Origin of the sequence: Streptomyces hygroscopicus subsp. hygroscopicus (assembly GCF_030269125.1) — a bacterium.
GTDB lineage: Bacteria > Actinomycetota > Actinomycetes > Streptomycetales > Streptomycetaceae > Streptomyces > Streptomyces hygroscopicus_C.
This window is the reverse complement of the sequence record NZ_BSSM01000001.1, coordinates 803,731-1,034,416: the sequence shown is the minus strand read 5'-3', so window position 1 is coordinate 1,034,416 and position 230,686 is coordinate 803,731. Positions and strand designations below refer to the sequence as shown.

Here is a 230,686-nt window from a genome sequence, read left to right as displayed (position 1 = left end):
AAGCCACCCCCTTACCCAGGAGGGGGCAACCTGAAATTCAGCGAGGAGCGAACCGCGTGACCGCCGATACGTCCGTGCCGTCCACAGCGCTGCTGGCAGGAGCAGACCGGGACGGTTCCAACTACACCGCGCGGCACCTGCTCGTCCTTGAGGGCCTCGAAGCCGTGCGCAAGCGTCCGGGCATGTACATCGGCTCGACCGACAGCCGCGGTCTGATGCACTGCCTGTGGGAGATCATCGACAACTCGGTGGACGAGGCCCTCGGCGGCTACTGCGACCACATCGAGGTGATCCTCCACGACGACGCGTCCGTGGAGGTGCGCGACAACGGCCGCGGCATCCCGGTGGACGTGGAGCCCAAGACCGGCCTGTCCGGCGTCGAGGTCGTCATGACCAAGCTCCACGCGGGCGGCAAGTTCGGCGGCGGCTCGTACGCCGCCTCCGGTGGTCTGCACGGCGTCGGCGCCTCCGTGGTCAACGCCCTCTCCGCCCGCCTCGACGTCGAGGTGGACCGGAGCGGCTCCACCCACGCCATCAGCTTCCGGCGCGGCGTGCCGGGCGCCTTCTCGGGCGCCGGAGCGGACGCGAAGTTCGAGGCCAAGAGCGGTCTGCGCAAGTCCAAGAAGATCCCCAAGACCCGCACCGGCACACGGGTGCGCTACTGGGCGGACCGGCAGATCTTCCTCAAGGACGCCAAGCTCTCCCTGGACACGCTGCACCAGCGCGCCCGGCAGACCGCCTTCCTGGTGCCCGGCCTGACCATCGTCGTCCGTGACGAGTACGGCCTCGGCGAGGGCGGCAGCAAGGGCGAGGAGTCCTTCCGCTTCGACGGAGGCATCAGCGAGTTCTGCGAGTACCTGGCGAGTGACAAGCCGGTGTGCGACGTGCTCCGCTTCTCCGGCAAGGGCACCTTCAAGGAGACCGTTCCGGTCCTGGACGAGCACGGCCAGATGACCCCGACCGAAGTCGCCCGCGAACTGGGCGTCGACGTCGCGATGCGCTGGGGCACGGGCTACGACACGACCCTGCGTTCCTTCGTCAACATCATCGCCACCCCCAAGGGCGGCACCCACGTCTCCGGTTTCGAGCAGGCTCTCACCCAGACGATGAACGACGTGCTGCGCGCCAAGAAGCTGCTGCGCGTGGCCGAGGACAACATCGTCAAGGACGACGCCCTGGAGGGTCTGACCGCCGTCGTCACCGTGCGCCTGGCCGAGCCGCAGTTCGAGGGTCAGACCAAGGAGGTCCTCGGCACCTCGGCGGCCCGCCGCATCGTGAACCAGGTGGTCACCAGGGAGCTGAAGGCGTTCCTGACCGCCACCAAGCGGGACGCGGCCGCCCAGGCGCGGGTCGTCATGGAGAAGGTCGTCGCAGCGGCCCGCACGCGTGTCGCGGCCCGCCAGCACAAGGACGCGCAGCGGCGCAAGACCGCCCTGGAGTCCTCGTCCCTGCCGGCCAAGCTCGCCGACTGCCGCAGCGACGACGTCGACCGCAGCGAACTGTTCATCGTCGAGGGCGACTCCGCGCTCGGCACGGCCAAGCTGGCGCGGAACTCCGAGTTCCAGGCCCTGCTGCCGATCCGCGGCAAGATCCTCAACGTGCAGCGCTCGTCCGTGACCGACATGCTCAAGAACGCCGAGTGCGGCGCGATCATCCAGGTCATAGGAGCCGGCTCGGGCCGTACCTTCGACATCGAGCAGGCCCGCTACGGCAAGATCATCATGATGACCGACGCCGATGTGGACGGCTCCCACATCCGCTGTCTGCTGCTCACGCTGTTCCAGCGCTACATGCGGCCCATGGTCGAGGCGGGGCGGGTCTTCGCCGCGGTGCCGCCGCTGCACCGCATCGAGGTCGTCCAGCCGAAGAAGGGGCAGGACAAGTACGTCTACACGTACTCCGACCGCGAGCTGCGCGACAAGCTCATGGAGTTCCAGACCAAGGGCATCCGGTACAAGGACTCCATCCAGCGCTACAAGGGCCTCGGCGAGATGGACGCCGACCAGCTGGCCGAGACCACCATGGACCCCCGCCACCGCACCCTGCGCCGCATCAACCTCTCCGACCTCGAAGCCGCCGAACAGGTCTTCGATCTCCTGATGGGCAACGACGTCGCCCCTCGCAAGGAGTTCATCTCCAGCTCGGCAGCCACCTTGGACCGCTCCCGCATCGACGCGTGACGCCGCGCGGGCGGGTGTTCGGAAGTCTCGTCCGGAGGGCGCGCCTTGGGGGCCTCACCTCGAAGGCGCGCCGCTGTGACGGGGTGCGCTGGGCCGGCTCCGGAGAGGGTCGGGGCAGCTGAGGTGTTTCGGGCCGGGTGGATGCGGACCGGTGCGCGGTTGGTTCCAGGGTGGCGGGGAGACGGGGTTCGGGCGGGAGGCACGGGGGCCCGGACGTGAGTTCTCGCCCGCTTCGGCGCCCTGGCGCCGGTCGGTTTGTCAGGTGCCGGGCCGGGGTGGGGTCCGGGCGGACCCGCGGCGCGGTCATCGGACCCTGACCCGTACCTGGCCCGGACGGACACGCCAGTGCGACTCGGTTCCAGCGACACGGACCGAGTCCGGACGAGGCCGGTCGGGGTCCTGGCAGGGTCCGCCGACCGCGATCCGGCTCGGCGTCCGGCTCGATGGGGAGCGGGTTTCGAACGGCTCGTGCGTCCTGGCCGACATTCCCCGCCTCTGCTTCTCCCGGCTGCCCGCGTGCCGGCTGCTGCCCGACCGCGCTCGTCCGCCCACCACGGGCTGGGCCATCGGCTCCGTCCGACGGTTCGCTTCGAGCCACGCCGCGGAAGGGCGCCGGGGCCCCTGACCTCGGCGGGTCCCTGCCTCAGCCCGGGAAACCCGTCCCCGGGCCGGCCGGGCCTGCCCATGCGCCGGAGTCCTCTCGGCGGCTGCCGCACGCCTGGGCTCGGCGCCGACGTCCCCTTTCGTCGGTTCATTTTCGGGGAAGGGGCGGGGCGGTTCGGCGGGGCCGTGCAGCAGCTCACCCCGGCCCGTTCACCGACTCGTCCCAGCCGGCCCACGCCGCCGACCCGGGCGGATTCCCGGCGTCAGCCGTGCCGACTCATCCCTCATGCCGGCCTCCTCGCCCGTCGACCCCTTCCAGCCGCCCCGCCCCGACCGAGCCCGAGCACCGGGGTCAGGCACCGGAACCCGCCCCCGGGCGCGATCGGTCGGATACGTGCCGACTCCCTCAGAGAAGGACCGCCCTGATCCATCTCCACCCATGGGTGGAGGCCGGTCATCCAAGATCTCCACCTGTGATCCACCCCGGCTCCGATCTCCCGACCTGGGATTCTCCGTAACTTCGGAGCGTCGGGCAGCGCTCGCTCCCGGCACCCGATTTCTCGCATACGGAGGATCTGATGGTGGGGCTCGCCAACGCGCTGGTACTCGTGGCCGTCGTCGCGCTCGTGCTGGTACGGCAGTTCCGCGCCCGCCCGATCGACACGGACCGCCGCTGGTGGCTGCTGCCCCTGCTCCTCGGCGTCATAGCGCTGCGCGAGCCCGGCATCCTCGACGCACACCACCGGGTCGAGTCCGCCGCAGTGCTCGCCGTGGAACTCCTCACCGGCCTGGCCATGGGCGCGGGCTGGGCCTGGACCACCCGCGTCTGGACGGGGCCGGACGGCGCCGTGTGGAGCAGGGGCACCAGGGCGAGCGCCGCCGTCTGGATCGCCGGCATCGTCTTGCGCATCGGCGTCTTCGCCGTCGGCGCCGCGCTCGGCCTGCACCAGCACAGCTCCGCCCTGCTCCTCGGCTTCGCCGCCTCCCTGCTGGTCCGCGCCGGAATCCTCACCTGGCGCGCGAGTACCCTCGCCGCCCGTACGTCCCTGATCACCCAGCCCGTCGGCCCCACCACCCGCCTCGCTGCGGCGTACGGTGACGGCGGCCCCGCGGGAGAGGAGCGCGCGTGACCGAGAACGCCTGGACGCGGTGGCCTTCGAAGGAAGCGCTCGGCCGCGCCGGAACCTCCCGCCCCCGCCGTCTGCTCGCCTGGGCCGTCAGGGCCTTGGTGATCGCCCTGCTGCTGTGGGGCGCGTACAACCAGAAGCACGTCGGCGTCTGGACCGGAATCGCCGCGCTCGCGGGGGTCGTCGCCGCCGGTTTCCTCGCCTGGGCCTTCTTCCGCACCACCTATCGGCACCGCCTGTTGCCCTCCATGCTCTTGCTGGCCGCGCTCATGGGCATCGCGGTCGCCGCCGAGGCAACGGGGTTCAGGGCACTCGCCCTCGTCCTCTGGTGCGGTTGCGGGATCACCGCCCTGGAGCGGCTCCCGCTCGCGGCCGCGACCCCGGTGACCTCGGCCGGCCTCGCCGCGTACTCCGCCTTCAACAACGACGTCTGGCTCACCACCGCCGCCTCGGTGGCGGGCATGGCCCTCGCCGGCTACGTCCTGCGGCTGGACGCGGAGGCCCGCGGCAACGCGCAGCGACTCCTCGACCAGGAGCGGGCCGCGAGAGCCGCCGAGGCCGAGTCCGCGGCCCTCGCCGAGCGGGCCAGAATCGCCCGCGAGATCCACGACGTCCTGGCCCACAGTCTCTCCGCGCAACTCGTGCACCTGGAGGCGGCCCGGCTGCTGATCGAGCGGGGTGCCGACCGGGAACGGATCCTGGAGCGGGTGGTGGCCGCCCGGGGCATGGCTCGCGACGGTCTCGCCGAGACCAGACAGGCACTGTCCGCGCTGCGCGGCGAACTGACACCGCTGGAGGACTTCCTCGGCGAACTCGTCAGCGGGGCCGAGGGCGCGGCGGTCACCGTCACGGGTGAGTCCAGACCCCTGCCGGCCGAGGCGTCCCAGGCCGTGCGCCGGGTCGCCCAGGAGGCGCTGACGAACGTCCGCAAGCACGCACAGGGCGCCAAGGTGGACCTCCGACTCGACTACGGCGACCACCAAGTGACGCTGCGTGTACGGGACTCGGGCGGACCGCCCGGCGACCTCACGGCCTCCGGCGGCGGGTACGGTCTGCTCGGTATGCGCGAGCGCGCCGAGCTGCTGGGCGGCTCGCTGGACGCGGGGCCGGACGAGGAGGGTTTCGTGGTGACGCTGAAGGTGCCGGTATGACAGAGGCGGAGGGGGAGAAGAAGCCGGCGCGGGTGGTGGTCGCCGACGACCAGACCGTCGTCCGGGAGGGCATCGTGATGCTGCTCGGTCTGCTGCCGGGCATCGAGGTCATCGGCGCCGCGGGAGACGGCGAGGAGGCGGTGCGCCTGGTCGGGGAACTCGCCCCGGACGTCGTCCTGATGGACCTCAGGATGCCCCGCTGCGACGGTGTGGAGGCCACCCGGCGGATCCGGGAGCAGTACCCCGGGACCCAGGTGGTGGTGCTCACCACGTACGCCGACGACGAGTCGCTGTTTCCCGCGCTGCGGGCCGGCGCCCGGGGGTACCTGACCAAGGACGCTGGCGGCGAGGAGATCGTGCGGGCCGTGGAGAGTGTGCTGTCGGGGGAGGCGGGGTTGTCGCCGAGCGTGCAGCGGCGGCTGCTGGAGCGCCTGTCGCAGGCCGAGCCCCAGCCGCTCCCTGCCGCGCCCGCCCCGCCGGACGGGCTGACCACGCGCGAGACCGAGGTCCTGGTGCTGATCGCCGAGGGGCTCAGCAACCAGGAGATCGCCCGCAGACTGCATGTCTCGACCGCGACCGTGAAGACGCACATCAACAACCTGTTCGCCAAGACGGGCCTCAAGGACCGGGCGCAGGCGGTGCGTTACGCCTACGGCAAGGGCCTGGTGCGGCCGCCCGCGGGGTGAGGTCACCTGATCGGGTGAAGAGCGCGGAGAAGAAGAGTCACGGAACTTCCCGGTCTGTCCATCCTTGGGCATGCAGTCAAGCAACGATCGTGCCCGCGGAGCAGGGGACGGTCCCGAGCATTCGGCCGAGAACCGGAGGGACCACGGCGCACCGGCCCGCGATGTCCGACACGAGGACCCCTGGTTCGACCCGCGGGCCCTGGGCTGGAGCGAGTCGGACGGCACCGGGACGATGCCCGCGGCGGCCGGACCGCCCGCGCCGGCCGTGCCCCCCGCGCGCGGGGAGCGGGACGCCTCGGCGGCGTGGGCCCGCGATGTGTACGTCGAGGTGCAGCGCAGCGCGGCCTTCCGGGAAGTGCGCGGCAGCTACCGGCGGTTCGTGGTGCCGGGAGTCGCGGTCTTTCTGAGCTGGTACGTGGCGTACGTGGTCGCGGCGACCACCGCGCCGAAGCTGATGGCGCGACCCGTGGCGGGCGCGGTGAACGTGGCGATGCTCGCGGGGCTCGGGCAGTTCCTCACCACGTTCCTGCTCACCTGGGCCTACGCCCGGCACGCGCGGCTGCGGCGCGACCGGGCGGCGTTGGAACTGCGCTGGGACACCCAGGAGTTGGCCCGTGAGGCGCGGGGAGGGGTCCGGTGACCGGCGATCATCAGACGCCGGCGCTGCTGCTGTTCGGCGGTTTCGTGGCGGTCACCCTCGGGATCACAACGTGGGTGAGCCGGAGGCGGCATGGTTCGGCGGAGGAGTTCTACACCGGCGGGCGGCTGTTCTCCCCGATGGAGAATGGTTTTGCCATCACGGGCGACTACATCTCGGCGGCCTCCTTCCTGGGTGTCACGGGGCTGATCGCGCTGTACGGCTACGACGGGCTGCTGTACGTGGTGGGCTTCCTCGTCGCGTGGCTGCTGGTGCTGTTCCTGGTGGCCGAACTGGTCCGCAACTGCGGACGGTTCACGCTGGCCGACGTGGTGGCCGTGCGGATGAGCGAGCGGCCGGTGCGGATCGCGGCGGGCACGTCCTCGGTCGTGGTGTCCGTGCTGTACCTGGTGGCGCAGATGGTCGGCGCGGGCAGCCTGGTGGCGCTGCTGCTGGGGCGGACGAGCGGGGCGGCCCAGGCGTGGACGGTCATCGGGGTCGGTGCGCTCATGGTGATCTACGTGTCCCTGGGCGGGATGCGGGCGACCACCTGGATCCAGATCGTCAAGGCGGTGCTGCTGCTCGGCGGGACGGTCGCGCTGACCGTGCTCCTCCTGCTGCGCTTCCACGGCGACCTCGACCAACTGCTGGTCACGGCCGCGCGGCGCAGCGGTCACGGGGACGCCTTCCTCGCACCCGGCCTGAAGTACGGCGAGAGCTGGACCGCCCGCCTCGACTTCATCAGCCTGGGCCTCGCACTGGTGCTGGGTACGGCGGGGCTGCCGCACATCCTGTCCCGCTTCTACACGGTGCCGACCGCTCGCGCCGCCCGGCGTTCCGCGGTGTGGTCCATCGGCCTGATCGGTGGCTTCTATCTGCTGACGATCGTCCTCGGGTTCGGGGCGGCGGCGGTCGTGGGGCCGGCGGACCTGCGCGGGTGGAACGCGGCCGGGAACACGGCGGTGCCCCTGCTCGCCCTCGATCTGGGCGGCGGCGCGGGTTCCACCGGCGGAACGGTTCTGTTCGCGGTGGTCGCCGCCGTCGCCTTCGCCACGATCCTCGCGGTGGTCGCCGGCGTCACCCTCGCCTCCTCCGCCTCCGTGGCCCACGACCTGTACGCGTCGCTGCGGGGTCCCCGGGGTCACCCGGGGTTCCCGGGGCGCGGCGCGCGGCGAGGTGGCCGTGGCGCGGGTCGCCGCCGTCGGGATCGGTGTCGTGGCGATCGCGCTCGGGCTGCTGGCCCGGGACCTCAATGTCGCCTACCTGGTCGGACTCGCCTTCGCCGTCGCCGCGTCGGCGAATCTGCCGGTGCTGATGTACTCGCTGTTCTGGCGCGGCTTCACCACACGCGGCGCGGTATGGGCCGTGTACGGCGGGCTGGTCCCGGCGCTCGGGCTCGTTCTGCTGTCGCCCGTGGTGTCCGGTTGCCCGGGGTCGCTGTTCCCGGGCGTCGACTTCCAGTACTTCCCGTTGCAGAACCCGGGCATCGTCTCCATCCCGCTCGGCTTCCTCGCCGGCTGGCTGGGCACGGTCACCTCGGACGAGATCCCCGACGAGGCCAGGTACGCGGAGACGGAGGTGCGTTCTCTCACCGGGGCCGGGGCCGTCTAGCGGGGGCCGCGCGTCACGGCGCCACCCATGCGTACCGGTGCTCCGGGCGGCCCGTGTCGCCGTACTTCAGGGAGAGTCGCAGGCGGCCGGCCTGTTCGAGGTGGCGGAGGTAGCGCTGGGCCGTGGAGCGGCTCAGGCCGGTTCGGGCGGCGACCTCGTGGGCCGACAGCGGATGGTCGGCGTCGTACAGGACGTCGCATATCAGGTCCGTCGTGGGGGCGGTGTGGCCGCTGGGCAGGCCGGGCGCGGAGGGGGCGGGCGCCGTCCGCAGCGCCCCGAAGATGCGGTCCACCTGCTCCTGGCCGGTCACGCCCCGGCCGCCCACCCGGTCGACCGTGCGGCGCAGCGCGGCGTAGGAGTCCAGCCGGGTACGCAGCGCGGCGAAGGTGAATGGTTTCACCAGATAGTGCAGGGCGCCCAGCCGCATCGCCTGCTGGACGGTTGAGACGTCGCCGGCTGCCGTGATCATGATGACGTCCGTGCCCTGACCCTGCTCCCGCATGCGCTGGAGGAGTTCCAAACCGGTACGGTCCGGCAGATAGTGGTCGAGCAGCACCAGGTCGATGGCGCCGCGTTCCACGGCGGCCAGTGCCTGGGCGGCACTGTGCGCGCGGGCGGCCACCCGGAATCCGGGAACCTTTCCCACGTACTTGGCGTTTATCTCGGCGACGCGGAAGTCGTCGTCGACCACCAGGACGTCAATCATCAGGCCTCTCCTTCAAGGCCGGCGGGCGGCGGGCCCGCCTTTGCGGCTCCGCAGTTGTAGCGTGAGCAAAAAGAGCACAACAGGTTCTTGCGAGCAAAAGAACCGCTTGTGCACACAAGACTGCTGCTGGGCCGGGGGCGGACCTACCGTCCCGGACCATGAGCGCACACACCGGCCCTGCCATCGAACTGCGGGGCGCGAGCAAAACCTTCAGAACCCCGTCCGGGGGACTGCACACGGCCGTGCGCGGTCTGGACCTCACCGTCGGACGTGGTGAGTTCGTGGCCGTCGTGGGACCGACCGGCTGCGGTAAGTCCACCACGCTGACCCTGGTCAGCGGCCTGGAGGAGCCCACCGAGGGCGAGGTGCTGGTGGCCGGGGAGCCGGTCGGCGGCGTCGGCGACAAAGTCGGCTTCGTCTTCCAGCAGGACGCCACCTTCCCCTGGCGCACCGTCCTGTCGAACGTCATGGCGGGCCCCCGTTTCCGCGGCGTCCCCAAGGCCGAGGCCCGGCAGAAGGCCCGTGAGTGGCTCGCCCGGGTCGGGCTCGCCGCCTTCGAGGACCGCTACCCGCACCAGCTCTCCGGCGGGCAGCGCAAGCGCGTCGCCCTCGCCGCCACCTTCGTCAACGACCCCGAGATCCTGCTGATGGACGAGCCGTTCTCGGCGCTGGACGTGCAGACCCGGGCGCTGATGTCGGACGAACTGCTGGAGCTGTGGGAGGGCACCGGCGCCTCGGTCGTCTTCGTCACCCACGACCTGGAGGAGTCCATCGCGCTGGCCGACAAGGTCGTCGTGATGACCGCGGGCCCCGCGACCGTGAAGCAGGTCTTCCAGATCGACCTGCCCCGGCCGCGCAAGGTCGAGGCGGTACGTCTTCAGCCGCGCTTCATCGAGATCTACCGGGAGATCTGGCAGTCCCTCGGCGAAGAGGTCCGCATCACCCGCGAGAGGGGTGCGGCCCGTGTCGCCTGAGATTCTCGACACCCCGGTCGCCGGCATCGCCAGGACATCCGACCGCGCCCGGAGCCGCGCCCAGGCGGCCCGCCGCCGCAAGCTCCTCGTCAACACCACGCGGGTGGTGCTCCTGGTCGCCGTCCTCGGCCTGTGGGAGGCGCTGTCCCGGGCGAAGGTCATCGATCCGTTCAACTTCTCGATGCCCTCCAAGATCTGGGACCAGATCTCCACCTGGGTCATGCACGGCACCGCGCTCGGCTCGCTGGGCGAGCAGGTCTGGTACACGCTCTACGAGGCATTGCTCGGCTGGGTCGTCGGCGTGGTCGCCGGTGTCCTCCTCGGCATCGCGCTCGGACGGATCAGCCTGCTCGCGGAAGTGCTTGGTCCATACATCAAGGTGCTCAACTCGATCCCCAGGATCGTCCTGGCTCCCGTCTTCCTGATCTGGTTCGGCCTCGGCCCGTCCTCCAAGGTCGCCTCCGCCGTGGTGCTGGTCTTCTTCCCGGTGTTCTTCAACGCCTTCCAGGGCGCCCGCGAGGTGGACCGCAACCTGGTGTCCAACGCTCGCATCCTGGGCGCGAGCGACCGCAGGGTCACCCTCCAAGTGGTCATCCCGTCGGCCACCTCCTGGATCTTCACCAGCCTCCATGTCAGCTTCGGCTTCGCGCTCATCGGCGCCATCGTCGGCGAGTACATCGGCGCGACCAAGGGCATCGGCCTGCTCGTCGCGCAGTCGCAGAACACCTTCAACGCCGCCGGTGTGTACGCCGCGATGGTCATCCTCGCCGTGGTCGCCCTCGCCGCCGAGGGACTGCTGACCTTCGCCGAACGACGCATCTTCCGCTGGAAGCCCGCCGGTTCCGACAGCTGACCCACCGGTTACGGACGCGGCCGACCGGCCCTTCGCAGGACCAGCCCCCCACGCCTTCCCGCACCGCCCTCTCACAAGGACGTGAACCGCCATGCGCAAGACCGCCCGACACGCCTCCCTGGCCGCCGCCGGCCTGCTCGCCCTGTCCTCCCTCACCGCCTGCGCCAACGACGCGGCGGGTTCCGCGGCCGGCTCCGGCGGCGGGAGCGGCGGCAAGGGCGAGACCGTCAAGATCATGGTCGGCGGCCTCGACAAGGTCATCTACATGCCCGCGATGCTCACCCAGCGCCTCGGCTACTTCCAGGACGAGGGCCTGAACGTCCAGCTCATGAGCGAGCCCGCCGGGGTCCAGGCCGAGACCGCGCTCGTCGCCGGCCAGGTGCAGGGCGCGGTCGGCTTCTACGACCACACCCTCGACCTCCAGGTGAAGGGCAAGTCGGTCGAGTCGGTCGTCCAGTTCTCGCGCGCGCCGGGCGAGGTGGAGGTCGTCTCCGCCAAGGCCGCGGGCGACCTCACATCGCCCAAGGACTTCAAGGGCCGCAAGCTGGGCGTGACCGGGCTCGGGTCCTCGACCGACTTCCTCACCAAGTACCTGGCGGTCAAGAACGGCGTCGACGTCAGCCAGTTCACGCCGGTCGCGGTCGGCGCGGGACCGACGTTCATCGCGGCGCTGCAGCAGGGCTCGATCGACGGCGGCATGACCACCGATCCGACCGTCGCGACGATCCTGGACAAGAAGGTGGGCAAGGTCCTTCTCGACATGCGCACCCCGGAGGGTTCGCAGCAGGCGCTGGGCGGGCCGTACCCGTCGTCAAGTCTGTACATGCAGACGGACTGGGTGAACGGGCACAAGGACACCGTCCAGAAGTTGGTCAACGCGTTCGTCAAGACGCTCAAGTGGATGTCCACCCACAGCGCCGACGAGATCGCCGCCAAGATGCCCGCCGACTACGCCCAGGGCGGCAAGGCGCTCTACACCCAGTCCGTCAAGAGCACCCTGCCGATGTTCACCGACGACGGCGTGATGCCGCAGGGCGGCCCCGAGACCGTGGAGAAGGTGCTTAAGGCGTTCAACCCCAACATCAAGAACGCGAACGTCGACCTGAGCAAGACGTACACCACGGAGTTCGTCAAGGCGGTCAAGTAAGTACGGCGGTCAGTCAACCGATCAACTGGTGCGCGCCGTGGGCTCGGGCTCGGGTTCCCATCCGGGCCCCGGCTCCAGTCCCGGCTCGCCCAGCGCCTCCGGCAGCACCACCGTGAACTCCGCGCCGCCCCCGCCGGCGGTGCCCACGGTCACCCTGCCGCCCTGGCGTTCGGCGAGCCGGCGCACCAGCGACAGCCCGAGGCCCCGCTTGCCGTGCGCGGGCGCCCGCTTGGTGGACCACCCCTCGGTGAACACCAACTCCCGCTGGTCCAGCGGAACTCCTGGGCCGGTGTCCCGCACCCTGAGCACGACCGTACGGCCCTCGACGCGCAACTCGACCTCCACGCGCGCGTGCGGGGTGCCCGCGACGGCGTCCAGGGCGTTGTCCACCAGGTTGCCGACCACCGTGACCAGCCCCCGCGGATCGACCAGCCGGTCCGGGAGCCGGCTGCGTTCCGACACCCACAGGGCGACGCCGCGCTCCGCCGCCACCGTCGCCTTGCCCACCAGCAGGGCGGCCAGCAGCGGGTCCTGCACCTTCTCGGTCACCTGCTCGGACGTGACCCGGTGGTCACCGACCACCTCACCGACGAACTCCACCGCGTCGTCGTACATCTCCAGTTCCAGCAGCCCGAGCAGGGTGTGCATCCGGTTGGCGTGCTCGTGGTCCTGGGCGCGCAGGGCGTCGATCAGGCCCCGCGTGGAGTCGAGTTCGCGTCCCAACTGCTCCAGCTCGGTGCGGTCGCGCAGGGTGGCGACCGCACCGCCGTCGTCGGTGGGCATGCGGTTGGCGACCAGGACGCGCCGGCCGCGCACCGTCAGCAGATCGGTGCCGGTCACCCGCCCGGCGAGCACATCGGTCGTTCGGCCCTCACCGAGCGCCTCGTCCGGGGTGCGGCCCACGGCCTCGTCGCCGATGCCCAGGAGCCGGCGCGCCTCGTCGTTGAGCAGCCGGATCCGACCGCTGCGGTCCAGGGCGACCACTCCCTCACGGATCCCGTGCAGCATCGCCTCGCGCTCCGCGAGCAGCGCCGAGATATCGGAGAAGGCCAGGTCCCGGGTCTGCCGCTGCACCCTGCGGGCGATCAGCCAGGCGGCCAGCGCGCCCACCGCGAGGGCACCCCCCGCGTAGGCGAGCAGCCCCGGGATGACGCTGATCAGCCGGGCGCGCACGCTGTCGTAGGCGATGCCGACCGAGACCGCCCCGATCAGGCGGTGGTGGGCGTCGTACAGCGGCACCTTGCCGCGCGCGGAGCGCCCGAGGGTGCCCCGGTCGATCTCCATGACCTCCTTGCCCGCGAGGGCGTCGGAGGGGCTCGTGGAGACTATGCGGCCGATCTGCGAGGTGGTCGGGTGCGACCAGCGCACCCAGTGCCGGTCGAGGACCACGATGTACTCGGCGTGCGTGGCCCGCCGGATCCGCTCGGCCTCGCGCTGCACCGGGCCGTCCTCGGTCGGCGGCGTGGTCAGCAGGCCGTTGGCGATCTGCGGGTCCTGGGCCGTGGTCTCGGCGATGGCCAGCGCGCGGCGCATCGCCTCGCGGTCCAGCTGTTTGCTCAGCGGCGCCAGGAACAGGCCGGTCACGAGCACCGCGACGCCCGCGGCGATCGTCACCTGCATGAGCAGCACCTGCGAGAACGCCCGCCGTGGCATACCGAGGCGCAGACGGCGTGCGGAGGGAGTCGGGCTCATGGGGGACGACAGTACGGGGTGAACGCGCCGCGCGGTTCAGCCCGCCAGCGCCGTCGGCCGCAGCGCGCGCACCGCCAGCACGGTCATCCGCGCCGGGGTGCCGAGCACCGCGGCGCCGCAGCTTTCCGGGCGCGGTGGCGGAGACGCGCCGCGTGCCACGGTGACCCGCCAGCGCCGGCCGTCGGCATGGACCACGGTGACCGCCCAGCGCGGGGCCGCACCCTCGGTCCTTACGACGCCCAGTACGCCCGCCCGGTACTCGCCCGCCACCTCACGCACCGCCAGTTCGGCAGCCTGACCGGGGCGTTCGAACGCGGAGCAGCCGCGGCAGCCCTCGACGGCCACCCGGCCCTCCCGGACGCCGTCCAGGGCCTTCTTGAGGGTGTGCGCCTCGGCGCGACCGTAGACGTAGCCGTACGGCAGCACGAGCACCGTCGGCGCGAAACGATGTCCACCCAGATGGGTGACCTCCCAGACCCCGCCTTCCCCCGACGCGGCGAGTTCGGCGGCGAGCGGGCGGCCCAGCAGGGCGCAGCAGCGGTCGCGCTTGCCGTTGGTGCACACGAGCGCGAGCGGATCGCCGGTGTGCGGACGGCCGCCGAGCACCGCGCCGAAGGAACGGTGGTCGCCCGCCCCGAGAGCCGCGAGGTCCAGGTCGAGGAGGCGCCGGGGGTCGTGGGTGGCGGCCGCGTGCAGCCAGATCCGGCCCGGCACGGTGTGGGCGGCGTAGACCTGGCGGATCTCGGACGTGCCGGGGTCCGCGTGGCGACCGGGGCGCCGGACGAGCGCGACACGTACGCCGGTGCCCTCCGCGGCCGCCTCCAGCGCCCGGCCGAGCGCCGGGTCCAGGTGGCTCGAAGTGAGCGCCCTGGCGCCCCACGGGCCGGGCTGTTCCAGCAGCAGCCACGTCGTCGCCGTGGCCGCCGTCGCCGAAACGGGCTCGTCGAGGCTTCGGGAGACGGACGCACACCTACTCACAGAGGTGAGCCTAACCTGACCTTCGGCACGGAGACTTCCGGCCTGGGTCGTGTCGTGCTCATGGAAGGCCCGCCTCGGGAGAGGCGGCGGACTCCCGATGGGCCGGGGCCCCGGGCCGCGCGGCGAGTCGCGGGGGCTCAGTCCGCCTCAGGGAGGGGCTGTGGCGGGCGCGGACCTACGTAGTGGCCGACGGGGCGCATGCGCAGGGGGCGCTCGCCGTACTCCTCCAGGGCGTGCGCGATCCAACCCGCCGTGCGGGCGACGGCGAAGATCGTCTCGCCGGCGGTGGCCGGCATGCCGAAGGAGGAGGTGAACACCGCGAGCGCCAGGTCGACGTTGGCGTGCAGCGGGGTGTGCCGGGCGGTCGTGGCGACGATGTCGCGGGCCGCGAGCAGGGCCGGTTCCGCGCGCGGGAGCCGCTCCAGCAGGCCGAAGAGGACCTGTGCGCGGGGGTCCTCGCCGGTGTACAGGCGGTGGCCGAGCCCGGGGATGCGGCGGCCCGCGCGCAGCTCGTCGGCGATCACCGGGGCCGCGTTGCCCAGGTCGAGGACGTCCAGCAGCATCCGGTGGGCCAGCCCGCTGCTGGCGCCGTGCAACGGGCCCTCCAGGACACCGAGACCCGCCGAGACCGTCGCGTAGGCGTGGGCCCGCGCGGAGGCGGCGACCCGGACCGCGAGCGTGGAGGCGGCCAGGTCGTGGTCGGCGAGCAGGACCAGCGCGGCGTCCAGGACCCGCAGGGCGTCCTCGTCCGCGTCCCGGCCGGTCAGCCGCGACCACAGACGGTGGGCCAGCGGCACGTCCTCCCCGGGGTCGCGCACGACCGGCGGCAGGGCCGCGACGAGCGTGGGGATGAGGACGCGCGCCGTGTTCAGCACGGCCTCACCGGACAGGTCGAAGCGCAGCGGGTCCTCGGCCGCCGCGGCGATCGTCGCGACCCGCAGCCGGTCGATGGGGGAGGTGTGCTCGGGCAGCGCCTTCACGGCCCAGCGGGCGGCGCGCACGGTCGCCTCGGGCGCGGTGAAGACCGTGCCGGGCACGAGCCGGCCGGTCCACAGCCACTCCGCGACCTCCTCGTAGGAGTGGCGGGCGGCCAGCTCGGTGGCGTCGACGCCCCGGTAGTAGTACCGGTCCGCCTCGATCAGCGTGATCCGGGTGCGCACCGAGAGATCGCCGCCCGAGCCCGGGATCCCGGCGCTTTCACGGCGGTTGCGCCGGGCCAGGTCCTCCACCTCGCGCGCCTCGAAGGTGCTGGCGCGGCCGCCGGGTTCGCGCTTGCTGCTCAGCAGGCCGCGGCTGACGTACGCGTACACCGTCTCGGGCTTCACGCCGAGCAGTTCGGCGGTCTCCTTGGTGGTCAGTCTTCGACCGGGGCGGTGGGGAGCGGGTTCGTGATCGCGCATGGGGGTCACCGTAGCGGCCTCTGCACTTCTTGATGGCCAACTCTTCATAGATTGATTCAATCAACATTGACAGATAAAACATCAAGAGTGGACAGTCGGATCAAGCTCGGGAAGGAGCATCATGACCATCGACAGGACCGCAGCACCCCTCGTCGAGGCCCCTCGCGGTCTCGCGGGCGTCGTCGTCACCGAGACGGAGATCGGCGACGTCCGGGGCTGGGAGGGCTTCTACCACTACCGCCAGTACTCGGCGGTCGATCTCGCGCGCACCCGCCGCTTCGAGGACGTCTGGCACCTGCTCGCGCACGGCGCCCTCCCCGACGCCGAGCGCGGTGCCGCCTTCATCGCCGAGACCGCGGCGCTGCGGCGGCTGCCCGAGGAGGTCCGGGCGGCCCTGCCCGCCATCGCCGCCGCCGGCCGCGCCTCCGGCCCGCTGGCCGGCCTGCGCACCGCGCTGTCCCTGCTCGGCGCGGCACGCGGATTCAGGCCGCTGTACGACCTCGACGCCGACCGGCGCCGCGCCGACGCCCTGGCCGCCTGCGCCGCCGTCCCCACCCTGCTCACCGCCCTGTACCGACTGGGGCGGGGGCTCGACCCGGTGGAGCCGCGTGACGATCTGCCGTACGCGGCCAACTACCTGTACATGCTGACCGGTTCGGAACCCGATCCGCGCAGGGCTCGTGCGGTCGAGCAATACTTGATCTCTACTATTGACCACGGATTCAATGCGTCAACCTTCACGGGGCGGGTCATCGCCTCCACCGGCGCCGACGCGGCGGCCTGTCTGACCGGCGCCGTGGGCGCGCTGTCCGGCCCGCTGCACGGGGGTGCGCCCAGCCGGGCCCTGGACACCCTGGACGCGATCGGCACCCCGGACCGCATAGACCCCTGGATCCGGGAACGGGTGATGGCCGGCGAGCGGATCATGGGCTTCGGACACGCCGTCTACCGCACGGAGGACCCCCGTTCGCGGATGCTGCGGGAGATCGCCCTCGGCTTCGGCGGCCCCCGGGTGGACCTCGCGGTGGAGGTCGAACGCCGGGTCGAGGCCATCCTCGCCGAGCTGAAGCCGGGCCGCGAACTCCACGTCAACGTCGAGTTCTACGCCGGTGTGGTGATGGAACTGTGTGGCCTGCCCCGGGAGATGTTCACCCCCACCTTCGCCGCGGCCCGGGTCGTGGGCTGGAGCGCCAACATCCTGGAACAGGCGGCCGACCCGAAGATCATCCGCCCGGTGGCGCGTTATGTGGGCCCCGAGCCACCGGTCGCGGTACCCGCCGCCTGACCGGCCGGCCCGGCCCCGGCTCTCCGTCCCGGTTCCGGGACCTTGCCCCGTCCGGGCCTGGGACCGCCCTCCCCGCGCCTCGCGGGCCTGGGCCCCGCTCCCTCGCGCCTCGCGGGCCTGGGCCCGCCCCGTCGTGCCCGCGGGCCTTGGACCCGCCTTCCCCGCCCCGAACCCGGTCCTGCTCTTCTTGCGCCCCCGGCTGGGACCCGCCTTCCCTCGCCCCCGAACCTGGGCCTGCCCCCCTCGCCCCCCTCGGGCCTCTGCTCCGAGACCCTTGCGTCCCACGCTCGGGGCCCTGCCGCCCCCGGGGCCCTTTTATCCTGGTCCGCAGCCCGTTCACAGGAGAAAGGCCGCCCCTTGGGGAACAGCTTGGCGCACAGCACGGACGGCAGCCGTCGCCCCCCGCAGCAGATCCCGGTCGTCGTCCTGGCCGGTTTCCTCGGCTCCGGGAAGACCACGCTCCTCAACCACCTGCTGCACCGCAGCGCCGGCAGCAGGATCGGAGCGATCGTCAACGACTTCGGCGCCATCGAGATCGACGCCCTGGCCGTCGCGGGCGCCCTCGGCGACTCCACCGTCTCCCTGGGCAACGGCTGCCTGTGCTGCGCGGTGGATGCCGGTGAACTCGACGTCTACCTGGGCAGACTCGCCGCGCCCGAGGCCGGGATCGACGTGATCGTCATCGAGGCCAGCGGACTCGCCGAACCCCAGGAACTGGTGCGGATGGTGCTCGCCAGCGAGCACCCCGGCGTCGTCTACGGCGGCCTGGTCGAGGTCGTGGACGCGGCCGAGTTCGACGACACGCGCGCGCGGCACCCCGAGATCGACCGGCATCTGGCCCTCGCTGACCTGGTCGTCGTCAACAAGCTCGACCGGACCGAGGACCCCGAACGGGTGCTCGCCCTGGTGGGGTCCCTGACCGACCGGGCCGCCGTCGTACCGGCCACCTACGGGCGTCTCGATCCCGAGTTCCTCTTCGACTGCCGGCCGAGCGAGGAGCGCATCGGCCAGCTGTCCTTCGACGACCTGCACGACCGCGGCGACGGCCGCGACCCGGACGATCCAGGGGCGGACGGTCACGCCGGGCACCTGCACACCGGCTACGACAGCCTGTCCTTCACCTCGGACGTCCCCCTGGACCCGCGCCGCCTCATGCGGTTCCTGGACAGCCGGCCCGAGGGGCTGTACCGGGTCAAGGGCCATGTCGACCTCGGCCCCTGCGATCCCCGCAACCGGTACACCGTGCACGCCGTCGGCCGGTTCCTGCGCTTCTACCCCGAGCCCTGGGCGCCCGGCGAGGCCCGCCGCACCCAGCTCGTCCTGATCGGCTCCGGCATCGGCACCGAGGCGCTCGGCAAGGAACTGAAGGGGTGCGAGAGCGACGCCCCGCACGCCGACGAACACGGCATGTGGGGCGTCCTGCGCTACGTGCAGGGCTCCGAGGACGAACCCGACCCGGAGCCCTACGGCGGCTAGCGGAGCGCCACGGCGGCAGGAGTTGTCCTGCCGCCGCTCAGAAGACCGGTCCCGCGACCACCGAGACCGTCTTCGGCAGCGAGGTCCCCGAGCCGTCCCGGCGCGGGTCCGGCTCCGGCAGCTGGGCCGGGGTGCCGTTCTTCTGCGCCGCGCGTGCGGGCACCGGGCCCGCCCAGGCCAGCGCCAGACAGTCCTCGCCCTTCAGGAACCGCTGGCAGCGCACGCCGCCGGTGGCCCGGCCCTTGCGCGGGTACTGGTCGAACGGGGTCAGCTTGGCCGTCGTCTGCACCGAGTCGTCCAGCGTGCCGCGCGAGCCGGCCACCGTGAACACCACCGCGTCGGCGGCCGGGTCGACGGCCGTGAAGCAGATGACCTTCACGCCCTCGGCGAGCTTGATGCCCGCCATACCGCCCGCCGGGCGGCCCTGGGGACGGACGATGGACGCCTGGAAGCGCAGCAGTTGCGCGTCGTCCGTGATGAAGACCAGGTCCTCCTCGCCGGTGCGCAGCTCCACCGCGCCGACGATCCGGTCGCCCTCCTTGAGCGTGATGACCTCCAACTCGTCCTTGTTGGACGGGTAGTCGGGCACCACGCGCTTGACCACACCCTGCTCGGTGCCGAGTGCGAGGCCGGGGGAGGACTCGTCCAGCGTGGTCAGGCAGACCAGCGTCTCGTCGTCCTCCAGGGAGACGAACTCGGCGAGCGGAGCGCCCCCGGCGAGGTTCGGCGCGCCGGTCGTCTCGGGCAGCTGCGGCAGGTCCACCACGTTGATCCGCAGCAGCCGGCCCGCCGAGGTCACCGCACCGATCTCGCCGCGCGCGGTCGCCGGCACCGCCGAGATGATCACGTCGTGCTTGACCCGCTTGGCGCCCGCCTGCTCCGGGAAGGGCTCGGCGGTCGCCGTACGCGCCAGCAGGCCCGTGGAGGACAGCAGCACCCGGCACGGGTCGTCGGCCACCTGGAGCGGCACGGCGGCCGCCGGGGCGCCGCCGGCCTCCAGCAGCACGGTGCGCCGGTCGGTGCCGAACTTCTTGGCCACGGCGGCCAGTTCGGCCGACACCAGCTTGCGCAGCTCCTGGTCGGAGTCCAGGATCCGGGTCAGCTCCGCGATCTCCTCGGTGAGCTTGTCCTTCTCCGCCTCCAGCTCGATGCGGTCGTACTTGGTGAGCCGGCGCAGCGGCGTGTCGAGGATGTACTGCGTCTGCACCTCGCTCAGCGAGAAGCGCCGCATCAGGCGCTCCTTGGCCTGCGCGGAGTTCTCGCTGGACCGGATCAGCCGGATGACCTCGTCGATGTCGACCAGGGCGGTCAGCAGGCCCTCGACCAGGTGCAGCCGGTCGCTCTTCTTGCCGCGGCGGAACTCGCTGCGGCGGCGCACCACGTCGAAGCGGTGGTCGAGGTAGACCTCCAGGAGTTCCTTCAGGCCCAGGGTGAGCGGCTGGCCGTCCACCAGGGCCACGTTGTTGATGCCGAAGGACTCCTCCATCGGCGTCAGCTTGTAGAGCTGCTCCAGGATGGCCTCGGGCACGAAGCCGTTCTTGATCTCGATGACCAGGCGCAGCCCGTGCTCGCGGTCGGTGAGGTCCTTGACGTCGGCGATGCCCTGGACCTTCTTCGCGTTGACCAGGTCCTTGATCTTCGCGATGACCTTCTCGGGGCCGACCGTGAACGGCAGTTCGGTGACCACCAGGCCCTTGCGGCGGGCGGTCACGGGCTCCACCGAGACCGTCGCCCGCATCTTGAAGGTGCCGCGGCCGGTCGCGTACGCGTCCCGGATGCCGTCCAGGCCGACGATCCGGCCGCCGGTGGGCAGGTCCGGGCCGGGAACGTGCTTCATCAGCGCGTCCAGGTCCGCGTTCGGGAACCGGACCAGGTGGCGGGCGGCGGCCACGACCTCGCGCAGGTTGTGCGGCGGCATATTGGTCGCCATGCCGACCGCGATGCCCGAGGAGCCGTTGACCAGCAGGTTCGGGAAGGCGGCGGGCAGGGCCACCGGCTCCTGCTCCTGGCCGTCGTAGTTCGGCGCGAAGTCGACCGTGTCCTCGTCGATCGACTCGGTCATCAGGCTCGTGGCCTCGGCCATGCGGCACTCGGTGTACCGCATGGCGGCCGGCGGGTCGTCATTGCCCAGCGAGCCGAAGTTGCCGTGGCCGTCGACCAGCGGCAGCCGCATGGAGAAGGGCTGGGCCATGCGCACCAGGGCGTCGTAGATCGACGCGTCGCCGTGCGGGTGCAGCTTGCCCATGACCTCGCCGACGACACGCGCGCACTTCACATAGCCGCGTTCGGGGCGCAGTCCCATCTCGTTCATCTGGTAGACGATCCGGCGGTGCACCGGCTTGAGACCGTCACGGGCGTCCGGCAGGGCGCGCGAGTAGATCACCGAGTACGCGTACTCGAGGTAGGAGCCACGCATCTCGTCCACGACGTCGATGTCGAGGATCTTCTCCTCGTACGAATCGTCGGGCGGCGGGGTCTTCGTGCTGCGGCGGGCCATCGCTGCCGGCTCCTCCTGATCTGATCGCTCGCCTTCGGGGCGCGCACCCTTCGGCTCGCTCGTGCTGAAGCTGTTGACGGATCTGTCGCGGACCATTGTGGCCCGGGGCACTGACAACCCGGACCGTCGCCCGGGCGATCACCGGGTCCGGGTGCGAGGCAGGCTACGCGATCCGCTGTGGGCGTACGTGCCGCGGGAACTTCGCCGAGGCCCCGCACGCTTTGCATACAGTGGCAGGAACGGCAGGAAAACCGCGGTTTCCACAACCGCCTCCGCTCGCGAAGGGACGTACATGCCCATGGGTCACACGACCACGGCCGAGGCAGGCTCCGGGGGCCTGACAGCGACCGAGCACCGGCTGGCCAACGGTCTGCGCGTGGTGCTTTCCGAGGACCACCTGACCCCGGTGGCGGCGGTCTGCCTCTGGTACGACGTCGGTTCCCGCCACGAGGTCAAGGGCCGCACCGGCCTGGCCCACCTCTTCGAGCACCTGATGTTCCAGGGTTCCGGGCAGGTCAAGGGCAACGGTCACTTCGAGCTGGTGCAGGGCGCCGGCGGCTCGCTCAACGGCACCACCAGCTTCGAGCGCACCAACTACTTCGAGACCATGCCCGCCCACCAGCTGGAGCTCGCGCTCTGGCTTGAGGCCGACCGCATGGGCTCCCTGCTGACCGCCCTGGACGACGAGTCCATGGAGAACCAGCGCGACGTCGTCAAGAACGAGCGCCGCCAGCGCTACGACAACGTCCCCTACGGCACCGCCTTCGAGAAGCTGACCGCCCTGTCGTACCCGGAGGGCCACCCCTACCACCACACGCCGATCGGCTCCATGGCGGACCTGGACGCGGCCACCCTGGAGGACGCCCGCCAGTTCTTCCGCACCTACTACGCGCCGAACAACGCGGTGCTCTCCGTGGTCGGCGACATCGACCCCGCGCAGACGCTCGCCTGGATCGAGAAGTACTTCGGTTCGATCCCGGCGCACGACGGCAAGCCCGCGCCCCGGGACGGCTCCCTGCCGGACGTCATCGGCGAGCAGCGGCGCGAGGTCGTCGTCGAGGAGGTCCCGGCGCGCGCCCTGATGGCCGCCTACCGGCTGCCGCAGGACGGCTCGCGCGCGTGCGACGCGGCCGACCTCGCCCTGACCGTGCTCGGCGGCGGCGAGTCCTCCCGGCTGTACAACCGCCTCGTGCGGCGCGACCGTACGGCCGTCGCGGCCGGCTTCGGCCTGCTGCGCCTGGCCGGCGCGCCCTCCATGGGCTGGCTGGACGTGAAGACCTCCGGCGACGTGGAGGTGCCGGTCATCGAGACCGCCATCGACGAGGAGCTGGCCCGGTTCGCCGAGGAGGGCCCCACCCCGGAGGAGATGGAGCGCGCCCAGGCCCAGCTGGAGCGCGAGTGGCTGGACCGGCTCGGCACCGTCGCGGGCCGCGCCGACGAACTGTGCCGCTACGCCGTCCTGTTCGGCGACCCGCAGCTCGCGCTGAACGCCGTGCAGCGCATCCTGGAGGTGACCCCCGAGGAGGTCCGGGAGGTCGCCAAGGCCCGGCTGCGCCCCGACAACCGCGCGGTCCTGGTCTACGAGCCGAAGTCCCCGCAGGCCGTCGAGGACGCCGATGTGCCCGCGGACCCGGAGTCGGAAGCCACCGTAGAGGCCGGAAACGAGAACGAGGAGACGGCCAAGTGACCGAGCAGCTCGCCACCATGGACTTCCACCCCCAGCCGCAGGCCGGCGAGGCGAAGCCGTGGGCCTTCCCGGCCCCCGAGCGCGCCGCGCTCGACAACGGCCTGACCGTGCTGCGCTGCCACCGCCCCGGACAGCAGGTCGTCGCCGTCGAGGTGCTCCTGGACGCCCCCCTGGACGCCGAGCCGGCCGGCCTGGACGGCGTCGCCACCATCATGGCGCGGGCCTTCTCCGAGGGAACCGACCAGCACTCCGCCGAGGAGTTCGCCGCCGAGCTGGAGCGCGCGGGCGCCACCCTCGACGCCCACGCCGACCATCCCGGCGTCCGGCTCAGCCTGGAGGTACCCGCCTCCCGCCTGGCCAAGGGCCTCGGGCTGCTCGCCGACGCGCTGCGCGCCCCCGCCTTCGCCGAGAGCGAGGTCGAGCGGCTGGTCCGCAACCGCCTGGACGAGATCCCGCACGAGCTGGCCAACCCCGCCCGCCGGGCCGCCAAGGAACTCTCCAAGGAGCTGTTCCCGGCGACCGCGCGCATGTCCCGGCCGCGCCAGGGCACCGAGGAGACGGTCGAGAAGATCGACGCGGTCGCCGTCCGGGCGTTCTACGACCGCCACGTGCGCCCCGCCACGGCCACCGCGGTCGTGGTCGGCGACCTCACCGGCATCGACCTGGACGCGCTGCTCGGCGACACCCTGGGCGCCTGGACGGGCACCCCGGGCGAGCCCCGGCCGGTGCCCGCGGTGACGGCCGACGACACCGGGCGCGTGGTCATCGTGGACCGCCCCGGCGCCGTCCAGACGCAGCTGCTCATCGGCCGGGTCGGCGCGGACCGGCACGACCGGGTGTGGCCCGCCCAGGTTCTCGGCACGTACTGCCTCGGCGGCACCCTCACCTCCCGGCTGGACCGCGTCCTGCGGGAGGAGAAGGGCTACACCTACGGGGTGCGCGCGTTCGGGCAGGTGCTCCGTTCGGGTCCCGAGGGCAACGGCGTCTCCATGCTGGCCATCAGCGGCTCGGTGGACACTCCCAACACGGGTCCCGCCCTGGACGACCTGTGGAAGGTGCTGCGCACCCTCGCGGCGGAGGGCCTGACCGACGCCGAGCGGGACGTCGCCGTGCAGAACCTCGTCGGCGTCGCGCCGCTCAAGTACGAGACCGCGGCGGCCGTCGCGGGGACGCTCGCCGACCAGGTGGAGCAGCACCTGCCCGACGACTTCCAGGCGACGCTCTACCGGCAGCTGGCCGCGACGGGCACCGTGGAGGCTACCGCGGCCGTCGTCAACGCCTTCCCGGTGGACCGCCTGGTGACCGTCCTGGTCGGCGACGCCGCGCAGATCAAGGCGCCGGTCGAGGCGCTGGGCCTCGGCGAGGTCACCGTGGTGGCGGCCGAGTAACGGCACGCGCGGGCAGGCTCCTCAGCGGTGGGGCCCTGACGGCCTACGGGTCGTCAGGGCCCCACTTTGTTCCACTCTGTTCCCAGGATGTCCGAATTGGGGCGGAGGTTGCCTGTCTGCCCTGTGGGATGCGCTACAAAAGCCGCGATCCGTTTGGGCTTTGAGAGCCGGTGCGCTTAGCGTCGTCCGGGTTGTCCGTCGGGCAGTGCGCCGCAGCCGCGGCACCGGACAGCCATCGCCGAGTCCCCCCAGGCGCGAGCCGGGGGAGCCGGGGACCCACCGTCCCTTGGGGTGAATCGGGCGTCCGCGCGACGGCGTGGCGCCCGTAGGAGACCTTCCTGCTCCGAACCCGTCAGCTAACCCGGTAGGCGAGAGGGAAGGAAAGGACGAGCCACACACATGGCGTTCGTATGCGCCACCGGGAAGCACCGCAAGCCCGGCCGGGTCAAGCGCACCACCGTCCACGCGGCCGGCGTCGCGGCCCTGACCACCACCGGTGTCATCGGCACCCTCGCCGCGTCCCCGGCGCTCGCCGCCGAGAACACCGCCGAGCAGACCGGCCTCACCCCGGTGCTCGCCGCGACCGACGACCTCGCCGAGCACATCGACGCCCAGGCCACCGCCCAGCAGCGGATCGCCGAGCACGAGGCGGCCGAGAAGGCCGCCGCCGCGCGGGCGAAGGAGGCGCGCGAGGCCAGGGCCCGCGCCGCCCGGGAGGCCGAGCGCAAGCGGCTGAACACCTTCGTCGCCCCGATCGCGCACTCCTACGTGTCCACCGGCTACAAGGTCGGCAGCTCCCTGTGGTCCTCCGGCTCGCACACCGGCATCGACTTCCACGCGGCCACCGGCACCCCCGTGCACGCGGTCGGCGTCGGCACCGTCGTCTCCACCGGCTGGGGCGGGGCGTACGGCAACGAGATCGTGATCCGCATGGCCGACGGCATGTACACCCAGTACGGCCATCTGTCGTCCATCGGCGTCACGGTGGGCCAGCGGGTCGCCGCGGGCCAGCAGATCGCCCTGTCCGGCGCGACCGGCAACGTCACCGGCCCGCACCTGCACTTCGAGGCCCGCACCGGCCCCGACTACGGCTCCGACGTCGACCCCGTCGCATACCTGCGCAACCACGGCGTGAACGTCTGACCGTTCCCGCGCGGCGTCCGAAGCCCCGGCCCACCCGGCCGGGGCTTTCGTCATTCCCCGGCCGTTCCGCCGGAAGCTGTCCAAAAAATATTCATGGATTCCGGCCTCCCGTCGGAAATTCCGGCCCGGTGGAATAGAGTCACGGAAAACACGCGTCCGTCGTCGGCGTCGTGTCGCGGGTATTAAGGCGGAGGTCGGGCATGCGTATTCCGGCGCACTCGGTGTGCACGGCGATCCGGGACGACATCGTCGCCGGCGTCCTCGAACGCGGTGGCCGCCTCACCGAGGAGGTGCTGGCCCGCCGCTACGGCGTCTCGCGCGTCCCCGTGCGCGAGGCCCTGCGCACCCTGGAGGCGGAGGGCTTCGTGGTGACGCGCCGGCACGCGGGCGCCTGTGTGGCCGAGCCGACCGAGCAGGAGGCCGCCGACCTGCTGGAGATGCGCCTCCTGCTGGAGCCGCTCGGTGCCGCGCGCGCGGCGCGGCGGCGCACCGAGGCGCATCTGAAGGTGCTGCGCGGACTGGTCCGGCTGGGCCAGGAGCGCGCCAGGAGGGGCGGCGGCGAGGATCTGCGCTCCCTGGACGGCTGGTTCCACGAGACGCTGGCCCAGGCCTGTGGCAGTCCGTCGCTGACCTCGACGCTCACTCAGCTGCGCCACAAGATCGCCTGGATGTACACCGTGGACACGCCGCCGGACGTGGTCGCCACGTGGGCGGAGCACGGCGCGATCGTGGACGCGGTGGCGCGCGGCGACGGCGAGCGCGCCCGCGCGGTGACCGCCCTGCACACCGAGCGGACGACGGTCGCGCACCGGTTGCGGATTCCAGGCCCCCAGGAGCGGGTGAGGACTTCGCAACATTCCGTAAACATGTCCGGTGCGCGGAGTTAACACGGGTGCCGTATACAAAGTGGGCGGGATATTCGGTGTCCGTGTATGTGCGGCCGCCGTGAATTCCGCGGTGCGGGCCATGACGAATAACGGTCATGGCTCATATGGTGATGCTCCGAAAACACGGAAGCCACGCCACTCCATATGGATGACGCGGCTTCCCGTATCCCGCTGAGACCGTTCTCTCCGAGACCGTCGCGGGGTCCTGCTCAGACCGTCTCGGGCAGCTCTTCCAGGCCCTCGGCGACCAGCTTGGCCAGCCGGTCCAGCGCGGCTTCCGCGCCGTCGGCGTCGGACGCGAGCACGATCTCCTCGCCGCCCTGGGCGCCCAGGCCCAGAACGCCCAGCATGGAGGCCGCGTTGACCGCGGTGCCGCCGCCGGCCTTGGCGATCGTCACCGGGATGCCTGCGGCCGTGGCGGCCCGGACGAAGATGGAGGCGGGGCGGGCGTGAAGACCCTCGGCCCAGCCGACGTTGACGCGGCGTTCAGCCATGTGTTGCTGCCCTTCGCTGTTCAGGGTTGTCTAGACCAGTCTTCCATATCGTGAAGCGTGTCAGAAGAGGGGCTGCGCACCCCCTCCGCCGTGCTCCACAGACTGCCTCGCGCTGCTGTCGGACGCTAGCCGTACTCTGGGGCCCATGCGAACCTCGGCGGAACCGCAGGACCGGTACGAGTACCCCGCGCACTGGGAGGCGGACGTGGTGCTGCGGGACGGAGGCACCGCCCGCATCCGGCCCATCACCGTCGACGACGCCGACCGCCTGGTCCACTTCTACGAGCAGGTCTCGGACGAGTCCAAGTACTACCGCTTCTTCGCGCCCTACCCCCGGCTGTCCGCCAAGGACGTCCACCGCTTCACCCACCACGACTTCGTGGACCGGGTGGGTCTCGCGGCCACCGTGGGCGGCGAGTTCATCGCGACGGTGCGCTACGACCGCATCGGCGCCGGCGGCGCGCCCGCGTCGGGCCCGGCCGACGAGGCCGAGGTCGCCTTCCTGGTGCAGGACGCCCACCAGGGCCGGGGGGTCGCCTCCGCCCTGCTGGAGCACATCGCGGCCGTCGCCCGGGAGCGGGGCATCCGCCGGTTCGCCGCCGAGGTGCTGCCCGCCAACACCAAGATGATCAAGGTGTTCACGGACGCCGGGTACACCCAGAAGCGCAGCTTCGAGGACGGCGTCGTACGCCTGGAGCTGGACCTCGAACCCACGGACCGCGCCCTCGCCGTGCAGTACGCGCGGGAGCAGCGCGCCGAGGCCCGGTCGGTGCAACGGCTCCTCGCCCCGGGCTCCGTCGCGGTCATCGGCGTCGGCCGCGCGCCCGGCGGCGTGGGCCGCAGCGTCCTGGCCAACATCAAGGACGCCGGGTACGCCGGCCGGCTGTACGCCGTGAACAAGGCGTTCCCCGAGGACCAGGCGGAGGTCCAGGGGGTGACCGCGTACCGGTGCGTGCGGGACATCGAGGGCCCGGTGGACCTCGCCGTCGTCGCCGTACCGGCCGAGCACGTGCCCTCCCTGGTCGCCGAGTGCGGGGAACACGGCGTCCAGGGGCTCGTCGTGCTCAGCGCCGGGTACGCCGAGAGCGGCCCCGAGGGCAAGGTGCGGCAGCGGGCGCTCGTGCGGCAGGCGCGGGCGTACGGCATGCGGATCATCGGGCCCAACGCGTTCGGCGTCATCAACACCGCCCCGGACGTACGGCTGAACGCGTCCCTCGCCCCCGAGATGCCGCGCCCCGGCCGCATCGGCATGTTCGCCCAGTCCGGTGCCATCGGCATCGCGCTGCTGTCCCGGCTGCACCGGCGCGGCGGCGGGGTGACCGGGGTGACCGGCGTCTCCACGTTCGTCTCCGCGGGCAACCGGGCCGACGTGTCCGGCAACGACGTCCTGCAGTACTGGTACGAGGACCAGGACACCGACGTCGTCCTCATGTACCTGGAGAGCATCGGCAACCCGCGCAAGTTCACCCGGCTCGCCCGGCGGACGGCGGCCGCGAAGCCGCTGGTCGTGGTGCAGGGGACGGGCACGGCGCCGCAGGGGCACGCGGTGCGCGCGACGCGGCTGCCGCACGCGACCGTCTCCGCGCTGCTGCGGCAGGCCGGGGTGATCCGGGTCGACACGATCACGGAGCTGGTCGACGCCGGCCTGCTGCTCGCCCGGCAACCGCTGCCCGCCGGGCCCCGGGTGGCGATCCTCGGGAACTCCGAGTCGCTGGGCGTGCTGACGTACGACCGGTGCCTCGCGGAGGGGCTGCGCCCTTCGCGGCCGATCGACCTGACGACCGGGGCGACGCCGGAGGACTTCCACCGGGCGCTGAGCGCCGCGCTGGCCGACGACACGAACGACTCCGTCGTGGTGACGGCGATTCCGGCGATCGGGGAGGCGTCGCCGAAGGACGCGGAGCTGGCGGAGGCGCTGCGGTCGGCCGCCGCCGGGGTGCCGGGTAAGCCGGTGCTGGTGGTGCACGTGGAGCTGGGCGGGCTGGCGGAGGCGCTGTCCGCCGCGGCCAGCACCGCACCACAGGCCGTCGGCAAGGTGTCCGGCACCGAGGGCGGCGCCCACCTTCCCCCGCTCTCGGCTTCGCTCGACCCCTCAGAGCCCCGTGGCGCCGCGGAACGTCCGCCCGCCGCGGCCGCGCCGCCCTCGGAAGGCACCCGCCTCATCCCCGCCTACCCGGCCGCCGAGCGTGCCGTACGCGCGCTCGCGGAAGCGGTTCGGTACGGGCAGTGGCGGCGGGACGCGGCCGAGCCCGGGAGGGTGCCGGAGTACGAGGACATCGACGAGAAGGGGGCCGCCCGGCTGATCGCGGAGTCGCTGGAGCGCGGGGAGGGGCTCACGATCTCGGACGCGCGGACCTGCGAACTGCTCGCGAAGTACGGCATCAAGGTGCGCCGCGGGCTTCCCGCGCCCACTCCGGACGACGCGGTCGAGGCTGCCCGCGCCCTCGGCTACCCCGTGGCCCTGAAGGCGACCGCCCCGCACCTGCGGCACCGCGCCGACCTGGGCGGCGTGCGCCTGGACCTGGCGGACGAGGAGCAACTGCGGCGGGCGTACGCCGAATTGAGCGAGCTGTTCGGCAAGCCCGAGGTTCTGCGGCCGGTGGTGCAGGGGATGGCGCCCCGGGGCGTCGACACCGTCGTACGGGCCGTGATCGACCCCGCCGCCGGGGCCGTGCTGTCCTTCGGACTCGCCGGCGCCGCGTCCCAGCTGCTGGACGACACGGCGCACCGGCTGATCCCGGTCACCGACCGGGACGCGACCTCGCTGGTCCGCGCGATCCGCACCGCGCCCCTGCTGTTCGGCTGGCGCGGCTCCGCCCCCGTGGACACCCCCGCGCTGGAGGAGCTGCTGCTGCGGGTCTCCCGCCTGGTCGACGACCACCCCGAGGTCGTCGCCGTCACCCTGGAACCGGTCGTCGTGGCCCCGCACGGCGCGAGCGTCCTCGGCGCGACCGTACGGCTCGCACCCCCGCCCGCCCGCGACGACCACGGCCCGCGCACCATGCCGGCCTACTGAGCGGGGCCGCACGGAGGCCGCCGGGCACCGGCTCCCGAGGGCGGCCGGTGGGACGGGGAGGCGACCGCCCGGGACGCCGGGGCGCCGCGGCCGGCCGCCGGATACGACCTCACGTACCACCACGCCCTGGAAGTGCTCCTCGTCGCACCTGCCCTCACGTCCTGCCCGTCCGCCTCCAGGACCCCGTCCTCCGCGCCCCCGCCCGCGACGAGACCGCGCCCGACCCGGTCCCTCGGGGAGACGCCGTCCGCCCTCGTCGCGTTCGAGGCCGACGCCGGGGGATCGAACCCGTGTCCTGTCGGATCACCGCCGAGCGGGTGGAGTCCCGGCACGGGCTGGTCCGGAGGAGAGCGAAGGTGCCCGGCCGGGAGGCGTCCCGTCCCCCTTCCCGCAGCACGCCCCGTTGGCCCGGAGCGCCCCTGGCCACGCACTAGGATGGACGCCATGGCCAAGACCAGTACGACGACCCAGGGGCTGCGAGCGGCGATCGAGCGCAGCGGCTACTACCCGGCCCTCGTGGCCGAGGCGGTGGAGGCCGCGGTGGGCGGCGAGCCCATCCGGTCGTACCTGGTCCACCAGGAGACCACGTTCGACCAGAACGAGGTGCGCCGCCATGTGACCGTCCTGGTCCTCACCGCCAACCGCTTCATCGTCAGCCACACCGACGAGCAGGCCGCCGACAGCACCTCCCCGACGCCGTACGCCACCACCTCGACCGAGTCGGTGAAGCTCGACCGGATCTCGTCCGTCGTGGTCAGCCGGGTGGTCGCCAACCCCGAGCAGTACACCCCGGGCACCCTGCCCCGCGAGGTCGTGCTGACCATCGGCTGGGGCGCGGTCAGCCGCATCGACCTGGAGCCCGCCGCCTGCGGCGACCCCAACTGCGACGCCGACCACGGCTACACGGGCAACTCCACGGCGGACGACCTCAGCCTGCGCGTCAGCGAGGCCGGCGACGGCCCCGAGACGGTACGCGAGGCGCTCACCTTCGCGCAGGCCCTCTCCGAGGCGACCGCGGACCTCGACCGCTGATGTCCCAGCTCTCCGCCTGGGACCACCCGGAACCCCTCGCCCTGGCCACCGCGCCGCTGCCCGAGTACGGCACCGGCTCCCTCGCCGACCTCCTCCCCACCCTCGCCGCCGGCATGGGCGTCCCCGGCACGACCGCGGCGATCACGGAGCTGGCCCCGGTCGACCGCGCCTGCGTCTTCCTGGTCGACGGGCTCGGCTGGGAGCAGCTGCGCGCCCACCCCGACGAGGCGCCCTTCCTCACCTCGCTGCTCGCCAGCTCGCGCGGCGGCACCGGCCGGCCGCTCACCGCGGGCTACCCGGCGACCACCGCGACCTCCCTCGCCTCGGTGGGCACCGGCCTGCCCCCCGGCGCCCACGGCCTGCCCGGCTACACGGTCCGCGACCCGGCCACCGGCGCGCTGATGAACCAGCTCCGCTGGCAGCCCTACACCGACCCGCGCGCCTGGCAGCCGTACCCCACCGTCTTCCAGCTGGCCCACGAGGCCGGGGTGCACGCCGCACAGGTCTCCTCGCCCACGTTCCAGCACACGCCGCTCACGAAGGTCGCGCTCAGCGGCGGCACCTTCCACGGACGGCTGTCCGGCGAGGAGCGCATGGACCTCGCGGCCGGGCAGCTGGCCGCCGGGGACCGCTCGCTGGTGTACACGTACTACGCCGAACTCGACGGCGCGGGCCACCGCTACGGGGTCGCCTCCGACACCTGGCGCGGCCAGCTGATGTACGTCGACCGGCTCGCCCAGCGCCTTGCCGAGCAACTGCCCCCGCGCAGCGCGCTCTACGTCACCGCCGACCACGGCATGATCGACGTCCCGTTCGACGAGGAGCACCGCTTCGACTTCGACACGGACTGGGAACTCAGCGCCGGGGTCGCCCTGTTGGGCGGCGAGGGCCGGGCCCGTCATGTGTACGCGGTGCCGGGCGCGGAGAACGACGTGCTGACGTGCTGGCGCGAGGTGCTCGGCGAGCAGTTCTGGGTGGCCTCGCGCGACGAGGCGATCGAGGCGGGCTGGTTCGGGCCGCACGTGGACGAGCGGGTCTACGCCCGGCTCGGCGACGTGGTCGCGGCCGCGTACGACGACGTCCTGATCATCGCCTCCGAGCGGGAGCCCAAGGAGTCCGCGCTGGTGGGCAACCACGGGTCGATGACCCCCGTGGAGCAGCTGGTCCCGCTGCTCGAAGTACGCTCCTGACCCCTTCCGCCTGTCCGCCCCCTCACCGAAAGGTGTGCAACTCCTCATGCCCGAGCTGGTGTTCTTCTCCGGAACGATGGACTGCGGGAAGTCGACGCTGGCTCTGCAGATCGAGCACAACCGCTCCGCGCGGGGCCTGGCCGGGATGATATTCACCCGCAACGACCGTGCGGGCGCCGGCAAGTTGTCCTCGCGCCTCGGCCTGGTCACCGACGCGGTGGAGGTCGCCGACGCCCAGGACCTCTACGTGTACATCGTGGACCACCTCTCGCAGGGCGGCCGGATCGACTACGTGATCGCGGACGAGGCGCAGTTCCTCGCGCCCGTGCAGATCGACCAGCTCGCGCGGGTGGTGGACGACCTCGGCGTGGACGTCTTCGCCTTCGGTATCACCACCGACTTCCGCTCCAAGCTCTTCCCGGGCTCCCAGCGGCTGGTGGAGCTGGCCGACCGCATCGAGGTGCTCCAGGTGGAGGCACTGTGCTGGTGCGGCGCCCGTGCCACGCACAACGCCCGTACCGTCGGCGGCCAGATGGTGGTCGAGGGCGCCCAGGTCGTCGTCGGGGACGTCAACCAGGCGGCGGGCGAGGTCGGTTACGAGGTGCTGTGCCGCCGCCACCACCGGCGCCGGATGACCGCCGCGACGGCCCGCGCGGCGGCCCTGTCCCCGGACGTGCTGCCCGTCTCCTCCTCCTGAGCCACCCGCCCCGATCGCCGCGTCCCGGGGCCCTCAGCGCGGATCCTGGACCACCGAGAACACCGCCCCCTCCGGATCCGCCACCGTCGCCACCCGCCCGTGCGGACTGTCGTGGGCCGGGCGGACGATCCGGCCGCCCAGCCCGGTCACCTGACGCAGCGTCTCGCCGGTGTCCGCCACCTCGAAACAGGTCTGCCAGTACGGCCCACGGTCGCGGGGCAGCCCATGGCCCACACCGTGCAGCCCGGCCACCGGGCGCCCGTCGACGCGCAGGGTCACGTAGTCGAGGCCGGCCGAGACCACCGGCTCCGTCTCGTACCCGAACACGCTCACGTAGAACTTGGCGACGCTCTGCGTCTCGAACGTGAGCAGCTCGTTCCACGCGGGTGTGCCCGGCACTCCGGTGACCGCCGGGGCGAGGTGCCCGGGCGCCTGCCAGATGCCGAACACCGCCCCCGAGGGGTCCGCGGCGATGGCCAGCCGTCCGGCCTCGGCCGCGTCCAGCGGGCCGACCGCCACCGTGCCGCCGCACAGCCGCACCGCCTCGGCCGTGCGGTCCACGTCGTCCGAGGCGAGGTAGGGCGTCCAGGCGATCGGCAGCCGGTTCTCCGGTGGCAGCCGGCCCATGCCGGCCACCTCGCGCCCGTCGAGCAGCGCCCGCACGTACGGGCCGAGCTGCTGCGGGCCCGGCCGGAACTCCCAGCCGAACAGCTCCCCGTAGAACTCCTCGGTGGCGGTGAGCCGGTGCGCCATCAGGCTCACCCAGCAGGGTGTGCCGGGCGCGCGCAGCGCCTGCGGACCGGCCGACTCCCGTGCCTCGGTCATCGATCACTCTCTCCCCGGCCGCCTCGTGCGGCGGCCGTGTCGCTTCCGCTCCTCCGGCAGGTGTGTGCACGCCGCCGGCGCGTACGCCCGTACCGGTGTGTCCGCATCCTCCACGGTCGCGCGGCCCTGTCGATTCGCCGCGCCGCCGGTTCGGCGGAGTCTTCCGGAAGAATGCCTGGGCTGACGTTTTTCGCCGCTTCCTGACGATGCCCGGCAGGATGTCCGCCGGATGCACGGCATGTGCCCGATCCCCTACAGGTCGTGATCGAGACTGCCCGGCCGAGCAGAGTAGCCGGACCTGGACGCCGCGGCCACCCCTGGCGTATGCATGGCGCCATGACAGTCATCATCACCGCACCCGAACTCGCGGCGGCGCTCGCCGGCGAGGCGCCGCCCGTCCTGCTGGACGTGCGCTGGCAGTTGAGCCTGGCGAAGGCGGCGGGTGCCCCGCCCTTCGACGGCCGGGCAGAGCACGCGGCCGGGCACATCCCCGGCGCGGTCTACGTCGACCTGGACCGGGAGTTGGCCGCGGCCCCGGGCGCGCACGGCCGCCACCCGCTGCCGGACCTCGCGGAGTTCGGCGCCGCGATGCGCCGCGCGGGCGTGTCGGCGAGCCGTCCGGTGGTCGTGTACGACGGCGGGCAGGGCTGGGCCGCGGCCCGCGCCTGGTGGATGCTGAGCTGGACGGGTCACCCGGACGTGCGGGTCCTCGACGGCGGGTTGCCGTCCTGGACGGGGGAGTTGTCGACCGGGGTGGCCGCCCCGGCCGAGGGCGACTTCGTGCCGGCGCCGGACGCGGCGGGCCTGCTGGACGCGGACACGGCCGCCGCACTGGCCCGCACAGGCGTGCTGCTGGACGCCCGCGCGGGGGAGCGGTACCGGGGCGAGGTGGAGCCCGTGGACCGGGTCGGCGGGCACATCCCCGGCGCGGTCTCGGCGCCGACGACGGAGAACGTGGGCCCCGACGGCCGCTTCCTGCCCGCGGCCGAGCTCAAGGACCGCTTCAAGGCCCTCGGCGTCTCCGCGGACGTGCCGGTGGGCGTCTACTGCGGCTCGGGCGTCTCCGGCGCCCATGAGGTGCTGGCCCTCGCCGTGGCGGGCATCCCGGCGGCGCTGTACGTCGGTTCGTGGTCGGAGTGGTCCGCGGACCCCTCCCGGCCCGTGGCGGTGGGCGCGGACCCGCAGTAACGGCGACCGAGAGGGGCGGGGCACCTTGATGCCCCGCCCCTCTTCGCGTCGTGCGGCCGGTCAGTCCTGCTTCTTGCGCCGGGTGCCGAACACGATCTCGTCCCAGCTCGGGACGGCCGCGCGGCGGCCGGGGCGCACCCCGTCGGCCTCGGCCTGGCGGTCGGTGGCGCCGGTCAGCCGGTCGCGGTGGCTGCCGACCGAGCGGGGCATGAGGACGTCCGCGTAGGCCGAGCCGGCCGAGGCGGCGGGCGCCGGCGGCTCCTCCAGGGCGGCTTCGCCGTCGGGCTCGTCCGGGGTCTCCGGGTTGCGCTCCGGCACCACCATGTCGCCGCGGAAGGACGGCACCGCCTCCAACAGGCTGGTCAGCGAGTCCCGTTCACCGGTGCTCTCCTCGGCGGGCTCCGACGACTGCGCGGGCAGGCTCGGCCGTTCCCGGTCGGTCCGCTCCAGGGCGCGGTCCATCGAACGCTCGCGCGGCAGCCGGGCGATGCGCGGGACGAACGGGAAGCTCGGCTCCGGCACGGCGAGGTCGTCGGACTCGCCGATCAGCGAGCGGGCCTCGTCGTCCACGGCCTGGACCAGGCGCCGGGGAGGGTCGTACGTCCAGCTCGCCGAGTGCGGTTCGCCCGCGACCCGGTAGACGAGCAGCACCTCCCAGGTGCCGTCGTCGCGGCGCCAGGAGTCCCACTGCACCGTGTCCTTCTCGGCGCCGCGCAGCAACAGCCGTTCCTGCACGGCCTCGCCGAGCGGCGGCCCGGAGTTCTCGCCGGGACGCCGGACCGGGGTCTTGCGGGCCCGCTCGGCCATGAAGGCGCGCTCGGCCAGCACCGGACCCTCGAAGCGCCGCACCCGGTCGACGGGGATGCCCGCGAGCTGCGCGACCTCCTCGGCGGTGGCACCGGCTCGTATCCGCGCCTGGATGTCGCGGGGGCGCAGATGGCTCTCGACCTCGATCTCGATCTGGCCGAGGCGCGGCCGGTCGCCGCGCAGCCGTTCGTCGATCGGAAGCGTGTATTCCGTGGAGTCGGCAGCCTTCAGCACCAGCCGTGTGCCGTCATTCGAGACGGCCACGACACGCAGTTCGGGCATGGGGACCTCCCGGGTGGTGCCTGCCGACGTCACGTGCGTCGCTGCTTCCGCTAGTCGAGTGTGGCCTGCCCGGGTGCAGCCTGCCACAACCTTGCCGAGTTGCCCGGCGTGTCGGGCGCGGGCCTTGAGTCGCCGTTATGGCACGGTAACCAGTTCGCCACGCTAAGTGACCAAGACCGTCACCCTGTGCAACTAGCCCCCTCCCGGCGGTCCTTGGTGGCCGCGGACACCCTGGTGGGAGACCGGACCCAGGGCTCGCAACAGTACTCCATTCGGGCCACGTGCGTGGATTGGCGCGCCGCCCAACTTCCGGCGAGTGGCACCCGTGAGCCCCGTGCAACCGGTTTCGCGGATCACGGACGTGGCGAACTTCACGCAACCCCCGGAAACGGAACTAATGGTTCCGTCCGTACGTCCCTATCTCGTGCAGTCGGTACCCCGATGCCGATCGAGTACGGGAAAGGCAGGCAAGTTCCGGGTATGCGCGAAACACCCGATGCGGAGCGGAAGCGGCTCGACCTGAACGTCCCCCAGGTGGCGGGCAGCGCCCTGGCGGCGGTCGTCGCGGCGAAGCTGGCCTCCTCCTTCGGCGTGTACGGCACGATCCTCGGCGCGGGTGTCGTCAGCGTGATCGCCACCTGCGGCGGCACCCTCTTCCAGCACTTCTTCCGGCGCACCGGCGAGCAGTTGAGGGTGGCCAAGACGTCCGCCGCCGCGCCGGTGCCGCCCGCCCCGGGCGAGTTCTCCGAGGGCACCGTCTACCGCGCGCGGGTCAAGAGCTGGCGGCGCCCGGTGGTCGCGGCCGCTCTCGTGTTCGGGGTGACCATGGGCGGCATCACGGCATACGAACTGGTGTCCGGCAGCAGCTTCAGCGGCGGAAGCGGTACGACGGTCGGCGACGCGGTCCGCGGCCGGTCCTCCGCCGTCCACCGAACGGATGACCCCGGTCATCTCCCCCCGCGTACCTCCTCCGGTGACGGCGCCTCCTCGGACGGCACCGCCACCGCGGAACCGGGCTCGAACCCGGGGACCGGTACGGGATCCGGGTCCGACGGCGGTACGGCCGGCCCGGCGACGCCCTCCCCGAGCGCCTCGCCCGACGGGGGCCGGACCACCCCGGCCCCCACGCCCAGCGGCCCCGCCGGGACGCCTACGGCCCCAGCACCCGCCGCAAGTAGTCGTTCCGGAACAGCCGTTCCGGGTCAAGACGGTCCCGCAACGCCGTGAACTCGGTGAACCGCGGGTACACCCGCGCGAAGTACTCCGCGTCCCGGGTGTGCACCTTGCCCCAGTGCGGCCGGCCCTCGTGCGCGGTGAAGATGCGCTCGGCGGCGGTGAAGTACGACTGGTAGGGAGTGCCCCGGTACATGTGGACGGCGATGTAGGCGCTGTCGCGGCCGGAGGCGGTGGACAAGGTGATGTCGTCGGCCGGCGCGGTGCGCACCTCGACCGGGAAGCTGATGCGCAGGCCCGAGCGCTCGACCATGGCCTTCAGTTCGCGCAGCGTGTCCGCCAGGGCGGCGCGCGGAACGGCGTACTCCATCTCCACGAAGCGCACCCGGCGCGGCGAGGTGAAGACCTTGTAGGGGATGTCGGTGTACGTCCGCGCGGACAGCGCCCTGCTGGAGATCTTCGAGATGGCCGGGATGCTCGCGGGCGCCGCCCGGCCGACCCACTGGGTCACCTGGAAGACGCCGTTGGACAGGAACTCGTCCTCGAACCAGCCGGCCAGCCGACCGACCGGCTGCTCGGGGCCCGCGCTGCGGTTGTTGCGCTTGGTGTTGGTGTTCCCGGTGTGCGGGAACCAGTAGAACTCGAAGTGCTCGTTCTCCGCCCAGAGCTGATCGAACTCGGCGAGGACCCGGTCCAGCGGCATCGGCTCCTCGCGCGCCGTCAGCAGGAACAACGGCTCCACGGCGAAGGTGAGGGCGGTGACGACGCCGAGCGCGCCGAGTCCTGTGCGGGCGGCCGCGAAGACCTCGGGGTTCTCCGTCGCGGAGCAGGTGAGCACCGAGCCGTCCGCCGTGACGAGTTCGAGGCCCTTGATCTGGGCGGCGATGGAAGCGGAGTCGCGTCCCGTGCCATGGGTGCCGGTGCTGGTGGCCCCGGAGACCGTCTGCTCCATGATGTCGCCCATGTTGGTGAGCGACAGACCCTCGCGCGCCAGCGCCGCATTGAGCCTCTTGAGCGGGGTGCCGGCCTCGACGGTGACGGTCATGGCCGCCCGGTCGATCTTGCGTATACCGGTCAACAGTTGAGGGCGTATCAACACACCGTCGGTCGCCGCGATCGACGTGAAGGAGTGCCCCGTGCCGACGGCCTTCACCGCCAGCCCGTCCTCCCGCGCCCGGCGCACCGCCGCGGCCAGCTCCTCCACCGAGACCGGCGCGACCTGCCGGGCGGGCCGCGCCGCTACGTTCCCGCCCCAGTTACGCCATGTGCCGCTCGCGCCGCTCGTCCTGCCGTTCGCCGTGCTGCTCAACGGTTCCTCCCCGACCCGCGGCCGGCCTGCGCAGCCGGCGGTACCCGAGGAAACCGACCACGACCGCGACGGCCCCGGACAGCACCGGGACCCCGTACCCGGCGCGCGCACCGGCGGCGTCGATCACCGAGCCGCCCAGCGAGGAGCCGAGCGCCACGCCGACCGCGAGGCCGGTGCTCACCCAGGTCATGCCCTCGGTGAGCTGCGTGCGAGGTACGTGCTCTTCGATGAGGGACATCGTCGTGATCATCGTCGGTGCGATGGACAGCCCCGCAACGAACAGCGCAGCGGCCAGAAGCGGCAGGTTTCCGACCAGTAGGAGGGGGATCATACTCACGGCCATGGCGGCCACGCCCAGCAGCCAGCGGCGTTCCGGAGCCCCGGCGAGGCGCAGCAGGCCGAAGACCGCCCCGGCCGCGCAGGAACCGGCCGCGTACAGGGCGAGCACGACGCTCGCGGCGCCCTTGTGGCCGCGCTCGTCGGCGAAGGCGACCGTGACCACGTCCACCGAGCCGAAGATCGCGCCGGTCGCCACGAAGGTCGCCACCAGCACCTGGAGTCCCGGCGAGCGCAGCGCGGTGCCCCCGCCGCGCCGCTCGCGCGGGTGCGGCGCGGGCTCGGTGGCGCGCAGGGTGGTCAGCCAGTACACGCCGGCCGCCAGGAAGACCGCGGCGAGCAGGGGGCCCGCCTCCGGGAACCAGACCGTGCACAGCCCGATGGAGAGGATCGGCCCGAAGACGAAGCAGATCTCGTCCACGACCGACTCGAAGGAGTAGGCGGTGTGCAGCCGGGGCGTGCCCCGGTACAGGGCGGCCCAGCGGGCCCGGATCATCGCGCCCAGGCTCGGCACCGCGCCGATCCCGGCGGCACAGGCGAACAGCACCCAGTCCGGCCACCCGAAGTGCGCGGCCAGCAGCAGTCCGGCGGCGGCGACGAGGGCCACGAGGGTCGCCGGGCGCAGCACCCGGCTCTGCCCGTGCCGGTCCACCAGGCGGGAGACCTGCGGTCCGAGCACGGCGGCGGACAGCGCGATGGTGGCCGACAGCGCGCCCGCGAGCCCGTAGCGGCCGGTGAGCTGGGAGATCATCGTGACCACGCCGATGCCCATCATGGACAGCGGCATCCGGCCGAGGAGCCCCGCGGCCGAGAAGGCCTTGGTCCCGGGCACGTCGAAGAGGGCTCTGTAGGGGCTGGGCACGTGGTCTCCGAGGCGGTTCCGGTAAGGCGCGAATGCGGCGGATACAGCTTACGAGTTAGGCGAACCTAAGCGCATCCGGTTATCGGTGGAAAATTTCGTCATAAACCATACTGGTCTCGGCTCTTCACCCCGCGGTTGCCGGGGTGTCGGTGCCGGGTGGCAGGATCGAGACATGCCAGACGCGCTCGATGCCACCCCGTACGACGCCCTGCTCCTGCTCTCCTTCGGTGGCCCCGAAGGCCCGGACGACGTGGTCCCGTTCCTGGAGAACGTCACGCGCGGGCGCGGCATCCCGAAGGAACGCCTGAAAGAAGTCGGGCAGCACTACTTCCGGTTCGGCGGGATCAGTCCCATCAACGGCCAGAACCGCGCCCTGATCGCGGCCCTGCGCGAGGACTTCGCCGGGCACGGCCTGGACCTGCCGGTCTACTGGGGCAACCGCAACTGGGCGCCGTACCTGACCGACACCCTGCGCGAGATGGTCGCCGACGGCCGCCGCCGCATCCTGGTCCTCGCCACCAGCGCCTACGCCTCGTACTCGGGCTGCCGCCAGTACCGCGAGAACCTCGCCGACGCGCTGGCCACCCTCCGGGCCGAGGGCCTGGAGCTGCCGAGGATCGACAAGCTGCGGCACTACTTCAACCACCCCGGCTTCGTCGAACCGATGATCGACGGTGTGCTGCGCTCCCTCGCCGACCTCCCCGAGGACGTCCGAGACCGCGCCCACATCGCCTTCAGCACCCACTCCATCCCCCTGGCCGCCGCCGACACCTCCGGCCCCGTCGAGGCCCATGGCGAGGGCGGCGCCTACGTCGAGCAGCACCTCGACGTGGCCCGGCTGATCGCCGACGCCGTCCGCGAGCGCACCGGCGTGGAACACCCCTGGAGCCTGGTCTACCAGTCCCGCTCCGGCGCCCCGCACATCCCGTGGCTGGAGCCCGACATCTGCGACCACCTGGAGGAGCGGCACGCGGCCGGCGCCCCCGCGGTCGTCATGGCCCCCATCGGCTTCGTCTCCGACCACATGGAGGTCCTGTACGACCTCGACACCGAGGCCACGGCCAAGGCCGAGGAGCTGGGCCTGCCGGTGCGGCGCTCGGCCACCGTGGGCGCCGACCCCCGGTTCGCCGCCGCCGTGCGCGAGCTGATCCTGGAGCGCGCCGCCGTCGAGCGCGGCCAGGACGTCACCCCCTGCGCCCTGGGCACCCTGGGCGCGAGCCACCACGTCTGCCCGGTCGGCTGCTGCCCCTCCCGGGCGCCCCGCCCGGCCGCGGCCGGCACCGACAGCCCCTACGCGTGAGGAGACCCGTGACCGACCCCCTGCACCGGGAACTGCTGCGGCTGGCCCAGGAGGCCGCCCGCCGCGCCGGCGAACTGCTGCGGGACGGCCGCCCGGCCGATCTCGCCGTGGCGCGGACCAAGTCCAGCCCGATCGACGTCGTCACCGAGATGGACATCGCGGCGGAGAAGCTGATCACCGATCTGATCTCCGGGCGGCGCCCCGACGACGGCTTCCTCGGCGAGGAGGGCGCCTCCGCCGCCGGCACCAGCGGCGTGCGCTGGGTGATCGACCCGCTCGACGGCACCGTGAACTACCTCTACGGCCTGCCCACCTGGGCGGTGTCCATCGCGGCCGAGCAGGACGGCGAGACCGTCGCCGGGGTCGTCGCGGCCCCGATGCGCGGCGAGACGTACCAGGCGGTGCGCGGCGGGGGCGCCTGGGCCACCGGCGCGTGGGAGGGCGAACGGACGCTCGCCTGCCGCCCGGCGCCCCCGCTGGACCAGGCGCTGGTCTCCACGGGCTTCAACTACGTCACCGACGTACGGACCCACCAGGCCGAGGTGGCCGCCCGCGTCGTCCCGCTGGTCAGGGACATCCGGCGCGGCGGCTCCGCGGCCATCGACCTGTGCGACGTGGCCTGCGGCCGGCTCGACGGGTACTACGAGCGCGGACTGAACCCGTGGGACTACGCGGCGGGGGACCTCATCGCCCGGGAGGCGGGCGCCCTGACCGGTGGACGGCCCGGAGAGGGCCCGTCGCGCGAACTGGCCGTCGCGGGGTCCCCGGGCGTCTTCGAGCCCCTCCAGGGGCTGCTGGAGGACTTCGGGGCCTGGCACGACTGACGCCCCGCCGGCACGACGCGAGGGGACCCCGGCGCTGGATTCGCCGGGGTCCCCTCGCGAGCTGTGGTCGCGCCTGTGCGCGCGGGTCGATTCAGACGCGTGACGCGCCGACCTCCACGCCGTGTTCGGCGGCGAGGCGGCGCAGGTCGTCCAGCTCTGCCTGCTCCACCTCCACGAGGAAGTCGTCGCCCTCGTCACGAGCCCGCGACAGGTCGGACTCGGTCGTCTTTATGCGCTGGAGAAGTCCTGCGGTGAAAGCGTCCATGCTGCGCCCCCTCGTCCTGGGTCGGTGGGTCGGTGGCACGGGGGTGTGCCGTGGGAAAGGACGATCACGTCTCGCAGGTGCCCGGCGCGCCCGGCCGGGCGGCTACGGTGCCGGACACCCGCGCCCGCCCTGCACAAGCGGATCGCGAGGTACCGCATGGTGCTGCGGCACATGCAGAGCGTGATCGCGGGGTGTAAACCCGTCCTCCCCCGGCTCCCTTCCCGGGAAACCTGAACGGTGGAGAAAATCTCGCATTCCCGCCCCGGGACGCCCGTCCCTGCGGCAGGACGCCGCTTACAGCCGACTTATGGCCGAAAAGGGCAGGATGGAGGTCACACTTCACGAACACCCCTGCCCGCGCGGGCGCTCCGGCGCTGCGCGGGTGGACACAGGAAGGACAGCGACGTGCGCGTACTCGTCGTCGAGGACGAGCAGCTGCTCGCCGATGCGGTGGCCACCGGACTGCGCCGGGAGGCCATGGCCGTCGACGTCGTGTACGACGGTGCGGCCGCCCTGGAGCGCATCGGCGTCAACGACTACGACGTGGTCGTCCTCGACCGCGACCTCCCGCTCGTGCACGGCGACGACGTCTGCCGCAAGATCGTCGAGCTGGGCATGCCCACGCGGGTGCTCATGCTCACCGCCTCCGGCGACGTCAGCGACCGCGTCGAGGGCCTGGAGATCGGTGCGGACGACTATCTGCCCAAGCCGTTCGCGTTCAGCGAGCTGATCGCCCGCGTGCGCGCCCTCGGCCGCCGCACCAGCGTGCCCCTGCCGCCGGTCCTGGAGCGCGCCGGCATCAAGCTGGACCCGAACCGCCGCGAGGTCTTCCGCGACGGCAAGGAGGTCCAGCTCGCGCCCAAGGAGTTCGCGGTCCTGGAGGTGCTGATGCGCAGCGAGGGCGCGGTCGTCTCGGCCGAGCAGCTGCTGGAGAAGGCCTGGGACGAGAACACCGACCCGTTCACCAACGTGGTCCGGGTGACGGTCATGACCCTGCGCCGCAAACTCGGCGAGCCGCCCGTGATCGTCACCGTGCCCGGCTCCGGCTACCGGATCTGATCGACCATGGCCACGACCCCCGCACCCCCGCAGGCGCCCCCGAAGCCCACCTGGGACCCCCGGCGGCCCCAGGCGCCCTTCCCCTGGCTGCGCCCCACCATCCGCATACGCCTCACCCTGCTGTACGGCGGCATGTTCCTGATCGCCGGCATCCTGCTGCTGTCGATCATCTACCTGCTCGCCGCGCAGGCGATCAGCACCGGCAACCAGCCGCTGTTCAAGATCGTCAGCTTCCAGGAGCTGAAGGTCTCCAGCGACAACTGCCCCGCGATCAACACCACCAGCCTGCCGCTGGCTGACTTCAACGACGCGATCAGCCAGTGCGTGGACCACCAGCGCCAGGTGGCCCTGGACAACCTGCTCAGCCGCTCGCTGCTGGCCCTGCTGGGCCTCGCCGTGATCGCCTTCGCGTTCGGGTACGCGATGGCGGGCCGGGTGCTGTCCCCGCTCGGCCGGATCACCCGCACCGCCCGCGCGGTGGCCGGCTCGGACCTCTCCCGCCGGATCGAGCTGGACGGCCCGGACGACGAGCTCAAGGAGCTGGCGGACACCTTCGACGAGATGCTGGAGCGCCTGCAGCGGGCCTTCACCGCCCAGCAGCGCTTCGTCGGCAACGCCTCGCACGAACTGCGCACCCCGCTCGCGATCAACCGCACCCTCCTGGAGGTCCACCTCTCCGACCCGGGCGCGCCGGTGGAGCTCCAGCAGCTGGGCAAGACGCTGCTGGCCACCAACGAACGCAGCGAACAGCTGGTCGAGGGCCTGCTGCTGCTCGCCCGCAGCGACAACCAGATCGTGGAGCGCAAACCGGTCGACCTGGCCGAGGTGGCCACCCAGGCCATCGACCAGGTGCGCTCCGAGGCCGAGGCCAAGGGCGTGGAGATCCGCGGCGAGCGGAAACCCGCCGTGGTGCAGGGCAACGGTGTGCTCCTGGAGCGGATCGCGCTGAACCTCGTACAGAACGCGGTGCGGTACAACGTGGCCGAGGGGGGATGGGTCGAGGTGGACACCGAGGTCCAGCACGGACAGGCGGTGCTCACCGTCTCGAACACCGGTCCGGTGGTGCCGGCGTACGAGATCGACAACCTCTTCGAGCCCTTCAGGCGCCTGCGCACCGAGCGCACGGGCAGCGACAAGGGCGTGGGCCTCGGCCTGTCCATCGTGCGGTCCGTGGCCCGTGCGCACGGCGGGCACATCGCGGCGCGGCCCCGCGAGGGCGGTGGTCTCGTGATGCGTGTGACGCTTCCGCTGTGACCCACGGCCCGTGCCGTCGACACACGCGGAAGATGTTCGCTTCACGCGGAATTTTCCAGGGGCCGAACGGGCTTCTCCCTGTGTGATCGATCACATGGGCGGATTTCCGGCCATGTACTGTCAGTGATCATGACAGGGGGTGAAAAGCCCGGAAAGTCCTGGTTTTCAGCCCTCTTGATCACGGGAAGTACACGATGAGGCGCCTTTGAGGTGCGGCATTCGAAGCGTGTACGGTCCACACCGCCATCCAAGCCGATCACTCTCGGGGGATCGGATTGGGTGTCGATTGAGTAACAGCCCTTGATGTGAGGCAAAATCTCCGCCTCAGGTCGGGCACAAGTCCGGCCTCTCACGCGTTACGTGCGCTGGAGACACCGCAGACACCCAGAGGGGGAGAGCGATATGGCAACCGACTACGACACTCCACGCAAGACCGACGATGACGTCGACTCGGACAGCCTGGAAGAGCTGAAGGCCCGGCGGAACGACAAGACCACCTCCGCGGTGGACGTCGACGAGTTCGAGGCCGCCGAGGGCCTGGAACTGCCCGGAGCGGACCTCTCGAACGAGGAACTGGCCGTCCGGGTCCTGCCCAAGCAGCAGGACGAGTTCACCTGCATGAGCTGCTTCCTGGTCCACCACCGCAGCCAGCTGGCCCGCGAGAAGAACGGTCAGCCGATCTGCCGCGACTGCGACTGAGGCCGGGTCGGCCATGACTGGCTCGACCCCTCCCCGGAAGCGCCGCTTCCCCTCGCGGAAGGCGGACCAAGGGTCGCTCGACGGCCCACTCGGCGCGCGTGACGACGAGCGGGGCTCCCCGGACGCGGGAGCCCCGCTCGAACCGACGACGGACCGGGCCGATCACCCGGAGCCGAAGCGGCGGCCCGCGCCCGTCGCCACACGACGGGTTCGGGTCCTCCGCGGGAAAGCCCGGGTCATCGCCCGCGAAGGCGTCCGCAGGAGCGGTGACCGCGCTCGCGCGGGACTGGCGTACCTCGCGGACCGCGTCATCGACATCGCGCCCCGGGTGCCCGTACGCGACCTCGCGACCCTGCGCAGGCAGTTCCCCGGCCTGGGGCCCGAGGAGCTCGCCGACAAGCTGGTGGCGGGCGCCGCGGCCGGGACCTCGACCATCGGGGCCGGTATCGGCGCGGCGGCGATGCTGCCCGTGCCGCCCGCTCTGCCGACGGAACTGGCCGCGGAGATCACCGGCGTCGCGGCGGTCGAACTGAAACTCATCGCGGAACTGCACGAGGTCTACGGCGTCCGCCCGCCGGGCAGCCTCAAGGTCCGCAGCACCGCGTACCTGTCCTCCTGGTCGGGGGAGCGCGGCGTCGACGTGATGAAGCCGTCGACCTACGACGCGGCCCTCGGCGGCCGCATGAAGCGCCAACTGCGCCAGCAGATCATGAAGCGGATGGTGCGGGACATGCCGACCCTGATGCCGTTCATGGTGGGCGCCGCGGTCGGGGCGGTGCTGAACCGCCGGGACACCAGAAGGCTCGCGGCCCGTGTCCGCGCCGACCTGCGCGGGATCCAGGTGCCCTGGGAGGAGCTGGAGCAGCTGCCGCCCCTGGAGCAGCCCGCCGAGCCCCTGAGGCTGCGCGACCTCCCCGACGGGCCCTGAGCGGCCCCCAGCCCCTCGTCCGCGCCTCCGAGGGCTTCCTGAGGGGCTTCCTGCCCGCGGGCTCCTAGCCCTCCGCGGAACGGTGCGCGTTCGCCTTCCGCGCCGCCTCGATCGCCGCGGCCAGCTGCTCCGGCTCCCGCGTCGACAGGTACAGGTACGGCGTCGGGTCCTCGGGGTCGGTGACGATCACCCGCAGCGCCCTCGGGATGTACGCGCGCAGCAGCAGGAACGCGCGGACATCGGCCTTGTACGTGCGCCAGGCGCGGGCCTCCTCCGGGTCCAGCACCTCCGTCTCGCCCAGCGCCGACACCGGGATCTTCGCCTCGCCCGCGATCAGCGAGTCACCGACCACGCGGATGCGCGGGGAGCCGTACGAACTGGCGACCACCGCGGCCGCGGCCGTACCGCCGACCAGGCCGCCCAGGATCGGCAGGGTGCCGAACGGGAAAAGGATCAGGGCGCAGGAGACGCCCACGAAGAAACTGATCAGCCACCACGAGCGGGGGGCGGTGAGGCGTTCTTCGTACGGGGTGGCGGAGTGCTGCATGGACTCAAGCTTGGCACGGGATCCCCCGGGCGCCGGAACGAGGGTGGCGGGCGCGGAGCGCGTCACGCGGGGCGGTGGTGGGGGACGGACGGGCGGGTAAGGTCTGCGCTCGTGAGTGCTAGTTCCGCAAGCCTTCAGCCCCCAGCCGACGCGGTGAAACCGGTACGGCACCCCGACGCGCCCGCGCCCGGGGAACTCCTCGGCGCCCACTACGAGCACTGTTTCGGCTGCGGCCCCGGGCAGCCGCACGGGCTGCACCTGGAGGCACGGGCCGGCGAAGGCGTGACCCTGACCGCCGAGTTCACCGTCCAGCCCGCCCACCAGGGCGCTCCCGGCCTCGCGCACGGCGGCGTGCTGGCCACCGCCCTGGACGAGACCCTGGGCTCACTGAACTGGCTGCTGCGGACCATCGCCGTGACCGGACGGCTGGAGACCGACTACGTACGTCCCGTTCCCGTCGGCACCACCCTCCACCTGGCGGCCGAGGTCACCGCCGTCGCCGGGCGGAAGATCTACTCCAGCGCCGTCGGCCGCCTCGGCGGCCCCGAGGGGCCGGTCGCCGTCCGGGCCGACGCCCTCTTCGTCGAGGTGAAGGTCGACCACTTCGTCGACCACGGCCGCCCGGAGGAGATCCGGGCCGCCATGAGCGACCCCGACCAGGTCCGGCGGGCCCGCGCCTTCGAGGTGAACCCGTGAGCGCCGCCGGCCGTCCCCCGCTGGACGTGCGGATCCGGCGCGTGGACCCGGACGTACCGCTTCCGGCGTACGAGCATCCCGGGGACGCCGGCGCCGATCTGCGCACCACCGAGGCGTGCGAGCTGGCCCCCGGTGAGCGGGCCGTTCTGCCCACCGGGGTGTCGATCGCCCTCCCGGAGGGGTACGCGGCCTTCGTGCACCCGCGTTCCGGGCTCGCCGCCCGCTGCGGTGTCGCCCTGGTGAATGCCCCGGGGACGGTTGATGCCGGGTACCGTGGGGAGATCAAGGTGATCGTGGTGAATCTCGACCCGCGCGAGGGCGTGCGGTTCGAGCGCTTCGACCGGATTGCCCAACTGGTCGTCCAGCAGGTCGAGAGGGTCCGCTTCCTGGAGGTGGCGGAACTTCCCGGCTCCGCGCGGGCCGAAGGGGGCTTCGGGTCCACCGGTGGCCATGCCGCGGTGGGCGACGAGAGCGGCACAAGCGGTCGGTCCGCCGAGGGCGGTCCGACGGGTGGGAATCGATACGCTTCGGTCGTATCCGACCGGGAAGGACAGTGACGTGTTCGGACGTCGCAACAAGAAGGGTGCCGCCGAGGACGCGGCCGGCGAGGCCGAGCAGGTCGTCGACAGCGTCGACACCGAGGCGGACGAGGAGGCGGAGGCCGAGCGCGAGCGCGTCCGGCTGGAGCCCGGCCCGCGGCCCGAGGGGCCGTGGGACAGCACCGAGGTGCGCGAGCCGGCCGAGGGCCGCGTGGATCTCGGCGGTCTGTTCGTACCGGGTGTGGACGGCATGGAGCTGCGGGTCGAGGTCGCGGGTGACGCGATCGTCGCCGCGACCGTCGTCCTGCACGACAGCGCCGTCCAGCTCCAGGCGTTCGCCGCGCCCAAGCGCGAGGGCATCTGGGGCGAGGTCCGCGAGGAGATCGCGGCCGGGATCACACAGCAGGGCGGCATCGTCGACGAGGTCGAGGGGCCGCTCGGCTGGGAGCTGCGGGCCCAGGTGCCGGTGCAGCTGCCGGACGGCACGGGCGGCTTCCAGGTGGTCCGGTTCGTCGGTGTGGACGGGCCCCGCTGGTTCCTGCGCGGTGTGATCTCCGGGCAGGGCGCGGTGCAGCCGCAGGCCGCCGGGCTCCTCGAGCAGATCTTCCGGGACACGGTCGTGGTCCGCGGCGAGGGCCCGATGGCGCCCCGCGACCCGATCGTCCTCAAGCTGCCGAACGACGCCCAGATGGTCCCCGAGGGGGTCCAGCAGGAGGAGGGCTCGCGGTTCTCCGGGGGGATGGGGCAGCTGCAGCGGGGGCCGGAGATCACCGAGGTCCGCTGACGGCTTCAGCAGACGGGTCGCGCCTCTGACAGGTGCGGCCCGTTTTTCGCAGGCGCGCGCCGCGCATCCCGTCCGGACGCCCACAGGCGTCCCGTCAGAATTCCGTCAAAGCCCCCTCGTCCCCCGCCCCCCGTCCCCTTTGTCCGCATCGTTGGCCGTAAGGTCGACGCTGCGTAGGCGGGGGTGAGCGGAAGACAATGGAGCCATGGCACGCGGGAAGCTGCGGATCTATCTCGGGGCGGCGCCCGGGGTCGGGAAGACGTACGCCATGCTGGCCGAGGCGCACCGGAGGGTCGAGCGCGGTACGGACTGCGTCGTGGCGTTCGTGGAGCACCATGGGCGGCCGCGTACCGAGGTGATGCTGCACGGACTCGAGCAGGTGCCGGGCAAGGAGCTGGAGTACCGCGGGGGCGTCTTCGGGGAGATGGACGTCGACGCCGTGCTCCGCAGGGCGCCGGCCGTCGCCCTGGTGGACGAACTCGCGCACACCAACATCCCCGGCTCGCGCAACGCCAAGCGGTGGCAGGACGCCGAGGAGCTGCTCGCGGCCGGGATCGACGTCGTCTCGACGGTGAACATCCAGCACCTGGAGTCCCTCGGCGACGTCGTCGAGTCCATCACCGGGGTGCGCCAGCGCGAGACCGTGCCCGACGAGGTCGTGCGCCGGGCCGATCAGATAGAGCTGGTCGACATGTCGCCGGAGGCGCTGCGCCGCCGGATGGCACACGGCAACATCTACCAGCCCGACAAGGTCGACGCGGCGCTGTCCAACTACTTCCGCCCCGGCAACCTCACCGCCCTGCGCGAACTCGCGCTGCTGTGGGTCGCCGACCGGGTGGACGAGTACCTGAACCAGTACCGCAGCGAGCACCGGGTCTCGAAGATCTGGGGCTCGCGCGAGCGCATCGTGGTCGGACTGACCGGCGGACCGGAGGGACGCACGCTCATCCGCCGGGCGGCCCGGCTGGCCGAGAAGGGCGCGGGGGGCGAGGTGCTCGCCGTCTACATCGCCCGCAGCGACGGCCTGACCGCCGCCTCCCCGAAGGAACTCGCCGTCCAGCGCACCCTCGTGGAGGACCTCGGCGGCACCTTCCACCACGTCGTCGGCGACGACATACCGGCCGCGCTCCTGGACTTCGCCCGCGGCGTCAACGCCACCCAGATCGTGCTCGGCTCCTCGCGCCGCAAGTCCTGGCAGTACGTCTTCGGGCCCGGCGTCGGCGCCACCGTCGCCCGGGACTCCGGCCCCGACCTCGACGTCCACATCGTCACCCACGAGGAGGTCGCCAAGGGCCGCGGCCTGCCCGTGGCCCGCGGCGCCCGGCTCGGCCGTACGAGGATCATCTCGGGCTGGGCCATGGGGGTCGTCGGACCGTCGGTGCTCGCGCTGCTGCTGAACAGCGTCGACATCGGCCTCGCCAACGACATGCTGCTGTTCCTGGCCGTCACGGTCGCCGCGGCCCTGCTCGGCGGCCTGCTGCCCGCGTTGGCCTCGGTGGCGCTCGGCTCTCTGCTGCTGAACTACTTCTACACCCCGCCCCTGCACCGCTGGACCATCGCCGACCCGAAGAACATCGTCGCCATAGTGATCTTCTTCGGCGTCGCCGTGTCCGTCGCCTCCGTGGTGGACCTCGCCGCCCGCCGCACCCACCAGGCGGCCAGGCTGCGGGCCGAGTCCGAGATCCTCTCCTTCCTCGCCGGCAATGTGCTGCGCGGCGAGACCAGCCTGGAGGAGCTGCTGGAGCGGGTCCGCGAGACCTTCGCCATGGAGTCGGCCGCCCTGCTGGAGCGGAAGAGCGACGTCGAGCCGTGGACGTGCGCGGGCCGTGCCGGCTTCGGGCCCGCCCTGGAGCGCCCCGAGGACGCCGATGTCGACATGCCCGTCGGCGACCACATGGCGCTCGCGCTGACCGGCCGGGTACTGCCCGCCGAGGACCGCCGGGTGCTCGCCGCCTTCGGCGCCCAGGCCGCCGTCGTCCTCGACCGCAGGCGGCTGCAGGAGGAGGCCGAGCGGGCTCGGGCACTCGCCGAGGGCAACCGCATCCGCACCGCCCTGCTCGCCGCCGTGAGCCATGACCTGCGCACCCCGCTGGCCGGGATCAAGGCCGCCGTCTCCTCGCTGCGCTCCGCCGACGTCGACTGGTCCGAGGAGGATCGCGCCGAGCTGCTGGAAGGCATCGAGGAGGGCGCCGACCGGCTCGACCACCTCGTCGGCAACCTCCTGGACATGTCCCGCCTCCAGACCGGCACCGTCACCCCGCTGATCCGCGAGATCGACGTGGACGAGGTCGTCCCGATGGCCCTGGGCGGCGTACCGGAGAACAGTGTCGACCTGGACGTGCCCGAGACCCTGCCGATGATCCTGGCCGACCCCGGGCTGCTGGAGCGCTCGGTGGCCAACCTCGTGGAGAACGCCGTCAAGTACAGCCCGCACGGCCGGCGCGTCCTGGTCTCCGCCAGCGCCCTCGCCGACCGGGTCGAGGTCCGCGTGGTGGATCGCGGTCCGGGCGTGCCGGACACGGCCAAGGACCGTATCTTCGAACCCTTCCAGCGGTACGGCGACGCGCCCCGCGGCGCCGGCGTGGGACTCGGCCTCGCCGTGGCCCGCGGCTTCGCCGAGTCCATGGGCGGCACGCTGAACGCGGAGGACACGCCCGGCGGCGGCCTCACGATGGTCCTGAGCCTGCGCAGCCTCCACGGGACGCAACCGGTGACCCATTCCCCCGAAACGGCGGCCACCCCCGCCCCGGGCGACGGCGGCGCGAGCGGCGCGGAGCCCGTCCCCGGCGCCGGTGGGCCGGGCGGCGCGGAACCAGAAAGGCAGACCCTATGCTGAGCCCGAGCGGGGCCCAGACCCCCACGAGGGTCCTCGTGGTCGATGACGAGCCGCAGATCGTGCGCGCCCTCGTGATCAACCTCAAGGCACGCAAGTACGAGGTCGACGCGGCCGCCGACGGCAGGTCCGCCCTCGACATCGCCGCCTCGCGCCACCCCGATGTGGTCGTCCTCGACCTGGGCCTGCCCGACATGGACGGCGTCGAGGTGATCAAGGGCCTGCGCGGCTGGACCCGGGTGCCGATCCTGGTGCTGTCCGCCCGGCACTCCTCCGACGAGAAGGTCGAGGCCCTGGACGCGGGCGCCGACGACTACGTCACCAAGCCCTTCGGCATGGACGAACTGCTGGCCCGGCTGCGGGCGGCCGTACGCCGTGCCGAGCCCGTCGGCGCCGGCGACGACGGCGTGACGACCGTGGAGACCGAGGGGTTCGCCGTCGACCTGGCCGCGAAGAAGGTCCACCGCGGCGGCCGGGACGTCCGGCTCACCCCCACGGAGTGGCACCTCCTGGAGGTGCTGGTGCGCAACACCGGCCGCCTGGTCGGCCAGAAGCAGCTCCTCCAGGAGGTCTGGGGGCCGTCCTACGGCACGGAGACCAATTACCTGCGCGTCTACATGGCCCAGCTGCGCCGCAAGCTGGAGGCCGACCCCTCGCACCCGAAGCACTTCATCACCGAGCCCGGGATGGGGTACCGGTTCGAGAAATGAGGAGCCGCACACCGGGAAGTGTGAACGGGGACACGGCGCTGTCCGCAGGCCCCGGTACGCTTCAGATATGAGTGCTGTTCCTCGTTCCGAAAAGCCGGCCGGCCGGTTCCGGCGGATGCTCGACCGGCTCTCCACGTCCCAGGCGGACCTGGAGTCCGAGGAGCTGCGCGAGGACGCCGAGACGGCTGGTTGTACGAAGATCGGCGACTGTCAGGACCGGCAGATCGTCACCGTAACTGGTACCTTGCGCACGGTCACCCTGCGTCCGCGCGCCGGCGTCCCGGCCCTGGAGGCCGAGCTGTTCGACGGGTCCGCGGCGCTGGACGTGGTGTGGCTCGGCAGGCGTTCCATCGTGGGCATAGAACCAGGGCGCAAGCTGATCGCATCGGGCCGGATCTCGCTGAGCCGGGGCCGCCGGGTGCTGTTCAACCCGAAGTACGAACTGCGACCCCTCGGACGGGAGTAGCCGGTGACGTCCCTCGACAAGCCGACCGAAGACACCGACCAGACCCCGCCCGGCGCGTCCGGCGAAGGCGACGCCCGTGCGGTGACCGAGGCGGCGCTGTTCGAGGCCTTCGGCGGCGTCCGCGGCATGGTCGAGACGGTCGTGCCGGGCCTGCTCTTCGTCGCGATCTTCACGGTCGACAAGGACCTGCACCTCTCGGCGATCGCCGCGCTGGCCGTCTCCCTGGTGCTGGTCGTGGTCCGGCTCGCCATGAAGGACACCGTCAAGCACGCCTTCAGCGGTGTGTTCGGCGTGGTCTTCGGCGTGGTGTTCGCGATGTTCACCGGCAATGCCAAGGACTTCTACCTGCCCGGCATGCTCTACACGCTGGGCCTGGCGCTCGCGTACATCGTTACCACCCTCGCGGGGGTCCCGCTGATCGGCCTGATCCTCGGCCCGGTCTTCAAGGAGAACCTCTCCTGGCGCACCCGCAACCCGGGCCGCAAGAAGGCGTACGCCAAGGCGAGTTGGGCCTGGGGCCTGATCCTGCTCGCCAAGTGCGCGATCCTCTTCCCGCTCTACTGGTGGTCCGACACCACCCGGCTCGGCTGGGTCCTGGTGGCCCTGAAGATCCCGCCCTTCCTGCTGGCCGTCTGGCTCACCTGGGTCTTCCTCGCCAAGGCGCCCGCGCCCATCGACGTCTTCGCGGAGATGGAGGCCGAGGAGCGGGCCGAGAAGGAGCGCGAGGCCGCGCTGGCCGCCGAGGGCGGTGACCCCGCCCCGGGCCGGCACCGCAGGCAGGCGTGACCGCCGTACGCGCAGCGCGTCGCCACGACCACGAAGGGCGCCCTTGTCACCAAGGGCGCCCTTCGTACGTTCACCGGGCCGTCAGGACTCTTCCCGCCGCACCGACAGCAGCTCCTCCAGCTGCTGCTCCCGGGCCTGTGCCGCCACGAAGAGCAACTCGTCGCCCGGCTCCAGGGAGTCCTCCCGGGAGGGCGTCAGCACCCGGGTGCCGCGGATGATGGTCACCAGCGAGGTGTCCTCGGGCCAGTGCACGTCCCCGACCTGGGTGCCGGCCAGGGCCGACTCCTCGGGCAGCGTCAGCTCCACGAGGTTGGCGTCGCCGTGGCTGAAGCGCAGCAGCCGTACCAGGTCGCCGACGCTCACCGCCTCCTCGACCAGGGCGGACATCAGACGCGGGGTGGAGACGGCCACGTCCACGCCCCACGCCTCGTTGAACAGCCACTCGTTCTTCGGGTTGTTGACGCGGGCGACGACACGCGGAACGCCGTACTCCGTCTTGGCGAGCAGCGACACCACCAGGTTGACCTTGTCGTCACCGGTGGCGGCGATCACCACGTTGCAGCGCTGCAGCGCCGCCTCGTCCAGGGACGTGATCTCGCAGGCGTCGGCCAGCAGCCACTCCGCCTGCGGCACCCGCTCCACCGAGATGGCGGTCGGGGCCTTGTCGATGAGCAGGACCTCGTGGCCGTTCTCCAGCAGCTCGGTGGCGATCGAGCGGCCGACGGCGCCGGCTCCGGCAATGGCGACCCTCATCAGTGACCGCCCTCCTCTTCCGGGCCCCCGGCGAACGCCGCCTCGACCTGCTCCACGTCGTCCGTCCGCATCATCACGTGCACGAGGTCGCCCTCCTGCAACACCGTCTGGGAGGTGGGCAGGATCGCCTCCCCCAGCCGGGTCAGGAACGCGACCCGCACGCCCGTGTCCTCCTGCAGCTTGCTGATCTTGTGGCCGACCCACTTCGGGGAGGCGTGCACCTCGGCGAGCTGCACCCCGCCGGTGGGATCGCGCCACAGCGGCTCCGCCCCCGAGGGCAGCAGCCGGCGCAGCATCTGGTCGGCCGTCCAGCGGACCGTGGCCACGGTCGGGATGCCGAGGCGCTGGTAGACCTCGGCGCGCCGGGGGTCGTAGATGCGGGCGGCCACGTTCTCCACGCCGAACATCTCGCGCGCGACCCGCGCGGAGATGATGTTGGAGTTGTCGCCGCTGGAGACGGCCGCGAAGGCGCCCGCCTCCTCGATCCCCGCCTCGCGCAGGGTGTCCTGGTCGAAGCCGACTCCGGTGACCCGGCGGCCCCCGAATCCCGGTCCCAGCCGACGGAAGGCGGTCGGGTCCTGGTCGATCACGGCGACCGTGTGCCCCTGTTGCTCCAGGGTCTGGGCGAGAGCGGAACCTACTCGCCCGCAGCCCATGATGACGATGTGCACGACCGTCCTTCCGAAGTCAAGAGTCGTTAATCTTGGCCTGAACAGGTTCTCAGACCGTCGCCCAAGCTACACACGCATCACCCCGCGCGGGCACCCCCGTACCCCGCCCGGCCCGTCGCCCGGCCTCGTCCGCTCGTCTGCGAGTGATGCTGCGCACGCCGCACAGGGTCAGGATTCCGAGGCCGTCCAAGGTGGCCAGGGCCCCGATCAGCCCGGCGGCGGGCGGCAAGGGGCCTCCACGGGTCGGTGGGCAGGCGGGATCTGCCATCCGGGCACGACCCGTGTCAGGGCCACGGAATCCGTACATCATTCCGCCGCCGAGTTCACCCATGGGGAAGATATTGCGGACAGGGTGGGCGGCTGCCAGTTCGAAGGCTTACGATCCTCTCTCGTGTCCAAACTGACCGACGTGCCCAAACGGATCCTGATCGGGCGCGCACTGCGCAGTGACCGGCTCGGGGAAACCCTCCTGCCGAAGCGCATCGCACTCCCCGTCTTCGCTTCCGACCCGCTGTCCTCCGTCGCCTACGCGCCGGGGGAGGTTCTGCTGGTCCTGTCCATCGCGGGCGTGTCGGCGTACCACTTCAGCCCCTGGATCGCGGTCGCGGTCGTCGTGCTGATGTTCACCGTGGTCGCCTCCTACCGCCAGAACGTCCACGCGTACCCGAGCGGCGGCGGCGACTACGAGGTGGCGACGACCAACCTCGGCCCCAAGGCCGGCCTCACCGTCGCGAGCGCCCTGCTCGTCGACTACGTGCTGACGGTCGCCGTCTCCATCGCCTCCGGCATCGAGAACCTCGGTTCGGCCGTCCCGTTCGTGGTGGAGCACAAGGTGCTCTGCGCGACCACCGTCATCGTCCTGTTGACGCTGATGAACCTGCGCGGCGTCAAGGAGTCCGGAAAGCTCTTCGCGATCCCGACGTACGTGTTCGTCGGCGGCGTCTTCATCATGATCCTGTGGGGCGCGTTCCGCGGCCTGGTGCTCGGTGACGCCATGCGGGCGCCGACCGCCGAGTACCACATCAGAGCCGAGCACCAGGGCCTCGCCGGTTTCGCGCTGGTCTTCCTGCTGCTGCGGGCCTTCTCCTCCGGCTGTGCCGCCCTGACCGGTGTCGAGGCCATCTCGAACGGTGTCCCGGCCTTCCGCAAGCCCAAGTCGAAGAACGCGGCGGCCACGCTCGCGGCGATGGGCCTGCTGGCCGTCACCATGTTCTGCGGCATCATCGCCCTGGCCATGACGACCAAGGTCCGCATGGCCGAGAACCCGGCCACCGACCTGTTGCACAACGGCCACCCGATCGGTTCCGGATACGTCCAGAACCCGGTGATCTCCCAGGTCGCCGAGGCGGTCTTCGGCAAGGGCAGCTTCCTGTTCGTCCTGCTGGCGGCCGCGACCGCGCTGGTGCTGTTCCTCGCCGCGAACACGGCGTACAACGGCTTCCCGCTGCTCGGCTCGATCCTCGCCCAGGACCGCTACCTGCCCCGCCAGCTGCACACCCGCGGCGACCGGCTCGCGTTCTCCAACGGCATCGTGCTGCTCGCCGGCGCCGCCGCGCTGCTGACCGTGATCTACGGCGCCGACTCCACGCGCCTGATCCAGCTGTACATCGTCGGCGTGTTCGTGTCCTTCACGCTGAGCCAGACCGGCATGGTCCGGCACTGGAACCGCCACCTCGCGGTCGAGAAGGACCAGGCCAAGCGCCGCCACATGCTGCGCTCGCGCGCGATCAACACCTTCGGTGCCTTCCTCACCGGTCTGGTGCTGGTCGTCGTGCTGGTCACCAAGTTCACGCACGGCGCGTGGGTGGCCCTGCTCGGCATGTGCATCTTCTACGCGACCATGACCGCGATCCGTAAGCACTACGACCGCGTCGCCGAGGAGATCGCCGCGCCCGAGGAGCCGGACGACGACCTGGTCCGCCCCTCCCGGGTGCACTCCGTGGTGCTGATCTCCAAGATCCACCGCCCGACCCTGCGGGCCCTGGCCTATGCCAAGCTGATGCGCTCCGACGGTCTGGAGGCGCTCACGGTCAACGTGGACCCGGCCGAGACCAAGGCACTGCGCGAGGAGTGGGAGCGCCGCGGCATCGACGTACCGCTGAAGGTCCTCGACTCGCCGTACCGCGAGGTCACCCGGCCGGTGATCGAGTACGTCAAGGGACTGCGCAAGGAGTCCCCGCGCGACGCGGTCTCCGTGATCATCCCCGAGTACGTGGTCGGCCACTGGTACGAGCACCTGCTGCACAACCAGAGCGCCCTGCGCCTCAAGGGCCGCCTGCTGTTCACGCCCGGCGTGATGGTCACCTCCGTGCCCTACCAGCTGGCCTCCTCCGAGGTGGCCCGCGTCCGGGCCCGCAGGCGCCAGGAGTGGAACGCGCCCGGCGCCGTCCGCCGCGGCCCGGCGGACCAGCGGCCGAAGGAGTCGTCGGCGAAGGACTGACGCGGAGCGGCCGGGGAGCCGTGCGCGCAGGCCGATCCGGGAGCCGCCGGGGGAGCCGTGCGCGGGACCGGTGCGGGAGCGCGGGTCGGGTCCGGGGCGGTGAGGCCGTAGACTGGTGGGCTGTTGTCGGTCCACCGGGCCGCGCTCGCCGCCCCGGACCCGTATCCGCAGCTCGTCTGCGTGTCGCTGTCCCTCCGTTCGCCGTCCCTCGGTCTCGCACTCGATCCCCTGGAGTCACCCACCATGCAGGCAGAACCGACCACGTCTCTGGTGGGCGAGGAGTACGAGGTCGAGATCGGCCCCGTCGCCCACGGCGGCCACTGCATCGCCCGCACCGCCGAGGGCCAGGTCCTCTTCGTCCGGCACGCGCTGCCCGGCGAGCGGGTGGTGGCGAAGGTGACCGAGGGCGAGGAGGGGGCCCGCTTCCTGCGCGCCGACGCCGTGCGGATCCTGGAGGCGTCCAAGGACCGCATCGAGGCCCCCTGCCCCTTCGCGGGCCCCGGACGCTGCGGCGGCTGCGACTGGCAGCACGCCAAGCCGGGCGCCCAGCGGCGGCTGAAGGCGGACGTGATCGCCGAACAGCTCAGGCGGCTCGCCGGCCTCACCCCGGAGGAGGCCGGCTGGGACGGCACGGTGGTCCCGGCCGAGGGCGACAAGCTGCCCGCCGGCGAGGTGCCGCAGTGGCGCACGCGGGTGCAGTACGCCGTCGACGCCGAGGGCCACGCGGGTCTGCGCCGTCACCGCTCGCACGAGGTCGAGCGCATCGACCACTGCATGATCGCGGCCCCGGGCGTGTCCGAGCTGGGCATCGAGAAGCACGACTGGACCGGCATGGAGTCGGTCGAGGCGATCGCGGCGACGGGCTCCCAGGACCGCCAGGTGATCCTCACCCCGCGTCCGGGCGGCCGCCTCCCGCTGGTCGAGCTGGACAAGCCGGTCTCGGTCCTTCGGGTCGACGAGAAGTCCGGCGGCGTGCACCGCGTCCACGGCCGCCCCTTCGTCCGCGAGCGCGCGGACGGCCGCACCCACCGCGTCGGCGCCGGCGGCTTCTGGCAGGTCCACCCGAAGGCGGCGGACACCCTCGTCACCGCGGTGATGCAGGGCCTGCTCCCGCGCAAGGGCGAGATGGCCCTCGACCTCTACTGCGGCGTCGGCCTCTTCGCCGGCGCCCTCGCCGACCGCCTCGGCGACAAGGGCGCGGTCCTCGGCATCGAGTCCGGCAAGCGGGCGGTGGAGGACGCGCGGCACAACCTGGCCGACTTCCCCCGGGTCCGCATCGAGCAGGGCAAGGTCGAGTCCGTCCTGCCGCGCACCGGCATCACCGAGGTCGACCTGATCGTCCTCGACCCACCGCGCGCGGGCGCCGGCCGCGACACGGTGGCGCACCTCGCGTCCCTGCGGGCGCGGCGGATCGCGTACGTGGCGTGCGATCCGGCGGCGCTCGCGCGGGATCTGGGGTACTTCAAGGAGAACGGGTATCGGGTGCGGATGCTGCGGGCGTTCGATCTGTTCCCGATGACCCACCACGTGGAGTGTGTCGCCATCCTCGAACCGGCCGCGAAGGGCTCCTGACCTGCGGTTTTGTGGGTGTGGGGGGTCGGGAATTCCGTGGTGCCAAGCAGTCAGACGCGATGCCTGCGGGGACCTTGCGGCGGGTGGCCGCCTTCTCACGGCCGCGGTGTGAGGACCGATGGGGCTGTGCCGTGATCAGAATGCGTGCCGGCTGCCGGCCTGCGGTCCGGGTCCGGCGAGGGTGGGAGGGCCGCCGCGGTCGCAGACGGTTGCGGCCCGCTGCTTTCAGTGTGCGTGCGTCCCAGTTGCCGGGTGGTGTGCAGCGCGGCGTGCAGGAGGAGCCGTGCGGGCAGTCCCAGGCCGCTGGCGTCTATTGCCATGCCCAGGAGAGGTGCGGCAAGGGGAGCGAGACCACGTGCAAGCGATTTCACCTGGGGAAACAGAGGGGTCCGGGGCGTTGTGATGACGATGGTGAGGGGCACGGCAATGTCCTTTGGCTGATCAAGCCTCTAGGAGATGGCTTGTTTTGCCGGTTTTTCTCAGGACAATCGGCATTCAAGACATGTCGTCAGATTTGGGCCGTCGTGCGTGCCAACACGAGGTGAACAGAAGGGGCGTCACTTGATCACCACGCCACCTCGCAGCACCGGCGCGACTCCCTTGCTCAAGCCCAAGCCCGGCCCCCGTGGCTTTGGCGGTGCCTGGCCACCGTGCCTCCGACCCCGAGAGGTGAACTGGCTCTGAAATCTATATGAATCGGACATAGCGTAGGGGGATCGGAGCGAGTGATGGAGTAATCACATGACCCGGAAGACAGCGCAAGCCCCCGCAACGGACACCGCCGCGACGGACGCAACCGACCGGCACGCGGGTGACGGGCACGAGGGGCATACGATCACCATCCCGCTCGACAGCGTCGCCCACGCCGCGCAGACAGCGGTCACCCTGCCCATCGCGGCCGCCCAGCGCATACTGCCCGCCAAAGGCGGACTCCCTCTCTACGCGGGGCTGGGTGCTCTCGCCTTGGCAGGCGTCCTCGAGTGGCCCGTCGCCGCGGGGATCGGAATCGGCTACGCCGTACTACGCCGCGGAGGAGCACTCGCACCCCCGCGACCGGCATCCCAGGCGCCCGCGCAGGCGGCCACGACCGACAATCCTCCGACCTCGAACACCGAAGCCGACAGCACCTCCTGAGGAGAGCATCGGCGGGTCCGCGTCAGCCGGGCCAGCTACGACTGCGTGTATGGCCCAAACGGGAGGCACGAGCCGCACAGCGATCAGCCAGACACCGAAGGCGGCTGTCAGCCAGGCAGCGAGCATGACGGTCTGGGGTTTGATGTGGCGGTCGGCGACGATGCGGCGCAGGGACACCGGGCCGTCACCGGCCCGGCGCTGGCCGCCCCGAGGGTGGCTGCGGCGACGTAGAAGGCACGGTCGAGGTTGCCGAGGCCGGTGAAGACGGGCTGGACGCGGCGGCGAGCAGGATCTGCACACCGGTCTGGGCCACCCGGACCCCGTGCAGCAGGTCGGCCCACATCCGGTCCGCACGTTCCTCGGCCCTCTCGTCACGCCCCGCCACTGAACAGGATGCCGAGCGACATGAGGCTGATCGGGTGACGATGGACATGTAGTGACGCAACCACGCTGCTCACAGAAGGAGGTAGGTGCCATGACATCTCCTTCCGACCGCCCCGGTTCCGTCCCGCCACGTGGCCCCGAGCCACAAGAGAGTCCCGCGGCCGAAGGCATGGCCGCTCTGGCGAACGTGGGCTGGCAGATCCTGCTCACCATGGGTCTCGCCACCATCGCCCTGGGCGTCATCGCCTTGGTCTGGCCGGGCGAGACGCTCCGCGTCGTCGGCGTGCTCTTCGGCGTCTACCTGCTGGCCACCGGTGTGTTCCAACTCGCCGCCGCCTTTGGCACCCATGTCCTAGGGCATCTGCGCGTACTGCACTTCATCACCGGCGCGGCCTCCGTCCTGTTGGGACTGGTCTGCTTCCGGGGCCCCCTCGAGTCGGTCTTCCTGCTCGCCCTGTGGATCGGCTTCAGCTGGCTGCTCCGGGGCGCCTTGGAGACGGTGGCGGCGGCCTCCGATCAGACCATGCCGGCGCGCGGCTGGCACGTGGCCTTCGGCATCATCGGGACCATGGCCGGCATCGTGATGATCGTCATGCCGTTCGCCTCCATCGCGACACTCACGCTGGTAGTGGGTGTCATGGCCATCGTCGTCGGTCTGACCGAAGTGGTCCGTGCCATCAGGACACGCGTCGAGATCGGCCATCTGGCTGCCGGCACGCCCCCGCAGCGGCGGCGCCCCCTGTTCCACGCACATCCGCACGCCCAGCACTGAGCGGCGGAGCTGGACCGACCGGGCGCCGGCGAGCGGCGACATCACGCACCTCCGCGGGCCGTCGGCCGGCGGAGGTGTTTCGCGTGCATCGTAGGGGGCGCGGTCATGACGGCGACGCCGGCGTCGTGCGGCGCGCCCGATTGGGCCGGGCTATCTCGGGCATCGGCATTCACCAGGGCCGCACGCACGTCCCGCCCCAGCCGTAGAAGCGGAGAATTCCTCCCGGTGACCACCGCAGCGGCAGCCGAGGTGTTCGGTCTGTCGGACGTCCAGGGCCCGCTCGAACACTGACCGTGTCCGTCTGTCAACGATCTTTCGCCTGGCGGAGAGGGGCGCAGTCGTCGACCTGGGCGAACTCCTCGTCGCGCTTGGGCTGCCGGATTCCGTCAGGCCGTTATTCGGGGGCGTCGGAACGGTCGGCGTTCTCAAGGCTGTCGTCTGTCCGCGTCGGCAGTCCCGGTGGCCCACCGTGGCGGTGAGCCCAGATGTCACCGAGGACGACCTGGATGATGCCGGTGACGGGAATCGCCAGCAGGGCACCGAGGATCCCGGCGACTTCGGCGGCGATCAAGGTGGCCAGCAGCACGGTGAGGGGGTTGAGTTTCACCGTCCGAGACAGGATGACCGGTTGCAGGAGGTGGTTTTCGGCCAGCTGATAGACGATGAAGAAGATGACGGCCCCAATGCCGGCCGGCAGGGAGTGGACGAACGCCACTGCGGAGGCGACGGCAGCTCCTATGGTGGCTCCCACCAGGGGAATGAGGTCGGTCACGCCGACGAAGAGGGCCAGCAGGCCGGCGAACGGCACTCCCAAAACCAGCAGCACGACGTAGGTCAGGAGCCCGCAGATGACGCTGATCAGCAAGTTCCCGGTCAGATAGCCGTTGACGGTACGGGCGCACGCGTCTCCGACGCGGCGTATGCGGGCCGCGGGCGCCTCGTCCGCGAGGGCCAGGGCCCGGTCTATCGCCTTGGGGCCCTCCAGCACCATCAGATAGGCCAGCACGAAAATCGTGACAGCGCCTGCCGCGGTGCTTGCGGCGCTGCGGAGGAACTTCGCGACGGGCGTGCTCAGTCCGGTGGCGAAGGCGTGGATCTGCGCCTGATGGTGCTGGACGTACTGCAGAGCGTGTGTCCGCTCCAGCAGGTTACCGACTGGCCCGCGGCCGGCCTGGGCGTCTCTGATCATCGCGGGCAGATGACCGGCGAACCGGCCTCCCTCCTGGGTCAGGGGGATGACGAACAGGGCGACCACCGCGCCGATGACCGCGGCCGTGGCAAGGAAGACCAGCAAGGCGGCCACCGGCCGTCGGCACCGCGGCACCCGTCGCTGGAGGGCTTCGACCGCCGGATGAAGGGAGACGGCCAGGAACAACGCGATGACCGCCCAGATCAGCACCCGGCGAGCCTGGACCACCAGCTCGAGTACGACGTAGGTGGCGAGCACCAGGCCGATGGCGGCGAGGATGGTTCGCACCGGAACCGGACGCGTCGCCATAGGCACCGGGTGCCCAGCCCCGGTCACGGGAAAACGAGGAGGCCTCTTCGCCTGGTGGGCGATCTTTCCCGGCACTGTCGGTCGTGACCCGTCTTATTCGGGCTGCGGTGACGGATGCTTCGGCCGTCCCCGACGGATCGCCCCCGAGGCCGCCGCGTCCGTCACGTCTGGGCGTTCTCGCCTCGTTCGGCCGGCGCTGGAGAAGGCCCCGGTCGGACTCTCAACCGGGGACACGGCGTCGGCTCGGCGGTGGTGAAGGCGCTGTGGGCACCGCCGCGTCCCAGGTGCGGATCCCGAGGCCGAGCCGCAAGCTGATGCCGTGGGCCGTAACTGCCGAAGGGGTGTCATGGTGGCGCTGGCCGCAGGCGCAGGCGCAGTCGCCGGACCGCCGGTTCGGTGGGGGACGGAGCCGTCAGCTGCGGGCGTGATCGCGGCAGACCCGCTGTCGGCGGTGAGGCAGGTCGGCTGATGCATGCGGCCGCGGGGTACGCGCCGTGACCGAGAACGCGCCGCGGCCGACGACCGGCGCGCGGCGGCCCTGTCTGATCGTGAATCCGCGTTCCGGGGGAGGAAAAGCGACCCGGTTCCGGATCGCGGAACGCGCCCGCACGCTCGGAGCCCAGGTGATCCTGATCGATCATTCTGTGCCCCAGGACCTGGCGACGGTAGCCCGACGCGCGGTGGACGACGGTGCGGATCTGCTGGGCGTGGCCGGCGGAGACGGTACACAGGCGCCTGTCGCCGAGGTGGCCGCGGAGAGCGGCCTGCCCTTCGTGGTCGTTCCAGCGGGTACCCGCAACCACTTCGCCATGGATCTCGGCCTGGACCGTGAGGACCCCTCGGCCGCGCTGGAGGCCCTCACGGACGGCGTCGAGCTGCGTGTGGATCTCGGGTATGCGGGTGAGCGTGCGTTCGTCAACAACGTCTCGTTCGGTGCTTATGCCGCCCTGGTACAGGACCCGGCTTATCGGGACGACAAGCTGGGCACGGCAGTGCGCATCCTTCCGGAATTCCTGGCCCGCCACGAGGGCCCGGAGCTGGTGGTCCGCACCGGGCTGCTCACCGTTGACGGGCCGGATGCCGTGCTGGTGAGCAACAACCCTTACCAAGTGGATGACCCGGCCGGGCTCGGCAGGCGTGCGCGCCTCGACTCCGGTCTCCTGGGAGTACTGGCCGTCAGGGTGGAGACGCCCGCCGAGACGGCCACGAGACCGCGTAGCCGGCAACCGCACGGCCTCACTCGTCTCGCCACGCCCGACGACATCGTCGTCTACGCCGATGTCCCGGCCCTTCCCGCCGGCCTGGACGGCGAAGCCGTCAGCCTGCCGACTCCCGTGCGGTGCCGCATCAGTCCCCGTGCGCTACGGGTATGGGTCCCCCGACATGGTCGCGACGCCGGACCCGCCGGACGACCGCCGGGCTGGGCCGCCATCCGGCGGACGGTCTGAGCCAGTTCTACTCGTCGGCGACGGGCGCGTCGATCTATTCGCTCGACCGAGCGGGCTGACGTGGCGTGCAAGCGGTTCGGACGAGAACACGTCTCCTGGACGCATCATGTGGAGTGCGTGGCGATCCGTATGGCGGGCCTCGCTGGTGCGCTCGTAGCGGAGTTGCACGTGCTGGTGCGGAGTATGTGCTCCGGAGCGTATGGCAGTTTCGCCGTGCCGGGGTTTGTGGTTACAGGGGGTGGAACCCGGTGATGCGGTAGGGCTGTTGCCGGTGGAGGACTCGGAAGCTCATGACCCACTCCTCGGACAGGTCATGTGTTGAAGGGGGCGGGCGGCTACCAGTCAAGATCGTTTTCATGCATCCCGAGATTTCCTTCGTTGAGAAGCCGACACTCACCGGCGAGCGCGTGGTTCTGCGTCCGGTCTGCATGGCCGACGCGCTGGCCGCAGTGGCGGCCGATCCTGAAGCGGATCGGCTAACCGGTACCCACACAACGTTCAGCCTCGAAACGCTGGAACGCTGGTACGGCTCCCGCGCCGAGCATCCCGATCGGCTGGACCTGGCGATGGTCGAGCGAACCACTGGCGTGTGCGTCGGTGAGGTCGTCCTGTCGGACCTTGATGTCCACAACCGTTCCTGCTCATTCCGCATCAGCCTGTTCGACCGCCGGTCCTTCGGCCAGGGACTGGGCACCGAGGCGAGCCGGCTGATCCTCGGCCATGCCTTCGACACCGTTGGCCTGCACCGGATCGAGTTGGAGGTCTTGAGGTTCCCCCGAGATGCGGGGAGAGGTGACAGCAGGTCAGATTGGGCTCACGAGAGGAGCTCTGACGATGCCTGCCCCGAGGAAGTACCCGCTGGAGTTGCGTGAGCGTGCGGTGCGGATGTACCGCGCTTCCGAGCCGAAGCCCGTGATCCGTCGCATGGCCGAGGAACTCGGCGTGCACCACGAAGCCCTGCGCAACTGGATTCGCCAGGCCGAGGCCGATGCCGGCGAGCGAGGTGACATGCTCACCACCGCCGAGCGTGAGGAGCTTGCCGCCCTGCGCAAGGAGAATGCCCAGCTCAAGCGTGCGAACGAGGTCCTGCGGACGGCCTCGGCTTTTTTCGCGGCTCAGCTCGACCCGACCCGGCCCAGGTGACGGCGCTCGTTGACGAGCACCCGCATCTGGGGGTCGAGCCCGTACTCCGGGAACTGAACATCCCCTCCTCCACCTACTACCGGTGGCGCCGGGCCGAGACCGAGCCGTGCGAGCGGCGCATCCGGGACGTCGAGCTGACGGGCAGGATCCGGCAGGTCCACGATGAGTCCGGCGGGATCTACGGCTCACCCCGCGTGCACGCCGTCCTCAAGCGTGAGGGCGTCCACGTCGGCCGCAAGCGCGTCGAGCGGCTCATGCGCCAGGCCGGCCTCGCCGGGATCAGCCCCCGCCGGGACAGGGGCTTCACTCGCCGCGACCCAGACGCCGATCCGGCCCCTGACCTTGTGCAACGCGACTTCACCGCGAACGGGCCGAACCGGCTGTGGGTCACCGACCTGACCATGATCCCCACCGGGGAGGGGCCGCTGTGGCTGTCCGCGATCCGGGATGCGTTCTCCCGCCGGGTCGTGGCCTGGGAGACCTCCGCCCGCGCGGACGCGGACCTGGTCCTCACCTCGCTGGAGTATGCCCTGGCCAGCCGCGAAGTCGCCCCCGGCGAGCTCGTTCACCACGCCGACCACGGCTGTCAGTACACGTCCGTGAAGCTCACAACACGCCTGGTCAGGGCCGGTATCCAGGCGTCCATGGGCTCGGTCGGCGACTCGTTCGACAATGCCCTCGCGGAGAACCTGTGGATGGTCATCAAGACCGAGTGCATCCGCGGCCGCGTCTTCGCCACCAGGGCCGAAGCGAACCTCGCGCTCTTCGAGTACCTCGACGGCTTCTACAACCCCCGCCGCATCCAGAAACGGCTCGGCTACCTCAGCCCGATCGAATACGAGGAGAAGCACTACGCCGACCAGGCAGCGGCCGAACAAGTGAACCTGAAACCACGTCAACCCGCTCTGACCAGCTAGTCAGCCACTCCCGCACAGCGGGGGAACCTCATCTTCGCCTTCAACCCGCGCGCCCGCCACGTCTACGAGAAGATCGGGTTCATCCACGAGGGAACCCGACGTGACGCACTGTGCTGGAACGGCGAATGGATCGACGGGCACACGATGGCCGTCCTCGCCGATGAATGGGTCGCGCATCGCGGCCATCCGCACCCCGCGCGGTGACTCCCGGGTACGCGAAGATGAGCTGTGCCTTGGTGAAGATGGTCTGTTCAAGCTGACGCCGGTAGCGCCTCGGCCGAAGCCCCGTCCGGCGGCGGTGGACAAGCGGTTTCGGGCGTTCGACCCGCACCAGGTGTTGCTGCTGCCGCCGTCGCTGGACGACTGGCTGCCCGAGGACCACCTGGCCCGGTTCGTCGCCGACCTGGCCCAGAGGCACTATCGGTTATCGAGGTGCTGGTGGGACGTTCCACGCTGTTTGCGGGCCTGGTAGCGGTTCGCCAGGGCGTGGAACGCTTCCTTGGGTTCCCAGGGCATGTCCGGGTACGTACGCGCGTCCGCGGGGTAGCCGCTGTGCTCGTCGAGGATCTTGACGATGCCGTAGGAGGCGAGGTCGGGGTCGGGTCCGGACAGGCGGTGGGGAGTGCCGTAGCCGGCGAAGCTGAACCAGAAGACGGAGTCGACTCCTTCGTCTTCGAAGACGGGCATGAGGTCGTCGAGATAGCGGACCTGCTCGCTCTCGTCACGCACCAGGTGCGGCTTGGGGGTGACACCGTCCGGCTCCATGGCCATGTACCAGCCCGAGCCGCCGTAGTCGCCCGCCCCGTGGAAGGTGCAGCAGCCGACTTCCATGATGGCCACCGGCTTGCCGTGGGTGAACTCTTTGCGTAGGTCGTCGCGGTATGTGGCGGCGTTGCGCAGACTCCGGAACGCATCCAGGCCGACGATGTCGAACGGGCTCCAGTCCACGCCGTCCAGGGGGCACGAGGCGTAGCTGACCGGGCCGGCGAACAGAGGGCGCACGGTACGGACGACGTCGCCGAGGAAGGCGTTGACCTTGTCGGGGATGGGCCGGAGTGCGGCCTCGCGATCAGGGCCGGCCAGGACCGGGATGCGCTCGTTGAAGGTTTCGCCGGGCAGGTACCCGCGGGCGAACAGGCTCAGTTCGCAGCCGGTGACAAGGACGACGTCGGCGCCGTCAAGGCGGAGGCGTTCGGCTCGCTCGGCGCAGTCGGCGAAGTACGGCAGCATCTGTTCGTTGGTCATCTCGCAGGGGAAGGGCGAGAACCAGACCTCCAGCCCGGCGGCGGCCGCATGCCGCGCGGTGGTCTCGATCCGGTCCGGGTCGCCGCCCGTGATGCGAATCGCGGTGCAGTGCAGATCTTCGGCGATGATCCGGATGTCCCGCGCGACGACGTCGGCGTCGAAGACGGGGCGGGAGGTATCGCCGTTGGGAAAGGTGCCGGTGTCGTAGTGGATGCCTTTGCCTCGCATGCCGTCCGCCTCCGATAAGAATCCGCGTGTCGCCTACAGTGCGATCGTCAAGTCTCCAGCAGCGTCAGAGTCAAGCCCGGATGGTGATCAGCCGTTTGAACCCGATCGCCGCCTCCTCGCCGATAGCTCCGTCCCCCTCGGTTCGTCTTGTGGACGGGTCAGGACCAGCACTTGACGGTATGTGATGAGACAGCATGCGAGTCGCAGGAAGGCTTCGTGGATGTCAGCCCTGCGTTCCCAGCGGATGCGCAAGCGTCGGACGCCATGGAGCCAGGCGAAGGTGCGCTCGACCACCCAACGGTAGGCGCCGAGTCCGGTGCCGTGCCGGGTCCCGCGGCGGCCGATGGCCGGCACGATGCCGCGAGCGTGGATCTGCTCGCGGTAGACGTCGTGGTCGTAGCCACGGTCTGCGAACAATGCGTCCGGCTTCCGGCGAGGGTGCCCGACCCGGCCGCGAACCGGTGGGACGGCATCGAGCAGAGGCAGCAATTGGGTGACGTCATTGCGGTTGCCACCGGTCAGAAGGACCGCGAGCGGAGTACCGCGCTCATCGGTGATCAAGTGGTGCTTGGAGCCGGCACGGCCCCGGTCGACCGGCGACGGGCCCGTGTGTGCCCCCCCTTTAGCGCCCTGACGCGGGAGGAGTCGACTACACACCGGGACCAGTCCAGCTTCGCTGCCCCGTTCAGCTCAGCGAGCAGGACCTCGTGAAGGCGTTGCCAGACGCCAGCTTCATCCCAGTCCCGCAGCCGACGCCAAGGCGTCATGCCCGAGCCGAAGCCCAGGTCCTGCGGCAGGTGACGGCAACCAGGGCCGATCCACCTCATTGCGGCCCACGGCCACCCACCGGTGAAAACGGCGCCCACGGCTGCACCTGGACGGCCGCCCCAATGCCCAGCGGTAGGCCCTGTCAGACCAAGCAGCAAGCCAAGCCCGACTGGCACCGCAAACGATGCGGCCCGAGCGCCAGAAATGTTCGCTCGCGGGGGCTTGGGCAGGGGCAGGCCCGCGGCCCGGGGCCGTTCCGGTCAGTTCGGACGGGCCTGTGTGCGCCTTTGGCGCAGCTCCGCTTCCTGGGCGAGTCGGCGAAGCAACGCCAGGACCGGTTCGAGCAGCAGGATCACGACGGCCGCTCGTTCGGCCAGTTGCTCCGGTGCGTCGATCCCGTCGAGCTTTTCGAGGTCCAGGCGGGCGACGGACGCGGCGAGCCTCGCATAGGGAACCAGGTCCTCGTTGCCGTAGGGGACGCCGAGGCGCTTGAGTTCCCGGAGACTCGCCGCCAGCGCCCGCGGGTGCGGCGAGTCGTCCGAGATCTCCCATTCCAGGGCCTCGAGAAGCGCCTTCACCTGCTGAACTTGCTCGGGGTCGGCGTCCGGGTCGCCCGACTCCGCCGGGATCGGGAGCGCGTGGTGCAGCACGCCGAGGGTGGGCCGGGCCTCCTCGGGGTGGTCGACCGCCGCCAACACGTCGCGGGCGGCGGCGATGGACAGGCCCCCGCGGGCGGTCAGTGCCCGGATCAGACGCAGTCGCCGGACGTGCTCGTCGCCGTACTCGGCGATCGTGACGCCCATCGAGCGTCCAGGGGGCAGCAGGCCCTCGCGCAGGTAGTACTTGATCCTTCCCACCGGAGTCTCGGATCGGCGGCTCAGTTCCGAGATTTTCATGTGCTCCCTCGTCCTCTGTTGTTGCCAGTGTCCCAGGTGCCCGGCGGACAGGGGCCAACTTGGAAAGTGTTACTTTCTACTCTTGGAAAGTACGAGTTTCCAGCTTGCCGCCGTGCCGGCGAGCACCGGGAGACCGCGCACACAGAGGAGAAACGCATGCCCACCTCACCCACGCACGCGCGCATGCGCGCACGGCACCTGATCCGGGGGCGCCGGCTGTGGATCGTCTCCACAGCCGCTGTCGGCTTGCTGTCCTTCCTGCTGTCGCTGCTCTACCTGGGCGCGAACAGCAACCCGACCGGGGCGATGCACGATCTGCCGATCGCCGTCGTCAACGACGACCAGGGAGCCGTCCACTCGGGCAAGCGGGTGAACCTGGGCGCGCGGATCACCGCGCAGGTGACCGGGGCCGCACAGCTCAAGGGCAAGGTCGCCTGGAAACAGGTGGACCGTGCCGGGGCGAAGCGACTCATGGATCAGGACAAGGCGTTCGGGGCGCTGGTCGTCCCCGAGAACTTCTCCGCCTCCGTCCTCGGACTCGCGAGCCACGGCAAGTCCCTCCCGGCACGGCCGACGCTGGACGTACTCACCAACCCCGCGGCCGGCGGCTTCGGTTCGAACATGGCCGAACAGGTCAACCGTGAGGTCGCCCACAACGTCTCGGTCGCCCTGGGCAAGGAGCTGGGGCGGCAGATGACCCAGAAGGCCGCGAAGGCGAAGGCGGCGGGCAAGCGCGTCGCCGCGCCGAGCGCTCCGGAACGGCTGCTGATCGCGGATCCGGTCGGTGTCGTCGTGGCCCAAGGGCACCACCTGGGCGACCACAGCGGATTCGGTCTGACGTCCTTCTTCTACACCCTGGTGCTGGTCCTCGCGGGCATGCTCGGCGCCAACGTGATCCACATGCAGATCGACACCGCCCTCGGCTACGCCGCCAAGGACCTCGGCCCCTTCCGCACCGCCGAGCCCGTCCGGCACCTGAGCCGCAGCCGCCACTTCCTCGTCGGCTGCGCGCTCATGGCCGGAGTCTCCCTGCTCACCTCGGCCCTGACGGTGGTCGCCGCCGTCGAGATCGTCGGCATCGACGCCGGACACCTGCTGCTGCTCTGGATCTTCGGTGCCTGCGCGACGATGGCCATGGGCTGTACGGCGCTCGCACTGCTGGCGGTCCTGGGCACCCCCGGCCCGCTCGTCTCGATGCTGGTGCTGATCGGCCTCGCGATCCCGTCGGCGGGTGCGACCATCCCGTTGCAGGCGGTGCCGTCCTCCTACGACTTCCTCGCCAGGTTCGAACCGTTCCGCCAGGTCCTCGACGGGATCCGGTCGATCCTCTACTTCGACGCCCAGCTCGACGCCGGGCTCGCCCGTGGCTGGGCGATGACGGCCGCGGGGCTCGTGATCTCGCTGCTCCTCGGACTGGGCCTGACCCACCTCTACGACCGCAGGGGCCTGCACCGCACCGCGCACCTGGAGGCAGCCGGGCTCTCCGCCGCCGTGTGACCGGCTCCCGGACGGCACGGCCTCAGCGCCTCGCCCGGCGCCCGCTGCCCGCACCGGTCAGAGCCGGACCGGCCGACGGCTCGGCCGAGTCCGGTCTCCCCACGGCCACCGTCGGCACCCTCCGGGGCCACGCGTCGTCACGGCCGCCGTACCAACCGGCCGACCGCCGCGTGGTGGTGTGCCGTGTGCGGTGCGTGAGGCTCGTCGCGGGTGTCCCGACGTGCCGGCCGCCGAGGAGCAGGGCGCCGGAGGGGAGGGACTGATCACGCGCGATCCGGGCCTGAACGGCCGCAGGGCCGGGTCCGTGCGGCACCCCGCTGCGGGCGGCAGCTCCGCGCCCGCTGAAACGCGGACGGGGGCTGCTCGTCACCGGCGGGGTCACCGGTGGACCGGCGGGGTCACCAGTGGCCAGAGCCTCGGCCCCACGCCGTCGCTCACCTGGCGGCGCCCGCCTCGTCGAGGGCCGTGAGGGCGGCCGTGGCCTCGGCCTGGCGCGGGCTTCGCAGCTCGGTGAGGTCGTCGCGGGCGGTGAGCAGCGTCGCACGGGCCTCCGGGTGGGCCATGGCGCTGAGGACGTGGCCCAGGTCGAGGCGGGCCGGGCCGGCCCAGGCCGGCATGTGGGCGGCCTCGAAGGCGGCGAGGGCCTGGCGGAGGGGTGGTTCGGCCTCGGACCAGCGCTCCAGGGCCGCGAGGTCGTTGCCGATCTGCTGTCGGGCGACGGCGCGGTACAGCGCGATCAACTCGTCGGTACGGCCCGGGATTCCCACGCGGCAGATCCGCTCGCTGCGGCGGTGGGTCTCCAGGGCCTCCGCCGCCCGCCCGGCCTGGCGGAGCAGCGTGCCGAGGGAGTTGAGGATCGTCAGCTCGCCCAGCCGGGCCTGCGGGGAGTCCTGCGAGGCCAGGCAGCCGGCCGCCTCGCGCAGCCGCGCGTGCGCCTCCTCCGTCCGGCCCTGCCGGTGCAGCGCGCCCGCGCCGTACCCGAGTGCCCAGCCTTCCTGGAGGCCGTCGCCGCAGTCGCGGGCCGCCACGAGCGCGGCGTCGGCGGTCGACAGCGCGGTGTGGGGGTCGTGGAGGCACATGTTGTAGGCCCAGGCGAGGTAGTTGAGGTGGACCGCCTCGTCCCGGCTGCTGCCCAGCACACGGGCGGAGTCCGAGGAGCGCTGGAACACCTCGACCCACTCTTCCCAGTGCTGGTTGAGATCGGAGAACCAGTGCATCGCCTGCGCCGTGTCCACGACCTGCCGGTGCCGGCCGGTGCTGTGGGCCCGGCGCAGCGCGGCGAGCCACTGGGCCCGTTCGGCCTCCAGCCAGGCCCGCGCCTCCTCCCGTCCGGTGGGCGCTCCGTCCGGGTCCGGGTCGCCGTCGGTCTCGCCGAGGGCGGTCCCGTCGTGCTCGACGTCGAAGTGCAGCGCCGCGGCCGTGGCCCGGCGCAGCATCCAGCGCGCGGTCCGGTCGAGGGCGGCGTCGCGGATCTCGGGACCGTCCTCGGCGGCGACCTGTTCGGCCGCGTAGAGCTTGAGCAGGTCGTGGAAGCGGTAGCGCTCGGCGGTGGCGTCGCTCTGCAGCAGCCCGGCGTCGGTCAGTTCCTCGGCGCAAGCGACCGCCTCGTCGTAGGACAGGCCGGCCAGGAGCGCGCCGGTCTCCGGGCTGAAGTCCGCTCCGGCGGCCAGCGACGCCCGGCGCAGGAACGTCCGTGTGTGCGAAGGCAGTTGACGGTACGAGAGGGCGAAGGCGGCGCGCACCCGCAGGCTTCCGGCCTGGAGTCCGTCCAGTCGTCGGCCCTCGGCGGCGAGGCGGGCGACGAGCTTGCTCAGGCGTTCGTGCGGGCGGCTGAGGAGCCGTTGCCCGGCGATCCGGACGGCCAGCGGCAGATGTCCGCACAGGTCGGCGAGATCGCGCGCGGCCTGCGCCTCGGCCCGGACCCGGTCCGGGCCGATGATGCGGGTCAGGAGTTCCACCGCCTCCTCGCGCCGCAGCAGGGCCAGGTCGCTGCGGTGGACGGACTCCAGACCCGCGAGGGAGTGGCGGCTGGTGACGATGGTCAGCGACCCGCCGGTACCCGGCAGCAACGGGCCGACCTGGGACTCGTCGACGGCGTTGTCCAGGAGCAGGAGCACGCGCCGGTCGCCGACCAGGGACCGCCACAGGCCCGCGCGGTCGTCGGTGCCGGCCGGTATCGCGGCGTCGGCGATCCCCATCGCGCCCAGCAGCCGGGCCAGCGCGTCCCGGGGTGCGGTCGGCTCCGGATCCATGCCGTGCAGGTCCAGGGCGAACTGCCCGTCCGGGAAGTGCGGGGCGAGGTGGTGCGCGGCGTGCACGGCGAACGCGGTCTTGCCCAGACCGGGTTGACCGGCGACGACCGCGACCGCCGGCCGGTCCGGACCGGTGTCCCGGGCCAGCTCCAGCAGCCGGGCGAGGGCCGGGCCGCGGGCGGTGAAGTCCTGGATGTCGCGCGGCAGGGCCAGGGTGCCGGGGGTGACCGGGTCGGTGGCCGCACGGGGACGCGGGCGGCCCAGCGCGGCGGACTTCTCCAGGGCCGCCGCCTCCTCGTCGTCCAGGCCCAGCGCCTCGGCCAGCACCTGGACCGTACGGCGTTGTGGCCCCCGGGTGCGCCCGCGCTCCATGTCGGCCAGGGCCCTGACACTCACCCCGGACGTGTGTGCGAGCGACTCCTGGCTCAGCCCGGCGCGGGCCCGCAGCCGGCGCAGTCGCTGCCCGAAGTCCCCCGTGAGAGGCGTGTCACCACGCACCGTCGACGTCCCCGATCGTCCGGCTCGTACGGATGCGAGCCCCCGGCAGAAGTATGGCCGACGACACTTCTGCCGGGAGAACCACCTGGGACGCGGAACCCGCAGGTGGTGAACTCAAGGCAGGGCGCAGAACACCGAGTTGGCGGACTCCGCGGTGCCGGGTTCGGCGAGTTCGCGTGCCCCTGCCGTCCGCTTCCGCCCGCGTCCTGCCGTCCGACTAACGGCCGGGCGAGGGCGATCGAGAACCGTGCGACACCAGCAGTACGACTTCGGCCGAGGCCACCGAGCCGCGGCCCCGAACCACTCACGGGGGAAATCTCCATGAACACGCTTCACCGCTCCGCCCTGCTCGCCGCCGCGGGCACGGCCCTCGTCCTGTCCCTGACCGCCTGCCAGGGCGACGGGGACACCAAGTCCTCGCCCGCGCAGGGGACGTCGGTGACGGTGCAGTCGCCGAGCGGCGACGGCAGCGGCAAGGGCACGACCGGTTCGAACGGCACCACGGGCGCTACGGCCTCGACGGGCTCCACCGGCACCGGCGGCTCCACGGGGACGTCCGGCTCGTCCGGCTCGTCCGGTACGGCGGGCTCGACCGGCTCGACCGGCGAGCAGGCGTCCGCCTCCACCCCCGTCTGCGCCGCGCGGGACGTCCACATCACCGCCGCCACGCAGGGCGGTGCCCCCTACACCCACATCGTCCTCACGGCGAAGAACATCTCCCGCCACTCCTGCCGGCTGACGAGCTTCCCGCACATCCAGTTCCTGGAGAGCCACAAGCAGGACGTGCCGGCCGTCGCCAAGAGCAAGCCGGCCGCACCGGTCGTGCTCGCGTCGGGCGGCCCGGCCTATGCCCTGGTCAAGCTGTCCGACGGCGGCCGCGACGAGGACAACGAGCCCGTGACGGCGTTCTCGGTCATGCTTGAGGGCGACCCGACGGTCATCGCCGTCAGCGCCCCCGGCAGCGACGGCATCGCCGTCGACCCGGCGAAGGCCCTCACCGGCTACTGGACCCCCGAACTCCGCAACGGGGCGGACGACTTCTGACCCCTCCGAGGCGACGACGGGCGTAACGGCCCACCAGGCGAGGCCGTGGCCGGGGCCGTCCCGCGGGTCCCGGCCAGGGCCTCGACCCCTTGGACTAACTGCTCCACGGGTCCACGCACGACGGGGCGCCGGCACACGCCCCGACCTTCACGGCCGGCGCCGCTCCGTCGCCCTCGCCCGACCCGGCCGCCATGCCGATGACGGTGAGCAGCACCACCGCGAGCACCAGGCACAGCGGGACCAGCCCCAGGATTCCCCGCGGGCGCGCGAACACCGACTTACCGGGGTTCAACGGAGGCCGGTGCCCGGCCGCTACCGGCTCCGGGATACGGCGGATGGTGGACAGGGCGGCGAGGTTGATCAGCAGCGTGATGGGCGTGATGACCACCGACATCGGCCCCCACCACCCCTGCACCATGGTGTCGGCCTGCATCTCCCGGAAGGTGGCCAGCCCACAGGTACGGCACATCGTCCCCTTGCGGCGCAGGGAACGCATGACCACGATCATGCCCTGATGCCCCCGCACCGTGACGGGCGCCGCGGGCACCGCCCCGCATATCTGACACCCCTCCATCGGACCGCTGTACGGCTGCGCCTGCTGGTACGGGTCGGGGGTGGGTGCCTGCTGGTACGGGCCGGGCATGGGTGCCTGATACGGGCCGGGCGCGGGTGCGTGCTGGTACGGGCCGGGCGTGGGCGCGTGCTCGTACGGTCCGGCGTGCGGTGCCGCGGGCGCGGTCGGCCCCTGCTGCTGCGCATACCGCCCCGGCGCGGACGCGTACGCCCCCGGAGCCTGCGCGTAGGGGCCGGGCGCCTGCTGGTACGGCCCTGGCCCCTGCTGGTACGGCCCCGGCATCTGCCGAGGGCCGGGATACGACGGTGGCGTGCTCAACTGCGACCTTTCGAAGGGTGCATGTCAGATCTGACAGAACGGCACCGCAGCCTACTCATCCGGCCCGCCATGCCCGCGCCACGGTGAACACTGGCGTACGGTCGTACCGGTCAACCCGGACAGCACGCCGACTCGACAGGGAAGTGCCCCCGATGCCAAGGACCACCCAACTGCGCACCTATACCGCCCGAGACGGTTTGCTCGACGAGTGGGTCGAGCGATGGCGCCGCGACATCGTGCCGCTGCGACTGGAGTTGGGGTTCGAGATCGGTGGGGCGTGGGTGGACCGGGAGCGGAACCAGTTCGTCTGGCTGATCTCCTACGAGGGCCCGGAGACGTTCGCGGAGCGCAACGCGATGTACTGGGCGTCCCCGCAGCGCAAGGCGATGGGGCTCGATCCGGACGACTACCTCCTGAGCACCGACGACCGTACGGTCGAGGAACGTTACTGATTCAGCACCCGGGACCCGGCGGCAGCAGATGCTGTCGCCGTTCCTCCGCGTCCAGCGTGCGGAAGACGCGGCCACGCGCCCGCGCCTCCAGCCGGTCGTAGTCCGGGTCGGCAGGCCAGACGCGGGCGGTGCGGTCGGTGGAGGCGGTGAGCAGACGGGTCCCGTCGGGGGACCAGGCGACCGAGGTGACCTTGTCGCGATGGACGCCGATGACGGCGAGTTCCGCGAAGGTGGTCGCCGACCAGAGCCGTACCGTCCGGTCGTCCGAGCCCGTCGCGATGCGGCTGCCGTCGGGGGACCAGGCGATGGCACGCACTCGGCCCTCGTGTCCCTTCAGGACGTCGATACGGCGGCCCGTCGCCACGTCCCACACCGCGGCCGTCCAGTCGCCGGACGCCGTCGCCACCCGGGTCTCGTCGGGTGACCAGGCGGCGTCCTCGACGTAGTTGCCATGGCCGCGGAGCACGGTCAGCTGGCTGCCGTCGGAGGTGTCCCACAGGCGGCAGGTGCGGTCGTCGGAGCAACTGGCCAGGCCGCGACCGCTCGGGGACCAGGCGACTCGGCCCACCCAGTCCTGGTGGCCGGTCAGCTTGCGCAGTTCGGTGCCGTCGACGGCGGAGAGGATGCGGACCGTGCCGTCATGGCTGCCGGTCGCGATGCGGCGGCTGTCCGGGGACCACGAGCAGCCCTCGACCGGCTCGCCGCGCAGCTCGAAGACCGTGCCGCCGGCGGATTCCACGACACGCAGGACGCCATCCGCCGTACCGAGGGCGAGCCGGTCGCCGTACGGTGCCCACGCCACGCTCCACCCGCGGGCGCCGAGCGACGCCAACGGCTGGACGACGTCCCCGGTCTCGGCGCTCCAGATCCGGGCGGTGCCGTCGTCGGAGACTGTGGCCAGTCTGGTCCCGTCGGCGGACCAGACGGCCTGGTTCACCGGGCCGTCATGCCCCTGTAGCCGCACGGACTCGCCGCCCCGAGGCTGGAGGTCCCATACCCGGCCGGTGCCGTCGGTCGAGGCGGTGGCCAACTGGGTGCCCGACGGCGACCATACGACCGTCCACACCGTGTCGGTGTGGCCGCGCAGCACGGTCACCACCTTGGCGTCGTCCACGCGGACCACTTGGACGGTGCGGTCGGACGACGGGGTCGCCAGCAGCCGTCCGTCGGGGGAGAAGGACGGGTTCCACACGTAGTCCGCGTGGCCGCGCAGCAGGAGCAGTTGTACCCCGGTGCCGGCGTCCCAGACGCGCGCGGTGTGGTCGCCCGACCCGGTGGCCACGCACCGGCCGTCCGGCGACCACGCGATGCCTTCCACGAACTCTGTGTGCCCGGTCAGGATCGTCGTGGCCAGGCCCGTTTCCGTCGTCCAGATGACGGCCGTGCGGTCATGCGACGCGGTGGCCAGACGCGAGCCGTCCGGGGCCCATGCCACGCCCCACACATCACCGGTGTGGCCGTGCAGTTCTTGTACGAGCTCGCCGCCCTCGGCGTCCCACACACGGACGACCTGGTCCCTGAAGGAGGCGGCGATCCGGGACCCGTCGGGCGACCAGGCCACCTGCCGCCCGATGTCCCCGGCACCGGTGAGACGGCGGACCGGCGCGCCGGACCGCACGTCCCAGACGCGTACGACCTGGTCGCGTCCGGCGGTGGCGAGCATGGTCGCGTCCGGTGAGAAGGACACTGATTCGACCATGGCGTCGTCGCACGGCAGCACGCGCAACTGCCGCCCCGACTCGGCATCGTAGACGCGAGCGGTCCCGTCCCGGGACGCGGTGGCCAACAGCCGGGCGTCCGCCGACCACGCGATGTCCCGGACCGTGTCCGAGTGTCCCTCCAGACGGAGCCGGGCGTGGCTCACGGCCAGGGCGGTAAGCAGTCCGCGTCGCGCGGCCGGTGTGGGCGCGCACTCGCCGAGCGCGGCGAGGGACAGCAGCAGCGCCCGCTCCGGCTCTGCCTCCGCGCCGGTGATGACCTGGCGGCCGATGCTGTCCGAGACCCGGCTCAGGAAAGCCAGGTCACGGCGCTGCGAGGCGTCCACGAGCGCACGGGCGGGCGTCGACGCCTGTCCGGCCTCCTCCAACGCGTCCAGCCAACGCTGGGCCACGGCGAGCCGTTCCCCGGTGAGAAGGTAGTCCGCGCTGCGCCCGGAGTGCTCCCAGTCGGCAGCCCACCGCTCCAATTCGGCCCGCTCCCGCAGCCGTTCCGCTCTGGCCTCCGCTTCCTGCCGCAGCGGCGCCCACTGCCGGAACAGCGCCTCGTGCGTGACCTCGGCGTACGCCTCGCCGGCCGCTCCCGAAGCCGTGGCGTCGGACCGGATGAGACGCGCATCGATGAACGCGTCCACCACATACCGTTCCCGATCACTGAGTTCGGTCAGCGAGACCGGTCGGCGGGCGAGGTCCCGCTCCTCCAGCGTCACGAACCTGAGCAGCACCCGCAGGACGAAGTCGACGCCGTCGGGGCTGTCGAGCGCCGCCACCGTGTTGTCCGCCTGCCGGGCGAGCGCCCCAGCCACTCCGCCGAGTCGGTGGTACGACTCCTCCGTCACCGTGTTTCCAGGACCACAGACGAAGTACAACTCCTGGAGCAGATAGGCGAGAAGAGGCAGCGCGTCATCGGTTCCGGTGTCGTCCACGATGGTCTCCACCAGACCGGGGGCGAAGGACATCCCCACCAGAGCGCCGGGCCGTTCCACGACGCGCACCAGCTGTGCGCGACTCAATGTCCCGATGGCCACGGGATGTTGGAACATGGGCGCGTGGCCGGTCCCGAGCAGCCGGCCCAGCAGGTCCACACGACACGTGGCCAACACCCGGACCGAAGACCAGTGCCGGAGGCATGCGCGCACGGCGTCGAGGAACTGGTCCCGTTCTCGCTCGCTCGCCAGGGTGACGAGTTCCTCGAACTGATCGATGACGATCAGGATCCGCCGGTGCGGGCTGCGCAGACGTGAGAGCTCGGCGGCCAACTCCCCTGGTCCGCGCCTGAGTCGTCGCAGTATCGCGTCGGCCGTGTCGCCGCCCTCGCCCGCAGCGGACAGAGCTGTCGCCAAGGCGTGCAGCGGGTTCGCGCCCGGGGAGAAGGGTGGCAGGATCGTCCACCGGCGCTTGCGCAGCCGGGGCAGCACGCCGGCGCGGACGAGCGAGGACTTGCCACTGCCGGACGCGCCCGTCAGCAGCACGAACCGGTCGGCGGGGCCAGGAGCGGCGGTGTTCAGCCGACGCGTCAGCTCGGCCGCCTGGGCCTCCCGGCCGAAGTAGACGGCCGACTCGTCCTCGCCGTAGGCGTCGAGACCCGGATAAGGGACCCGGTCCCGTGGCCACTCCGTCTGCTCGGGCGCCGGGTTCTCCAGCCGGTACACGACCACCTGCCCGACCACCATCGCGACGATCAGCAACCCGATGGCCGGAACGGACCCCCGCCGGATGACCTCCAGCACCCAGGGCCCGCGGTTCGTACTGGTGGCGTAGTTGGTGGCGATGCCGAGCAGGCAGGCGACCAGCGCCAGCAGGATCTGCAGCACCACCTGTAAACGAGACCTCATGCACCATCCCGGCCGGGCGAGGAGCGGCCTGTACGTTCAGTCGGCGTACGGACACACTCTGTGGACGGTTACGAGTATCTTCCGTCGCTCTGGGCGCTGTCGAGCGCATGGGCGGCCTGGCGCAGCAGCGTGAAGGACTCCAAGGACGACTCACGGGGCCTGAGGGAGCGACTGCGGCTACAAGAGATGTGACCCTGGTTCCTCGGCGCAGCCGGTGGCACGCCTCCGGCCCGTCCTAATCGGCGTCACCCCCCGGAGGGGCGAAGCGGCGCAGCAGTTCCTCGGCCGTCTCGTAGCGGTTCTGTTCTTTGAGGATGTGGGCGAACTGGGCGGCCAGCATCTCTCGTCGGGGGTCTCCGTCCGTGAAGCCCATGGCGTCGAAGAGGTCCGAGACGTGATCCGCCGCCGACCGCTGCCGCGTGGGTTCCTCTGAGTGTTCCGTGGTGATCGGTTCGTCGGGGCGGGGCGGTGACAGGAGATCCTGGAGACGCGCGGGGATGTCCGAGTCGTTGGCCGCCGAGGTGAGTTGGGCGAGCAGGCCGAGATCGGCGACCGTCTTCTCCACGTGTTCGTCGTTCTTGGCGAGCCACCAGACCACGGCGCTGCCCGTGTCCTTGAGCACGTCCTCGCCCAGATACTGACGTCTGCTCTGCTCGTACGTGCGCTGGTGTTCCCAGACCGCCTTGTCCTTGCGGACCTTGGCGAGCCGGTCCAGGCGTTCCTGGTCCTGGGGGAGCAGGGTGAGACTGATGTTCTCGGCCATGGCCTGGAGTTGTCCCGTGGGGTCGGGGAACATCCGGCTGAGGAGGCCGCCCAGTTCGTGTTGGACGAGCGAGGCCTGGCCCGGCTCGCGCTTCTCGGTGAGGGCGCGGGCGCGGTTCAGGACCGTTTCCGCGGCGAGCCCCGAGGGGTTGAGGACGGGGGCGCTGCCCGGCGATTCGACCAGGTACCACCGTACGGTCGCCGAGAAGACGAAGTCGTAGTCCTCCCGAAGACTGGGCAGCGCCACCTGGCTCACCTGGCAGTCCGTGCGCTCGACGGGCGGTGCCGTGAGCTGCTCCTCGAATACGACGGGCACCGGCCCGCGGCGCGCGGCGGCGATCCTCATGGCGGCGGCCGGCAGGACGACGAGCAGAACCGCCAGCGTGGCCCACGCCCAGGCGGGCCACCGCTCGGTCAGGCCGACGATGGCCAGCAGCAAGGCGCACAGAATGGTGAGGAAGACGGTCGTCGTCTTGCGCGCGGTCGTCACGGTCGTGTCCCCCTGGTCGATGACGGTGGCGGGCCGGCCGGGCGGAGGCCCTGGGCCACACCGATCTTGTGCAGCAGCAGTCCGGTCGTCCCGGCGGCACGCACGGGTCCCCCCGGAGCCGTACGCTCGGCGGCGCGGGCGGCCGCGTACAGCGCGGCGAACATCTCACCGCGCCGCTCCCGGCCTTGCTCCGCCGCGCCGACGAGTAGATCGAGCAGCGACTCGCCGACGTGGTCCGCGTCTTCGGTGGCCCGGTGCAGCCAGGCCACCGCCTGCCGCTGCCATGCCGTCCGGGGCAACTCGGCGAGTACGGCGCACCAGCAGGCGGTCAGGCAGCGTCGCACACCCGCCTCCTCCACCAGCGCGCGCGCCGTACGGGTGGCGTCCGTCAGCAGCTCCGGGTCGCTGACGTGCAGGAAGATGGTGAGGTCGGAGGGTGTGGGGCCGCCGTGCCTGATGAGGCGGTCGAGCAGTGTGCGGTAGAGCCGGCCGCTCCTCGCCACCAGCGCGCGCAGCGCGTCCCGGGCACGGGTGGTTCCGCGTTCGCGCCGGGCCAGGTGGTACAGCCGGTACAGGGCCATGTCCGGGTGGTTGGACGCGAGGACGTCCGCGCACACCTGGACGAGCACCTGGGCGAACTCTGCCGTGAGACGGTGGTGGGCGCACCACTGGTAGATCCGCTTCCGGAAAGACCCGCCGTGCGCCGGGTCGTCGAGCCCGCGGGTCAGCGCCCGCACCGCGGCCTCCAGACGCACCTGGACCGCCGACTCGGCGCTCCACTTCTCGGCGAGCGACGCGAGCCCCTCCGGGCGCCCGGTGCGCAGGTACTGACCGGCCAGCCGCGCCACCAGATCATCACGGACGGCCGGGGTCAGGTGCGGATCGTCGAGTTCCACGACGTCCGCCGCCCACGCTCCGAGGTGGGGGCGCAGGTCGGGCATGTGGTCCCAGAAGTGGGCGCGGACGGCGGAGTCGTAGTCCAGTTCGGTGAACCGCACGAATCCGTCCGCGTCCGCGCCGGCCCCGATCTCCTTGAGCCGCTCGGCGAGGTCCTTGTGCTGGAGCAGCGGGATCTCTTCCGAGCCGGGCCCGAGGGCCTCCAGCAGGAGTGCCGCCGCGCGGTGCACGACGTCGGCGTGCGCGTCGTGCAGCAGGGCGACGGTCACCAGAAGCGCGCGCTGGGATGCTTCGGGCAGCCGTCTCACGAGCTCCGCGACCTCCTTGCGCCGGTCGTTCCGCGCGCCCCTCGCGGTCGCACACCACTGCGCCAACCCGTCGCCGGGCCGAGCGGACGCACGGGCCCGGCGCACCAGGTCGGCGAGGTCCGCGATCTCCCGCATCGGCCGCTCGGCGACGAACTCCTCGGTTTCCTGGTCGAGTTGTTGCATGTACTGCTCGTACGGCAGCCCGTGCATGCGCAGGTGCCGTCTGAGCACCTGACGGCCCGGGGGCCGCCGGATCTCGACCCGGAAGCGCTGGAGATCGGGGTCGAGGGTGTCGCGGTGCGGCATGACGACCACGAGACGCGCGTTCTTCTCGTGGACGGACTTGCGGAGGGTGGACAGGCCGGCCCGCGCGGCGGACCACCGGGCGGCGTCGGACAGGTCGAGCAGCAGACGGTCGCCGGCTCCGACCAAGCCCGGGTCGTGCAGCGGGAGTTGCTCGTCGTCGCCGGCTGCCAGCTCGCTGTAGACGCCGCTTTCCCGGTGGTACTCGTGCAGGAGCACCTTGGCGGTCGAGCTACGGCCGCTGCCCGGGGCGCCGTCGAGAATGACGGTGCCGGTGTCGGCGAGCGTGGCGCGGGCCTCGCCCATGTTGGCCGGGGCGACCAGCATCCTTCGCAACCAGACGAGCTGGTCGTCCGCGACCTTGCGGAAGGCAGGTCCGTGCGGGTTCTGCGACTCGGTGCCCAGGTGCACGTGGAAGTCGCCGCCGCCCGTGTGCGTGAAGGCGTTCGCGCTGTCGATGCGGGTACTGCCGAACGGACTCACCGGCCGTCGTCCTCGCCCCGTTCGGGAGCGTCGTAACGGTGCTGGATGCCGCCGTGGTTGTCGCCCTCGAAGTACGTCATCCCGTTGCCGGAGAAGTGCCGGCCGCCCGAGACGTGCCGGGAGTTCTGGTAGATGCTGCCGCCTCCCGTGTGCACGGGACCGTGGGCGTCCTTGATGACGGTGCCGCCGACGTCTCCGGTGAAGTCGCGGCTCTGCACGGCGGTTCCGCTCATGTCGTCGATCGAGTTGGTGACGGAGCCCTGTGACGCGTTCTCTTCGGCCCTGGTCAGATCGGTCAGGCCGGGGACCAGGTCGGCCACGAGGTCGCCGATGCGCCGCAGGCCGGTCTCGGCGTCCTGGGTGTCGAACGGGACGGACTGGAGGTCGGCGAGCCGGGACAGCGCGTCCGGCAGGGCGGCCTTGTCCAGCCGGGCGGTCCTGCGGCCGTCCAGGATGGGCACGACGGGGACCTCGCAGGTGAACGCCTCCTCGATCTCCTTGCGCACCCAGTCCTCCGGGTCGTTCAGCCGGGTCCGGAAGTTCGTCCAGTCCGGGCCCACGACGGCCAGGAGGAGGGAGGCGCGGCGCACCGTGGTGAGCAGCCTGTCGGGGAAGGCCTCGCCGGGGGTGATGGACCTCGACGCGCGGAAGACGCGGTCACGGCCGAAGCGGCGCTTCAGCTCCTCGTCGATCAGTGCGGCGGTCTTGTCCCCGTCCCCGGTGCGGTAGTTGATGAAAACCTCGTGCATGGTGACGTCTCCTTCAGGAAGTGGACAGGCGCGACAACGTGCCGAGTCGCGGGCCCAGTCGGCGTACGGCAGGGTGGTCCGCGTGCCGGGCGAGCACGCGGGCGAGGCGTCGCAGGTCGGTGATGACGGTCGCCGAGCGCACCGCCGCCACGCCGTCGAGCAGCGGCTCGGTCAGCGCACAGGCGTGGTCGATCTCTCCGGCGGAGGCGTAGGCGAGCGCGCGCCGCACCCCGTACCGCACCCGGGTGCGCACCGCGTCCGGGCCGACCAGGGCGAGTTGCCGGTCGAGCACCTCGCCCGCCTCCTTCGGCCGGCCGAGGTCGACCAGGCACCAGCCGGTGACCATGGCGACGGAGTCGGGCAGGTGCATGGTGCCGATGACCGGCTCGTCGGCATCGCCCTCGTGCCGGGCGAGCAGGTCGCGGGCCCGGTCCAGGGCGTGCAGGCAGGCGGTGCGGTCTCCCGCCAACGCGTGTCCCTGGGCCTCGCGTTGTGCGGCGAGCCCGCGGATCCTGGGCGGCAGCGAGCCGCTCTGGGCGCGGCGGGCCAGGGCGACGGTCTCCGCGGCGTCGTCGCGGTACAGCGTGACCAGCGCCCTGCGGACCAGCGCGTACCCGGCCAGCGCCCGGTCACCGCCGGCGGCCGCGAGATCGACCGCGCGCCGTGTCCACCACAGGGCCGCCTTCTCGTCCCCGGTCTCCTGCACCAGCCAGCCGACGTATTCGGCGTACCGGGAGCCCAGGGCGAGGAGCCGGCGACGGTTGGCGGCGTCGGACTGGGCGGACAGTTCCCGCAGTGTGTGCGTCTGGGCGATCAGCACGGGCAGGAGGAGTCCGGGCGCCACGGACTGGCCGAGCCTTCGGTAGTGCGTGAACAGCGAGCGGGACGCCTCCAGCATGCCCGCGCCCGCGGCCGGGGTCGCCGGGCCCGTACCGTCCGGGCGCCAGGTCATCAGGGAGGCGACACCGGCGCCCATCACCCGGCGTCGCCCCACGGGGTGGAACCGGTTGGGACCGTCCGGTGACAACTCCATGATCCAGTCCTCCTCTTCGACCTGGCCCGGCTCGGGCTCGGCGGGTGTTTCGGGGGTGCCCTTCGGGACGAGGGCGATCAGCTCTCCGTCGGCACCGAGCGCGGCGTCGCACAGCCGGGCGAGGTCGTGACTGGGCGCTTTGATGCCCCGCTCGACCTTGCTCAACTGCGCCTTGCTGTAGTGCACTTCGCTGGACAGGACCGTCAGGCTCAGTCCGGCGGCGAGCCGGCGCTTCCTCAGTTCCTCACCGAACCCGGGGGACGGGTGTGTCACGGAATCCTCCAAAGCCACTCCGTCCGGGGCCGGTTCGGCGCTGCACGAAAGCGTGCGGCAACCGCTCGGGGACGGACAAGGCGATCGATGCTGTTTCCCGTTTCCTTCTCTGGAGGAGGGGTGCGCCAGACGCGGTCGACGAGGTGACTATGGTCACCAAAACCCCTTGCTCCCACGGAGGTTCGTCCGTACGGCCTGCTCCGGTGAAACCGTCGTACGCCGGTCGCACCGGCGCCGCCGGCCACCCGGTCCGGCGCCGTGATCCCCTGGAGCAGCCCGAATGGATCCTGTCCACAAGCTTCAACGCGCCCTGCTGATCCTGCTGATCGCGGGTCTGGTCACCTATGTGGCCTTCCTCGACCCGCCGCTCGGAGTCGCCCTTCTCGTGGGCGTCGGAGTCGCGGTCTTCGTTCTCCAGGTGCTGGGTTGAGTGCCGCCTCCGCGAAAATCCCGGGCCCGGAACGCACCGTACGCGGTTCGCGCCACGGCATGGATGGATGAGCGGTGAACCGCCGCCGGCCAGTGACGAGTTAGCCGAATGACGGGAAGGACTGGTCCCCATGCGCAACGCCCCCGATGTTCGAGGGCCGACGGAGCCGAACGACCCACCGAGTACCCCGCCGGACCCCGTCCCCGGCGCCCGCCCCGCACCGGAGCCCAAGCCCCGCCGACGGCTGACGGCCGAGCAGGTGGAGGAGCTGCGGCGGCTGAAGCCGCTCCTGGAGGGCATGGTGCGCCGGGCACGCATGCAGTACCTGCTGGAGGACCTCGTGCAGACCTGCGTGCTGCAACTGGTGCGCGCCTGGTCGAGGCCGGACTTCGTCCTGGACCGGCGGGACGGCGGACGGGCCTTCGCGCGCAAGGTGATGCGCGACGTCATCGCGGACGCGGTGCGCGGCAGGGACCGCGATCTCTCCTCACCGGTGCACGAGTTCCCCGAGGTGCCGGTCGAGGCGGACGAGGGCGACCACGCGCGGGAGGTCCGCCTCAAGGCCATCGACCGGTTCCTCGCCGAGAAGCTGACCGACAGGCTGTACCCGGTCGGCAGGCTCGCGATCGTCGAGGGCCTCAGCCAGGCCGAGATCGCGCGTCGTCTCGGGATCGACCGGCATACGGTGAGCCGCAGGTTCAAGGACGTGTGCAAGTCCCTGGAGCCCTACAAGGAAACGATCTACGACGAGGTACTGGGCGACATGACGAGCTAGTGCCGCTACTCGGACTCACGGGAGGGGACCGCACGTCGCCTCCCGTGAGCCCAGGTTGGGTCCTAGCGACCCGGAGGACATGTCCACTCGCGCACTCATGGGAGGAAGCACGCGAGATGTACCAGACATTCGAACTACTCCGCCAAGCGGCGGAGGCATGCAGGGCGCCGACTCGGCAGCCGCCGGGAGAGATTGATCCGGTGAGCTGGGAGGCGCTGCTGGATCGCGTCGAGGACCGACTGGAAGAGGAGGACCGGGACGACGCCGGGGGCGTCTCGGCCGACTCGCTCACGCTCCATACCTGCTGAACCGCGATACGGGGAACCAGCGGTCGACACGGCGCCGCACACGGGGAACGCGAGGTCAGATCCGCACGGGGGAGGGACCCGGCCTCGGACGAGTGACGCGTCGGACGACAGCTGGACACCAGGCCCGGCGTACCACCTCTCGGGAGAGAGGCGGCACGCCGGGCGAGCGCTTATGCTGCCGGGATGATCAAGCCGACAGAGCTCGTCATATTCGACTGCGACGGCGTACTGGTCGACAGTGAGCGCATCGCCGTTCGCCTCCAGGTCGCCCTCGGCGCGGAATTGGGCTGGCCGTTGAGCGAGGCCGAGGTCGTCGGCCGGTTCATCGGCCGCTCGCACGCCGCGATCCGCGAGCAGGTCGCCGACCGGTTGGGCGCGTCGACCGCCGCGGTCTGGGCGGAGCGGTTCGAGCAGTTGCACAGGGAGGCGGTCGACGCCGAACTCGCCCCCGTGGACGGGCTGGTGGAGGCACTGGACGCGATCACACTGCCGACGTGCGTGGCGTCCAGCGGGTCCCATGACAAGATGCGGCACACCCTGGGGCGCACCGGACTGTACGAGCGTTTCGCGGGGCGGATCTACAGCGCCTCCGAGGTCGCGCGCGGGAAGCCCGCGCCGGACCTGTTCCTGCACGCCGCCCGGAGCAGGGGAGTCGACCCCGCGGCCTGTGTGGTGGTCGAGGACAGCGAGCCCGGGGTGCGGGCCGCGCGCGCCGCTGGGATGCGGGCGTTCGGCTATGCCGGGGGACTCACGCCGGCCGAGCGCCTGGAAGGGCCGGACACCGTCGTCTTCCACGACATGCGCAAGCTGCCCGCGCTCCTCGCGGAGCAGTGACGCGCCGCGTTGTCAGTACGGTGCGCTTCACTGTCCCCCATGGAGCTCACGCAAGCGATCGTCGACGACCTGCTGACCCGTCTCGGGCCGGAGGACGGCCACATGTACCTGCCCGCCGACCTTGACACCCAGGAACTGACCGACCTGCTCGGCGGCAGGTACGGCACCCCGCGCACCCTCGTCCTCGACGGCTTCACCGATCCGACGGTGGACGAGGCCAGGGGCGCGGCCCTCCTCGTCCCCTTCGAGGGCCGGGCCGTCACGATACGGGCGTGGGCGTACGGGGATCAGTGGGTCGGCACGGGTACGGCGCGAGACGCCGAGGGGACCGAGCGGCCGGTGCTGGCGGTCGCTCACAGGAAGGTGCCCGAACCGCTGGCGGTCGCTCCGGGCGAGGACGTCGACTGGGTGCGGCGACTCGTACGGATCACCGGCTGGACGGAGCCCGCGTGGCGGCCGGACGTGGACTGGGCGGAGCCGGAGTCGCGCCTGGGCATCACGCTGCCGCGCGACTACAAGCGCATGGCCGAGATGTTCGGCCAGGGCGCCTTCGACGGCTTCCTGGATCTGAACCCGGAGCCGTGGACGCATCTCAGGGAAGACGGGCTGCTCATCTGGGCGAGCACGGAGCACGAGGACCTGTACTGCTGGAGGACCGACGGCGACGACCCCGACCGCTGGCCCGTCGTGGTCCGGTCCTTCGACGGCGAGGACCTCTCCTTCGACTGCGGGACGGCGGAGTTCGTCTGCCGCGTCCTCGTCGACCCGCACCATCCGTACACGCTGGCCCGCTATTTCGACACCCACTGGTTCATGAACCACCTGGGCGTGGCCGGTCAGTAGCCGCCGAGGAGGGTCCGCGCCCTGCGCAGGGTCTCCGGGCCCGCCGAGCTGTGCCAGCGGGAGGGGTCGGCGGGACGGCGGCCCCACAGGAGGAGCAGTCGGGCGGCGGCGTCGCTCTCGATCGTGGCGGGGCCCTCGGGGGCGGCCAGGCGGATGCCGGCGGTGGTGGCGTCGGCGGTCAGCACGACGTCGTCCGTGCCGGGGGTGCGGAGGCGGGCGACGAACCGCTCGTCCGGGGCGAGAGCCAGGGCGGACCGGCCGCGGGCGAGGAGGGGGCGGCCGACGGAGACGACGCTGTGTTCCGTCATCCACGGCTCGTCGAGCGCTCGCACCGCCGTACGGTCGTCGCCGGTCAGGTCCCAGCGGTGCAGGATCAACTCCTCGCGCATGTGTTCGGCGAAGAAGGGGGCCGTCACGGTCCGGCCGGTCCAGACGATCTCCGTGTCCGGTGAGAGGTCCCGCGCGGCGGCCGCGGCGATGTCCGTCAGGTGCGCGCAGTTCCGCAGGAACGCCGACCAGAGGTCGGTGTCGGACAGGCGGCGGTACGGGGCCTCGCGGTCGAAGCCGCGGGTCTCCACGGGCGTGCCCGCGAGGAACGCCTGGAGGACGCGGGCCAGTTCCTCGGCGTTCCCCGACTGGTGGATCAACACGTCCCGTACCGTCCACGCCTCGCACCAGGTGCCGTCGTCGGGTCGACGCGCCTGTACGGCGTGGAGGAACGGGACGAGTTCCGGCAGGGTCTCGGCGACCTCGGTGGGGATCATGCGGCATGGGTAACCGGGGCGGGGGGCCGGTCAAACCGGCCGGAGGGGTCAGCCGGTGCCCGTGTCGGCGACCAGGTCCGTGAGGCGGTGCAGCAGCGTGACCAGCAGGGCGCGCTCGGCCGGGGTGAAGGCCTCGTAGGCGCGGGCCTGGCGCTCGCGCAGATGCCCCTGGAGCAGGGCGAGCCGCTCGGCGCCGTCGTCGGTGAGGCTGACCAGGACGCGCCGTTCGTCCTCGGGGGAGCGGCGGCGTACGACTATTCCCTTCGTCTCCAGCTGCTGAAGCATCCGCGTCGCGGTCGGCACGCTCACGTCGGCGCTGCTCGCCAGCCGGCCCACCGGCAGGTCCGCCTCTCTGGCCAGCGGTTCCAGGAGGGCGACCTGGGCCAGGGAGAGGCCGCCGTGCTGCTCGGCGCCGGTCGAACGGGCCCGGCGCATCGCGAAGAAGAGCGCGTCGGCCGCCTGGGAGATCGCCTCGGCGCCGACGTCGCCGTCGGACGGCGTCCGGTCTTCGTGCGCTGCCCGGTGATCGGCGTGTGCCGCGGGGTGATCGGCGCCCGCCGCCGGGTCGGCGGCGTCGCGAAGGCTGTTGCGTCTGTCGCTCACGGGTGCTACTTTAGCAAAGCAATCGTTAGCACGCTAAATGTTAGGGAGGTAAGAGGGGAATGCCGGTTTCTCGACGCATCGACGTCCATCAGCACTTCATCCCGGGGCCCTACCGGGAGGTGATGGAGCGGCATGGGGCCACGGCCGCCGGCTGGCCCACGCCCGCGTGGGACGCGCGGAGCGCGATCGCGATGATGGACCGCCGCTCGATCGCCACCGGCGTGCTCTCGGTCAGCGCGCCGGGCACGCATTTCGGCGACGACGCGGAGGCCCGCGCGGTGGCGCGGAGTGTCAACGAGTACGGCGCGGAGCTGGTCAAGGACCGCCCCGACCGCTTCGGACTCTTCGCCTCCCTCCCCCTGCCCGACGTGGACGGCGCGCTCGCCGAGGCCGCCTACGCGCTGGACGAGCTGCGCGCCGACGGCGTGGTGCTGATGTCCAACGCCCACGGCCGCTACCTCGGCGACAAGGTGTTCGCCCCGCTCTGGGCCGAGCTGGACGCCCGCGGCGCCGTGGTGTTCATCCACCCCACCGGTTCGGCGCTGCCCATGCTCGACGGCCTGCCCGGCCCCGTGGTCGACTTCCCCTTCGACACGACCCGCACCGCGCTGCACATGACGCTCAACGGCGTGATGAGCCGGCACACCCGGATGAAGGTGATCCTCTCCCACGCGGGCGGATTCCTGCCCTACGCCGCCTGGCGGTTCACCCTCGGCGCCCCCTTCAACCCCGGTACCACGCCCGACGGCATCCTCGCCGACCTGCGCCGTTTCTACTTCGACACCGCCCTGTCCGCGAGCCCCTCCGCCCTGCCCTCCCTGCTCGCCTTCGCGGCTGCGGGCCACATCCTCTACGGCAGCGACTCGCCCTTCGCCGCGGAGGAGCACGGCACCCTCTTCGACTCGATGCTCGACGGGTACGACGGCTTCGGACCGGAGCGGCTCGACGCGATCAACCGGGGTAGTGCCGAGGTTCTCTTTCCGAGACTTGGGGCGGTCTGACCGGCTGGTTGCCGGTGATGGTGAGCTTCGACACCAGCTCGGCGAGATGGCCGCAGGCTCGGGCGATCTCCCTCTGGGACCTGTCCCGCTCGCTGACGGCGGCGGCGACGAGCAGGGCGGTGAGCGCGGAGGAGCCGTTGTATGCCTGCAAGGTGATCATGTCGGTGAGCAGACCGTGCCCGGCGAACGGTCCCGAGCCGTGTCTGGCGGCGATGATCGCGAAGGTCGACACGGCCAGGGCACAGGGTGCTGCCCCGGCCAGCCGGAAGCGGAAGGCCGCCCAGATCAGCAGCGGGAAGCCGAGGAAGAGCAAGGGGGTTCTGCTGGTGTCGATGACTCCGACACAGGCGGTGGCCGCGAGGAGCAGCAGCGCCTCCGCCCAGCGCGACGGCGGCACCTGCCGCGGCAGGCGTGCCCCGCGGAGCAGGAGCAGGACCGGTGTCACCACCAGGACGCCCATCGCGTCACCGGTCCACCAGACCCACCATGTCGTCCAGAACCGGTCGGTGGCCAGGGCGCCGGTGAGGACCAGCGTCCCACTGCCGGCCGTCGCGCTGATCAGCGTCCCGGTGAAGGCGCCGAGGAAGATCAGCGCCAGGGCGTCGTACAGCCGGCCCAGATCGGGGCGGAAGCCCGCGCGACGGAGGAGCGCGTAGGAACACAGGGGCGCGAGGGTGTTGCCCACGACGATCAGGAACAGGGCCGCGTGCGACGGCCCGAGAGAGAAGTTGGCCAGCAGCGCGCCGATCGTGATGCCCGGCCAGATCCGCGCACCGCGCAGCAGCAGGCTGGCCACGGCGATGCCGGTCGGCGGCCACAGGGGGGTGACCTGGCCGCGCACCAGTTGCTGGAGCAGCCCCAGCTTGGCGGAGCCGTAGTACAGCGCCGCGACGGCGCAGATCTCCAGGACGGCCATGCCGCCGCGCCGAAGTCCTCCATGCCGTGCGACCGTCATCGGGCCGACCTCCGCATCGACATCGCCCCGGCCACCATCATCCGCCGGATCCGGGGGAACCTCCACGGCAGCGGAGGGCCGGGCCGGTGAGGGTGGGAGGAGGCGGCGGTGGGCCGGGGTCCGGTCAGGGCGATGGGGTGCGCAGGGCGAGGATCGCCATGTCGTCGTGGCCGTCGCTGGGGTGGTGGTCGGCGAGGGCCTGGACGAAGTCGTCCAGGGGGAGGGAGGCGTACTCGGTGACGAGTCGGGTCAGTTCGGCCAGGCTCTGGTCGATCGGGCGGTCGGGGTGTTCGACCAGGCCGTCGGTGAAGAAGACCATGGTGGCGCCCGGCGGCACGTGGCAGGAGTGGTCGGGGCGGTGCTGCGCGGGGTCGACGCCGAGCGGCAGCCCGGGTTCGGCGAACAGGTACTTCGCCGGGCGTCCCGGGGCGATCAGCAGATGCGGCATGTGGCCGGCGGTGCTCCACGACAGCCGCCAGCCCGCCTCGTCCGGTTCGATGCGCGCCAGCGTGGTGGTGGTGATGGGGTTCTCGGTGATGGCCTGGAGGGTGTGATCCAATTGGGACAGGATGGTGCCGGGAGCGCTGCTCCGGTCGAACAGCAGGGCGCGCAGCATGTTGCGGGTGCAGGCCATGGCGGCCGCGGCCCGCAGATCGTGCCCGACCACGTCCCCGATGACCACCGCCACCACGTGGCCCGGCAGCGGGATGGCGTCGTACCAGTCGCCGCCGAGCTGGCTGGGTTCGGCGGCGGGCCGGTAGACCGCGGCGGCGGTGAAGGGGTGCAGATCGGGCAGGGTGGGCAGCAGCAGGCGCTGGAACTGCTCGGCGCCGTCGCGGACCCGTTCGAACAGGCGGACGTTCTCGATGGCGATGCCGGCGGCGCCGGCCAGGGCGATGACCACGTTCTCGTCGTCGGCGTCGAAGGGCTGTCCGTCGTGCCGTTCGGAGAGGTAGAGGTCGCCGTAGATCTCGCCGCGGACGTTGATCGCGACGCCGAGCAGGGTGCCCATGTACGGGTGCCCTTCCGGGAAGCCCACGGAGGCCGGGTGGGTCGCGATGTCGTCGACCCGGAGGGGCTCGGGGTGGTGGATCAGCTGCCCGAGTACTCCCCGGCCGTGGGGGAAGTCGGTGCCCGCGAGGGCGGCCCGCTCCTCCTCGGTGAGGCCGGCGGTGATGAACTGTTCCAGCTCCCCGCCGGAGGGGGCGAGCACGCCGAGGGCCCCGTAGCGGGCGCCGACCAGGTCCATGGCGGTGGTCACGATGCGGTGCAGGACGGACGGCAGCTCGTTCTCCCGGGTGATGGCGACCACCGCGTCCAGCAGGCCCTGGAGCCGGTCCATGGCGTCCAGGAGGCCGCGCATCTGCTTGTCCATGCGGCCCAGCTCGGTCCGCAGGCGTACATGGAGGTCGGAGTCGTCCGGCCGCCTCGGCGACGTCCCGTCCTCGGGTCCGGCCATCAGGGGCACCCCGTGGCCGGTCGTCCGGTCTCGGAGCGGTACATTGCGCCCTCCTGGGGTGACTCTGAGTCATCGGGACACGAGACGCGGCACGACGAAACGGGCCTTTGGGTCATCTATCAAAAAATAGGGCAGTGTGCGTCGTCCTGCCGCTCGCCGTCGGCCGCGACACGCGGGCGGACCTCGAAGCCCGTGGCCCGCCGGCCGCCCCGCCCCGGCGCCCAGGGACGCTCCCGCGAGGCGGAACGCGTTCAAGCGGAAGGGGCAACTCCCAGGTCAAGCAGGTCAGTTGAGGCGGTAACAGAGCGTGGTGTGCTGTGCTAGCCTCTTGGATTCCGTCCGTGACATCGGCCGCGAGAACGCGGGCCGTCAGAGCGTTCGAGGCGAAGCTCATGCGCAGAAGAAATCCGGGACGAAGGCTGCACGACGCCGTGGTGATCGTGCCCGGCATCATGGGCAGCGAACTCAGGGATGCCGGGACCGGCCGCACGTTATGGGGCGTCGGGAAGCTCCTCGCCTACACCGCGAGGGCCCACACCGAGCGCCTGCGGCAGCTCGCGGTGACCGAGGACGAGCGTGCGGGCCGCACCGGACGCGTCGAGGTGACCGGTCTGCTGGAGAGCGCCGAACTGCTGCCGGGGTTCGGGTCCGCCCACCCGTACAGCGCCATGGTCGCGGAGATGCGGCACAGCGTGGTGGACCCCGCGGCCCTCCTCCCCTTCCCCTACGACTGGCGGCTGTCCGTCGAGCACAACGGCGCCCTGCTCGCCGCCGCGGCCCGCCGCCATCTGGACGCATGGCGGGCCCACCCCGAGCACCGGCGGTACGTGGAGGCCGACCCCGAGGCGGGGCCCGCCCGGCTGGTCTTCGTGGCCCACTCCATGGGCGGCCTGCTCGCCCGCGAGGCCCTGCACCGCGACCGCACCCTGCGGGACGACATCAGGGCGGTGATGACCGTCGGCACCCCCTTCAACGGCTCGGTGAAGGCCGTGCTGATGCTCAACGCGGGCAAGGGCCTGCCGCTGCCCGTGCCGGCGGCGGCCCTGCGCCAGGTCGCCTCGACCATGCCGGGGCTGTACGACCTCCTGCCCGACTACCGGGCCTACGAGGTGGACGGCGACATGCGGGTGCCGGGCGTCGAGGACATCGTGGCCGTCGGCGGGCGGCGCGACCTGGCGAAGGCCGCCGTGGACCGGCGTGCCGACCGGGCCGGGACCACCCTGCCCGAGCACGTCACGATCGTCGGCATGGGCCAGCGCACCTGGACCAGCTACCGGCTCGCCGACGGCACCGCCGTGTTCGGCCGGTACCTCTTCAAGCGCTCCAACGACGGCCGGCTGCTCCCCGACGCCGAGGGCCGGCCCCAGCGCGACCCGCGCACCGGCGACGGCACGGTGTACCAGTACGCCGCTCAACTCCCGGGCACCGTACGGCCGGTGCACTTCTACCACGAGCACGGCAGCCTCATCCGCGCCCGCAGCGTCCTCGACATGGCCTCCGGCCTGATGCACGGGCTGCGCCACCCGGAGGAGCGGGGCGCCATGCTCGGGGACGAGACGGAGTTCGAGCTGTGCGCGCCGGAGTGGGCCGCGCTGGGCGAGCCGTTCGCCATCGAGGTCGACGGGGTCGGCCGCGGCGCGGACCTGGAGTGCCGGGTGCGCGGGGTCAACGGCCTGGACGAGATGCTGACCCCCGTCCTGAGGCCGGTACCGGGCCGGCCCGGCGTGCTGGCGGCCTCCTGCGTGCCCGGCCGGCCGGGCATGTACGAGGTGGAGGTGACCGGCGGCGACGAGCCCAAGCGGCGCCTCGTCCCGGTCCTCGACACGGTGCACGACGGCTGACGCCATGGCGGCGGAGCTGGTGTCGGCGCGGCCTGGGCCGATGGCCGTGGGGGGCGGGGACGGCGCGGGGGTCGTCGGGGGCGGGTCCGTGCCGTCCGTCGTGCCGAGGCAGGGCGGGGAGGCCCGGGACGGGACCGTGGCGGAGGCGTTCGACGTGCATGTGCTGCCTGTCGGGCACGTCGCCGGGTATCCGAAGGCGGACACCGCCGCCGAGGCCGCCGCCGTGCTCGGCGTACTGCGGCGGATCGGCGGGCAGCCCGCGGCGGGGCCACCCGTCGGGTCCGGCACCGTGGAGTCCCTGGGCGCGGCCGACGACGAACTCGCCCGCTGGTCCGGGGAGTACGGCGACATCGGCGAGCGCCGCACGAAGGACCGGCCCTCGGCCCTGGTCTGGCTGGGCCATGGCCGCCGGGGCGCCATGGGGCCGACGCTGCTCGTGCCGGGGTCGGCGGAACGCGGGGACTGCGCCCAGCTGACACCGGACCTGTTCGCGCACCACCTGTTCGCCGAGTGGCGCAATCGCCGTGCGGAGGAGGGCCATTGGGCGATCGTGGTGATCGAGGCGTGCAAGTCGTCCGACTTCGCCCGGAGGGTGCGTGAACGGTTCGACCGTGCGGCCGCGACGGACGACGCCCCCTGCTCCATCCTGCTGATCGCGACGGGGAAGGACGCGGCACAGGCGTACCTGGGGACCTTCCGGGAGACGCTGGAGGACTATCTCGATGGCCTCACCAGCCACGACGTCTTCGAACTCCGGGACCTGCGGAGGTATTTCAAACAGGCCGGGCACTACTCGGAGTTCGAGGGCGAGTCCTGTGACGAGCTGAAGCTGCTGGTGAGCGACCGGGTGCCGTTGCCGGGCGTCACCACGGTGGCCGAACAACGGCGCAGGCAGCGGGAGTTCGACACCGATCCCGTGACCGGGCCCCGAGTGGCCGAGTCGCCGCAGGAACGGGAGCGCGCCGGGTTCCTGGAGGTCGTCCCGCACTTCACCGGGCGGGCGACGGAGCTGGACGAGGTCGTGCGGTGGGCCGCCGAGCCCGGACCGGAGCGGGTGCTGGTCGTCCCCGGGGCCCCGGGCGTCGGCAAGTCCGCGTTCCTCGGGGAGGCGCTGCGGCGGCTCAGGCGGGAGGGGGCGCGGATCGGGGCCGTGCTGCGGCTGACGGGGAGCACCGTGGCGGAGGTCCGCGGCCGGCTCGAAGAGGTGCCGGAACTGCGGGCGAGCGGGGTGCCGGCGGCGGAAGGGGGGCCGGTTCCGGGGGAGTCCGGCGAACGGATCCTCGTGGTCGCCGACGCGCTCGATGAGGCGCGGGACCCCGTGCCGACGGCCCAGTTGCTGCGCGCGGTGGCGGATCGTCCCCAGGTCTCGCTGATCATCGGTACCCGACCCTCGCCCGGCGACGGCCGGGACGGCGAGGGCGGCGGGATCGACCTGCCGACGGTGCTCGGCTCGCACACCGGGAAGGCGCGGGTCATGGAACTCCTGCCGGACCCGGAGGCGGCCGGTGCCTACGTCGTCGGCGCGGTGCGCGCGGTCCTGCGGGAGGGGGCCGGTTCCGCGTGGGGTGAGGCGGTGGCCGAGACGGTGCGGGCGGCCGTCGAACAGCATGTGCGCGAGGGGTCCTGGCAGTTCCTCCAGGCAGCACTGCTCGTGCAGGAGATCGAGGAGGACCCGCAGGTGCTGGGGCCGGACCCCGATGCGCGGGAGGGTCTGCGGCGGCTCCTGGACAAGGACCGCTCCGGACTGTTCGGGGCCGCCGTGGCGCGGCTGATGGCGGAGATGCCGATGGCGTTGCCGTTCCTGCGCGCACTCGCGCTCGGCCATGGCCGGGGGCTGCCGCGCGCGGACGGGGTCTGGTTGCAGGCGGCGAAGGGGCTGGCGGGCCGGGACGGGGACGCGGCGGACGAACGGGCGCTCACCGAGTTCCTGGGCAAGGCCGCGGCCTATGTGCTGCTGGACGGGGAGGACCGGCGCAGCGTCTACCGGCTGGCCCATCGCACGTACGCCGAACGGCTGGCCGCCGGGATCGGCGCCGAGCAGCGGTCGGCGATGCTCGGCGCGCTGCTGGAGCTGGCCGCGGGTCAGGTCGCCGAGGGGCTGCCGCCGAGCCCGCACCTGGAGAGCCGACTGGCCGAGTACGCGGCGGACTGCGGGACCTCCGGATGGCGTCGGCTCGCCGAGCACCCGGCCGTCCTGGACCGGCTGCGGGTCGCGGTGCTGTGCGGGCTCGCGCTCGCTCCGGGGCGGCGCGGCGGCGGGACCGTGCCGACGGATCTGCCCGTCGAGGTCCTGGGCACGGTCGCCTCGGCGCACCTGATCGAGCGCTCGCACCCCGCCGACCGGCCCGGACTGCGCCAGCTCGGCGGGCTGCGCGCCTGTGGCAGCCTGCACCCGGCCGGGACCGGCGCGGCGTGGGAGATCCGCTGGGGCGCGGTGCGTCGTACCCCGCCGCATCTCCAGCTCGACGCCGGCCAGATGGTCACCGCCGTCGCCGCCCGCCCCGACCGGCCCTGGCTGGTGAGCGGCGCCCGCGACGGCTCGGTGACGCTGTGGGAACCCTGGCGGAGCCACTCCCCGGTCCTGCTGACACGCGGCTGCGACAGCCCGGTCACGGCCGTGGCGGCGAGCGGTGCCCCGGGGGCGGTGGGCGCGGGTCTGGTCGTGGCGGCGCACGAGGACCGCACGCTGCGGATCTGGCACACCGAGGCCGGGGCCGGCGAGCGGGTGGTGGACACGCCCGAGCCGGTGTGGCAGCTCGCGGCGCTGCCCGACGGACGGTTCGCCGTGGCCGGGGAGACGGGCTGGCTGGCCCTGCTGGACCCCGGGCCGGCCACGGAAGGGGGACAGGCGCGGCTGTCCCCCGCGCCGGGCGCCCCCGGCAGCGATGTGGTGGGGCTGGCCCCGGTCGCCGGGCCCGAGGGGGAGCAGTGGCTGGCGGTGGCCGAGCGGGCGGGCGACCTCGCCCTGTGGGACGTGGCCGGGGAGGTGCCGCGCCTGCTGCACACCCTGAGCCTGCGCCGTCAGCTCGTGGCGCTCACCGCGGTGGCGGGCGCCGCGTCGGTGGTGGCTGGTGCCGACGGTTCGCTGTGGCGGTGGGACGCGGCGCCCGAAGGGCAGGGTTCGATCGAGCAGTTGGCCGGCCCGACGCCGTCCGGGGCGGGGGCGGGCCCGTGCGCGCTCGCCGTGTGGCAGGCGGGCGGTGCCGGGCAGACGGTTCTGTGGGGGGACCAGCGGGAGCTGTGGGCCGTGGGGGCGGATCTGCCCCGCCGGCCGGTCGGCGGCGGGACGGGCGCGGGGGCCCGTGCGGTCGCGGTGCTGGCGGACCCCGAGGGAGGGCAGATGGTGGCGGCCGTGGCGGAGCGGGGCTCGACCATCCACTTCTGGGACCCCTCGGTGCACGTGGCCGGCACGGCGACGGCCATCGGGGTGCCGCTCGGCCGGATCACCGGGATGTACCGGTACGACACCGAGGAGGGCACCGAGGCGCTGGCGCTGTGCCATGAGGCCCGGACGCCGGGAGGGACCGTGAAGACCGTGAGGGTCCTGGCGGCGGATGACGGTGCGGAGTTGACCGGGGAAGCGGGCCGCGCGGCCTTCCGCCGGGGGTGGGACGGCGCCGACGGCCACCGACCCGAGGCGGTGACGCACGCGCACGACGGCGACGTCAGCGGGTGGGTGCCGCTGCGCGGTGCGCCGTACCGAGGGATGTGGGCGAGCGCCGGGCACGACGGCGACGTCCTGCTCTGGCGCACCGACCGGACGCCCACCGTGCCCGGCCGCCGCATCCGGCTCGGTTCCCCCGTCCTGGGCCTGACGGCGCTGTCCGGCGGACGCCTCGCGGTGGCCCTCAGGGACGGTGTGGTCGTCCTGGCCGTGGCGGCGGAGACCCACGAGCGGACCGCCGCCGTGCCCCGCCCCGCCCCGGAACCCGCCCCCTTCCCTCCGCGCGCCGCCACCCCGCCCGCCCGGACAACCGGCACAGTCGAGAACTCCAGTCCCAGGGACGACGGAACGGGGGACCAGGATGGATGAACCGTGGGCAGAGCTGGACGTGGAGCTCCAGATCAAGGATCTCTTCACCGGCGGGCGGGCCGTGTACGCGCCGCAGGGCGGCGGGTGGGAGCTCGACGGCGGGGTCGAGCACGTGATCGAGGGGTGGTTGACGCGGTTCGTGCTGCGGGCTCCGCGGGGCGAGGAGCGGCCCCGGGAGGTGTCGCTCTTCCACGGGGTGGACGATCTCGCGGGCGAGCTGTGGGACCACGAGGTGCGCAATCTGCTGCGGCTGCGGATGCTGGGGCATCCGGCGCTGCCGGAGATCGTGGACGGGCGGTTCGACAAGACGAACCGCGTGGCCTTCATCATGACGCGCAAGGTCGGGGGCCCGCTGGCGGAGGAGGACTGGAGCGACGTACGGGAGTGGGTCGGTCAGTATCCGATCGTGGCGTTCGAGCAGTTCAGCCTGCTGGTGGACGCGCTCAGCCAGTTGCACGGCACCCGGATCGTGCACCGCAACCTGACGCTGGGCGCGATCCGGCTGGCCATGGAGCCCAAGCGGCCGGAACGCGCGGCGCTGGCGCTGACGCGCTTCGAACTCAGCGCCCTGCTCAAGAACCTGCTGCACCACGTGGCCGGTCCCGACGACCATCGCTCCCAGGCCGTACGGGACTTGTTCCTCACCCCGCCCGCCGGCGTCCCCCGGGCCCGGCACCTCGCCTACCTCGCGCCCGAGACGCACCCGTCGCTCCTCGGCAAGGTGCGCGTGCGCAGGCTCGACCACGGCAGCACCGATGTGTTCGGCCTCGGCGTGCTCGGCTGGGAGCTGTTCCTCGGTGCCGTCACCGACCTGCTGCCCGAGGAGTGCGAGGCGGTGGAGCGGGCGCCCGAGGAGCGACTGCCCGAGACCCTGGCCGCGCTGCACACGGCGATGCGCCGCGTGCTGACCGGCACGACGGGGACGCCGCGCCGGCTGCGGGAGGTGCTGGGCGACATGCTCGACCCGTCCCCCAGCGGCCGTATCTCCTCCTTCGACGCGGCGGCCGCGCTGCAACGCCACTGGACCGAGATCACGCTGGGTTTCGCCCCCGAGGATCAACACGACCAGAAACCGCGGCTGTTGGCCTTCATGCCCGAGAAGTCCGTGCAGACGGTGCACGAGAGCCGGGGCTGGACCGACCACCGACCCGACACCCCCGAGGGCTGCCGGGAGCTCCAGTCCTTCCTGGAGGACGAGCTGCGCCAGGCCCAGCTGGTGCACAGCCCCAGCGGCGCCCAGGGTTTCGTGCACGGGGACTCTCCGCAGTCGCAGGCCGAGGCGCAGTGGGTCCTCATCGGCAACCAGGCCGTGTGGTTCTGCGCGTTCCACTACGACGAGGCGATCACCGCCCGCCGCAAGAAGATCCACACGGACACGCTCGTCATCAAGTACCTGCTGGACAAGCGGTACGCGGACGATCTGCTGGCCGCCTGGCCCCGGCGCAGCATCGGCAAGGTCGACCTCGTGCCCTTCTGGGTCGGCCAGACCCTCGACAAGGGCGAGGAGCCCCGGCCCTCCTGGGAGGATCTGACCAAGGCCGTCGTCACCGAGCGCGCCGTGGACCACCAGGGCTCGCAGAAACTGCTGCGGTCGTACCGGTTCATGCTGGAGTACCAGGGCGTCGCGCTGCGCGCCCGCCAGTACCCCTACGTCCGGGTGCGCTCGGAGGAGGGCGACGCGATCGTCCTCACCCAGGACCACGAGCGCGACCGCCGCTGGCTGCACGGCGACCCGCTGCTCACCTCCTACGCCCAGCCCCAGCGCCGGCCTCCGCTGGGGGACTTCGCCCGGCAGCTGCTCACCGAGAACGAATGGGCGCGGGTCACCCTGGTGGAGGACCGCACCGGCCGCGACGGCCACCCCACCGACCCCTACTTCGGCGGCGCCACCGTGGAGGCCCGGCTGAAGGTACGGCTGGACGCGGACTCGGTGCAGATCCAGCCGCTCGGCGGTCGCCAGGTGCCCGACCGCGGCTGGCTCAGGCCCGACGAGGACCGCGGCACCGAGACCCAACTGCGCCGTGAGGCACGCGGGTTGGACTCCCTCGCGCACAAGCAGGGCCTGGTGCGCATCCTGGACGCGCCGGAGGCCATCGAGCTGCGCAGCAGGGGCGGTACGAGCCGGGACCAGCGCGAGCTGCGCGGCAAGGGCCAGACCATCGTCTCCAACATGCTGCGCTTCCACCCCTTCTACGCCCTCCAGGGCCCGCCCGGCACCGGCAAGAGCACCGTGGTCTCCAAGGCCCTGCGGGACTTCCTGGAGATGGAGCACGGGGCCCGGGTCCTGGTGAGCGCCCAGTCGAACGACGCGCTCGACCAGCTCGCCGAGAAGATCGTCAAGGAGCTGCGGCCGCGCATCGAGGACCGCTCCCTGCTCGCCCTGCGGGAACTCTCCCGCAGCCGGGAGCGGGAGGAGGCCCCTTCCTCGGTACGGAAGTACACGGCGGAGAACATCGTCGAGGACCTCGTGGCGCACATCGTCCGCCGGGTGGCGGACGGCTGCGAGGGGGCGCGCGGCGAGGACGAGAAGCGGCTGATGAAGCGGTGGGCCGAACTCGCGGGCGACACCCGCCTCGAACTGATCGAGCGGGTGAAGTCCGGCGCCGACATCGTCTTCGCCACCTGCTCCATCGCGGGCACGCTGTCCGACGAGGTCCGCGACCCGAGCGACATGTTCGACTGGGTGATCATCGAGGAGGCGGCCAAGGCCTGGCCCACCGAGGTCGTCATGCCGCTCGTGCGGGGCGTGCGCTGGACGCTCGTCGGCGACTACCAGCAGCTCGGCCCGCACCGCGCCCAGGACATGCAGAACTTCCTGGAGGGGCTCGCCGCCCACGAACACGACCGGATCCAGGCCCACTACGCCAACCAGCACACCTACCTGGACCATCTGCACATGTTCCGGCGCTTCTTCGAGGGCCACGACCCCCGGCGCACGGCCTCCTCGCAGCGGCCGATCGACGTCCTGGACACCCAGTTCCGTATGCACCCCGACATCGCCAAGCCCTTCGCGCGCGCCTTCTACCCCGACGCGGGCCCGACCGGCACCTTCCTGACCTCGGACCCGCACATCGACCAGGTCCACGGCCGCACCGAACCGCCGTACGTGACCGACGCGCCGCTGGTGTGGCTCGACACCTCACGGCACGACGGCTGCCGCGACACCCCCTACTGGGGGAACGAGGGGGAGGCGGAGCTGATCGACGACCTCGTGGCCCGGCTCGGGCTCGCCCACCGCACGGACCCCGGGGAACTCGTCGTCATCACCCCCTACCGCAAACAGGCGGGCATCCTGGAGTCCAAGGGGCTCCGGGGGCGGGTGCACACCGTGCACTCGTTCCAGGGCGGCGAGGCCGAGGTGGTGATCGTCTCCCTGGTGCGCAGCGCCGTACGCGGCGAGGGAACCCGGGGGAACATCGGCCACACCGCGCAGCCCGAGGTGGTCAACGTGATGCTGTCCCGGGCGCGGAAACTGCTCGTCGTGGTGGGAGACCTGGCGCACTTCGAGCAGTACGGCGGGGCCGACTGGGAGACGGTCATCGAGGCGTTCCGGGACAGCGGGGTGATCGTGGACGCGGTCACCGAGGACATCATCGGCGGACGACGCGCGGTCGTACCCCCGCAGAGGGAAGCGGACCCCGCGTCCGTCGCCGGCGCCACGGCAGCGGAGGACGCCGGTGAGTGAGACGACCCTGGTGGCCCTGCCCTGCCGGGTGATCACCCTCAGGGTGGAACTCGGCTCGGAGGCCGGCGCCTCGACCCTGGAGGAGCTGGTGCTCGCGGCGGTGGCCGGCGGCCGCACCACCGTGGACTCGCTCGGCGACCTCTTCTCGCTGCCCCGCCGGCTGATGCTGGACGTGGTGCACGCCCTGTGGAGCCGGGGCTTCCTGGCCGTCGACTTCACCTCCCACACCCTGGAGGGCACCCCGGCGGCCGAGGCGGTCCTCGGCGACGGCGACGGCGCCCAGGCGGTCGCCACCACGGTGGAGCCGCGCAAGTTCCTGTTCGACCCGGTGACCGAGACGATCCTGCCGTACCGGGACGGCAGCGTCCGGGTGCCGCTGGGCGCCCTGGAGATGCCGATGACCCGGGGCGTCTCCGCGGAGGACCTGCCGCAGACGGAACTGCTGCGCGCCGTCCGCCAGGCCGTCGCCGAGGACCGCCGTTCCCGGGGCGTGCGCCGCCGGGTCCTGAACGTGTCCTTCACCAACCCCGTGCTCAGCCCGCCCGAGGCGGTCCGCTGGAGCCAGGTCGAGGTCGTGGTGAAGAAGGACCCGGGCAGCGGGCAGATCGCCGCCGTGCCCGTCGAGGCGCCGTCCGGCTGGGGGCGCAGGGGCGCCCAGCTCTTCCAGGCCCACATCACCCACCTGCTGCGCACGCGCCCCGAGAGCGCCTTCGTCAAGAAACTGCTGAACCGCCAGGTTCCGGAGGTGGTGCGGCCCGACAACCTCAGGGAGCTGATCCGCGAGCTGGAACAGCTGGCCGAGGGGCTGGACGGTGCCCCCGAACTGCCGGACCTGCCCGGCCGGCACCAGGCGCTGAAGTCCAGGACGGACCAGCTGCGCGAACAGATCTCCGAGGCGCGCAGGGCCCGTTGCGCGGCCCAGCGGGTGGCGCCCGAGGCCGGCGTCGGCTACGTCGTCGGCGACCTGATCGACCGGGCCGAACACCAACTGGTGCTGGCCGCACCGGCCATCGCCTACGACGCCCTCAACCCGCTGCTGCCCGCCCTGGAGGGGGCGCTGAAGCGGGGCGCCACCCTGGTCGTGCTGTGGGGCGAGCACCCGACGGCGAAGCTGGAGGCTCGGGCCGAGACCGCGTTGTTCGACCTCAAGGCGCGCTATCCCGGCAAGGTGCTGATGGAGAAGCGCAGCAGCTCCAGCGCGGCATCGCTGCTCATCTGCGACAACCGTGCCGCCTACGTCGGCTCACGTGGCTTCCTGTCGGCGGAGACCGGCGCCGGGGTGCTCGTGGAACCGTCCGAGGACACCGACGCGCCCCCGCTGTGCGTGGCCGACCTGCTCAGCTGGGTGCGCAGGGTCTACCCCTACTGGGACACCGCGCGGAGCATCGCCATCGCCCCCGACGACTTCGGCCGCACCCGCGGCGAACTCCCGGCCGAGCCGGTGCGCTGGTGGCAGTGGGAGCCCCCGGAGCTGCCGGAGAAGTGGGACGAGGACCCCGTGGGCTTCCAGGTCCGCTGGGCGGCCGCCTGGGGACGGGTGCTGCGCGAACTCGTGGACGCGGTGAACGACGTGTACCGGGGCGCCGATCCGGTGGTGCGCGCGGTGTGGGACGGCGCCTACGCCGAGGTGATGGGCCGCCTCGTCGCGGGCGCGGGCGAACGGCTCGCCATCACCGACGACCGGGCCGAGCACGAGGCGTGCGACGAGACCCTCGCGCTGCGGCTGCGCCGGCTGCGGGACGCGGGCGGCACCGTGCACCTCCAGCATCCCTCGCTCAGCGGCGGCCGGCGCACCGCCGCCGCGTACGACGCCCTGCTCAAGAGCCTCAAGGCGGGCGGCACCCTGCGCATCGGCAAGGCCAGGGCGCGGGCGGTGCTCAGCGATCACGAGCTGGTGGTGGGCAGCCACCACCCGGTGGGACACGGCGCGGCGCATCCCGGGCAGGGCGCGGTGGCGCAGGTCGGGCTGCACGTCCTGGGGACCGCCTTCACCGCGGACTTCGCGCGCGAACTGGGCATCCCGGAGTGGTTCGGGGACGCGGGGGACCGCGGCGGCGACGGCCCCGAGTACCACCCCACGGCCGGGGTGTTCTCCGCGATCCCGGCGGACGACGACCCGTGGACGGCACTGGCCCAGCGGGAGCGGGCGGGCAGGGCCGCGGAGGAGCTGCGGCGGCACGCGGCGGCGCTGTTGATGGGCACGGGGGACCGGGAGGCCGCGGCCCCCGACGATACCGAGGACCAGGATCCCGGGGCGCGCACCGCCGATTCCGACAAGTGGTCCCGCTGGCTCCTGGAGGACGCGTGGCGGCGCGGGGCGTTCATGGAGGCGTACCTCCTCACCCCGCTGCTCGGTGGCAAGCCGGGCGCACTCTCCGTCGAACTGGCCGCCGCGGCAATCCCGCTGGAGCACGGCCCGTTCGGCGAACAGCTCTTCTTCAGCGCCCTCGCCCTGGAGACCGCCCTGCCCGAGCAGCGGACCGTCGCGCTCGCGGGCGCCGTCGCGGAGATGCTGCTGCACGGCGGCGACACGGGCCGGCTCGCCTGCGCGCACCTGACGGAGGGAGAGCCCGCCGAGGGGCTGCCGACGGCCTGGCTGGAGCTGGCCCGCGCCGCCCGCGCCTGCTTCGAGACGGCACCGGCCCCGCTGCCGTTGCAGGACGTGGACGAGTGGGCGGCGGGCCAGGAGCGTTCGGCCCGCACCGACGAGCGCTGGGCCCGGCTCGCCGCCGAGGTGGACGACTTCGAGCAGGCCAAGAACCACTTCAGCTTCACGGACGGCCAGAAGCTCCACCGCGCGCTGTTCCGGCCGGACGGCATCCTCGCCCAGGTCCGCGAGATGGCCCACGGCCCCCGGCCAGCCGACCGCTGGGTCCCGGTGATCGAGCGGCTGCCGCAGGGCGAGCACGAGATCCGCACCCACATCGACCGCATGTCCGCGGACCTCGGCCTGCGCAAGATCGAGTGGAGCAACCACTTCGCCTACGCCCGCCGCCTCGCCGAGTTCATCGCCGAGGCCAGGTCCCTGGTGGCCCGCTCCGAGGAGGGGTGCCAGGGACCGGCCGCACCCCGGCTGACCGACGCCCAGCGGCGGTTCGCCCGCCATCTGGACCGCTCCTGGCACCGACTGGTCAAGGAGGCGGACGAGTTGGGCGAGCCCGCCTGTCATCCGGCCAAGGCCCTGCTGGAGGCGCTGTCCGCGCTGCCGAAGGCCGGGAAGGAGAACGCATGAGCGCGCCGAGCCACGACAGCCAGGTGCGGAACCATCTGGACGGCGCCCGGCACCTGCTCGGCACCTGGCCCGGCCGGTTCCGCTACCCCGAGGTGCTGGCCCTGCTGGCGCGCCGGCAACCGTCGTACGGCCCCGAGGACGCCGTCGAGCTGGCCCGCGCGGTCCTCGCCCGGCTCGGCGGCCGCCCCGTGCGCGTCGTCTGCGAGGAGCTTCTGGAGCGGGGCGAGTTCGACGCCGCCGAGTACCTGCTCGCGGGGAGCGGGGACCTGCGTCCGTACGACGCCGAGCGGCTGGCCCGGCAGCTGGAGAGCCTGCGGGTGAAGGCGGCCGAGCTGGTGGGACAGCGGCTGGACGCGCTCGCCCGTCGGGCCCAGGGCGCGGGCGTGGCCTGGCGGGAGGACCCCGTCGAGGCCGAGGTGCTGGTGGAACAGGCCCGCTCGGGGCGGCCCCGGGTGGTCGCGCGCCTGGACGCGATGGCGGACGAACTCGAACGGCGCATCGCGGACGCCTCCCGCGAACTCGCCGCCCGGCTCCCCGCGGCGGCGGACCAGGGAGCCGAGGACCAGGCCGTCGCCCGCATCCGGGCCCTCATCGAAGCCGGCGAACTGGTCGCCGCGACCGCCCTGCTGAACCGTGAGCCGCCCGGCGCCCCGATCCCCGAGGCCATGACCGCGCCGCCGGTCTGGAAGGCGGACTGGGACCCGCGCCAGTTCCTCGACTTCCACCTCAACCCCGGCAGGCTGCGGCCCCCGGCGTTCGTCGACTGGCGGGCGGCCGACCGCGCCGGAAGGGGGCTGCTGGAGGCGTACGGCCGCCTGGAGCACGACCTGTCCGCCGAGGCGGCCGCCGGGTTCGCCCGTGCGCTGTGCCGCTTCCTCGGGGCGCCGCCGGCCGGCCCGATGACGGCAACACCGGTCGAGGACAGTTCCTTCCATCTCGCTTTCCTCGACGGCCTGTTCACCGGTCCCGCCCTCTCCCGGCTGCACCCGACCGGCCGCGTCGACCTGTATGTCGGCGGCCCCGGGGCGGTCGGCCTGCCGGACACCGGCGAGGACGAGCGGCCCTGTGTGGCGGTCGGCCCCCGGGTCGAACCGCCCGGCTACACCGACCGGCGCCCCACCGCGGTGCTGACCCTGCGGGACCTGCTGCGCCTGGTGGTGCTCACCGAGGTACCGGACCGGGCGGCGGCCCTGCTCGGCATGCTCGCCCCGCAGTGGCCGGTCGCGGCGCTCGCCGGGCACAACGGGCCCGAACTCGGCCGGATCCTGGGCGCCGAGGCCGACGTGGCCTGGCGCACCCTGCGCTGGATCAGCCGTCTCTCGCTGGGCTGCGGCCCGGCCGCCGTACAGGCCATGGAGCACTGCACCGGCATGGACCCGCATCTGCTGCTGGTGATGCTGCGGTACGCGGAGCGCCCCGCCGACGGCGCGCACCCCGTCCGGCGGTGGGCGGCGGCCGAGGGCGGCTGGCAGCAGGACGAGGCGCTGACCCATGCGCTGCGGGAGGAACTGACGGCCCGCTGCGGCGGGCCCGCCGCGGAGGCGGCCTGGTGGGCGGCGCTGGCGGCGAGCGACGCCGTCGGGGGGCACGTCGGCCGGGAGGAGGTGGCGGACATGGCCGAGGCGTGCGGCGCGGAGCAGTGGGTCAGGGAGCGGATCCTGGCCGCGGTCGACGACCTGGTGCGCAGGGGGCTGCTGACCGGCGCGGGGGACGAGCTCCGGGTCCCCCTCAGCGGCATCGTGCGGGCCCTGCGGGCCGAGGCCGAGCAGCAGCTCACCGTACTGCTCGACAGGCTCGCCCTGGAGCGGGAGGAGCGCGGCGACGGCCCGAAGCCGTGGCACCTCAACCGGTACGCGACCGTGCCCCTGTACCCCCGCCTGCGCCAGACCCCGGGCGGGTACGAGGAGTTCGCGGAGGAGGCGCGACGGCAGCTGGCCGAGGAGGACTTCGCGGGGGCCGGCGCTCCCGGGGCCGAACCGGCCGTGCTCATCGCCTCGTTGCAGCCCGAGTTCGAGGAGGCGCACCCCTACGCCGGCCTCGATGTGCGCTGCCCGCCCGGACTGCGGGTCGCGGTGCCCGAACCCGTGCTGCGCGCGGTGCTCTACGAGGTGATGGACAACGCGGCCGAGGCCCTGGCCGGCCAGGACGGCGTCCTCCAGATCCTGGTCGAGCGGGACAGCCCCGAGGTGCTGATCGTGCTCCGCGACAGCGGGCCCGGCCTGCCGGAGAAGGCCGCGTCCCGGCCCGCTCGGATCTTCGGCCCCACCTGGACCACCCGGGGCGAGGGCCGGGGCCGCGGCCTGCACCGGGTACGCCGCTTCCTCCAGTCCTGCGCCACGGACGACGTCTCCGCCGACATCGAGGTCCTCGACTCCGACAACCGCGCGCTGACCGGGGCGGCGTTCCGCCTGGTCCTGCCGGAACGCGAGGACTGACCCGCCCGTCCCCCGCACCCCGCGCCCTCCTGTCCCGGCCCGATGCCCCCTCGGCGTCCGCCCCGGCGCCCTCGCGCGTCCCCACGCCGCGCACCGGGCCCCGGCATCCGTTTCTCCGTCGCCGGCCCCGGGTGTGCTGTCGTGCCGAGGTCCCACAGCCGGATCGTGCCGTCCGCCGCGCCGGCGGCCAGGGTGCGCGCGTCGGGGCCGAGACGACCGTCCGCCGCCCGGTGCCCTCGCCGCGTCCCCGCGTGCCGCGCGCCCGCTCGTTGGCCGGTTCCTCTGCTCCAGGCCCCGGGGAACCCTCGTCCCGCGCCCCGGCGCCGTCCTCGCCCGCCCCCGCGCGCCGCCCCCTCAGCCCGGTTCCCGCCCCCTCGCACACCGCCCCGGCCCCACGCGTCCCCGGTCCTCCCCCACGTCTTCGCCCCCCACCCCCGCGCCCTCGTGTGTCCCGGCCAGCCGCCCGCGCGTGGGGATGCGATGGTGGAAACAGGGCAGGTGGTCGGGGGCGGGGACAGGGAGGAGAACGATGGACTGGCGCGTGTTCGCCGAGCGGATGGCCGCGCTCGCACGGGACCTGCTGGCGCAGGAGACGGTGACCGACACCCTGGACCGGATCACCCGGTCCGCCACCGAGCTGGTCCCCGGCTGTGACGCCGCCGGCATCCTCATCCTGCACGCCAAGGGAGTGCGCACCCTCGCCCCGACCGACCAGGTGGTGATCGACAGCGACCGGTTGCAGGAGCGCCTCCAGGAGGGCCCCTGCTACGACGTCGCGCGCCGCGAGAGCGCGGACCGGGTGTTCCGCATCGCCGACTTCCGCGAGGACCACCCGGGCTGGCCGAACTACGTGCGTGCGGCCCGCGAGCTGGGCCTCGGCAGCATGATGGGCTTCCTGCTCTACACCGAGGACGAGGACCTCGGCGCGCTGAACATCTACTCCCGCGGTCCGGGCGCCTTCACCGAGGCCGGCGAGACGGCCGGCTGGCTGCTCGCCTCGCACGCCGCCGTCGCCTTCTCCAGCGCCCGCACCCACGCCCAGCTGGAACAGGCCGTCGCCACCCGGCACGTCATCGGCGAGGCCATGGGCATCCTCATGGGCAGCCACGACCTCACCGAGGACCAGGCCTTCGACGTGCTGCGCCGCTACTCCCAGGACAAGAACGTCAAACTCCGGGAGGTGGCACGACGGATCTGCGAACGCGGCGGACTCAGCTAGCCGAGCACGACCGGCTCGTGCCGCCTTCGAATGCCCGGAGAATCCGCTCCGCCGCCAGCGTGGCCGTCAACGTGCCTTCCCTGACCCGCCGTTCGAGCTCCGGCGCCGCCTCCCGTACCGCCGGGTCCGCGTGCAGGCGGCCGAGGAGTTCGTCGCGGACCATCGCCCACGTCCAGTCGACCTGCTGGTCCCGCCGCTTGGCGGTGAGCCGCCCGGTGGAGTCCAGCAGGGTGCGGTGCTGCTCCAGCCGTTCCCACACCGTGCCGAGTCCCGTGGACTCGCGCGCGCTGCAGTGCAGCACCGGCGGGGTCCAGAACGCGTCCTTGCCGTGCATCAGCCGCAGCGCGCCCGCCAGCTCCCTGGCCGCGGCCCGCGCGTCACGCTCGTGCGGGCCGTCCGCCTTGTTGACGGCGATCACGTCGGCCAGCTCCAGGACGCCCTTCTTGATGCCCTGCAACTGGTCGCCGGTGCGGGCCAGGGTGAGCAGCAGGAAGGAGTCGACCATGTCGGCGACCGCCGTCTCCGACTGTCCGACGCCGACGGTCTCCACGAGGATCACGTCGTAGCCCGCCGCCTCCATCACCACCATCGACTCCCGGGTGGCCTTCGCGACCCCGCCCAGCGTGCCCGCGCTGGGGGAGGGCCGTACGAAGGCCGCCGGGTCGACCGACAGCCGTTCCATCCGCGTCTTGTCGCCGAGAATGGAGCCGCCGGTGCGGGTCGAGGACGGGTCGACGGCGAGGACGGCGACCCGGTGGCCCAGCGAGGTCAGCATGGTGCCGAACGCGTCGATGAACGTCGACTTGCCGACCCCCGGCACACCGCTGATGCCGATCCGCCGGGCCCGGCCGCTGTGCGGCAGCAGCCGGGTCAGCAACTCCTGCGCGAGAGCGCGGTGCTGGGGCCGGGTGGACTCGACGAGCGTGATGGCGCGGGCCACCAGGGCCCGCTTCCCGTCGAGCACACCCTTGACATACGTGTCGAGATCGATCGGGGCCATCGCGCCCCTACAGCTCGTGGCCGAGGTCGGCCGACAGCCGCTGGACCAGGTCGTACGCCGCGTCCGGGATCACCGTCCCGGGCGGGAACACGGCCGTGGCACCCATCTCCAGGAGCGTGGGCACGTCCTGCGGCGGGATCACCCCGCCGACCACGATCATGATGTCCTCGCGGCCCTCCTCCGCCAGCTTCTCGCGCAGCGCCGGGACGAGGGTGAGGTGACCGGCGGCCAGCGAGGACACGCCGACCACGTGCACGTCCGCCTCGACCGCCTGCCGGGCGACCTCGTCCGGCGTCTGGAACAGCGGGCCGACGTCGACGTCGAAGCCGAGGTCGGCGAACGCGGTCGCGATCACCTTCTGGCCGCGGTCGTGGCCGTCCTGGCCCATCTTGGCGACCAGGATGCGCGGCCGGCGCCCCTCGGCCTTCTCGAAGGCGTCCACCAGGGCACGGGTGCGGTCCACGGACGGGGACTCGCCTGCTTCGTTGCGGTACACGCCGGAGATCGTACGGATCTGGCTGGCGTGCCGGCCGTACACCTTCTCCAGGGCGTCGGAGATCTCACCGACGGTCGCCTTGGCGCGGGCCGCGCGCACGGCCAGTTCCAGCAGGTTCTCGGTGCCCTCGGCGGCCCGGGTGAGCGCGTCCAGCGCGTCCCGGCACGCCGGCTCGTCGCGCTCCGCGCGCAGCCGGCGCAGCTTCTCGATCTGCTGGGCGCGCACGGAGGAGTTGTCGACCTTGAGCACGTCGATCTGCTCGTCGCTGTCGACGCGGTACTTGTTGACGCCGATCACCGGCTGGCGCCCGGAGTCGATGCGGGCCTGGATGCGGGCCGCCGCCTCCTCCACGCGCAGCTTGGGGATGCCGGCGTCGATGGCCTGCGCCATGCCGCCCGCCTGCTCCACCTCCTGGATGTGCGCCCAGGCCCGGCGTGCGAGGTCGTACGTCAGCCGCTCGACGTAGGCGCTGCCGCCCCACGGGTCGATGACCCGGGTGGTGCCCGACTCCTGCTGGATGAGCAGCTGGGTGTTGCGGGCGATGCGCGCCGAGAAGTCGGTGGGCAGCGCGAGCGCCTCGTCCAGGGCGTTGGTGTGCAGCGACTGGGTGTGGCCCTGGGTCGCGGCCATCGCCTCGACGCAGGTGCGCGTGACGTTGTTGAACACGTCCTGCGCGGTCAGCGACCAGCCCGAGGTCTGCGAATGCGTGCGCAGCGAAAGGGACTTGGCGTTCTTCGGCTCGAACTGCGAGACCAGCTTGGCCCACAGCAGCCGGGCCGCCCGGAGCTTCGCGACCTCCATGAAGAAGTTCATGCCGATCGCCCAGAAGAACGACAGGCGCGGCGCGAACGCGTCCACGTCCAGGCCGGCTTCGCGCCCCGCGCGGATGTACTCCACACCGTCCGCGAGCGTGTACGCCAGCTCCAGGTCGGCCGTCGCACCCGCTTCCTGGATGTGGTAGCCGGAGATGGAGATGGAGTTGTAGCGCGGCATCCGCTGCGAGGTGTAGGCGAAGATGTCGGAGATGATCCGCATCGACGGCTTCGGCGGATAGATGTAGGTGTTGCGGACCATGAACTCCTTGAGGATGTCGTTCTGGATGGTCCCGGCCAGCTTCTCGGGCGGTACGCCCTGTTCCTCCGCCGCCACGATGTACAGCGCCAGCACCGGCAGCACGGCGCCGTTCATCGTCATCGACACCGTCATCCGGTCGAGGGGGATCCCGTCGAACAGCTGCCGCATGTCGTAGATGGAGTCGATCGCGACGCCCGCCATGCCGACGTCACCGGTCACCCGCGGGTGATCGCTGTCGTAACCGCGGTGCGTGGGCAGGTCGAAGGCGACCGACAGGCCCTTCTGACCCGCCGCCAGGTTGCGCCGGTAGAAGGCGTTGGACTCCTCGGCGGTGGAGAAGCCCGCGTACTGGCGGATGGTCCAGGGCTGGTTGACGTACATCGTCGGGTACGGGCCGCGCAGGTACGGCGCCATGCCCGGGTAGGTGTCCAGGAAGTCCAGGCCCTCCAGGTCACGCCCGGTGTACAGCGGCTTGACCCCGATGCCCTCGGGGGTCTCCCACAGCGGCTCGGCTCCGCCGGTGGCCCGCCTGACGGCCGCCTGCCACTCCTCGGCGCTGCCGCCGGCCACCGGGGTCCCCAGCTCGATGCCGGAGAAGTCGGGGATTCCCATCAGGACACTCCCATGCGGTCAAGAGTCGCGGACAGCACATCGACGGCGTCGCAGCCCGCGAAGACGTACGAGTCGACACCGGCGTACTCGCCCCGGCCCGCCAGGAACACCTGCCGGGCGCCGGCCGCGCGCAGCGACCCGGCCGCCCGCTCGGCCTCTTCGGCGTACCGCGCGTCGCTGGAGCAGAGCACGGCCTCGGTGGCGCCGCTCTCCTCGAAGCTCCCCTCGGTGACCGGCTCGATGCCGCCGGCCTGGAACAGGTTCGCGGCGAAGGACGCCCGCGCGGTGTACTCGGATGCCGAGCCGAGCGTGGCGAGGAAGATCCGCGGGCGGGCGCCGGTCGCCGCGAGATGGGCGTCGGAGCGGGCTCGCAGCTCCTCGAACGCCTCGTCCCGGCGCACCCGGGGCAGCCCGCCGGACGGCGGCTCGGGCGCGGGCTCGCGCTCCACCGGCTTCTCGGCCAGCAGCGGGAACTCGCTGACACCGGTGATGGGTTCGCGCCGCTTGGCGAGCCTCTTGGAGCGCTCCGCCCACGTCGTCGCGAGGTCGGTGCGCAGTCGCCCGGAGCGCAGCACGGCCGCCTGGCCGCCGTCGCGCTCGATGGTCCGGAAGAACTCCCAGGCGGCCTGGGCCAGTTCGTCGGTCAGCCGCTCCACGTACCAGGAGCCGCCCGCCGGGTCGATGACGCGAGCGAGGTACGACTCCTCGATCAGGATCGTGGAGGTGTTGCGGGCGATGCGCCGGGCGAACGCGTCCGGCAGGCCGAGCGCGTGGTCGAACGGCAGCACCGTCACGGAGTCGGCGCCGCCCACCCCGGCGGCGAGCGTCGCCACCGTGGTGCGCAGCATGTTCACCCACGGGTCGCGGCGGGACATCATCACCGGCGAGGTCACCACGTGCTGCACCTGTGCGCCGGGCGCGCCGCTGACCTCCGCGACCCGCGCCCACAGCCGGCGCGCCGCGCGCAGCTTGGCGATGGTCAGGAACTGGTCGGCGGTGGCCGCGTACCGGAACTCCAGCTGTGCGGCGGCCTGTCCGACGGTAAGTCCCGCCTCGGTCAGGGCCCGCAGGTAGGCCACGCCGGTGGCGAGCGAGGCGCCCAGCTCCTGCGCGGCCGAGCCGCCGGCCTCGTGGTACGGCAACGCGTCCACGGTCAGCGCGCGCACGCCCGGGTGGGTCTCGGCGCAGCGCGCGGCCAGGGCGGCGTACGGCGCGAAGTCCTGCGCGGTGCCGGTGCGGGCCTCGTGTCCGAGCGGGTCGCCGCCCAGGTTGCCGCGCGCGGCCCCGGGGTCGACGCCCTTGTCCGCGTACAGGCCCAGCAGCGCCTCGGCCGCCGCCGCGGTGTCCCGGCCGGCGTCCAGTACGACCGGCGCGAGGTCCAGGTAGACGCCCTCCAGGGCCCGGCCGAGGTCGGCGACCGGGATGCCGCCCTCGCCCAGCGCCAGCCACAGCGAGGTGCCGCCGTTCTCCAGGTCGGCGAGGACCGCGCCGTCGGCGAGCGTCGTGTGCCGCTGCCGTACGTCCCAGCCGCCCGTGACCCCGCCCTCGGGGCGCGCGCCCCGCACGTACGGGGCGAAGCCCGGCAGACCGGGGTCGGGCGCGGTGTCGCGCGCGGTGTAGAGGGGACGGGTGCGCAGCCCGTCCTCCAGAGTCGTGGACAGAGCGTCCTCAGCTGCCGCGCCCGAGACTTCCTTGCCCGACTTGCGCAGCACACCTTCGACCAGGCGTTGCCACTGCTCGTGTGTCGCGTCAGGGAACTCGGCGGCCAGTGGGAGCCCGTCGTCAGGCAGGACCGTCATGGCTCGGATGCTAGGCCAGTGTGCTCAAAAGAGTGCAGAGCAATCGCTTGTGAGTTTTCTCCCCTTGCGGCTGTGACCCGCGCCGCTTCCGTGGATGATCACCCTGATACGACGCCGCGGCCCGGCCGCGGTGACGGCCGGGCCGCACGGGGCGGGCGGGGGCGTTCAGCTCGTGCCGCCCAGCTCGGATCGTCCTACGTCGCGGGTGGACAGCGTCTGGGGGCCGCTCGTGAAGGCGCGCAGCCGCAGCCGGGTGCTCCGCTTCCTCGGGAGCGTGAAGTCGCCGGAGGGGGACCGGAGTTCGACGGTCGCCGTGGTGTGCGCGGGGATGGTGGCCGGGCCGTGGGTGAGGAACCAGTAGCGGCTCATGCCCTGGCCCGCGGTCAGCATGTAGTGCGGGGTGAGCGGGGCGTCGCCGGTGTTCGCGACCTGGAGGGTCACTCCGGAGACCGTGCCGGGCCTCGGGGTCCGGACCGACGCGATCTCCATCCGCAGCGGGGGCCTGCCGGTCGCCGCGAGGACCGCGCTGACCAGCGCGGGCGCGAGCAGCACGGCGACGGCCGCGATCCGGGCGGGCCTGCGCCGGGGTCCGGCCAGGAAGCGCGGCCGGGGCTGCCAGGCGTGCGCGAACTCCGGCAGGGGCGCGGTGACCGCCGCCGCCAGCCACAGCGGGGTCATCATCAGGTAGTAGCCGTCCTGCGAGCGCGTCGCCAGGAAGAACGCGCACCACGGCAGCACGGTCGCGGCCGGGCCGAGGCGCCGCACGAACAGCACGAACAGGGCGAGCAGCGCCGCGGCCAGCAGCATGCTCGCGTGGCCGTACCAGTCGAGCCGGTCGCTGCCGTGGGTGAAGTACAGCGAGACGCCGACCAGGCCCTGGCCGTGCAGGATGGCGCCCTGGGTCAGCGGCAGCACGATGCCGCGCAGCCAGGGACCGGGCTCGGTGACGATCAGGTAGGCGTTGACGAGCAGGAAGGCCAGTACGGCGGCGCCGGTGATCCGCAGCACCACGCGTGCCGCCGCGCGCCCGCCCAGCTCGCCGCGGCGCACCGCGTAGATCCCCGCGAGCAGGAACGGTGCGACGAACCAGGGGAGCTGCTGGGCCGCGCAGGCCGCGCCGAGGCACGCGGCGCGGGCGACCCCGGCCGCGCCGAGCCGGCCGCGCGCGCCGAGCCGGGGCCACCGGACCACCACCGGGATCAGCAGGGCGAGGGCGACGATCGCCGGGTAGCCCTGGCGGCCGTAGTTCGGCAGGAGGCCGAAGCCGAGGACGACCATCGTGGCCGCCGACCGCCACTGCGCCGGGACCAGCCGCCACAGCGCGATCGCGCCCGCGACCAGCGCCAGGGTGGCCACCGCCGTCGCCGGGGCGCCGCCGTGGCCCAGCCACAGGAACGGGACGGTGAGCAGCGGCGCGAGCGGGGGATAGCCGTACGTGTAGTCGTACCCGCCGGTCGTCGTCGCGGTCACGGCGACGCCCTTGATGCGGAACAGCCACGGCCAGGGGTGCTCGTACACGTGGTGCCCGTGGACGAGTTCCCTGGCGGCCTGGGTGGTGAGGAGCGCCTCGTCGCCGCCGGCGTGGTTCAGGGCCCACGCGCACAGGGCGAGGGTGACCGCGGTCGCCAGCACCACCAGGTCGAGGCGGGCCAGTGAGCGCGCCCGGCGGACGGTCAGCGCGAGGACGCCGGTCACCAGGATCGCCGCGTAACAGAGGGAGATGACCCCGGCGAGGACGAGCCGGTGCGTGGCCGCCTGCGTCCAGACCGAACGGGTACCGATGAAGAGGCTCACGTCGGCCAGGAGCGTGAGGACGCGGTGCCATTGGGCGGGGGCCCCGGGGGCCTCCGCACGCGGTCCCGGTACGGCGGACACCGCCGACTGCGTCCGCCGGCCGGGCGTCACCTGCTGTGTTTCTGCCAAGTGCACGGGATCGGACGCTAGCGGCGGTGCGTGACCAGTGAGCGACGTGCGGTGAAGAGTCCGGTATGAGCGCGGTAAGAAGCGGGCATATTCGCACATCTGGCCCAGGTCGGGGCGGGGTTGGCGGCAGCGGACCGAACGCTTCCGCGCCGCTGTGTGTCGCTGTTGGGCCGAACGGGTGACTTGGCGTAAGAATTGGCTGGTGCAGGCATGGAAAGCGAGTCAGGTCAGGGGGAGCCGGTGAGCCGTTACGACGTCACCGATGAACAGTGGGAAGGGCTCGCCCAGGTCGTGCCTCTACGGGGCCGCGACGCCTGGCCCTCCGCGGTCAACCACCGCTCCCTCCCGGACGACGAGACCGAGACCCGGCGCCGCTTCGTGGTCCTGCGCGTCAACGTCTTCGCCGACGCCCGGGAGGTCGCCGAGACGGTCATGGCCGGCGCGCCGGTCCTGCTCGACCTCTCCGGCGCGGAGGGCGACGTCGCGAAGCGGGTCCTCGACTTCAGCACGGGCGTCGTCTTCGGGCTGGGCAGCGGGATGCACCGGGTCGACCGGAACGTGTTCCTGCTGACACCGCCCGGCACGGAGGTCAGCGGACTGATGGAGGGTGCGGGGTGAGACGGGGGCGTCCCCGTCGCCCCCTCGGGTGAGGACCGGTCCTCCGCGTTGCCGTGGGTGTCCCCGATCGTAGGAACGTCGGGCGGGGAAACGGTTCGGCCTCCTGGTGAGGCCCTAGCTTTCGGGCATGCCTTTCGCGTCTGCTGAGCCGCCGGTGGTCGACGCACTCGGTGGGAGTGTGCCACCGCGGTCGCGGGGGCCCGTCGACGCGCGGCCGCGGATCACCGAGCTGCGGCTGTCGGCGTTCGCCGGGCACCGGGCGGCGGGGTTTCCGCTGGGCCCGGTCACGCTGTTCGCGGGGCCCAGCGGCGCGGGCAAGACGACGGCGCTCGCGGCCTACGAGGCGTTGGCCCGGCTCGGCGCGGGCGCGCCGCTCCTGGAGGCGTTCCCGGACCCGGTCGCCTGTGTGCCCGAGCGGGCGCGGCCCGACGGCGAGGGCCGGCGGGGGTTCCGCATCGGGTGTACGGCCGACGGCGCGGAGGGTCCGGTGCGGCTCGACGTCGCCGTGCAGGCCGAACCGCAGCTGCGGATCGTGGGCGAACGGCTGACCGCCGACGGCCTCGTACTGCTCCAGACCGCTCTGCGCGACCCGGGGCGCCGTTCCGTGCAGGCCGCCTGGCACACCGCCGGCACCGCGCCGGTGACCCGCGCCCCCCTCCCCGACGACCGCCTCGGCACGGCCCTGCTCCCGCTGCGCGTGGCGGGCAAGACGGACGGGCAGCGCCGGGTGCTGGCCGCGGCCGAGCAGATGGTCGTCGCCCTGCGCTCGGTCTTCGCCTGCGACCCGCGCCCCGACTGCATGCGCACCCCCGTGCCCACCGGCTCCGGGCGGCTGATGACCGGCTGCGACAATCTCGCCGACGTGCTGTGGCGCACCCGCTCCGAGTGCGCCCGCCGGCACGGCCGGCTGGTCGAGGCGCTGCACGAGGGCTGCGCGGGTCCGGTCACCGACCTGGTGGCCGAACCGCTCTTCGACGGCACGGTGTGCGCCCTCCTCGACCGCGGCGACGGCCACCGCACCGAACTGGCCCGTCTCGGTGAGGGCGAACTCCGTTACCTCGCCCTCACGCTGGTCCTGCTGACCGGCCCCGGCGTCCTGGACATGGACCCACCGGGCGAGGTCCCCGACGCCCTGCGCTCCCTCACCGTCCTCGCCGACGGCTTCGACCGCTCCCTCGACCCGCGCCAGCGCCGGGCCCTGCTGCGACTGGCGGCCGGGACGGCCGGGCACGGACACATCCGCTTGGTCGCCGCGGTCAACGACGCCTCCTGGTGCGCCGGGACCGACGGCGTCACAGTGGTACACCTGGACTCGTGACGGAACACCCCGACCTCCCCCGACTCCAGCGCAGACTCGCCGAGTTCGCCGCCGCCCGGAACTGGGGGCCGTACCACACCCCCAAGAACCTCGCCTCCGCCCTCAGCGTGGAGGTCTCCGAACTGGTCGAGATCTTCCAGTGGTTGACCCCGGAGGAGTCGGCCCGGGTGATGTCCGACCCCGGCACCGCGCACCGCGTCCGCGACGAGGTCGCCGACGTCCTCGCCTACCTCCTCCAGTTCTGCGAGGTCCTGGGTATCGACCCGCTGACCGCCCTGTCCGAGAAGATCGACCGCAACGAGCGGCGGTTTCCGGTGCCGGGGGAGGGCAACTAGCGGACCATTCGGTTCCGTTACTACTCTCCGTGTTCTATTTGCCTACCGAATCCCAATTGTTGTCCACAGATTTCGGGCTTCCTCTGGCTTTTCGCACCAACGACCCTCACTCTGGGTAGTGGAACAAGAGAGTCAGTGAACGTACGAGCGAGTGCGTGGAGGGACGGGGGCGACGGATGGACGCGGTACGACTCATCCTCACCGGCAGGCGAGCCCTGGCGGACGGCGCGGACACGCGCGAGTTGATGGCGGAGGTGTGGCAGGCGCAGGCGCTCGCCCAGGCGATCGGCAGCCGGCTCGCGGTCTCCGGGCCGCCGGAGCTGCGCGGCGAGGCGCTCGGGCTGACCGAGCTGGCGGGCCGGGGCTGCGGCGTCCTCGATCCGCCCGAACTGGACCTCGGTGATCTGCGCGCCGCCCAGCTCACCCGGCTGGACGACGCCCGCGAGACCCTGCTCTGCCTCGGCGGGCTGCTCGGCGAGGTCGGCATGGCCCTGGTCGGCATGGCCAGCGCCGCGGTGGACGAGACGACGTACTGGCAGTGCATGGAGGCGATCGACGCGGCCGACGAGTCCCGCGACCGCGTCCGCGAGATGCTGCGCAAGCTGGCGGCGCGGGAGGAGGTGTTGTCGGAGGACGACAACCAGAGAAGCCCCTTCGGGGGCGCGCCCTGCGCGTAGTGCCCGAGTGCGGCGCCGACGACCGGTGCGGGCGCCCCGCGTGCACGACGGACACACAGCCGCCCGAGCACCCGCCGGGCGCCACCGCCGAGGCCGACGGCGCGCCCGGGGCACCGGGGACCGGCCGTCCCTCAGCGCACCTGCGGCATGACCTCCGAGGCGATCAGCTCCAGGTGGTCCAGGTCGTCCAGGTCCAGCATCTGCAGGTACACCCGCTGCGAACCCACCGCGGCATAGCGGCCCAGCTTCTCCACGACCTCCGCCGGGGAGCCCGCGAGGCCGTTGGCCTTCAGCTCGTCCACCTCGCGGCCGATGGCTTCCGCACGCCGCTCGACCTCGGCGTCGTTCTTGCCGACACACGCGACCAGCGCGTTGGAGTACACGAGGTCGTCGCCCCTGCGCCCGCGCTCCTCCGCCGCGGCCCGTACCCGGCCGAACTGGCGCTCGCTGTCCTCGATGGAGGCGAAGGGGATGTTGAACTCGGAGGCGTACTTCGCCGCCAGGGCCGGCGTCCGCTTGGCGCCGTGACCGCCGATGAGGACCGGCACCCTGTCCTGGGCCGGCTTCGGCAGCGCCGGGGAGTCCTCCAACCGGTAGAACGTGCCGTCGTGGCTGAACCGCTCCCCGACCGGCGTCTGCCACAGCCCCGTGACGATGGCCAGCTGCTCCTCCAGCCGCCCGAACTTCTCCTTCGGGAACGGGATGCCGTACGCCTTGTGCTCCTGCTCGTACCATCCCGAGCCGAGGCCCAGCTCCACCCGGCCGCCGGACATCTGATCGACCTGCGCCACCTGGATGGCCAGCACGCCGGGCAGGCGGAAGGTCCCCGCGGTCATCAGGGTGCCGAGCCGGATGCGGCTGGTCTCCCGGGCGATGCCGGCCAGGGTGATCCAGGCGTCGGTGGGGCCGGGCAGGCCGTCCACGTTGCCCATGTGGAGATAGTGGTCGGAGCGGAAGAAAGCGTCGTAGCCAAGTTCCTCGGCGGTGCGCGCGACGCGCAGAAGCGTGTCGTAGGTCGCGCCCTGCTGGGGTTCTGTGAAGACTCGGAGATCCATGCGTCCATCATGCATGCCGTTGCTGACGCAACCGCGCAGCCAGGCGCCGGGATCAGCGAAAACCGGTGGTCAGCGGGGCCCTGGGGCGGCCAGACTCGGACGCGTGTTCCTGACGATCTCCACCAGCGGCGACGCCGCCGAACCGGCCACCGACCTCGGGTACCTGCTGCACAAGCACCCCGGCAAGGTCCAGCGATTCTCCACGTCCTACGGCACCGCGCACGTCTTCTACCCCGAGGCGGACGACGCGCGCTGCACGGCCGCCCTGCTGCTGGAGACCGATCCCGCGGCGCTGATACGGCGAGCCAGGGGCAAGGGCCGCGGCGGCGCCCCCGACGCCGCGCTCGCGCAGTACGTCAACGACCGGCCCTACGCCGCCTCCTCCCTGCTCGCCGTCGCGCTCAGCGGCGTCTTCTCCAGCGCGATCCGCGGCGTGTGCGCCGCCCGCCCCGAACGGGCCGCCGCCCCGCTGCCGCTGCGCGTCGAGGTCCCGGCCCTGCCCGCCCGCGGCGGCACGGCGCTCGTGCGACGGCTGTTCGAGCCGCTGGGCTGGACGGTGGACGCCGAACCGGTGCCGCTGGACACGGAGTTCCCGCGGTGGGGCGACTCGCGGTACGTCCGTCTCGTGCTGGAGTCCGAGACGCTGACCCTCGCCGCCGCGCTGCGCCACCTGTACGTCCTGCTGCCGGTCCTCGACGACGCCAAGCACTACTGGGTCTCCGCCGACGAGGTGGACAAGCTGCTGCGAGCCGGCGAGGGCTGGCTGCCCGGCCACCCGGAGCAGCAGCTGATCACCAGCCGGTACCTCTCCCGCCGCTGGTCGCTGACCCGGCAGGCGCGCGAGGCACTGGAACTGGTGCGGCTCGCCGAGGCCGACGACAGCGAGGTCGAGGAGATCGACAACGCGGTCGGCGAGGAGACCGAGGCGGAGGAGAGGCCGACCCCGCTCGCGGTCCGGCGCCGCGAGGCGATCGTCACCGCGCTGCGCGCCTCCGGTGCCGCCCGGGTGCTCGATCTCGGCTGCGGACAGGGGCAGTTGGTGCAGGAGCTGCTGAAGGACGCGCGGTTCACCGAGATCGTCGGCGTCGACGTGTCCGTACGGGCGCTCACCATCGCCTCCCGGCGGCTCAAGCTCGACCGCATGGGCGAGCGGCAGGCGTCCCGCGTCCGTCTGGTGCAGGGCTCCCTCGCCTACACCGACAAGCGGCTCAAGGGGTACGACGCCGCCGTGCTCAGCGAGGTGATCGAGCACCTCGATCTGCCCCGGCTGCCGGCGCTGGAGTACGCCGTGTTCGGGCACGCCCGCCCCCGCACCGTCGTCGTGACCACCCCGAACGTCGAGTACAACGTCCGCTGGGAGACCCTGCCCGCGGGGCATGTCCGGCACGGCGACCACCGCTTCGAGTGGACCCGCGCGGAGTTCCGCGACTGGGCGGCCACGGTCGCCGAACGCTACGGCTACGGCGTGGAGTTCGCCCCCGTCGGCCCCGACGACCCGGAGGTGGGACCGCCCACCCAGCTGGCCCTGTTCACCCGCACGACCGAGAAGGAGGCGAAGGCGGCATGACCGAAACACGTGAAGGACGGGTCCTCCCCGTCACCGACCTCTCCCTCGTGGTCCTCGTCGGGGCATCCGGGTCCGGCAAGTCCACCTTCGCCCGGCGGCACTTCAAGCCCACCGAGGTGATCTCCTCCGACTTCTGCCGCGGCCTGGTCTCGGACGACGAGAACGACCAGAGCGCCACCCGCGACGCCTTCGACGTCCTGCACTACATCGCCGGCAAGCGGCTCGCCGCGGGGCGCCGCACCGTCGTGGACGCCACCAGCGTGCAGCAGGACAGCCGGCGCCAGCTGATCGAACTGGCGAGGAAGCACGACGTGCTCCCCATCGCCATCGTGCTCGACATGCCCGAGGAGGTGTGCGCCGAGCGCAACGCGGCCCGCACCGACCGCGCCGACATGCCCCGCCGGGTCATCCAGCGGCACATCCGCGAACTGCGCCGCTCCCTGCGGCACCTGGAGCGCGAGGGCTTCCGCAAGGTGCACGTCCTGCGCGGGATCGAGGAGGCCGAGCGCGCCACCGTCGTCACCGAGAAGCGCTTCAACGACCTGACCCACCTCACCGGCCCCTTCGACGTCATCGGCGACATCCACGGCTGTTCCGCCGAACTGGAGGCGCTGCTGGAGAAGTTGGGCTATGACGACGGCGTCCACCCCGAGGGCCGTACCGCCGTCTTCGTCGGCGACCTGGTCGACCGCGGCCCGGACTCCCCGGGGGTGCTGCGCCGCGTGATGGCGATGGTCGAGGCGGGCCACGCGCTGTGCGTGCCGGGCAACCACGAGAACAAGTACGGCCGCTACCTCAAGGGCCGCAAGGTCCAGCACACCCACGGCCTCGCCGAGACCATCGCCCAGATGGAGGGCGAGAGCGAGGAGTTCAGGGCGCGGGTGCGGCGGTTCCTCGACGGGCTGGTCAGCCACTACGTCCTCGACGGCGGCAGGCTGGTCGTCTGCCACGCCGGTCTGCCCGAGAAGTACCACGGCCGCACCTCGGGACGCGTCCGCTCGCACGCCCTGTACGGCGACACCACCGGGGAGACCGACGAGTTCGGACTGCCCGTGCGCTACCCGTGGGCCGAGGACTACCGGGGCCGGGCGGCGGTCGTCTACGGCCACACCCCGGTGCCGGAGGCGAGCTGGCTCAACAACACGATCTGCCTGGACACCGGCGCCGTCTTCGGCGGCAAGCTGACCGCGCTGCGCTGGCCGGAGCGCGAGCTGGTCGACGTACCGGCCGAGCGCGTCTGGTACGAGCCGACGCGCCCGCTGCGCGCCGAGGCGCCCGGCGGGCAGGACGGGCGCCCGCTGGACCTCGCCGACGTGTACGGACGCCGGGCCGTGGAGACCCGGTACGCCGGGATGGTCGCGGTGCGCGAGGAGAACGCGGCGGCGGCCCTGGAGGTCATGAGCCGCTTCGCGATCGACCCGCGCCTGCTGCCGTACCTGCCGCCGACCATGGCACCGACGGCCACCTCCGAGGTGGACGGCTATCTGGAGCACCCGCGTGAGGCGTTCGCGCAGTACGCGGCGGACGGGGTCGCGCGGGTGGTGTGCGAGGAGAAGCACATGGGCTCGCGGGCCGTGGTCCTCGTGTGCCGGGACGCGGCGGCGGCGACGAAGCGGTTCGGCGTGGACGGGCCGAGCGGTGCGCTGTACACCCGCACCGGGCGCCCCTTCTTCGACGACGCGAAGATGACGGAGGAGATCCTCGACCACCTGCGCACGGCCGTGTCCGGCGCCGGTCTGTGGGCCGAACTGGACACCGACTGGCTGCTGCTGGACGCCGAGCTGATGCCGTGGTCGCTGAAGGCGTCGGGTCTGCTGCGCAGCCAGTACGCGGCCGTCGGCGCCGCGGCCGGGGCGCTCTTCCCGGGTGCGCTCGCCGCGCTGGAGGCGGCGGCGGGCCGGGGCGCGGACGTGCACGAGCTGCTCGACCGGCAGCGCGAACGCGCCGCGGACGCGACCGCGTTCACCGCCGCGTACCGGCGCTACTGCTGGACCACGGACGGCCTCTCGGGTGTCCGCCTGGCCCCCTTCCAGGTCCTCGCCGCCGAGGGCCGGGCCCTCGCCGCGCTCCCGCACGACGAGCAACTGGCCCTGCTGGACCGCCTGGTGGAACACGACGGCACCGGCCTCCTGACCACCACCCGCCGTCTGTACGTCGACACGGCCGACCCCGAGTCGGTCGCCGCGGGCATCGACTGGTGGCTGGAGATGACCGGCCGCGGCGGCGAGGGCATGGTCGTCAAACCCCTCTCCGCCCTCGCCCACCGCCCGGACGGCCGCCTGGTCCAGCCCGGCGTCAAGTGCCGGGGCCGCGAGTACCTCCGCATCATCTACGGCCCCGAGTACACCCGCCCCGCCAACCTCACCCGCCTCCGCAAGCGCTTCCTCAACCACAAGCGCTCCCTCGCGCTGCGCGAGTACGCCCTCGGCCTGGAGGCGCTGGACCGCCTCGCGGCCGGCGAGCCGCTGTGGCGGGTCCACGAGGCGGTGTTCGGCGTGCTGGCCCTGGAATCGGAGCCGGTGGACCCACGGCTGTAGGGGGGCGTCCGGCGCAGACATGGGCTCCGCCCTGTTGCACCGGATGTCCCAGTACGTCGGCGACTGCGGCCGGTTCGCCCTGCCCGGACCAGTCGCGCGCGGGGTTCCGGACGACGTCCCGAAGCGGGCGAAGCCGCCGGGTCGGGCCGCCACTCGGCGTCGATCGCGGCCGCGAGCCGTTCGCGCACCGCGCCCACCCCGTCGGTCGGGGCGGCCGACAGCGGCGCCCGCGCCAGCACGTCCAGGGCGTCCGGCGCAGACATGGGCCCAGAAGCCGAGTCCGGGGCCGTCGTGCACCGACTGACCGGAGCGGTGGTGGCGGATGTGCGCCGTCGGCGTGCCCCGCGGATGGCGCCGGCCGAGGCGCCGGGTGATGGTCCCCCTCGCTTCTTTTCGTCATCGAGACGATGAGCGGTCCACCCGGTTCGCGTCAAGAAGATGAGAACTTCCCCCGGGGGGGCGGCAGCCCGAGGGGAGGGGCGCGGAAGCCGACCAGGGAGACGGATGAGGGGACGAGTGCGCACCGAAATGGTCGACAGGAGGATGAACCCGGTCCTCGATGGTCAGGATGGTCACATGGGATTCCATGTCGACTCCGAGGCCGGGCGGCTGCGCCGCGTCATCCTCCACCGGCCCGATCTCGAGCTCAAAAGGCTCACCCCCAGCAACAAGGACGCCCTCCTCTTCGACGACGTCCTCTGGGTGCGCCGGGCCCGCGCCGAGCACGACGGGTTCGCCGACGTGCTGCGCGACCGGGGCGTCGCCGTCCACCTCTTCGGTGATCTGCTGGTCGAGACCCTGGAGCTGCCCGAGGCCCGCGCCCTGGTCCTGGACCGCGTCTTCGACGAGCGCGAGTACGGTCCCCTCGCCACCGTCCATCTGCGCGCCGCGTTCGAGAACCTGCCCGCGCGGGAGCTGGCCGAGGCCCTCGTCGGCGGCATGACCAAGCGGGAGTTCCTGGCGGCGCACGCGGAGCCGACCTCCGTCCGCTTCCATGTGATGGAGCTGGACGACTTCCTCCTCGCCCCGCTGCCCAACCACCTCTTCACCCGGGACACCTCCGCCTGGATCTACGACGGGGTCGCCGTCAACGCCATGCGGCTGCCCGCCCGGCAGCGGGAGACCGTGCACTTCGAGGCGATCTACCGGCACCACCCGCTCTTCCGCGACGAGCGCTTCCACGTCTGGTCCCAGGGACAGGCCGACCATCCCTCCACCATCGAGGGCGGCGACGTCCTGGTGATCGGCAACGGCGCGGTCCTCGTCGGCATGAGCGAGCGCACCACCCCGCAGGCCGTGGAGATGCTGGCGCACAAGCTGTTCGCGGCGGGCTCCGCGCGGACGATCGTCGCGCTCGACATGCCCAAGCGGCGCGCCTTCATGCACCTCGACACGGTGATGACGATGGTCGACGGCGACACCTTCACCCAGTACGCCGGGCTCGGCATGCTGCGCTCGTACACCATCGAACCGGGGGTGGGCGAGAAGGAGCTGAAGGTCACCGACCACCCGCCGGAGCACATGCACCGCGCGATCGCCGCCGCCCTCGGGCTCGGCGAGATCCGTGTGCTGACCGCCACCCAGGACGTGCACGCGGCCGAGCGCGAGCAGTGGGACGACGGCTGCAACGTGCTCGCCGTCGAACCCGGCGTCGTGGTCGCCTACGAACGGAACTCGACCACCAACACCCATCTGCGCAAGCAGGGCGTCGAGGTCATCGAGATCCCGGGCAGTGAGCTGGGGCGGGGCCGGGGCGGCCCGCGGTGCATGAGCTGCCCGGTGGAGCGCGATCCTGTGTGAGAAGGTGCACCTCACGGGACTGCATAAATTTACTGAGGGTCGTATAGAATTCCAGAGTCCTTGCAGTCATACCCCTGGAGCGCCCCCATGGCGACAGTCCCGACCGCCCTCGCCGGCCGCCACTTCCTCAAGGAGCTGGACTTCACCGAGGAGGAGTTCCGCGGCCTGATCGAGCTGGCCGCCGAGCTGAAGGCCGCCAAGCGGGCCGGGGCCGAGGTCCGGCACCTCCAGGGCCGCAACATCGCGCTGATCTTCGAGAAGACCTCGACGCGCACCCGCTGCGCGTTCGAGGTCGCCGCGGCCGACCAGGGCGCCCACACGACGTACCTCGACCCGGCCGGCTCGCAGATCGGGCACAAGGAGTCCGTGGCGGACACCGCCCGCGTGCTCGGCCGGATGTTCGACGCCATCGAGTACCGCGGCGACAGCCAGGACAAGGTCGAGGAGCTGGCCGCCCAGGCCGGCGTGCCCGTCTACAACGGACTCACCGACGACTGGCACCCCACCCAGATGCTGGCCGACGTGCTCACCATGACGGAGCACTGCGCCAAGCCGCTGACGGAGACCGCCTTCGCCTACCTCGGCGACGCCCGCTTCAACATGGGCAACTCCTACCTGGTCACCGGCGCCCTGCTCGGCATGGACGTACGGATCGTCGCCCCCGAGCCGTACTGGCCCGCCCCCGCGATCGTCGCCCGCGCCCGCGAACTGGCGAAGGCCAGCGGCGCGGTGATCACCCTGACCGAGGACATCGCCGAGGGCGTCCGCGGCGCCGACTTCGTCGCCACCGACGTCTGGGTCTCCATGGGTGAACCCAAGGAGGTCTGGGCCGAGCGGATCAAGGCACTCGCGCCGTACGCCGTGACCATGGACGTCCTGCGCGCCACCGGCAACCCGGACGTCAAGTTCCTGCACTGCCTGCCCGCCTTCCACGACCTCGGCACCAAGGTCGGGCGGGAGATCCACGAGACGTACGGCCTGACCTCCTTGGAGGTCACCGACGAGGTGTTCGAGTCGGCGCACTCCGTCGTCTTCGACGAGGCCGAGAACCGCCTGCACACCATCAAGGCCGTGCTGGTCGCCACACTCGCGTGACAAGCCTGGTTCACGCCCCCGACCAGGGATTATCCTGACCGGCGGCCCCGGAGCCACCCATTCCGGAACCGCCGCGGCGACCGTCATCCCGCCGCTCGCACCGCGACACCGTCATCCCGTCGTCGCCCGCACCACCAGAAACGAGCACCACCCGCAATGCCCGCTCCACGCATCAAGTCCCCCCACCTGCTCGTCGCCGAATCCGGCGCCGACCGCGAGGGACACGGCCTGAAGCGCACGATGGGGCTGTTCCAGCTCATCTGCTTCGGCGTCGGCGCCATCGTCGGCACCGGCATCTTCGTCGGCCTCTCCGACTCCGTCGCCCAGGCCGGCCCCGCCGTCGTCATCTCCTTCGTGCTCGCCGCGATCACCTGCGTCTTCACCGCCTTCTCCTTCGCGGAGCTGGGCGGCGCGATCCCGGTCTCCGGCTCCTCGTACTCCTTCGCCTACGCCGGTCTCGGCGAGTCCACGGCCTTCCTGGTCGGCTGGTGCCTGCTGCTGGAGTACGGCATCTCCATCTCGGCCGTCGCCGTCGGCTGGAGCCAGTACGTCAACGAACTGCTGCACAGCCTCACCGGCTGGCAGCTGCCCGCCCTGCTGTCGGCGGGCCCCGGCGACGGCGGGATCGTCAACCTGCCCGCGGTGCTCGTGATCGCCATGGCCTCCGTGCTGCTGGTGCGCGGCGTGCGCGAGAGCGCCCGCGCGACCGCCGCCATGGCCGCGGTCAAGCTGGTGATCCTGCTCGCCTTCTGCGCGATCGGCTACAGCGCCTTCAAGCACGGCAACCTCACCCCGTTCTCCCCGGCCGGCCTCGGCGGCATCGGCGCGGGCACCACCGCCGCGTTCTTCTCGTACATCGGCTTCGACGCGATCACCACCGCGGGCGAGGAGGCCAAGAACCCCCGCCGCGACATCCCCGTGGCGATCATGGTCTGCATGGGCATCGTGACGCTGCTGTACTGCGCGGTCGCGCTCGCGGCCATCGGCGCCATCGGCGGCAAGCAGGTCGCGGGGCGTCCCGCCGCCCTGTCCTACGTCGTCAACGAGGTCACCGGCTCGACGATCGGCGGCGGGGTGATCGCCTTCGGAGCGGTCGTCGCCATCGCCTCCGTCGTCCTCGCGGTGATGTACGGCCAGACGCGCATCCTGATGTCGATGTCCCGGGACGGCCTGATCCCGCGGGTCTTCGAGAAGGTCTCCCCGCGGACCTCCACGCCGGTCGCCGGCACGCTGATCGTCGCGATCGTCTTCGCCGTCCCGGCGGCCTTCGCCTCGCTCGACTCGGTGATGAACCTGTGCACCATCGGCACGCTCGCGATCATGGCGGTGGTGAACATCGCGGTGATGACCCTGCGCCGCCGCGAGCCGGGCCTGACCCGCAGCTTCCGGGTGCCGCTCTACCCGGTGGGCCCGCTGCTCGGCATCGCCTTCTGCCTGTACCTGATGTACGAGACCGGGTGGCAGACCTGGATCCAGTTCGCCGTGTTCCTCGTGGTGGGCCTGGCCGTCTACACCGCCTACGGGCGCCGGCACTCCACACTGGCCCGCGACATGGCCGCCGTGGCCGGCCAGGGCGCCGACGTCACAGCGGACGGCGCGGAGCGGGCACCACAGGCAGGGTGAACCACACCGCCTTGCCCCTCGGGGTGGGGCGGTGCCCGCAGGAGGCGCTGAGGGCGCGGATCAGCAGGAGCCCGCGCCCGCCCTCCTGCCACAGGTCGGGCTCTTCCATGACCGGCCGGGTCAGCTGGCCGGGCGGCGCCGGGTCGGGGTCGTGCACCTCGACCTGGCAGCCGGTCGGCAGCAGCTCCACCACCAGCTCTATCGGGCCGCGGCCGGCGGTGTGCTCCACCGCGTTGGCCACCAGCTCGGCCGTGAGCAGCTCCGCCGTGTCGCAGTCGGCCGCGTGCTCCCCGTCGGAAAGGGCCGTACGCACCAGCGCGCGGGCCACCGGCACCGCCGCGGCGGTGTGCGGCAGCGCCATGCGCCAGGAGGCCGATTCGGTGGGGCGTTCGTGCAAGGCGGGTCCGTTCATGGAGCAGGCTGTCCTGCTTTCGACTGAAGGAATGGTACGGGCCCGTCCGCGCGAAACGGTCGGCGGGCTTCGCCGGGGACCCTCGCCCCGGTACCGCTCGCCCTACCCCGCCCGGCGCCCCGCCTCGCCCGCCGAGGCCCTCTGTTACGGCCCTGCGGCCGATCGGTGACAGTCGGTACGAAGCGGCCGGGCGACCTCTTCGGCGGGTCGGTTTGTCGCGCGCCCGTGACGACAGTCACAAACAGGTGATAACTTCGGGGGACTGCGCAACGTACGGCACCGCCACCCAAGGAGGCCGCACGTCATGAGTCCCTTCACCGGCTCCGCCGCCCCTACCGCCGACTGGGAGCACGTGCGCCTCCAGGTCGCCGACGGGGTCGCCACGGTCACCCTCGCCCGACCCGACAAGCTCAACGCCCTCACCTTCGGCGCCTACGCCGACCTGCGCGATCTGCTGGCCGAGCTGTCCCGGGAGCGCTCGGTGCGCGCCCTGGTGCTGGCCGGGGAGGGGCGCGGGTTCTGCTCCGGCGGCGACGTCGACGAGATCATCGGCGCCACCCTCGCCCTGGACACCGCCGAGCTGCTCGACTTCAACCGGATGACCGGCCAGGTGGTACGGGCGATCCGCGAATGCCCCTTCCCCGTGATCGCCGCCGTCCACGGGGTCGCGGCGGGCGCGGGCGCCGTCCTCGCCCTCGCGTCGGACTTCCGCGTCGCCGACCCGAGCGCCCGCTTCGCCTTCCTCTTCACCCGCGTCGGCCTGTCCGGCGGCGACATGGGGGCGGCGTATCTGCTGCCCCGGATCGTCGGCCTCGGCCACGCCACCCGACTGCTGATGCTCGGCGAGCCGGTCCGCGCGCCCGAGGCCGAGCGGATCGGCCTGATCAGCGAGCTGACCGAGGAGGGTCACGCCGGCGAGGCCGCGCAGGCCCTGGCCCGCCGCCTGGCCGAGGGCCCGGCCCTGGCCCACGCCCAGACGAAGGCGCTGCTGACGGCGGAGCTGGACATGCCGCTGGCGGCGTCGGTGGAACTGGACGCGGCGACGCAGGCGCTGCTGATGAACGGGGAGGACTACCGGGAGTTCCACGCGTCGTTCATGGAGAAGCGGGCGCCCAAGTGGCGGGGAAGGTGATCTCTCATGCCGACGTCAGCCGTGCCCGCTCCCGCACGCGTCGCGATCATCGGCGGCGGCCCCGGCGGCCTGTACGCCGCCGCCCTGCTCAAACGCCTCGACCCCACCCGTGAGGTGACCGTCTGGGAGCGCAACGCCCCGGACGAGACCTTCGGCTTCGGCGTGGTCCTCTCCGACGAGACCCTGGGGGGTATCGAACACGCCGACCCCGTCGTCTACGAGGCCCTGCAACGGCACTTCGTCCGCTGGGACGACATCGACATCGTCCACCGCGGCACCCGCCACACCTCCGGGGGCCACGGCTTCGCCGCCCTCGGCCGGCACCGCCTCCTGGAGATCCTGCACGACCGCTGCCACGACCTCGGCGTGCGCATCCGCTTCCGCGCCGAGGCCCCGCCCGTGGACCGCCTCCTCGCCGAGCACGACCTCGTCATCGCCGCCGACGGAATCCACAGCGCCACCCGGGAGACCTACGCCGACGTCTTCCGCCCCCGGATCACCGGCCACCGCTGCCGCTACATCTGGCTCGCCGCCGACTTCGCCTTCGACGCGTTCCGCTTCGAGATCGCCGAGACCGAGCACGGCGTGATGCAACTGCACGGCTACCCGTACGCGCCCGACTCCTCGACGGTCATCGTCGAGATGCGCGAGGAGGTCTGGCGGGCGGCCGGATTCGACGAGACGGACCCGCGCGAGTCGACCGAGCGCTGCGCCAAGATCTTCGCGGAGGCGCTGCGCGGTCGCCCGCTGCGCTCGAACGACTCGGCCTGGACGACGTTCCGTACGGTGGTCAACGACCGCTGGTCGCACGGCAGGCTCGTCCTCCTCGGGGACGCCGCCCACACGGCCCACTTCTCCATCGGCTCGGGCACGAAGCTGGCCGTGGAGGACGCGCTGGCGCTCGCCGCGTGCCTGCGGGAACAGCCGGACGTCTCCTCGGCGCTGGCCGCGTACGAGGCGGAACGCAAGCCGGTCGTCGCCTCGACCCAGCGGGCCGCGCGGGCGAGCCTGGAATGGTTCGAGAACCTGCACCGGTACCGGGACCAGGCGCCCCGCCAGTTCGCCTTCAACCTGCTCACCCGCAGCCGCCGGGTCACCCACGACAACCTCAGGCTGCGCGACGCCCACTTCACCGAGTCCGTGGAGCGCGAGTTCGGCTGCCCGCCCGGCACACCCCCGATGTTCACGCCGTTCCGCCTGCGCGGGCTGACCCTGCGCAACCGCGTCGTCGTCTCCCCGATGGACATGTACTCGGCCACCGACGGCGTACCCGGCGACTTCCACCTCGTCCACCTCGGCGCCCGCGCGCTCGGCGGGGCGGCCCTGGTGATGACCGAGATGGTGTGCGTGAGCGAGCAGGGCCGCATCACCCCCGGCTGCGCCGGCCTCTACACCGGCCGTCAGGCGGAGGCGTGGCGGCGCATCACCGACTTCGTGCACCGGCAGGCACCGGGCGCGGCGATCGGCGTGCAACTGGGCCACTCGGGCCGCAAGGGCTCGACCAGGCTGATGTGGGAGGGAATGGACGAGCCGCTGCCCACGGGCAACTGGCCCCTGGTCGCCCCTTCCCCCTTGCCCTACAAGCCGGGCAGCCAGACCCCCCGCGAGCTGTCGCGCGCCCAGCTCACCGACATACGCGAGCAGTTCACCTCAGCCGCTTGGCGCGCCGCCCGTGCGGGCTTCGACCTCCTCGAACTCCACTGCGCCCACGGCTACCTGCTGTCCGGCTTCCTCTCCCCGCTCACCAACCGCCGCACGGACGGCTACGGCGGCTCCCTGGACCGGCGCCTGCGCTTCCCCCTGGAGGTCTTCGACGCCGTCCGCGCGGTGTGGCCCGCCGAACGCCCCATGACGGTCCGCGTCTCCGCCACCGACTGGGCCGACGGCGGCACCACCGCCGAGGACGCGGTCGAGATCGCCCGCGCCTTCGCCGCCCACGGCGCCGACGCGATCGACGTCTCCACCGGCCAGGTCGTCTCCGACGAACACCCTGACCTCGGCCGCTCCTACCAGACCCCCTACGCCGACCGCATCCGCCACGAGGTCCGTGTCCCGGTGATCGCCGTGGGCGCCATCTCCTCCTGGGACGACGTCAACTCCCTGATCCTGGCCGGCCGCGCCGATCTCTGCGCCCTCGCCCGCCCCCACCTCTACGACCCCCACTGGACCCTGCACGCCGCCGCGGAACAGTCCTACGACGGCCCCGGCATCACCTGGCCGCTCCCGTACCGCGCGGGCAGCCGCCGCCCGCAGACCGGCCGGACGGATGCGCCCAAACCCCGTCTGTCGCTGAATGGGTGAGGGAGGGCGGGGCAGACGCGCCCGGCTACCGGAGCGTGCGCAGCAGTCGCCGTCCTCTGCTCCGCCGACCGACGGGCGAGCAGCACAGGTCGACCAGGGCGCGGAAGGTGCCGGGGGAGCACAGCCAAGGGTGGCGGCGGGTCCGTCCCGCGGTGTCGCCGCTGTGCGGCGCTGTCGCGCCGGCCACCACCGGCTACCGCCAGAGAACCGCCGTGCCCGACCCGATCCGTACGCCGAACCGCAGACCGCGCAGCACCGCGCCCCGCCTCGCCCTCACGCACGCCCCTATGGCCGACAGCCCGAGTCGTCGCAGCCGGCAGGCCTCGTCGTGTCCGGGGCGGCGGTGTTCGGACCTGCGGTTCAATTTCGCCTCGGCGACCCGTGAAAGCCCAGGTCAGCGGTAGGAAGCGGTCGCACCCGTCCTGATCTGTGCCGACGGCCACAGCGGACGGGGCGCAAGAAGGCGCATACTGAGCTATGACAAAGCCTCCCGCGCCGAAGCGCCATCTGCCCACCAGCCCCTTCAAGGCCCCGGTCGCACCGGTCCCCAAGCACTTCGCCCCGGGCGACCAGGTCACGCACGACATGTACGGCCTCGGCCGGGTGATCGGCGTGGAGGAGGGCGTCGCGGCGCTCGTGGACTTCGGCTCGGCGCAGAAGCGGATCTTGAGCCCGTACACCAAGATGACCAAGCTGTAGGACCGCTGCGGCCGGCCACGGCACCCCAGGCAGCACCCCAGGCCCCTTCGCGGACCTGTCACGAAAGAGAGCCTCCCATCGACGCGACATCCCTGTTCTCCGCCCCGGAGGGGCGGCCCCACCGCCCCACCACCGCACCGCCGCCTCCGTCGACCAACCCCTTCAAGGCCCCTGGACTCGGGGAAGACGACACCGTGCCCCTGAAGGAAGCCGAGGAGCCCAAGGCGGCTTAGCCCTCGGGTGACGCAACCACGGTGACCCGCGGCCGCATCACCCGGCCCCGGCCGGCAGGAGCCTCCGGGAAGGCGCGGGGCGGGATGATCCCGGCAGGTCGTGCCCTTGCTCCGCGGCACGTCCTCCTCGCGGGCGGGCCTGCCGGCGAAGCAGCGCCGGCGCGCGGGAGTTCGCGCCGGTCGTCCCCCGCGAGGCCCTCGGACCGTTCGCCTCCCTCGGCCATCGCCCCGATGCCCTGGACCAGTTCGTTCAAATCACTTCGTGTGCGTACGACACGGCCTCCCGCCCCCAGGGGCCGGACGGACGGTACGCGCACGAAGTGTGTTTGCCGCGGGCGCGAGCGGCAACGCGGAGTTCATGAGTCGAGCGAACAGTGACACCCCTCAGGATTCCCCGTCCGCCAAGGCGCGGCAGGTCACGGCGAAGGTGACCGCGCCCGCGTCGCGGGCGGCGGACGAAGCGGCCGAGAGGTCCGGTGACGTCGGGTCGGCGGCCGTGGGTGCCGCGCGGCGTGCGGCGGATGCGGGTACCGAGGCCGTGCGCGGTGCGGCCGAGCGGGTGCGGGCCGGGCGCCAGGTCGTCATCGGGGCGTCGGGCCGGGCGGTGGTCGCCGCCGGGACGGCATGGAAGGCGATCGCCCACCGGCGGGTCCTCGCCGCCGGCGTGGGCGCGGGCCTGTCGGCGCTGGGCGCCGCCTCGTACCTGGCGGGCCGCCGCGCGGAACGCCGCACGCACGGTCCGATCACCCGGCTGACGGGCGGGCGGATCTGACGCGGCGTCCGAGGCCCTTCAGGGGGCCGGAAGCGCGAACCGCGCGCCCGCGTCACGCAGGCGTTCGTGCAGTGCCCGGAAAACCTCCGACGAGCGCAGGCCAGGCCAGTCCGGGGGGAGGAGCCCGGTGGGGAGGCCGGGGTCGGTGTAGGGGAGGTGGCGCCAGGAGTCGAGGGTGAGGAGGTAGTCGTGGTACGCGTCCTCGGGCGGGGTGTCCGCGCGGCGTTCCCAGGCGTCGAGCAGGGGGGCGTGGGTGTCCAGGAAACGGACGTGTTCCTCGGCGATCGAGGAGAGGTCCCACCAGCGGGCGACCGCCTCCGGGGTGGCGGCGAACCCCAGGTGGTCGCCGCGGAAGAAGTCGACGTAGGGGTCCAACCGCAGGCGGCGCAGCGTGTGTTCGGCCTCCTCGTAGAGGCGCGAGGGGGCGATCCAGACGCCGGGGGCCGCCGTGCCGAAGCCCAGGGCGGACAGGCGGGAGCGCAGGACGTGGCGCTTCTGGCGTTCCGTCTCCGGCACCGAGAAGACCGCGAGCACCCAGCCCGCGTCCTCGGGAGGCGCCGCGGCATAGATGCGGCGGTCGCCGTCCTTCATCAACTGGAGTGCCTCGGGGGAGAGTTCGTAGCCCGCGGCGCCGGTATCCGTGCGGGCGGGCAGGAGCAGGCCGCGGCGCTTGAGGCGGGACACCGAGGAACGGACGGAGGGTGCGTCCACGCCGACCGCGGCCAGGAGCCGGATCAGTTCGGCGACGGGCATCGGGCCGGGCAGGGAGCGGCCGTACGCGCCGTAGAGCGTGACGATGAGGGACCTGGGGGCGTGCTGCTCGGACACGATGATCATCTTAGGTCGTCGGCATCACTGCTGGTCACCAGGGGTGCGTAGACGGAACCGCTGCAACTTGCCGGTGGCGGTGCGGGGAAGGGCGGAGAGGAAGACGAACTCGCGCGGGCATTTGTACGGCGCCAGCTCGGACCTCAGGAACGCGCGCAGGGCCTCCGCGTCGCGGTCGGCACCGTCGCGCAGCACCGTGTAGGCGACCACCACCTGGCCGCGTGCCTCGTCGGGGCGGCCCACCACCGCCGTCTCCACCACGTCCGGGTGGCGCAGCAGCGCGTCCTCCACCTCGGGCCCCGCGATGTTGTACCCGGCGGAGATGATCATGTCGTCGGCGCGCGCCACATAGCGGAAGTACCCGTCGGGCTCCCGGACGTACGTGTCCCCGGTGACGTTCCAGCCGCCGCGCACGTACTGGCGCTGGCGCGGGTCGGCCAGATAGCGGCAGCCGACCGGGCCCCGCACGGCCAGCAGCCCCGGTTCGCCGTCGGGCAGCGGCGTGCCGTCCGGGTCCTGCACCCGCGCCTGCCAGCCCGGCACCGGGACCCCCGTGGTGCCCGGCCTCGTTCCCTCGTCCGCCGCGGAGACGAAGATGTGCAGCAGCTCGGTCGCGCCGATGCCGTTGATGATCCGCACCCCGGTGCGCTCGTGCCACGCCCGCCAGGTCGCCGCGGGCAGGTTCTCCCCGGCCGACACACAGCGCCGCAGCGACGAGATGTCGTGGCCGTCCAGCTCGTCCAGCATGGCGCGGTAGGCGGTCGGGGCGGTGAACAGGACCGAGACGCGGTGTTCGGCGATCGCGGGGAGCAGCTTGCGGGGCCCCGACTGTTCGAGGAGCAGCGCGCTCGCGCCGGCCCGCAGCGGGAAGATCACCAGGCCGCCGAGGCCGAAGGTGAAGCCCAGCGGGGGACTGCCGGCGAAGACGTCGTCGGCGCGGGGGCGCAGGATGTGCCGGGAGAAGGTGTCGGCGATGGCCAGCACGTCCCGGTGGAAGTGCATGCACCCCTTCGGACGGCCGGTGGTGCCCGAGGTGAAGGCGATCAGGGCGACGTCGTCGGAGGCGGTGTCGACCGCGGGGTAGGGGCTCATCGGCGTGGGGCGGTTGAGGAGGTCGTCGGAGGCGTCGCCGCCGTACGTCGTGATGCGCAGCCCGGGGATCTCCGCCTTCGCCAGGTCGTCCACCGCGCGGACGTCGCACAGCGCGTGGTCCACCCGGGCGATCTCGCAGATGGTCGCCAGTTCGTGCGGCCGCTGCTGGGCCAGCACGGTGACCGCGACCGCGCCCGCCTTCAGCACCGCCAGCCAGCAGGCCGCGAGCCAGGGGGTGGTGGGGCCGCGCAGCAGCACCCGGTTGCCGGGCACGACGCCCAGTTCGCCGGTGAGCAGGTGCGCGATCCGGTCGACCCGTGCGCGCAGTTCGTCGTACGACCACGCGGGCCCGTCCGGGGTGCGGAAGGCCGGGCGGGCCCCGTCGGCGTGCCCCAGCAGTTCCACCGCGCAGTTCAGCCGGGCGGGGTAACGCAGTTCCGGCAGGTCGAAGCGCAGCTCCGGCCACTCCTGCGGCGGCGGGAGATGATCGCGCGCGAAGGTGTCCACGTGGGCCGAGAGATGCATGGCGGTTCGCCCCCTTGCCGTGACGGACGTCCGGACGGGCATTCCTGGTGGGCTCGCCGTTGGAGCGTATCGTGTTGGTGACGGCAGTCAACTGTGCGCGATAACGTCGTGCGGGTGGACGGTCGCCGTGGTCCGTCCCGGAGGGAGGACCGGCAGTGCCCGCATTCTCACTCGAACCGGAGCGGCTGGCCCGGTGCGCGGAACTGCGCGCCCTCGCCGCCGAACGGCTGCGCCCGCTCGCCGACAAGGGGACCCCGGGACGCGTCAACCGGCCGCTGCTCGCCGAGCTGGGCCGACTCGGCCTGCTGGAGCGGTTGTTCACATCCGGCGCGCTCGATCTGTGCCTGATGCGGGAGTCGCTGGCGCAGGGCTGTACGGAGGCGGAGACGGCGCTCGCCCTGCAAGGGCTCGGCGCTCATCCGGTGCATGCGCACGGCAGTGCGGCGCAACGGGAGTGCTGGCTGCCGCGGGTCGCGGAGGGCGGCGCGGTCGCGGCCTTCGCGCTGAGCGAGCCGGGGGCCGGCTCGGACGCGGCCGCGCTGGCGCTCGCGGCGGAGGCCCGGGGGGAGGGGGAGTGGCGGCTTTCGGGGGAGAAGTGCTGGATCTCCAACGCGCCCGAGGCCGACTTCTACACCGTCTTCGCGCGCACCACGCCCGCCGCCGGTGCCCGGGGGGTGACCGCGTTCCTCGTCCCCGCCGGCCGGCCCGGACTCACGGGCCGCGCACTGGAGATGATCTCCCCGCACCCCATCGGAGCGCTCGACTTCGATGCCGTGCCCGTCACGTCGGACGATGTGCTCGGCGAGGTCGACCGCGGGTTCGCCGTCGCCATGGGGACGCTCAACCTGTTCCGGCCGAGCGTCGGGGCGTTCGCGGTGGGCATGGCGCAGGCGGCGCTGGACGCGACCGTGGCGCACACGCGCCGACGGGAGGCGTTCCAGGGGAGGCTGATGGACCTCCAGGCCGTCTCCCACCAGGTCGCGGAGATGGCGCTGCGCACCGAGGCGGCCCGGCTGATGGTGTACGCGGCGGCGACCGCGTACGACGAGGGCGCGCCCGATGTGCCCCGGCGCTCGGCGATGGCCAAGTTGCTCGCGACGGAGACCGCGCAGTACGTCGTCGACACGGCCGTCCAGTTGCACGGTGCGCGGGCGTTGCAGAGCGGCCATCTGCTCGAACATCTCTACCGCGAGGTGCGCGCGCCGCGCATCTACGAAGGGGCGAGCGAGGTCCAACGAAGCGTCATCGCCAAGGAGTTGTACGCAGCGAACGAGGAGGAGGCCCGGTGACGAGCGAACGCGTCAACCCGTCCGAGCTGTCCCCGCCCACCGGGTTCTCGCACGCCGTCGTCGCGACCGGGTCGCGGGTGGTGTTCCTCGCGGGGCAGACCGCGCTCGGCACCGACGGGAAGATCACCGGCGACACGCTGGCCGAGCAGTTCGAACGGGCGCTGGACAACCTGCTCACCGCCCTGCGCGCGGCCGGCGGCACGCCCGCGGACCTGGCCAGGGTCACGGTGTACGCCACGGACGTCGCCGCGTACCGCGCCCAGGCGCGGGAGCTGGGGCGCCTGTGGCGGGCCGCGGCGGGCCGGGACTATCCGGCGATGGCCGTCGTGGAGGTCGTACGGCTGTGGGACGAGGAGGCGCTGGTGGAGCTGGACGGGTTCGCCGTGCTGCCGTGACGCGCCACCGCCCGGGTGACGGTCACGCCCGCGGGGGCGGGCGCCGGGTACCAGTGGAGGCCCGCAAATCGGGACAAACTCGGAGGTTTCCATGCCCGTTCGCCCCGCCCTCGCCGCGGCCCTCGGCACCGCCGCCCTGCTGGCCCTCGCCGCGGGCCCGGCCGCCGCCGCCCCCGGCGAGTCCGTCACCGTCGACGCGGTCGGCCGCCTCGCCACCGACGGCACCGTCACCCTGACCGGCACCTACCGCTGCACCGGCAGCACCGGTCCGGTCTTCGTGACGACCTCCCTGAGCCAGCGCGACCCCCGCCTCGGGCACGGCATCGGCGGCGGCTTCGCGCGGTGCGACGGTACGACCCGCTCCTGGTCCGCCTCCGGGACGGCCGGCGGCGAGACCTTCCAGCCCGGCACGGCCCACGTCCAGGCCACGGTGATGGAGCTGCGCCTGTCGGGCCTCGTCCCGCTGCCGGTGTTCCACGCCGTGACCGAGCAGGACGTCACGCTGGTGCGGGGGTGACCCGGGGGCGCGGCGGAAGGGGGAGCCCAGGGGGACGGACCGGGCAGGCCGCCCGGTACCGGCGCGGCTCCCCTGGGACACCTCGGCGGCCCGCAGGGCGCCGCCGGGACGCGCGTCCGGCCGTACCGCGGCGTCCGGCCGTACGGCGGGCGCCGTCCTCCGGGCGCCCCCGGCCGTTCGCCGGACCCCTACGCCCGCTGCCAGCTGTGCGGCGCGTGGAAGGAATGCGGGCGCCAGGACGTCGTGCCGGGGGACGACGTGTCCGCGCCGGGGCCCGGCAGGGCGGTGCGGCTGAGCAGGAGGACGGTCAGGGCGGCCAGTTCCTCGTCGGTGGCTTCGCCCTTCTCGACGCGGATGGGGGGGACGGGGGGGACGGGGAGGGAAGGAGAGGGGAGGGGCACGGACATGGGGGCCTCCGTCACTGAGGGGGGTTTCCGTGTTTGCGGGCGGGGCTCTCCGCGTGTTTCGTGCGGAGCATCGCCAGCGACCTCACCAGGACCTCGCGGGTCTCGGCGGGGTCGATGACGTCGTCGACCAGGCCGCGTTCGGCGGCGTAGTACGGGTGCATCAGCTCGGACTTGTACTCCTTGACCAGCTCGGCGCGGCGGGCCTCGGGGTCCTCCGCCTCGGCGATCTGACGGCGGAAGATGACGTTCGCGGCGCCCTCCGCGCCCATCACCGCGATCTCGTTCGTCGGCCAGGCGTACGTCAGGTCGGCGCCGATCGACTGGGAGTCCATGACGATGTACGCGCCGCCGTACGCCTTGCGCAGGATCAGGGAGATGCGCGGCACGGTGGCGTTGCAGTAGGCGTACAGCAGCTTCGCGCCGCGGCGGATGATGCCGCCGTGCTCCTGGCCGACGCCCGGCAGGAAGCCCGGCACGTCCAGCAGGGTGACCAGCGGGATGCTGAACGCGTCGCACATCTGCACGAAGCGCGCGGCCTTCTCGCTCGCCTCGATGTCCAGGACGCCCGCGAGGACCTGCGGTTGGTTGGCGATGACGCCGACCACCTGGCCGTCCAGCCGTCCCAGCGCGCAGATGATGTTGCGCGCCCAGCGCTGGTGCACCTCCAGGCACTCGCCGTCGTCGAGGATCTCCTCGATCACCTTCGTCATGTCGTACGGCCGGTTGCCGTCCTCCGGCACCAGGTCGGCCAGCGCCTCGCAGCGCCGGTCGGCCGGGTCGGCGCACTCCACCCGCGGGGGGTTCTCGCGGTTGTTGCCCGGGAGCATGGACAGGAGGTAGCGGACCTCCTCCAGGCACGTCTCCTCGTCGTCGTAGGCGAAGTGGCAGACGCCGCTCGTCTCGGCGTGCACGTCCGCGCCGCCCAGGCCGTTCTGGGTGATCTCCTCGCCCGTCACCGCCTTGACCACGTCCGGGCCGGTGATGAACATCTGGGAGGTCTCGCGGACCATGAAGACGAAGTCGGTCAGCGCGGGCGAGTACGCCGCCCCGCCCGCGCACGGGCCCAGCATCACGGAGATCTGCGGGATCACCCCGGACGCGGCCGTGTTCCGGCGGAAGATGCCGCCGTAGCCCGCGAGCGCGGTCACGCCCTCCTGGATGCGGGCGCCCGCGCCGTCGTTCAGCGACACGAGCGGCGCGCCGGCCGCGATGGCCATGTCCATGATCTTGTGGATCTTGGTGGCGTGGGCCTCGCCCAGGGCGCCGCCGAAGATCCGGAAGTCGTGCGCGTAGACGAAGACCGTTCGGCCCTCCACCGTGCCCCAGCCGGTGATCACGCCGTCGGTGTACGGCTTCTTCGCCTCCAGGCCGAAACCGGTCGCCCGGTGCCGGCGCAGCTGCTCGACCTCCTGGAAGGAACCCGGGTCCAGGAGCAGCTCGATCCGCTCCCGTGCCGTCAGCTTGCCCTTGGCGTGCTGCGCCGCGGTCGCCTTCTCGCTCGGGCCGGCCAGCACGCGTTCGCGTATGCCGGCCAGTTCCGCGATGTGGGACTTCATCTCTGCCTGCCTCTGCGGTGAGGTGACGTGACATCGGACGCCGCCCGCCGGGGGCCGCCGTGACGGCGCCCCGGACCCGATCGTGACAACGCGGTCTGACCGGGCGCTGACGGGCCGCTTACGGCCACCGGCCCCTTCCGGTGGTCACACGGGTTGCAGGGCCGACGGAATGCGCGGATCGCCCGTGAGCGCCGGATCGTGCGACAGGATCGCCAGCTCCACCTTCCGCAGCGCGGGCGACGGCTGTATCCCCAGCTCCTCGTCGAGCCTGCGGCGCATCCGGCGGAAGACGTCGAGTGCGTCGGCCTGCCGGCCCGAGCAGTACAGGGCGATCATCAGCTGCTCGCAGAAGCGTTCCCGCAGCGGGTGGTTGGTATGGGCCTCGGCCAGCTCCGCGAGCAGGGACGCGTGCCGCCCGAGCCCCAGCCCGGCGTCGAAGCGCAGCTCCATCGCCCGCATCCGGTACTCCTCGTAGCGCGCCCCGGCCAGCTGGCACAGGGTCCCGCCGGGGAACCCGCCGAACACCGGCCCGCGCCACAGCGCGAGCGCCTGGCCGAGCGTCCGAGCGGTGTGCTCGGCGTCCTTCGGCCCGGCCGACTCCGCCTGCCGTACGGCCCGTACGAACTCGGCCGCGTCCAGCTCGCCCTCGCCGACGCCGAGCCGGTAACCGGCCGGGTGGATCGTCACCCGGGAGGCCGGCCGGTCCGGCTCCAACGACCGCAGTCTGCGGCGCAGCCGGCTGATGTGCGCCTGCAGCGCGTTGGCCCGGCGGTCCGGTAAGGAATCGCCCCACATCTCCTCGGCCAGGCTCTCCCCGGACACCGGCCGGCCCTCGCTGACCAGCAGGGTCTGCACCAGCGTGCGCTGCAGATCGCCGCAGACGTCCGCCTCGCCGGTGGCGGTGCGTATCTCCAGCGCGCCGAGAACGGAGAACCTCAGCATGTCTTTCCCCTCGATGACAATTCCTCGCCGACGGTGGTTTTCGGAGTGGTGCTGCCGTGAAAGAAAGAACGGGTGAACGCGCCGTGCCCCGGCGGGCCTCGACCGGCCCGCCGGGGCAACTGCTCCGCCGGGACGGGGGGCGGCCGGCGGTTCCTGGGCGGTGCCGGTGCTCGAACGCCTCATGGCAAGTACCGGCTGGGTGGAGCCGAATTCACGGACGGATGTCTGCGATTCCCGTCCGCCCGGGGCGGGAAGTGCGTCCGGTCATGATTCCGGCCGTGGCGGAGAGGGCAGGATTCGAACCTGCGTGGGCCGGTCAGGCCCGACCAGTGCGGTGCACACGGTCCCCGATCAACCACTCCGGGCACCTCTCCCCGTGTCCGGTCACCGTTTTCGGCGCCGTTCACGTCAACCACATTGGCAGTGCGGGCTGACGGAATGCTGACACGCTTCTGACACGGGTAAATGAATACCCAACTGCTCTTTTCCGGAGCGACGTCACGGTGCTGTACTCCCTTTGACGGAAAACGCTCCCGAAAGGGGTACGGGAATGACCGCTATCACCACCGAGACCGGCACCGACAGTCGGATTCTCGATGCGATACGCGCCCACACCACGAGCGAGAACCCGAGTTCCTTCCTCGCGCTCAACAGCGGAAACAGTGTCTTCACCGTCCCGGGCGCGGACGGTGTCGTCGTCTACCGCCGCACCGGCCGCTGGGCGGTCCAGTTCGGCGGCCCCTTCGCCGCCGAGGAGGACTACGACACGCTGCTGGACGCCTTCCGGAGTCACGTCCGGGACGAGGGCCTTGGCCTGGTCGGCGTGCAGCTCCAGCGCGCTGACGCCGAGCGGTACGCGGCACGCGGCTGCGTCGTCAACCAGATCGGCGCCTCCTGGGCGGTCAGCCTGGCGGACTTCACGCTGCGCGGCACCAAGTTCATGCAGCTGCGCAACAAGATCTCCCGCGCGCTGCGCAACGGACTGCAGATCCAGGAGGTCGACGCGGCCGACGTCGCCGACGCCATCGCCGTGATCGACAAGGCGTGGCTCGGCTCCAAGGGCGGTGCGCACCAACTGGAGTTCCTGGTCGGCCAGATCGGCGGTCCGGCCCAGGCGCAGCGCCGGCTGTTCAGCGGCACCATCGACGGCGAGCCGGTCGCCTACATCTCCTACTCGCCGGTCTACGGCAGCCGAGCGGGCTGGATGCACGACCTCAGCAGGCGCGTCCCGGAGGGCTCCCCGGGGCTGATGGAGGCCATCAACGCGCACGCCATCGAGGTCTTCCGCGCCGAGGGCGTCGAGTGGCTGCACTTCGGATTCACGCCGTTCACCGGGCTCGACGCCGCGCACGAACTCGACGGCCACAGCCCGGGGTTCCAGTGGCTGATGCACGCCCTGTGGGCCGAGGGCGCCGCGCTGTACCCGGCGCAGACCCAGCTGTCGTACAAGCAGAAGTGGGCCCCCGACCTGCTCATCCCCGAGTACGTCGCCTTCGACGGGCCGCAGGCCTCGCTCCCCGGCTTCGCGCACGTCTTCCGCGCCTGCAAGGCGTTCTGACGCAACCCACCCACACGACAGGAGACCAGGACATGAGCCAGTCCACCGAGGAACTCTCGCACGCCGTGGTCGAGCAGCTGATGGCGGTCATCGGCGCCCCCGACGACGCGCAGGTCGCCGACGCCGCCGACGCCGCCGTACGCGCCCTGGACGAGCGGCTGCGCGCCGAGGCGGCCGCCTGAGCGGCCGCGCCGCCCGCCGCCCGGGTGCCGGCCGGCGGGCCGGGCCTGGCCCGATCAGACCGGTATCAGTGCCACATCAGTGGCGCACGGAACGCTGGACGTACGTTCGCCCGGTGGTCCGGGTCCGGGAGTACCGCACTGTGCTCCCGTCGCCCGGGTCCGCCGGGCGGGCCACAGCCCGCGGCGGTGACCCCACGCGGGAGCTGAAGTCGACTCGCGGCGCCCGCAGGTCCGCAGGTCCGCGGGGCAGCGGCGCCGCCGCCCGCAATCGGGCACATTCTCCCAAGGAGAGCAACGCATGCAGCGTCCGCACATACAGGAAGCCGTGGCCGCGGCCGCGCCGGGCGGCGAACGCACCGGTGCCTCGGCCACGTTCGCCGAACTGCTCAAACGGGTCAAGGCCGAGGGTCTCCTCGACCTGGACCCGCGCTACTACGTGGGCAAGCTCGCCCTCAACACCGCCCTGCTGGCCGTCGGGTTCGTCGCCTTCTTCGAACTGGGCGACACCTGGTGGCAGTTGGCCACCGCCGTGTGGATGGGGCTGTGCGGCGGCCAGTCGGCGTTCATGTGGCACGACGCCGGACACAAGGCCATGTTCCGCAGCAAGAAGGCCGCCTCCGCGGTCGGGTACGTGCACGCCAACCTGGTCAACGGGGTCAGCTACGGCTGGTGGGTCAACCACCACAACCGGCACCACAGCAACCCCAACCACCTCGACATGGACCCGGACATCGGCCGGCGCACCGCCATCTTCGACATCAAGCAGTACCCGACCCGCAAGGGCACCCAGAAGCTCGTGGTGCGCTACCAGAGCGTGCTGTTCTTCGTGCTGCTGGTGCTCGAGGGCTTCAAGATGCTGAAGACCGCGGTCAAGTCCATCGTCACCGGCAAGACCAAGCGGCCCGTGCTGGAGACCTTCCTCATCCTGCTGCGCGCCGCCGTCTACCTCACCTGCGTCTTCACCGTCCTGTCCCCGGCGCTCGCGGTCGCCTTCATCGTCGTCCAGCACGCCTCCCTGGGCGTGTACTTCGGCATGATCTTCGCCCCGAACCACAAGGGCATGCAGGTCCGCGACGGCGAGGAGGAGACCCTGGACTGGCTGGAGCGCCAGGTCCTCACCTCCCGCAACATCCGCCCCAGCCTGCTGACCGACTTCCTGTACGGCGGTCTCAACTACCAGGTCGAACACCATCTGTTCCCGGCCATGCCGCAGAAGAGCCTGCCGCGCGCCCGCGAACTCACCATGGAGTACTGCGCCGAACGCGGCGTGCCGTACCACGAGGTCGGCTTCTGGGCCTCGTACCGCGAGGTCGCCTCCTATCTCCACGAGGTCAGCGCGCCGGTGCGGCGCGGTGACGTCGAGGAGCAGATCCGCCGCCGGGCCATGGAAGCGGCCTGATCCTCCCGAATCCCCTCGACCATCCCTCACCCACCCCCACACCTGGCCCCCGGGCCGCACGCCCGGGTCCGCCGGTGACCCGGGCGGTTCCTTCCCCAGAAGCACAGCGAAAGCTTGCGACGACAGCTTCCAAGGAGCCAGCCCCATGTCCCAGACCACCGCCGCGGCCGGCGGTCTCACCGCTCCCGCCCCGATCGGCGCGCGCCTGGACCGCATGCCGATCACTCCCCTGCACCGAAGACTCACCGCGGTCATCGGCGTCGGCCTGTTCTTCGACACCTTCGAGAACAACCTCTCCGGCACCATCGGCAAGGTGCTGCAGAGCGACTTCGGCTTCGGCACGACCTCGCTCAAACTCGTCCTGGCCTCCGCGTTCGTGGGCCAGTTCATCGGATCCCTGACGCTCGGCCGGATCGCGGACCGGTTCGGCCGGCGTCGGGCCTTCCTGATCAACCTGGCCATCTACTCGGCCTGTTCACTGCTCGGCGCCTTCGCGCCCAACGCCGCCTGGCTGATCGCGACCCGCTTCCTCGCCGGGCTCGGCATCGGCGCCGAGCAGGCCCTTTCCGACTGCTACCTGGCCGACGTGCTGCCCGCCGCCAAACGCGGCCGGTTCATCGCCTGGGCCTACACCCTCGCCTTCTGCGGGGTGCCCGCCGTCGGCTTCGCCGCCCTGTGGCTGGTGCCGCTGACCCCGCTCGGGGTGGCCGGCTGGCGCTGGCTGTTCGTGCTCGGCGCCCTCGGCTCCGCCGCCGTGTGGGTGCTGCGCCGGCAGCTGATCGAGTCCCCGCGCTGGCTCGCCGCGACCGGCCGCACCGAGGAGGCGGACCGCCTGGTGGCCCGCCTGGAGGCAGAGGCGGCCGGTCGCGGACTGACCCTGGCCCCGCCCGCCGCGCCGTCCGAGGCCCCGGAGCGGGACACCCGGCTGCGCGACATCTTCCGGCCCGGCCTGCTGCGCCGCACCCTCGTGCTGTGGGTGTTCTGCGTCCTGTCGGTCGTCGGCTACTACGGCTTCGGCACCCTCGCCCCGCAGATCGTCGCCGCCAAGGGCTACGGCCTCGTCGCCGGGCTCGGCTTCACCGCGCTCTCCTTCCTCGGCTACCCGGTGGGCTCCGCGCTCGCCCTGCCGGTCGTGGACCGCATGGAGCGCCGTACCCTCGTCGCCCTCTCGGCCGCCGCGATGGTGGCCGCGGGACTCGGCTTCGCCTACGCCGGGTCGGCGGAACTCATCGTGCTGTGCGGCTTCGCGTACACCCTGTTCAGCAACGTCTTCTCCAGCGTCTCGCACGTGTATCTCTCCGAGCAGTACCCGACCGAGATCCGGGCCACCGCCTCCGGTGCCGCGTACTCCCTGTCCAAACTCAGCGCGGGCGCCCTGCCGTTCGTGCTGCTGCCGGTCCTCGACGCGCACGGCCCCGGTGCGCTGTTCGCCGTCATCGCCGCCGCCATGGCCGTCCTGGCCGTCACCGTGCTGTCCCTCGGCGAGCGCACCACCGGTGTGGCCCTGAAGTGAACAACCCCTATCACCAGTGGAGTTGAACATGGCATACGTCATAGGACTGCCCTGCGTCGACATAAAGGACCGCTCCTGCGTCGACGAATGCCCCGTGGACTGCATCTACGAGGGGCGCCGCGCCCTGTACATCCACCCGGAGGAATGCGTGGACTGCGGCGCCTGCGAGCCGGTGTGCCCGGTGGACGCCATCTACTTCGCGGACGACCTGCCCGAGGAGTGGGGCGACGACCACGCGGCCTCCAACGCCGAGTTCTTCGCCACCCTCGGCTCGCCCGGCGGCGGCAGCGCGCTCGGTCCCCAGGACCACGACTCCCCGCTGGTGGACGCCCTGCCCAAGGGGGTGTCGGCGGCATGAGCGGCATCCTCGCGGGCAAGCGCGTCCTCGTGACCGGCGTGGTCACCGACGCCTCCATCGCCTTCCACGTGGCCCGGATCGCCCAGGAGGAGGGCGCCGAGGTCCTGCTCACCGGCTTCGGCCGGCTGTCCCTCATCGAACGGTTCGCGGCGAAGCTGCCGAAGCCCGCTCCCGTCGTCGAGCTGGACGTCACCGACCCGACCCACCTCGACACCCTGGCCGAGCGGCTCGGCGCGCACACCGACGGACTCGACGGGGTCGTGCACTCCATCGCCTACGGCCCCCGGGGCGCCTTCTCCTTCCTCGACGGCACCTGGGACGACGTCTCGACGGCCGTACACGTCTCGGCGTACTCCCTCAAGTCCCTGACCACCGCCTGCCTGCCGCTGCTGAAGCGGCGCGGCGGCTCGGTCGTCGGGCTCACCTTCGACGCGGCCGTGGCCTGGCCGCACTACGACTGGATGGGCGTCGCCAAGGCGGCCCTGGAGTCCACGAGCCGCTATCTCGCCCGTGACCTCGGCGAGTTCGGCATCCGCTGCAACCTGGTCGCGGCGGGCCCGCTGCGCTCCATGGCCGCCAAGTCCATCCCCGGCTTCGGCGAGCTGGCCGACGTCTGGACCACCCGCCGGGCCCCGGCCGGCTGGGACCTCACCGACCCGGACCCGGCCGCGCGCGGGGTGGTCGCCCTGCTGTCGGACTTCTTCCCGCGCACCACCGGCGAGATCGTCCACGTGGACGGCGGGGTGCACATGACGGGCGCCTGAGCGCGCACACGGGAAGGGGGCGGGTGCCGGTCCGGCACCCGCCCCCTTCCCGTGGTGTCACTCGGTCGCGCCGCCCGGCAGGATCCGCCGGAAGCCGGTGTACGGCTCCAGCGCCTTCGGCAGCAGCACCGAACCGTCGTCCCGCACGCCCTGTTCCAGCAGCGCGGCCACGGTCCGCCCGATCGGCAGCGCCGAGCCGTTCAGCGTGGCGGCCGGCGTCTTGCGCCCGTCGGCCCGCTTGACCCGGATGTCCGCGCGGCGCGCCTGGAAGGTGCCGCAGTCGGACACCGAGGAGATCTCCCGGAAGGCGTCACCGCCGGGCAGCCACACCTCGATGTCGTACGTCATCCGCGCCGAGAAGCCCATGTCGCCCGCGGGCAGCAGCACGGTGCGGAAGGACAGTTCCAGCCTGCGCAGGCACTCCTCCGCGTGCCCGACCATCAACTCCAGCTGCTCCTGGGCCTGTTCCGGCGCGCAGATCCGCACCAGCTCCACCTTCTCGAACTGGTGCAGCCGCAGCACCCCCCGGGTGTCGCGGCCGTACGCCCCCGCCTCCGCGCGGAAGCAGGGGGTGCGGGCGGTGAACGCGTACGGCAGGGCCCGCGCGTCCAGCACCTCCCCGGAGACCAGGTTGGTCAGCGGCACCTCCGCGGTCGGGATCAGGAACAGCTCCCGCTCGCCGACCTGGGTGCGGAACAGGTCCTCCTCGAACTTGGGGAGCTGCCCGGTACCGGTCATGGTGTCCCGGGAGACCAGGAACGGCACCGACTGCTCGGTGTAGCCGTGCTCGCGGGTGTGCAGGTCGAGGAAGAAGTCGGCGAGGGCGCGCTCCAGGCGGGCGCCGGCGCCGTGCGCCACGCTGAACCGGGCGCCGGACAGCTTCGCCGCGGCCGGCGGGTCGAGGATGCCGAGGGCCTCGCCGATCTCCGCGTGGTGCCGGGCGCCCGCCGCCGGACGCGGCGCGGGACCGCCCCGCCGTACCTCCACGGCCTCCTTCTCCGAGTCGCCGTCCGGGACGCCGTCCAGCGGCAGGTTGGGTATCCCGAGCAGCAAATCGGTCAGCGCGCCCGCGGCCGTGCGGGCGGCTCCCTCCGCCCGCTGCACCTCGGCGCGCAGCGCGCGGGCGGCCTCCTTCTCGGCCTCGCCGGGCGGACCCGAACGGCGGGCCTTCGCCGTCCGGTTCAGCTCGGTGCGCAGCCGGGTCACCTCGGCGTTGGCCGCCGAACGGGCGCGCAGCGCACCGCCCACGGTGTCGAGGTCGAGATCGTAGTGGCGGCGGGCCAGGCGGCGGACGGCCTCCTCGCCGGCCTCGATCAGCTCATTGGGATCGTGCATGGCGGTCTCCTGACGGGGCGAGGGCGGGGTCCGGGACGGGGGTGGCGGTGTGCCGGGTGCCGAGCAGCCGGTAGCGCAGCGGATGGGCCGTGCGCAGCCGGGCCGCCCAGAGGAGCCCGCCCACCGCCACCAGCGGCAGCAGCCAGGGCAGCGCGGCGATCACCTTGGAGGGGGAGCCGGTGAGCATGTCGAAGTTGCCGACCACCAGCCACACGGAGGTGGCGAGCCCCGCGAAGCCCAGCAGCGGGGCGAGCGTCTCCTTCCACCAGTGCCCGCGCCCGGCGCGCAGCCGCAGCCCGAGCACCGACAGCGCGGCCAGCGCCTGGAGCGTGACGATCCCGAGCGTGCCGAGGCCGAGCATGCTGGTGGTCAGATCGGCGTACGGGTCGAGGCCGGCGACCGCGAACCCGGCCAGCACCAGCGCGGTCACCACGCTCTGCGCGACGCTCGCCCGGTGCGGCGAGCGGTGCCGGGTGTGCTCGGCGCCCAGCGTCCGGGGGAGCAGCCCGTCCTGGGCGAGGACCTGGGCGTAGCGGTTGGCGGCGCTGTGCAGGGCCAGCGTCGCCGCGAACAGGCTGGTGCACAGCAGGACCTGGAGCATGGTGCTGCCCGCCGTACCGAGGAAGTCGTCGCCGAGCCCGAAGAACAGGTCGCCCATCTGCTTGCCCGCGACCTCCCGCACGTGGTCCGGGCCGATCGCGCCCACGGCCAGCCAGCTGGTCAGCGCGTAGAACCCGGCGATCAGCGCGGCGGCCGCGTACGTCGCCCGGGGCACGCTGCGCTCCGGGTCGCGGGCCTCCTTGCCGTACAGCGCCGCCGACTCGAATCCGATGAACGACACGAACGCGAACATCAGCGAGACGCCGACGCCGGGACCGGCGGCGGTGTGCGGGGAGAACGACGCGGCGGGCAGCGCGTGCAGCCCGTGCCGGACGAGGATCGCCACGTCCAGGGCCGCCAGCACCCCGATCTCGCCCAGCATCAGCAGGGCCAGCACCCGGGCGCTCAGCGCGATCTCCCGGTAGCCGAGCACCGCGGTCAGCACCAGCCCGACCGCCGCGCACCACTCCCACGACACCGTCAGCCCGTGGGCCGCCAGCACCAGCTGGGTGAAGTACCCGAGCGCACCGGCCAGCCCGATGGTCGCGCAGTTGTACGACAGCAGGGCCAGGTACCCGGCCGCGACCGCCGGCGGCCGTCCGAGCCCGTCGGCGACCGAGGCGTAGAAACCGCCGGACCCCCCGGTGCGCCGGGCGCTGACCGCGTACCCGGCCGAGAAGCACAGCAGGGTCACCCCGGCGAACAGGAACGCGGCCGGCACCCCGGCCCCGTCCCCGAACGCGAACGCGAGCGGAACCGTGCCGACCATCGCGGAGAGCGGCGCCGCGGCGGCGACGATGAGGAACAGGATGTGTGCCGTGCCGAGCCGCCCCGACACGGGCGGTGAGCCACTGGTGGACATGGGGACTCCAGATCTGGGGAGAAATGGGGACGTACGGGCAACAGCCGCCCGCGGTGCATCTCAGCGGACGGCTGTCGAAGCGCCCCGAAAGGGACGCGGGGAGTTACGCGGCGGCCACGAACGACCCGCGGCCGCCGTACCACGAATCGGGGCGGGTGCTCAGGCCGGTGCGATCGCCAACGCGGTGTTCTGCCCCCCGAAACCCAGCGAATTGCTCAGCGCCAGATCGATCGGCATCTCGGTCAGGGCCTGTGCCAACTTGATGTCCATCCGGGAATCCGGCATCACCAGGTTGGCCGTGGGCGGAATGAGTTCGTGCTCGACGCTGAGCACGGCGAACACGGCCTCCACCGCACCCGCCGCACCGAGGAGGTGCCCGGTGACCCCCTTCGTGGACGTCACCACCGGATCCCCGCGCAGCGTCCGCTGGATCATCCGCGCCTCGGACAGATCGTTCAGCGGCGTCGACGTACCGTGCGCGTTGACGTGCTGGACGTCGTCGGGATCGGCGCCCGCGTCGGCCAGCGCCGCGCGCACCGCCGCCTCGATGCCGGCGCCGTCGGGGTGCGGTGACGTCATGTGGTGGGCGTCGGCCGTCGCGCCGTACCCGACGATCCGCCCGTGGATGTGCGCACCACGGGCCCGCGCGTCCGCGACGCGCTCCATCACCAGGACCCCGGAACCCTCCCCGGCCACGAACCCGTCGCGGTCGGCGTCGAAGGGGCGGGAGGCGGACGCCGGGTCGTCGTGCCGCTTGGACAGCGCGCCCATCTGGGCGAACCCGGCCATGACCAGTGGGGTGATCATGGCCTCGCTGCCGCCGGCCAGCACGATGTCGCAGCGGCCGAGCGCCAGGAGGTCCCGCGCGGTGCCGATGGCCGTCGCGCCGGAGGCGCACGCGGTGGCCACCACGAGGTTGGGTCCGGTCGCCCCGAACTCGATGGCCGTCTGACCGGCCAGCATGTTCGGCAGCTGCATCGGCAGCAGCAGCGGCGACACCCGGTCCGCGCCCTGTTCGCGCAGCACATGGTGCTGCTCCTCGACGGTGCCCGGACCGCCGTCCGCGCAGCCGAGGACCACGCCCACCCGGGCGCCGTCCCAGGTCTGCGGGTCGAGGCCCGCGTCGGCCACCGCCTCGTGGGCGGCGACCAGCGCGAACTGCACGAACCGGTCCAGGCGGTGGGCCCGGCGTGCGCTGAGCAGGGCCTCGGGGTCGAAGCCGGGCACCCGGCAGGAGATCTGTACGGGGTTGTCCGCCAGCACCGGATCGAGGGCCGCGGCCGGCCTGCCGTCGCAGACCGCCGCCCAGCTCGGCCCGACCCCGATCCCGCCGGGGGTGACCAGACCGAGCCCGGTGACGGCGATGTCCATCGCGGCCATCAGACCTTCGCGCTCCGCTCCTCCATCAGCCGGACCATGTCGGCCACGGTCCCGGCCTCCAGGAGGTCGTCGTCGCTGATGTCCAGGTCCAGCTCGGACTTCAGCAGCAGCGACAGCTCCACGACGGCCAGCGAGTCCAGCTCGATGTCCTCCCGGGTGGCCTCGGGGGTGATGGCCTCGGGCGACACCTTGAGCTTGTTGGACAGGATTTCCTTGAGCTGCTCCAGCATGTCGGTTCCTTTCGAAGATCTTGCTGACGATCGGTCAGATGGTCTGCAGCTCGGGCCAGGTGAGGGTGGCCGCGCCCCAGGACAGCCCGCCGCCGAACGCGGTGAGCAGCACCCGGTTCCCCGCCGTGAGCCTGCCCTCGGCGGTGGCCTCGGCGAGCAGCAGCGGGATCGACGCGGCACCCGTGTTGCCGACCCGCGCGATGTTGCTGAGCCGCCGTTCCTCGGGAATGCCGAGCCGGTCCGAGACGGCCGCCAGGATGCGGGCGTTGGCCTGGTGCGCCGCGAACCGGTCGACGTCGGCCAGGCGCCAGCCCGCCCGCTCGGCGGCCTCGGTGGACGCGCTGGTCATGCGTTCCACCGCGTGCCGGTAGGTGTCCCGGCCGAGCATCCGGAAGAAGTAGTCCTCCGGGGCGGCCGGGCGGCCCGAGGAGCGCTGCTTGGAGCCGCCCGCCGGGACCTCGATCAGATGGCTCAGCTCGCCGTCGCTGCCGAGCACCAGCGGCCCGAGCGCGCCGGGTTCGCCGGGCGAGCCGGCCCGCAGCACCACCGCGCCCGCGCCGTCGGCGAAGATCACGGCGGTGGTGCGGTCCTCCGGGTTGATGATCGTGGTGAAGGCGTCGGCGGCGATCAGCAGGACGCTGTCGGCGACCCCGGAGGCGATCAGTCCGGCGGCGGACGCGAGGCCGTACAGGAACCCCGAGCAGACGGCCGCCACGTCGAAGGCGGGCACCTGACCGAGCCCCAGCCGCGCGGCCACCTGCGGGGCGGTCGCCGGACACGGCTGGTCGGGGGTGGTGGTGGCCAGCACCACCGCCCCGACCTGCTCGCCGCCCGCCGACTTCAGGGCCCTGAGGCCCGCCTCCACCGCGAGGTCGCCGGTGGAGGTGCCGGGAGAGACGAAGAACCGCTCGGCGATGCCGGTACGGGTGCGGATCCATTCGTCGGAGGTGTCGAGGCGCCGCGACAGGTCCTCGTTGGTGACGATGTTGGGCGGGACGTACGATCCGATCCCGGTGACGACAGCGGCCCGCCCGGTGCTCATGCGCCGGCCTCCGAGGCGAGGACCTCGACGGGCAGGCCCATGTACGCCATGCGGACCTCGGCCATCTCGTCGGTCCACCGCTCCGCCATGTCGTAGCGCTGCTCGGCGGTGGTGTCGAGGAGGCGGACGCCCGGCCAGACCTCGTAGTCGCCGATCAGGTCGGCGTGCTTGAACATGCCTTCCTGGAACAGCTCCTCACGGTGGATGACGAACTCCCGGTCCGGGATCTCGTCCCAGAGCTTGACGCCCGAACGCAGGATCTCCAGCAGGCGCGGGGTGTACTCGGGGTGCTTGGCGACGTGGTCGCGCAGGATGGTGCTGGCCACGGTGAGGTGGCGGATCTCGTCGATGGCGGTGCCGCGGGAGATCTCGCCCGTCGCCGGGGACAGCGGGGTCCACTTGCGCTCGCTGAGTTCGGCGGCGGGGGCGAGGACGCCCTCGATGATGATGGCGAACACGGCGACGCCGCCGGGGAAGTCGGCCTTGTCGCGGACGATGTCCAGGGTGAAGTCCACCACCGGGTCCAGGACCCGCTTGCGGTAGTCCCGGGCCATCTCCTCGATGTCGCGCAGCAGCGTGCTCTGCGGGATGCCGAGGTCCACCAGGTGCTGGCGGAAGACCCGGGCGTGCCGGGCCTCGTCGATCAGCTGGGTGGCGTAGAACTCCATCTCGGGGATGCCGGGCGCGATGGTCACGTAGTGGCCGAGCAGCCGGGTGGCCAGCTCCTCCGCGAGCGCCCGGAAGCCGAACTCCAGCACCAGGGCCTCGCGCAGCGGGCCGGGTGCCTTCAGGAAGTCGGGGGTGAGGGCGCTGTCGTGGTGGCCGGTGACACCGCGGTCGCGCAGGGTGCCCTGGGCGACGGAGGTGATCCAGTAGGCGAGGTCGCACTCCTCGGGGCCGAGGGTGAGTTCCTTCGCGCCGTCGAGCAGGCCGGGGGCCTTCTCCCAGTCGGCCTCGGGGGCAACGGGTGCGGTCATGATGCGGCGGTCTCCTTCGCCGGACGCAGGGCACCGGCGTACAGCCCGCCGGTGTAGCTCAGCAGCGGCAGGCCCTCGTCCGCGGTGGCCCGGACGACGTGGCCGAGCAGCAGCTCGCTGTCGCCCGCGGCGTGCGCGGAGTGGAACCGGCAGATGTAGTGGGCGAGGGCGCCCGCGATCAGCGGGGCCTGGGCGTAGCGGTCGGTGGTCCAGGCGAGGCCGGCGAAGGCCGCGCTGCCGTCGGGCCGCGAGCTGTCGGCGAACCGCCGTGCCACGTCGGCCTGTTCACCGCCGAGCACATTGACCGCGAACCGGCCCTCGTGGGCGGCGAGCCGGGCGAAGGACGAGCCCGCCCGCAGCACCACGCCGACCAGCAGGGGGGAACGCGAGACCAGGGTGACGGTGCTCGCGGTGGTGCCGTGCATCCGTTCCTCGGGGCCCGTCGTCAGCACGGACACCGCGGAGGCCAGGTGGTACAGGGCCCGCCGGCGCTCGGCCGGGTCCTGCCGCACCGCCCGGCGCACCGGGGTCGTGGCGGTGGTCATCGGACGGCCTCCGTCTCGCGGACGACGGGACGCGCGGGGACGTGTCCGACCGGCACCGGGTCCATCTCGTGCCCGACCGGCTTGGGGTGGGGCAGCCCCAGGTCGTCCAGGAGGTGCAGGTAGCCCTCCTGGCGCACCGGCTCGAAGGGCAGCGCGAAGGACTTCATGAAGTTGCCGAACAGGCCCCGGTCGCCGAAGAGATGGAACGGCAGCACCAGCAGCGCCCACTCCGGCTTGACCAGCCAGCACCACAGCGCGGCGACCACGCCCTGCGTGATGAGGCTGTGCATGACGTTGTAGAGGACGTAGTACGCCTTGTGGATCGGCCGGCCGCCGCTCTTGCGGAACGCGATGGCGCCGGGGATGTAGCCGATCAGGTCGATGTAGAGGAACAGCCCGAGCGCCGGCAGCCAGCGGATGTCACCGAAGTGGTAGATGATCATGCCGGTGGTGACGGCGAGGCCCACCAGGTACTCGGCGCGGTGCAGCGAGTAGGTGCGCGGGGTCTCGAAGGGGTTCGCCTGGTCCATGGTCAGCTCCTTCGCCCGGTACTACGCGCCGACCGTGGCCGGCGTGTTCAGCTCGATGCCGCCCTGGATGCGCACGGCCGGGTAGAGGCCGGTCAGGGCCCAGGCGACGGTCTCCTTGATGACCCGCTCGGCGATCGGGTCGAGGATGCCCTCCAGGCTCGGGATGCCGAAGTCGAAGTCGGCGTCGAAGCGCACGGTGACGTCCGCGCCGTTCTGCCGGAACGACCAGATCCCGGTGAAGGAGTCGAAGTCGCCGTCGGACTGCTCGAAGCGGATCTCGCCCTCCTCCGGCAGCACGGTGTCGTCCTCGGTCCAGCGCAGCAGGCCGCTGCGGAAGTGCAGCTCCCAGCTGGAAGAGGGCTTGGGGTCGGGGTAGGAGGAGTGCACGGTGGTCGCGTTCACGTGCGGCGCGAGGTCCGGGTACTTCTCCCAGCGCCGTACGGCGTGCAGGACCTGCTCGGCCTGCTCCGCGGGTATCAGGGCTTCGAGTTCGACGTGCCGCACGATCAGTTACCGCCTTCCGGCATTGTGGCCGCGCCCTTGATCAGGTCACGGGTGGCCAGGTCGAAGGAGTTGACGAGGTAGTCGACGTCGGTGTCGTTCAGCACGGCGGGCGGGGTGAACCGCACCACCGAGCTGCCGTTCATGGAGTGGTTGGCGACCACGCCGTGGTTGAACAGCTCGATCAGCAGCTCGCCGGCGAGGCCCGCCTCGACCAGCTCCACGCCGATGAGCAGCCCCTGGCCGCGGACGTCCACCACCAGCTCGGGGATGTTGCGGTGGGCGACCTCCGCGATCCGCGGCAGCAGCCGGGCGCCGAGATCCATGGCCCGGGTGACCAGGCGCTCTTCCTTGACGGCACGGACCGCGCCCTGCACCGCGGCCATCAGCACCGGCTGGCCGGAGAAGGTGGCGGTGTGGACGTAGGGGTCCTTGTCGAAGGGGCGGAACGCCTTGCGGGTGGCGATGGCCGCGGACACCGGCATCACCCCGCCGCCGAGCGCCTTGCCGGCCAGCAGCACGTCCGGGACGACGCCTTCGAGGTCGGCGCCCCACCACTCGCCGAGCCGCCCGAACCCGGACTGCACCTCGTCGAGGATGAGGAAGCCCTCGTACTCGCGGACCAGTTCCTCGACGCGCTTGAGGTAGCCCTTGGGCGGGATGATCACGCCGCCCTCGCCCTGGACCGGCTCCAGGATCACGCAGACCTCGCCGGGGTGGGCCTTCAGCTCGGCCTCCAGGGCGTCCGCGTCGCCGAACGGCAGGTGCAGGAAGTCGGGCACCAGCGGGCGGAACGGCGCCTGGTAGACGTCCTTGGCGGTCGCCGACAGGGCGCCCAGCGTCTTGCCGTGGTAGCCGCCGCGCATCGACACGGTCCGCTTGAAGCCGCCCGCGCGGGCCAGCTTCAGACCGGTCTCCACCGCCTCGGCGCCGGACAGCGCGAAGTGCACCCGGTCGAGCCCGGCCGGCAGCACGGAGACCAGCGCCTCGGCGGCGCGGGCGACCGTCGGCTCCAGCAGGATGCGGGTCGCGGTGGGGTGGGTGCGCAGCTGGCGCTCCACCTCCTCCATGACGATCGGGTGCCGGGCGCCCATGATGAACACGCCGTAGCCGCCCGCGTTCAGGAAGCGCTCACCGTCACTGGTGGTGAGCCAGGCGCCCTCGGACGCCACCTCCATGTGACTGCCGAACAACTCGGCGAGTGTGGCCCGTCCCTTGCTCAGGTGGGCCCGGTACAGGTTGAGGACCTCGGCCTCGTCGTCGACGACGGGGGCGTGGGGGGACTCTTGGATGACGCTCACGTGTCTCTCACTCCAAAGAGGGGGGACTTCTGGGACGCCGGTGATGGGGGTGCCCGGTCAGGGGCGCTGAGCCGTCTTCGTCCTGCGGCTCCGCCGCGCGGGCGCGACCGGCCGCATCCGGCCCGCGGCCGACGATCTACGCGAGAACCAACGGCCCGCCGTCGAAGTACGTCAGCAGCGGCTCCGACGCGGCGATCCGGGACGGCGGATGGAAGGCCAGCGCCCGCGTCGCCGCAGCGGCCTGGGCCGACCCGGAGTTCGTGATGAACTCCAGCCCGCCGAGCAGCTCCAGCGCCCGCGCCACGATGTCCGGCAGCGCGTTCTGCACCGCGTACCGGGCGACCAGCACCCGCGCCACCGACTCCTCGTCGCCCGGCTCGGGACCCGTGGCTCGGGCCACGCCCTCCAGGACGGCCAGCGCCGCCTCCATGTCGACGGCCAGCGCGGCCCGCGTGTCCGCGCTGCCGCGCTTGCGGGTCAGCACCTGCTCGACCAGTGCGGCGGCGGCGCCCGCGTATCCCGCGGAGATCAGCATCTCGAACCAGACGAACCCGGCGGACTGGAGGTCGTCCAGGCGGGTGGGATCGTCCGCGCCGGCCCGCACCACCATCTCGCTCGGCACGAACACGTCCTCCAGGCGCACCTCGTCGCTCTCGGCGCCGGCCAGCAGGTCGTTGCCCCAGAACTCGTGCACCGTCAGGCCCGGCGCGTCGGCCGGCACCAGGGCGAGCGCCAGCTCGGGCTCGCCGCCGTCCTCGCCGTGGATCGCGGTGGACGCGGTCAGCAGGCTCATCGAACGGGACAGGCTGCACGGCTTCTTGGAACCGGACAGCAGGAAGCCGCCCTCCACCGGGCGCGCGGTCACGGTCGGCTTGAGGATGTTCGCCGCGGTACGGCCCTCCGACCAGCCGGAGGCCAGCACCTGCTGGTCGGGCACGATCTGGTGCAGCAGCTGGGTCTGCGCGGCGGTGAGCCGGCCCGACTTGACGGCCAGCGAGTACAGCATGGCGGCGGTGAAGTGGTGCATGGAGACGGCCGCGACCAGCGAGGGGGAGACCGCGCCGAGCGCCAGCTGCACGCGCAGCGCCTCCAGCGGGGCGGCGCCGTGGCCGCCGTAGGTCCCGGGGATCAGCAGGCCCACCCCGCCGTGGATGCGGAAGAGGTCGATCACGGGACCGCCGGGTTTCTCCCTCTCTTCGTAGGGGAGCCGCTCCAGCTCCTTGAGCAGTCCGGGGTGAAACCGCTCGCACACGGTCCGGGCGACATCGAGGGAACGCACGGGAAAACCTCCGAGGACTGGGGGTGGGGTCAGGCGCCGAAGACCGCGTCGTACGGGCTGACGTCGCGGGCGATGCTCACTCCCTGGACGTGGGAGGTCTTGAGCATCGGGTAGTTGGCCTCGCCGAACGCGCCGCCGGTGCGGCCGGTGCCGCCGTGGCTCGGCAGGTAGGGAAGGAAGCCGATGTGGGAGTCGTTGACCTTCAGCAGACCGCCGTTGACCGTGCGCCGCACGAACGTCTCGATCACGTGGTCCGAGCGCGACCACAGGGAGTTGCGCAGCCCGTAGTCGTTGCTGTTGACGAATTGCAGGAACGATTCGAGCAGGGCGTCGTCATGGTCACGCTCGGCGACCACGATCGGGATCAGCGGGAAGAAGGTCTCCTCGCGGACCACGTCGTACGTGCGCGCCCGGTCCAGGCCGTCCACCCGCACCACCGTGGGCTGGAGGAACACGCCCGTCTCCGAGACCGTGCCGTCCACCTCGGTGCGGTTGCCGCCGGTGACCAGCTCGGCGCCGTTGTCCAGGGCCTGGCGCAGCAGCCGGAAGAAGCGCTCGCTGCGCCGAACCGGCGACAGCAGCACGTCCTCCTCCTCGGGCAGGCCCGGCTTGATGCCCTTGACCTGCTCCTTGACCTCGGCGATCAGCGCCTCGGCGACATCGGGGTGGACCAGCACGTAGTTGGGCACCATGCAGATCTGCCCGGAGCCGTAGAAGGCCTCGGTGATGGCCTCGGCCGCCCACTTCACGTCGGCGTCCTTCCACACCACGATGCCGTCGTTGCCGGCGAGTTCGAGGATCGGCTTCTTGCCGTGGGCCACGCAACTCTGCTCGAAGCGCAGGCCCTCCTGGCTGCCGCCGATGTAGAAGATGTCGTTGATCAGGGGGTCCGCGACCCAGCGGTCCATGGTCTGCTTCGGGTTGGAGCAGACCGCGTTGAGCACGCCGGGCGGGGCGTCGAACTCCTCCAGCAGCGGGGCGACGATGTCGCGGAGCAGCCACATGGTGGACAGGGCGATGCTGCGCGGGGCGCGGACGACCACCGCGTTGCCGGCCATCAGCGCCAGCACGCACAGCGCGGCGCTGGGCAGCGGGGCGTTCTGCGGCGGGTTGAAGGCGACCACGCCGTCGGGCTGGCGGTGGAGGATCAGCCGGCGGCCGTTGTACTCCTTCTCCACCCGCATCTGCTTGGCGTACCAGCGCAGCGAGCCGGGCGCGTAGATCTGGAGCAGGCAGCTCAGCTCCCAGCGGGCGAGCTTGACCGGGTGGGACTCGGCGACCAGCATCCGCAGGAACTCGTCCTCGTGCTTGATCAGTTCCTCGCGGAAGCGGGTGCCGAGCCGCATCCGCCGCTCCAGCGGCACCGCCGCCCATTCGGGGGCCGCCGCGGCGGCCGCCTGGCTGGCCAGGTCGATGGCGGCGTCGTCCGCGATCGCGCAACGCCCGACGACGTAGGGGTGCTTGGCCGCCTCGGACTCCGGGTCCTGTTCGAGGGAGCGCTTGAGGCTCACACTGGTGAACACGTCTTCCAGCAGCGAACGCCCGCTGACGGTGTACACCCAGCCGTCGCCGGCGACGTCCTTGCCCGCGATGTAGAGGTCGTAACTCTTCAATCCGGAAGGTGCCTCAGCACTCTCCTCCTGCGCGGCTTCGCGAAGCATCTCCAGCCTTTCGGATATGGCGTGTGGATTTCTTGAAGCAAGGCGAGCGTGACAGCGGAATCTGATCCGACGCTGACACCCGACTGATCCAGCCAACCGGACACACCCGCGCCGTCAGCGGGATGTCAGCCGCCGCTGCTTGCATGAGGCGCATGTCACCCGTCGACAGCACCATCCAGCGGTTGCGCGACCTGCCGCGCAGCGAACTGACCGAGGAAATCGAGACAATCGTCCTCAGGAAGTTCAAGGTCGTTCTCCTCATGGACGATTCCGAGGACCTCCCCGTCGACGTCTCCTACTTCGACCTCGGGCTCACCTCGCTGCGCCTGACCGAGATACGCCAGAGCCTGGAACAGCTCCTGGACCTGTCGATCAACGTCAACGTGCTCTTCAACGAGCCGACCATCACCCACCTCGTGGACCACCTGACCCAGGCCGTCCAGGAAGCTTGAGGAGTCGTTCCATGCCGCGGACGGAATCAGAGCAGGCGCCCGAGCCGGTCGCGATCGTCGGAATCGGTCTGCGGTTCCCCGGCGGCAGCGGCTCGCCCGACGAGTTCGACGACTTCCTGCGCGAGGGCCGCAGCGGGATCCGCCCGATCCCCACCGATCGCTGGGACGTCGAGGCGTTCACCCCCGAGGGGCCCGATGACAAGGGCAAGATCCGTGCCTCGGCGGGCGGCTTCCTCGACCGCATCGACCTGTTCGACGCGGGCTTCTTCAACATCTCGCCGAAGGAAGCCCGTTACATGGACCCGCAGCAGCGGCTGCTGCTGGAGACGGCCTGGCAGGCGCTCGAACACGCCGGCATCGACCCGGCCCCGCTGCGCCGCGGCAACGGCGGGGTGTACATCGGCGCCAGCTCCATCGACTACGCCCTTGAGCTGGACTCGCTGCCGTACGAGGAGCTGGACGGCCACCTGGCCTCCGGCATCACCATGTTCCCGCTCTCCGGGCGGCTCTCCTACTTCCTCGGCTGGCGCGGCCCGAGCATGAGCGTGGACACCGCCTGCTCCTCCTCGCTGGTCGCCCTGCACCTGGCCGTGCAGGCGCTGCGCGGCGGCGAGACGGACATCGCGCTGTGCGGCGGCGTCAACGCCCTGCACCACCCGCGTATCCCGGTGATGTTCTCCAACGCCCAGATGCTGTCACCGGACGGCCAGTGCAAGACCTTCGACGAGGCGGCCGACGGGTACGCGCGCGCCGAGGGCTGCGGCATCGTCGTCCTCAAGCGGCTCGGCGACGCCGAGCGCGACGGCGACCGCGTCCTCGCCCTGGTGCGCGGCACCGCGGTCGGCCAGGACGGCGACAGCGCGGGCCTGACCGTGCCCAACGGGCCCGCCCAGGAGAAGGTCATCCGCAGCGCGCTGGCCGCGGCCCGCCTCGCGCCCGAGGACATCAGTTACGTCGAGGCGCACGGCACCGGCACCCCGCTCGGCGACCCCATCGAGTTCGGCGCCATCGGTGACGTGTTCGTGGACTCGCACACCAAGGAACGGCCCGTGGTGGTCGGTTCGGTGAAGACGAACCTCGGCCACATGGAGCCGGCCTCCGGCATCGTCGGCGTGATCAAGACCGTGCTCCAGCTGCGCGCCGGGACGATCTATCCGCACATCAACCTGGACAACCCCTCCGGGCGCATCCCCTGGGACCTGTACCCGCTGCGGGTGCCCACCGAGTGCGAGCCCTGGAAGGCCGACGTGAAGCGCGCGGTCGTCAACAGCTTCGGGTTCGCGGGGACGATCGGGGCCGTGGTGCTGGAGGAGGCGCCGGCCCGCGTCGCCGAGGAGTCCGTACTTCCCGGCGCCGCCCCGATCTTCACCCTCTCCGCGAAGAACACGGGCGCCCTGCGCGAACTCGCCGGGCAGTACCGCCGGTTGCTGGACGAGCGGCCCGAGATCCCCCTCGCCGCGCTCTGCCACAGCGCCAACACCACCCGCGCCCACCACCCCTACCGGGTCGCGGCACCGGTCGCCGACCGCGCCGCCCTCGTCAAGCTCCTCGACAAGGCCGCCGAGCAGGAGCACGAGGGTCCGTCCGGCATCCGCAAGACCGCGTTCATGTTCACCGGCCAGGGCTCCCAGTACGCCGGCATGGGCGCCGCCCTGTACGAGGCGTTCCCCGTCTTCCGCGCCCGGGTCGACGCCTGCGACGAGCTGTTCGCCGTCCACCTCGGCCGCTCCGTACGGGAGTTGCTGCTCGGCACCGCCGCCGACCCCGAGGCCATCGACCGCACCGAGTACACCCAGCCCGCCCTGTTCACCCTGGAGTACGCGCTCGCCCAGCAGTGGATGGCCTGGGGCGCGAAGCCCAACGTGCTCCTCGGGCACAGCATCGGCGAGGTCGTCGCCGCCGCCGTGGCCGGGCTGTTCAGCCTCCCGGACGCCGTCAAGCTGGTCGCCGCCCGCGCCCGGCTGATGCAGGCCGTCACCGCCGAGGGCGGCATGGCCGCCGTCTCCGCGCCGCTGGAGGACGTCGCACCGCTCCTGGAGGGCCACGACGACCTGGCCGTCGCCGGCGTCAACGCCCCGGACCAGACGGTGATCTCCGGCGGCATCGCGGCCCTGGAGGAGGTCACCGCCGTCCTCACCGGGCGGGGCGTGCGCGTCGAGCGCCTCAAGGTCTCCCACGCCTTCCACTCCCCGCTGATGGCCGAGGTCTACGACGACTTCCGCACCGCCCTCGACGGCATCGAGTTCCACGAGCCGAGGATCAGCCTCATCTCCAACGTCACCGGACGCCTCGCCCGCTTCCGCGAGATCGGCAACGTCGGCTACTGGGTGCGGCACATCGGCGAACCCGTGCGCTTCCTCGACGGCATCCGCGCCGTCGCCAAGCGCGGCCGGCACGCCCTGATCGAGGTCGGCCCGCAGGCCGGGCTCACCGCGCTCGCCCGCCGCTCGGTCACCGTCGAGGACCACCTCTGGCTGGCCAGCCTGCGCCGCCGCGACACCACCACCGCGACCACCCTGACCGCCCTCGCCGAGTACTACGCGGCCGGGCTCAACGTCGCCTGGGACGGCTACCACGCCGGGCACCCCGCCCCGGCCCGCGTGGACCTGCCGACGTACGCCTTCCAGCGCAAGCGCTACTGGCTGCCCTCCGTCACCCCGCGCCGCTCCGCCGCGAACGGCACCGCGCGCCACCCGCTGCTCGGCACCGAGGAGCGATTCGCCAGCGGAGTGCGGGAGTTCACCGCCGAGTTCACCGCCGAGGAACTGGGCGCGCTCGCCGACCTCGCCGCGGACGACCGCACCGTGCTGCCCGCCGGCGCCTACGTCGACCTGCTGCTCGCCGTCCAGGACGCGGTCCAGGGCCACGCCCGCAACGCCGTTCGCGACCTCAGGCTGCTCGCCCCGCTGGAGCTGGCCGCCGAGACGGTCACCGCGCTCACCACCCGCTGGCGGCCGCGCCCCGGCGGCGGCGCCGACATCGAGGTGTACACGCTGGCCGGCGGCGAGGAGATCCTGCACGCCACCGCCGCGGTCGCCGCCGAACCGGAACCGCTCGTCCCCGTCTCGGAGCTGGCCGAGCTGGACGCGGTCCTCGCGCCGGCCGCCCAGCACATCGACGACGAGGACATCTACACCGACCTCGCCTCCGTCGGCCGCCCCCAGGGCCCCCGGATGCGCCTGCTCCTCAAGGCCGCCCGGCACGGCGACAGCACGCATTCCACCCCGCTCCCCGATGGACGAACGCTGTCTGCCGGGACGCTGGTCACCGGCGAGCTGACCGGCCGCGACGCCAGCGCCGTCGAGCACGTCCCGGCCGAACTCCTGGAGGCCGCCGCGCAGGCGCTGGTCGTCCTGGACCCCGAGGGCCCGGTGTTCGTGCCCCGCGAGATCGCCTCCGTACGGCACTTCCGCAAGCCGCGCGGCGAGCGGCTGCGCGTCCTCGCCCGGGTCCGCGGCGAGCAGGACCGGCGCCTCGCCGACGTGCTGCTGCTGGAGAACGGCGACCCGGTCGCCGAACTCCTCGGGGTGCGCATGGTCCGTCCCGAGGGCCGAGGCGGCCGCCGCCAGTTCCTGCACCGCCCCGAGTGGGTGCGCCGCGCCCTGCCCGCGCGTGGCGGTACGGCCGCCGCCCGGCACGTCGTCCTCCTCGACCCCTCGGCCGCCCGCGCCGCCGGACCGGCCGCCGAACCCGGCCTCAGGGTTACCTGGCTGCCCGACCTCACCGACCTCAAGGCCGCCCTGGAGGACCCCACCGTCACCGACGTGTGCCGGCTGTGGCACCAGCGTCCCGAGCCGATGTCCGCCGACCGGCTGCGCGCCGAGTGCGAGGAGAACTACCGCGAACTCCTCACCCTCATAGGCGCGTTGGAGACGGCGAACCGGCCGCCCCGGCTGTGGCTGGTGACCGAGGGCGCCCAGTGGCTGCCCGGCGATCCGGCGGGCGACGGCGGCCACCTCGGCGCGGCCACCCTGTGGGGCTTCGGCCGGGTGCTGCTCACGGAGTACGCGCAGTACCGGGCCACCCTGGTGGACCTCGCTCCGGGCAGCGGCCTCGCCCCGCTCGTCGAGGAGTGGCGGGCCGAACCGGCCGGCGAGTACCAGGTCGCCCACCGTCCCGGCCGCCGCTATGTGCGCCGGCTGCTCGCCGGTGACGCCGACCTCACCTGGACCGGGGGCTTCGAGCTGCGCGCCCCCGACTCCGGAGACCTGTCCGACCTGGTGCTCGCGCCGGTCGCCGACCGGGCCCCGGGGCCGGACGAGGTGCAGATCCGGGTGAGCGCCGTCGGCCTGACCGCCGAGGACGCGCGCGCCGCCCTGGACACCGGGCGCGCCGAACGCGCCGAGGAGACGGGAGAGGCCGGGGAGGTCGAACCCCCGCCGGTGCTCGGCCGGTCGGCCCGCGGGACCGTGCTCGCCGCGGCCGACGGCACCGGCTTCGCGCCGGGCGACGAGGTCCTCGTACGGTACGACGGGACCTTCCGCGCCACGCTCACCGTGCCCGCCGTCGCCGTCGTACCGGCCGCCGGGGACGACGACCGCGCGCTCCGCTTCCGCCTGGACGAGACCGGCGAGGCCCTGCGCACCGCCCTGTCCGACCCGTCCGGACCGGCCTGGGTGACCCTGCCCGGGGACCTGGCGGAGCGGCCCGAACCGGCCGACGAGGGCCCCGCCGGACTGCGCCCCGACCGCACCTACCTGGTCACCGGCGGTCTCGGCGGTCTCGGCCTGGTCACCGCCCGCAAGCTGGTCTCGCTCGGCGCCCGCCACCTCACCCTGGTCAGCCGCGGCGGCAGGGCCACCGAGGAGGCCGCCCCCGTCCTCGCCGACCTCGCGGCCGACGCCGAGATCGACGTCGTACGCGCCGACGTCTCCCGCCCGCAGGACGTCGAGCGGCTGGTCCGGCACATCGAGGCGGGGCCGTACCCGCTCGGCGGGATCGTGCACGCCGCCGGTTCCTACGACAAGAAGCTGATCTCCGAGCTGACCTGGGAGTCCATCGACGCCCAGCTCGCCCCGAAGGCGTACGGCGGCTGGCTGCTGCACGAGGCCGCCGAGACCTCCTTCCCCGACCTGGAGTTCTTCGTCACCTACTCCTCCATCGCCTCCGTCCTCGGCGGCGCCACCCAGGGCCACTACGCGGCCGCCAGCGCCGGGCTCGACGCACTCGCCGAGTGGCGCGGCCGGCGCGGGGTGCCGGGCCTGTCGGTCAACTGGGGCGCCTGGGCACGGGTCGGCATGTCCGCCCGGCTGGAGGAGCACCTCAGCCAGGAGATCGAACGCAGCGGCGTCCGCTTCTTCTCCCCGACCCGCGCCCTGGACACCCTCGCCCGTCTGTGGGGCCGCCCCCGGACCCAGCGGATCGTCGGCGAGTTCGACTGGGACCGTTACGTCTCCGGCAGCGTCAACGGCGACCTGTTCTACGACCGGCTCGCCCGCCAGGGCGCCGGTGAGAACGGCTCCGGCCTCGACCTCACCGCCCTCACCGCGCTCCCCGACGCCGACCGGCTCGCCGCCGTCACCGGCGTGGTCCGCGAGAAGGTCGCCGCCGTCCTGCACCTGGAGGAGGGCGACGAACTGGACCCCAACAGCGAGTTCGTGTCGCTGGGCCTGGACTCCCTGATGGCCCAGCAGGTCAAGGCCGCGCTGGAGCAGGCGTTCCGGCTGCCCCTGCCGGCCTCCCTCACCCATGACCACCCCACGGTGCGCGCGCTCGCCCAGTTCGTCGACGGGCAGCTCGCCCCGGCGCCGGCGGCGTGACGGCCGGACAGTCAGTCAGACGGTCAGACAGAGACGGCACACACCATGAGCGACATACCGAGGGAGCGCTGGACGCTCCACCACTCCGCCCGCGCCCACGCCGGCACCCGCCCCGACCACCCCGCGATCATCTGCGAAGGCCGCGTCACCACCTACGAGAAGCTGCACCGCGACAGCAACCGCGCCGCCCACGCCCTGCACACCAGCGGGGTGCGGCGCGGCGACCGGGTCGCCTACCTGGGCCGCGAGTCGGCGAACTACTACCTCGTGATGATCGCCTGCGCCAAGGCGGGCGCCGTCCTGGTGCCGGTCAACTGGCGGCTCACCCCAAGCGAGGTCGACCACATCCTGCGCGACTCCGGCGCCGCGCTGATCTTCGTGGACGACGAGTTCCGGGACACGGTCGAGGCCGTACGATCCCGGCTGCGCGGCCTGCGCCGGGTGATCCGCGTCGACGGCACCGACGCCGACGGCGAACCCGCGCGCGGCGCCGGCCTGCTCGCCTGGGCCGCCGACCAGCCCGAGACCGACCCGGTGCCCGGCACCGGCCCCGACGACGCCGTCATCCAGATCTACACCAGCGGCACCACCGGACTGCCCAAGGGCGCGGTCCTCGCCCACCGCAGCTTCTTCACCCTGCCGCACGCCAGCCGCGAGCGGGGCGTGGACTGGATCGACTGGCTGCCCGAGGACGTCGCCCTGATCTCCCTGCCGGGCTTCGGCGTCGCCGGCATCGGCTGGTTCCTGCACACCTTCAACGCCGGCGGCACCAGCGTGATCATGCCGCAGTTCGACCCGCAGGAGGCCGTCCGCCTCATCCGCGCCCACGGCGTCACCACCACCTTCGCGGCGCCCGCGATGCTCCAGGCGATGGCGTCCGAACGCGGCGCGGGCCCCGAGGCGTTCGTCTCCCTGCGCAAGATCGCCTACGGCGCCGCGCCCATGTCCGAGACGCTGCTCAAGCAGTGCCTGGAGACCTACCGCTGCGAGTTCGCGCAGATCTACGCCAGCACCGAGACCGGCAGCGTCGCCGTCTGTCTGCCGCCCGGCGACCACCACACCGGCAGCACCCGGCTCACCTCGGTGGGCCTGCCCTGCCCCGGCAACGAGATCAAGGTGATCGGCCCCGACGGCGAGAGCCTGCCGCCCGGCGCCATCGGCCAGGTCTGCGTGCGCGCGCCCTCCCGGATGCTCGGCTACTGGAACCTGCCCGAGGCCACCGCACGCACCCTGGTGGGGGAGTGGCTGTACATGGGCGACGCCGGGTACCTCGACGAGGACGGCTACCTCCACCTCTGCGACCGCATGAACGACACGATCATCGTGGCCGGGCAGAACATCTACCCCGCCGAGGTCGAGAAGGCCCTCGCCGCCCACCCGGCGGTCGCCGACGCGGCCGTGGTGGGCCTGCCCGACGAACGCTGGGGCGAAAGCGTGCACGCGGTGGTCGTCCTGCGCCCCGGCACCGAGGCGACCCCACGCGAGCTCCTGCTGTCCCTGCGCGGCCGCATCGCCGACTACAAGATCCCCGGCACCTACCACTTCGCCGACACCCTCCCGCGCAACCCCTCGGGCAAGATCCTGCGCCGCGCCGTGCGGCAGCAGCTGACGGCGGCGACGAGCGCGCCTGCCGGGAGTGCCGTATGACCACCTTCCCCGACGTCCCCGCGGAGAGTGAAAAGCCCATGAGTACCGAACCGCTGCGGATCGGCATCCTCCTCCCCACCCGTGAACAGGCCATCAACGGCACCTACGCCGCAGCGCCGTTGCTCGACTTCGCCAAGAACGCGGAAGCCCTCGGCTTCGACTCGCTGTGGGCCGGCGACTCCCTCACCGCCCGCCCCCGCCTCGACCCCCTGATCGTGCTGTCCGCCGCGGCGGCGGCCACCCGGCGCATCACCGTCGGCACCGCCGCCCTCACCCCGGCCCTGCGCCACCCCCTCATCGGCGCCAACATGATCTCCAGCCTCAGCCACGTCGCCGCCGACCGGCTGATCCTGGGCCTCGGCTCGGGCTTCCCGATGGCCGAGACCGAGGAGGAGTTCAACTCCGTCGGCGCCTCCTTCCAGGGCCGCGTCGGCCGTCTGGACGAGATCGCCGCGCTGTGGCGCACCGCCTGGCGCGCCGGCGAGGACGGCGAACCCACCGTGTTCGAGGGCAGGTTCTGGCAGGCCGAACACCTGGACCGGCTGCCCTCGCCCGCCGTCCCCGGCGGCCCGCCGCTGTGGCTGGCCGGCAGCGACACCCCCAAGGTGCTCGCCCGTGCCGCCACCCGCTACGACGGCTGGCTCCCCTTCCTCCCCGACGTCGACGCCTACGGCCGCGCCGCCGCCCGCCTCGGCGAACTCGCCGCGGAGGCGGGGCGCACGGTGGTCCCCGGGCTGTACGCCACGGTCACCGTCAACAGCGACGAGGCCGCCGCCGAGGCCGAGTTGGAGCACTACATCAGCCACTACTACGGGCGCTCCCTGGAGCAGATGCGCACCATCCAGGCCTACGCCTGGGGCAGCGCCGAGAAGTGCGCGCAGTGGCTCGGCGGATACGTCCGCGCCGGCGCCCGGCACCTGGTGATCCGCATCGGTTCCCTCGACCCGGAGCCCCAGTTGAAGGAGATCGCCGAGGTGCTGCTGCCCGCGGTACGCGCCCTCGGCAACGGACCCACCCTAGGGAGCACGCAGTCGTGACCACCGCCATCGGCACCATCGGCAGCCAGATGTCCAGCGAGGGACACTGGTTCCACCCCGTGGAGCCCTCGCCCGACGCCTCGATCCGGCTGTTCCTGCTGCCCCACGCGGGCAGCGGCGCCATCATCTACCGCGACTGGGAACGCCTGCTGCCGCCGGACATCTCCCCGCAGGCCGTCACCCTCCCCGGCCGGCACAACCGCCGCGAGGAGGAGACGTACGAGAACTTCTGGCCGCTCCTCGAAGCCCTGCACGAGGCCGTCCTCAACGACCTGGACGACCGGCCCTTCGCCTTCTTCGGCCACTGCCTCGGCGCCCAGCTGGCCTTCCGGCTCGCCATCCGCATGGAGGAGGAGGGCGGTCCGGCCCCGGTGATGGTCGGCATGTCCGGCTGGTCGCCGGTCGGCTTCTTCAAGCCGACCGAGGAGCAGAGCCGGATGCCGGAGGCCGAACTCGTCGAGTGGATCAAGAAGTTGGGCTCGTTCCCGGCCGCGGTCTACGACAACCCCGAGATGCTCGCCCTCGTCGTACCGGCCCTGCGCGCCGACCTGCGCGTCGCCGGTGACTACGACGACGACGGTGCCGGCGTCAGCTGCCCGCTGGCCTCCTACGGCGGCCGCAGCGACCCGCTCCAGGAGGCCCCGGACGCCATGAGCCACTGGGCCGCGCGCACCCCGTCGTACCTCGGACACAACGAGTACGAGGGCGGCCACTTCTACATCGACACCCACGCCCAGGCCGTCACCGCCCACTTCGCACACCGGCTCCAGCGGACCGTGGCCACCGCCGTGAGCTGACCGGGAAGGGCGCGTCGGCGCCGTGCCGGCGGGCCGGCCAGGCCACCGCACCGTGGGTGCCGACGGCCTGGGCCGTGCGGCCGCGCGGGCGTCCCGCGCGGCCACCCCGCCGCCGCGTCGCGCGCCCGCCGCTTCGAGCGGCGGGCGCGGTCGGTTCGAACGGCGCTCCCGCGGTCCGTTCGACGGCGCGTGAGCGCTCGGTTCCAGCCGCGGCGCCCGTCCGCCGACCGGTGCGCCCGTCCGGTCCTCGCCCTCGTCGCCCGGCCGCGTCAGCCGCGTGTCAGCGCCAGGTCAGGACCCCTTGGCAGAGTCATCCGTGTTCCGTCCACCGCCGGTGCGTCCGACGTGAGGAGAGCGCCCGTCATGGCAGACACCGCAGCACCCGGACCCACCCGGGCCCTGATCCTGGCCAACCCGGCCTCGGGCAGTCACACTCCTGAACTCATCCGCGAGGTACGGGAGTTGTGCGCGTCCTGCCTCGACCGGGCCGAGGTCCACTCGACCACCGGACCGGGGGACGCGACGGTCGCCGTGCGGCGCGCCCTGGAGCGCGCCGACGACGCGCCCGACTTGATCGTGGCCATCGGCGGCGACGGCACGGTCCGAGAGGCCGTCCAGGGACTGGTGCCGGCCGACGGCGGGGCCGGCCTCGCGGTGGTGCCCGGCGGCACCGGCAACTCCGGCTACAAGATGCTGTGGGGCGAGCGGCCCTGGAGCGAGTCGCTCAAGGCGATCCTCACCGACCACGGCGTCGGCGGCAGCGCCCGGCTGCGCCGGCTCGACCTGGCCCGCCTCGCCGAGACCCGCAACTACGTGTACCTGGGCGCCTGCTCGGGCGTCATCGCCGATGCGCTGATCACCGCCAAGCAGGTGCCGCTGACCGGCCGGGAGCGCTACGTCCGCGCCTTCGCCGACACCGCCGACGGGTACGAGCCGTACCCCGGGCGGGTCACGGTCGACGGCCGGATCGTGCACGAGGGCCCCACCGTCCTCGCCAACGTGGGCGGCGGCCCCTACCGCGGCGGTCGCTTCCACGTACTGCCCGACTCGCTGCTCGACGACGGACTGCTCGACGTGTGCGTCATCGGCGGCGACGTCCCGGCGGCCGAGGTCCCCCGACTGACCTTGAACGCCGCCCATATGAGCCATCCGGCGACCGTGTACGCGCGGGGCCGCCGGATCACCGTGGAACGCACCGACGGCCGCCGCCTCCCGCTGGAGCACGACGGTGAGTACCAACACGGCATCGGCGCCGCGGCCACCTTCGAGGTGCTCCCCGGAGCCCTCCCCGTGTGGGCGCCTGCCACCCCCTGAACCAACCGTCCGAAGAACCGAAGAAGCACCACCAAAAAGGAGATCGCCCGCATGAGCGACCTGACCACCACCGTCACCCGCTACCTCGACATCTGGAACGAGGCGGACGCCGACAAGCGTGCCGCGGCCATTGCCGAGCTGTTCACCGCCGACGCCCCGTACATCGACCCGCTGGCCGCGGTCGAGGGTCACGCGGGCTTCGCGGCCGTGGTGGCCGGCGCCCGTGACCAGTTCAAGGGCCTCTCCTTCGAGCTGCACGGCGCGGTCGACGCCCACCACAACCAGGCCCGCTTCCAGTGGGGCCTGGTGACCGAGCCGGGCGCCGAGCCGATCGCCATCGGCTTCGACGTCCTCGTCGCCGACGAGGCCGGCAAGATCAAGGCCGTCTACGGCTTCCTGGACAAGGTCCCGGCCGCGTAACACCGCACACGCGTCGCGGGAGCACCGGGCCGATCCGGTGCTCCCGCACCCGTGCCGAGGCCGCCGTCCCCCCTCGACGCACGCACGGAAGGTACCCGCCATGACCGCCGTCCTCGCGGAGAGCGTCGTCCGCGCGCTGTGCGCCGACTGGGCCGAGCAGGCCGAGGCGTCGCCCCCGCCCGCCCGCCGCTCCTCCGGCGCGGACACCCCGCTGCGCGAACTGTCGCACTGGGCCGCCACGTTGCGCCCGCAGGACGTGCCGTGCCGGGTGCTCAAGCTCGCCGCGAGCCAGGTGCTGTCGCAGATCGCCTCCATCCGGGCCGGACTCCGCCACCCGCTCGGCCGCAAGCTGGTGGCCGCCTTCGGGCATCCCATGCAGCGCGACCCCCGACAGGCCGCCGGGGTCTTCGCGGCGCTCGGCTCCTGGCTCAACCTGGACGACACCGCGTACGCCGGACACCTGTCGAACTCCACGGTCGCCGTGCCGCTCGCCTTCGCCTACGCCCGCCGCCTGGACGGGCTCTCGCTGCTGACCTCGGTGATCGTGGCCAACGAGTGCGCGGCCCGCATCACCGCCTCCGCGACGCTCGGCCCCCTGCGCGGCCAGAGCGCCGTGCACACGCACCTGGCCGGCGCGGTCGCCGGCCGGCTGCACTGCGACCGGGCGCCCGCGAGCCTGTACGAGAACGCGTTCGGGCTGGCCTTCGCCATGCCCAACTGGCCCCTGATGCGCGCCTTCCTGGCCAGCGACGCCCGGCTGTTCAACACCTTCACACCGGTGCGCACCGCGATGGACGCCTGCGACGCGGCGTACGCCGGGCTGCGCGGCGCGACCGACATCATGGAGCACAGCGACGGCTTCCTCGCCCGCTTCGCCACGGTGCCGCTGCCGCAGGCGGTGGCGAAGGGGCTCGGGCGGCGCTGGCACACGGACACGCTGTCCTTCAAGATGCACCCCGGCGGGCCCGGTATCGACGCGGCCGTGGACTGCGCGGCGGAGATCCACCGCGAACTCGGCGCGGTGCGCGCCGCGGACGTCGCCGAGGTCGTCGTCGAGGCATCCCTGTACACGCTGTTCGCGGGGGAGCGGGCCGCGAGCTACGTCACCGGGCCCGGGTCCCCGCTGGGCGCGCTGGTCCTGGACGTGCCGTACCCCGTGGCCACCACCCTGCTCACCGGCGAGTTCTCCGTGGACGACTTCTCCTCCCCGCGCGTGGACGAGCCGGACCGCTGGGCCCTGGCCAAGCGGGTCCGCCTGGCGCACGACACCGAGATGACCCGTGAACTGTTCCTGTCCGACGCCCCGTTCGGCGAGGCGGTCCGGGAGGCGGGGGATCTTGCGGTGCCGTGGCTGCGCGGCTTCGGCGGCGACGAACTCGTGGACCTGGTCGGCGCCGTGCGCGCCGACGACCGCGACTTCTCCCGCTCCACGAAGGCCACGGGCGCCCGCGTGACCGTCCGCCTCACGGACGGCCGCAGGATCTCCCGCACCCGCCTGATCCCGGTCGGCGCCGCGGGCCCGGAGACGCGTGCCTCCCACATCGACCTGGTCCGCGAGAAGTTCCTCTCGGTGGGCGGCTCCCAGGAGGTCGCCGACACGGTGGACCGCCTGCACCGGATGCGTCCGGGGGCGGTACGGCGCTGGATAGAGACGGCGTTCCTGGACTGAGGGGGCCGCCGCGGTCCGGGCGTCGGGCGCTCCCCGGCGCCCGCCGGGCACCGCCCCATCCCGCGGCCCCCTGCCCGCCCTCCTGACGCCCCGCCCTACGCCTCCCGAACCGCGGGCCGGCGCAACGTCGCGACGAACTTGTACCGCGACCCCCGGTACACCGCCCGCACCCACTCGACCGGCACCCCCTCCGCGTCCCGTGAGTGCCGGGAGAGCAGCAGCATCGGCAACCCCACATCCGTCGCCAGCAGCGCGGCTTCCCGCGGCGTGGACAGCGACGTCTCGATCGTCTCGTCGGCCGACGACAACCGCACCCCGTACACCTCGGACAGCGCGGTGTACAGCGACGGACAGGACGCCAGCACCCCCCGCAGCCCGGGAAACCGCCCGGACGACAGATGCGACGTCTCGATCGCCATCGGCTCCCCGCCGGCCAGCCGCAACCGCTCGATCCGCAGCACCCGTTCCCCGGCCGCGATCCCCAGCAGACCCGCGAGCCGCTCATCCGCCGGCACCTCCCCGACGTCGAGGACCTGCGACGCGGGCGAGAGCCCCTGTGCCCGCATGTCCTCGGTGTGCGAGGTGAGGTGCAGCGTCCGATACAGCTTCGGCTGCGCCACGAACGTCCCCTTGCCCTGGACGCGGTCCAGCCGCCCCTCCCCGACCAGCTCCTGCAGCGCCTGCCGCACGGTCGTCCGGGACGTGTCGAACCGCTCGGCGAGAACGCGTTCGGCCGGCACCGCCGCACCGGGCTGGAGCGCCTCGGTCATGGCGAGCAACCGCTGCTTGATCCGGTAGTACTTCGGCACGCGCGCGCCGCTGACGTCGGTGGTCATGCCTGCCTTCCGGCTGGGTCGCTGGGCTCCCGTTATAGCGACCAAGTGCCCTATGGTCTAGTCCAAACGAACGGACCGGGCGAAAGGGGCGGACACGCCCGCGGATAGGGGTCGCAAGTGGACGAAAGTACTCCGGTGACTTTCTCGTAACGGCCTCCGCCCGCTTCCGGGGCCACCCTTGACACCCCGAAAGGTCTAGGCCAAGCTCCAGCGTACTGGTCTACACCATTAGTGGCCAGGTCCCGAGCCCTACGTGCAGCAGCGTCGTACGCAGGTCACCGCCGAGGGCGTGGGGGGTTAGTGGCATCCCTGAGGAGGGTGGCGTGAAGCGCAAGCTCGCTTCCGCGATCGTGATCGCGGGCGTGATGGTCTCCGTTGCGGCGTGTGGCGGAAACGACGGCGACGGGAGCAAGGACGCGGGGCCGGACAGCTGGAAGGGCCAGACCCTGACCGTGTGGACCATGGACGGCTCCGCGCCGCCGCAGTGGTCCAAGGACGTCCAGGCGGCCTTCGAGAAGAAGACCGGCGCCAAGCTGAAGTTCGAGATCCAGAAGTGGGACGGGATCCAGCAGAAGATCACCACCGCCCTCTCGGAGGACAACCCGCCGGACGTGCTGGAGGTCGGCAACACCCAGACCCCCGCCTACGCGGCCACCGGCGGCCTCGCGGACCTCGGCGACCTCAAGCAGTCCATCGGCGCCGACTGGACCGCCTCGGTCTCCGAGTCGTCCGTCTATGACGGCAAGCAGTACGCGGCGCCCTGGTACTTCGCCAACCGTGTCGTCGTCTACAACAAGAGGATCTGGGACCAGGCCGGCATCAAGACGACGCCGAAGACCCGTGACGAGTTCCTCAAGGACCTCGACACCATCGGCAAGAAGACCGACGCCGAGCCGATCTACCTGCCCGGCCAGAACTGGTACTTCCTCGACGGCCTGATCGTCGGCCAGGGCGGCGACCTGGTGAGGAAGCAGGGCGACAAGTACGTCTCCAACCTCGCCGACCCCAAGGTCGCCGCGGCCATGGAGATCTACAAGAAGTACGCCGCCTACTCCAAGGCCCCCAAGGACAAGGACGAGGCCACCCCGCAGCAGGCCACCGTCTTCGCCAAGGGCAAGACCGGCGCGTTCATCGGCATGGGCTGGGAGGCGGCCACCGCCGTCCAGGCCGACAAGTCCATCGAGAAGGACCTCGGCTACTTCACCATCCCCGGCGCCACCGCCGACAAGCCGGAGGGCGTCTTCCTCGGCGGCTCCAACCTCGCCGTCGCCCAGAACAGCAAGAAGCAGTCGCTGGCCAAGGAGTTCCTGAAGATCGCCCTGTCCGACCAGTACGAGGGCGAACTGGCCAAGCTCAGCGGGGTCATCCCCAACAAGGAGTCCCTGGAGAGCAACCTCAAGGGCAACGCCGCCGCGGAGGCCGCGGCCCCGGGCGCCTCGGTCGGCGGTACCACCCCGCTGATCCCCGAGTGGGCCGCGGTGGAGAACACGCCGAACCCGATCAAGTCGTACATGACCGCCGTGCTGAACGGCAAGTCCCCGGCCGCTGCCGCCAAGGACGTCGAGGGCGAGATCAACCAGCGCCTCGCCCAGCAGAACTAGCCCCGCGCCGGGGGCGTCGCCACGACGCCCCCGGCTCACCTGCGCCGTGCGCGTCCCCTGGCGCCCGCAGGGCACACGGATGCCGTACGGCCACGGAAGAGATGACGACTCATGTCAGTGCAGACCGAAGGCACGGACACGGCCGGGGGGCCCGCTGTCCGCAAGGGCCGGGTGCCGGCGCCGCCGCGCGGCGCGGACCGGGCCTCCCGGTCCCCGGCCGGCCGCCCCGCCGCCGCTCCCTATCTCCTCCTGCTGCCCGCGCTCGCGGCCACACTGGTCCTGCTGGGCTGGCCGCTGGTCAAGAACGGCATGCTGTCGTTCCAGAACCTCAACCCGCGGCAGCTCATCCAGCACCTCACCGAGTGGAACGGCTTCCACAACTACCAGCAGGTCCTGACCGGTCCGGACTTCCGGAAGGTCGTCGAGCGCTCGGTCTTCCTCACGGCCGCCAACGTCGTCCTGATCATGGTGATCGGCACCCTGATCGGACTGCTGCTGGCCCGCCTCGGCAAGAAGACGCGCCTCACCCTCCTGGTGGGCCTCGTCCTCGCCTGGGCCATGCCCTACATCGCGGCCACCACCGTCTACCAGTGGCTGTTCGCCCAGCGCTTCGGCGTCGTCAACTGGGTGCTGGACAAGCTGGGCTGGCACTCCATGGCCGACTACAACTGGATGGGCGGCCAGTTCTCCACCTTCTCCGTGATCGTCCTGCTCATCGTGTGGCAGTCGGTCCCGTTCGTCGCGATCAACCTCTACGCCGCGACGACCACCATCCCCAAGGAACTGTACGAGGCCGCCGCCCTGGACGGAGCCGGCGCCTGGCGGAGTTTCACCTCGGTGACCCTGCCCTTCCTGCGGCCCTTCCTCTACTCCACGACCTTCCTCGAGGTCATCTGGGTCTTCAAGGCGTTCCCGCAGGTCTTCGCCATGAACGAGGGCGGCCCCGACCGCCTCACCGAGACCCTGCCGATCTACGCCTACGTCGAGGGGGTCGGCAACCAGCACTTCGGGGTCGGCGCGGCGATCTCCTTCCTGACCATCCTGGTCCTGCTCGTCATCACCTCGTACTACCTGCGCATGGTGCTCAAGCAAGAGGAGGACGAGCTGTGAAGCGCTCGCTCTTCGGCCGCATCTGGCCCAACGCGACCGCCGCCGTCCTCTTCGTCGGCTTCGTGTTCCCCGTCTACTGGATGTTCGCCACGGCCTTCAAACCGACCGGCGACATCATCGCCGAGAACCCGGTGTGGTTCCCGACCCACCTCACCTTCGACCACTTCGACAAGGCGGTGCACGCCGACCACTTCTGGACGCTGGTCGGCAACTCCGTCACGGTGACGCTCTGTTCGGTGCTGCTGTCGCTCGTCGTCGCGCTGCTCGCCTCCTTCGCGCTCGCGCGGATGCGGTTCAAGGGGCGGCGCGGGTTCGTCGTCACCTTCATGCTGGCGCAGATGGCCCCCTGGGAGGTCATGATCATCGCCATCTACATGATCGTGCGCGACGGCGACATGCTGAACAGCCTGGTGCCGCTCACCGTCTTCTACGCGATGATGGTGCTGCCCCTCACGGTCCTGACACTGCGCGGCTACATCGCCGCCGTGCCCAAGGAGCTGGAGGAGTCGGCGATGGTCGACGGCTGCACCCGCTTCCAGGCCTTCCGCAAGGTGATCTTCCCGCTGCTCGCGCCCGGCCTGATGGCGACCTCGCTGTTCGGGTTCATCACCGCCTGGAACGAGTTCCCGCTGGTCCTGATCCTCAACAAGGACATCGAGAAGCAGACCCTGCCGCTGTGGCTGTCCCAGTTCCAGACCGCCTTCGGCGACGACTGGGGCGCCACCATGGCCGCCTCGTCCCTGTTCGCGCTGCCCATCCTGATCCTCTTCATCTTCCTGCAACGCAAGGCTGTCAGCGGTCTGACCGACGGCGCCGTGAAGGGATGACGCCCGATGACCACACTCGCCACCGGCCCTGACACCCTCACCCGCGACGCCCTCGCGGTGCTCCAGCCGGGCTTCGACGGCACCACCGCCCCCGACTGGGTGCGCCGCCGCCTCGGTGAGGGCCTCGCCTCCGTCGCCCTGTTCGGCCGCAACGTCGTCACGGAGGCCCAGGTGACCGCGCTGACCGCCCAGTTGCGGTCCGAGCGGGACGATCTGCTGGTCGCCATCGACGAGGAGAGCGGCGACGTCACCCGCCTGGACGTGCGCACCGGCTCCGCCTTCCCCGGCAACCACGCCCTCGGCGCCGTGGACGACGCCGACCTGACCCGTGCCGTCGCCCGCGAACTGGGGCGCCGGCTGGCCGCCTGCGGCGTCAACTTCGACTGGGCGCCCTCCGCCGACGTCAACGCCAACCCCGACAACCCCGTCATCGGCGTCCGCTCCTTCGGCGCCGCCACCGACCTCGTCGCCCGGCACACCGCCGCCTGGGTCGAGGGCCTGCAGTCCACCGGCGTCGCCGCCTGCACCAAGCACTTCCCGGGCCACGGCGACACCAACATCGACTCCCACCACGCCGTACCCCGCATCGACGTCGACGCGGAGACCCTCTTCACGCGCGAACTGCCGCCCTTCCGCGCGGCGATCGCCGCCGGCAGCCGGGCCGTCATGAGCGCGCACATCCTCGTCCCGGCTCTCGACCCCGACCGCCCCGGCACCCTCTCCCGTCGCGTCCTCACCGACTTGCTGCGCGGCGAACTCGGTTACGAGGGGCTGATCGTGACCGACGGCATGGAGATGCGCGCCATCTCCGGAACCTACGGCCTGGAGCACGGCGTGGTCCTCGCCATCGCGGCCGGCGCCGACGCCATCTGCGTGGGCGGCGGACTGTGCGACGAGGGTACGGTTCTCGGCCTGCGCGACGCGCTCGTGGCCGCCGTACGCTCCGGCGAACTGCCCGAGGAACGGCTCGCCGACGCGGCCGCCCGGGTGCGCGAGCTGGCCCGCTGGACGGCCGGCACGCGCGAGGACGCGGCACGGACGGAGCCGGCACCGGAGATCGGCCTCACAGCGGCCCGGCGGGCGCTGCGGGTGACCCGGTCCGGTGCCGCCGCTCCCGTCAACGGACCTGTCTACGTGGCCCGGTTCATCCCCGAGCCCAACATCGCCGTCGGTGACCAGACCCCCTGGGGCGTGGCCGCCGAGCTGAGACGCCTGGTGCCCGGCAGCGCCGACGGCTCCTTCACCGGCACGGACGCGGGCACCCTCGCCCTCGCCGCCGCGGGTGACCGCCGGATCGTCGCCGTCGTCCGCGACGAACACCGCCACGCCTGGATGCGCTCCGCCCTCGACACCCTCCTCGCCGCCCGCCCCGACACCGTCGTCGTGGAGATGGGCCTGCCCCAGGCGGCACCGCGGGGTGCCCTGCACATCGCCACGTACGGCGCCGCCCGGGTATGCGGGGTGGCGGCGGCGGAGGCGGTCGTGGCGGGCTGAGCGGGAGGACGGGGTGCACCGGGGCTGGTGGTGGTGCGGGGCGGGGGGTGGCTCGGGGCTGGTGGGCAGGCGCACGGGGATGGGCTGAGCATGGTCGGCGCGAGGGCGCGAGGGCGCGAGGGCGCGAGGGCGCGAGGGCGCGAGGGCGCGAGGGCGCGAGGGCGCGAGGGCGCGAGGGCGCGAGGGCGCGGCGGGTGGGGCTGGGGCCTCGCCGGGCCGCTCTGCCCGCACCGATCGGCGGGGAGGAGGTCCCCACGGACGGACCCGTCCACCGATACGGACGTCCACCGAGAAGCCTCCGCGGTCCGCCCCCGGGCCGCCCACCGCGTCGTCCACGGCGAACGGGGCCCCGACCACGTCCTGGTGGACCCCTCGGGCGCCCCCGTCCTGATCGACATAAAGGCACCCTGTACTTCGACGCCGAATGGGAACACGCCTACCTGCGCGTCCGCCTGACCGACACTCACGCCCCGCTCTCCCAGCCGCCCTGGACCACCCCCGCCTCGCCTTCTGCGCGCTGGCCCACCGCCGCTCCCTCACCGAGGGCCCCCTGCGCCTCCTGGACGGCGACTTTCCGCACCGCGAGGCTGATGAAGGCGATCGCGGAGCACAACCTGAGACGGGTTCTGGATCACGAAGACGTGACGACTCTTCATTGAACCGCCAACTATCTTCACAGATCCTTCACTTGCTGTCATGCTCCTCGGTCGGAGCGTCGAACCAGCCGAAGGAGCCCACCACATGGACGAGAACAAGCCCACCACCGATTCCGGCACGAGCGCGCCGTTCGCGACCGGCGGAGCGGTCGTGCCCGGTGCCGGTGCCGGCGCCCCTGCCATGACCCGCCTGCCGGGTCTGGCGATGAAGCGCCGGGGGCCCGTGGCCGTGTGGCTGGGCCTGCCGATCGTCACGCTCGGGATCTACCAGCTGGTGTGGTACTACAAGATCCACAAGGAGTTGCAGGAGTTCGACAGACGCCAGACCCTCAACCCCGCGGGCAGCATGCTGGTCCTGTTCTTCCTGGGCTGGACCCTGATCGCCCCGCTGGTCTCGTACCACAACACGGGCAAGGCCATCGCGAACGCCCAGCGCGCGGCCGGCCTGCCGGTGACGTGCAGCCCCGCCGTGAGCATGTGGCTGGCCTTCGTCTTCGGTCTGAACATCTGGTACATGCAGCGCCAGCTCAACCTGGTCGTCGACGCCTACCCGGGCGCCGCCCCGGGCACCGAAGTCCAGCTGGCGGCCTGACCCGGCCCGGAGAGCGTCACCCGTCGCTCGCCGTGAGCCGACTCCGCGCGGCCTCACCGGCGTGGCACCGTCACGGAGGCAGCACCTCGCGGAGCCTGCGGCGCGAGCCGATGCCCAGTTTCCGGAAGACCTTCGCCAGGTGGTACTCGACCGTGCTCGCGCTGAGGAACAACGCGGCCGCGATCTCCTGGTTCGTGGCCCCCTCGGCCGCCAGCCGGGCCACCCGTGCCTCCTGCGGGGTGAGCCCGGGGTCGCTCTCGGGGGCGTGCGCGGGGGTACGACCGCCCGTCGCGGTCAGTTCCAGGCGCGCCCGCTCGGCGAAGGCCGCCGCGCCCATGCGGACGAACAGCTCGTGCGCCGCCCGGAGTTGTTCCCTGGCCTCCTGCCGGCGGCGACGGCGGCGCAGCCACTCGCCGTACAGCAGGCGGGTGCGCGCCACCTCGGGGGTCAGCCCCGCGGGGGCGAGGTGGGCGAGGGCCTCTTCGAACAGGGGCTCCGCGTCGGCGGCCAGCAGGGCCCGGCCGCGGGCCAGCAGGCCCATCGCCCAGGGTGTGCCGCTCGCGACCGCCCGCTCGGCGAGCCGGGCCAGCGCGCGCTCGGCCGTGTCGCGGTCGTCGTTGCGTACGGCGGCCTCGACCAGGTCCGCGAGGGCGAGGCCGCCGAAGTGCGGCGGGTCCTGCTCGAAGACGGCCTGCGCGGCCGCCTGTGCCTCCCGGTAGTGGCAGTGGCCGAGTTCGAGCAACGCCAGTGAGGAACGGGCCAGTTGCACCTGGAGGCCGCCCGCGCGACCGGAGTCGGGTCCCACCAGGGCCGCCACCGCCGCGCGCGTGCGCTCGTCGTCGCCCCGCCACGCGTGCAGCATGACATCGCTGGGGTGCGAGCGGCGGGGGTCCGCGCCGGTCGCCTCCGAGACGTCCTTGAACTCGGCGAAGTGCTCCTCGGCGGCGGAGAGGTTCCCGCGGAACAACTCCCAGGTCGCCAGGGCGTGCGCCGCCACCTGAAGCATCCGCAGCGCGCCCTGGCCGCGTGCCGCGGCGGCGTACCGCCGGGCGCAGGCGCCGAGCGTGTCGAGGTCCCACAGCTCGATCGCGCCGATCATCCCCAGCAGGATCCACCGGGCGGCGTCCGTGAACTCGGCCCGCTCGGCCTGCATGGCGGTGAGCGCGGCGCACAGGATCGGCGCGGCGGCCGGATGGCCCACGGCGATCAGCGTCGCGTGCCCGGCCAGCAACAAGTCCGCCACGCCGGGCTCGCCCGGGACCGGCGGCGCGTCCAGCGCGCTGCGGGCGATCTCCAGGGCACCGGCCCCGCCCCGCGCGTGCCCGGTACCGAGGGATGCTCCGGCCCCGGCCGACGCGCCCCGGGCCGTGTCGGTGGTGTCGGCGGATGTGCTGTTCCGGTCCCGTGCGCGTCCGGCCGCGTCCACGGCGTCGGCGGGGGCATCCGCCCCGGTCCGCGCCTTCCCGGTCGTCCCCGCGGTCTCGGCGGGTGTCCCGGCGCCGGCCCCCGCGTTCCCGGCCACGCACACGGCGTCGATGGCTTCCAGCAGCGTGTCGTGGGCGGCCCGCGGGTCCGTCGCCAGCAGGATGCGCGCGGCCGCCAGGAGGCTGTCCACCGCGTCGTCCCGGCCGAGCAGCACGGAGATCAGTCCGTGGAACCGCCGTGCCTGCGCGTCGATCCGGGGGGTCCCGTGGTCCGGCGACAGCAACTCCAGCAATTGCTCGGCCCGGTACGGCGCACCGGCCGTCAGCGCCGCCGCGCAGGCGGCGAGCAGCCGTACGTCACGGGTGAAGCCCTGCGGGGAGAGTTCCGCGGCGCGTTGCAGGAAGGCCGCCTGGGCGAGATACCCGCCGTGCTCGCTCGTCGTCGGTGGCGGGCCGCAGCCGCTGTACGGCGCGACGCACCAGGTCGGCGTCCCCGGTGGGGTCGGCCGCGGCCGTCAGCAGCACGGTGCGCACGAGCGGCGGCAGCCCCCGCACCTGGGCCAGGAAGCGGGCCTCGACCCGGCGATCGAGGGGCAGCGGCTCGCCCTCGGTCAGCTCTCCGGCCGCCACCGAGCGGGCCAACTCCCTGATGGCCAGCGGGTTCCCGGCCGTCTCGGTGAGAATCCGCCGTGCCACGACGCGGTCGATCCCCCCGTCCACCCGCGCCGTGAGCAGCGCCAGCGCGTCCGGGTCCGGCAGCCCGGCGAGCTCCAGTTCGGGAAGGGCACCGAAGGGGGTGCGCGGTACGTCGGCCTCCCGGACGCCGAACAGCATCACGATGGCGTCGGCGTGCAGCCTGCGACTGACGAACGCGAGGACGTCGAGCGACTCCCGGTCCACCCACTGGGCGTCGTCGCAGACGATGAGCAGCGGCTGCTCGGCGGCGACATCGGCGAGCAGGGTCAGGGCGGCCAGCCCGACGAGGAACCGGTCCGGGGGCGGCGCCTCGCTCATCCCGAACGCCGTTTCCAGCGCGTCCCGCTGGGGCGCGGGCAGCCGCCCCCGGCGGGACAGGAAGGGCAGCAGCAGACGGTGGAGGCCGGCGAAGCCGAGCTCCTGCTCCACCTCGACCCCGGCGACCTGGCTGACCCGGAAACCGGAGGCGCGGGCGACCGCGTACTCCAGCAGAGCCGTCTTGCCGATGCCGGCACCGCCGCGCAGGACGACGACTCCGCTGAGGCCCTCGCGCGCCCTGCCGAGCAAGCCGTCCAAGGCAGCCCGCTCGGTCCCCCGATCGTACAAGAGCATGATCGAACCCTAGCGGACCTCGGTCTTCACGCCTCCGCCGCCGAGCGAACGCGCCGTCCCCGGGGTGGCGCACCCGACGACTGGGGACTTTCCCTGATTCGCGGCTCCCCGCGCCGCGGCAGGGTGGAGGTGAAAGCCGGTACGGTCGTGAAGGCGGGGAACATGGTGTCGGATGTACGCACTTCGGGTCTGGGGTTCCTCCAGGTCTCCACCCTCGTGCGGGAGCCCGGCGGCACGCAGGGGACGGCCCGGCCGGGACCGGAGCCGGGGACGGGGCGGTCGAGCGGCGCGCCCGGCCCGGGGGCGAACTGGCCGAACGGCGCACCGGCACCGGGGACGGTCGTGCTCAGCGTGCAGGACGCGGGAGCCACGGTCCTCACCCAGGGCGACCGCAGCGCCGAACTGGCACCGGGGGACATGATCCTCAACGATCCCGCCAGCCCCTGGGAGTTGGCGCACGAGGGGCCGATCAGGATGCACGTCTTCAGAGTGCCGCAGGGCGCGCTGGCGGTGTCCGCGACCGACCTGCGGCGCGTCGTCGCGGTGCCGATCCGGCCCCGGGACGGTGGTGCGGCCGCGCTCCTGTCCCCGATGCTCCGCTCCCTCGCCTCGACCGTACGACCGTGCCCGGACTGGCTCGCGGAACGGCTGGCGAGCCATACGGCCGACCTGCTGGCCACCCTCGTGACCGAGCGCAGCATCGACTCCGCGGCCGGTCCCGGGTCCGGCCCCGCGGACCCGCTGGTCGCCCGCATCCGGCGGTACGTCGACGACCACCTGGCCGACCCCGGCCTGTCACCCGGGACGATCGCTGCCGCCCACTTCGTCTCGGTGCGCCACGTCCACCAGCTCTTCGCCACCCAGGGCACCACCCTCGGCCGCTGGATCCGGCAGCGCCGCCTGGAGGAGTGCCGGCGCGAACTCGTACACCGCGGACGGCTGTCCGTCTCCGCCGTGGCGCACCGCTGGGGGTTCGTCAACCCGGCGCACTTCAGCCGCGCGTTCCGGCGGGCCTACGGGATGTCGCCGACGGAATGGCGCCGGTCGAGCACACCTCCCGTGTCCATGGACGGGGGTCCCGGCGATGTCCGCCCCCGGACAGACCCCCGCCCGCTCCCGCGTGAGTTCACGAACCCCGTGGACTCTCCTCGCACGCCCGCCGTCGACCGCGGCTCCTCCTGATCGTCTCCGGAGAGAAGGACCGGACGGCCCCGCGGTCCCTCGCCGACGCCTCCTGCGAGTCGCGGGCCCGCGACGGGCACGCGGTCACCGGAATCCACGAAACGCGGGTCCCGGCCACGCGTCGGCCACCGACAACGGCCGGCAGGAGGCGGCGGCGACGGTCCTCTCCCTCGTCCCCCGCTTCACCCGCTGACCGGAGCGGCGCGCACGGCGGCGTCCAGCACCTTCGACTGGGCGTCGACGAGGTCGCCGGGGATGTCCGCCGGCTTGCCGGGAACGTCGGAGATCGCCTTGTAGACCGCCACCGTTGACCCGTGACGTACGGCGGCCACGCTGGTGGGAACCCTCAAGCTGTCCGTACCGGAGCCCATGACGGTCGCGAACCGGAAGGCGACCCCCTCGTCCCCCTGCGCCGGCGCGTCGGTGACCTCGATGTCCTCGCAGGTCACGTTCATGGTGTCCCGCGTGAATCCCACGCAGGTCTTCAAGGCCGTGCGCAGCTCGCCGATCGCCCGAGCGGCATCCGCGGGGCGGTACGACACCAGGGTGAGGATCGCGGAGTGTCCCTTCCTGCCCGCGACGCGCACCACGCTCCCGACGGGTGTGTACGCGCTGGCCCCGTTCAGCACGGCGCTGACCGGCGCGCACGAGGAGGGTGCGGTGTCCGTTCCGCGGTCGGCACGGACGACATCGCTCCCCAGACCCCTCGCGCCGGTCCCGATCGCGTTCACCCGGACTCCGGGCAGGTCATGAGCGTCCACGACGTCGTCTTCGAGCTGCTCCTGCGACAGCACCCGCACATGCCGCTCCGCACCCCGTCCGACCGCTCCCTTCGCCGCCGGGCCACCTCCGCCGTGCCCGCCACCGCAAGCTGTCACCCCGAAGGCCAACAACCCCACGACCGCCAGGCGTCTTCGCCCGCTGATCCCGCTCATGATCCTCCCCAGATCCGTCATCGCCTGTCGCACGGAGCCGGCAAACGATACCGGTCCCGTCCGCCGGCACCCGCGAGCATCCAGCCGCCGGGCAGGCGCCGCAGCCGCTGCGCTCGTCGGCCCGGCCGGCAGAAGAGAGCCGCCGTGCCGATCGGCTTGCTGCGGTGGGCGGGGGAACGGTCCGCTGCCTGCCGGCGTCGTCCCTCTCCGGGGCACAACGGCTGGGCCCCGGAGAGGGGAGACCGGGTGCGTACGGGAGGCTTCGCCCAGTGGACGAGGCGGTTCGAGGAGGAGCGCGAGCGCAGGCGCGCCCGGGGCGAACCGGACTGGGCGCGGGGCGCGACACTGCATCCGGCGGTGTGGGCCGGCATCCAGCGTTTCCAGATCGGCGAGGACGGCGACGGCGCCAACCTCGTCGGCAAGGCCGACGCGGCGGGCGACGGCGACTACGCGCGGGCGGTCCGGCTCTTCGTCGCCGAGGAGCAGCACCACGCCCGTCTGCTGGCCCGGCTGTTGGCCGCGGGCGGTGTACCGACGCTGACCGGCCACTGGAGCGACGCGGTCTTCGTCCGACTGCGGCGGCTCATGGGCCTGCGCATGGAGCTTCTGGTGCTGATGATCGCCGAGGTGGTGGCACTGCGCTACTACCGGGCCCTGCGTGACGGGAGCCACGACGCGCTCACCTCGGACGTGGCGGGACGGATCCTGTCCGACGAGCAGCGCCACGTCCCGTTCCACTGCGAGCGACTGCACGCCTCCCTGATGGACCTGCCCCGCACGACGCGCCGACCGGTGATGGCCCTGTGGCAGCTTCTCCTCCTCGTCGTCTCCCTCGTCGTCGCCGCCGACCACGGGGCGGCGCTGCGCCGACTCGGCATCGGGCGGCCGCGATTCGTGTCCGACGTCATGGCCTCTTCCGGCACGGTCGTCTCCGCTGTCCTCGCGCCCCTCCCGGACGCGTGGACGAGTACGGCCGCCGAGCGGCAGCCCACCGCGTCCCGCACACGTCGTCAGGGGGAAGGGGGCGGGTGACCCGCTGATGACGTGGTCGTCCTGCGCCGGTAGTACGCGAGCGCCGTGGCCGCGAGGAGGGGCGCCCAGGCCGGCAGCGGGGCGTAGCAGACCACGAGGAGCACTTGCTGGGCCGGCGTCCGCGTGACGCGCTCCATCAGCCCTGCCGCCTGGGTCCAGGCGAACCACCCGACCGTGGCGCAGAGCACCGCCGCCCCGAGCATGGCCGAGGCCGCCGCCGCGAGCGCGTTGACGCGACGTCCGCCGATGAGCGGGAGCCGGCGCGGTGCGACCTCGCCCCACGGCCGTACCAGTCCGAGCGTGAGCAGCGCGAGACCCTCTGTGATCAAGGTCAGCGAGACGGCCACGACGGCCTCGCGACCGTTGCGGCCCGACTGCTCGGCCACCGGGAGCCCGGCGACCTGGGCGATCCGCCACAGGCCGGACGGCAGGGTGACAAGGGGCACGGTGTGGGCGGCGAGGACGGCCCAACGGGGAACATCGGGTAACGCGTCGGTCTTCACCATGGCCTCCATCGTGCGCACCCCGAGACGCCCCCGCATCCGCACGCGGGATGACAGGCCCTCCTCCACGGGGAGTACCCCGCCACCACGTCGGCGTCGGACGCGAACTCGCCGCTTCCGCCGGTCGCCGGTGCACCGCGTCCACGGGTGCGGGGTGCCGCGAACGCACGTGGTCGATGCCTCCATGCCTCCGGCGACACCGCGGCCTTCCGGGCCCGCACGGGTCTCGGGCCTGTGGCCTCGTCCCTGCGTCGTCCACGCGCTCACCCTCACCGTTCCCTGCCGGGCCGTTGATGTCAGTGGCCCTCCGATCCGTAGCGCTGTGGCTCCGACCCCCGGGCGCTCGTGCGTGACGGTTCGTCACGCGGTACCGGGGCGGTCATGACGGGCACCCACGTCAGGGAGATGACCGGACCGGACAACACCGCGAAGACGACGAAGCCCCGGTCAAAGCCGCGACGGAGGGACTTCCGGCGCGTGGGCGGTTCAGAGGCGCGGCCCTACAACGACGGAGTCGGCTTCCTGCGCCGGGCGAATCGACGCCGGGCTACCCAGAGGTCGACCAAGAAAAGCACTGATCCGGCGATGGGCCAGCCCACGGACCCACCGTCGCGGTAGGTCCCGATGCCGATCACCAGCAGCAGCGAACCGACCGCCACGCCCATCAAGTCGAGGAGGACGTCTGCCTGCCTCGCGATCTTCGAAAGTTTGACCACGGCCGGATCGTGACAGGTGACCGCGCTCCTCACCAAGGGTCCGGTCGACGCCGGCCGGCCCGGCGTCCCTCACGGCCACGGCTCCTGCCCGCCTCGACGCGCGCCACCGTGGATCACCCTGGGCACGGTAGCCGTGACGCGTGAGCCCTGCCGTCCTTGAGCGGGCGGCAGGGCTCACGCTTTGACGTACGACCGTCAGGCCTTCCTGACGAACCCCGCCCACGTTTCGTGAGACACACGGATAATGGGTCCGGCCACGGCCTTGGAGTCACGGATGTATACGACTCCCGTGTCGGCCGCGGCCTCGACGCACTGGCCACCCTCGGCTCCGCTGTAGCTGCTCTTGAACCAAGTGAGGTCGGAGGCTACGGCTGAGGACTCAGAGCTGTTCATAGCGATCTCAGCAACCTTTCCACGAAGTCGAGCGACTCTCGCGAGGGGAGAGCCTGTGATCGGATGATCCCATAGCGGGCGGCAGCGAGAGTCGTCTGCTCCGGCTCGGTCTGGAGGGCGCTGGTTCCCTGGACTTCGGTATAGACGAACCTCATTCCGTCCTTGCGCGTGATGACCGTGAACGCGCCATCTACGCCAGCGTTGCACTCGCGGTCTGTGGGCATGACTTGCATCTCGACGTTCTGCTTTTCGGCGATCAGAAGCAGTTGTTCCAACTGACCGCGGTGCACCGTCTTGCCGCCCCAGGGGTGTCGCAGGGCCGCCTCTTCGAGCACGAAGCTCAGTAGCGGCGCGGGCCAGCGGTTGAAGATGTCCTGTCGGGCCATGCGGGCCGCCACACGTTGCTCGACGGTCTCCTGGTCCAGGACCGGGCGCCGCATGTTGAGGACTGCCCGCGTGTACTCCTCGGTCTGGAGCAGACCATTGAGCACATGGGTGTCGTACGCGAGTAGCTCAAGAGCCTCTTTCTCCAGCGCCGCCATCCCCTGGAAGAACACCGGATACTGAGCCCGCTCCACCTGCTCCTTCCACACCGTCAGCAACCCGCCCGCGTCCAGGACCTCGTCCGCCCGCTCGATGGTCCGGGGTGACGGAATCCGCCGCCCCTGCTCGTACGACGCGACCGTGGACGCCGAGTATCCGATCCGCCGCCCGAACTCCTCGCGCTCCAGGCCCGCCCGCACCCGCAGCGTCTTCAACGTCTGCCCGAACGCGATGACCACGGCCTGGCCGGACGTGTCCGCCGTCGCCTGCCCCGAGTCGTCCGCCACCACGGTCTCGGCCCTCTCGTCCGTGCCCTCGGTCATCTCTACCGCCTCCCTGGCCCAACGCCGCCCCGGCGGCCTCGTCACGCCGCGCGCCTCGTACCCGCACCACCTTCACGCGTACAACGGCCCGCGTCGGTGCGTCACCACTGGTCACGCTACGCGACCGGGGACACCGTTGTCGGCATGACGAGCCGACTCCCCAGCCCCATCAGCGCACCCCAACCCAGCGGCCTCGGTGACGACTTGAGCCGTACCTTCGAGATGCGTTTCACCTCCACCCCACGCGGTGCCCGCCTCGCCCGCCGACTGGCCGCCCACCGGCTGGACACCTGGGGCATCCCGTACGGCACCGACCCGCACGAAGAGATCGTGCTGGTCCTCGGCGAGCTGACCGCCAACGCCGTACGGCACGGCCACGTCCGCGGTCGGGACTTCCATCTGCTCCTGCACGTGAGCGCGCCCACCCGCACGGTCAGGATCGAGGTCACCGACACCCGCACCGAACGCACGCCACCTCGACCGGAAGCGCTGCCCGCCCCCGACTCCGAGGACACCGGCGGCCGAGGGCTGCTCCTGGTCGCGGCGCTCGCCACCCGCTGGGGCTGGCACCTCCGGCCCGAAGGTCCGGGCAAGACCGTGTGGGCGGAGTGCGTGTGCGCGACTCCCGCATGAGCCCGTGACCGGGGGTGGAAGAACGCGCCGGGATGACCTTGAGCGACTACACCCCGTTCGCTCACCTCACCGCCCCCGACGCCCTGTTCCGGGAGCCTGCCGAACTCCTCGCTCAGTCGCTTCTGTACGCGTTCCCAGGCCGCGTCGGTGTCCTCTACAGAGGAGAGCCGGGACTCCACTGCCCGCGCGAGGGCGATGACGGGTGCCGCCGCCGGCCGGCCGCTCACGGGCTCCGTCACCTTGTCCGACCCCGACGCATCCCAACGGCTCATCGACAAGCAGCGCTCTGTCACTTCGGGAGTGTTCCGGGGACGCGCCATGTGGAATCGCGCGGCGACCCGAAGCCCTCGGTCCCCGACGAAAGTCCCAGAGAAGTCCCACAGGCGCCGCCATCTCCCGTTTCCTCGCATGTCCATGCAGGTCGGTGGGGTCTGACGGCGCCTTTCGCACAGAACCCTCAGATGTCCCGGAAGATCTCGATCTGCGCCCCGATCGAGTTCAGCCGCTCCGCGAGGTCCTCGTAACCCCGGTTGATGACGTACACGTTGCGCAGCACCGACGTCCCCTCCGCCGCCATCATCGCCAGCAGGACGACGACGGCGGGGCGCAGGGCCGGGGGGCACATCATCTCGGCGGCGCGCCAGCGGGTGGGACCTTCGACGAGGACGCGGTGGGGGTCCAGCAGCTGGAGGCGGCCGCCGAGGCGGTTGAGGTCGGTGAGGTAGATCGCGCGGTTGTCGTAGACCCAGTCGTGGATCAGGGTCTGGCCGGAGGCGACCGCGGCGATGGCGGCGAAGAACGGGACGTTGTCGATGTTCAGGCCCGGGAAGGGCATGGGGTGGATCTTGTCGATCGGCGCCTCCAGCTTGGAGGGGCGGACCGTGAGGTCGACCAGGCGGGTACGGCCGTTGTCCGCGAAGTACTCCGGTGAACGGTCGTGGTCGAGGCCCATCTCCTCCAGGACCGCCAGCTCGATCTCCAGGAACTCGATCGGCACGCGCCGCACGGTGAGTTCGGACTCGGTGACCACCGCCGCGGCCAGCAGGCTCATCGCCTCGACCGGGTCCTCGGAGGGGGAGTAGTCGACGTCGACGTCGATGTTGGGCACGCCGTGCACGGTCAGCGTGGTGGTGCCGATGCCCTCCACCTTCACGCCCAGCGCCTCCAGGAAGAAGCACAGGTCCTGGACCATGTAGTTGGACGACGCGTTGCGGATGACGGTCACGCCGTCGTGCCGCGCCGCGGCCAGCAGCGCGTTCTCGGTCACGGTGTCGCCGCGCTCGGTCAGGACGATCGGGCGGTCCGGGCGGATCGTGCGGTCCACCTGCGCGTGGTACTGGTTCTCGGTCGCCGCGATCTGGAGGCCGAACCGGCGCAGCGCGATCATGTGCGGCTCGATGGTCCGGGTGCCGAGGTCGCAGCCGCCGGCGTACGGCAGCTTGAACTGGTCCATGCGGTGCAGCAGCGGGCCCAGGAACATGATGATGGACCGGGTGCGTACGGCGGCCTCGGCGTCGATCGCCGTCATCTCCAGCTCGGCCGGCGGGACCAGTTCCAGGTCGACCCCGTCGTTGATCCAGCGGGTGCGCACACCGATGGAGTTGAGCACCTCCAGCAGGCGGTACACCTCCTCGATGCGCGCGACCCGGCGCAGCACGGTGCGGCCCTTGTTCAGCAGGGACGCGCAGAGCAGGGCCACACAGGCGTTCTTGCTCGTCTTGACGTCGATGGCGCCGGACAGCCGGCGGCCGCCGACGACCCGCAGATGCATCGGGCCCGCGTAGCCCAGCGACACGATCTCGCTGTCCAGCGCCTCACCGATGCGGGCGATCATCTCAAGGCTGATGTTCTGGTTGCCGCGCTCGATGCGGTTGACCGCGCTCTGGCTGGTGCCGAGCGCCTCCGCGAGCTGCGTCTGTGTCCAGCCCCGGTGTTGCCGGGCGTCACGGATGAGCTTGCCGATGCGTACGAGGTAGTCGTCTGCCATGAGGCTGAGGTTATCTCAGATATGAGATGGCGCCTGTCGGGTGGTCCATTCGGGTGATGTTGCGTCAGTGACCTGCGGTTTCAGGGCAGATGCCCCGGTGGAGGGCGATTCATCCGCAATGCCCTCCATTGTGGGTTTAGCCGCTGATGGGGCGATGGGGGAGCGGGGACGAGTACACGACGCTGGTCGTCACCGAGCCCAGGCCGCCGATCCGGCCGGAAACCTCCTCAAGGTGGCGCATCGAGCGCGCGGCCACCTTGATCACGAAGCAGTCGTCGCCCGTCACGTGATGCGCCTCCAGGATCTCCGGCATCGCCTCGACCAGGTCGTGGAACGGCTTGTAGTTGCTGTTCGGGTAGCGCAGCCGCACGAACGCCATGATCGTCAGCCCCACCCGCTCCGGGTCCACGACCGCCGCGTAACCACTGATCACCCCCGCCTCCTCCAGCCGCCGCACGCGCTCCGTGACCGCGCTGGCCGACATCGAGACGGCGCGTGCGAGGTCGGCGAAGCTGGTCCGTCCGTCGCGCTGGAGGACATCGAGAATGCGCCAGTCGATGGCGTCCGGGGATATCGCGGTCATGGAGGAGGAATAGCACGGATTCCCCGGCCGCCCGGCCGCCGGCCCCGTGGATCACGCCTTCAGCGCGCCGGTTCCGGTCCGTAGATTCGAGCCCGGGTCAACGGCCGGGTCGCCCGCCCTCGCACCCCACCCCCGCACAGCCCCCGCAATCGCCCCCCCACAGCCCCGCACAGCCCCGCACGGCCCCGCGCCCCCGCCTCAAGAAAGGCCCCGCACATGCCCACGACCACCCGGAACCCGAACCCGGTCCTCCGCACCGCACCCGCCGCCCCCGCGGAAGCCGCCGCCTACTTCCGCGCCTCCCTCCGCTTCCACGCCGACGTGGCCGACGTCGCCGCCGTGCTCGCCGCTCCCCGCACCCCCGGCACCCCGGGTGACCCCGGATTCGTCCTCGTCGACTCCCGCTCCACCGAGTCCTGGGACCAGGGACACATCCCCGGCGCCGTCCACCTGCCCACCGCCCTCGTCCCCGAACGGGCCGAGGCCCTGCTCGACAGGTCCGTCCCCGTCGTCACCTACTGCTGGGGCCCCGGCTGCAACGGCGCCACGCGTGCCGCCCTCGCCCTCGCCGAACTCGGTTACCAGGTCAAGGAGATGCTCGGCGGGTTCGAGTACTGGGTGCGCGAGGGCTTCGCCTACGAGACCTGGCAGGGGCCGGAGCGCCGCGACGCCGACCCGCTCAGCGCCCCGGTCGCGGGCGCCTGCGGTTGCTGAGGCGACGCCGAGACCTCATGGCGTCTACGACGACGGGCGCGTCCAGGCGCGGACGGCCGGCCTGCCGGTGGTGCCGAGACCGAGGTGCGGCGTCATGGTCCCCGGATCGGCGCCCCGCTTCGCCCGCACCCTGACGTACGGGACGTCGACGGCGGTGCCGGACCCGGTGGTGTCGCGCCACATGAGGCCCGACACGGCGCTCTCACCGGGCTTGAGGGCCGGCGGGCGGGCCGACCCGTCGAATCCGGACCCGCCCCCGGCCGCGGACGCGCCCGCTCCGGACGCGCCCCCCTCTGGTGCGCCCGCGGGTCCGGACGCACGCCGCGAGCAGCAGGAGCGCGGCGACGGCAGGGAGAAGTGAGGTGGCGTTGCGCATCAGCGCATCCCATCAGTGCCGCGAGCACCGAGGCCATGGTGGAAGCCACAGTTGCGGCCGGAAGTGTCCGGCCCCTGGTAGCCGGGCCACGCAACCTGACGCGGGCCCGTGCCCTCTTCCTGGACGACGGATCGAGGGGGCGAACCGGCCCGGCCGTCGGTCACCGAAGGGGAATCGTTGTTCCGTAACGCGGTCCGGGGCCTGAGCGCCGTCGGCCTTGTCGCAGTGTCCCTGCTGGGAGCGGCCCCGGGAGCAGTGGCCGGCGGAGCGGGCCGGGCCGCGTCCGGGAGCCCCACCCCCGCCGTCCGGCTGGAGTACCACGTGCCCGGAGGCAGGCTCCTGGCCGCGGGCGACCCGCTCTGGTTCAGCATCGACGGCATGGCGCCGGGCTGGGACAGGGTCACGGTCACCTCGCCGGCCCTGGAGCGGCCGGTCTTCCTGGCCCCGGTGCGGAAGGGCGCGACGCGGTCGACGGAACTGGACGAGATCGCCGCACCCGTCGTCCGGCCGGGGCTGCGCGCGGGCACCTACCCCGTCACGGCGGCCGCCCACGGCCGTACGGTCGCCACCGCGAGCCTCGATGTGGCGGCGGCGGACGCGGCGGAGATCTCCCGGTTCGTCGTCGGGCCCGCGAAGGAGTTGCCGGGCGGCGACACGTCCGCCCCGGTGCGGCCGGGCAGTGCCGTCCGGCTCGTCCTCGTCGATCTGAGGCCAGCGCCGGAAGACTCCCTCACCGTCAGGTCACCCATCTTCGACGGCCCGGTGACCATCAGGACGGGCAGCGCCGACGACCCCGGATGCAAGTGCGACGATCCCGGCACGGTGTACGCGGGCCACGCACGGGTGCGGAAGGACGTGCCTGCGGGCCGCTACCCGCTGACCGCCGTCAGTCATCACGGGCGGCAGACCACGGAGCGGCACGTCACGGTGCTCGGCGCGCCTGCCGGCCACGGAGGCGACTCCCGGCCCGCCGTCGGCGCCGCCGCGGCCGCCGGGGCCGTCCTCGTCCTGGGCGCGGTGGTCGTGGTGCGCCGCCGCGCACGCGCGACGGCGTCGTCCGGGTAACGGCGGCCCCGGCACCGGCGGCCCGCTCCTGCCACGGGTGGGTCACCGGCCGGCGCACGCCTTCCCTGGTGGTCCGTGTCCTCGTCCGCCGGTTCCGGCCACGCCTTCCCGGCGCCTCATCAGGGCCGCCTCCGATCCGGAGGAAGCCGGCCTTCCCTCCCCGACCCAGAAAGCATTCCTTGCCTACCTCGCCCATCTCACGCAGACGAATATCGCGCCTCGTCGTCTCGGCGGCCGGAACCGCCCTGCTCCTGTCGAGCGGGACGAGCGTCGCCCACGCCGCCGAGCCGAACTGGTCGGACGCCGACGCCGTCCGGTTCTGGACACCGCAGCGCATGGCATCGGCCACCGACCCGGCCCAGCCCGCGCGGCCCGCCGGCCCGCCCCCGCCCGGACGACCCACCGCCGCCGCGGCCGTCATGCCGACCGCCCAGCACACCCCAGGACTGAGATCCGTCGGCACGATCTTCAGCTTCACGACGGACCCGACCACCGACCGGATGCGGGCCCACAAGTGTTCCGCCAGCGTGGTGGACAGCCCGGGGCACGACCTGATCCTGACGGCCGGCCACTGCGACGGGGGCAAGGCCGTCTTCGTCCCCATGTACACGGCCGCGTACCCGCTCGACGAACAACCGTTCGGCTTCTACCGGATCTCCCGCTGGTACACCGACAACCGGTACGTGCACGGAAGCAAGAAGCCGGTCTCCGATCTCGACTTCGCCTTCGGCCGGCTGGAGCCCTCGGCGAGCGGCGAGCAGGCGCAGGACGTGGTGGGCGCGAACAAGGTGGTGCGCACACCCGGCTACCTGAACAAGGTCACAATGGTCGGCTACCCGTCCAGCCACAACCCGAAGGACCAGGCCGTGCGCTGCCCGGCGCAGACGGAGGCGTTGCCGGGCTTCTACCAGATCCAGGCCAAATGCCGCGGCATGTGGGGTGGCGTCTCCGGCGGCCCCTGGTTCTCCGCGGTCGACTGGTCGAAGGGCACCGGCACGATCATCGGCAACGTCGGCGGCTACAACGGCGGCGGCAACGACGCCGACGTCGACTGGCTCACCTACAGCCCCATGTACGGCGACTGGTTCTTCCGCCTGTACGAGGAGGCGAAGAGCGACCACCCCACCTCGCACGGCACGTCCTACGAGCAGCCGCCGCTGCCGTACTCCATGGGAGACGGCGCGACCTGGTCCCACGCCAGGCTGATGGCCTCGGGCGAGTACACGGGGGACGGCAAGGGCGACCTGATCGTCGTCTGGACCGACGGCGAGGTGACCCTCTACACCGGCGACGGCGACGGCGGCTTCACCGGCGAACGCCGGCTCGCCGCGCCCAACGGCCCCTGGAAGAACGTGAAGTCCCTCACCGGCGGCGACTTCTCCGGCGGCACCGGCTCGGACCTGCTGGCCGTCTTCGGTTCGGGCGAGGTCAGGCTCTTCCCTGACGTGGGGACCAAGGGTCTGGCGGGCGGGACCAGGCTCGCCGGGGCCGGCTCCGTCTGGACGAACGCCGCCCAGATCACCGCGGGCGGCTTCGGGACCGCCGCGTACGTCACCGACCTGCTGGTGCGCTGGAGCGACGGGGAGGTCACCGACTACACCGGGGTCGGCGACAAGGGCTTCGGCACCGAACACCGGCTCCAGAAGCCGAACGCCACCTGGAAGGGCGCCACCCTCCTCGCCGCGGGCCAGTTCACCGGAGGCGACCGGTGGGACGCCCTGGTGCGCTGGTCGGACGGAAGGGTCTCCCAGTTCCAGGACGTCGGCCCCCGCGGCCTCGGCGGGCAGCTCGCGATGTCCTCGGCCGGCGGCGTCTGGTCCCAGGGCTCGGTCATGACCGCGGGCGGCTACGACTCCGACGGCCGGCCCGACGACCTCGTCGTCCGCCGGCCCGACGGGGAGACCGGCATGTACGCCCGCACCGGCGCGGCCCCCGGCACGGAACGCATGCTCGTCGCTCCGCAGTAGGGCTCCGCCACCCCGGACGCACCGAGAACGAGCTGTCCTGTCTCATCGAAGTTTGTCGACTCCTGGGCGTTGACCTGTGCGGACTGTCTTCGTTGAGATGGGACGGTGGGCGGAAAGATGCCGCGACGCGCCGCAGGCGCGTCGTGTGGACAGGGCTTCGTCGTCGTGAGCAGTCAGGGCTCCATAGGGCATGAAGGCACATGAGGCACGTATGAGTGTTGCGGTGTTCCGATCGGAACACCGCAACACTCATCCCCCCGGCGGGCGGGCAGCCTTCGTCCATTGCTGCCAGTGACAGAATGGCTTTCGGCCGGAGACGGGGAGGGGCCGAACCATGGTGCTGAAACGGGGCCGGAAAGGTGAGCTGGGGATCGAGGTTCTGCCCTTGATCGAGCTGGCCCTGGGTGAACCACCGGACGGCCAGACAGCAGCACTCCTGCGAGACCAGCACCCGGAGACCATCGCGGCTATCAGCCGCGCGCTGCGTGAGTCGCTGGACAACGTATCCCGGCTCCAGGGTCACCAGACGCAGTACGCCTTTGAAGCAGTGACCGTGGCGCTGGGTGTGGTCCGACTGATCAAGACCGAGGATGCTGGGCTGTACTACTTCGATGATGCCCAGGGCAAGCTGCTGCCGCCCGACTTTAGGATCGTGCTGCGTGACGGCACTGTGCTCCTGGTCGAGGTCAAGACGGTGGCGCCCGGCATGGAGAAGAAGGTCAAAGTACGGGCCGATGACATGGCCGCCGCACAGGCTTACGCCCGTATGACGGGCGGGCGCCTGTTGTACGCCCACTACTGGGCCGGGCCCAACCTGTGGACCCTTGTCGATCCCTCCAGGTTCGAGAAGGCGGGAGCGCAGCGGCGCCTTTCAATCTCTTCCGCCATGAAGGGCAACGAGATGGTTCTCCTCGGTGACGCTACGCTCGCAGGGACGTGGCCACTGACCATCTCCGTACTCTTCGACCCCGAACAGGAGCAGCCGGCGACTGGACCAGACGCCCAGGAGGGCGAGCGCCTGGTCGCGGTCACCGGCCTCCAGCTGACCAACGCGGGACAGGTCATCACCGATCCCGTGGAAAAGAAACTGGCTTGGTTTCTCGCCCAGTACGCCGGATGGGTGCCGGAGGAAGCAACCCACACTGACGGTGACGGCCGTATCGTCAGACTGGACTACAACCTTGCCCCTGACGGTGATGAGGAAGCCTTCGCCACCTATACCCAGCAGGGTTTCGCCTTCTTTGGAGCGCTCAGCAGCGTCTACACACGGCGCTTTCTTATGAGCACGACCACCGAGAACGGTGACATCACCGCTCTCCGTCAGGAACCCAGCCCGGCATTGATGACCCAGCTTGTCCCCGACGACTACTGGGACAAAGGGCGGGAGCATGTCCTCCGCCTTTGGCGGTTTCACCTGCAGCCCTCCTGATCCGGCAGTGGGGAGAGCTGCCCCTCCTTGCTGCCAGGCCGGTCACGGCCCAGATTCGGGCTGCATACCGTCGTGGCGATCGCGCTTGCGGGTGTGAGCGTCACCGCTGGGTTGTGGTACGCCGACATCCAGTTCCGAGAGAGGTTTAGGTCAGCAGCGAGGCACGCTCGGTTACCAGGGACACCAACGGCGGTGGCTGATCAGCTCAGCACGGCCTGGGCCTCGTAGTACGGGATGAGACTGGCCCGGCCGTCGTCCCCCATGACTACGGTGATGCGCTGCATCCTCGCGCTCTTCAGGTCCGCCGGCGACCAGGATGCGGGGATGCTAATTGTCCGGTGGGCAGTATCCATCTGCCCTAGTGATCAGGCCGGGCAGGGCAGCGGGCCTGGAGGCCATGTTGCTGAGCACCGTGTCGACCACGAAGGTGTGCGCCCCGCCGCCCGGATGCGAGGCGGTGATGCGGAAGCCGTCTGTCACGGGGGCGACGGCGACGAGGTCGAGACGGATACGCTGCTCGTCGGCGACCTCGTCGGTCTTGTACTGGTCGGCCTCGGGGAACAGTACGTTGAAGTACACCGTGGCCTGCGGGCGCGCGTAGCCAGGTGCCCAGCGGCCGGTCGGTTCCCAGCACTGCGTCCGGTGCCTCGATTACCGGGGGATGGGATGGAGGAGGACGTCCGACGGGAACTGCGCGAGGACTCCCCGTGCGGTCTGGCCGGCGTATCGGACTCGGACATCACCGTTACGTACACCGTGCGACGCGAGGACAGTTTCGGGGCACAGCGACGTGTAAGCCACGCTGTATGCAGGCCGACTTGGACGCGGCACTGATCAATGCCGTGCACGCCCGGCTCGACGCCGCCAGCCGCCGCGCGGTCCAGGACGATCCTCTGGAGCGGGCTCTGAACGACTTCAAGGGCGAGTACCTAGACGCCGCGCGGGCGCAGGTACCCGAGAAGTTGTCCCGGGCCGCAGCACATCGCACAGCGCTAATCGAGCAAGTATGTAGCCGCTTCTCCCAGCTCGCCATGGAGGGATTCGCCGAGGAGCCGAAGCCGGCCTGAGAGGGAGTGACCCGACGGGCAAAGCGCCACCGCGGTCTCGACACCGGTCGTCGTTAGGCTTCGCGCATGGAGGTAGATCACGAGCTACAGGGCCCAACGCCGGCCGGTGGCGCCAGAACGGCTCTGAGTCCGCCGACCTTGGGATGAGGTTGACAACCCTAGACAGCCATCGCACCCCGCGGCGCGATCGACGCACTGCACGCGGCCCGCGCCCGCCGCGCCACCCACACGTCCGAACACTGGATCGACTTTTCCAGTTCGGACTGACTGGTCTGGGCCGCGCGACGGGCACGGGCGGTTGAGGTTCTGCTATCCCTGTCGAGCGCGTGGCAGCCAGGGGCGTCGTCCCGGAACGGCGGGCAGCCGTTCGTTGTCGAGCGGGTCCAGCGCGCGCCCGACACGGCCCTCGCAGCGCAGCACCGCCTTGGCCTCCAGGGAGTCGGGAAGGTTTATCAGGGCTAACTGGGTCCAGGTTTCCCGCCGTCGGGGGTCCATACGGAAGTGATGTCGCATGCGGGGAGCCAGAGCGGCTTCCTGGCGGCGCACACTTCCGACGTAGGCCACGAACGCATCGTTGGTGAGCGCCGCGTAGACGCCGGTGCGCACCTGCGCCCAGTGTTTCCGGTTCAAGACCTCGGCCATGGGGACGAGCCGGGGAAGTGACCATCCGCGAACGACCCCGTAGGGGCTGGGCTTGCCCAGATCGCCCAGGCCGGGCACTTCAATGCTCATGAGACGGTCGACATGATCGGCCAGGTCGGCGTCGAACCGCACGGGGGCCCTCACTGGACACCCTGATCGTCGACGCGGGCACGGTTCACGATGCGGTGGGTCATCGTCCAACGCTCGAGCCTCTTGGTGATCGTCTCCAGCTTCTCGACGCTCTTGTGTGTGTCGGGCCAGCCGCAGTCCTCAACATACGGGAGCACGGCGTCGTCGTCCTTGCGGCCCCCCATGCGGTCGACGCTGCTTTCGAGTTCCTCCACCGCGTCCCTGATGACGTCGGTGTCCTCGGCGACCTGCGCGGAGGCGGACGGATCCTCGATCTTTTCCGGCTTGGCCAGGGCCAGTTCCCTCAGTTCCTTGCCCGTGAACACGTCCTGGTCTGCGGCGCGAGCTGTGTGTGTCTGGGCTTTCCGGTCCTCTCCCACGCGGCGAATCGGATGGCCTTGGCGTCCATCTAGGATGGCCTGGGCGAGTTGCTCGAGTCCTTGTGGGGTACGCGCGAGCCTGCGCAGCAGCTCGGCGGGTTCCTGCGCCTCGCCCTTGCCAGCGCCGTGCGCGCTGCGTTGAAGGACCGGTCCATCGTTGCCCTTGCCGCAGGTGAGGTAGAAGGCGGCACGCACCGCGATCTGTTGAGTGGCAGGGCCGAGGCCGGGGTTTCGTCCTCGGGATCGTTCTGCGACGGCCGCAGTCTGCTCCTGGCGGGCGTCGGCCAGGATTTCCTCGATTGGCCTCGTGTCGACACCCATGCCGCGCAGGTCGGTCATTCGCAGGGCGCGCTCCAGGGCCGAGCGGCGGCTTTCGCGTGAGTGGTCGGAGGTGATGGCCCGGGCCACGACATGGGCGGTGAGTTCGGAGCGGGCCTGGGAGCGCGCGGCGCCAGTGACACCTCGGGTCTTGAGGGCGTTGCGGATCACCCGGTCCGATGGGGTGTTCGGGGTGGACAGCAGCGAGGACACCCCGAGCGCCGCGATGTCGTCCGCGTACAGGTCCGCGTTGGCTGCGTCCTTCGGGTGGTCGAGCCACTGCCTGACCGTGGCGGGCTGAACGCCCGGTGGTGTGGCCAGGAGGTTCTTTTGCTGCAGGGCCTCCAGGACCGCCTCCGCCCGGGTCTGCCACTCGGTGTCGGGGGTGAACGTGGTTGGACGGTCGAGGTGTTGCTGGGCCACCAGGCGACGGCGCGCTTCGTCCATCGTCGTGGTGCCATCCACGGTCAGGACGACCTTGCAGTTCGGCATCACCGCCCGCATCAGCTTGGCTTCCTCGGCCTTGGTGACGGATGTGTTGGCGGCGATCACCTTGCCCGCGATCGACAGCAGTTCCGCCCGACGCTGCTGCAGTGGGTGCGTCCGCAGTTCTTGGGCGGTGGTGGGCACCATCCGCAGCCACTCCAAGACAGTGCTGGCTAGGATGCCTTCCGACTGCTGGACGAAGTAGGTGCGGCCGTAGCAGTCGGCCGTCTCGAACCCCCCGAGCCAGGGCTGTCCCGGTAGGCCGATCAGGAGGGGGAAGAGGATGCCGCCTTGCCGGACGCCGTTGTCCTTGATGTCGCTGCCGTAGGGGTTGGTGTTGTCGATCAGGCTGTCGATCTTGGCGAGTTCGGAAAACAGAGCCTGGTGGGCCGTGTCGAGATCCTTGCTGGCGCGCAGGTCGAAGGCGCACGCCCGGTTGCCCGGGGCTGCTGTATAACGCGGGAGGTGGAAACCTCCGCTGTAGCGGGCTTCGCCCATGCGCAGGTTCTCCGGTGCCCGGATCAGTGAGGCGATCATGGCGTCGAGTTGCGCCGTGATGCCGGTGACGCCGGGAGAGAGGACCTCACGCCGTGGACGCTTGAGCTGGTCGATCAGGGCCTGAGGATCGGCGGCCATCAGCGGCATGGTAGCCGCGATCTCCTCGGACAGACCAAGCCCGACGGCGAGTTGCCTGATGGCCTGGTACTGCTTCCAGGACAGATTGGTGATCTGGCCGGCGCGGACCCGCAGTTCGTCGCTGCGTCCCTCACGATCGGTTTCCGACTCCGCGGCGTCGGTGGTGTTGGTGAAGGTCTCCGGGATGTGGCCGGTGGAATCGTTGAATGGGAGCTGGTCGCTCATCTGCCACCCTCTTGAGGGCTCAGGGCGTGCAGGCGTGGCACGCCGTGTGGGCGTGCGATCAACGCACGGGCAGACGCGGACATCTGAGCCCCGGCGTGCCGACCGGACGGAGCGAGACAGTCTCGGACCTGACGGACGGAGCGCGCGCGGTGTCACCGGAACGTTCGGCAGCCATGGAGAAGCCATGCTGGTCTCGTCGGCCGCGAATGGCTTTCGCGGAACGGCGCGTTCGGTTTTCCCGGCGAACCATCGCCAGGAACCACGCTATCAGTGAACACCGACGCAAAGGGCCTTAATTCCTTAATGAGTAAGGGAGTTGATCGGCCTCTGCGGCGGTGTGCCAGGCGGGGTCAGGACTGCCATGTCGGAGCGTAGCGCTGAGGGCAGCGCAAGCGGACGTAGTGGCGGAGGAGTGAGTAGGACATGGAGACGTCGTGGTCGTCCATGAGGTTCAGCCAGATCTGTTTCGGTCCAAGGCCCTGATCTAGCATGGCCTGGATGGGCTCCATGAGGTCGGCATCCAGATGCGAATGGTCCCGTTCGACTCCTCGGGGAGGCGGCTGCATCGTGTCTAGGGCGAGGCGGATGAGACGGCGAGGGAGACCGTGCCGCAGGGCCAGGTCCTGAATGGTGTGGCCTCTGCGGGCGTCGATGTAGATGAGCAAGGCGAGATGGGGCTGGCCGGGGAATAGCTCGGTTTTAGCAGTGCGCGGATTGGGCTTCATGCGGCCGCGCGGGGAGCTGGCGTCAGCGAGCGCCCGGTCCAAATGCTGCTCGGAGCGGCCGGAAACCGCAGCCAGGCGATCCAGCTGGGGCTTGCCGAACCAGAAGGGCGGTCCGCTGAGGAAGCAGTGGAGGTAGCTCGGCTTGAGATGGTTCGCGCGCCAGACGGCGGACGTAGGAGTCGGTGATCTCGCCGACGCAGGGGCGCAGCCGGACGGGCAGCGGAGCCAGCGGGCGAGGCAGCTCTGGCAGCGGGCGGGACACTTCAGCGGCCCTTCTTCGCCGCTTCTGCGGCATGGTCCAGGGGGATTGCGTCGAGCCCTGCCTTGGTCACGCGTTCTGTTCCGCTGAGGATTGCGTCGATCGCGGCGCCCCGGATCGCGTGGGAGAGCGCGCCGATCATGCCGTCGGCCCGCTTGTGGAGGTAGCGGTCCAGCTTGACCAGACTGCCTGGCGGGTGATCATGGAGCAGCAGGGTCTTCTCCATGGTTGCGACCAGCCCCTTCCACTCGGCGCCGTAGGGAAATGGGCGGGTCGGGACGAGGGTGAAGCGGCCTGCGATCTGAGCGCCCCGGGTGCCAGCCAAGAGCTCGCTGGTGTCGAGGTTGATGCCTGCGTAGACAAACGTCGCGGGGATGCGCTCCGAGAAGTACTTCAGGGTGTCGGAGACCTCGGCCCCGGCCCGTGTGACCTGCGATACGTTGTGGATTTCGTCAACTAGAACCAGACCGGTGCGGGTGTCCGTGCAGACGCCGACCACCGCTTCGATGATGTCGGTCATGTTTGATCTGGCCCGGACCGGTAGCCCCAGGAAGCGCGCGAACTCGGCCGCGACCATGCGGGCGGACGCCGCGGGCGGGACGGTGATATAGAGCACTGGGATGCGGTCGGTGAGGTTCGGGTGGCGGGCCCGGTCGAGGAGTTCGTGGGCGAGCCCGAGCTGGATGATCGCGCTGGTCTTGCCCGTTCCGGGGAGCCCGGAGACCATCAGGCCGCGGCGGGCGCTGATCGCGTGCCGGTTGAGCAGGACCAGCCGTCGGCCGCAGACCACGGTCTTCTCGACGAACGAGGTGGCGACCACCAGCATCCGTGCGTGGTGGTCGAGTCGATCGTCGTCATAGAGCGCCCGCTCGGTCGGAGTGAGCCTGGCCAGTTCGGCGGGAGTGAGCAGGACCGGAGGGCTGGGTGGGCCGGCTGCGAACTTCCGCCATCCATCCAGGGTGGTCAACTGCCGGTTGGCCTCGGCATCTGCTTTCTGAAGCGTGGTGTGCCGGGTTGCCGGTTCGGAGATGGTCACGGACGCCTCCAGGGATTCGCGAGCGGGTCGAACAGACCTAGCGGGATGACTTCGGCCAGCTCGGTGTCCGCCTGGTCTTCCTGAACGGTCTCGTCGGCGGATGGATCGGGGGCCGGCCGTTCAGGGGCGGTGGCCCGGGTCCGTGCGGCGACGCGGCGGGACCGTTTGGCAGCGGGCCCCTTCTTCGGGGCGGGGCCGTCGTGGGCCCGCCGCAGCAGCGCGGCGGCAGCGTCCGCGATCTGCTCCTCGGTGCCGCCGGGCACCTGCTCGCAGGCGTGATCCCAGGCCAGTTCCCCGAACGGGACACCGACGCGGTGGAGATGCTTCCAGAAAACGGTGATCCACCGATTGCGTCGGCGGTCGCGTACCCAGATGCGGGAGATGTCGTAGGGGTCGTGGTGAATTTCCCACAAGCCCTTCTTCTCCATTACCCCGGAGTGCTGGCGGCGCAGCGGGCCTAGTTCGCCGTTGTCGTAGGTGCGGTGCTTGATCCGGATGCCGTAGTTGTTGATCGCCTGCCACCGCTCGGGTAACAGTTCGACGTAGTCCTCACCATTCAACGGAACCGGAACGTAGCCGCAGGACTGAAGCAGTGTTGCGTACTTCTCGTTCGGCGAGAACGCCCGCCTCGGCGCCTGCGGATCACGCAGCCCGTCATGCGGCCTGGTCTGCCAGACGGCGATGACCCACTCGTCGAGCAGGTTCTGGAGTTCAGGCAGAGACCACAGCGGCCCGTCCTCCAGCTTCCGGCCACGGCGGTCCGTGGTCGAGCCGGTGTAGCCCGCGACGAACTGGGCGAACAGCGTGGCCACCGAGCCCAGAGTCTTCTCGATCGTGCCCTTGTCGGTCGGCGTTGCCTTGTGGGCTGGTTGCAGGTTGATGCCCAGATACCGGCAGGAGGCCCGGAAGTTCCGCGAGACGAACACCTTGCCGTGGTCGCAGACGATCGTCTCCGGCACGATCACCGGCCGGGCCGCCGCGTGCTCCAGGCGCTCGTCCAACGTCAGCAACCGCCGGTGCGGCAGCACCGAACGGGACATCCGCAGGGCCTCTGACCAGCCGGGCCGCATCGCCTCCGGGGTGACGCTGCGAGCCAGCAGCGCGGACGCGTCCGCAGCCTTCGTGGTCGGCCGCAGCACCGCCGCCGTGATCGACCTCGTTGCGATGTCGACCATCGCCGTCAGCTCGACCTTCTCAGCGATCCCGTCGTCCAAGCGCACCAGCACATCCAGCGGGGTCGAGTCGATCTGCATCAGCTCGCCCGGGGCACTGGCCGGAACCTCCCCGAACGGACCACACGGCCGTGCCTTGATCGACCGGCGTGTGCGGGCCGAACCCGTCGCATGCGTGCCCGTTGCTAACTTGCTGTAGAGCCGGTAGAGAGTGGCCCGGGAAGGAACCTCGTCACGGCCTGCCAGGATCTGCTTGGTCCGCCAGACGATGAATCCGATGGTTTTCGACGAGTCCTCGGTCGTCTCGTCGATCGCCTGCCGCATCGCCTCCACCACTGCCGCATCGACCTTGCCGAAGGCCGGCATCTGCTTGGCCGACCGGCCGTCGGCCAGTCCGACCAGCCCGTCACGCTGGTAGCGCTGGCGCCGCTGCTTGATCCCGCTGGCCGTCACCTTGTGCCCGGCCGCCGTCAACTCTGCCGCCTTGGCCCGCTCGCGCTCAGCCAACGAGTGCTGTCTCGGGTCGAACTCCGACCGCGCCACTGCCTTATCGGACGCCCCCGGCGGCAGCCCGTGCAGCACCTCCAGGATGTGATTCTCCCACCAAAGTGCCTGTTCAGCCGCTGTCTCGGGAAACTCCGCGAGCCGGGCTGTGGGCGGGACCTTCCGCCCCTGCCTGTTCAATGGCCACCCCTTTCGACCCGGCCCACGACCGTGCGCGGACCCAGCAACTGGACCGGCAGGTCCTCGGCAACCAGTTCCTGACGCCAGAGCAGATGGAAAAGCGCGGGCAGCGTCGCGAGCCGGTCACCCGCCGTATCAGCCCCGGGCAGCAGCGGTCCCGGCGCCGCGAAGACCTCCCGCAGGCGGTCCGCAGCCGGGGGATGCAGGCATCGCGGGTGCCGGTAGCGGGACAGCCACCGGACATTCGCCAGCAACACCGGCTCCGGCACCCCGACCCGCTCGAAGTGCCAACCCGCCTGAGCGCAGGCGATCCGCGTCACCTCGAACGCCTCCACGTCCTTCGGCTCCATCCGCTCGTCCGCGCGGACATCGACGACTACCGCCGAGCCATCCACCCGGCGTGCGAAGTAGTCCGGAGCGTGCCGACGCTCCCGTGCCCCGTCGTGCCAGTGCAGCCAGAACGGCTGCGAGGCGATCCCCGCCACCTGCGGATCGAAGTCCATGAGCACAAGCCGGTCGCGCTCCAGCCAGGACTCGAAGCCCACGTGCTGCCCGGTCGTCGCCGCCCAGTACCAGCCGGCGAAGTGACGTTCCCCACGGGACCACTGGAACGGCCGTACTGGTGCCGCGTCCTCGAACCGGGCCGTCACACAGTCCAGCAGGGGACGACGCTGCCGCTGACGTAGGGCGTCCACGTACGACAGCTCGACATAAGGCCCTGCGAGATCCATCCCAGCCGGTACGGCCACCAGCACCCCCAGCGCGATTAGCCCGAACGGCTAGGTTCACTGAGACGGAAGGCCGAACGACTGGGTTCGCTGAGTAAACGCCTCGATTGGATGACAGCGGACAGAGCGGCCCGGCATGACCATCCGGCACCCATGTACTAGAGTTATCTCGACATCGAGATATCTGCCGAGGCGCATCGTGGTCGCCACTCCGGTAAGGCGAGGCTAACTTAGCCTGACCTCACTGGACCGGCCGAGCCGGGGTGGCGGCAGGATTGCGGTGGTACGCGCACATCAATGAAGGAGACTGTCGTGTCGGCGAACAGCTTCGACGCCCGCAGCACGCTGCAGGTGGGCGACGAGTCGTACGAGATCTTCCGGCTGGACAAGGTGGAGGGCTCGGCCCGGCTGCCGTACAGCCTCAAGGTCCTGCTGGAGAACCTGCTCCGCACGGAGGACGGCGCGAACATCACCGCCGACCACATCCGTGCCCTCGGCGGCTGGGACTCGCAGGCCCAGCCCAGCCAGGAGATCCAGTTCACGCCGGCCCGCGTGATCATGCAGGACTTCACCGGCGTGCCCTGCGTCGTGGACCTCGCCACCATGCGTGAGGCCGTGAAGGAGCTGGGCGGCGACCCGGCGAAGATCAACCCGCTGGCGCCGGCCGAACTGGTCATCGACCACTCCGTCATCGCCGACAAGTTCGGCACCAACGACGCGTTCAAGCAGAACGTGGAGCTGGAGTACGGCCGCAACAAGGAGCGCTACCAGTTCCTGCGCTGGGGCCAGACCGCCTTCGACGAGTTCAAGGTCGTCCCGCCGGGCACCGGCATCGTCCACCAGGTGAACATCGAGCACCTGGCCCGCGTGGTCATGGTCCGCGACGGCAAGGCCTACCCGGACACCCTGGTCGGCACCGACTCGCACACCACGATGGTCAACGGCCTCGGCGTCCTCGGCTGGGGCGTCGGCGGCATCGAGGCCGAGGCCGCCATGCTCGGCCAGCCGGTCTCCATGCTGATCCCGCGCGTCGTCGGCTTCAAGCTCACCGGTGAGCTCCAGCCCGGCACCACCGCCACCGACCTCGTGCTCACGATCACCGAGATGCTGCGCAAGCACGGCGTCGTCGGCAAGTTCGTGGAGTTCTACGGCGAGGGCGTGGCCGCCACCTCCCTGGCCAACCGCGCCACCATCGGCAACATGTCGCCGGAGTTCGGCTCCACCGCCGCGATCTTCCCGATCGACGACGAGACCCTGAACTACCTGCGCCTGACCGGCCGCAGCGACCAGCAGGTCGCCCTGGTCGAGGCATACGCCAAGGAGCAGGGCCTCTGGCTGGACCCGAAGGCCGAGCCGGACTTCTCCGAGAAGCTGGAGCTCGACCTCTCCACGGTCGTGCCTTCCATCGCCGGCCCGAAGCGCCCGCAGGACCGCATCGTCCTCGCCAACGCCGCCGAGCAGTTCAAGCAGGACGTCCGCAACTACGTGGACGACGTGGACGAGGCGGGCCAGGAGTCCTTCCCGGCCTCCGACGCCCCGGCCGTCCACCCGAACGGCGGGCCGTCCAACCCGGTCCAGGTCACCGCCGCCGACGGCACGACCTACACGATCGACCACGGCGCGGTCACCGTCGCGGCCATCACCTCCTGCACCAACACGTCCAACCCGTACGTCATGATCGGCGCCGCCCTGGTCGCCAAGAAGGCGGTCGAGAAGGGCCTGACCCGCAAGCCGTGGGTCAAGTCCACCCTCGCCCCGGGTTCGAAGGTCGTCACCGACTACTTCGACAAGGCCGGCCTCACGCCGTACCTGGACAAGCTGGGCTTCAACCTCGTCGGCTACGGCTGCACCACCTGCATCGGCAACTCCGGCCCGCTGCCGGAGGAGGTCTCCAAGGCGGTCAACGACCACGACCTCGCCGTCGTCTCGGTCCTCTCCGGCAACCGGAACTTCGAGGGCCGTATCAACCCCGACGTCAAGATGAACTACCTGGCGTCCCCGCCGCTGGTCGTCGCGTACTCCATCGCGGGCTCCATGAAGGTGGACATCACCCGTGACGCCCTGGGCACCGACCAGGACGGCAACCCGGTCTACCTGAAGGACATCTGGCCCTCCGAGGCCGAGGTGAACGAGGTCGTCGCCGCCGCCATCGGCGAGGACATGTTCAACAAGTCCTACCAGGACGTGTTCGCGGGCGACGCCCAGTGGCAGTCGCTCCCGGTCCCGACCGGCAACACCTTCGAGTGGGACACCGAGTCCACCTACGTGCGCAAGCCCCCGTACTTCGAGGGCATGGGCATGGAGCCGGCCCCGGTCGAGGACATCACCGGCGCCCGCGTCCTGGCCAAGCTGGGCGACTCGGTCACCACCGACCACATCTCCCCCGCCGGTGCGATCAAGGCCGACACCCCGGCCGGCCAGTACCTCACCGAGCACGGTGTGGAGCGCCGCGACTTCAACAGCTACGGCTCGCGCCGCGGCAACCACGAGGTCATGATCCGCGGTACGTTCGCCAACATCCGCCTGCGCAACCAGATCGCGCCGGGCACCGAGGGCGGCTACACCCGCGACTTCACCCAGGCCGACGGCCCGGTGTCCTTCATCTACGACGCCTCGCAGAACTACCAGGCCGCCGGCATCCCGCTGGTCGTCCTGGCGGGCAAGGAGTACGGCTCCGGTTCGTCCCGTGACTGGGCGGCCAAGGGCACCGCGCTCCTCGGCGTCAAGGCCGTCATCGCCGAGTCGTACGAGCGCATCCACCGCTCGAACCTCATCGGCATGGGCGTCCTGCCGCTCCAGTTCCCGGAGGGCGCCTCGGCCGAGTCCCTCGGTCTGACCGGCGAGGAGACCTTCTCCTTCTCCGGCGTCACCGAGCTGAACAACGGCACCACGCCGCGCACGGTCAAGGTCACCACCGACACGGGCGTCGAGTTCGACGCGGTCGTCCGCATCGACACCCCCGGTGAGGCCGACTACTACCGCAACGGCGGCATCATGCAGTACGTGCTGCGCAGCCTGATCCGCAAGTAAGCGGCCAGGAACGGCGGTCGAGGGCCGCATCCCCGGTGCGGGGGTGCGGCCCTTCGCCGTACCCCCGTGCCCGCTCACCAGCCGTCCGGCTCCAGCGCTTCGAACGCCTCCGGGGAGAACCCCGGCACACCCGGCGGCTCCCCTCGCAGGGCCATCTCCGCCCAGATCACCTTCCCCTGCGGCGAATACCGCGTCCCCCACCGCTCCGTCATCTGCTGCACCAGGAACAACCCCCGGCCACCCTCGTCCGTCGTCGCCGCGTACCGCAGATGCGGCGAGGTGTTGCTCCCGTCGGCCACCTCGCAGATCAGCGCCCGGTCCCGGATCAGCCGCAGGCGGATCGGCTGGGAGCCGTAGCGGATCGCGTTCGTCACCAGCTCACTCAGCACCAGCTCCATCCCGAAGGCACGCTCCTCCAGGCCCCACTCCTCCAGCCGCCCGGTCACGGCGCGCCGCAGCCCGGAGACGGCGGACGGATCGCTGGGCACGTCCCAGTCGGCCACCTGCGCGGACGTGAGCGCGCGCGTGCGCGCGACGAGCAGCGCGACATCGTCCTTGGGCCCGTGGGGCAGCAGCTCCTCCACCACCGCACCGCAGCTCGCGTCCGGGGAGCGGTCGGGATGCCCGGCCAGCGCCCGGCGCAGCAGCTCCATGCCCTCGTCCAGATCGCGCGTGCGGTCCTCGATCAGCCCGTCGGTGTACAGCACCAGCTGCGTCCCCTCGGCCAGCTCCAGCTCCGCCGTCTGGAACGGCATGCCCCCGAGCCCGAGCGGGGGGCCGCCCGGCAGCTCGGGGAAGGTGACACTGCCGTCGGGACGCACCAGCGCGGGCGCGAGATGCCCGGCGCGTGCCATCGCGCACCGGCGCGTCACCGGGTCGTAGATCGCGTACAGACAGGTGGCGCCGACGATGCCCGAGTCCTCCGCGAGGCCCTCGTCCTGGTCGATGCGCCCGACCAGGTCGTCCAGGTGGCTGAGCAGCTCGTCCGGCGGCAGGTCGAGGGTCGAGAAGTTGTGTACGGCGGTCCGCAGCCGGCCCATCGTGGCGGCGGCGTGCAGACCGTGCCCGACGACGTCGCCGACGACCAGCGCCACCCGGCTGCCCGGCAGCGGGATCACGTCGAACCAGTCCCCGCTCACGCCCGACTGCGCCGGCAGATACCGGTAGGCGACGTCCAGGGCGCTCTGCTCGGGCAGGGCGCGCGGCAGCAGGCTTCGCTGGAGGGTGACCGCGAGGGCGTGCTCACGGGCGTAGCGGCGGGCGTTGTCGACACTGACGGCCGCGCGGGCGACCAGCTCGTCCGCCAGCGACAGGTCCTCCTCGTCGAAGGGGTCACGCTTGGCCCGGTAGAAGTTGGCGATGCCCAGCACGACCCCGCGGGCCCGGATCGGGGCCGAGATGAGGGACTGGATGCCGTATTCGAGGATTCTGTCGGTGCGCTGCGGGTCCTGGGCCCGCCAGTCCGTGGCGGCGGCCAGGTCCGGCACCAGTTCGGGGCGGCCGGTGCCGTAGCCACGGGCCTGGGGCGTGAACGGTTTGAAGTCGATCAGCCGGTCCCGCTCGTAGAGGGGGTGGTCGCTCCGGATGCCGTGCACGGCGATGCGCCGCAGGGTGCCCGCGGTGGGTGCGGGCTCCTCGCCGTGCAGCACGCCGTCGTCCAGGTCCACGCTGACGTAGTCGGCGAAGCGCGGTACGACGGTCCGCGCCAGCTCCTCCGCGGTGCGCCGCACGTCCAGGCTGGTGCCGACGCCGAGGCCGGCGTCGTAGAGCAGTTTCAGCCGCTCCCTGGCGACCTCCGCGCGGCCGGAGATGGCCTGGAGTTCGGTGGTGTCGCGCAGGGTGACCACCGTGCCGCCGGGGGCGCCGCCGCGGTCGGTGGGCCGCTGGTTGACCGCGAGCAGCCGCTCCCCGGCGAAGAGCACCTCGTCGGTGGCCTCGCGCCCGGAGGCCAGCAGCTCCAGGGTCTCGGGGTCGAGGCCGGGCAGCTCGCACAGGTGGCGGCCCTCGGCGTCGGGCGGCAGCCGCAGCAGGCGGCGGGCCTCGTCGTTGGCGAGCAGCAGCCGGCCGTCGTCGCCGACGATGAGGACGCCCTCGCGCACCGAGTGCAGCACCGTGTCGTGGTGCTCGTACATCCGGGTCATCTCGTCGGGGGCGAGGCTGTGGGTCTGCCGCCGCAGCCGCCGCCCGACCAGCGCGGTGCCGCCGGTCGACACCGCGAGGGCGCCGGCCCCGGTGGCCAGGATGATCGGGACCTGCCGGTTCACCTCGCTGGTGACGTTCTTGACCTTGAGCCCGGCGGAGACGAGGGCGGTGACCTTGCCGTGGTCGTCCTCGATGGGCACGGTGGCCTGCATCTCGTGGCCCAGCGGTCCGTGCACGCTCTCCGTGTAGGTCCGTCCGGCGAGCGAGGGCGCGATGTCGCCGACGAACCGGTGGCCGATCTTGCTCGGCATCGGGTGCGTGTACCGGATGCCATGGGTGTCCATGACGACGATGAAGTCGACGCCCGCCGCCTTGCGGCCCGCCTCGGTGAGCGGCTGGAGGATCTTGGAGGGCTGCGGGGCGGCCAGTGCCTGGAGGACGCCGGGGGAGTGGGCGAAGGTCTGCGCCACCGCCACGGAACGGCGCCGGGCCTCGGCCTGGGCGTCCCGTTCGGACTGGAGGTAGAGGGCGACGACACCGCTGAGCACCAGCAGCACCACCAGGGCCACCTGGAGCAGGAAGACCTGCCCGGCCACGGTCCGCCGTCTCCTGCCGACCACAGAACGCCACAGTAGGCGTCTGAATCGAGCAACGGTGTCCGACATGCGGTATTTGTAGCACCGGGGTCCGCGGTGTGGCCACGGGTCGTCCACGAGCTGGACGGACGTTCTGGGGAGCGGACCGCGGCGGATCGGCGGTGGCCGGTGGTGGCCGGTGCGGGGGCGTCGTCCGTGGGCTCCGTCGCACTCGCGGTGTCTCGCCGGGAGTGCGGACCGCACGGAGGGCGGCATCCCCTCCGGGCCGCGGACCGTACCGCCCGGATGGCGGCCGTCGGCGCCGCCGCGGCGGCGCGCGAGCAGTCGTGTGCCTACGCCGGCCGGCCGGCCGCGGGCCGGGGCGTAGGCAGGGGGCGGGGTGCGTCAGGCGGTCGCGTAGACGCGGTGGGCGAACTCGGCGACCTGGGTGTCACTGAGGCTCTTGGCCAGGTTGGCCTCGGTGATCATGCCCACCAGCTGGTGACCGCCCTTGACGTCGATCACCGGGATGCGCTTGACCTTGTGCTGCTCCATGGCGCGCAGGGCGTCGGTGGCGGCCGCGTCGGCGTCGATCCAGAAGATCTCGCTCCGCATCGACCCGGCCTGCACCGTCGCCGGGTCGATGCCCTCGGCGCAGCACTTGATGACGATGTCCCGATCGGTGACCATGCCCGCCAGCTTGTTGTTGTCGCCGCATATGGGCAGCGCGCCGACCTTCAGGTCACGCATCATCCGCGCCGCGTCCTGCAACGACTGGTGCTCGCCGACGCATTGCACGCCGCCGGTCATGATGTCCCGGGCTCGGAGGTTGCCTGCCATGTTTTCCTCCCGCGATTCGCAGCCTTTCGTTTCGGAGCGCTTGTCGCTCTCCTGTTCGATGACATCACGGATGGGGCAAGAACGCTTCCGGGCACCCTGCTACGGCGAGTACGGCCACAGCGCGTCGCAGGAGCCCCAGGAGGAGCTGCCGCTCTTGCACTGCGGCGTGCCGTCGGTGCCGAAGGCGGCGGTGGGGGAGTACTTGGGGGCACTGCTCTCCAGGCCGGCGTCTCCGTCCGGGTTCTCCACGGCTTGGGCGAGCGCCTGGAAATTGCCGTGCGTCAGATCATTGGCGGAGCACAGCCCCAAGGAGCTGTACCAGGACGTACCCGGATCGATCCTGATCTTCGGCATCCGATAGACGCCTTGCGGGCACTCGTGCGCCGTGCCCTGGTAGAGGTACTTGAGGGAGACGCCGACGACGGCCTGACTCCGCCCGACGTTCTTCACCACCGTCCCGAACTGCGCGTCGGAGCCGGTGACCTGGACGCAGGCTCTGGCCATGAGGTTCGCACCGGAGCCCCGCCATCCCGAGCAGTACAGGTGGACCCCGGTGTACGCGGTACTGGGAGTCGCCGCCTTGGGCGCGGCCTTGGTCGCCGCCGGAGAGGGGGGCGCCTTCTCGGCCTCCGAGTCGGCCGCGGCACCCGAGTCGGCTGGGCCGGACGGGCTCGCCTCGGGCTTGGAACGGCTCGGCGACGGCGTGGCCGTCGCGCTCGCTGTCGCCGGACCACGCGACGCCGCCGCGCTCAGCCGCTCCTTTCCGGTGCCGCGGTTCGCGTGGGCGTCCACGACGAGGTACGTGAGCGCTCCGATGGCGGCCAGCCCCACGACGGTCAGCCCGACCGAGCGGCCGCCGAAGTGCATGTGCCTGGCCTGGTAGGCGTTGCCGCCGACCTTGGCGCCGTCGGAGATCTCATTGTTGGTGTGGTCGGACGAGGGCGGAGCTGCCACGGGTCACTCGCCCCTGCCCAGCAGGCCGCGGAAGGAGAAGCGGCCCTTGATGTTCTGTCCCTGGATGACCGATCCGTGGACGGTGCCGGAGATCTGGTTGGTGTGCCCGATCCGGACCGAGGAGGCGCCACTCGGGTTCCGCTCGGCCTCCTTGAGCCAGTCGCGCAGATCGGCGGCGAAGTCGGGGTCCATCTGGATGTACCGCTCCAGCGAGGCGATGAGCGGTGCCGGATCCGACGCCGCGCCGTCGAGCGCGGACAGTGCGCCCTGGTCGCGGCGGAACCGCTGCCGGATCATGCCCAGCAGGGCCTCCAGAGCCCTGGCTCCGACAGCGTCCAGCGCACCCTGACCGACGGCCGCGGCAACGGCCTGGGCGAGTCCCCCGTCCATATGACCTCCCCAACTCAACAGCCATGCGGGCCACTTGACCCGCCCTTGGCACAAATGGCGGAGTCAGATAATGGCAGAGGCCGCGACCGTTTCGCGAATGGAGCTAGAGCGAGTCGAGGCCCAGCTCGTGGTGCTTGATCGCCTCGCGCACGGCACCCACGAAGCCGTTCCAGAAGTGGTCGGCGTAGGGACTGCCCGTGCTCGGCACACCGGCGGTCGTCCTGCGCTTGGCCGCGCCCGAGAAGTCGCCGAACATCGCCTTGCGCAGCGCCGTGGAGATCTCCAGCTGGGCGCCCGCGCCGGTACGGGTGCGGTTCACGATGTTGGCCGGGTCGTCGCCGTCGATCGAGGTCGAGGCGTCCGCGAAGACCACGGTGACGTCCCAGGCGGGGTCGGCGGCGGGCGAGGTCAGGCCGTACTTCGTGAACGCCGCGAGCAGGTTGCGCCCCAGCCGCGCGTCCCGGCCGCCGATGATCACCTTCTTCTCGGTTGTCTCGTCGAACCCGTGCAGCGAGACGGCGTAGAGGTTCCCGGTGCAGACGGCGAGCGCCGCGGGATCGTCGCAATGGGTGGAAGTGACGTGCTGCGCCGCGGAGTTGGCCAGCGCCTCGAACATCCAGTAGTCCCGCTGCGGCCCGCCCGCCACGGCCGCGCTCGCCGGGTCGGTCTCCGCCTCGAAGGGCGTGTACCCGGCGATCGCCATGCACAGCTCACTCGTACCGGCCTCGATCCCGCCCCCGTGCGGCGCGATCACCGCGGTGCTGCCGAGCGGGCTGCTGGTGGCGCGGGCGTTGTCCGTGACCGGCGCCGGCGCGCCGATCCGGAACCGGCGCACCCAGTCGGTGCCCTCCTTGTCGGCGGTACGGGTGTACAGCTCGGTGTTGGACCCGTACTGGTCCGCGGCGGCGGCGGGGGTGGCACCGGCACCGCTGACGACGGCGTTGACCGTGGGCAGCCCGGCCGCGAGCGCGGCGACGGAGGCGAGGACGGCGCGTCTGCTGTTCATTTGACCGAGGAGGTGAAGGCGGCCCAGGCGAGGGGGCCGACGCGGAGGGCGGGGGCTTCGGCGGGGTGCTGCGTGGAGTCACGGACGCGGATGGAGCGGGCACAGGGAGCGACTTCCACGCACACGCCGCCTTCTCTGCCGCTGTGGCGCGACTTGCGCCGGGCGACGGCCACTTCGAGGCAGGCGCCGCCTTCGCCACTGCTGTACGCTGGCTTGAACTGAAGTGCGTGCGCGCTCATCGCTCTCCTGGCAGGTGGCCGAGCAGACCCGGCGGGTCAAGCTTGGTGAGGGCCTGTGTCCGCAGCATCGCATATTCGCGCGCCGCGATGGACACCTCGTCGGGGAGCCGCGTGACCGGTTCTACGCGCGGGCCCGCCGCTCCGTCCCCGCGGCCAGACGGTTCACGGCGTGGTCGCCGGCGCACTGGGGCTGAGCGAGGTCCACGACAGCGGAGCCGGGGTACCGCGGGTCGTGGACGCCGCCGCGGACGAGGGCGGGCGCGGGTTGCCGCCGGTGTCGGCGTCGGCCGACAAGTGGGGCGCCGGGGAACGGACCCCTGGCAAGGTCGTGTGGTGCGAGTCCGCACTGCCGTAGGGGCGGTCCTCGGCCGGCCCCGTACGATCGTCCCATTCGTCGTGGGGGTGTGCCGATGCAGGAACTCGTGTACTTGTCCGACGCCAAGCTGCGCCAGTTCGTCCCCGAAGGACGCCGGTGGACGCGGATCGGTCAGCGGCTCACCGCTCTGAGGCTGAAGACGCCGACGCCGGTGGGCGAGGTGAGCGTGGAGGCCGATCTGGCGCAGTCCGGTGCCGAGCCGGGCAACGCCCAACGGCTCACCACCGTGGTCGGACATGTCGAACAACACGCACTCTGGTACCAGGACCCGAGCGTCAGGGCGGGACGATGGGTGTACTTCGAAGCGCCGCTCAACGTGTTCGTCATCGGCCGAGCCGGTCTTGAGACCGTTCTGTTCGTGGACGCCCCCGCGGCACGGGGCGCGGACGATCCGGGGCACCAGGGCGGTGTCACCCGCTTGCTCCTGCACGGCAGCCCGCAGCACCTGCTGGCGCCGTTTCCCCGCGTGCACGCGGAGGCGTACGGTCTGGTGGGAAGCGCCTTGCACGGCGTCCTCTGGGACCTGGCGCTCGATCCGCCCCCCGCCGCGGACCGGATCGACTCGTCCGGATCGCTGCCCCGTTCCCCCGGGATCATCCGACTCGGCCGCTTCCTGCAGGTGAGCAACGACAACCCCGCCGGCGCGGCCTGGATGCGGGGCTACGCACGGGTCTCCACGATCATGGAGACATGGGGCGACCGGGAGGGAGCGACCGGGCCTCGGACAGTCGTCGCCACACCGCTGTACGTCGGTTACGCGCCCGATCTGCCGGACTGAGAGGACCCGAGTCCCCGGTCACCGGTCGGGCCACGGGGGCGGACCGTCACGGGCCCGCCCCCGAGCTGCCGTCAGGCCAGCAACTCCACCTCCGCCAGCGTCGCCGAACCGTCCAGCACCAGCCGGTACTTGGCGTACGCGCCCGGCGAGGCGATCGTGAACGCCCTGGTCTGCCGGTTCCACGGGAACGCCTCCCCGGAACGGTGGTCCAGCGTCCGCCACGTCGTGCCGTCGTCGGAGCCCTGGAGGGTCCAGCCCGTCGGGGCCTCGGTGCGGTCCGCCGGGGACGTCAGCGTGTACTGCACCGGCTTCACCGTCCGGCTCACCGGCAGTTCCACGGAGCCGACCGTCGCCTCCGTCGCCGAGGTGTCGTCGAACAGGGCGCCCGCACCGCGAAGGACGTCGGCCCGCGGCGCGGGCACCTTGTCGTCCTGGGTGATGGAGACCGGCCCCGCGTCCTTGCCGCTGCCCCAGGCGGACGGCCGGGGCCCCATGGCGAACGTCAGCTCCCCGCCCTTGGCGAGCAGCGACTGGGGCAGCGAGGTCGACGTCCATGGACGCCCGTCGAACGTCACCCCCTGGACGTAGACGTTCTTCGCGCTGTTCTTCGGCGCGTTCACCACCAGGTCGTGGCCGTTCTCCAGGTGCACGGTGACCTTCCTGAACAGCGGGGACCCGATGGAGTAGTCGCCGCTGCCCATGACCAGGGGGTAGAAGCCGAGCGCGGAGAACAGGAACCAGCCCGACTGCTCGCCGTTGTCCTCGTCACCGTGGTATCCCTGCCCGATCTCGCTGCCGAGGTACAGCCGGGACAGGATCTGCCGCACCGCGGCCTGCGTCTTCCACGGCCGGCCCGCCGCGTCGTACATGTACGAGACGTGGTGCGCGACCTGGTTCGACTGCCCGAGCATGCCCATGCGCACGTCCCGCGCCTCGGTCATCTCGTGGATGACGCCGCCGTAGGAGCCGACGAACTCGGGGGACGCCGTCTCCGGCGTGGAGAAGAACTCGTCCAGCTTGTCGGCGAGTCCGCCGCGGCCGCCGTACAGGTTGGCCAGGCCGCGGGTGTCCTGCGGGGCGGTGAAGGCGTACCCCCAGCCGTTGGTCTCCGTGTAGTCGTGACCCCACACCCTCGGGTCGTAACTCGCCGCGTCCACCCGCCAGTCACCCTTGGCGTCCTTGCCCTGGAAGAAGCCGGCCCCCGGGTCGAAGAGGTTCACGTAGTCGCGGGCCCGGTTGAGGAAGTAGTCCGACTCCTCCTTGTAGTGCTTCTCGCCCGTCTTCTCGTAGAGGGCCGCGCCCATCTCCGCGATGCCGTAGTCGTTGACGTACCCCTCCATCGCCCAGGACAGGCCCTCGGCGGTGTCCGTGCTGGTGTAGCCGAGGAACGGCGAGGTGCTCATGCCCTTGCGGCCGACACCGGACGACGGCGGCACGACGGTCGCGTTCTTCAGCGCCGCCTCGTACGCCGCCTTCGCGTCGAACTTCACGCCCTTGACGTAGGCGTCCGCGAACGCCACGTCCGAGGACGTGCCGGTCATCAGGTCCGCGTACCCCGGCGAGGACCAGCGCGAGGTCCACCCGCCGTCCTTGTACTGCTGCACGAAACCGTCGATCATCTCGCCCGCCTGGGAGGGCGTCAGGAAGGAGTACGCCGGCCACGTCGTCCGGTACGTGTCCCAGAAGCCGTTGTTGACGTACACCTTGCCGTCCACGATCTTCGCGCCGGTGTGCGTCGGGGTGTCCTGGCCCGGCATCGGCGAGAACGGCGACGCGTACGCGTCCCTGCCGCCCACCTTCTCGAAGCCCGAGTTCGGGTACAGGTACAGCCGGTACATGCTGGAGTACAGCGTGGTCAGCTGGTCCGGCGTCGCGCCCTCCACCTCGACCTTGCCCAGCAGCCTGTCCCAGGTGCGCTGCGCCCGCGCCTTCACCGTGCCGAAGGAGGTGCCGTCCGGGATCTCCTGGCGCAGGTTGTCCTTCGCCTGGTCGACGCTGATCAGCGAGGTCGCCAGGCGCAGCGTGACGGTGCGGTCGGCGCCCGCCGCGAAGCGCAGATAGCCCTTGACCCCGCTGGACGACCCGCCCGTCACCGGCTTGTCGAACACCCCGTACACGAACAGCCGCGTCGCGCCGGTCGACAGGCCCGACTTGACGTCCGAGTAGCCGGTGACGACCCCGTGTTCCTCGTCCAGGGTCAGACCCGCCTGCTCGGTGACGTTGTCGAAGAGCACGCTCGCGTCGTCGCCGGGGTAGGTGAAGCGCAGCGCCGCCGCGTGGTCGGTCGGCGCCATCTCCGCCCTGAGTCCGTTCTCGAACCGTACGCCGTAGTAGTACGGCCGCGCCGTCTCGTTCTCGTGCCGGAACGCCAGCGCACGCGCCTCCCGTCCGGTGGCCGGGGTGCCTGCCGCGGCCGACGGCATCACCTGGAAGGTCTGCCGGTCGCCCATCCACGGGCTCGGCTCATGGCTCGCGCTGAACGCCTGGATCGTCGGCAGATTGGCGTCGTTGTTCGCACGTGCGTACTCGTAGAGCCAGCTCAGCGAAGACGCGTTGGTCACCGGCGTCCAGAAGTTGAAGCCGTGCGGCAGCGCGGTCGCCGGGAAGTCGTTGCCGCGCGAGAAACTGCCGCTGGAGTTGGTGCCGCGCGTGGTCAGCGCGTAGTCGGACAGGTGCGCCTTCGGCTTCTCCGGCGCGGCCTGCTTCAGCGACACGTCGTCGATCCAGCCGCGGAACTTCGCCGGCCCGCCGGGGGAGTCGTACCCGACGAGTATCCGGTCGACCGTCTTCCCGGCCGCGACGGAACCGATCCGCGAGACGACGTTGTTCCACTGGTTGACGTACAGCGACTTCGAGTCGCCCTGCCCGCGCGGCGACAGCGGGAACCCGTGCTGGTCCAGGGCGCCCAGGTCGCTGAGGTAGGTGCCGTCGGTGAAGGCCAGGTCGAGGGAGACGTTCGTCGCGTCGTAGTCCCGGTCGCCGTCGGCCATCGAGGGGAAGATCCGGTACGACAACCGCGTGTCGCCGCCGACCCTGACGTTCACGTCGAACACCTTGTCGTACGAGTACGCGCGGCCGCTCGCCGTGTGCCGGCCGGCGTAGCGCAGCGCCCTCGTGCCGGTGAACCCGACCCGCGCCTTGGCCGTCGGCGAGGCGGTCGGGCCCTTGTCGACCAGCGTCAGCATGTCCTGCGGCACCGGCCCGCCGCTGCCGCCCGTGGCGAACTGCACGTCGGCGAGCTGGAGGATGCCCGACGCGCCGTTGTTCCTCGTCACTTCCAGCCGGAAGTGCTGGTACTCGGCCGGCTGCTGAAGATCGTACGACTTCGTCTGGAACCGCTCGGAGAACGTCTCCCCCGAGCGGGAGTCGAGGCTCTTCCAGTCCTTGCCGTCGGTGGAGCCGAGCAGCGTCCAGTCCCGCGGGTCGCGTTCGGCGTAGTCGTTGGCCGAGGTCAGCGCGTACGTGCGCACCGTGACCGGCTTGTCCAGGTCGAACTCCGCCCAGCCGGTGGGCTGGAAGGTCAGCCACTTGGTGCCGGGCTCGCCGTCGGTCAGGTTCTCCTTGACCTCGCCCGCCCCGGTGTTCTCGCCGCTGGCGCGGACCTCGGTGACGTGGTCGTTCACATTGCCCGGTATGCCGGTGCTGTAGCCGCCGTCCACGCCCGAGGCGCGCGGGGTGCCGTCAGGGCCCGTGTCGACCGTGTTGAGCCAGTCCGGCGCGGGGTCCCCCGCTTCGAACGAGGAGGCGAACTCCTGGCCGGCCGCCGGGGCCCCGGCGGGCAGGGCGACCGCGGCGCCCTGCCCGCCCACGGCCATGACGAAGGCGGCCGTGAGGACGGCCGCCGGACTCCATCTGTGCCGAGTTCTCCGCTGCATATACGGAATTACCTCCCTGCGCCGATGCGGACAACGTTGTCAGAAGCGGGACACAGGAACCAAGTAGGTGGTCAAGTGATGGGTGATGTCAAGGGTGTTGGGCGTGTCATTCCGGGACTGATGTCGCGCCGATTTCCCGGAGGCTTCGCACGGGCCGGTCCTGTGTCCGCGAGGTCTCAACTCGGAAAAGACGCGCCGCGAACCCTGTATTCGATCTTGCTCCGCCGACGGGAAGTGGACTATACCTGTCGGCGCCCGGTACAAGAACAATCCCGGTAGTACACGCACTGCATGCACGAAGAACTTCCTGCACCACCCAGCTTGACCCGACCGCGGTGCCGGGCAGGATCCGGTTCACCGCCTGAGTCCTGGAGAAGGCGAGGACTTGAGCATGGGATCCACTGCGCACGACCGTGAGGGTGTCGGCCGCCGAGAACTGATCAGGCGGTCCGCCGCGCTCGGCCTGGTCGCCGTTCCGGGGATGGGCCTGTTGTCCGCGTGCGCGAGCAGCGGGGGCGGCGGCCAGAGCAAGGCCAAGGCAGGCAAGAAGACGGCCAAGAACCCGCTCGGCGTGAACGACACCGCCAAGATGGAGTTCGTCCTCTTCGACGGCGGCTTCGGCAAGGAGTACGCGCAGGACGCGGTCAAGATCTACGAGAAGGACTTTCCCAAGGCCACGGTGAAGTTCGCCGCCACCCAGAAGATCCAGTCCACCCTCCAGCCGCGCTTCAACCAGGGCAACCCGCCGGACCTCATCGACAACTCCGGCGCCGAGCAGATGGACATGGGCGTCCTGGTCGGCAAGAACCAGCTGGCCGACCTCACCCCGCTGCTCGACGCGCCGTCGTACGACGACCCGAGCAAGAAGGTCCGCGACACGCTGCGCCCCGGCATCGTGGAGATGGGCCAGTTCGACGGCCGGCCGGTGTGGATCCTGTACTACGCCTACACGGTCTACGGCGTCTGGTACTCGCAGAAGGCGCTCGACTCGCTCGACGCCGAGTACCCGAAGACCTGGGACGAGATGCTCCAGGTGTGCGCGAAGGCCAAGAAGAAGGGCATGGCGGGCTGGACGTACGCGGGCAAGTACCCGTACTACATCCCCTTCTCGCTCTATCCGATGATCGGCAAGGTCGGGGGCCGCGAGGTCCTGGACGCCATCGACAACCTGGAGCCGAACGCCTGGAAGCACCCCGCGGTCAAGGCGTGTTTCGAGGCGTACTACGAGCTGTTCAAGAAGGGCTACGTCCTCAAGGGCACGCCGGGCCTCGACCACATCCAGTCGCAGACCGCGTGGGCCAAGGGCGAGGCGCTGTTCATCCCGAACGGCTCCTGGGTGGAGAACGAGTCCGCGAACGTCATCCCCAAGGACTTCGACCTCGCCGTCTCGGCGCCCTCCGGCATCGACGGCAGCGACAAGATGCCCTTCGGCACCATCTGGGCCTCCGGTGGTGAGCCGTTCATCGTGCCCGCCAAGGCGGCGAACCCCGAGGGCGGCATGGAGCAGCTGCGCATCATGCTGTCCGAGGCGTCCTCGAAGAACTTCACCGCCAAGGTGAAGTCGCTGACCGCGTACAACGGCGGCACCAGTGGCATCGAGCTGACCCCCGGCCTGAAGTCGGGTGTGGCGGCGCTCCAGCTGGCCGGGTCCAACGTGGTGAACCCGCGCCTCCAGGACTGGTACGTCCAGTTGGAGAAGGAGAAGATCGGTGTGGGCGCTCTCGGCGAGATGATGGCGGGCCGGCTCACCCCGGCCGAGGCCATGAAGAAGATCCAGGGCTTCGCGGACGAGGCGGCCAAGGACACCTCCATCAAGCACTACAAGCACCAGTAACCAGCACCCCCGAGCGCACCGGAGTGGCGATGCAGCACGGCAAGTACCGGTTCATCGTGGGGTTCCTGGCAGTACCCCTGGGACTGTACGCGCTGTTCGTGGTGTGGCCTTTCATCCAGTCCATCTACTACTCGTTCACGGACTGGACCGGCCTGAGCCCCGAATTCAAGATGGTCGGCTTCGACAACTACAAGAGGATGCTGAACGACGACATCTTCTGGAAGTCGTTGCAGCACAGCCTGCTGTTCGCTCTGGTGCTGCCGATCGTGACGATCAGTCTGGCGCTCTTCTTCGCCTTCATGATCAATGTGGGCGGACGGCGCAGAAGGGGAGGCCCCGCCCTCACGGGTGTCCGGGGCTCCTCCTTCTACAAGATCGTTTATTTCTTCCCGCAGGTTCTGTCCATCGCGATCGTGGCGCTCCTTTTCCAGTTCGCGTACAACCCGGACAGCGGAGCGATCAACTCGCTGCTGCGGGGCATCGGACTCGATCACGTACAGCCTCTGTGGCTGGGCGATCCGGGCCTCGCCCTGTGGTGCGTGATGGCGGTGCTCGTGTGGTCCACGACCGGGTTCTTCGTGGTCCTGTTCTCCGCGGGCATGGCCTCGATCCCGGCCGAGCTGTACGAGGCCGCGCTGATCGACGGCGCGAGCCGCGCCACCACCTTCTTCCGCATCACCCTGCCGCTGCTGTGGGACACCGTGCAGTCCGGCTGGGTCTACATGGGCATCCTCGCGCTCGGCGCCGAGTCCTTCGCGGTCGTGCAGATCATGACGACCGGTCCGGGCGGCCCCGACTACTCGACCACGGTGCTGGTCCTGTACGTGTACCAGAAGGCGTTCCGGGACGGTCAGGCCGCCTACGCCACCACCATCGGCGTCGCCCTGCTGGTCGTCACGCTCGCGTTCGCGGCGATCGTGATGCGGCTGGGCCGTCGCGAGCGGCTGGAGTTCTGAACCGATGAAGACGACCGAGACCCCCGCCCCGCTGCCGGCCGAGCCCGGTGCGAGCGTCTCCACGGTGGACGTGCCGGTTCCGAGGCCCGGCCGCCGCGAGAGGGAGGGCACCGTCCTCAACGTCTTCTCGCACGGCGTGCTGGTCATCTGGGCGATCATGGTGGTCATGCCGCTGGCGTGGGCGGTGATGACGTCCTTCAAGGACGACGGCTCCATCTTCGGCTCGCCCTGGGCGCTGCCGGACCGGCTGCACTTCGAGAACTGGGCGCGGGCCTGGACCGACGCCAACATGAGCGACTACTTCCTCAACACCGTCCTGGTGGTGGGCGGCTCGCTCGTCGGCACCCTGGTGCTCGGCTCGATGGCGGCCTACGTGCTCGCCCGCTTCGACTTCCCGGGCAACCGCTTCATCTACTACCTGTTCATCGGCGGCATGAGCTTCCCGATCATGCTGGCGCTGGTCCCCCTGTTCTACGTGGTGAACAACATGGGGCTGCTGAACACCATCCACGGGCTGATCCTGGTCTACATCGCGTACTCGCTGCCGTTCACCGTCTTCTTCCTCACCGCCTTCTTCCGCACCTTGCCGACCTCGGTGGCGGAGGCGGCGTTCGTCGACGGGGCTTCGCACACGCGTACGTTCTTCCAGATCATGCTGCCCATGGCCAAGCCCGGTCTGATCAGCGTGGGCATCTTCAACTTCCTGGGCCAGTGGAACCAGTACATGCTGCCCACGGTCCTCAACACCGACCCCGACAAGAAGGTGCTCACCCAGGGCCTGGTCCAGCTCGCGGTCAGCCAGGGGTACAAGGGCGACTGGTCGGGGCTCTTCGCGGGCCTGGTGATGGCCATGCTGCCGGTCCTCGGGGCGTACGTCGTCTTCCAGCGGCAGGTGGTCCAGGGTCTGACCGCGGGGGCGCTGAAGTAGCCCGCCGCCGGGAGCGACATCACGCTCCGTGATCGATCACGCGCACGCCGTTCCGGTCCTCCGGGCGGCGTGCGCGTCTGTGGCGTACCCCGGATCCGGCTCAACCTCTTGACGTGAGTCGCCTCGAAAGGCTCAGCTTAGAGTTCACTAGTTGGACATACACGGGGCCTCGCCGAAGCGGCCCCGCGCTCAGGAGGTCGTCGTGGAGACTCCAGGGTCGCAGTCGTCGCTGCACCGAGCCAACCTGGAGCGGGTGGTACGGGCCGTCCGGCTGGCCGGATCGCTCACGCAGGCGGAGATCGCGCGGACGACCGGCTTGTCCGCCGCCACGGTCTCCAACATCGTGCGGGAGCTGAAGGACGGCGGGACGGTCGAGGTCACGCCCACCTCGGCGGGCGGGCGCCGGGCCCGCAGCGTCAGCCTCAGCGGGGACGCCGGCATCGTGATCGGCGTCGACTTCGGGCACCAGCACCTGCGGGTCGCGGTCGGCAACCTCGCCCACCAGGTGCTCGCCGAGGAGGCCGAACCGCTGGACGTGGACGCCTCCGCCGCCCAGGGCTTCGACCGGGCCGAGGAACTCGTCAGCCGGCTGATCGTGGCCACGGGGGTGGACCGCTCCAAGGTCGCGGGCGTCGGGCTCGGCGTGCCGGGCCCGATCGACCTGGAGTCCGGCACCCTCGGACACAGCGCGATCCTGCCCGGCTGGGGCGGCACGAAGCCCGCCGAGGAGCTGCGCGAACGGCTCGGCGTGCCGGTGCACGTGGACAACGACGCGAACCTCGGCGCCCTCGGCGAGCTGGTCTGGGGCAGCGGCAAGGGCGTGCGCGACCTCGCCTACATCAAGGTCGCCAGCGGTGTCGGCGCCGGCCTGGTCATCGACGGCAAGATCTACCGCGGGCCCGGCGGCACCGCGGGCGAGATCGGTCACATCACCCTGGACGAGTCGGGACCGGTCTGCCGCTGCGGCAACCGCGGCTGCCTGGAGACCTTCGCGGCGGCCCCCTACGTGCTCCCGCTGCTCCGGCCGAGCCACGGCCCAGACCTGACCATGGAGGGCGTCGTACGGCTCGCCAGGGAGGGCGACCCGGGATGCCGCCGGGTGGTCGCCGACGTCGGCCGCCACATCGGCAGCGGCGTGGCCAATCTCTGCAATCTGCTCAACCCCACCCGGGTGGTCCTCGGCGGCGATCTCGCGGAGGCCGGCGAGCTGGTCCTCGGGCCCATCAGGGAGTCCGTGAGCCGCTACGCGATCCCCAGCGCCGCCCGCCAACTCACCGTGCTCCCCGGGGCACTTGGGGGCCGCGCCGAGGTGCTCGGCGCCCTCGCCCTCGCGCTGAGCGAGATGGGCGATTCGGCACTTCTGGATGGTTCTGTCGCAGGGGCTCCGGCTGCGACCGCGCCTGCCTTCACTTAGAGAACGGATGGCACCGTTGCCATCTCGTTAAGGATTTACTTCTTGACGTCGCACGTGTGGCCGAGTTGACTTCCAGCCACCTCGGCCGCAACGACGCGGCCTCGTCAGGGAGGTTTGAGAAGTGAACACGCGTATGCGTCGTGCGGCCTTCGCCGTTGCCGCTGGTGCCATGGCCGTCTCGCTCGCCGCTTGTGGCAGCGCCAAGGAGTCCGGCGGCGGTGGCAAGTCCACCGGCAGCGCCAAGAAGGGCGACGCCATCAAGGTCGGTCTGCTCCTTCCGGAGAACCAGACGGCCCGTTACGAGAAGTTCGACCGCCCCTTGATCGAGAAGAAGGTCAAGGAGCTGACGAACGGCAAGGGCCAGGTGGTCTACGCCAACGCCAAGCAGGACGCCAGCACGCAGAACCAGCAGGTCGACACGATGATCACCAACAAGGTGGACGTCCTCATCGTGGACGCCGTGGACTCGGCGGCGATCAAGAGCTCGGTGCAGAAGGCCAAGGACGCCGGCATCCCCGTCGTGGCCTACGACCGCCTGGCGCAGGGCCCGATCAGCGCCTACACCTCGTTCGACAACGAGACCGTCGGCAAGACCCAGGGCGAGGCCCTGCTGAAGGCCCTGGGCTCCAAGGCCAAGGCCGGCAAGATCGTGATGATGAACGGCTCCATCACCGACCCGAACGCCGCGCAGTTCAAGAAGGGCGCCCACGAGGTGCTCGACGGCAAGGTGAACGTCGGCAAGGAGTACGACACCAAGGACTGGAAGCCGGAGAACGCCAACTCCAACATGGAGGCCGCGATCTCGGCGCTGGGCAAGAAGAACATCGTCGGCGTCTACTCCGCCAACGACGGCATGGCCGGCGGTATCATCACCGCCCTCAAGGCGGCCGGCATCTCCGTCCCGGTCACCGGCCAGGACGCCGAGCTGGCGGGTGTGCAGCGCATCGTCGCCGGTGAGCAGTACATGAGCGTCTACAAGCCGTACGCCCCGGAGGCCGACGCCGCCGCCGAGATGGCCGTGGACCTCGCGCAGGGCAAGTCCCTCGACTCCGTCGCCAAGGACAAGGTCGACAGCCCCACCACCCAGCAGGTGCCCTCCGTCCTCGTCCCGGTCACCGCGCTGACCAAGGACAACATCAAGGACACCGTCATCAAGGACGGCGTCTACACGGTCGCCGACATCTGCACCTCGCAGTACAAGGCCGCCTGCGACAAGCTCGGCCTGAAGTAAGCCGCCGTCACGCGCCTTCGTCCCCGGGGAGTTCACCCCCGTAGCTGCCCCGGGGTCCCCCTTTCGTGAGGGGAGAGGCGTCCCACTGTCCTCCGGCGTCCCGCGACACACACAGCCCCGCAAGCTCGGCGCGGGGCGCCGGACGGAACCCCCCAGAAAACTTCTGCACAACCTCCCGCCGGGTCAGGCGGCGAAGGAGATGGTTCACGTGTCCGCTACGCCCGTGCTGGCGTTGCGCGGGGTCTCCAAGCGGTTCGGTGCCGTCCAGGCGCTCACCGACGTAGAGCTTGAGGTCCACGCCGGTGAGGTGGTCGCCCTGGTGGGCGACAACGGTGCCGGAAAGTCCACGCTGGTCAAGACGATCGCCGGCGTCCACCCCATCGACGAGGGCGTCATCGAATGGGAAGGCCGCCCCGTCCAGGTCAACCGGCCCAACGACGCCCAGGGTCTGGGCATCGCGACGGTCTACCAGGACCTCGCGCTGTGCGACAACATCGACGTGGTCGGCAACCTCTACCTGGGCCGGGAGATCCGCAGGCGCGGTGTCCTGGACGAGGTCGAGATGGAGCGCCGCTCCCGTGAGCTGCTCGACCAGCTGTCGATCCGCATCCCCAGCGTCCGCATCCCGATCGCCTCCCTCTCCGGCGGTCAGCGCCAGGTGGTGGCCATCGCCCGCTCCATGCTCGGCGAGCCCAAGCTGGTCATCCTGGACGAGCCGACCGCCGCGCTCGGCGTCGAGCAGACCGCACAGGTGCTCGACCTGGTGGAGCGGCTGCGCGAACGCGGCCACGCCGTCATCCTCATCAGCCACAACATGGCCGACGTCAAGGCCGTCGCCGACAAGGTGGCGGTGCTGCGCCTCGGCAGGAACAACGGCGTGTTCGACGTCGCCGCGACCTCGCAGGAAGAAATCATCTCCGCCATCACCGGCGCCACGGACAACGCCGTCACCCGGCGTGCGGCGCGTACCGTCAAGGAGGTCCAGAAGTGAGCCTGGACAAGACCTCCACGCCTCCCGAGGACCACGCTCCCGAGGACAGCGCCGTGGAGAACACCGAGGCGGCGGCCGGTACCGTCACCGCCGTCGACCCCCGTCTGCTCGTGCGCGAGCAGGGCTTCGCGGGCTACATCACCGAGTTCAAGCGGAAGATGAAGGCCGGCGACCTGGGCGCGATCCCGGTCATCATCGGCCTGGCGATCATCTGGATCATCTTCCAGAGCCTGAACTCCAACTTCCTCACCGCGGGCAACCTCTCCGACATCTCCGTCACGATGGTCGGTACGGGCATGATCGCCGTCGGTATCGTTTTCGTGCTGCTGCTCGGTGAGATCGACCTCTCGGTCGGTTCCGTCTCCGGTGTCGCGGGGGCCTCCTACGCGGTGCTGACCGTCACGCACGGCATGACCGCGTGGCTCGCCCTCGTGCTGTCCATCCTGGTGGGCACCGTCGCGGGCGCGCTGCACGGCTTCTTCTTCGCGAAGATCGGTGTCCCGGCGTTCGCCGTCACCCTGGCCGGTCTGCTCTTCTGGAACGGCTTCATGCTCCAGGTCCTGGGCGACAGCGGCACCATCAACCTGGACAGCGAGGGCCTGGTCGCCAAGCTGACCAGCTACTACTTCTCCGACGTCGCCGCGGCCTACGGGCTCGCGCTCGTCGTCACCGTGCTGTTCTTCCTCACGTCGTACCTCGGCAACCGGCGCCGGGAGGCAGCCGGGGTGCCCTCGCGCCCGCTGAGCGAAACCATTCTGCGCACGGTGCTGCTCGCGATCGTGTCCTTCGCCGTCGCGGCCGTCTACAACCAGTACAAGGGCCTGCCGCTCGCTGTCGTGATCTTCATCGCGGTGCTCGTCCTCACGGACTTCGTGCTGCGCCGCACGGCGTACGGCCGGAAGGTGTTCGCGCTCGGCGGCAGCGTCGAGGCGTCCAGGCGCGCCGGCATCAACGTCGACCTGGTCCGCATCTCGGTCTTCGCGATCTCCGGCACCTTCGCGGCGATCGGCGGTCTCTTCCTCGCCTCCAAGATCGCCTCGGCCAACCAGGGCGCGGGCAGCGGTGACCTGCTGATGAACGCGATCGCGGCGGCGGTCATCGGCGGCACCTCGCTCTTCGGCGGCCGCGGCCGCACGTGGAACGCGCTGCTCGGCGTGCTCGTGATCGTCTCGATCCAGTACGGCCTCGCGCTCGAGGGCATCGCGTCGCCGGTGCAGTACATGATCACCGGTGGCGTGCTGCTCGCGACCGTCGTGATCGACGCGGTCACCCGCAAGACGCAGAAGACGGCCGGACGGGCGTAACACACCCCGCTTCGGTGAACCCATGTGCCCGGCACCCCGCAAGGTGCCGGGCACGTTCATGCCGGGCGTCGCCGGAAAGTTAGACTCTGGCGAGCCCGGCAAGCTCGATCAGCTCTAATTGCAAGGAGGCACGGGTGCCGCTGCTGACCCGCATCACGGGACCGCGCGATCTGGACCGGCTCAGCCTGGAGGAGCTGGACCAGCTGGCAGGGGAGATCCGGACCTTCCTCGTGGAGGCGGTCTCCAAGACCGGCGGACACCTCGGCCCGAACCTCGGAGTGGTCGAGCTCACCATCGCCCTGCACCGGGTCTTCGAGTCCCCGAAGGACAAGGTGCTCTTCGACACCGGCCACCAGTCCTACGTGCACAAGCTGCTCACCGGCCGGCAGGACTTCTCCCGGCTGAAGATGAAGGGCGGCCTGTCCGGCTACCCCGCGCAGGCCGAGTCCGCGCACGACGTCATCGAGAACAGCCACGCCTCCACGGTGCTCGGCTGGGCCGACGGCATCGCCAAGGCCAACCAGCTCATGAAACGCGACAGCCACGTCGCCGCCGTCATCGGCGACGGCGCGCTGACCGGCGGCATGGCCTGGGAGGCCCTCAACAACATCGCCGCCGCCAAGGACCGCCCGCTCGTCATCGTCGTCAACGACAACGAGCGGTCGTACGCCCCCACCATCGGCGGCCTCGCCAACCACCTGGCCACGCTGCGCACCACCGACGGCTACGAGCGCTTCCTCGCCCGCACCCGCGAGGTGCTGGAGAAGACCCCCGTCGTCGGCCGCCCGCTGTACGAGACGCTGCACGGTGCCAAGAAGGGGCTGAAGGACTTCATCGCCCCGCAGGGCATGTTCGAGGACCTGGGCCTCAAGTACGTCGGCCCGATCGACGGCCACGACATCGAGGCGCTGGAGTCGGCGCTCGCCCGCGCCAAGCGGTTCGGCGGCCCGGTGATCGTGCACTGCCTCACCGAGAAGGGCCGCGGCTACCAGCCCGCCCTCCAGGACGAGGCCGACCGCTTCCACGCCGTCGGCAAGATCCACCCGGACACCGGCCTGCCGATCGCCGCCTCCGGCGCCGACTGGACCTCCGTGTTCGGCGAGGAGATGGTCAAGCTCGGCGAGGAGCGCGAGGACCTCGTCGCCATCACCGCGGCCATGCTCCAGCCGGTGGGCCTCGACAAGTTCGCCAAGCGCTTCCCCGACCGGGTCTACGACGTCGGCATCGCGGAGCAGCACGGCGCCGTCTCCGCCGCGGGCCTCGCCCACGCGGGCGTCCACCCCGTCTTCGCCGTCTACGCCACCTTCCTCAACCGCGCCTTCGACCAGGTCCTGATGGACGTCGCCCTGCACAAGTGCGGCGTCACCTTCGTGCTCGACCGGGCCGGCGTCACCGGTACCGACGGCGCCTCCCACAACGGCATGTGGGACATGTCGATCCTTCAGGTCGTGCCGGGCCTGCGGATGGCCGCGCCGCGCGACGCCGACCAGGTGCGCGCCCAGCTGCGCGAGGCCGTCGCCGTCGAGGACGCGCCGACCGTGGTGCGCTTCTCCAAGGGCGCCGTCGGCCCCGCCGTCCCGGCCGTCGGCCGCGTCGGCGGCATGGACGTCCTGCGCGAGGCGGGCACCGAACGTCCGGACGTACTCCTGGTCTCCGTCGGCGCTCTCGCCCCGATGTGCCTGGAGATCGCCGACCTGCTCGACAAGCAGGGCATCTCCACCACCGTCGTCGACCCGCGCTGGGTCAAGCCGGTGGACGAGGCGATGGCCCCGCTGGCCGAACGGCACCGGGTCGTCGTCACCGTCGAGGACAACAGCCGCGTCGGCGGCGTCGGCTCCACCATCGCGCAGGCGCTGCGCGACGCGGGCGTAGACGTGCCGCTGCGCGACTTCGGCATCCCGCCGCGCTTCCTCGACCACGCCTCGCGCGCCGAGGTGCTCGCCGAGATCGGGCTCACCGCGCCGGACATCGCGCGTCAGGTCACCGGCCTGGTAGCCAAGCTGGACGGCCGGTTCGACCGTACGGCGGACACGGTCGACTCCGTGGAACCCGCGCGCGACTAGGACGGGCGCTCGACCGGGGCCGGTCCCGCCGCTCCTTTGCGGTGGCGGAACCGGCCCGCGTGCGTAAGCCTGCCTGTCACGGGGCACTCGCGTCCCGTTCCTCTCGATCATGTCGAGCCAGGTCGAGGACGACGAGCGTGGGAGGCAGCAACGTGAGCAGCTCGCTCTTCCGGACGAAGAACGTCGAGCAGTCGATCCGGGACACCGAGGAACCGGAGCATGCGCTCAAGAAGTCCCTCTCCGCGCTCGACCTGACCGTTTTCGGCGTCGGCGTGATCATCGGTACCGGTATCTTCGTGCTGACCGGACAGGTCGCCAAGAACAACGCCGGACCCGCCGTCGCCCTCGCCTTCGTCGCCTCCGGCGTGGTCTGCGCCCTCGCCGCCCTGTGCTACGCCGAGTTCGCCTCGACGGTCCCGGTGGCGGGCTCGGCGTACACCTTCAGCTACGCCTCCCTGGGCGAGCTGCCCGCCTGGATCATCGGCTGGGACCTGGTCCTGGAGTTCGCGCTCGGCACCGCGGTGG

186 protein-coding genes, 1 tRNA gene, 3 pseudogenes and 1 riboswitch (1 of these 191 cut by a window edge) are annotated in these 230,686 nt (G+C 71.8%); of the genes and pseudogenes, 111 read left to right on the top strand and 79 right to left on the bottom strand.

Annotated features, from left to right (window positions below; genetic code table 11):
- The first annotated feature begins 56 nt into the window (after positions 1–56).
- The 6 genes and pseudogenes from QSK45_RS04330 (at position 57) to QSK45_RS04305 (ending at position 7,995) form a co-directional block, all read left to right on the top strand.
- Positions 57–2,180 (top strand): DNA gyrase/topoisomerase IV subunit B, encoded by a 2,124-nt coding sequence (locus QSK45_RS04330; RefSeq protein WP_285553300.1) that lies wholly within the window; start codon positions 57–59, stop codon positions 2,178–2,180.
- Positions 2,181–3,361: 1,181 nt separating this feature from the next.
- Positions 3,362–3,913 (top strand): DUF1453 domain-containing protein, encoded by a 552-nt coding sequence (locus tag QSK45_RS04325; protein ID WP_285553298.1) that lies wholly within the window; start codon positions 3,362–3,364, stop codon positions 3,911–3,913.
- On the top strand, positions 3,910–5,061 hold the full coding sequence (locus QSK45_RS04320) for a sensor histidine kinase (RefSeq protein ID WP_285553296.1): 1,152 nt from the start codon (positions 3,910–3,912) through the stop codon (positions 5,059–5,061). Before QSK45_RS04325 ends, QSK45_RS04320 begins: the two co-directional genes overlap by 4 nt.
- Positions 5,058–5,747 (top strand): response regulator transcription factor, encoded by a 690-nt coding sequence (locus QSK45_RS04315; RefSeq protein ID WP_285553295.1) that lies wholly within the window; start codon positions 5,058–5,060, stop codon positions 5,745–5,747. The genes QSK45_RS04320 and QSK45_RS04315 overlap by 4 nt, the downstream gene beginning before the upstream one ends.
- A gap of 70 nt (positions 5,748–5,817) precedes the next feature.
- A complete protein-coding gene (locus tag QSK45_RS04310; protein ID WP_285553294.1) occupies positions 5,818–6,387 on the top strand; it encodes a DUF485 domain-containing protein in 570 nt (189 codons plus the stop codon).
- Positions 6,384–7,995: pseudogene (locus QSK45_RS04305) on the top strand (solute symporter family protein). The gene QSK45_RS04310 and the pseudogene QSK45_RS04305 overlap by 4 nt, the downstream one beginning before the upstream one ends.
- Before the next feature lie 13 nt (positions 7,996–8,008).
- Here QSK45_RS04305 and QSK45_RS04300 read toward each other — a convergent pair.
- Positions 8,009–8,701: a response regulator gene (locus QSK45_RS04300; RefSeq protein ID WP_285553292.1), complete on the bottom strand. Its 693-nt coding sequence runs from the start codon at positions 8,699–8,701 to the stop codon at positions 8,009–8,011.
- A 158-nt stretch (positions 8,702–8,859) separates the two neighbouring features.
- On the opposite strand from QSK45_RS04300, the gene QSK45_RS04295 reads away from it, so the two are divergent.
- The 3 genes from QSK45_RS04295 (at position 8,860) to QSK45_RS04285 (ending at position 11,675) form a co-directional block, all read left to right on the top strand.
- Positions 8,860–9,675 carry an ABC transporter ATP-binding protein gene (locus QSK45_RS04295; protein WP_285553291.1) on the top strand — a complete coding sequence of 272 codons (816 nt, stop codon included), beginning with the start codon at positions 8,860–8,862 and terminating at the stop codon, positions 9,673–9,675.
- Positions 9,665–10,528: an ABC transporter permease gene (locus QSK45_RS04290; RefSeq protein WP_285553289.1), complete on the top strand. Its 864-nt coding sequence runs from the start codon at positions 9,665–9,667 to the stop codon at positions 10,526–10,528. The genes QSK45_RS04295 and QSK45_RS04290 overlap by 11 nt, the downstream gene beginning before the upstream one ends.
- Positions 10,529–10,619: 91 nt before the next feature.
- Positions 10,620–11,675, top strand: a complete 1,056-nt coding sequence (locus QSK45_RS04285; RefSeq protein WP_285553288.1) for an ABC transporter substrate-binding protein — start codon at positions 10,620–10,622, stop codon at positions 11,673–11,675.
- A 21-nt stretch (positions 11,676–11,696) separates the two neighbouring features.
- Here QSK45_RS04285 and QSK45_RS04280 read toward each other — a convergent pair whose 3' ends face one another.
- The 3 genes from QSK45_RS04280 to QSK45_RS04270 all read right to left on the bottom strand — a co-directional run bounded on the left by QSK45_RS04280 (position 11,697) and on the right by QSK45_RS04270 (position 15,745).
- Positions 11,697–13,367, bottom strand: coding sequence for an ATP-binding protein (locus QSK45_RS04280; protein ID WP_285553287.1), 1,671 nt, complete (start codon positions 13,365–13,367; stop codon positions 11,697–11,699).
- Positions 13,368–13,403: 36 nt separating this feature from the next.
- Positions 13,404–14,345 carry a ferredoxin family protein gene (locus QSK45_RS04275; RefSeq protein WP_285553285.1) on the bottom strand — a complete coding sequence of 314 codons (942 nt, stop codon included), beginning with the start codon at positions 14,343–14,345 and terminating at the stop codon, positions 13,404–13,406.
- A gap of 137 nt (positions 14,346–14,482) precedes the next feature.
- Complete coding sequence (locus QSK45_RS04270) at positions 14,483–15,745, bottom strand: citrate synthase (protein WP_285553283.1); 1,263 nt, start codon at positions 15,743–15,745, stop codon at positions 14,483–14,485.
- A 121-nt stretch (positions 15,746–15,866) separates the two neighbouring features.
- On the opposite strand from QSK45_RS04270, the gene QSK45_RS04265 reads away from it, so the two are divergent.
- Together QSK45_RS04265 and QSK45_RS04260 are read left to right on the top strand one after the other, a co-directional pair.
- The gene (locus QSK45_RS04265; RefSeq protein ID WP_285553281.1) at positions 15,867–17,030 is read left to right on the top strand and encodes a citrate synthase; all 1,164 of its coding nucleotides are present in this window, start codon (positions 15,867–15,869) and stop codon (positions 17,028–17,030) included.
- Between the two features lie 357 nt (positions 17,031–17,387).
- The gene (locus QSK45_RS04260; protein WP_285553279.1) at positions 17,388–18,506 is read left to right on the top strand and encodes a CobW family GTP-binding protein; all 1,119 of its coding nucleotides are present in this window, start codon (positions 17,388–17,390) and stop codon (positions 18,504–18,506) included.
- Positions 18,507–18,543: 37 nt separating this feature from the next.
- On the opposite strand, the gene QSK45_RS04255 is transcribed toward QSK45_RS04260, so the two are convergent.
- Positions 18,544–21,003 (bottom strand): DNA gyrase/topoisomerase IV subunit A, encoded by a 2,460-nt coding sequence (locus tag QSK45_RS04255; RefSeq protein WP_285553277.1) that lies wholly within the window; start codon positions 21,001–21,003, stop codon positions 18,544–18,546.
- Between the two features lie 292 nt (positions 21,004–21,295).
- On the opposite strand from QSK45_RS04255, the gene QSK45_RS04250 reads away from it, so the two are divergent.
- From QSK45_RS04250 to QSK45_RS04235, 4 genes are all read left to right on the top strand, one after another.
- Positions 21,296–22,690 carry a M16 family metallopeptidase gene (locus QSK45_RS04250; RefSeq protein WP_285553275.1) on the top strand — a complete coding sequence of 465 codons (1,395 nt, stop codon included), beginning with the start codon at positions 21,296–21,298 and terminating at the stop codon, positions 22,688–22,690.
- A 17-nt stretch (positions 22,691–22,707) separates the two neighbouring features.
- The gene (locus QSK45_RS04245) at positions 22,708–24,078 is read left to right on the top strand and encodes a M16 family metallopeptidase (RefSeq protein WP_285553404.1); all 1,371 of its coding nucleotides are present in this window, start codon (positions 22,708–22,710) and stop codon (positions 24,076–24,078) included.
- Between the two features lie 226 nt (positions 24,079–24,304).
- A riboswitch (cyclic di-AMP (ydaO/yuaA leader) is annotated at positions 24,305–24,464 on the top strand.
- 13 nt (positions 24,465–24,477) lie between these two features.
- Positions 24,478–25,221 (top strand): M23 family metallopeptidase, encoded by a 744-nt coding sequence (locus QSK45_RS04240; protein ID WP_285553274.1) that lies wholly within the window; start codon positions 24,478–24,480, stop codon positions 25,219–25,221.
- Positions 25,222–25,421: 200 nt separating this feature from the next.
- Positions 25,422–26,108, top strand: coding sequence for a GntR family transcriptional regulator (locus tag QSK45_RS04235; RefSeq protein WP_285553273.1), 687 nt, complete (start codon positions 25,422–25,424; stop codon positions 26,106–26,108).
- A gap of 209 nt (positions 26,109–26,317) precedes the next feature.
- On the opposite strand, the gene QSK45_RS04230 is transcribed toward QSK45_RS04235, so the two are convergent.
- The gene (locus QSK45_RS04230) at positions 26,318–26,602 is read right to left on the bottom strand and encodes an HPr family phosphocarrier protein (RefSeq protein ID WP_285553272.1); all 285 of its coding nucleotides are present in this window, start codon (positions 26,600–26,602) and stop codon (positions 26,318–26,320) included.
- A gap of 145 nt (positions 26,603–26,747) precedes the next feature.
- On the opposite strand from QSK45_RS04230, the gene QSK45_RS04225 reads away from it, so the two are divergent.
- The 4 genes from QSK45_RS04225 to QSK45_RS04210 all read left to right on the top strand — a co-directional run bounded on the left by QSK45_RS04225 (position 26,748) and on the right by QSK45_RS04210 (position 32,537).
- Positions 26,748–29,618 carry a bifunctional acetate--CoA ligase family protein/GNAT family N-acetyltransferase gene (locus QSK45_RS04225; protein WP_285553271.1) on the top strand — a complete coding sequence of 957 codons (2,871 nt, stop codon included), beginning with the start codon at positions 26,748–26,750 and terminating at the stop codon, positions 29,616–29,618.
- A gap of 435 nt (positions 29,619–30,053) precedes the next feature.
- A complete protein-coding gene (locus QSK45_RS04220; protein ID WP_285553270.1) occupies positions 30,054–30,650 on the top strand; it encodes a DUF5998 family protein in 597 nt (198 codons plus the stop codon).
- Positions 30,650–31,840, top strand: coding sequence for an alkaline phosphatase family protein (locus QSK45_RS04215; RefSeq protein WP_285553268.1), 1,191 nt, complete (start codon positions 30,650–30,652; stop codon positions 31,838–31,840). The genes QSK45_RS04220 and QSK45_RS04215 overlap by 1 nt, the downstream gene beginning before the upstream one ends.
- 46 nt (positions 31,841–31,886) lie before the next feature.
- Positions 31,887–32,537 (top strand): thymidine kinase, encoded by a 651-nt coding sequence (locus QSK45_RS04210; protein ID WP_285553267.1) that lies wholly within the window; start codon positions 31,887–31,889, stop codon positions 32,535–32,537.
- A gap of 33 nt (positions 32,538–32,570) precedes the next feature.
- On the opposite strand, the gene QSK45_RS04205 is transcribed toward QSK45_RS04210, so the two are convergent.
- Positions 32,571–33,362: a VOC family protein gene (locus QSK45_RS04205; protein ID WP_285553264.1), complete on the bottom strand. Its 792-nt coding sequence runs from the start codon at positions 33,360–33,362 to the stop codon at positions 32,571–32,573.
- A gap of 336 nt (positions 33,363–33,698) precedes the next feature.
- Between QSK45_RS04205 and QSK45_RS04200 the strand changes: the two genes are divergently transcribed.
- A complete protein-coding gene (locus tag QSK45_RS04200) occupies positions 33,699–34,550 on the top strand; it encodes a sulfurtransferase (RefSeq protein WP_285553263.1) in 852 nt (283 codons plus the stop codon).
- Between the two features lie 60 nt (positions 34,551–34,610).
- Here QSK45_RS04200 and sepH read toward each other — a convergent pair whose 3' ends face one another.
- On the bottom strand, positions 34,611–35,639 hold the full coding sequence (gene sepH / locus QSK45_RS04195; RefSeq protein WP_285553261.1) for a septation protein SepH: 1,029 nt from the start codon (positions 35,637–35,639) through the stop codon (positions 34,611–34,613).
- 480 nt (positions 35,640–36,119) lie between these two features.
- Between sepH and QSK45_RS04190 the strand changes: the two genes are divergently transcribed.
- Positions 36,120–36,866: a RodZ family helix-turn-helix domain-containing protein gene (locus QSK45_RS04190; RefSeq protein WP_285553259.1), complete on the top strand. Its 747-nt coding sequence runs from the start codon at positions 36,120–36,122 to the stop codon at positions 36,864–36,866.
- On the opposite strand, the gene QSK45_RS04185 is transcribed toward QSK45_RS04190, so the two are convergent.
- Positions 36,790–38,121, bottom strand: coding sequence for a D-arabinono-1,4-lactone oxidase (locus QSK45_RS04185; RefSeq protein WP_285553257.1), 1,332 nt, complete (start codon positions 38,119–38,121; stop codon positions 36,790–36,792). The genes QSK45_RS04190 and QSK45_RS04185 overlap by 77 nt on opposite strands.
- Positions 38,069–39,319 carry an MFS transporter gene (locus tag QSK45_RS04180; protein WP_285553255.1) on the bottom strand — a complete coding sequence of 417 codons (1,251 nt, stop codon included), beginning with the start codon at positions 39,317–39,319 and terminating at the stop codon, positions 38,069–38,071. The genes QSK45_RS04185 and QSK45_RS04180 overlap by 53 nt, the downstream gene beginning before the upstream one ends.
- Before the next feature lie 172 nt (positions 39,320–39,491).
- Between QSK45_RS04180 and QSK45_RS04175 the strand changes: the two genes are divergently transcribed.
- Positions 39,492–40,619, top strand: coding sequence for a ferrochelatase (locus QSK45_RS04175; protein ID WP_285553253.1), 1,128 nt, complete (start codon positions 39,492–39,494; stop codon positions 40,617–40,619).
- An 8-nt stretch (positions 40,620–40,627) separates the two neighbouring features.
- The gene (locus QSK45_RS04170; RefSeq protein WP_285553252.1) at positions 40,628–41,443 is read left to right on the top strand and encodes an inositol monophosphatase family protein; all 816 of its coding nucleotides are present in this window, start codon (positions 40,628–40,630) and stop codon (positions 41,441–41,443) included.
- Between the two features lie 91 nt (positions 41,444–41,534).
- On the opposite strand, the gene QSK45_RS04165 is transcribed toward QSK45_RS04170, so the two are convergent.
- A complete protein-coding gene (locus tag QSK45_RS04165) occupies positions 41,535–41,708 on the bottom strand; it encodes a hypothetical protein (protein ID WP_285553251.1) in 174 nt (57 codons plus the stop codon).
- A 405-nt stretch (positions 41,709–42,113) separates the two neighbouring features.
- Here QSK45_RS04165 and QSK45_RS04160 point away from each other — a divergent pair, with 405 nt between their 5' ends.
- The 4 genes from QSK45_RS04160 to QSK45_RS04145 all read left to right on the top strand — a co-directional run bounded on the left by QSK45_RS04160 (position 42,114) and on the right by QSK45_RS04145 (position 45,648).
- Entirely contained in the window at positions 42,114–42,767 is a 654-nt protein-coding gene (locus QSK45_RS04160; RefSeq protein WP_003993508.1) for a response regulator transcription factor, read from the top strand.
- A gap of 6 nt (positions 42,768–42,773) precedes the next feature.
- On the top strand, positions 42,774–44,021 hold the full coding sequence (locus tag QSK45_RS04155; protein ID WP_285553248.1) for a sensor histidine kinase: 1,248 nt from the start codon (positions 42,774–42,776) through the stop codon (positions 44,019–44,021).
- Between the two features lie 402 nt (positions 44,022–44,423).
- Positions 44,424–44,720: a DUF4193 domain-containing protein gene (locus tag QSK45_RS04150; protein ID WP_037654155.1), complete on the top strand. Its 297-nt coding sequence runs from the start codon at positions 44,424–44,426 to the stop codon at positions 44,718–44,720.
- A 13-nt stretch (positions 44,721–44,733) separates the two neighbouring features.
- Positions 44,734–45,648 carry a hypothetical protein gene (locus tag QSK45_RS04145; RefSeq protein ID WP_285553238.1) on the top strand — a complete coding sequence of 305 codons (915 nt, stop codon included), beginning with the start codon at positions 44,734–44,736 and terminating at the stop codon, positions 45,646–45,648.
- Between the two features lie 64 nt (positions 45,649–45,712).
- On the opposite strand, the gene QSK45_RS04140 is transcribed toward QSK45_RS04145, so the two are convergent.
- Complete coding sequence (locus QSK45_RS04140; protein WP_285553236.1) at positions 45,713–46,195, bottom strand: DUF3093 domain-containing protein; 483 nt, start codon at positions 46,193–46,195, stop codon at positions 45,713–45,715.
- Between the two features lie 111 nt (positions 46,196–46,306).
- Here QSK45_RS04140 and QSK45_RS04135 point away from each other — a divergent pair, with 111 nt between their 5' ends.
- The 7 genes from QSK45_RS04135 (at position 46,307) to QSK45_RS04105 (ending at position 53,009) form a co-directional block, all read left to right on the top strand.
- Complete coding sequence (locus QSK45_RS04135; RefSeq protein WP_285553235.1) at positions 46,307–46,891, top strand: PaaI family thioesterase; 585 nt, start codon at positions 46,307–46,309, stop codon at positions 46,889–46,891.
- Positions 46,888–47,448 carry a dUTP diphosphatase gene (gene dut / locus QSK45_RS04130; protein WP_285553233.1) on the top strand — a complete coding sequence of 187 codons (561 nt, stop codon included), beginning with the start codon at positions 46,888–46,890 and terminating at the stop codon, positions 47,446–47,448. The genes QSK45_RS04135 and dut overlap by 4 nt, the downstream gene beginning before the upstream one ends.
- 1 nt (position 47,449) lies before the next feature.
- A complete protein-coding gene (locus QSK45_RS04125) occupies positions 47,450–48,214 on the top strand; it encodes a DUF3710 domain-containing protein (RefSeq protein WP_285553231.1) in 765 nt (254 codons plus the stop codon).
- A gap of 205 nt (positions 48,215–48,419) precedes the next feature.
- Positions 48,420–51,050, top strand: coding sequence for a sensor histidine kinase (locus QSK45_RS04120; protein ID WP_285553230.1), 2,631 nt, complete (start codon positions 48,420–48,422; stop codon positions 51,048–51,050).
- Entirely contained in the window at positions 51,044–51,757 is a 714-nt protein-coding gene (locus tag QSK45_RS04115; protein WP_285553228.1) for a response regulator, read from the top strand. Before QSK45_RS04120 ends, QSK45_RS04115 begins: the two co-directional genes overlap by 7 nt.
- Positions 51,758–51,824: 67 nt before the next feature.
- On the top strand, positions 51,825–52,223 hold the full coding sequence (locus tag QSK45_RS04110; protein WP_285553226.1) for an OB-fold nucleic acid binding domain-containing protein: 399 nt from the start codon (positions 51,825–51,827) through the stop codon (positions 52,221–52,223).
- Positions 52,224–52,226: 3 nt separating this feature from the next.
- Positions 52,227–53,009, top strand: a complete 783-nt coding sequence (locus tag QSK45_RS04105; RefSeq protein ID WP_285553224.1) for a DUF3159 domain-containing protein — start codon at positions 52,227–52,229, stop codon at positions 53,007–53,009.
- Between the two features lie 81 nt (positions 53,010–53,090).
- On the opposite strand, the gene QSK45_RS04100 is transcribed toward QSK45_RS04105, so the two are convergent.
- Together QSK45_RS04100 and QSK45_RS04095 are read right to left on the bottom strand one after the other, a co-directional pair.
- Positions 53,091–53,762: a potassium channel family protein gene (locus QSK45_RS04100; protein WP_285553223.1), complete on the bottom strand. Its 672-nt coding sequence runs from the start codon at positions 53,760–53,762 to the stop codon at positions 53,091–53,093.
- Positions 53,762–54,433 (bottom strand): potassium channel family protein, encoded by a 672-nt coding sequence (locus tag QSK45_RS04095; protein WP_285553221.1) that lies wholly within the window; start codon positions 54,431–54,433, stop codon positions 53,762–53,764. Before QSK45_RS04095 ends, QSK45_RS04100 begins: the two co-directional genes overlap by 1 nt.
- 391 nt (positions 54,434–54,824) lie before the next feature.
- Between QSK45_RS04095 and QSK45_RS04090 the strand changes: the two genes are divergently transcribed.
- The 3 genes from QSK45_RS04090 (at position 54,825) to QSK45_RS04080 (ending at position 59,579) form a co-directional block, all read left to right on the top strand.
- Positions 54,825–56,873, top strand: coding sequence for an APC family permease (locus tag QSK45_RS04090; protein WP_285553219.1), 2,049 nt, complete (start codon positions 54,825–54,827; stop codon positions 56,871–56,873).
- A 243-nt stretch (positions 56,874–57,116) separates the two neighbouring features.
- Positions 57,117–58,445, top strand: a complete 1,329-nt coding sequence (locus tag QSK45_RS04085; protein WP_285553402.1) for a class I SAM-dependent RNA methyltransferase — start codon at positions 57,117–57,119, stop codon at positions 58,443–58,445.
- A gap of 741 nt (positions 58,446–59,186) precedes the next feature.
- Entirely contained in the window at positions 59,187–59,579 is a 393-nt protein-coding gene (locus QSK45_RS04080; RefSeq protein ID WP_285553217.1) for a hypothetical protein, read from the top strand.
- 184 nt (positions 59,580–59,763) lie between these two features.
- Here QSK45_RS04080 and QSK45_RS38315 read toward each other — a convergent pair whose 3' ends face one another.
- Positions 59,764–59,922 carry a hypothetical protein gene (locus tag QSK45_RS38315; RefSeq protein ID WP_490993506.1) on the bottom strand — a complete coding sequence of 53 codons (159 nt, stop codon included), beginning with the start codon at positions 59,920–59,922 and terminating at the stop codon, positions 59,764–59,766.
- Positions 59,923–60,054: 132 nt separating this feature from the next.
- On the opposite strand from QSK45_RS38315, the gene QSK45_RS04070 reads away from it, so the two are divergent.
- Positions 60,055–60,735, top strand: a complete 681-nt coding sequence (locus QSK45_RS04070; RefSeq protein WP_285553215.1) for an HdeD family acid-resistance protein — start codon at positions 60,055–60,057, stop codon at positions 60,733–60,735.
- 394 nt (positions 60,736–61,129) lie between these two features.
- Here the strand turns inward: QSK45_RS04070 and QSK45_RS04065 are convergent, their stop codons facing one another.
- On the bottom strand, positions 61,130–62,233 hold the full coding sequence (locus QSK45_RS04065; RefSeq protein WP_285553212.1) for an AI-2E family transporter: 1,104 nt from the start codon (positions 62,231–62,233) through the stop codon (positions 61,130–61,132).
- A 494-nt stretch (positions 62,234–62,727) separates the two neighbouring features.
- On the opposite strand from QSK45_RS04065, the gene QSK45_RS04060 reads away from it, so the two are divergent.
- From QSK45_RS04060 to QSK45_RS04045, 4 genes are all read left to right on the top strand, one after another.
- Entirely contained in the window at positions 62,728–63,681 is a 954-nt protein-coding gene (locus tag QSK45_RS04060; protein WP_490993503.1) for a diacylglycerol/lipid kinase family protein, read from the top strand.
- A gap of 356 nt (positions 63,682–64,037) precedes the next feature.
- Positions 64,038–64,553, top strand: coding sequence for a GNAT family N-acetyltransferase (locus QSK45_RS04055; protein WP_285553210.1), 516 nt, complete (start codon positions 64,038–64,040; stop codon positions 64,551–64,553).
- Positions 64,462–64,824 carry a transposase gene (locus QSK45_RS04050; RefSeq protein WP_490993502.1) on the top strand — a complete coding sequence of 121 codons (363 nt, stop codon included), beginning with the start codon at positions 64,462–64,464 and terminating at the stop codon, positions 64,822–64,824. Before QSK45_RS04055 ends, QSK45_RS04050 begins: the two co-directional genes overlap by 92 nt.
- A complete protein-coding gene (locus QSK45_RS04045) occupies positions 64,821–65,741 on the top strand; it encodes an IS3 family transposase (protein WP_285553208.1) in 921 nt (306 codons plus the stop codon). Before QSK45_RS04050 ends, QSK45_RS04045 begins: the two co-directional genes overlap by 4 nt.
- A 417-nt stretch (positions 65,742–66,158) precedes the next feature.
- Here the strand turns inward: QSK45_RS04045 and QSK45_RS04035 are convergent, their stop codons facing one another.
- From QSK45_RS04035 to QSK45_RS04025, 3 genes and pseudogenes are all read right to left on the bottom strand, one after another.
- The gene (locus tag QSK45_RS04035; RefSeq protein WP_285553207.1) at positions 66,159–67,214 is read right to left on the bottom strand and encodes a glycoside hydrolase family 113 protein; all 1,056 of its coding nucleotides are present in this window, start codon (positions 67,212–67,214) and stop codon (positions 66,159–66,161) included.
- A 177-nt stretch (positions 67,215–67,391) separates the two neighbouring features.
- Positions 67,392–68,011 (bottom strand): annotated as a pseudogene (locus tag QSK45_RS04030) (IS5 family transposase); the annotation flags it as partial.
- Positions 68,012–68,242: 231 nt separating this feature from the next.
- A complete protein-coding gene (locus QSK45_RS04025) occupies positions 68,243–68,878 on the bottom strand; it encodes a MerR family transcriptional regulator (protein WP_285553206.1) in 636 nt (211 codons plus the stop codon).
- Between the two features lie 156 nt (positions 68,879–69,034).
- On the opposite strand from QSK45_RS04025, the gene QSK45_RS04020 reads away from it, so the two are divergent.
- Positions 69,035–70,375, top strand: a complete 1,341-nt coding sequence (locus QSK45_RS04020; protein WP_285553205.1) for a YhgE/Pip domain-containing protein — start codon at positions 69,035–69,037, stop codon at positions 70,373–70,375.
- Positions 70,376–70,809: 434 nt separating this feature from the next.
- Here QSK45_RS04020 and QSK45_RS04015 read toward each other — a convergent pair whose 3' ends face one another.
- Entirely contained in the window at positions 70,810–73,125 is a 2,316-nt protein-coding gene (locus QSK45_RS04015) for an ATP-binding protein (protein ID WP_285553204.1), read from the bottom strand.
- Positions 73,126–73,446: 321 nt separating this feature from the next.
- Between QSK45_RS04015 and QSK45_RS04010 the strand changes: the two genes are divergently transcribed.
- Entirely contained in the window at positions 73,447–74,169 is a 723-nt protein-coding gene (locus QSK45_RS04010) for a DUF4232 domain-containing protein (protein WP_285553202.1), read from the top strand.
- A gap of 94 nt (positions 74,170–74,263) precedes the next feature.
- On the opposite strand, the gene QSK45_RS04005 is transcribed toward QSK45_RS04010, so the two are convergent.
- Positions 74,264–75,025 carry a hypothetical protein gene (locus tag QSK45_RS04005; RefSeq protein WP_285553201.1) on the bottom strand — a complete coding sequence of 254 codons (762 nt, stop codon included), beginning with the start codon at positions 75,023–75,025 and terminating at the stop codon, positions 74,264–74,266.
- A 188-nt stretch (positions 75,026–75,213) separates the two neighbouring features.
- Between QSK45_RS04005 and QSK45_RS04000 the strand changes: the two genes are divergently transcribed.
- Entirely contained in the window at positions 75,214–75,513 is a 300-nt protein-coding gene (locus QSK45_RS04000; RefSeq protein WP_285553199.1) for an NIPSNAP family protein, read from the top strand.
- 1 nt (position 75,514) lies between these two features.
- Here QSK45_RS04000 and QSK45_RS03995 read toward each other — a convergent pair whose 3' ends face one another.
- From QSK45_RS03995 to QSK45_RS03975, 5 genes are all read right to left on the bottom strand, one after another.
- A complete protein-coding gene (locus tag QSK45_RS03995; protein ID WP_285553197.1) occupies positions 75,515–79,063 on the bottom strand; it encodes an nSTAND1 domain-containing NTPase in 3,549 nt (1,182 codons plus the stop codon).
- Between the two features lie 235 nt (positions 79,064–79,298).
- A complete protein-coding gene (locus QSK45_RS03990) occupies positions 79,299–80,315 on the bottom strand; it encodes a hypothetical protein (RefSeq protein WP_285553195.1) in 1,017 nt (338 codons plus the stop codon).
- Positions 80,312–82,306, bottom strand: coding sequence for a hypothetical protein (locus QSK45_RS03985; protein WP_285553193.1), 1,995 nt, complete (start codon positions 82,304–82,306; stop codon positions 80,312–80,314). Before QSK45_RS03985 ends, QSK45_RS03990 begins: the two co-directional genes overlap by 4 nt.
- On the bottom strand, positions 82,303–83,055 hold the full coding sequence (locus QSK45_RS03980) for a toll/interleukin-1 receptor domain-containing protein (RefSeq protein WP_285553192.1): 753 nt from the start codon (positions 83,053–83,055) through the stop codon (positions 82,303–82,305). The genes QSK45_RS03985 and QSK45_RS03980 overlap by 4 nt, the downstream gene beginning before the upstream one ends.
- Before the next feature lie 13 nt (positions 83,056–83,068).
- Complete coding sequence (locus tag QSK45_RS03975; RefSeq protein WP_285553189.1) at positions 83,069–84,361, bottom strand: helix-turn-helix domain-containing protein; 1,293 nt, start codon at positions 84,359–84,361, stop codon at positions 83,069–83,071.
- Between the two features lie 280 nt (positions 84,362–84,641).
- On the opposite strand from QSK45_RS03975, the gene QSK45_RS03970 reads away from it, so the two are divergent.
- From QSK45_RS03970 to QSK45_RS03955, 4 genes are all read left to right on the top strand, one after another.
- Positions 84,642–84,791 carry a hypothetical protein gene (locus QSK45_RS03970; protein ID WP_285553187.1) on the top strand — a complete coding sequence of 50 codons (150 nt, stop codon included), beginning with the start codon at positions 84,642–84,644 and terminating at the stop codon, positions 84,789–84,791.
- 130 nt (positions 84,792–84,921) lie between these two features.
- Positions 84,922–85,566: a sigma-70 family RNA polymerase sigma factor gene (locus QSK45_RS03965; protein ID WP_285553185.1), complete on the top strand. Its 645-nt coding sequence runs from the start codon at positions 84,922–84,924 to the stop codon at positions 85,564–85,566.
- Positions 85,567–86,057: 491 nt separating this feature from the next.
- Entirely contained in the window at positions 86,058–86,708 is a 651-nt protein-coding gene (locus QSK45_RS03960; protein WP_285553183.1) for an HAD family hydrolase, read from the top strand.
- Positions 86,709–86,747: 39 nt separating this feature from the next.
- Positions 86,748–87,551: an SMI1/KNR4 family protein gene (locus QSK45_RS03955; RefSeq protein ID WP_285553182.1), complete on the top strand. Its 804-nt coding sequence runs from the start codon at positions 86,748–86,750 to the stop codon at positions 87,549–87,551.
- Here QSK45_RS03955 and QSK45_RS03950 read toward each other — a convergent pair.
- A complete protein-coding gene (locus tag QSK45_RS03950; protein WP_285553181.1) occupies positions 87,545–88,315 on the bottom strand; it encodes a maleylpyruvate isomerase N-terminal domain-containing protein in 771 nt (256 codons plus the stop codon). The two genes, QSK45_RS03955 and QSK45_RS03950, sit on opposite strands and share 7 nt — an antisense overlap.
- Positions 88,316–88,363: 48 nt before the next feature.
- Positions 88,364–88,918 carry a MarR family winged helix-turn-helix transcriptional regulator gene (locus QSK45_RS03945; RefSeq protein ID WP_490993501.1) on the bottom strand — a complete coding sequence of 185 codons (555 nt, stop codon included), beginning with the start codon at positions 88,916–88,918 and terminating at the stop codon, positions 88,364–88,366.
- A 59-nt stretch (positions 88,919–88,977) separates the two neighbouring features.
- Here QSK45_RS03945 and QSK45_RS03940 point away from each other — a divergent pair, with 59 nt between their 5' ends.
- Positions 88,978–89,919: an amidohydrolase family protein gene (locus QSK45_RS03940; RefSeq protein WP_285553180.1), complete on the top strand. Its 942-nt coding sequence runs from the start codon at positions 88,978–88,980 to the stop codon at positions 89,917–89,919.
- On the opposite strand, the gene QSK45_RS03935 is transcribed toward QSK45_RS03940, so the two are convergent.
- Positions 89,870–90,874, bottom strand: a complete 1,005-nt coding sequence (locus tag QSK45_RS03935; RefSeq protein WP_285553179.1) for an MASE1 domain-containing protein — start codon at positions 90,872–90,874, stop codon at positions 89,870–89,872. The two genes, QSK45_RS03940 and QSK45_RS03935, sit on opposite strands and share 50 nt — an antisense overlap.
- 124 nt (positions 90,875–90,998) lie before the next feature.
- Positions 90,999–92,333 carry a PP2C family protein-serine/threonine phosphatase gene (locus QSK45_RS03930; protein WP_285553178.1) on the bottom strand — a complete coding sequence of 445 codons (1,335 nt, stop codon included), beginning with the start codon at positions 92,331–92,333 and terminating at the stop codon, positions 90,999–91,001.
- Positions 92,334–92,725: 392 nt separating this feature from the next.
- Between QSK45_RS03930 and QSK45_RS03925 the strand changes: the two genes are divergently transcribed.
- From QSK45_RS03925 to QSK45_RS03900, 6 genes are all read left to right on the top strand, one after another.
- On the top strand, positions 92,726–94,174 hold the full coding sequence (locus QSK45_RS03925; RefSeq protein ID WP_285553176.1) for a lipase/acyltransferase domain-containing protein: 1,449 nt from the start codon (positions 92,726–92,728) through the stop codon (positions 94,172–94,174).
- Positions 94,175–94,178: 4 nt separating this feature from the next.
- Entirely contained in the window at positions 94,179–98,207 is a 4,029-nt protein-coding gene (locus tag QSK45_RS03920) for an NACHT and WD repeat domain-containing protein (protein WP_285553171.1), read from the top strand.
- On the top strand, positions 98,200–101,892 hold the full coding sequence (locus tag QSK45_RS03915; RefSeq protein WP_285553169.1) for an AAA domain-containing protein: 3,693 nt from the start codon (positions 98,200–98,202) through the stop codon (positions 101,890–101,892). The genes QSK45_RS03920 and QSK45_RS03915 overlap by 8 nt, the downstream gene beginning before the upstream one ends.
- On the top strand, positions 101,885–105,124 hold the full coding sequence (locus QSK45_RS03910) for a phospholipase D-like domain-containing protein (RefSeq protein WP_285553168.1): 3,240 nt from the start codon (positions 101,885–101,887) through the stop codon (positions 105,122–105,124). The genes QSK45_RS03915 and QSK45_RS03910 overlap by 8 nt, the downstream gene beginning before the upstream one ends.
- Positions 105,121–107,559 carry an ATP-binding protein gene (locus QSK45_RS03905; RefSeq protein ID WP_285553167.1) on the top strand — a complete coding sequence of 813 codons (2,439 nt, stop codon included), beginning with the start codon at positions 105,121–105,123 and terminating at the stop codon, positions 107,557–107,559. The genes QSK45_RS03910 and QSK45_RS03905 overlap by 4 nt, the downstream gene beginning before the upstream one ends.
- A 529-nt stretch (positions 107,560–108,088) precedes the next feature.
- A complete protein-coding gene (locus tag QSK45_RS03900) occupies positions 108,089–108,778 on the top strand; it encodes a GAF and ANTAR domain-containing protein (RefSeq protein WP_285553164.1) in 690 nt (229 codons plus the stop codon).
- Here QSK45_RS03900 and meaB read toward each other — a convergent pair.
- The 4 genes from meaB to QSK45_RS03880 all read right to left on the bottom strand — a co-directional run bounded on the left by meaB (position 108,771) and on the right by QSK45_RS03880 (position 115,688).
- Positions 108,771–109,778 (bottom strand): methylmalonyl Co-A mutase-associated GTPase MeaB, encoded by a 1,008-nt coding sequence (meaB, locus tag QSK45_RS03895; protein ID WP_285553162.1) that lies wholly within the window; start codon positions 109,776–109,778, stop codon positions 108,771–108,773. The two genes, QSK45_RS03900 and meaB, sit on opposite strands and share 8 nt — an antisense overlap.
- A 7-nt stretch (positions 109,779–109,785) precedes the next feature.
- A complete protein-coding gene (scpA, locus tag QSK45_RS03890) occupies positions 109,786–111,960 on the bottom strand; it encodes a methylmalonyl-CoA mutase (RefSeq protein ID WP_285553160.1) in 2,175 nt (724 codons plus the stop codon).
- Positions 111,960–113,759, bottom strand: a complete 1,800-nt coding sequence (locus QSK45_RS03885) for a methylmalonyl-CoA mutase family protein (RefSeq protein ID WP_285553157.1) — start codon at positions 113,757–113,759, stop codon at positions 111,960–111,962. The genes scpA and QSK45_RS03885 overlap by 1 nt, the downstream gene beginning before the upstream one ends.
- A gap of 165 nt (positions 113,760–113,924) precedes the next feature.
- Positions 113,925–115,688, bottom strand: a complete 1,764-nt coding sequence (locus tag QSK45_RS03880; RefSeq protein WP_490993500.1) for a hypothetical protein — start codon at positions 115,686–115,688, stop codon at positions 113,925–113,927.
- A 204-nt stretch (positions 115,689–115,892) separates the two neighbouring features.
- On the opposite strand from QSK45_RS03880, the gene QSK45_RS03875 reads away from it, so the two are divergent.
- The 4 genes from QSK45_RS03875 to QSK45_RS03860 all read left to right on the top strand — a co-directional run bounded on the left by QSK45_RS03875 (position 115,893) and on the right by QSK45_RS03860 (position 118,630).
- The gene (locus QSK45_RS03875) at positions 115,893–116,300 is read left to right on the top strand and encodes a cell division protein SepF (RefSeq protein WP_285553155.1); all 408 of its coding nucleotides are present in this window, start codon (positions 115,893–115,895) and stop codon (positions 116,298–116,300) included.
- Between the two features lie 127 nt (positions 116,301–116,427).
- Positions 116,428–117,618 (top strand): AAA family ATPase, encoded by a 1,191-nt coding sequence (locus tag QSK45_RS03870; protein ID WP_285553154.1) that lies wholly within the window; start codon positions 116,428–116,430, stop codon positions 117,616–117,618.
- Positions 117,615–117,953, top strand: coding sequence for a nucleotide pyrophosphohydrolase (locus QSK45_RS03865; RefSeq protein ID WP_285553152.1), 339 nt, complete (start codon positions 117,615–117,617; stop codon positions 117,951–117,953). Before QSK45_RS03870 ends, QSK45_RS03865 begins: the two co-directional genes overlap by 4 nt.
- Before the next feature lie 176 nt (positions 117,954–118,129).
- Positions 118,130–118,630 carry a DUF6099 family protein gene (locus tag QSK45_RS03860; RefSeq protein ID WP_285553150.1) on the top strand — a complete coding sequence of 167 codons (501 nt, stop codon included), beginning with the start codon at positions 118,130–118,132 and terminating at the stop codon, positions 118,628–118,630.
- Between the two features lie 131 nt (positions 118,631–118,761).
- Here QSK45_RS03860 and QSK45_RS03855 read toward each other — a convergent pair whose 3' ends face one another.
- The gene (locus tag QSK45_RS03855) at positions 118,762–119,685 is read right to left on the bottom strand and encodes an LLM class F420-dependent oxidoreductase (protein ID WP_285553148.1); all 924 of its coding nucleotides are present in this window, start codon (positions 119,683–119,685) and stop codon (positions 118,762–118,764) included.
- Positions 119,686–119,788: 103 nt separating this feature from the next.
- Here QSK45_RS03855 and QSK45_RS03850 point away from each other — a divergent pair, with 103 nt between their 5' ends.
- Both QSK45_RS03850 and QSK45_RS03845 read left to right on the top strand, forming a co-directional pair.
- Positions 119,789–121,252 carry a 3' terminal RNA ribose 2'-O-methyltransferase Hen1 gene (locus QSK45_RS03850; protein WP_285553146.1) on the top strand — a complete coding sequence of 488 codons (1,464 nt, stop codon included), beginning with the start codon at positions 119,789–119,791 and terminating at the stop codon, positions 121,250–121,252.
- Positions 121,249–123,789 carry a polynucleotide kinase-phosphatase gene (locus QSK45_RS03845; RefSeq protein WP_285553145.1) on the top strand — a complete coding sequence of 847 codons (2,541 nt, stop codon included), beginning with the start codon at positions 121,249–121,251 and terminating at the stop codon, positions 123,787–123,789. Before QSK45_RS03850 ends, QSK45_RS03845 begins: the two co-directional genes overlap by 4 nt.
- 267 nt (positions 123,790–124,056) lie before the next feature.
- Here the strand turns inward: QSK45_RS03845 and QSK45_RS38310 are convergent.
- Positions 124,057–124,164 (bottom strand): annotated as a pseudogene (locus QSK45_RS38310) (SPFH domain-containing protein); the annotation flags it as partial.
- 201 nt (positions 124,165–124,365) lie between these two features.
- Between QSK45_RS38310 and QSK45_RS03840 the strand changes: the two are divergent.
- The 3 genes from QSK45_RS03840 to QSK45_RS03830 all read left to right on the top strand — a co-directional run bounded on the left by QSK45_RS03840 (position 124,366) and on the right by QSK45_RS03830 (position 128,307).
- On the top strand, positions 124,366–125,589 hold the full coding sequence (locus QSK45_RS03840; protein ID WP_285553144.1) for an arginine deiminase: 1,224 nt from the start codon (positions 124,366–124,368) through the stop codon (positions 125,587–125,589).
- Positions 125,590–125,676: 87 nt separating this feature from the next.
- Positions 125,677–126,684, top strand: coding sequence for an ornithine carbamoyltransferase (gene argF / locus QSK45_RS03835; RefSeq protein WP_285553143.1), 1,008 nt, complete (start codon positions 125,677–125,679; stop codon positions 126,682–126,684).
- 156 nt (positions 126,685–126,840) lie between these two features.
- On the top strand, positions 126,841–128,307 hold the full coding sequence (locus QSK45_RS03830; RefSeq protein ID WP_285553142.1) for an amino acid permease: 1,467 nt from the start codon (positions 126,841–126,843) through the stop codon (positions 128,305–128,307).
- On the opposite strand, the gene QSK45_RS03825 is transcribed toward QSK45_RS03830, so the two are convergent.
- Positions 128,267–128,719: an ATP-binding protein gene (locus QSK45_RS03825; RefSeq protein WP_285553140.1), complete on the bottom strand. Its 453-nt coding sequence runs from the start codon at positions 128,717–128,719 to the stop codon at positions 128,267–128,269. The two genes, QSK45_RS03830 and QSK45_RS03825, sit on opposite strands and share 41 nt — an antisense overlap.
- 304 nt (positions 128,720–129,023) lie before the next feature.
- Here QSK45_RS03825 and QSK45_RS03820 point away from each other — a divergent pair, with 304 nt between their 5' ends.
- From QSK45_RS03820 to QSK45_RS03805, 4 genes are all read left to right on the top strand, one after another.
- On the top strand, positions 129,024–129,851 hold the full coding sequence (locus tag QSK45_RS03820) for an enoyl-CoA hydratase family protein (protein ID WP_285553138.1): 828 nt from the start codon (positions 129,024–129,026) through the stop codon (positions 129,849–129,851).
- A gap of 6 nt (positions 129,852–129,857) precedes the next feature.
- Entirely contained in the window at positions 129,858–132,152 is a 2,295-nt protein-coding gene (locus QSK45_RS03815; RefSeq protein WP_285553137.1) for a bifunctional salicylyl-CoA 5-hydroxylase/oxidoreductase, read from the top strand.
- Positions 132,153–132,629: 477 nt separating this feature from the next.
- Positions 132,630–132,851: a hypothetical protein gene (locus tag QSK45_RS03810; protein WP_285553136.1), complete on the top strand. Its 222-nt coding sequence runs from the start codon at positions 132,630–132,632 to the stop codon at positions 132,849–132,851.
- Between the two features lie 591 nt (positions 132,852–133,442).
- Positions 133,443–133,856, top strand: a complete 414-nt coding sequence (locus QSK45_RS03805) for a hypothetical protein (protein ID WP_285553134.1) — start codon at positions 133,443–133,445, stop codon at positions 133,854–133,856.
- 18 nt (positions 133,857–133,874) lie between these two features.
- On the opposite strand, the gene QSK45_RS03800 is transcribed toward QSK45_RS03805, so the two are convergent.
- Together QSK45_RS03800 and QSK45_RS03795 are read right to left on the bottom strand one after the other, a co-directional pair.
- A complete protein-coding gene (locus QSK45_RS03800; protein WP_285553133.1) occupies positions 133,875–134,693 on the bottom strand; it encodes a PaaX family transcriptional regulator in 819 nt (272 codons plus the stop codon).
- 15 nt (positions 134,694–134,708) lie between these two features.
- Positions 134,709–136,301 carry an AMP-binding protein gene (locus QSK45_RS03795; RefSeq protein WP_285553132.1) on the bottom strand — a complete coding sequence of 531 codons (1,593 nt, stop codon included), beginning with the start codon at positions 136,299–136,301 and terminating at the stop codon, positions 134,709–134,711.
- Between the two features lie 155 nt (positions 136,302–136,456).
- Between QSK45_RS03795 and QSK45_RS03790 the strand changes: the two genes are divergently transcribed.
- The 3 genes from QSK45_RS03790 to QSK45_RS03780 all read left to right on the top strand — a co-directional run bounded on the left by QSK45_RS03790 (position 136,457) and on the right by QSK45_RS03780 (position 138,502).
- Positions 136,457–137,590 carry an acyl-CoA dehydrogenase family protein gene (locus tag QSK45_RS03790; RefSeq protein ID WP_285553131.1) on the top strand — a complete coding sequence of 378 codons (1,134 nt, stop codon included), beginning with the start codon at positions 136,457–136,459 and terminating at the stop codon, positions 137,588–137,590.
- Complete coding sequence (locus tag QSK45_RS03785; RefSeq protein ID WP_285553130.1) at positions 137,587–137,985, top strand: RidA family protein; 399 nt, start codon at positions 137,587–137,589, stop codon at positions 137,983–137,985. The genes QSK45_RS03790 and QSK45_RS03785 overlap by 4 nt, the downstream gene beginning before the upstream one ends.
- Positions 137,986–138,076: 91 nt before the next feature.
- A complete protein-coding gene (locus QSK45_RS03780) occupies positions 138,077–138,502 on the top strand; it encodes a DUF6299 family protein (protein WP_285553129.1) in 426 nt (141 codons plus the stop codon).
- A gap of 188 nt (positions 138,503–138,690) precedes the next feature.
- Here the strand turns inward: QSK45_RS03780 and QSK45_RS03775 are convergent, their stop codons facing one another.
- The 4 genes from QSK45_RS03775 to QSK45_RS03760 form a co-directional block, all read right to left on the bottom strand.
- The gene (locus QSK45_RS03775) at positions 138,691–138,909 is read right to left on the bottom strand and encodes an acyl-CoA carboxylase subunit epsilon (protein WP_285553128.1); all 219 of its coding nucleotides are present in this window, start codon (positions 138,907–138,909) and stop codon (positions 138,691–138,693) included.
- 11 nt (positions 138,910–138,920) lie between these two features.
- Positions 138,921–140,465, bottom strand: coding sequence for an acyl-CoA carboxylase subunit beta (locus QSK45_RS03770; protein WP_285553127.1), 1,545 nt, complete (start codon positions 140,463–140,465; stop codon positions 138,921–138,923).
- 144 nt (positions 140,466–140,609) lie between these two features.
- On the bottom strand, positions 140,610–141,407 hold the full coding sequence (locus tag QSK45_RS03765) for an AfsR/SARP family transcriptional regulator (protein ID WP_285553126.1): 798 nt from the start codon (positions 141,405–141,407) through the stop codon (positions 140,610–140,612).
- Between the two features lie 279 nt (positions 141,408–141,686).
- A tRNA-OTHER gene (locus QSK45_RS03760) sits at positions 141,687–141,781 on the bottom strand.
- A 176-nt stretch (positions 141,782–141,957) separates the two neighbouring features.
- On the opposite strand from QSK45_RS03760, the gene QSK45_RS03755 reads away from it, so the two are divergent.
- The 6 genes from QSK45_RS03755 to fabI all read left to right on the top strand — a co-directional run bounded on the left by QSK45_RS03755 (position 141,958) and on the right by fabI (position 147,181).
- Entirely contained in the window at positions 141,958–142,965 is a 1,008-nt protein-coding gene (locus tag QSK45_RS03755) for a DUF2156 domain-containing protein (protein WP_285553125.1), read from the top strand.
- A gap of 32 nt (positions 142,966–142,997) precedes the next feature.
- Positions 142,998–143,147, top strand: a complete 150-nt coding sequence (locus QSK45_RS03750) for a hypothetical protein (RefSeq protein WP_285553123.1) — start codon at positions 142,998–143,000, stop codon at positions 143,145–143,147.
- A gap of 298 nt (positions 143,148–143,445) precedes the next feature.
- Positions 143,446–144,546: a fatty acid desaturase family protein gene (locus tag QSK45_RS03745; protein ID WP_285553122.1), complete on the top strand. Its 1,101-nt coding sequence runs from the start codon at positions 143,446–143,448 to the stop codon at positions 144,544–144,546.
- Positions 144,547–144,691: 145 nt separating this feature from the next.
- Complete coding sequence (locus QSK45_RS03740) at positions 144,692–146,059, top strand: MFS transporter (protein WP_285553121.1); 1,368 nt, start codon at positions 144,692–144,694, stop codon at positions 146,057–146,059.
- Between the two features lie 28 nt (positions 146,060–146,087).
- Positions 146,088–146,417: a ferredoxin gene (fdxA, locus tag QSK45_RS03735; RefSeq protein WP_285553120.1), complete on the top strand. Its 330-nt coding sequence runs from the start codon at positions 146,088–146,090 to the stop codon at positions 146,415–146,417.
- On the top strand, positions 146,414–147,181 hold the full coding sequence (gene fabI, locus QSK45_RS03730; RefSeq protein ID WP_285553119.1) for an enoyl-ACP reductase FabI: 768 nt from the start codon (positions 146,414–146,416) through the stop codon (positions 147,179–147,181). The genes fdxA and fabI overlap by 4 nt, the downstream gene beginning before the upstream one ends.
- Before the next feature lie 57 nt (positions 147,182–147,238).
- Here fabI and serS read toward each other — a convergent pair whose 3' ends face one another.
- The 12 genes from serS to QSK45_RS03670 form a co-directional block, all read right to left on the bottom strand.
- A complete protein-coding gene (gene serS / locus QSK45_RS03725) occupies positions 147,239–148,516 on the bottom strand; it encodes a serine--tRNA ligase (RefSeq protein WP_285553117.1) in 1,278 nt (425 codons plus the stop codon).
- Complete coding sequence (locus QSK45_RS03720; RefSeq protein ID WP_285553116.1) at positions 148,500–149,978, bottom strand: APC family permease; 1,479 nt, start codon at positions 149,976–149,978, stop codon at positions 148,500–148,502. Before QSK45_RS03720 ends, serS begins: the two co-directional genes overlap by 17 nt.
- A 159-nt stretch (positions 149,979–150,137) precedes the next feature.
- A complete protein-coding gene (locus QSK45_RS03715; RefSeq protein ID WP_285553114.1) occupies positions 150,138–151,358 on the bottom strand; it encodes a beta-ketoacyl-[acyl-carrier-protein] synthase family protein in 1,221 nt (406 codons plus the stop codon).
- Positions 151,358–151,588: a phosphopantetheine-binding protein gene (locus QSK45_RS03710; RefSeq protein WP_285553113.1), complete on the bottom strand. Its 231-nt coding sequence runs from the start codon at positions 151,586–151,588 to the stop codon at positions 151,358–151,360. The genes QSK45_RS03715 and QSK45_RS03710 overlap by 1 nt, the downstream gene beginning before the upstream one ends.
- A gap of 34 nt (positions 151,589–151,622) precedes the next feature.
- The gene (locus tag QSK45_RS03705; RefSeq protein WP_285553112.1) at positions 151,623–152,630 is read right to left on the bottom strand and encodes a beta-ketoacyl-ACP synthase III; all 1,008 of its coding nucleotides are present in this window, start codon (positions 152,628–152,630) and stop codon (positions 151,623–151,625) included.
- Complete coding sequence (locus QSK45_RS03700; protein WP_285553111.1) at positions 152,627–153,607, bottom strand: ferritin family protein; 981 nt, start codon at positions 153,605–153,607, stop codon at positions 152,627–152,629. The genes QSK45_RS03705 and QSK45_RS03700 overlap by 4 nt, the downstream gene beginning before the upstream one ends.
- Positions 153,604–154,152, bottom strand: coding sequence for a flavin reductase family protein (locus QSK45_RS03695; RefSeq protein ID WP_285553110.1), 549 nt, complete (start codon positions 154,150–154,152; stop codon positions 153,604–153,606). Before QSK45_RS03695 ends, QSK45_RS03700 begins: the two co-directional genes overlap by 4 nt.
- Positions 154,149–154,682 (bottom strand): hypothetical protein, encoded by a 534-nt coding sequence (locus QSK45_RS03690; protein ID WP_285553109.1) that lies wholly within the window; start codon positions 154,680–154,682, stop codon positions 154,149–154,151. Before QSK45_RS03690 ends, QSK45_RS03695 begins: the two co-directional genes overlap by 4 nt.
- A gap of 21 nt (positions 154,683–154,703) precedes the next feature.
- Positions 154,704–155,186 (bottom strand): type II toxin-antitoxin system RatA family toxin, encoded by a 483-nt coding sequence (locus QSK45_RS03685; protein WP_285553107.1) that lies wholly within the window; start codon positions 155,184–155,186, stop codon positions 154,704–154,706.
- Positions 155,187–155,188: 2 nt separating this feature from the next.
- Positions 155,189–156,484: an aspartate aminotransferase family protein gene (locus QSK45_RS03680; RefSeq protein WP_285553106.1), complete on the bottom strand. Its 1,296-nt coding sequence runs from the start codon at positions 156,482–156,484 to the stop codon at positions 155,189–155,191.
- A 136-nt stretch (positions 156,485–156,620) separates the two neighbouring features.
- Entirely contained in the window at positions 156,621–157,763 is a 1,143-nt protein-coding gene (locus tag QSK45_RS03675) for an acyl-CoA dehydrogenase family protein (protein ID WP_285553105.1), read from the bottom strand.
- 29 nt (positions 157,764–157,792) lie between these two features.
- Positions 157,793–159,424 carry an aldehyde dehydrogenase family protein gene (locus QSK45_RS03670; RefSeq protein ID WP_285553104.1) on the bottom strand — a complete coding sequence of 544 codons (1,632 nt, stop codon included), beginning with the start codon at positions 159,422–159,424 and terminating at the stop codon, positions 157,793–157,795.
- A gap of 152 nt (positions 159,425–159,576) precedes the next feature.
- Here QSK45_RS03670 and QSK45_RS03665 point away from each other — a divergent pair, with 152 nt between their 5' ends.
- The 8 genes from QSK45_RS03665 (at position 159,577) to QSK45_RS03630 (ending at position 172,519) form a co-directional block, all read left to right on the top strand.
- Positions 159,577–159,876: an acyl carrier protein gene (locus tag QSK45_RS03665; protein ID WP_285553102.1), complete on the top strand. Its 300-nt coding sequence runs from the start codon at positions 159,577–159,579 to the stop codon at positions 159,874–159,876.
- A gap of 11 nt (positions 159,877–159,887) precedes the next feature.
- Entirely contained in the window at positions 159,888–165,635 is a 5,748-nt protein-coding gene (locus tag QSK45_RS03660) for a type I polyketide synthase (protein WP_285553101.1), read from the top strand.
- A gap of 45 nt (positions 165,636–165,680) precedes the next feature.
- Positions 165,681–167,282, top strand: a complete 1,602-nt coding sequence (locus tag QSK45_RS03655) for a long-chain-fatty-acid--CoA ligase (RefSeq protein ID WP_285553100.1) — start codon at positions 165,681–165,683, stop codon at positions 167,280–167,282.
- Positions 167,283–167,320: 38 nt separating this feature from the next.
- Positions 167,321–168,319 (top strand): LLM class flavin-dependent oxidoreductase, encoded by a 999-nt coding sequence (locus QSK45_RS03650; protein ID WP_285553099.1) that lies wholly within the window; start codon positions 167,321–167,323, stop codon positions 168,317–168,319.
- A 29-nt stretch (positions 168,320–168,348) separates the two neighbouring features.
- A complete protein-coding gene (locus tag QSK45_RS03645) occupies positions 168,349–169,116 on the top strand; it encodes a thioesterase II family protein (RefSeq protein WP_285553394.1) in 768 nt (255 codons plus the stop codon).
- 363 nt (positions 169,117–169,479) lie between these two features.
- Positions 169,480–170,430, top strand: a complete 951-nt coding sequence (locus QSK45_RS03640; RefSeq protein WP_285553098.1) for a diacylglycerol/lipid kinase family protein — start codon at positions 169,480–169,482, stop codon at positions 170,428–170,430.
- 51 nt (positions 170,431–170,481) lie between these two features.
- Positions 170,482–170,850 carry a nuclear transport factor 2 family protein gene (locus QSK45_RS03635; protein WP_285553097.1) on the top strand — a complete coding sequence of 123 codons (369 nt, stop codon included), beginning with the start codon at positions 170,482–170,484 and terminating at the stop codon, positions 170,848–170,850.
- 100 nt (positions 170,851–170,950) lie between these two features.
- Positions 170,951–172,519, top strand: a complete 1,569-nt coding sequence (locus tag QSK45_RS03630) for an MmgE/PrpD family protein (protein ID WP_285553096.1) — start codon at positions 170,951–170,953, stop codon at positions 172,517–172,519.
- Between the two features lie 95 nt (positions 172,520–172,614).
- Here QSK45_RS03630 and QSK45_RS03625 read toward each other — a convergent pair whose 3' ends face one another.
- Positions 172,615–173,355: a GntR family transcriptional regulator gene (locus QSK45_RS03625; protein ID WP_285553095.1), complete on the bottom strand. Its 741-nt coding sequence runs from the start codon at positions 173,353–173,355 to the stop codon at positions 172,615–172,617.
- A gap of 323 nt (positions 173,356–173,678) precedes the next feature.
- On the opposite strand from QSK45_RS03625, the gene QSK45_RS03620 reads away from it, so the two are divergent.
- From QSK45_RS03620 to QSK45_RS03600, 5 genes are all read left to right on the top strand, one after another.
- On the top strand, positions 173,679–174,956 hold the full coding sequence (locus tag QSK45_RS03620) for an extracellular solute-binding protein (RefSeq protein ID WP_285553093.1): 1,278 nt from the start codon (positions 173,679–173,681) through the stop codon (positions 174,954–174,956).
- Between the two features lie 111 nt (positions 174,957–175,067).
- Positions 175,068–176,066, top strand: coding sequence for a carbohydrate ABC transporter permease (locus QSK45_RS03615; protein ID WP_285553092.1), 999 nt, complete (start codon positions 175,068–175,070; stop codon positions 176,064–176,066).
- Positions 176,063–176,893 (top strand): carbohydrate ABC transporter permease, encoded by an 831-nt coding sequence (locus QSK45_RS03610; protein WP_285553091.1) that lies wholly within the window; start codon positions 176,063–176,065, stop codon positions 176,891–176,893. The genes QSK45_RS03615 and QSK45_RS03610 overlap by 4 nt, the downstream gene beginning before the upstream one ends.
- Positions 176,894–176,899: 6 nt before the next feature.
- Positions 176,900–178,387, top strand: a complete 1,488-nt coding sequence (locus tag QSK45_RS03605) for a glycoside hydrolase family 3 protein (RefSeq protein ID WP_285553090.1) — start codon at positions 176,900–176,902, stop codon at positions 178,385–178,387.
- 741 nt (positions 178,388–179,128) lie between these two features.
- Positions 179,129–179,635 carry a DUF4234 domain-containing protein gene (locus tag QSK45_RS03600; RefSeq protein ID WP_285553088.1) on the top strand — a complete coding sequence of 169 codons (507 nt, stop codon included), beginning with the start codon at positions 179,129–179,131 and terminating at the stop codon, positions 179,633–179,635.
- A gap of 70 nt (positions 179,636–179,705) precedes the next feature.
- Here QSK45_RS03600 and QSK45_RS03595 read toward each other — a convergent pair whose 3' ends face one another.
- Together QSK45_RS03595 and QSK45_RS03590 are read right to left on the bottom strand one after the other, a co-directional pair.
- Positions 179,706–181,352, bottom strand: a complete 1,647-nt coding sequence (locus tag QSK45_RS03595) for a LuxR family transcriptional regulator (protein ID WP_285553086.1) — start codon at positions 181,350–181,352, stop codon at positions 179,706–179,708.
- A gap of 64 nt (positions 181,353–181,416) precedes the next feature.
- The gene (locus tag QSK45_RS03590) at positions 181,417–182,367 is read right to left on the bottom strand and encodes an AAA family ATPase (protein ID WP_285553085.1); all 951 of its coding nucleotides are present in this window, start codon (positions 182,365–182,367) and stop codon (positions 181,417–181,419) included.
- A gap of 162 nt (positions 182,368–182,529) precedes the next feature.
- Here QSK45_RS03590 and QSK45_RS03585 point away from each other — a divergent pair, with 162 nt between their 5' ends.
- Positions 182,530–183,549: a helix-turn-helix domain-containing protein gene (locus QSK45_RS03585; protein ID WP_285553083.1), complete on the top strand. Its 1,020-nt coding sequence runs from the start codon at positions 182,530–182,532 to the stop codon at positions 183,547–183,549.
- Positions 183,550–183,731: 182 nt separating this feature from the next.
- On the opposite strand, the gene QSK45_RS03580 is transcribed toward QSK45_RS03585, so the two are convergent.
- Positions 183,732–184,349 (bottom strand): hypothetical protein, encoded by a 618-nt coding sequence (locus tag QSK45_RS03580; RefSeq protein ID WP_285553081.1) that lies wholly within the window; start codon positions 184,347–184,349, stop codon positions 183,732–183,734.
- A gap of 381 nt (positions 184,350–184,730) precedes the next feature.
- Between QSK45_RS03580 and QSK45_RS03575 the strand changes: the two genes are divergently transcribed.
- Positions 184,731–185,516, top strand: a complete 786-nt coding sequence (locus tag QSK45_RS03575; protein ID WP_285553079.1) for a ferritin-like domain-containing protein — start codon at positions 184,731–184,733, stop codon at positions 185,514–185,516.
- Here the strand turns inward: QSK45_RS03575 and QSK45_RS03570 are convergent.
- The 4 genes from QSK45_RS03570 to QSK45_RS03555 form a co-directional block, all read right to left on the bottom strand.
- Positions 185,495–186,022 carry a hypothetical protein gene (locus QSK45_RS03570; RefSeq protein ID WP_285553078.1) on the bottom strand — a complete coding sequence of 176 codons (528 nt, stop codon included), beginning with the start codon at positions 186,020–186,022 and terminating at the stop codon, positions 185,495–185,497. The two genes, QSK45_RS03575 and QSK45_RS03570, sit on opposite strands and share 22 nt — an antisense overlap.
- A gap of 497 nt (positions 186,023–186,519) precedes the next feature.
- A complete protein-coding gene (locus QSK45_RS03565; protein ID WP_285553077.1) occupies positions 186,520–186,735 on the bottom strand; it encodes a hypothetical protein in 216 nt (71 codons plus the stop codon).
- 195 nt (positions 186,736–186,930) lie between these two features.
- Positions 186,931–187,128 carry a DUF397 domain-containing protein gene (locus QSK45_RS03560; protein WP_285553075.1) on the bottom strand — a complete coding sequence of 66 codons (198 nt, stop codon included), beginning with the start codon at positions 187,126–187,128 and terminating at the stop codon, positions 186,931–186,933.
- Positions 187,125–187,994 carry a helix-turn-helix domain-containing protein gene (locus QSK45_RS03555; RefSeq protein ID WP_285553074.1) on the bottom strand — a complete coding sequence of 290 codons (870 nt, stop codon included), beginning with the start codon at positions 187,992–187,994 and terminating at the stop codon, positions 187,125–187,127. The genes QSK45_RS03560 and QSK45_RS03555 overlap by 4 nt, the downstream gene beginning before the upstream one ends.
- Before the next feature lie 144 nt (positions 187,995–188,138).
- On the opposite strand from QSK45_RS03555, the gene QSK45_RS03550 reads away from it, so the two are divergent.
- The gene (locus QSK45_RS03550; protein ID WP_285553073.1) at positions 188,139–188,627 is read left to right on the top strand and encodes an ATP-binding protein; all 489 of its coding nucleotides are present in this window, start codon (positions 188,139–188,141) and stop codon (positions 188,625–188,627) included.
- Between the two features lie 457 nt (positions 188,628–189,084).
- Here the strand turns inward: QSK45_RS03550 and QSK45_RS03545 are convergent, their stop codons facing one another.
- Both QSK45_RS03545 and QSK45_RS03540 read right to left on the bottom strand, forming a co-directional pair.
- Entirely contained in the window at positions 189,085–190,614 is a 1,530-nt protein-coding gene (locus tag QSK45_RS03545; RefSeq protein ID WP_285553072.1) for a helix-turn-helix domain-containing protein, read from the bottom strand.
- A gap of 136 nt (positions 190,615–190,750) precedes the next feature.
- Positions 190,751–191,197 carry an Lrp/AsnC family transcriptional regulator gene (locus QSK45_RS03540; RefSeq protein ID WP_285553071.1) on the bottom strand — a complete coding sequence of 149 codons (447 nt, stop codon included), beginning with the start codon at positions 191,195–191,197 and terminating at the stop codon, positions 190,751–190,753.
- A gap of 216 nt (positions 191,198–191,413) precedes the next feature.
- On the opposite strand from QSK45_RS03540, the gene QSK45_RS03535 reads away from it, so the two are divergent.
- Entirely contained in the window at positions 191,414–191,911 is a 498-nt protein-coding gene (locus QSK45_RS03535) for a rhodanese-like domain-containing protein (protein ID WP_285553069.1), read from the top strand.
- Between the two features lie 24 nt (positions 191,912–191,935).
- On the opposite strand, the gene QSK45_RS03530 is transcribed toward QSK45_RS03535, so the two are convergent.
- Positions 191,936–192,106: a hypothetical protein gene (locus tag QSK45_RS03530; protein WP_285553067.1), complete on the bottom strand. Its 171-nt coding sequence runs from the start codon at positions 192,104–192,106 to the stop codon at positions 191,936–191,938.
- A 358-nt stretch (positions 192,107–192,464) separates the two neighbouring features.
- Between QSK45_RS03530 and QSK45_RS03525 the strand changes: the two genes are divergently transcribed.
- The 3 genes from QSK45_RS03525 to QSK45_RS03515 all read left to right on the top strand — a co-directional run bounded on the left by QSK45_RS03525 (position 192,465) and on the right by QSK45_RS03515 (position 196,748).
- Complete coding sequence (locus QSK45_RS03525) at positions 192,465–193,352, top strand: hypothetical protein (RefSeq protein WP_285553065.1); 888 nt, start codon at positions 192,465–192,467, stop codon at positions 193,350–193,352.
- Positions 193,353–193,531: 179 nt separating this feature from the next.
- The gene (locus QSK45_RS03520; RefSeq protein WP_285553063.1) at positions 193,532–195,319 is read left to right on the top strand and encodes a trypsin-like serine peptidase; all 1,788 of its coding nucleotides are present in this window, start codon (positions 193,532–193,534) and stop codon (positions 195,317–195,319) included.
- A gap of 334 nt (positions 195,320–195,653) precedes the next feature.
- Entirely contained in the window at positions 195,654–196,748 is a 1,095-nt protein-coding gene (locus tag QSK45_RS03515) for a hypothetical protein (RefSeq protein ID WP_285553061.1), read from the top strand.
- Between the two features lie 327 nt (positions 196,749–197,075).
- Here the strand turns inward: QSK45_RS03515 and QSK45_RS03510 are convergent, their stop codons facing one another.
- Positions 197,076–197,327, bottom strand: coding sequence for a hypothetical protein (locus QSK45_RS03510; protein ID WP_285553059.1), 252 nt, complete (start codon positions 197,325–197,327; stop codon positions 197,076–197,078).
- A gap of 227 nt (positions 197,328–197,554) precedes the next feature.
- Between QSK45_RS03510 and QSK45_RS03505 the strand changes: the two genes are divergently transcribed.
- Positions 197,555–197,815 (top strand): hypothetical protein, encoded by a 261-nt coding sequence (locus tag QSK45_RS03505; RefSeq protein ID WP_285553057.1) that lies wholly within the window; start codon positions 197,555–197,557, stop codon positions 197,813–197,815.
- 309 nt (positions 197,816–198,124) lie between these two features.
- On the opposite strand, the gene QSK45_RS03500 is transcribed toward QSK45_RS03505, so the two are convergent.
- The 5 genes from QSK45_RS03500 to QSK45_RS03480 all read right to left on the bottom strand — a co-directional run bounded on the left by QSK45_RS03500 (position 198,125) and on the right by QSK45_RS03480 (position 205,238).
- Positions 198,125–198,589 (bottom strand): hypothetical protein, encoded by a 465-nt coding sequence (locus QSK45_RS03500; protein ID WP_285553055.1) that lies wholly within the window; start codon positions 198,587–198,589, stop codon positions 198,125–198,127.
- An 8-nt stretch (positions 198,590–198,597) separates the two neighbouring features.
- Positions 198,598–200,631 carry a hypothetical protein gene (locus QSK45_RS03495; RefSeq protein ID WP_285553053.1) on the bottom strand — a complete coding sequence of 678 codons (2,034 nt, stop codon included), beginning with the start codon at positions 200,629–200,631 and terminating at the stop codon, positions 198,598–198,600.
- Positions 200,632–201,619: 988 nt separating this feature from the next.
- Positions 201,620–202,651 (bottom strand): ATP-binding protein, encoded by a 1,032-nt coding sequence (locus tag QSK45_RS03490; RefSeq protein ID WP_285553051.1) that lies wholly within the window; start codon positions 202,649–202,651, stop codon positions 201,620–201,622.
- Positions 202,648–204,507, bottom strand: coding sequence for a TnsB C-terminal domain-containing protein (locus QSK45_RS03485; protein ID WP_285553049.1), 1,860 nt, complete (start codon positions 204,505–204,507; stop codon positions 202,648–202,650). Before QSK45_RS03485 ends, QSK45_RS03490 begins: the two co-directional genes overlap by 4 nt.
- The gene (locus tag QSK45_RS03480; protein ID WP_285553048.1) at positions 204,504–205,238 is read right to left on the bottom strand and encodes a TnsA-like heteromeric transposase endonuclease subunit; all 735 of its coding nucleotides are present in this window, start codon (positions 205,236–205,238) and stop codon (positions 204,504–204,506) included. The genes QSK45_RS03485 and QSK45_RS03480 overlap by 4 nt, the downstream gene beginning before the upstream one ends.
- A 309-nt stretch (positions 205,239–205,547) precedes the next feature.
- Between QSK45_RS03480 and acnA the strand changes: the two genes are divergently transcribed.
- Positions 205,548–208,265: an aconitate hydratase AcnA gene (gene acnA / locus QSK45_RS03475; RefSeq protein WP_285553047.1), complete on the top strand. Its 2,718-nt coding sequence runs from the start codon at positions 205,548–205,550 to the stop codon at positions 208,263–208,265.
- Between the two features lie 74 nt (positions 208,266–208,339).
- On the opposite strand, the gene QSK45_RS03470 is transcribed toward acnA, so the two are convergent.
- The 6 genes from QSK45_RS03470 to QSK45_RS03445 form a co-directional block, all read right to left on the bottom strand.
- A complete protein-coding gene (locus QSK45_RS03470; protein WP_285553046.1) occupies positions 208,340–211,072 on the bottom strand; it encodes a SpoIIE family protein phosphatase/ATP-binding protein in 2,733 nt (910 codons plus the stop codon).
- A gap of 315 nt (positions 211,073–211,387) precedes the next feature.
- Positions 211,388–211,822 (bottom strand): CBS domain-containing protein, encoded by a 435-nt coding sequence (locus QSK45_RS03465; protein WP_285553045.1) that lies wholly within the window; start codon positions 211,820–211,822, stop codon positions 211,388–211,390.
- A gap of 99 nt (positions 211,823–211,921) precedes the next feature.
- The gene (locus tag QSK45_RS03460; protein ID WP_285553043.1) at positions 211,922–212,776 is read right to left on the bottom strand and encodes a hypothetical protein; all 855 of its coding nucleotides are present in this window, start codon (positions 212,774–212,776) and stop codon (positions 211,922–211,924) included.
- Positions 212,777–212,779: 3 nt separating this feature from the next.
- Positions 212,780–213,166, bottom strand: coding sequence for a hypothetical protein (locus QSK45_RS03455; protein ID WP_285553041.1), 387 nt, complete (start codon positions 213,164–213,166; stop codon positions 212,780–212,782).
- A 103-nt stretch (positions 213,167–213,269) separates the two neighbouring features.
- Entirely contained in the window at positions 213,270–214,172 is a 903-nt protein-coding gene (locus tag QSK45_RS03450) for a poly-gamma-glutamate hydrolase family protein (RefSeq protein ID WP_285553039.1), read from the bottom strand.
- Complete coding sequence (locus QSK45_RS03445; RefSeq protein WP_285553037.1) at positions 214,169–214,411, bottom strand: DUF397 domain-containing protein; 243 nt, start codon at positions 214,409–214,411, stop codon at positions 214,169–214,171. Before QSK45_RS03445 ends, QSK45_RS03450 begins: the two co-directional genes overlap by 4 nt.
- A 169-nt stretch (positions 214,412–214,580) precedes the next feature.
- On the opposite strand from QSK45_RS03445, the gene QSK45_RS03440 reads away from it, so the two are divergent.
- Together QSK45_RS03440 and QSK45_RS03435 are read left to right on the top strand one after the other, a co-directional pair.
- A complete protein-coding gene (locus QSK45_RS03440) occupies positions 214,581–214,766 on the top strand; it encodes an ATP-binding protein (protein WP_490993499.1) in 186 nt (61 codons plus the stop codon).
- Between the two features lie 55 nt (positions 214,767–214,821).
- A complete protein-coding gene (locus QSK45_RS03435) occupies positions 214,822–215,565 on the top strand; it encodes an SAVMC3_10250 family protein (protein ID WP_285553034.1) in 744 nt (247 codons plus the stop codon).
- Between the two features lie 71 nt (positions 215,566–215,636).
- On the opposite strand, the gene QSK45_RS03430 is transcribed toward QSK45_RS03435, so the two are convergent.
- Positions 215,637–219,440 (bottom strand): GH92 family glycosyl hydrolase, encoded by a 3,804-nt coding sequence (locus QSK45_RS03430; RefSeq protein WP_285553032.1) that lies wholly within the window; start codon positions 219,438–219,440, stop codon positions 215,637–215,639.
- 391 nt (positions 219,441–219,831) lie between these two features.
- Between QSK45_RS03430 and ngcE the strand changes: the two genes are divergently transcribed.
- From ngcE to QSK45_RS03385, 9 genes are all read left to right on the top strand, one after another.
- Complete coding sequence (gene ngcE / locus QSK45_RS03425) at positions 219,832–221,274, top strand: N-acetylglucosamine/diacetylchitobiose ABC transporter substrate-binding protein (RefSeq protein ID WP_285553030.1); 1,443 nt, start codon at positions 219,832–219,834, stop codon at positions 221,272–221,274.
- A gap of 29 nt (positions 221,275–221,303) precedes the next feature.
- On the top strand, positions 221,304–222,230 hold the full coding sequence (locus QSK45_RS03420) for a carbohydrate ABC transporter permease (protein ID WP_285553029.1): 927 nt from the start codon (positions 221,304–221,306) through the stop codon (positions 222,228–222,230).
- 4 nt (positions 222,231–222,234) lie between these two features.
- Positions 222,235–223,158: a carbohydrate ABC transporter permease gene (locus QSK45_RS03415; RefSeq protein WP_285553027.1), complete on the top strand. Its 924-nt coding sequence runs from the start codon at positions 222,235–222,237 to the stop codon at positions 223,156–223,158.
- Between the two features lie 202 nt (positions 223,159–223,360).
- Entirely contained in the window at positions 223,361–224,572 is a 1,212-nt protein-coding gene (locus QSK45_RS03410; protein WP_285553025.1) for an ROK family transcriptional regulator, read from the top strand.
- A gap of 133 nt (positions 224,573–224,705) precedes the next feature.
- On the top strand, positions 224,706–225,803 hold the full coding sequence (locus QSK45_RS03405) for a sugar ABC transporter substrate-binding protein (protein WP_285553392.1): 1,098 nt from the start codon (positions 224,706–224,708) through the stop codon (positions 225,801–225,803).
- A gap of 199 nt (positions 225,804–226,002) precedes the next feature.
- Positions 226,003–226,794 (top strand): ATP-binding cassette domain-containing protein, encoded by a 792-nt coding sequence (locus QSK45_RS03400; RefSeq protein ID WP_285553023.1) that lies wholly within the window; start codon positions 226,003–226,005, stop codon positions 226,792–226,794.
- On the top strand, positions 226,791–228,098 hold the full coding sequence (locus QSK45_RS03395) for a sugar ABC transporter permease (protein ID WP_285553021.1): 1,308 nt from the start codon (positions 226,791–226,793) through the stop codon (positions 228,096–228,098). Before QSK45_RS03400 ends, QSK45_RS03395 begins: the two co-directional genes overlap by 4 nt.
- Positions 228,099–228,232: 134 nt before the next feature.
- The gene (gene dxs, locus QSK45_RS03390; RefSeq protein ID WP_285553019.1) at positions 228,233–230,161 is read left to right on the top strand and encodes a 1-deoxy-D-xylulose-5-phosphate synthase; all 1,929 of its coding nucleotides are present in this window, start codon (positions 228,233–228,235) and stop codon (positions 230,159–230,161) included.
- A 152-nt stretch (positions 230,162–230,313) separates the two neighbouring features.
- Positions 230,314–230,686, top strand: the 5' end (the start) of a protein-coding gene (locus QSK45_RS03385) for an amino acid permease (protein WP_285553017.1). It continues 1,136 nt past the right edge of the window; the window shows 373 of its 1,509 coding nt (coding positions 1–373); the start codon lies at positions 230,314–230,316; the stop codon falls past the right edge of the window.

Bases quoted from the DNA above. Each gene is read 5' to 3' on its own strand.
- QSK45_RS03625 (WP_285553095.1), bottom strand. From the start codon at position 173,355: ATGACCACCGACGTCAGCGGCGCGCGCGTGCCGAAGTACTACCGGATC.
- QSK45_RS03795 (WP_285553132.1), bottom strand. From the start codon at position 136,301: ATGCATCTCTCGGCCCACGTGGACACCTTCGCGCGCGATCATCTCCCG.
- QSK45_RS03765 (WP_285553126.1), bottom strand. From the start codon at position 141,407: ATGCTGAGGTTCTCCGTTCTCGGCGCGCTGGAGATACGCACCGCCACC.
- QSK45_RS03750 (WP_285553123.1), top strand. From the start codon at position 142,998: ATGAGCCAGTCCACCGAGGAACTCTCGCACGCCGTGGTCGAGCAGCTG.
- QSK45_RS04070 (WP_285553215.1), top strand. From the start codon at position 60,055: ATGACATCTCCTTCCGACCGCCCCGGTTCCGTCCCGCCACGTGGCCCC.
- QSK45_RS04205 (WP_285553264.1), bottom strand. From the start codon at position 33,362: ATGACCGAGGCACGGGAGTCGGCCGGTCCGCAGGCGCTGCGCGCGCCC.
- QSK45_RS04325 (WP_285553298.1), top strand. From the start codon at position 3,362: ATGGTGGGGCTCGCCAACGCGCTGGTACTCGTGGCCGTCGTCGCGCTC.
- QSK45_RS03815 (WP_285553137.1), top strand. From the start codon at position 129,858: ATGCCGACGTCAGCCGTGCCCGCTCCCGCACGCGTCGCGATCATCGGC.
- QSK45_RS03650 (WP_285553099.1), top strand. From the start codon at position 167,321: ATGAGTACCGAACCGCTGCGGATCGGCATCCTCCTCCCCACCCGTGAA.
- QSK45_RS03535 (WP_285553069.1), top strand. From the start codon at position 191,414: ATGCCCACGACCACCCGGAACCCGAACCCGGTCCTCCGCACCGCACCC.
- QSK45_RS04190 (WP_285553259.1), top strand. From the start codon at position 36,120: ATGCGCGAAACACCCGATGCGGAGCGGAAGCGGCTCGACCTGAACGTC.
- QSK45_RS03690 (WP_285553109.1), bottom strand. From the start codon at position 154,682: ATGGACCAGGCGAACCCCTTCGAGACCCCGCGCACCTACTCGCTGCAC.
- QSK45_RS04025 (WP_285553206.1), bottom strand. From the start codon at position 68,878: ATGAAAATCTCGGAACTGAGCCGCCGATCCGAGACTCCGGTGGGAAGG.
- QSK45_RS03900 (WP_285553164.1), top strand. From the start codon at position 108,089: ATGGACTGGCGCGTGTTCGCCGAGCGGATGGCCGCGCTCGCACGGGAC.
- QSK45_RS03645 (WP_285553394.1), top strand. From the start codon at position 168,349: ATGTCCAGCGAGGGACACTGGTTCCACCCCGTGGAGCCCTCGCCCGAC.
- QSK45_RS04270 (WP_285553283.1), bottom strand. From the start codon at position 15,745: ATGCGCGATCACGAACCCGCTCCCCACCGCCCCGGTCGAAGACTGACC.
- QSK45_RS04165 (WP_285553251.1), bottom strand. From the start codon at position 41,708: ATGGACGCTTTCACCGCAGGACTTCTCCAGCGCATAAAGACGACCGAG.
- QSK45_RS03920 (WP_285553171.1), top strand. From the start codon at position 94,179: ATGGCGGCGGAGCTGGTGTCGGCGCGGCCTGGGCCGATGGCCGTGGGG.
- QSK45_RS03800 (WP_285553133.1), bottom strand. From the start codon at position 134,693: ATGATCATCGTGTCCGAGCAGCACGCCCCCAGGTCCCTCATCGTCACG.
- QSK45_RS03455 (WP_285553041.1), bottom strand. From the start codon at position 213,166: ATGGACGGGGGACTCGCCCAGGCCGTTGCCGCGGCCGTCGGTCAGGGT.
- QSK45_RS03445 (WP_285553037.1), bottom strand. From the start codon at position 214,411: ATGAGCGCGCACGCACTTCAGTTCAAGCCAGCGTACAGCAGTGGCGAA.
- QSK45_RS04255 (WP_285553277.1), bottom strand. From the start codon at position 21,003: ATGGCCCGCCGCAGCACGAAGACCCCGCCGCCCGACGATTCGTACGAG.
- QSK45_RS04005 (WP_285553201.1), bottom strand. From the start codon at position 75,025: ATGCCGGGGCCGTACCAGCAGGGGCCAGGGCCGTACCAGCAGGCGCCC.
- QSK45_RS03925 (WP_285553176.1), top strand. From the start codon at position 92,726: ATGCGCAGAAGAAATCCGGGACGAAGGCTGCACGACGCCGTGGTGATC.
- sepH (WP_285553261.1), bottom strand. From the start codon at position 35,639: ATGCCCGAACTGCGTGTCGTGGCCGTCTCGAATGACGGCACACGGCTG.
- QSK45_RS03550 (WP_285553073.1), top strand. From the start codon at position 188,139: ATGACGAGCCGACTCCCCAGCCCCATCAGCGCACCCCAACCCAGCGGC.
- QSK45_RS04285 (WP_285553288.1), top strand. From the start codon at position 10,620: ATGCGCAAGACCGCCCGACACGCCTCCCTGGCCGCCGCCGGCCTGCTC.
- argF (WP_285553143.1), top strand. From the start codon at position 125,677: ATGGCGACAGTCCCGACCGCCCTCGCCGGCCGCCACTTCCTCAAGGAG.
- QSK45_RS04140 (WP_285553236.1), bottom strand. From the start codon at position 46,195: ATGCAGCACTCCGCCACCCCGTACGAAGAACGCCTCACCGCCCCCCGC.
- QSK45_RS03585 (WP_285553083.1), top strand. From the start codon at position 182,530: ATGGTGTCGGATGTACGCACTTCGGGTCTGGGGTTCCTCCAGGTCTCC.
- QSK45_RS03705 (WP_285553112.1), bottom strand. From the start codon at position 152,630: ATGAGCACCGGGCGGGCCGCTGTCGTCACCGGGATCGGATCGTACGTC.
- QSK45_RS03810 (WP_285553136.1), top strand. From the start codon at position 132,630: ATGACAAAGCCTCCCGCGCCGAAGCGCCATCTGCCCACCAGCCCCTTC.
- QSK45_RS04300 (WP_285553292.1), bottom strand. From the start codon at position 8,701: ATGATTGACGTCCTGGTGGTCGACGACGACTTCCGCGTCGCCGAGATA.
- QSK45_RS03590 (WP_285553085.1), bottom strand. From the start codon at position 182,367: ATGCTCTTGTACGATCGGGGGACCGAGCGGGCTGCCTTGGACGGCTTG.
- QSK45_RS03830 (WP_285553142.1), top strand. From the start codon at position 126,841: ATGCCCGCTCCACGCATCAAGTCCCCCCACCTGCTCGTCGCCGAATCC.
- QSK45_RS04235 (WP_285553273.1), top strand. From the start codon at position 25,422: ATGCGTATTCCGGCGCACTCGGTGTGCACGGCGATCCGGGACGACATC.
- QSK45_RS04020 (WP_285553205.1), top strand. From the start codon at position 69,035: ATGCCCACCTCACCCACGCACGCGCGCATGCGCGCACGGCACCTGATC.
- QSK45_RS03875 (WP_285553155.1), top strand. From the start codon at position 115,893: ATGGAAAGCGAGTCAGGTCAGGGGGAGCCGGTGAGCCGTTACGACGTC.
- QSK45_RS04100 (WP_285553223.1), bottom strand. From the start codon at position 53,762: ATGAGGGTCGCCATTGCCGGAGCCGGCGCCGTCGGCCGCTCGATCGCC.
- QSK45_RS04120 (WP_285553230.1), top strand. From the start codon at position 48,420: ATGGCACGCGGGAAGCTGCGGATCTATCTCGGGGCGGCGCCCGGGGTC.
- QSK45_RS04110 (WP_285553226.1), top strand. From the start codon at position 51,825: ATGAGTGCTGTTCCTCGTTCCGAAAAGCCGGCCGGCCGGTTCCGGCGG.
- QSK45_RS03480 (WP_285553048.1), bottom strand. From the start codon at position 205,238: ATGGATCTCGCAGGGCCTTATGTCGAGCTGTCGTACGTGGACGCCCTA.
- QSK45_RS03715 (WP_285553114.1), bottom strand. From the start codon at position 151,358: ATGGCCGCGATGGACATCGCCGTCACCGGGCTCGGTCTGGTCACCCCC.
- QSK45_RS03555 (WP_285553074.1), bottom strand. From the start codon at position 187,994: ATGACCGAGGGCACGGACGAGAGGGCCGAGACCGTGGTGGCGGACGAC.
- QSK45_RS04000 (WP_285553199.1), top strand. From the start codon at position 75,214: ATGCCAAGGACCACCCAACTGCGCACCTATACCGCCCGAGACGGTTTG.
- QSK45_RS04230 (WP_285553272.1), bottom strand. From the start codon at position 26,602: ATGGCTGAACGCCGCGTCAACGTCGGCTGGGCCGAGGGTCTTCACGCC.
- QSK45_RS03970 (WP_285553187.1), top strand. From the start codon at position 84,642: ATGGATCCTGTCCACAAGCTTCAACGCGCCCTGCTGATCCTGCTGATC.
- QSK45_RS04050 (WP_490993502.1), top strand. From the start codon at position 64,462: ATGCGGGGAGAGGTGACAGCAGGTCAGATTGGGCTCACGAGAGGAGCT.
- QSK45_RS03745 (WP_285553122.1), top strand. From the start codon at position 143,446: ATGCAGCGTCCGCACATACAGGAAGCCGTGGCCGCGGCCGCGCCGGGC.
- QSK45_RS03630 (WP_285553096.1), top strand. From the start codon at position 170,951: ATGACCGCCGTCCTCGCGGAGAGCGTCGTCCGCGCGCTGTGCGCCGAC.
- QSK45_RS04315 (WP_285553295.1), top strand. From the start codon at position 5,058: ATGACAGAGGCGGAGGGGGAGAAGAAGCCGGCGCGGGTGGTGGTCGCC.
- QSK45_RS03965 (WP_285553185.1), top strand. From the start codon at position 84,922: ATGCGCAACGCCCCCGATGTTCGAGGGCCGACGGAGCCGAACGACCCA.
- scpA (WP_285553160.1), bottom strand. From the start codon at position 111,960: ATGGGAATCCCCGACTTCTCCGGCATCGAGCTGGGGACCCCGGTGGCC.
- QSK45_RS03405 (WP_285553392.1), top strand. From the start codon at position 224,706: ATGCGTCGTGCGGCCTTCGCCGTTGCCGCTGGTGCCATGGCCGTCTCG.
- QSK45_RS03615 (WP_285553092.1), top strand. From the start codon at position 175,068: ATGTCAGTGCAGACCGAAGGCACGGACACGGCCGGGGGGCCCGCTGTC.
- QSK45_RS04310 (WP_285553294.1), top strand. From the start codon at position 5,818: ATGCAGTCAAGCAACGATCGTGCCCGCGGAGCAGGGGACGGTCCCGAG.
- QSK45_RS04010 (WP_285553202.1), top strand. From the start codon at position 73,447: ATGAACACGCTTCACCGCTCCGCCCTGCTCGCCGCCGCGGGCACGGCC.
- QSK45_RS04150 (WP_037654155.1), top strand. From the start codon at position 44,424: ATGGCAACCGACTACGACACTCCACGCAAGACCGACGATGACGTCGAC.
- QSK45_RS03960 (WP_285553183.1), top strand. From the start codon at position 86,058: ATGATCAAGCCGACAGAGCTCGTCATATTCGACTGCGACGGCGTACTG.
- QSK45_RS04295 (WP_285553291.1), top strand. From the start codon at position 8,860: ATGAGCGCACACACCGGCCCTGCCATCGAACTGCGGGGCGCGAGCAAA.
- QSK45_RS03740 (WP_285553121.1), top strand. From the start codon at position 144,692: ATGTCCCAGACCACCGCCGCGGCCGGCGGTCTCACCGCTCCCGCCCCG.
- QSK45_RS04115 (WP_285553228.1), top strand. From the start codon at position 51,044: ATGCTGAGCCCGAGCGGGGCCCAGACCCCCACGAGGGTCCTCGTGGTC.
- QSK45_RS03435 (WP_285553034.1), top strand. From the start codon at position 214,822: ATGCAGGAACTCGTGTACTTGTCCGACGCCAAGCTGCGCCAGTTCGTC.
- QSK45_RS03845 (WP_285553145.1), top strand. From the start codon at position 121,249: ATGACCGAAACACGTGAAGGACGGGTCCTCCCCGTCACCGACCTCTCC.
- QSK45_RS03935 (WP_285553179.1), bottom strand. From the start codon at position 90,874: ATGACGGTCGCACGGCATGGAGGACTTCGGCGCGGCGGCATGGCCGTC.
- QSK45_RS03905 (WP_285553167.1), top strand. From the start codon at position 105,121: ATGAGCGCGCCGAGCCACGACAGCCAGGTGCGGAACCATCTGGACGGC.
- QSK45_RS04240 (WP_285553274.1), top strand. From the start codon at position 24,478: ATGGCGTTCGTATGCGCCACCGGGAAGCACCGCAAGCCCGGCCGGGTC.
- QSK45_RS03465 (WP_285553045.1), bottom strand. From the start codon at position 211,822: ATGGCAGGCAACCTCCGAGCCCGGGACATCATGACCGGCGGCGTGCAA.
- QSK45_RS03840 (WP_285553144.1), top strand. From the start codon at position 124,366: ATGGGATTCCATGTCGACTCCGAGGCCGGGCGGCTGCGCCGCGTCATC.
- QSK45_RS03980 (WP_285553192.1), bottom strand. From the start codon at position 83,055: ATGCACGAGGTTTTCATCAACTACCGCACCGGGGACGGGGACAAGACC.
- QSK45_RS03640 (WP_285553098.1), top strand. From the start codon at position 169,480: ATGGCAGACACCGCAGCACCCGGACCCACCCGGGCCCTGATCCTGGCC.
- QSK45_RS03995 (WP_285553197.1), bottom strand. From the start codon at position 79,063: ATGAGGTCTCGTTTACAGGTGGTGCTGCAGATCCTGCTGGCGCTGGTC.
- QSK45_RS03710 (WP_285553113.1), bottom strand. From the start codon at position 151,588: ATGCTGGAGCAGCTCAAGGAAATCCTGTCCAACAAGCTCAAGGTGTCG.
- QSK45_RS03820 (WP_285553138.1), top strand. From the start codon at position 129,024: ATGAGTCCCTTCACCGGCTCCGCCGCCCCTACCGCCGACTGGGAGCAC.
- QSK45_RS03950 (WP_285553181.1), bottom strand. From the start codon at position 88,315: ATGATCCCCACCGAGGTCGCCGAGACCCTGCCGGAACTCGTCCCGTTC.
- QSK45_RS03495 (WP_285553053.1), bottom strand. From the start codon at position 200,631: ATGAGCGACCAGCTCCCATTCAACGATTCCACCGGCCACATCCCGGAG.
- QSK45_RS03420 (WP_285553029.1), top strand. From the start codon at position 221,304: ATGCAGCACGGCAAGTACCGGTTCATCGTGGGGTTCCTGGCAGTACCC.
- QSK45_RS03515 (WP_285553061.1), top strand. From the start codon at position 195,654: ATGGTGCTGAAACGGGGCCGGAAAGGTGAGCTGGGGATCGAGGTTCTG.
- QSK45_RS03655 (WP_285553100.1), top strand. From the start codon at position 165,681: ATGAGCGACATACCGAGGGAGCGCTGGACGCTCCACCACTCCGCCCGC.
- QSK45_RS03930 (WP_285553178.1), bottom strand. From the start codon at position 92,333: ATGGCCGGACCCGAGGACGGGACGTCGCCGAGGCGGCCGGACGACTCC.
- QSK45_RS04080 (WP_285553217.1), top strand. From the start codon at position 59,187: ATGACCCGGAAGACAGCGCAAGCCCCCGCAACGGACACCGCCGCGACG.
- QSK45_RS03605 (WP_285553090.1), top strand. From the start codon at position 176,900: ATGACCACACTCGCCACCGGCCCTGACACCCTCACCCGCGACGCCCTC.
- QSK45_RS03470 (WP_285553046.1), bottom strand. From the start codon at position 211,072: ATGTCGGACACCGTTGCTCGATTCAGACGCCTACTGTGGCGTTCTGTG.
- QSK45_RS04035 (WP_285553207.1), bottom strand. From the start codon at position 67,214: ATGCGAGGCAAAGGCATCCACTACGACACCGGCACCTTTCCCAACGGC.
- QSK45_RS03955 (WP_285553182.1), top strand. From the start codon at position 86,748: ATGGAGCTCACGCAAGCGATCGTCGACGACCTGCTGACCCGTCTCGGG.
- QSK45_RS03700 (WP_285553111.1), bottom strand. From the start codon at position 153,607: ATGACCGCACCCGTTGCCCCCGAGGCCGACTGGGAGAAGGCCCCCGGC.
- QSK45_RS03665 (WP_285553102.1), top strand. From the start codon at position 159,577: ATGTCACCCGTCGACAGCACCATCCAGCGGTTGCGCGACCTGCCGCGC.
- QSK45_RS04145 (WP_285553238.1), top strand. From the start codon at position 44,734: ATGACTGGCTCGACCCCTCCCCGGAAGCGCCGCTTCCCCTCGCGGAAG.
- QSK45_RS04280 (WP_285553287.1), bottom strand. From the start codon at position 13,367: ATGAGCCCGACTCCCTCCGCACGCCGTCTGCGCCTCGGTATGCCACGG.
- QSK45_RS03560 (WP_285553075.1), bottom strand. From the start codon at position 187,128: ATGAACAGCTCTGAGTCCTCAGCCGTAGCCTCCGACCTCACTTGGTTC.
- QSK45_RS03755 (WP_285553125.1), top strand. From the start codon at position 141,958: ATGACCGCTATCACCACCGAGACCGGCACCGACAGTCGGATTCTCGAT.
- QSK45_RS03805 (WP_285553134.1), top strand. From the start codon at position 133,443: ATGAGTCGAGCGAACAGTGACACCCCTCAGGATTCCCCGTCCGCCAAG.
- QSK45_RS03570 (WP_285553078.1), bottom strand. From the start codon at position 186,022: ATGGTGAAGACCGACGCGTTACCCGATGTTCCCCGTTGGGCCGTCCTC.
- QSK45_RS04250 (WP_285553275.1), top strand. From the start codon at position 21,296: ATGCCCATGGGTCACACGACCACGGCCGAGGCAGGCTCCGGGGGCCTG.
- QSK45_RS04085 (WP_285553402.1), top strand. From the start codon at position 57,117: ATGCAGGCAGAACCGACCACGTCTCTGGTGGGCGAGGAGTACGAGGTC.
- fdxA (WP_285553120.1), top strand. From the start codon at position 146,088: ATGGCATACGTCATAGGACTGCCCTGCGTCGACATAAAGGACCGCTCC.
- QSK45_RS03825 (WP_285553140.1), bottom strand. From the start codon at position 128,719: ATGAACGGACCCGCCTTGCACGAACGCCCCACCGAATCGGCCTCCTGG.
- QSK45_RS03660 (WP_285553101.1), top strand. From the start codon at position 159,888: ATGCCGCGGACGGAATCAGAGCAGGCGCCCGAGCCGGTCGCGATCGTC.
- QSK45_RS03885 (WP_285553157.1), bottom strand. From the start codon at position 113,759: ATGACGGTCCTGCCTGACGACGGGCTCCCACTGGCCGCCGAGTTCCCT.
- QSK45_RS04200 (WP_285553263.1), top strand. From the start codon at position 33,699: ATGACAGTCATCATCACCGCACCCGAACTCGCGGCGGCGCTCGCCGGC.
- QSK45_RS04055 (WP_285553210.1), top strand. From the start codon at position 64,038: ATGCATCCCGAGATTTCCTTCGTTGAGAAGCCGACACTCACCGGCGAG.
- QSK45_RS03860 (WP_285553150.1), top strand. From the start codon at position 118,130: ATGGACGCGGTACGACTCATCCTCACCGGCAGGCGAGCCCTGGCGGAC.
- serS (WP_285553117.1), bottom strand. From the start codon at position 148,516: ATGCACGATCCCAATGAGCTGATCGAGGCCGGCGAGGAGGCCGTCCGC.
- QSK45_RS04225 (WP_285553271.1), top strand. From the start codon at position 26,748: ATGCGAACCTCGGCGGAACCGCAGGACCGGTACGAGTACCCCGCGCAC.
- QSK45_RS03670 (WP_285553104.1), bottom strand. From the start codon at position 159,424: ATGCTTCGCGAAGCCGCGCAGGAGGAGAGTGCTGAGGCACCTTCCGGA.
- QSK45_RS03600 (WP_285553088.1), top strand. From the start codon at position 179,129: ATGGACGAGAACAAGCCCACCACCGATTCCGGCACGAGCGCGCCGTTC.
- QSK45_RS03770 (WP_285553127.1), bottom strand. From the start codon at position 140,465: ATGAAGTCCCACATCGCGGAACTGGCCGGCATACGCGAACGCGTGCTG.
- meaB (WP_285553162.1), bottom strand. From the start codon at position 109,778: ATGGCCCCGATCGATCTCGACACGTATGTCAAGGGTGTGCTCGACGGG.
- QSK45_RS04245 (WP_285553404.1), top strand. From the start codon at position 22,708: ATGGACTTCCACCCCCAGCCGCAGGCCGGCGAGGCGAAGCCGTGGGCC.
- QSK45_RS03540 (WP_285553071.1), bottom strand. From the start codon at position 191,197: ATGACCGCGATATCCCCGGACGCCATCGACTGGCGCATTCTCGATGTC.
- QSK45_RS03915 (WP_285553169.1), top strand. From the start codon at position 98,200: ATGGATGAACCGTGGGCAGAGCTGGACGTGGAGCTCCAGATCAAGGAT.
- QSK45_RS03775 (WP_285553128.1), bottom strand. From the start codon at position 138,909: ATGTCCGTGCCCCTCCCCTCTCCTTCCCTCCCCGTCCCCCCCGTCCCC.
- QSK45_RS03695 (WP_285553110.1), bottom strand. From the start codon at position 154,152: ATGACCACCGCCACGACCCCGGTGCGCCGGGCGGTGCGGCAGGACCCG.
- QSK45_RS04210 (WP_285553267.1), top strand. From the start codon at position 31,887: ATGCCCGAGCTGGTGTTCTTCTCCGGAACGATGGACTGCGGGAAGTCG.
- QSK45_RS03855 (WP_285553148.1), bottom strand. From the start codon at position 119,685: ATGGATCTCCGAGTCTTCACAGAACCCCAGCAGGGCGCGACCTACGAC.
- QSK45_RS03505 (WP_285553057.1), top strand. From the start codon at position 197,555: ATGCAGGCCGACTTGGACGCGGCACTGATCAATGCCGTGCACGCCCGG.
- QSK45_RS04265 (WP_285553281.1), top strand. From the start codon at position 15,867: ATGACCATCGACAGGACCGCAGCACCCCTCGTCGAGGCCCCTCGCGGT.
- QSK45_RS04155 (WP_285553248.1), top strand. From the start codon at position 42,774: ATGGCCACGACCCCCGCACCCCCGCAGGCGCCCCCGAAGCCCACCTGG.
- QSK45_RS03400 (WP_285553023.1), top strand. From the start codon at position 226,003: ATGGTTCACGTGTCCGCTACGCCCGTGCTGGCGTTGCGCGGGGTCTCC.
- fabI (WP_285553119.1), top strand. From the start codon at position 146,414: ATGAGCGGCATCCTCGCGGGCAAGCGCGTCCTCGTGACCGGCGTGGTC.
- QSK45_RS03720 (WP_285553116.1), bottom strand. From the start codon at position 149,978: ATGTCCACCAGTGGCTCACCGCCCGTGTCGGGGCGGCTCGGCACGGCA.
- QSK45_RS03940 (WP_285553180.1), top strand. From the start codon at position 88,978: ATGCCGGTTTCTCGACGCATCGACGTCCATCAGCACTTCATCCCGGGG.
- QSK45_RS03415 (WP_285553027.1), top strand. From the start codon at position 222,235: ATGAAGACGACCGAGACCCCCGCCCCGCTGCCGGCCGAGCCCGGTGCG.
- QSK45_RS03870 (WP_285553154.1), top strand. From the start codon at position 116,428: ATGCCTTTCGCGTCTGCTGAGCCGCCGGTGGTCGACGCACTCGGTGGG.
- QSK45_RS38315 (WP_490993506.1), bottom strand. From the start codon at position 59,922: ATGTGGGCCGACCTGCTGCACGGGGTCCGGGTGGCCCAGACCGGTGTG.
- QSK45_RS04215 (WP_285553268.1), top strand. From the start codon at position 30,650: ATGTCCCAGCTCTCCGCCTGGGACCACCCGGAACCCCTCGCCCTGGCC.
- QSK45_RS03780 (WP_285553129.1), top strand. From the start codon at position 138,077: ATGCCCGTTCGCCCCGCCCTCGCCGCGGCCCTCGGCACCGCCGCCCTG.
- ngcE (WP_285553030.1), top strand. From the start codon at position 219,832: ATGGGATCCACTGCGCACGACCGTGAGGGTGTCGGCCGCCGAGAACTG.
- QSK45_RS04065 (WP_285553212.1), bottom strand. From the start codon at position 62,233: ATGGCGACGCGTCCGGTTCCGGTGCGAACCATCCTCGCCGCCATCGGC.
- QSK45_RS03430 (WP_285553032.1), bottom strand. From the start codon at position 219,440: ATGCAGCGGAGAACTCGGCACAGATGGAGTCCGGCGGCCGTCCTCACG.
- QSK45_RS03545 (WP_285553072.1), bottom strand. From the start codon at position 190,614: ATGGCAGACGACTACCTCGTACGCATCGGCAAGCTCATCCGTGACGCC.
- QSK45_RS04220 (WP_285553270.1), top strand. From the start codon at position 30,054: ATGGACGCCATGGCCAAGACCAGTACGACGACCCAGGGGCTGCGAGCG.
- QSK45_RS03635 (WP_285553097.1), top strand. From the start codon at position 170,482: ATGAGCGACCTGACCACCACCGTCACCCGCTACCTCGACATCTGGAAC.
- QSK45_RS04175 (WP_285553253.1), top strand. From the start codon at position 39,492: ATGCCAGACGCGCTCGATGCCACCCCGTACGACGCCCTGCTCCTGCTC.
- QSK45_RS03450 (WP_285553039.1), bottom strand. From the start codon at position 214,172: ATGAACAGCAGACGCGCCGTCCTCGCCTCCGTCGCCGCGCTCGCGGCC.